At 29.2% G+C, this 201,130-nt stretch carries 166 protein-coding genes, 1 other RNA gene and 6 pseudogenes; 33 read left to right on the top strand and 140 right to left on the bottom strand.

Features of this window, described 5'->3' with window-relative positions; translation table 11 throughout:
* Positions 1-545: 545 nt before the first annotated feature.
* From CLSA_RS05005 to CLSA_RS04980, 6 genes are all read right to left on the bottom strand, one after another.
* A complete protein-coding gene (locus CLSA_RS05005) occupies positions 546-1,466 on the bottom strand; it encodes an aldo/keto reductase (RefSeq protein WP_022744324.1) in 921 nt (306 codons plus the stop codon).
* Between the two features lie 32 nt (positions 1,467-1,498).
* Entirely contained in the window at positions 1,499-2,350 is an 852-nt protein-coding gene (locus CLSA_RS05000) for a MurR/RpiR family transcriptional regulator (protein WP_022744323.1), read from the bottom strand.
* A gap of 96 nt (positions 2,351-2,446) precedes the next feature.
* Positions 2,447-3,418, bottom strand: coding sequence for a Gfo/Idh/MocA family protein (locus tag CLSA_RS04995; RefSeq protein ID WP_022744322.1), 972 nt, complete (start codon positions 3,416-3,418; stop codon positions 2,447-2,449).
* An 86-nt stretch (positions 3,419-3,504) separates the two neighbouring features.
* Entirely contained in the window at positions 3,505-4,185 is a 681-nt protein-coding gene (gene rpiA, locus CLSA_RS04990) for a ribose 5-phosphate isomerase A (protein WP_041716095.1), read from the bottom strand.
* Positions 4,186-4,736: 551 nt separating this feature from the next.
* On the bottom strand, positions 4,737-5,270 hold the full coding sequence (locus tag CLSA_RS04985) for an ECF transporter S component (protein ID WP_022744320.1): 534 nt from the start codon (positions 5,268-5,270) through the stop codon (positions 4,737-4,739).
* Positions 5,271-5,291: 21 nt separating this feature from the next.
* Positions 5,292-6,437: a pyridoxal-phosphate-dependent aminotransferase family protein gene (locus CLSA_RS04980; protein ID WP_022744319.1), complete on the bottom strand. Its 1,146-nt coding sequence runs from the start codon at positions 6,435-6,437 to the stop codon at positions 5,292-5,294.
* 346 nt (positions 6,438-6,783) lie between these two features.
* On the opposite strand from CLSA_RS04980, the gene CLSA_RS04975 reads away from it, so the two are divergent.
* Positions 6,784-8,919 (top strand): sodium-translocating pyrophosphatase, encoded by a 2,136-nt coding sequence (locus CLSA_RS04975; RefSeq protein ID WP_022744318.1) that lies wholly within the window; start codon positions 6,784-6,786, stop codon positions 8,917-8,919.
* A gap of 434 nt (positions 8,920-9,353) precedes the next feature.
* On the opposite strand, the gene CLSA_RS04970 is transcribed toward CLSA_RS04975, so the two are convergent.
* The 9 genes from CLSA_RS04970 to CLSA_RS04930 form a co-directional block, all read right to left on the bottom strand.
* Positions 9,354-9,824, bottom strand: a complete 471-nt coding sequence (locus tag CLSA_RS04970; protein WP_022744317.1) for an RpiB/LacA/LacB family sugar-phosphate isomerase — start codon at positions 9,822-9,824, stop codon at positions 9,354-9,356.
* Positions 9,825-9,950: 126 nt separating this feature from the next.
* Complete coding sequence (locus CLSA_RS04965) at positions 9,951-13,388, bottom strand: pyruvate carboxylase (protein WP_041716093.1); 3,438 nt, start codon at positions 13,386-13,388, stop codon at positions 9,951-9,953.
* A 461-nt stretch (positions 13,389-13,849) separates the two neighbouring features.
* Positions 13,850-15,868 (bottom strand): methyl-accepting chemotaxis protein, encoded by a 2,019-nt coding sequence (locus tag CLSA_RS04960; protein ID WP_022744315.1) that lies wholly within the window; start codon positions 15,866-15,868, stop codon positions 13,850-13,852.
* A gap of 171 nt (positions 15,869-16,039) precedes the next feature.
* Positions 16,040-16,786 carry a flagellar motor protein MotB gene (locus CLSA_RS04955; protein WP_022744314.1) on the bottom strand — a complete coding sequence of 249 codons (747 nt, stop codon included), beginning with the start codon at positions 16,784-16,786 and terminating at the stop codon, positions 16,040-16,042.
* Between the two features lie 17 nt (positions 16,787-16,803).
* Positions 16,804-17,586: a flagellar motor stator protein MotA gene (motA, locus tag CLSA_RS04950; RefSeq protein ID WP_022744313.1), complete on the bottom strand. Its 783-nt coding sequence runs from the start codon at positions 17,584-17,586 to the stop codon at positions 16,804-16,806.
* Between the two features lie 416 nt (positions 17,587-18,002).
* Positions 18,003-18,497, bottom strand: a complete 495-nt coding sequence (locus CLSA_RS04945; protein ID WP_022744312.1) for a MarR family winged helix-turn-helix transcriptional regulator — start codon at positions 18,495-18,497, stop codon at positions 18,003-18,005.
* Between the two features lie 31 nt (positions 18,498-18,528).
* Entirely contained in the window at positions 18,529-20,052 is a 1,524-nt protein-coding gene (locus CLSA_RS04940; protein WP_022744311.1) for a DHA2 family efflux MFS transporter permease subunit, read from the bottom strand.
* A 12-nt stretch (positions 20,053-20,064) separates the two neighbouring features.
* Complete coding sequence (locus CLSA_RS04935; RefSeq protein WP_022744310.1) at positions 20,065-20,718, bottom strand: HlyD family secretion protein; 654 nt, start codon at positions 20,716-20,718, stop codon at positions 20,065-20,067.
* A 19-nt stretch (positions 20,719-20,737) separates the two neighbouring features.
* Complete coding sequence (locus CLSA_RS04930) at positions 20,738-21,721, bottom strand: HlyD family secretion protein (RefSeq protein ID WP_022744309.1); 984 nt, start codon at positions 21,719-21,721, stop codon at positions 20,738-20,740.
* A gap of 269 nt (positions 21,722-21,990) precedes the next feature.
* Between CLSA_RS04930 and CLSA_RS04925 the strand changes: the two genes are divergently transcribed.
* A complete protein-coding gene (locus tag CLSA_RS04925) occupies positions 21,991-22,611 on the top strand; it encodes a hypothetical protein (protein WP_022744308.1) in 621 nt (206 codons plus the stop codon).
* A 46-nt stretch (positions 22,612-22,657) separates the two neighbouring features.
* Positions 22,658-23,236: a DUF6143 family protein gene (locus CLSA_RS04920; protein WP_022744307.1), complete on the top strand. Its 579-nt coding sequence runs from the start codon at positions 22,658-22,660 to the stop codon at positions 23,234-23,236.
* Positions 23,237-23,523: 287 nt separating this feature from the next.
* Here CLSA_RS04920 and CLSA_RS04915 read toward each other — a convergent pair whose 3' ends face one another.
* The 5 genes from CLSA_RS04915 to CLSA_RS04895 all read right to left on the bottom strand — a co-directional run bounded on the left by CLSA_RS04915 (position 23,524) and on the right by CLSA_RS04895 (position 29,641).
* Positions 23,524-24,255: an ABC transporter permease gene (locus tag CLSA_RS04915; protein ID WP_022744306.1), complete on the bottom strand. Its 732-nt coding sequence runs from the start codon at positions 24,253-24,255 to the stop codon at positions 23,524-23,526.
* Positions 24,255-25,124, bottom strand: a complete 870-nt coding sequence (locus CLSA_RS04910; RefSeq protein ID WP_022744305.1) for an ABC transporter ATP-binding protein — start codon at positions 25,122-25,124, stop codon at positions 24,255-24,257. Before CLSA_RS04910 ends, CLSA_RS04915 begins: the two co-directional genes overlap by 1 nt.
* 132 nt (positions 25,125-25,256) lie before the next feature.
* Complete coding sequence (locus CLSA_RS04905; RefSeq protein ID WP_022744304.1) at positions 25,257-26,273, bottom strand: LytTR family transcriptional regulator DNA-binding domain-containing protein; 1,017 nt, start codon at positions 26,271-26,273, stop codon at positions 25,257-25,259.
* A gap of 366 nt (positions 26,274-26,639) precedes the next feature.
* Positions 26,640-27,476: a PRD domain-containing protein gene (locus CLSA_RS04900; RefSeq protein ID WP_022744303.1), complete on the bottom strand. Its 837-nt coding sequence runs from the start codon at positions 27,474-27,476 to the stop codon at positions 26,640-26,642.
* 20 nt (positions 27,477-27,496) lie between these two features.
* The gene (locus tag CLSA_RS04895; protein WP_041716091.1) at positions 27,497-29,641 is read right to left on the bottom strand and encodes a PTS sugar transporter subunit IIABC; all 2,145 of its coding nucleotides are present in this window, start codon (positions 29,639-29,641) and stop codon (positions 27,497-27,499) included.
* A gap of 479 nt (positions 29,642-30,120) precedes the next feature.
* On the opposite strand from CLSA_RS04895, the gene CLSA_RS04890 reads away from it, so the two are divergent.
* Positions 30,121-30,756, top strand: coding sequence for a phosphoribosyltransferase (locus CLSA_RS04890; protein ID WP_022744301.1), 636 nt, complete (start codon positions 30,121-30,123; stop codon positions 30,754-30,756).
* A gap of 54 nt (positions 30,757-30,810) precedes the next feature.
* On the opposite strand, the gene CLSA_RS04885 is transcribed toward CLSA_RS04890, so the two are convergent.
* The 5 genes from CLSA_RS04885 to CLSA_RS04865 form a co-directional block, all read right to left on the bottom strand.
* Complete coding sequence (locus CLSA_RS04885; protein ID WP_022744300.1) at positions 30,811-31,944, bottom strand: deaminase domain-containing protein; 1,134 nt, start codon at positions 31,942-31,944, stop codon at positions 30,811-30,813.
* A 330-nt stretch (positions 31,945-32,274) separates the two neighbouring features.
* Positions 32,275-33,129 (bottom strand): AraC family transcriptional regulator, encoded by an 855-nt coding sequence (locus tag CLSA_RS04880; protein WP_022744299.1) that lies wholly within the window; start codon positions 33,127-33,129, stop codon positions 32,275-32,277.
* Between the two features lie 560 nt (positions 33,130-33,689).
* The gene (locus tag CLSA_RS04875; protein ID WP_022744298.1) at positions 33,690-34,079 is read right to left on the bottom strand and encodes a hypothetical protein; all 390 of its coding nucleotides are present in this window, start codon (positions 34,077-34,079) and stop codon (positions 33,690-33,692) included.
* A 4-nt stretch (positions 34,080-34,083) separates the two neighbouring features.
* The gene (locus tag CLSA_RS04870; protein WP_022744297.1) at positions 34,084-35,676 is read right to left on the bottom strand and encodes a glycosyltransferase family 39 protein; all 1,593 of its coding nucleotides are present in this window, start codon (positions 35,674-35,676) and stop codon (positions 34,084-34,086) included.
* Positions 35,677-35,984: 308 nt separating this feature from the next.
* A complete protein-coding gene (locus tag CLSA_RS04865; RefSeq protein ID WP_022744296.1) occupies positions 35,985-37,250 on the bottom strand; it encodes a cation:dicarboxylate symporter family transporter in 1,266 nt (421 codons plus the stop codon).
* A 910-nt stretch (positions 37,251-38,160) separates the two neighbouring features.
* On the opposite strand from CLSA_RS04865, the gene CLSA_RS04860 reads away from it, so the two are divergent.
* The 4 genes from CLSA_RS04860 to CLSA_RS21950 all read left to right on the top strand — a co-directional run bounded on the left by CLSA_RS04860 (position 38,161) and on the right by CLSA_RS21950 (position 46,385).
* On the top strand, positions 38,161-40,191 hold the full coding sequence (locus tag CLSA_RS04860; RefSeq protein ID WP_022744295.1) for a glycosyltransferase family 39 protein: 2,031 nt from the start codon (positions 38,161-38,163) through the stop codon (positions 40,189-40,191).
* Positions 40,192-40,974: 783 nt separating this feature from the next.
* Positions 40,975-42,618, top strand: a complete 1,644-nt coding sequence (locus tag CLSA_RS04855; RefSeq protein WP_158380590.1) for a methyl-accepting chemotaxis protein — start codon at positions 40,975-40,977, stop codon at positions 42,616-42,618.
* Positions 42,619-42,652: 34 nt separating this feature from the next.
* Positions 42,653-44,875, top strand: coding sequence for a non-ribosomal peptide synthetase (locus CLSA_RS21955; RefSeq protein ID WP_022744293.1), 2,223 nt, complete (start codon positions 42,653-42,655; stop codon positions 44,873-44,875).
* Positions 44,847-46,385 (top strand): SDR family oxidoreductase, encoded by a 1,539-nt coding sequence (locus tag CLSA_RS21950; RefSeq protein ID WP_022744292.1) that lies wholly within the window; start codon positions 44,847-44,849, stop codon positions 46,383-46,385. Before CLSA_RS21955 ends, CLSA_RS21950 begins: the two co-directional genes overlap by 29 nt.
* Positions 46,386-46,489: 104 nt before the next feature.
* Here CLSA_RS21950 and CLSA_RS04845 read toward each other — a convergent pair whose 3' ends face one another.
* The 6 genes from CLSA_RS04845 to CLSA_RS04820 all read right to left on the bottom strand — a co-directional run bounded on the left by CLSA_RS04845 (position 46,490) and on the right by CLSA_RS04820 (position 52,286).
* A complete protein-coding gene (locus CLSA_RS04845; RefSeq protein ID WP_236903298.1) occupies positions 46,490-47,554 on the bottom strand; it encodes a LacI family DNA-binding transcriptional regulator in 1,065 nt (354 codons plus the stop codon).
* A gap of 200 nt (positions 47,555-47,754) precedes the next feature.
* Positions 47,755-48,066 carry a PTS sugar transporter subunit IIA gene (locus CLSA_RS04840; protein WP_022744290.1) on the bottom strand — a complete coding sequence of 104 codons (312 nt, stop codon included), beginning with the start codon at positions 48,064-48,066 and terminating at the stop codon, positions 47,755-47,757.
* A gap of 30 nt (positions 48,067-48,096) precedes the next feature.
* Positions 48,097-49,464 (bottom strand): PTS sugar transporter subunit IIC, encoded by a 1,368-nt coding sequence (locus CLSA_RS04835; RefSeq protein ID WP_022744289.1) that lies wholly within the window; start codon positions 49,462-49,464, stop codon positions 48,097-48,099.
* 16 nt (positions 49,465-49,480) lie between these two features.
* Positions 49,481-49,783, bottom strand: coding sequence for a PTS sugar transporter subunit IIB (locus CLSA_RS04830; RefSeq protein WP_022744288.1), 303 nt, complete (start codon positions 49,781-49,783; stop codon positions 49,481-49,483).
* Between the two features lie 65 nt (positions 49,784-49,848).
* On the bottom strand, positions 49,849-51,288 hold the full coding sequence (locus tag CLSA_RS04825; protein WP_022744287.1) for a glycoside hydrolase family 1 protein: 1,440 nt from the start codon (positions 51,286-51,288) through the stop codon (positions 49,849-49,851).
* Between the two features lie 101 nt (positions 51,289-51,389).
* Positions 51,390-52,286 carry an ROK family protein gene (locus CLSA_RS04820; protein ID WP_022744286.1) on the bottom strand — a complete coding sequence of 299 codons (897 nt, stop codon included), beginning with the start codon at positions 52,284-52,286 and terminating at the stop codon, positions 51,390-51,392.
* A gap of 811 nt (positions 52,287-53,097) precedes the next feature.
* Here CLSA_RS04820 and CLSA_RS21945 point away from each other — a divergent pair.
* Positions 53,098-54,972, top strand: a complete 1,875-nt coding sequence (locus tag CLSA_RS21945; RefSeq protein ID WP_022744285.1) for a cellulase family glycosylhydrolase — start codon at positions 53,098-53,100, stop codon at positions 54,970-54,972.
* 254 nt (positions 54,973-55,226) lie between these two features.
* Here CLSA_RS21945 and CLSA_RS04810 read toward each other — a convergent pair whose 3' ends face one another.
* From CLSA_RS04810 to CLSA_RS04760, 14 genes and pseudogenes are all read right to left on the bottom strand, one after another.
* Complete coding sequence (locus tag CLSA_RS04810) at positions 55,227-56,198, bottom strand: 2-keto-3-deoxygluconate permease (RefSeq protein WP_022744284.1); 972 nt, start codon at positions 56,196-56,198, stop codon at positions 55,227-55,229.
* A gap of 20 nt (positions 56,199-56,218) precedes the next feature.
* A pseudogene (locus tag CLSA_RS24535) lies at positions 56,219-56,355 on the bottom strand (NAD-dependent malic enzyme); the annotation flags it as partial.
* Between the two features lie 53 nt (positions 56,356-56,408).
* Positions 56,409-57,314, bottom strand: coding sequence for a phosphatidylinositol-specific phospholipase C (locus tag CLSA_RS04805; RefSeq protein WP_022744283.1), 906 nt, complete (start codon positions 57,312-57,314; stop codon positions 56,409-56,411).
* A gap of 546 nt (positions 57,315-57,860) precedes the next feature.
* On the bottom strand, positions 57,861-59,243 hold the full coding sequence (gene celB, locus CLSA_RS04800) for a PTS cellobiose transporter subunit IIC (RefSeq protein ID WP_022744282.1): 1,383 nt from the start codon (positions 59,241-59,243) through the stop codon (positions 57,861-57,863).
* 18 nt (positions 59,244-59,261) lie between these two features.
* Positions 59,262-59,774: a hypothetical protein gene (locus CLSA_RS04795; protein ID WP_155738326.1), complete on the bottom strand. Its 513-nt coding sequence runs from the start codon at positions 59,772-59,774 to the stop codon at positions 59,262-59,264.
* Positions 59,755-60,096: a PTS cellobiose transporter subunit IIA gene (locus tag CLSA_RS04790; RefSeq protein WP_041716088.1), complete on the bottom strand. Its 342-nt coding sequence runs from the start codon at positions 60,094-60,096 to the stop codon at positions 59,755-59,757. The genes CLSA_RS04795 and CLSA_RS04790 overlap by 20 nt, the downstream gene beginning before the upstream one ends.
* A 21-nt stretch (positions 60,097-60,117) precedes the next feature.
* Entirely contained in the window at positions 60,118-62,115 is a 1,998-nt protein-coding gene (locus CLSA_RS04785) for a BglG family transcription antiterminator (RefSeq protein WP_022744279.1), read from the bottom strand.
* A gap of 64 nt (positions 62,116-62,179) precedes the next feature.
* Complete coding sequence (locus tag CLSA_RS04780) at positions 62,180-62,497, bottom strand: PTS cellobiose transporter subunit IIB (RefSeq protein ID WP_022744278.1); 318 nt, start codon at positions 62,495-62,497, stop codon at positions 62,180-62,182.
* Positions 62,498-62,598: 101 nt separating this feature from the next.
* Positions 62,599-64,032 (bottom strand): 6-phospho-beta-glucosidase, encoded by a 1,434-nt coding sequence (locus CLSA_RS04775; protein WP_022744277.1) that lies wholly within the window; start codon positions 64,030-64,032, stop codon positions 62,599-62,601.
* Positions 64,033-64,852: 820 nt separating this feature from the next.
* Positions 64,853-65,197, bottom strand: a pseudogene (locus CLSA_RS04770) (transposase); the annotation flags it as partial.
* Positions 65,152-65,274 carry a hypothetical protein gene (locus CLSA_RS24530; RefSeq protein WP_022744275.1) on the bottom strand — a complete coding sequence of 41 codons (123 nt, stop codon included), beginning with the start codon at positions 65,272-65,274 and terminating at the stop codon, positions 65,152-65,154. The pseudogene CLSA_RS04770 and the gene CLSA_RS24530, both read right to left, overlap by 46 nt.
* Positions 65,275-65,490: 216 nt before the next feature.
* Positions 65,491-65,634 (bottom strand): bacteriocin, encoded by a 144-nt coding sequence (locus CLSA_RS22415; RefSeq protein ID WP_022744274.1) that lies wholly within the window; start codon positions 65,632-65,634, stop codon positions 65,491-65,493.
* A 118-nt stretch (positions 65,635-65,752) separates the two neighbouring features.
* The gene (locus CLSA_RS04765) at positions 65,753-66,922 is read right to left on the bottom strand and encodes an HlyD family secretion protein (RefSeq protein WP_022744273.1); all 1,170 of its coding nucleotides are present in this window, start codon (positions 66,920-66,922) and stop codon (positions 65,753-65,755) included.
* Positions 66,922-69,141, bottom strand: coding sequence for a peptidase domain-containing ABC transporter (locus CLSA_RS04760; protein WP_022744272.1), 2,220 nt, complete (start codon positions 69,139-69,141; stop codon positions 66,922-66,924). Before CLSA_RS04760 ends, CLSA_RS04765 begins: the two co-directional genes overlap by 1 nt.
* A gap of 820 nt (positions 69,142-69,961) precedes the next feature.
* Between CLSA_RS04760 and CLSA_RS24210 the strand changes: the two genes are divergently transcribed.
* Together CLSA_RS24210 and CLSA_RS04755 are read left to right on the top strand one after the other, a co-directional pair.
* Positions 69,962-70,093 (top strand): hypothetical protein, encoded by a 132-nt coding sequence (locus tag CLSA_RS24210; protein ID WP_022744270.1) that lies wholly within the window; start codon positions 69,962-69,964, stop codon positions 70,091-70,093.
* A 12-nt stretch (positions 70,094-70,105) separates the two neighbouring features.
* Positions 70,106-70,471, top strand: coding sequence for a hypothetical protein (locus CLSA_RS04755; RefSeq protein ID WP_022744269.1), 366 nt, complete (start codon positions 70,106-70,108; stop codon positions 70,469-70,471).
* Positions 70,472-70,555: 84 nt separating this feature from the next.
* On the opposite strand, the gene CLSA_RS04750 is transcribed toward CLSA_RS04755, so the two are convergent.
* The 3 genes and pseudogenes from CLSA_RS04750 to CLSA_RS24525 all read right to left on the bottom strand — a co-directional run.
* Complete coding sequence (locus CLSA_RS04750; protein ID WP_022744268.1) at positions 70,556-70,840, bottom strand: bacteriocin immunity protein; 285 nt, start codon at positions 70,838-70,840, stop codon at positions 70,556-70,558.
* Positions 70,841-70,870: 30 nt separating this feature from the next.
* Positions 70,871-71,065, bottom strand: coding sequence for a class II bacteriocin (locus CLSA_RS04745; RefSeq protein WP_022744267.1), 195 nt, complete (start codon positions 71,063-71,065; stop codon positions 70,871-70,873).
* Positions 71,066-71,469: 404 nt separating this feature from the next.
* Positions 71,470-71,625: pseudogene (locus CLSA_RS24525) on the bottom strand (cysteine peptidase family C39 domain-containing protein); the annotation flags it as partial.
* Positions 71,626-71,892: 267 nt separating this feature from the next.
* On the opposite strand from CLSA_RS24525, the gene CLSA_RS04735 reads away from it, so the two are divergent.
* The 3 genes from CLSA_RS04735 (at position 71,893) to CLSA_RS21940 (ending at position 72,902) form a co-directional block, all read left to right on the top strand.
* The gene (locus CLSA_RS04735) at positions 71,893-72,075 is read left to right on the top strand and encodes a hypothetical protein (protein WP_022744265.1); all 183 of its coding nucleotides are present in this window, start codon (positions 71,893-71,895) and stop codon (positions 72,073-72,075) included.
* Positions 72,076-72,311: 236 nt separating this feature from the next.
* Complete coding sequence (locus tag CLSA_RS04730; RefSeq protein WP_022744264.1) at positions 72,312-72,497, top strand: hypothetical protein; 186 nt, start codon at positions 72,312-72,314, stop codon at positions 72,495-72,497.
* An 87-nt stretch (positions 72,498-72,584) separates the two neighbouring features.
* A complete protein-coding gene (locus CLSA_RS21940; protein WP_077393762.1) occupies positions 72,585-72,902 on the top strand; it encodes a transposase in 318 nt (105 codons plus the stop codon).
* A gap of 198 nt (positions 72,903-73,100) precedes the next feature.
* On the opposite strand, the gene CLSA_RS04720 is transcribed toward CLSA_RS21940, so the two are convergent.
* The 6 genes from CLSA_RS04720 to CLSA_RS04695 form a co-directional block, all read right to left on the bottom strand.
* Entirely contained in the window at positions 73,101-73,475 is a 375-nt protein-coding gene (locus CLSA_RS04720) for a DUF956 family protein (protein WP_022744262.1), read from the bottom strand.
* A gap of 207 nt (positions 73,476-73,682) precedes the next feature.
* Entirely contained in the window at positions 73,683-74,594 is a 912-nt protein-coding gene (locus CLSA_RS04715; protein WP_022744261.1) for a PTS system mannose/fructose/sorbose family transporter subunit IID, read from the bottom strand.
* Between the two features lie 21 nt (positions 74,595-74,615).
* Positions 74,616-75,422, bottom strand: a complete 807-nt coding sequence (locus CLSA_RS04710; RefSeq protein ID WP_022744260.1) for a PTS mannose/fructose/sorbose transporter subunit IIC — start codon at positions 75,420-75,422, stop codon at positions 74,616-74,618.
* Between the two features lie 35 nt (positions 75,423-75,457).
* Entirely contained in the window at positions 75,458-76,435 is a 978-nt protein-coding gene (locus CLSA_RS04705; RefSeq protein WP_022744259.1) for a mannose/fructose/sorbose PTS transporter subunit IIA, read from the bottom strand.
* 423 nt (positions 76,436-76,858) lie between these two features.
* Entirely contained in the window at positions 76,859-77,590 is a 732-nt protein-coding gene (gene nagB / locus CLSA_RS04700; protein WP_022744258.1) for a glucosamine-6-phosphate deaminase, read from the bottom strand.
* Between the two features lie 181 nt (positions 77,591-77,771).
* Positions 77,772-78,497 (bottom strand): GntR family transcriptional regulator, encoded by a 726-nt coding sequence (locus tag CLSA_RS04695; RefSeq protein WP_022744257.1) that lies wholly within the window; start codon positions 78,495-78,497, stop codon positions 77,772-77,774.
* Between the two features lie 280 nt (positions 78,498-78,777).
* Here CLSA_RS04695 and nagA point away from each other — a divergent pair, with 280 nt between their 5' ends.
* Positions 78,778-79,908: an N-acetylglucosamine-6-phosphate deacetylase gene (gene nagA, locus CLSA_RS04690; RefSeq protein ID WP_022744256.1), complete on the top strand. Its 1,131-nt coding sequence runs from the start codon at positions 78,778-78,780 to the stop codon at positions 79,906-79,908.
* A 439-nt stretch (positions 79,909-80,347) separates the two neighbouring features.
* On the opposite strand, the gene CLSA_RS04685 is transcribed toward nagA, so the two are convergent.
* The 7 genes from CLSA_RS04685 to CLSA_RS04655 all read right to left on the bottom strand — a co-directional run bounded on the left by CLSA_RS04685 (position 80,348) and on the right by CLSA_RS04655 (position 88,756).
* Positions 80,348-81,367 (bottom strand): sensor histidine kinase, encoded by a 1,020-nt coding sequence (locus CLSA_RS04685; RefSeq protein ID WP_022744255.1) that lies wholly within the window; start codon positions 81,365-81,367, stop codon positions 80,348-80,350.
* Positions 81,364-82,035 (bottom strand): response regulator transcription factor, encoded by a 672-nt coding sequence (locus CLSA_RS04680; protein ID WP_022744254.1) that lies wholly within the window; start codon positions 82,033-82,035, stop codon positions 81,364-81,366. Before CLSA_RS04680 ends, CLSA_RS04685 begins: the two co-directional genes overlap by 4 nt.
* Before the next feature lie 130 nt (positions 82,036-82,165).
* Positions 82,166-82,876: a hypothetical protein gene (locus CLSA_RS04675; RefSeq protein ID WP_022744253.1), complete on the bottom strand. Its 711-nt coding sequence runs from the start codon at positions 82,874-82,876 to the stop codon at positions 82,166-82,168.
* Positions 82,869-85,088, bottom strand: a complete 2,220-nt coding sequence (locus tag CLSA_RS04670) for a M1 family aminopeptidase (protein WP_022744252.1) — start codon at positions 85,086-85,088, stop codon at positions 82,869-82,871. Before CLSA_RS04670 ends, CLSA_RS04675 begins: the two co-directional genes overlap by 8 nt.
* Before the next feature lie 2 nt (positions 85,089-85,090).
* Positions 85,091-85,954, bottom strand: coding sequence for an ABC transporter ATP-binding protein (locus tag CLSA_RS04665; RefSeq protein WP_041716472.1), 864 nt, complete (start codon positions 85,952-85,954; stop codon positions 85,091-85,093).
* A 56-nt stretch (positions 85,955-86,010) separates the two neighbouring features.
* Positions 86,011-87,999: an ABC transporter permease gene (locus CLSA_RS04660; protein WP_022744250.1), complete on the bottom strand. Its 1,989-nt coding sequence runs from the start codon at positions 87,997-87,999 to the stop codon at positions 86,011-86,013.
* A complete protein-coding gene (locus CLSA_RS04655) occupies positions 87,989-88,756 on the bottom strand; it encodes an ABC transporter ATP-binding protein (protein ID WP_022744249.1) in 768 nt (255 codons plus the stop codon). Before CLSA_RS04655 ends, CLSA_RS04660 begins: the two co-directional genes overlap by 11 nt.
* 506 nt (positions 88,757-89,262) lie before the next feature.
* Between CLSA_RS04655 and CLSA_RS04650 the strand changes: the two genes are divergently transcribed.
* Positions 89,263-90,264: a linear amide C-N hydrolase gene (locus tag CLSA_RS04650; RefSeq protein WP_041716085.1), complete on the top strand. Its 1,002-nt coding sequence runs from the start codon at positions 89,263-89,265 to the stop codon at positions 90,262-90,264.
* A gap of 319 nt (positions 90,265-90,583) precedes the next feature.
* Here the strand turns inward: CLSA_RS04650 and CLSA_RS04645 are convergent, their stop codons facing one another.
* The 3 genes from CLSA_RS04645 to CLSA_RS04635 are packed head-to-tail and all read right to left on the bottom strand — an operon-like array spanning position 90,584 to position 96,293.
* A complete protein-coding gene (locus CLSA_RS04645; protein WP_022744247.1) occupies positions 90,584-92,446 on the bottom strand; it encodes a DUF262 domain-containing protein in 1,863 nt (620 codons plus the stop codon).
* 12 nt (positions 92,447-92,458) lie between these two features.
* The gene (locus CLSA_RS04640; RefSeq protein ID WP_158380589.1) at positions 92,459-94,000 is read right to left on the bottom strand and encodes a DUF262 domain-containing protein; all 1,542 of its coding nucleotides are present in this window, start codon (positions 93,998-94,000) and stop codon (positions 92,459-92,461) included.
* Between the two features lie 19 nt (positions 94,001-94,019).
* Complete coding sequence (locus tag CLSA_RS04635) at positions 94,020-96,293, bottom strand: hypothetical protein (RefSeq protein WP_022744245.1); 2,274 nt, start codon at positions 96,291-96,293, stop codon at positions 94,020-94,022.
* Between the two features lie 170 nt (positions 96,294-96,463).
* On the opposite strand from CLSA_RS04635, the pseudogene CLSA_RS04630 reads away from it, so the two are divergent.
* Positions 96,464-97,555 (top strand): annotated as a pseudogene (locus tag CLSA_RS04630) (transposase); the annotation flags it as partial.
* 327 nt (positions 97,556-97,882) lie between these two features.
* On the opposite strand, the gene CLSA_RS23055 reads toward CLSA_RS04630, so the two are convergent.
* The gene (locus CLSA_RS23055; protein ID WP_155738327.1) at positions 97,883-98,029 is read right to left on the bottom strand and encodes a hypothetical protein; all 147 of its coding nucleotides are present in this window, start codon (positions 98,027-98,029) and stop codon (positions 97,883-97,885) included.
* 589 nt (positions 98,030-98,618) lie between these two features.
* Here CLSA_RS23055 and CLSA_RS04620 point away from each other — a divergent pair.
* A protein-coding gene (locus tag CLSA_RS04620; protein WP_418235954.1) for an IS3 family transposase occupies positions 98,619-99,940 on the top strand; the annotation gives its coding sequence in 2 pieces (ribosomal slippage) (positions 98,619-99,000 and positions 99,000-99,940; 1,323 coding nt in all).
* A 294-nt stretch (positions 99,941-100,234) separates the two neighbouring features.
* On the opposite strand, the gene CLSA_RS04615 is transcribed toward CLSA_RS04620, so the two are convergent.
* From CLSA_RS04615 to CLSA_RS04565, 11 genes are all read right to left on the bottom strand, one after another.
* Positions 100,235-101,350, bottom strand: a complete 1,116-nt coding sequence (locus CLSA_RS04615) for a DNA cytosine methyltransferase (RefSeq protein WP_022744242.1) — start codon at positions 101,348-101,350, stop codon at positions 100,235-100,237.
* Positions 101,351-101,372: 22 nt separating this feature from the next.
* Positions 101,373-103,181 carry an ATP-dependent nuclease gene (locus tag CLSA_RS04610; protein WP_022744241.1) on the bottom strand — a complete coding sequence of 603 codons (1,809 nt, stop codon included), beginning with the start codon at positions 103,179-103,181 and terminating at the stop codon, positions 101,373-101,375.
* Between the two features lie 597 nt (positions 103,182-103,778).
* On the bottom strand, positions 103,779-105,872 hold the full coding sequence (locus tag CLSA_RS04605; RefSeq protein WP_022744240.1) for a methyl-accepting chemotaxis protein: 2,094 nt from the start codon (positions 105,870-105,872) through the stop codon (positions 103,779-103,781).
* A 280-nt stretch (positions 105,873-106,152) separates the two neighbouring features.
* Positions 106,153-106,374 (bottom strand): hypothetical protein, encoded by a 222-nt coding sequence (locus tag CLSA_RS04600; RefSeq protein ID WP_041716082.1) that lies wholly within the window; start codon positions 106,372-106,374, stop codon positions 106,153-106,155.
* A gap of 195 nt (positions 106,375-106,569) precedes the next feature.
* On the bottom strand, positions 106,570-107,841 hold the full coding sequence (gene xynC, locus CLSA_RS04595) for a glucuronoarabinoxylan endo-1,4-beta-xylanase XynC (RefSeq protein ID WP_022744238.1): 1,272 nt from the start codon (positions 107,839-107,841) through the stop codon (positions 106,570-106,572).
* A 343-nt stretch (positions 107,842-108,184) separates the two neighbouring features.
* Positions 108,185-109,333: a flagellin lysine-N-methylase gene (fliB, locus tag CLSA_RS04590; RefSeq protein ID WP_022744237.1), complete on the bottom strand. Its 1,149-nt coding sequence runs from the start codon at positions 109,331-109,333 to the stop codon at positions 108,185-108,187.
* A gap of 222 nt (positions 109,334-109,555) precedes the next feature.
* Positions 109,556-110,323, bottom strand: a complete 768-nt coding sequence (locus tag CLSA_RS04585) for a phage replisome organizer N-terminal domain-containing protein (RefSeq protein WP_041716080.1) — start codon at positions 110,321-110,323, stop codon at positions 109,556-109,558.
* A 252-nt stretch (positions 110,324-110,575) separates the two neighbouring features.
* Positions 110,576-110,950 carry a hypothetical protein gene (locus CLSA_RS04580; RefSeq protein ID WP_022744235.1) on the bottom strand — a complete coding sequence of 125 codons (375 nt, stop codon included), beginning with the start codon at positions 110,948-110,950 and terminating at the stop codon, positions 110,576-110,578.
* Between the two features lie 253 nt (positions 110,951-111,203).
* Positions 111,204-113,222 carry a Na+/H+ antiporter gene (locus CLSA_RS04575; RefSeq protein WP_022744234.1) on the bottom strand — a complete coding sequence of 673 codons (2,019 nt, stop codon included), beginning with the start codon at positions 113,220-113,222 and terminating at the stop codon, positions 111,204-111,206.
* Positions 113,223-113,727: 505 nt separating this feature from the next.
* Entirely contained in the window at positions 113,728-114,786 is a 1,059-nt protein-coding gene (locus tag CLSA_RS04570) for an oxidoreductase (RefSeq protein WP_022744233.1), read from the bottom strand.
* A gap of 303 nt (positions 114,787-115,089) precedes the next feature.
* Complete coding sequence (locus CLSA_RS04565; protein WP_022744232.1) at positions 115,090-115,401, bottom strand: ArsR/SmtB family transcription factor; 312 nt, start codon at positions 115,399-115,401, stop codon at positions 115,090-115,092.
* Positions 115,402-115,660: 259 nt separating this feature from the next.
* Between CLSA_RS04565 and CLSA_RS04560 the strand changes: the two genes are divergently transcribed.
* Positions 115,661-116,389, top strand: coding sequence for a single-stranded DNA-binding protein (locus CLSA_RS04560; RefSeq protein WP_022744231.1), 729 nt, complete (start codon positions 115,661-115,663; stop codon positions 116,387-116,389).
* Between the two features lie 94 nt (positions 116,390-116,483).
* Here the strand turns inward: CLSA_RS04560 and CLSA_RS04555 are convergent, their stop codons facing one another.
* The 21 genes and pseudogenes from CLSA_RS04555 to CLSA_RS04450 form a co-directional block, all read right to left on the bottom strand.
* Complete coding sequence (locus tag CLSA_RS04555) at positions 116,484-118,367, bottom strand: serine/threonine-protein kinase (protein WP_022744230.1); 1,884 nt, start codon at positions 118,365-118,367, stop codon at positions 116,484-116,486.
* Between the two features lie 11 nt (positions 118,368-118,378).
* Positions 118,379-119,278 carry a WYL domain-containing protein gene (locus CLSA_RS04550; RefSeq protein WP_022744229.1) on the bottom strand — a complete coding sequence of 300 codons (900 nt, stop codon included), beginning with the start codon at positions 119,276-119,278 and terminating at the stop codon, positions 118,379-118,381.
* A complete protein-coding gene (locus CLSA_RS04545; protein WP_022744228.1) occupies positions 119,271-120,443 on the bottom strand; it encodes a WYL domain-containing protein in 1,173 nt (390 codons plus the stop codon). Before CLSA_RS04545 ends, CLSA_RS04550 begins: the two co-directional genes overlap by 8 nt.
* Positions 120,444-120,703: 260 nt before the next feature.
* The gene (locus CLSA_RS04535) at positions 120,704-121,018 is read right to left on the bottom strand and encodes a hypothetical protein (RefSeq protein ID WP_022744227.1); all 315 of its coding nucleotides are present in this window, start codon (positions 121,016-121,018) and stop codon (positions 120,704-120,706) included.
* Positions 121,019-121,181: 163 nt separating this feature from the next.
* On the bottom strand, positions 121,182-122,342 hold the full coding sequence (locus CLSA_RS04530) for an RNA-guided endonuclease InsQ/TnpB family protein (RefSeq protein WP_022744226.1): 1,161 nt from the start codon (positions 122,340-122,342) through the stop codon (positions 121,182-121,184).
* Positions 122,320-122,934 carry an IS607 family transposase gene (locus CLSA_RS04525; protein WP_077393831.1) on the bottom strand — a complete coding sequence of 205 codons (615 nt, stop codon included), beginning with the start codon at positions 122,932-122,934 and terminating at the stop codon, positions 122,320-122,322. The genes CLSA_RS04530 and CLSA_RS04525 overlap by 23 nt, the downstream gene beginning before the upstream one ends.
* A 95-nt stretch (positions 122,935-123,029) precedes the next feature.
* Positions 123,030-123,593: an SLAP domain-containing protein gene (locus tag CLSA_RS04520; protein ID WP_022744224.1), complete on the bottom strand. Its 564-nt coding sequence runs from the start codon at positions 123,591-123,593 to the stop codon at positions 123,030-123,032.
* Between the two features lie 322 nt (positions 123,594-123,915).
* Positions 123,916-124,038: a hypothetical protein gene (locus tag CLSA_RS24205; RefSeq protein WP_257788105.1), complete on the bottom strand. Its 123-nt coding sequence runs from the start codon at positions 124,036-124,038 to the stop codon at positions 123,916-123,918.
* Positions 124,039-124,393: 355 nt separating this feature from the next.
* Positions 124,394-125,203, bottom strand: coding sequence for a MerR family transcriptional regulator (locus tag CLSA_RS04510; protein WP_022744222.1), 810 nt, complete (start codon positions 125,201-125,203; stop codon positions 124,394-124,396).
* A 70-nt stretch (positions 125,204-125,273) separates the two neighbouring features.
* Positions 125,274-126,098, bottom strand: a complete 825-nt coding sequence (locus CLSA_RS04505) for a molybdenum cofactor biosynthesis F family protein (protein WP_022744221.1) — start codon at positions 126,096-126,098, stop codon at positions 125,274-125,276.
* A gap of 168 nt (positions 126,099-126,266) precedes the next feature.
* Positions 126,267-127,836, bottom strand: a pseudogene (locus CLSA_RS04500) (AAA family ATPase).
* Positions 127,837-128,264: 428 nt separating this feature from the next.
* On the bottom strand, positions 128,265-128,606 hold the full coding sequence (locus tag CLSA_RS04495) for a hypothetical protein (RefSeq protein WP_022744218.1): 342 nt from the start codon (positions 128,604-128,606) through the stop codon (positions 128,265-128,267).
* 325 nt (positions 128,607-128,931) lie between these two features.
* Positions 128,932-129,798: an Rpn family recombination-promoting nuclease/putative transposase gene (locus CLSA_RS04490; RefSeq protein WP_022744217.1), complete on the bottom strand. Its 867-nt coding sequence runs from the start codon at positions 129,796-129,798 to the stop codon at positions 128,932-128,934.
* A gap of 562 nt (positions 129,799-130,360) precedes the next feature.
* The gene (locus tag CLSA_RS04485) at positions 130,361-130,648 is read right to left on the bottom strand and encodes a DUF7768 domain-containing protein (protein WP_022744216.1); all 288 of its coding nucleotides are present in this window, start codon (positions 130,646-130,648) and stop codon (positions 130,361-130,363) included.
* 1 nt (position 130,649) lies between these two features.
* Positions 130,650-131,423 carry a phage antirepressor gene (locus CLSA_RS04480; RefSeq protein ID WP_022744215.1) on the bottom strand — a complete coding sequence of 258 codons (774 nt, stop codon included), beginning with the start codon at positions 131,421-131,423 and terminating at the stop codon, positions 130,650-130,652.
* A 108-nt stretch (positions 131,424-131,531) separates the two neighbouring features.
* A pseudogene (locus CLSA_RS04475) lies at positions 131,532-133,481 on the bottom strand (DNA polymerase).
* 76 nt (positions 133,482-133,557) lie between these two features.
* Complete coding sequence (locus tag CLSA_RS04470) at positions 133,558-134,106, bottom strand: DUF2815 family protein (protein ID WP_022744214.1); 549 nt, start codon at positions 134,104-134,106, stop codon at positions 133,558-133,560.
* Positions 134,107-134,110: 4 nt separating this feature from the next.
* A complete protein-coding gene (locus tag CLSA_RS04465) occupies positions 134,111-135,244 on the bottom strand; it encodes a DUF2800 domain-containing protein (protein ID WP_022744213.1) in 1,134 nt (377 codons plus the stop codon).
* Positions 135,237-135,578, bottom strand: a complete 342-nt coding sequence (locus tag CLSA_RS04460) for a hypothetical protein (protein ID WP_041716075.1) — start codon at positions 135,576-135,578, stop codon at positions 135,237-135,239. Before CLSA_RS04460 ends, CLSA_RS04465 begins: the two co-directional genes overlap by 8 nt.
* Entirely contained in the window at positions 135,571-135,777 is a 207-nt protein-coding gene (locus CLSA_RS04455; RefSeq protein ID WP_041716470.1) for a hypothetical protein, read from the bottom strand. Before CLSA_RS04455 ends, CLSA_RS04460 begins: the two co-directional genes overlap by 8 nt.
* A 117-nt stretch (positions 135,778-135,894) precedes the next feature.
* A complete protein-coding gene (locus CLSA_RS04450) occupies positions 135,895-136,386 on the bottom strand; it encodes a sigma-70 family RNA polymerase sigma factor (RefSeq protein ID WP_041716073.1) in 492 nt (163 codons plus the stop codon).
* 26 nt (positions 136,387-136,412) lie between these two features.
* Here CLSA_RS04450 and CLSA_RS23050 point away from each other — a divergent pair, with 26 nt between their 5' ends.
* The 7 genes from CLSA_RS23050 (at position 136,413) to CLSA_RS04420 (ending at position 144,514) form a co-directional block, all read left to right on the top strand.
* Positions 136,413-136,601, top strand: a complete 189-nt coding sequence (locus CLSA_RS23050; protein WP_022744210.1) for a hypothetical protein — start codon at positions 136,413-136,415, stop codon at positions 136,599-136,601.
* Positions 136,602-136,817: 216 nt separating this feature from the next.
* A complete protein-coding gene (locus tag CLSA_RS21935) occupies positions 136,818-137,816 on the top strand; it encodes an ABC-three component system protein (protein ID WP_022744209.1) in 999 nt (332 codons plus the stop codon).
* Positions 137,809-138,258 carry an ABC-three component system middle component 2 gene (locus CLSA_RS04440; RefSeq protein WP_022744208.1) on the top strand — a complete coding sequence of 150 codons (450 nt, stop codon included), beginning with the start codon at positions 137,809-137,811 and terminating at the stop codon, positions 138,256-138,258. The genes CLSA_RS21935 and CLSA_RS04440 overlap by 8 nt, the downstream gene beginning before the upstream one ends.
* A 4-nt stretch (positions 138,259-138,262) precedes the next feature.
* Complete coding sequence (locus CLSA_RS04435; RefSeq protein ID WP_022744207.1) at positions 138,263-140,104, top strand: ATP-binding protein; 1,842 nt, start codon at positions 138,263-138,265, stop codon at positions 140,102-140,104.
* 38 nt (positions 140,105-140,142) lie between these two features.
* Positions 140,143-140,340 (top strand): helix-turn-helix domain-containing protein, encoded by a 198-nt coding sequence (locus CLSA_RS04430; RefSeq protein ID WP_022744206.1) that lies wholly within the window; start codon positions 140,143-140,145, stop codon positions 140,338-140,340.
* Between the two features lie 80 nt (positions 140,341-140,420).
* On the top strand, positions 140,421-143,432 hold the full coding sequence (locus CLSA_RS04425; protein WP_022744205.1) for a type I restriction endonuclease subunit R: 3,012 nt from the start codon (positions 140,421-140,423) through the stop codon (positions 143,430-143,432).
* Positions 143,432-144,514 (top strand): HsdM family class I SAM-dependent methyltransferase, encoded by a 1,083-nt coding sequence (locus CLSA_RS04420; RefSeq protein WP_236903297.1) that lies wholly within the window; start codon positions 143,432-143,434, stop codon positions 144,512-144,514. The genes CLSA_RS04425 and CLSA_RS04420 overlap by 1 nt, the downstream gene beginning before the upstream one ends.
* 66 nt (positions 144,515-144,580) lie before the next feature.
* Here the strand turns inward: CLSA_RS04420 and CLSA_RS04415 are convergent, their stop codons facing one another.
* Positions 144,581-145,849 (bottom strand): IS4 family transposase, encoded by a 1,269-nt coding sequence (locus CLSA_RS04415; protein WP_022744203.1) that lies wholly within the window; start codon positions 145,847-145,849, stop codon positions 144,581-144,583.
* A gap of 152 nt (positions 145,850-146,001) precedes the next feature.
* Here CLSA_RS04415 and CLSA_RS04410 point away from each other — a divergent pair, with 152 nt between their 5' ends.
* Genes CLSA_RS04410 through CLSA_RS04400 form a run of 3 tightly spaced genes read left to right on the top strand, consistent with a single transcriptional unit; the run spans position 146,002 to position 148,731 of the window.
* Positions 146,002-146,595 (top strand): N-6 DNA methylase, encoded by a 594-nt coding sequence (locus tag CLSA_RS04410; protein ID WP_022744202.1) that lies wholly within the window; start codon positions 146,002-146,004, stop codon positions 146,593-146,595.
* Entirely contained in the window at positions 146,588-147,814 is a 1,227-nt protein-coding gene (locus CLSA_RS04405; protein WP_022744201.1) for a restriction endonuclease subunit S, read from the top strand. Before CLSA_RS04410 ends, CLSA_RS04405 begins: the two co-directional genes overlap by 8 nt.
* Before the next feature lie 11 nt (positions 147,815-147,825).
* Positions 147,826-148,731: a GIY-YIG nuclease family protein gene (locus tag CLSA_RS04400; RefSeq protein ID WP_022744200.1), complete on the top strand. Its 906-nt coding sequence runs from the start codon at positions 147,826-147,828 to the stop codon at positions 148,729-148,731.
* A gap of 192 nt (positions 148,732-148,923) precedes the next feature.
* Here the strand turns inward: CLSA_RS04400 and CLSA_RS04395 are convergent, their stop codons facing one another.
* The 6 genes from CLSA_RS04395 to CLSA_RS04375 all read right to left on the bottom strand — a co-directional run bounded on the left by CLSA_RS04395 (position 148,924) and on the right by CLSA_RS04375 (position 156,942).
* Complete coding sequence (locus CLSA_RS04395; protein ID WP_022743471.1) at positions 148,924-150,162, bottom strand: IS256 family transposase; 1,239 nt, start codon at positions 150,160-150,162, stop codon at positions 148,924-148,926.
* A 225-nt stretch (positions 150,163-150,387) separates the two neighbouring features.
* Positions 150,388-150,525: a hypothetical protein gene (locus CLSA_RS23045; RefSeq protein ID WP_022744199.1), complete on the bottom strand. Its 138-nt coding sequence runs from the start codon at positions 150,523-150,525 to the stop codon at positions 150,388-150,390.
* Positions 150,526-150,874: 349 nt separating this feature from the next.
* A complete protein-coding gene (locus CLSA_RS04390; RefSeq protein WP_022744198.1) occupies positions 150,875-151,786 on the bottom strand; it encodes an SMEK domain-containing protein in 912 nt (303 codons plus the stop codon).
* 34 nt (positions 151,787-151,820) lie between these two features.
* Positions 151,821-152,681: a PBECR4 domain-containing protein gene (locus tag CLSA_RS04385; RefSeq protein WP_022744197.1), complete on the bottom strand. Its 861-nt coding sequence runs from the start codon at positions 152,679-152,681 to the stop codon at positions 151,821-151,823.
* A gap of 1,223 nt (positions 152,682-153,904) precedes the next feature.
* On the bottom strand, positions 153,905-156,328 hold the full coding sequence (locus tag CLSA_RS04380) for a flavocytochrome c (RefSeq protein ID WP_022744196.1): 2,424 nt from the start codon (positions 156,326-156,328) through the stop codon (positions 153,905-153,907).
* Between the two features lie 14 nt (positions 156,329-156,342).
* Positions 156,343-156,942: an NADPH-dependent FMN reductase gene (locus tag CLSA_RS04375; RefSeq protein WP_022744195.1), complete on the bottom strand. Its 600-nt coding sequence runs from the start codon at positions 156,940-156,942 to the stop codon at positions 156,343-156,345.
* A 172-nt stretch (positions 156,943-157,114) separates the two neighbouring features.
* Here CLSA_RS04375 and CLSA_RS04370 point away from each other — a divergent pair, with 172 nt between their 5' ends.
* Together CLSA_RS04370 and CLSA_RS04365 are read left to right on the top strand one after the other, a co-directional pair.
* Positions 157,115-158,062 carry a LysR family transcriptional regulator gene (locus CLSA_RS04370; protein WP_022744194.1) on the top strand — a complete coding sequence of 316 codons (948 nt, stop codon included), beginning with the start codon at positions 157,115-157,117 and terminating at the stop codon, positions 158,060-158,062.
* Positions 158,055-158,993 carry an FAD:protein FMN transferase gene (locus CLSA_RS04365; protein WP_022744193.1) on the top strand — a complete coding sequence of 313 codons (939 nt, stop codon included), beginning with the start codon at positions 158,055-158,057 and terminating at the stop codon, positions 158,991-158,993. The genes CLSA_RS04370 and CLSA_RS04365 overlap by 8 nt, the downstream gene beginning before the upstream one ends.
* Positions 158,994-159,184: 191 nt before the next feature.
* Here CLSA_RS04365 and CLSA_RS04360 read toward each other — a convergent pair whose 3' ends face one another.
* The 19 genes from CLSA_RS04360 to CLSA_RS04285 all read right to left on the bottom strand — a co-directional run bounded on the left by CLSA_RS04360 (position 159,185) and on the right by CLSA_RS04285 (position 177,123).
* Positions 159,185-159,382 carry a hypothetical protein gene (locus tag CLSA_RS04360; protein WP_022744192.1) on the bottom strand — a complete coding sequence of 66 codons (198 nt, stop codon included), beginning with the start codon at positions 159,380-159,382 and terminating at the stop codon, positions 159,185-159,187.
* A 152-nt stretch (positions 159,383-159,534) separates the two neighbouring features.
* Complete coding sequence (locus CLSA_RS04355) at positions 159,535-160,230, bottom strand: hypothetical protein (RefSeq protein WP_022744191.1); 696 nt, start codon at positions 160,228-160,230, stop codon at positions 159,535-159,537.
* A 305-nt stretch (positions 160,231-160,535) separates the two neighbouring features.
* Positions 160,536-162,242: a GTPase gene (locus tag CLSA_RS04350; protein ID WP_022744190.1), complete on the bottom strand. Its 1,707-nt coding sequence runs from the start codon at positions 162,240-162,242 to the stop codon at positions 160,536-160,538.
* Positions 162,235-164,739 (bottom strand): GTPase, encoded by a 2,505-nt coding sequence (locus tag CLSA_RS04345; RefSeq protein WP_022744189.1) that lies wholly within the window; start codon positions 164,737-164,739, stop codon positions 162,235-162,237. Before CLSA_RS04345 ends, CLSA_RS04350 begins: the two co-directional genes overlap by 8 nt.
* Before the next feature lie 89 nt (positions 164,740-164,828).
* Positions 164,829-165,857 carry a helix-turn-helix transcriptional regulator gene (locus CLSA_RS04340; protein ID WP_022744188.1) on the bottom strand — a complete coding sequence of 343 codons (1,029 nt, stop codon included), beginning with the start codon at positions 165,855-165,857 and terminating at the stop codon, positions 164,829-164,831.
* Between the two features lie 82 nt (positions 165,858-165,939).
* Positions 165,940-166,329 (bottom strand): hypothetical protein, encoded by a 390-nt coding sequence (locus tag CLSA_RS04335; RefSeq protein ID WP_022744187.1) that lies wholly within the window; start codon positions 166,327-166,329, stop codon positions 165,940-165,942.
* Positions 166,330-166,605: 276 nt separating this feature from the next.
* Positions 166,606-166,863 carry a hypothetical protein gene (locus CLSA_RS04330; RefSeq protein ID WP_022744186.1) on the bottom strand — a complete coding sequence of 86 codons (258 nt, stop codon included), beginning with the start codon at positions 166,861-166,863 and terminating at the stop codon, positions 166,606-166,608.
* A 245-nt stretch (positions 166,864-167,108) separates the two neighbouring features.
* A complete protein-coding gene (locus CLSA_RS04325; RefSeq protein WP_022744185.1) occupies positions 167,109-167,333 on the bottom strand; it encodes a DUF6718 family protein in 225 nt (74 codons plus the stop codon).
* 53 nt (positions 167,334-167,386) lie between these two features.
* Complete coding sequence (locus CLSA_RS21930; protein WP_158380588.1) at positions 167,387-168,100, bottom strand: restriction endonuclease; 714 nt, start codon at positions 168,098-168,100, stop codon at positions 167,387-167,389.
* Positions 168,088-168,981, bottom strand: a complete 894-nt coding sequence (locus CLSA_RS21925) for a hypothetical protein (protein ID WP_052334784.1) — start codon at positions 168,979-168,981, stop codon at positions 168,088-168,090. Before CLSA_RS21925 ends, CLSA_RS21930 begins: the two co-directional genes overlap by 13 nt.
* Positions 168,982-169,137: 156 nt before the next feature.
* Positions 169,138-169,496, bottom strand: a transfer-messenger RNA (tmRNA) gene (ssrA, locus tag CLSA_RS22400).
* A gap of 170 nt (positions 169,497-169,666) precedes the next feature.
* Entirely contained in the window at positions 169,667-170,542 is an 876-nt protein-coding gene (locus tag CLSA_RS04315) for an IS3 family transposase (RefSeq protein ID WP_257788124.1), read from the bottom strand.
* 11 nt (positions 170,543-170,553) lie between these two features.
* Complete coding sequence (locus CLSA_RS04310) at positions 170,554-171,234, bottom strand: helix-turn-helix domain-containing protein (RefSeq protein ID WP_022744183.1); 681 nt, start codon at positions 171,232-171,234, stop codon at positions 170,554-170,556.
* Between the two features lie 105 nt (positions 171,235-171,339).
* The gene (locus CLSA_RS04305) at positions 171,340-172,065 is read right to left on the bottom strand and encodes a YczE/YyaS/YitT family protein (RefSeq protein ID WP_022744182.1); all 726 of its coding nucleotides are present in this window, start codon (positions 172,063-172,065) and stop codon (positions 171,340-171,342) included.
* 501 nt (positions 172,066-172,566) lie between these two features.
* Entirely contained in the window at positions 172,567-173,961 is a 1,395-nt protein-coding gene (gene gltA / locus CLSA_RS04300) for an NADPH-dependent glutamate synthase (RefSeq protein ID WP_022744181.1), read from the bottom strand.
* Positions 173,961-174,851, bottom strand: coding sequence for a sulfide/dihydroorotate dehydrogenase-like FAD/NAD-binding protein (locus CLSA_RS04295; RefSeq protein WP_022744180.1), 891 nt, complete (start codon positions 174,849-174,851; stop codon positions 173,961-173,963). The genes gltA and CLSA_RS04295 overlap by 1 nt, the downstream gene beginning before the upstream one ends.
* Positions 174,852-175,100: 249 nt before the next feature.
* The gene (locus CLSA_RS04290; RefSeq protein ID WP_022744179.1) at positions 175,101-176,351 is read right to left on the bottom strand and encodes a sensor histidine kinase; all 1,251 of its coding nucleotides are present in this window, start codon (positions 176,349-176,351) and stop codon (positions 175,101-175,103) included.
* A 37-nt stretch (positions 176,352-176,388) separates the two neighbouring features.
* Entirely contained in the window at positions 176,389-176,514 is a 126-nt protein-coding gene (locus tag CLSA_RS24200) for a hypothetical protein (RefSeq protein WP_022744178.1), read from the bottom strand.
* Between the two features lie 54 nt (positions 176,515-176,568).
* Positions 176,569-177,123 carry an accessory gene regulator ArgB-like protein gene (locus CLSA_RS04285; protein ID WP_022744177.1) on the bottom strand — a complete coding sequence of 185 codons (555 nt, stop codon included), beginning with the start codon at positions 177,121-177,123 and terminating at the stop codon, positions 176,569-176,571.
* A 404-nt stretch (positions 177,124-177,527) separates the two neighbouring features.
* Between CLSA_RS04285 and CLSA_RS04280 the strand changes: the two genes are divergently transcribed.
* A complete protein-coding gene (locus tag CLSA_RS04280; RefSeq protein WP_022744176.1) occupies positions 177,528-178,088 on the top strand; it encodes a class I SAM-dependent methyltransferase in 561 nt (186 codons plus the stop codon).
* Between the two features lie 646 nt (positions 178,089-178,734).
* On the opposite strand, the gene CLSA_RS04275 is transcribed toward CLSA_RS04280, so the two are convergent.
* The 9 genes from CLSA_RS04275 to CLSA_RS04230 form a co-directional block, all read right to left on the bottom strand.
* Positions 178,735-179,856, bottom strand: a complete 1,122-nt coding sequence (locus CLSA_RS04275; RefSeq protein ID WP_022744175.1) for a 2-aminoethylphosphonate aminotransferase — start codon at positions 179,854-179,856, stop codon at positions 178,735-178,737.
* A 41-nt stretch (positions 179,857-179,897) separates the two neighbouring features.
* Complete coding sequence (gene aepY, locus CLSA_RS04270; protein ID WP_022744174.1) at positions 179,898-181,031, bottom strand: phosphonopyruvate decarboxylase; 1,134 nt, start codon at positions 181,029-181,031, stop codon at positions 179,898-179,900.
* A 119-nt stretch (positions 181,032-181,150) separates the two neighbouring features.
* Positions 181,151-182,449 (bottom strand): phosphoenolpyruvate mutase, encoded by a 1,299-nt coding sequence (gene aepX, locus CLSA_RS04265; RefSeq protein WP_022744173.1) that lies wholly within the window; start codon positions 182,447-182,449, stop codon positions 181,151-181,153.
* A 1-nt stretch (position 182,450) separates the two neighbouring features.
* The gene (locus tag CLSA_RS04260) at positions 182,451-183,224 is read right to left on the bottom strand and encodes a phosphocholine cytidylyltransferase family protein (RefSeq protein WP_022744172.1); all 774 of its coding nucleotides are present in this window, start codon (positions 183,222-183,224) and stop codon (positions 182,451-182,453) included.
* 231 nt (positions 183,225-183,455) lie between these two features.
* Complete coding sequence (locus CLSA_RS04255; RefSeq protein ID WP_022744171.1) at positions 183,456-184,460, bottom strand: hypothetical protein; 1,005 nt, start codon at positions 184,458-184,460, stop codon at positions 183,456-183,458.
* A gap of 172 nt (positions 184,461-184,632) precedes the next feature.
* Complete coding sequence (locus CLSA_RS04250) at positions 184,633-185,286, bottom strand: ABC-2 transporter permease (RefSeq protein WP_022744170.1); 654 nt, start codon at positions 185,284-185,286, stop codon at positions 184,633-184,635.
* Between the two features lie 284 nt (positions 185,287-185,570).
* On the bottom strand, positions 185,571-186,428 hold the full coding sequence (locus CLSA_RS04240) for an ABC transporter ATP-binding protein (RefSeq protein WP_022744169.1): 858 nt from the start codon (positions 186,426-186,428) through the stop codon (positions 185,571-185,573).
* Between the two features lie 5 nt (positions 186,429-186,433).
* A complete protein-coding gene (locus CLSA_RS04235) occupies positions 186,434-186,805 on the bottom strand; it encodes a GntR family transcriptional regulator (RefSeq protein ID WP_022744168.1) in 372 nt (123 codons plus the stop codon).
* 230 nt (positions 186,806-187,035) lie between these two features.
* On the bottom strand, positions 187,036-189,222 hold the full coding sequence (locus CLSA_RS04230) for an alpha-galactosidase (protein ID WP_022744167.1): 2,187 nt from the start codon (positions 189,220-189,222) through the stop codon (positions 187,036-187,038).
* A 170-nt stretch (positions 189,223-189,392) separates the two neighbouring features.
* Between CLSA_RS04230 and CLSA_RS04225 the strand changes: the two genes are divergently transcribed.
* Positions 189,393-190,253, top strand: coding sequence for an AraC family transcriptional regulator (locus CLSA_RS04225; protein WP_022744166.1), 861 nt, complete (start codon positions 189,393-189,395; stop codon positions 190,251-190,253).
* A 6-nt stretch (positions 190,254-190,259) separates the two neighbouring features.
* Here the strand turns inward: CLSA_RS04225 and CLSA_RS04220 are convergent, their stop codons facing one another.
* From CLSA_RS04220 to CLSA_RS04185, 8 genes are all read right to left on the bottom strand, one after another.
* Positions 190,260-191,195 (bottom strand): M14 family metallopeptidase, encoded by a 936-nt coding sequence (locus tag CLSA_RS04220; RefSeq protein ID WP_022744165.1) that lies wholly within the window; start codon positions 191,193-191,195, stop codon positions 190,260-190,262.
* Positions 191,192-192,127, bottom strand: a complete 936-nt coding sequence (locus tag CLSA_RS04215) for a M14 family metallopeptidase (RefSeq protein WP_022744164.1) — start codon at positions 192,125-192,127, stop codon at positions 191,192-191,194. The genes CLSA_RS04220 and CLSA_RS04215 overlap by 4 nt, the downstream gene beginning before the upstream one ends.
* Positions 192,128-192,663: 536 nt before the next feature.
* The gene (gene gabT / locus CLSA_RS04210) at positions 192,664-194,004 is read right to left on the bottom strand and encodes a 4-aminobutyrate--2-oxoglutarate transaminase (RefSeq protein ID WP_022744163.1); all 1,341 of its coding nucleotides are present in this window, start codon (positions 194,002-194,004) and stop codon (positions 192,664-192,666) included.
* Between the two features lie 340 nt (positions 194,005-194,344).
* Complete coding sequence (locus CLSA_RS04205; protein WP_022744162.1) at positions 194,345-195,568, bottom strand: PucR family transcriptional regulator; 1,224 nt, start codon at positions 195,566-195,568, stop codon at positions 194,345-194,347.
* A gap of 427 nt (positions 195,569-195,995) precedes the next feature.
* Entirely contained in the window at positions 195,996-196,703 is a 708-nt protein-coding gene (locus CLSA_RS04200; protein ID WP_022744161.1) for an amino acid ABC transporter permease, read from the bottom strand.
* Between the two features lie 57 nt (positions 196,704-196,760).
* Entirely contained in the window at positions 196,761-197,636 is an 876-nt protein-coding gene (locus CLSA_RS04195; RefSeq protein ID WP_022744160.1) for a substrate-binding periplasmic protein, read from the bottom strand.
* Between the two features lie 121 nt (positions 197,637-197,757).
* Complete coding sequence (locus tag CLSA_RS04190; protein WP_022744159.1) at positions 197,758-198,483, bottom strand: amino acid ABC transporter ATP-binding protein; 726 nt, start codon at positions 198,481-198,483, stop codon at positions 197,758-197,760.
* 556 nt (positions 198,484-199,039) lie between these two features.
* Positions 199,040-200,170 carry an iron-containing alcohol dehydrogenase gene (locus CLSA_RS04185; protein WP_041716063.1) on the bottom strand — a complete coding sequence of 377 codons (1,131 nt, stop codon included), beginning with the start codon at positions 200,168-200,170 and terminating at the stop codon, positions 199,040-199,042.
* Positions 200,171-201,130 lie beyond the last annotated feature (960 nt).

Genomic DNA, 201,130 nt, shown 5'->3' with positions numbered 1-201,130 from the left:
AAATAAAAATTGCTGGTTTACTTAAATGTATTTATCATATTCTGTTCAATTTTCAAAGACCATTTTTTACAACTTTCGCTGTTATTTTTTATTTTTATACATCACTCTCACGCGACTTTTTTAGTTTATCACCTGATTCAAAATCTGTCAATAACTTTTTTAAATTTTTCAAACTCTTTTTTTAATCTACTTTAAATGACCCACATCTCTTAGCAACGGATTCTATCTTAACCGAAACACTTTCCAACATACTTTCCAACACAAAGCATAATGGAAATACTATATATTATGCTAAAAACAATAGTTCAAATGATTAGTTAAATGAAAAAAACACCAATCTTGCAGACGATTGTAAGTTAACTCCTTGAACCTAAGTTAATTTAATACATCAAAAAAACAAGCCAAAATACTAATCTATTTCGTATTATACTACACGAATATACTTCCTAATATATAGCTATTAGTCAAGCATGTTTGCTTATCTAACACAAAATATACATAACATCTTTAACTTGTTCTTTTAATTCATATTCATTAACTGATTTTTAAGGTAGCTTATTTCCTGCTGCTAAATATATTTCATACCACTCTTGTCTTGTTAATTCTACATTTGACGCCTTGCATATTTCTTTAAGTCTATTAGGATTCATTGTTCCAACTATTGTTTGGATTTTTGCCGGATGTCTTAAAATCCACGCAGCTGCTATTGCAGTATTTGTTACTCCCTTTTTCTCAGCAATCTCATTAATTTTTTTATTTAATTCTGGGAATTTATCATTATCTAAAAATGTTCCTTCAAAGAATCCATATTGAAATGGAGACCATGCTTGAATTGTTATGTCCTTTAAGCGACAATATTCTAATATACTACCATCTCTATCTATTGAATGTTCTATTTTCATATTAACATTCAATCCGTTATCAACCATTCCTGTATGCATTATACTAAATTGCATTTGATTAATTACTATCTTATTGTTTAAATATTTATTAAGTAATTCAATTTGCATTGGATTATGATTGCTAACTCCAAACTGCTTTACTTTTCCACTTTCATATAACTTAGAAAAAGCTTCTGCAACTTCTTCTGGTTCCATAAGTGTATCTGGACGATGCAATAATAATGCATCTAAATAATCTGTTTTTAATCTTTTCAAACTTCCTTCTACTGAATTTAAAATATGTTCTTTTGAGAAATCATACATTTTTCCTGGAACTATAGCACATTTTGTTTGAATAATTATTGATTCTCTTATTGATGAGTTCATATTAATTGCATTACCAAAAACTTCCTCTGATTTTCCATTTCCATATATGTCAGCATGGTCAAAAAAATTGACACCTTCATCTAATGCTGTTTTAATTATTTTTTCTGCTTCATTTTTTCCGATGTTTGCCATCCTCATGCATCCAAGTCCAATTTCTGAAACCTCAATTCCACTATTTCCGATATTTATATTTTTCATTTTTATCCTCCTCCCTCTCACCTTTAATATTTTTAAACCTTACCATCCGCTATCGACTGTTCATGCTGGCTAATCCAACTATATGAATCTTTTTTATCTCTTGTTAAAAGTAAATACAGAACTTCTATAACAACCATAGCAGATACCCTGGAAAAACTAAATTCATCTAAAAATAATTTTTCTCTTGTCGATGTATTTATATGATATGTGCTTTTATTCGCTACTGGAGAATTTTCATGGTTAGTTATAGAAATTGTTGTCGCGTTCCTTTCATTTGCAATATCCAACAAAGTTACAAGCTTCTTTGAAGATCCAGAATTAGATATAACTATAACTACATCTTTTTTTGTTAATGTATATGCAAATGCAAGTTGAGTTTCCCATATAGTATTTGTAACAGAAGATATTCCTAACTGATTAAATTTATATGTTCCATCCATGGCTACTGGTATCGTATTTCCTACTGCTGCAAATTGAACAATTCTCGCATTCTTTATAACATCCAATATTTTTTTTATAGTATCTTCACGCATCATTGATATAGTATGCTTTAATTCTTCAATTTTATTTGCTAATATATTTTGAAGAGATTGTTCTATATTATTAGAGTCTAACTTATTGGATACTGATTGCTCTTTTGAATTAACCATCTCCTTGGCAATATTTATCTTTAAATCATAAAAACCTTTCAATCCACATTTCTTGCAAAATCTAACTATAGTAGCTTCACTTACATTACTTTCAATAGCTAATTCAGAAACTGTCATTTCGATAACTTTTTCTTTATTGTTTATAACATAATCAGCAATTTTCTTTTCTGCTTCATATAAATTTTTATATATGCATAGAATTTTATCTAAAATACTTTTTTCTATATTTTTCATCGTATTTATTGCTCCTTTAATATGGTTTAAAAACTTACCATATTAGAATACTATAATATTAAAATAAATAAAATTCATTTGTTCATTAAATTTATATTACTCAAAAGAATACTTTAATCCCCATTGATTTCTAACTTGATCCATAATACTCATAACATCAATAGATAACTCTAATTGAGTAAAATTGGTACTTTTATTCATAATACACTTATTCATATCTTCGACTTCATAAACTAATGCTCTTGAAGTATAACCATCTTCTATAACTTCAACTCTTCCATCTGGATAAGTAAAAGTAGCTTTATCTGCTCTTGGGAAATTTTCAACAGTTATATAGCCTAATTCTCCACATACTATTCCCCTCTTAGGTTGTTTTGCTCTCATTGTTAGCGAAACAACTGCCATTTCATCATCAGAATTTTTAAGTATTATTCCTGATTGTTCGTCTACTCCTGTTTCAAATTTCTTTACTGTAGTCAATATTTCTTGAGGTTGACTTGAAAGAAAATATCTTGTAAAAGATAATGCATAAGTACCAATATCAAGTAGTGCTCCTCCGGCTAAATCTGGACTAAAAAATCTATTTGTAACATCATATTCTTTTAAACTTCCAAAATTTACTTGAATCATTTTAATCTTTCCAAGCTTTCCATCATCAATAAACTTACGTAACTTCTTATACAAAGGCATATGATAAATAGTCATTGCTTCTGCTACTATTAAATTTTTATCTCTTGCAAGTTTAACTATCTCTCTCAATTGATCTCCATTTACAGTTATAGCCTTTTCACATAGTACATGTTTATTGTTTTTTAAACTTTTCATTATATATTCATAATGATTGGAATGTGGTGTTGATATATAAACCACATCTATTTCACTATCTTTCAGCATTTCACTATAACTTCCATAAATTTTTTCTACATTATAATCACTTGAAAACTTTTGTGCTTTTTCAATAGTTCTTGCACCTACTGCATAAATGCTTCCATTTACTTCTGTAATAGCTTTCGCAAAATCTTTCGCAATCGTTCCAGGTCCTAGTATTGCCCATTTTATTTTATTCATTTATATCACCTCATACATATTATTAAACCTGTTATTTTTATAAAATATACATAAAAATAATTTCTATACCCATCTTTGTTTGTCATTTAATTTTTAGATAATATTCTAACACCCTTTTCACCAGCAATAATTACTTTAGTAATAACATCAGTAAATAATGATGTCTCTATAACTCCACAAATATTTATTAACTCATTATTAAGTTTATTAGCATCCTTGACATTGTTGAATGTTACATCCATCAATATATTTCCATTATCACTTATAGTAAAACCATCTTTTATTCCACTACTTCTAACTACAGGTTTTCCACCTAACTCTGATACTTTTCTTTCAACATATTTTAAAGAATCTTCTAAAATCTCAAGAACAACAGGAAATTTAAATGTTAAGCTCTTTTCAACTTTTCCTTCATCAACAAGAAGTATATATTGACTAGCCATATTAGCAATTAATTTTTCCTTAGTATGAATTCCACCATTGCTTTTCAACGCATTTAAATTTTCATCAACTTGGTCACAACCATCAAATGCAACGTCAACTTTATCCACAAGACAAGTGTGCAAAACTTCTACTCCGTTTTCAACACAAATCATCTTCGTTTTTACTGAAGGGGTAACCACTTTAACCTTAAGTTTTTTATTCTCTTTTATATTTTCTATTAGATATCCTATACTTCTTCCTCCACCAAGACCTATTATCATATTGTTTTCTATATATTTCATTGCCTCTTGTGCACAAATCTTTTTTAAATCGTTATCATTCATATTTATACCTTCCCACATTATTTACACAATTTAAATTCTATACTTAATTTATAAGCTAATATTTATTCTAACTCAGAATTTCATTTCAAAGATTGATATTATAACTTTTGTTTCTAAATCTATACTTTTATAATATTACGAGTTATTTATTTCGTCAATATTATATTACATGAAATTTTATTTCGCGTTGTATCTCAAAAAACTTCTAATGTATTTTAAAAATACTTATTTTATTCTTTGTAAAAATAATTAGGCACGTGAAAATAAATAACAATTCCAATTTGCCATGGATATTTTTCATCAGGCAAGGAGGTGAATTGCCCTCATAGTGGACCTATTAGGTCAATTTAACGACGTAGCATGATGGGAAATAGGCTGGTAAATGAGCTTGTTATTTATTTGAATGTGCCTTATACAAACGTTACTTTGTACAATTGTGTAATATATAATAACTAAAACAAAAGTGATAATCACCTTAAGCAATTATCACTCTTAATTCATAATAATATTGTTTAGCTTTTTATTAGCTCTAATTAAATATATGTCAATAACTAGATGTATTTAATATATTTTCTGATAACTTCTGTAATTGGTAATCCTATAACTGCTCCTACCACAAGCTGTGTAATATTGCCTGGTACGGACGCCATTGGTGCAACCCAGTTGCCATAAAGAATTATTTCTGAAATATAATATCCCGCTATCATCCATATTGCCGATACAAGTATAGCTAATAGATTAATCATAAAGTTAGATCCATTCTTTCCTTTACTCCATGCAATAGATCCTACTATATATCCCATAACCCCTCTTATAATAAACGTAAATGGAGCCCACAGTGCCCAACCTGATGATAAATCAAAAAGTCCCATACCTACCGCTCCTGCTATAGCACCTTTTTGTTTTCCAAAAATAATAGCTGCAATAAATAACATTACATTTCCTAAATGAACTAAGCCTCCACTAGATAATATAGGTAACTTAATGTTAATAAACGAAGTCGATACAAATACTAATGCTGTTAACAATGCAGTTTGTACCATATCTTTTGTTGTAAATTTACTTTTGTTTCTATTAAACTCCACAGTTTTCACTCCTCTTTTGTATTAATCTTTTAAATACTTATTAAATAAAGTAACTAATTCCTTATCAGATTTAAACCCTAAATCCTTTAATCCATTATCAATTACATTTAATGCATATGTTATTTTCTCTAATCGAGCATTTTCTCCCATATGTCCTATTCTAAGTATAATATCATTATACGGTTCTAACGATGTTATAATTAAAGTGTTATATTTTTTTAACATATGATCTTTAAGCTTTAAAGCACCTATGTTCTCTGGTACTTTAAGCGCAGTTACCGTATTTGAATATCCACCATCCAAAAACAACTCTAATCCATACTCATTTATAGCATTTCTTGTTGCATCAGCTATTTTTTCATGCCTACTAAGTACATTCTCTACTCCTTCATCTAAAATGTTTTGAACTGCTCTGTCCAATCCCATAACATCACTTATTGGAATTGTATACGGAAACCATTTGTCTTTATAATAATTTTTCCAAATATTAAGATTGCAATAAAATCCCCTTACAGGACTTTTTCTATTCTCCATTGCTTTTTTAGCCTTTTCACTGACACTAACAAAAGTTAATCCTGTGGGTGCTGAAAAAGCTTTTTGAGATCCACCTAGCGCTATATCAATCTTCCAATCATCAACTCTTATTTCTTCTCCACCCATGGCTGAAACTGAATCTACCACTGTTAAAACTCCATATGTATTTAATAAAACACATATTTTAGATAAATCATTTAATACTCCTGTCGGTGTATCACAATGTACTATTGTTGCATATTTAAAATTATGATCTTTTTCTAAAAATCTACTTAATTCATCCACATTTATTTCATTATCATAATTTCCCGAGAAATATATTGCCTCACCTCCATACATCTCCACAAAATCCTTAAATCCTCTTCCATAGATTCCATTATCTATTACAAGAACTCTATCACCGGATTCAGTAATCGATGCACAAGCTGCTTCAAGTCCTAAAATTCCTTCTCCACTCAATATGTAAATAGAATTATTGGTATTTATAATTTTACCTATTTTTTCACAGGTACACTTATAAAACTCAACAAACTCTTCATCAACATCTGGATTAGTTGTAACTTTTGCTCTTTCTAGCCTTACATTTTCTCTTACATCAGTTGGCCCCGGTGCATAAACAAATTTATTATTCATTTTGCAAAACTTCCCCCTTATTGCTTATTATTAATAAAATATCATAACATTTAATGTATGTAAATTGTATGGATACATTTTTTAGCATTCATATACAAAACAAGTCAACTACAACACTTACATAATTTGATAAAGTAAATACTTCATGATGATATTTTTAAATTAATACTTATATTATTGTGCTATTAATAATTAAAAATACGCTTTTAACTCAATCTAATCTTCTGCATATGTACTTCATCTGATACTTAAGATTGATTGTAATTATTTGTTATTTTTTCACAAATTCAACTATATACTATAAGTGTATAGGTTTTAAAATTTTTTATCAAAGGAGATGTTCACAATGATTTCATATTTCACTTTTATTTATGGTGTTATAATCATTTCACTTGTGGTAATAGCTTACTTAGTCAAATATACATTTGCTCAAGATAAAGGCACTGATGATATGCAAAAAATATCAAATTACATTGAAGAAGGTGCCATGGCATTTATTAAAAGACAATATAAGACCATCGCTGCCTTATCTATTGTAACTTTAATCATAATAGTAATATGTAATTATTTTGGCAATTCATCAAAAGGATCCGGAACTTCCTTATCCTTATCTTTGCGTATAGGAATAGCATTTATAACTGGTGCATTTTGCTCTGCACTATCTGGTTATATTGGAATGTATATGGCTGTAAATTCAAACATAAGAGCTGCTGCTGGAGCAAAAAAAGGCTTAAATAGCGCCCTTCAAATAGCTCTTAGAGGTGGCGCTGTTACTGGACTTGCTGTTACTGCACTTTCTCTTTTAGGTGTCTCATCTCTTTTTCTTATATATGGTGGTTATTCTGGAAACGATATTCTTATAAAAGAAGCCCCTTCTCTTATAGTAGGTTTTGGATTTGGTGCTTCATTTGTTGCATTATTTGCACAACTTGGTGGTGGTATATATACAAAAGCTGCTGATGTAGGCGCAGACCTTGTTGGTAAAGTTGAAGCTGGTATTCCAGAAGATGATCCTAGAAATCCTGCTGTTATTGCAGATCTTGTTGGTGATAACGTTGGTGATTGTGCGGGTAGAGGTGCTGATCTTTTTGAATCTACTGCTGCTGAAAATATAGGTGCTATGATTATTGGAGTTTCACTTTATCCTGTATTTGGATGGAAAGGAATTGTATTTCCTCTTATCGCACGTGCTTTCGGCATTATAGCTTCAATAATTGGAATATTTACTGTTAAAGTAAAAAATGATACTGACGACCCTATGAAAGCCCTAAAAAGTGGTTTTTGCATAACATCTTTAATAAATTTGATAATTTTATTTTTCGTAGTTAAAACCATGTTAAGCGGAACTCTTCCAGATGGAACTAAAGTAAATTATATTTTTTTATACGGATGCGCAGTTGTCGGCATATTCCTCAGCTATATCTTTGTAATAGTTACTGATTATTATACTTCAATAAATCACAAACCAGTAAAAAACATAGCTAATTCTTCCGAAACTGGAGCTGCAACTAACATAATAACTGGGTTATCAGTTGGAATGCAATCCACAGCTTTGCCTGTAATTTTTATATCTTTATGTATATTCATTGCATATAAATTAAGTGCTTTAGCACTACCAAACATATCAAATGCCGGTTTTTATGGTACAGCAATAGCAACTATGGGAATGCTTTCAACTTGCACATATATTCTTGCTATGGATACTTTTGGTCCCATAACTGATAATGCAGGTGGTATCACAGAAATGTCAGGTGCTCCAGAAGAAATTAGAATTATAACTGATAGATTAGATGCTTGTGGTAATACTACTAAAGCTTTAACAAAAGGTTATGCAGTAGGGTCAGCAGCTCTAGCAACTTTCTTATTATTTTCTTCATATTTAGATGAAGTTAAAAAAATACTAGGAATGCCATCAGATTCTTGGTTTGCAGTTGATATTGGTAAACCCGAAGTATTTATTAGTGGATTTGTAGGTGTTATGTTAGTATTTCTATTCAGTTCTACAGCAATAAGTGCTGTTGGAAAAGCCGCTCAATATGTAATATTAGAAGTAAGAAGACAATTCAAAGAAATTCCTGGGATAATGGAAGGTAAGTCTAAACCTGATTATGCCAGCTGTGTTGATATTGTTACTAAAGGAGCTTTAAAAGAAATGGTACTTCCAGGAATACTAGTAATTTTAACTCCTATAATAATTGGAGTACTTTTAGGTAAGGAAGCTGCTGCTGGATTCTTAATGATAACTACAATCGCAGGTGTTATTATGGCTCTATTCCTAAACAACGGTGGTGGTGCCTGGGATAATGCCAAAAAACTTATCGAACTTGGCGAACATGGTGGTAAAAATTCAGAATCACATAAAGCTAGTGTAGTTGGTGATACAGTTGGTGATCCATTTAAAGATACCGCAGGACCATCACTTCACGTACTTATAAAACTTGTTAGTACGTTAACATTAGTATTTGTAGCATTGTTTAGTTAAGGATACCAATTTATAATAAATAAGGCATATTCAAAAAATATTAGAATCACATGCTAATCTATTTTCTGTCATACTTTATTAACATATTTATCTAATAGCTAGCTATTAGATAAATATGTTGATTTTTCCTGACAAGAAATATGCATCTTATCATATACTAATTATTTTCCTTCATATGCCTAAGCTAAAAAAATACCTCCGGAAGTACAGCCTGAGGTATTTTTTAATTTCACAAAATATTATTTTGTCATATCATTAAGGCACAATCAAATAAATAACAAGTCCATTTGTCAGCCTATTTTCCATCATCCTTCTTCGGCAAATTGCCATAATAGCCAGCTATGATGGCAATTCACCTCCTTGCCTGATGAAAAATATCCATGGCAACTTCGTATTTGTTATTTATTTTCATGTGCCTAATAATAAAAATACAATTATATTTCAGATAATTTCTTTAAGTGTTTTTCGGAAATTTCTTTTACTTTATTTACACGTCTTGTATATTTTTCAACATCTGTAATAGGATCAGTAGTCATCCATGTCTTAACAGTTTCCATTGCTATTGCTGAACCTATTATTTTTCCACCAATACAAAGAACATTGGTATCTGAATGTTCACGTGCTAAACTTGCACAGAATGGATCTTGACAAACTGCTGCATATATTCCATATACTTTGTTTGCAATCATAGCACTGCCATATCCAACTCCATCAACAAAAATTCCTCTATCAGCTTTTCCTTCTGCAACTGCCATTGTTGCTGGATAAATATAATCAGGCAAATCACAAGCTTCTTCATTATGAGTTCCAAAATCTATTACTTCATGCCCTTGTGATTCCAAGTAACCCTTTATTTCTTCCTTTAAAGCATATCCTGCATGATCATTCGCCATAGCTATTTTCATTATCTATACCTCCAATTATTTTTTTGATTGTCTCTAATATAGCAAAGTAAAAGGCTTAGAAACAACATAAGCCTTTTACTTTCACTTTTCTAGATTAAACTTAATAAAATTTTATTATAATCTTTCTTACTTCATTTTCACTAGTAATTGACCAGTTTTAACTTGTTCTCCTTCTTTTGCAAAAATAGCATCAACAATACCATCTGCATGTGCAACAATATTTGTTTCCATCTTCATTGCTTCTATTACTACTAAGCTTTCGCCTTCTTTAACTTCTTGACCTTCAGATACAAGTACTTTAATTATATTTCCTGGAATACTTGCTCCAACTTCTAATTTACTTGAAGTATCTGCCATTTTGGTAGAATCTTCATTTTGATTAGTTGTAATTCTTTCAGTCTTATCTTTTATTTTTATCTCTCTTCTATTCCCATTGATTTCAAAATCTAAAGTTCTATTTCCATCGGTATCAAGCTTACCTATTTCAATTAATTGAACAATAAGTGTTTTTCCTTCACCAACTTCAATTTCACTAGTTTCTCCTTCATATAATCCATGGAAATATACATCACTACCCATACGGCTTACATCACCATATTCTAGAACAAATTTTATATATTCTTCAAATACATCTGGGTATAATGCATAGCTAAGTATATCTTTTTTGCATGGATTAAATTTATACTTATCTTTTAAGTATTTTTCAATCTTATCAAAATCTTCTGGAGCCAATAATTCTCCTGGTCTAACAGTTATAGGTTCTTCACCTTTTAAAACAATTTCTTGCAACTTCTTAGGGAATCCACCTTCTGGTTGACCCATCATTCCTTTAAAGTATGAAACTATAGAATCAGGGAACGCCATGTTCTTTGCTTTATCATATATATTTTCAGGAGTCAAATCATTTTGAACCATAAATATAGCCATATCTCCAACCATTTTTGATGAAGGTGTAACTTTTATTATATCTCCAAGCATATCATTTACTTTTTTATACATATGCTTAACATCATTAAATCTATGACCAAGTCCAAAACTTTCAACTTGTGGCTTTAAGTTTGAATATTGACCACCTGGTATTTCAAATCTATAAATTTCAGCACTTCCTGATTTTAAGTCTGATTCAAATTCACTATAAACAGGTCTTACAACATCCCAATAATCTGATAACTTTTGAATTCCACTTAAGTCAATACCTGTGTCTCTATTAGTATTACCAAGGGCTGCTACGATCGAATTCAATGCTGGTTGGCTTGTAAGTCCTGACATACTATTAAAAGTAGTATCAACAATATCAACACCTGCATCCGCTGCCATCAATACTGTGGCAACACCATTTCCTGTAGTATCATGCGTATGTAAATGGATTGGAATTGAAATTTCATCCTTTAATGCACTTATAAGTTTTTTAGCCGCATAAGGTTTAAGTAATGCTGACATATCTTTTATAGCAAGAATATGTGCTCCCATCTTTTCAATTTCCTTAGCTTTATCTACATAATATTTAAGATTATATTTATCTCTATTAGTATCTAAAATATCACCTGTATAACATAAAGCAACTTCTGCTACTTTACCACATTTTAAAACTTCATCTAATGATGTTTCTATTCCCTTTAACCAGTTAAGCGAATCAAAGATTCTAAACATATCTATTCCACTATTTGCGGATTCTTTTATGAATTCCCTAATAACATTATCAGGATAATTCTTATATCCAACTGCATTTGCACCTCTAATAAGCATTTGGAACATAACATTTGGTATTCTCTTTCTTAACTCTTCAAGTCTTTCCCATGGAGACTCTTTTAAGAATCTATATGCTGTATCAAATGTAGCTCCTCCCCACATTTCAAGAGAGAATAAATCTTTTCCATAAGCAGCTGTTGCCTTTGCAATATTAATCATATCCCTGCTTCTAACACGAGTTGCCATTAAAGATTGTTGAGCATCTCTCATTGTTGTATCTGTAAGTAGTAGTTTCTTTTGATCTTTAACCCATTTAACTAATCCATCTGGACCTTGCTCATCTAATATTTGTTTAGTACCACTTAAAGCATCTAAAGTTTCTATTTGAGGAATGACAGGTACATCATATTGTTTTTTATTTCCTTTAGTTTTATTTACTATTATATCTCCAGTAAATTTTAATACTCTTAATTCTTCATCAGTTCTTGGTGATATATCAAATAATTGAGGGTTATCTGATATAAAGTTAGTATCACATTCACCTTTTCTAAATTGTTCATTGTTTAATACATTTATTAAGAAATCTACATTAGTTTTAATTCCTGTAATAGTTAACTCTTTAATTGCACGTATAGATTTTCTTATCGTATCTTCAAACGTTCTTGAATATGCAGTATTCTTAACAAGTAAACTATCATAATAAGGAGTAATTATAGCACCCGCGAACCCATTTCCTCCATCAAGTCTTATACCAAAACCTGCACCACTTCTATAAACATCAATTTTCCCATTGTCTGGCGAGAAATTGTTTGCAGGATCTTCTGTAGTTACTCTACATTGAATTGCATATCCTCTTGTTTTAACATCTGCTTGGGAATGTATTCCTATTTCATCCGAGTCCAATCTAAATCCCTCTGCTATTAAGATTTGGCTTTGAACTATATCTATCCCAGTAGTCATTTCTGTAATAGTATGCTCTACTTGAACTCTTGGATTCATTTCTATAAAGTAATGATTTCCATGCATATCTACTAAAAATTCTAAAGTACCTGCACTTCTATAATCAACTGATTTAGCTATTTTCAATGCATCTGCACATATCTCTTCTCTTTTTTCTTGAGTTAAAGATAATGCTGGTGTAAACTCTATTACTTTTTGATGTCTTCTTTGAATAGAACAATCCCTTTCATAAAGATGAACTATGTTTCCATATTTGTCCCCTAAAACTTGAATTTCAATATGTTTTGGTCCCTCTATGTACTTTTCAATAAATGTATCATCTATACCAAAAGCTTTTTTAGCTTCATTTTTAGCACTTCTGAATGCATCAACAAGTTCTTTTTCGCTTCTTGCTATTCTCATTCCTCTTCCGCCGCCACCTGCTGCCGCTTTTATCATAACTGGATATCCACAATCTGATGCTACTTTAATTGCTTCTTCTTCTGATTCAATTGGTTTCTCTACTCCTGGTATTACTGGAACACCAACATTTTTAGCAACTATTTTAGATTTTATCTTGTCTCCTAGCTGCTCCATCATCTCTGATTTTGGTCCTATAAATTCTATTCCAGCAGCTTCACATCTTCTTGCGAATTCAGCATTTTCAGATAGAAAACCATAGCCTGGATGTATCGCATCAACATCTTTTTTCAATGCAAGGTCAATAATTTCATCCATATTTAAATAAGCTTCTACAGGCCCTTTATTTTTACCAATTAGGTATGCCTCATGAGCTTTAGTTCTAAATAAAGAATACTTATCTTCTTCTGAATATATCGCTACAGTTCTTATTCCAAGCTCATGGCAAGCTCTAAATATTCTTATAGCAATTTCACCTCTGTTAGCTACTAATACTCTTTTAAATTTTTTCCCCAATTTAAATACACTCCTTTTAATTTTTATTTGCTTTTGCTTATGAATACTTTTAAAAACCATAACTTACCTAGTAAATTTAAAAGAATACCTTTATCTTCTAAAATTAACTATTTTCATTATTACTATGGCTTTTTATTAACGAATAATACAATACAAATTATAGCATAATTTACGCACCTTTGTTACAAAAATTTATGTTTATTTAGGCACATTAAAGAAAATAACAAATTCAAAATGCCATGATTATTTTGCATTAGGCAAGAAAGTTGATTTTTCTCATAACTGGCTATTAGAGGAATCCGCTGATGCCACATTATGTAAAATAGACTTGATAGATGGATCTGTTATTTTTTAATGTGCCTTAACAAAATAAGAGTTTATATTAACCTATTTAAATTAATATAAACTCTTGTCAAATAATTAGTGTTCTTATAAAGATAATTGTTAATTCAAAATATATCTTATATTTTGAACTTATCAACTGTATTTTTTAGATTTCCAACTAGCTCTTCCAACTTATTTGTTGTTTCTCCAATTTGATGCATATAAGCCGTCTGCTCTTCATTTGCAGCAGTTACTTCCTCAGTCGCTGCTGAATTTTCCTCAGTTATAGATGCTACATTACTTATAACTTCATTTGTAATATTAGCTTTACCTGTCATTTCATTTGATGCTCTTGACACTTCAGATACAATCAAATTTATCTCTCCTAAAACATTCTCTATATTCTTAAAATTTTTACCTACTTGAGTTGCTAAATCAACACCATGTTTTACATCATTTGTGCCTTCGTCCATTTTTTCAGCTATGTTTTCAATTTGTTGTTGAACTCCATTTATAAGTTCTGCTATCTTCATTGATGATGCACTCGATTGTTCAGCTAACTCTCTAACTTCCTCTGCCACTACAGCAAATCCTTTTCCTTGTTCTCCTGCTCTAGCAGCTTCAATAGCAGCATTAAGCGCTAATAAATTAGTCTGCTCCGCTATATCACCTATTACATATACTATTTGCCCAATCTCTTTTGATTTTTCTAATAAGTTTTTCGCTTCTTTAACATTATAGCTATTTGTTATCGCTATATTTTGTATACTACTTACAGCATCCTTAACACCGCTTGCACCTAATGTACTCACCTTTTTAGATTCTTCAACTACAGTTATCATTCTATCACATTTTTTTGAAACTTTATCTATATCATCAACTAATTCGTTCGTTATAATTGATGCCTTACTTGCACTTTCTGCTTGTGAAACAGCGCCTGTAGCTATTTCCTGCATACTTTGAGAAACCTCATCAGTACCTTTTAATGATTCCTCTGTAGCTACAATTAAATTATCCGATAATGAATCGACTTCATTAGCAGAATGACGTATTGCACCTATCATTTCTTTAAGCTTAAGTGCTGTATTATTTAAACTTTTTCCTACTTTTCCTATTTCATCATCTGTGTCAATCTGTAATTCACTTGTAAGATTACCAGATGCAATTTCCTCCGAAAAATGAGATAACTTAATCAATGGAGCTGTTATTTTTCTTGCTAATACAACAACAATTCCTCCTATTATCAATACAATTAACATTGTAATTATAAGTAATGTACTCATCAATTTTTGAGAAGAAGCAAATAACTCATCTTCTGATATTACGCTCGCTACACTCCATCCTGATAACGGAATTTTATTGTAAAATGCAATAAAATTATCTTTTCCTGAAGTAAATCTTACTACACCAGATTCATTATTAAGCATATCTTTGCCCAAGCTCTGAACATTTGAATCATCTACATCTGATATTTTATTTTTCATTACTAATGATTCATCTGGATGTACAAGAATAGTTCCATCTTTTGAAACTAATAAACTGTACCCCTTTTGTCCAAATTTAAAATCCTTAACTTTATCTTGTATATACGAAAGATTTACAGCAGATATCATTGTACCTATTGATTGATCATATGTGTTTTTAATAGGCACGCCAATAATCACTAATGTTTTACCTGTTCCCTTTGATACTACTGGATTTGATATTTCGTAAGGTACTCCACTCATTAAATCTTTATACCACATTTTTTCGGAAACATTCCCCGCCACAAAATTTCCATTTGAATATTGTGCTCTAGATATACCATCATTATTAAATAATGTAGCTGAAGCATTATCATACTCTCCTGGATAATTCTTTTCTAAAGTCTTAATTCTATCTGAATTAAATTTATCAACAGCATCAATGTCAGATTGTATTAATTTAGCTGTTGGAGTATTAGCGGAATTCCTTACCTCTAAAAGTTTGCCTTCTAACCAAGTATTAATATTTTCGGATAATTCATTGGTTGTCTCTATCCTACTACTAATTATCTCATTTTTAATAGTTTCTCTAAATTGGTAAAACGCTGTACAGCTTAAAACCAACATTCCAACTATTACTGTGGGCAAAATACTCGTTAGTAATTTCATTTTAAAAGATAATTTTTTCCACATTTCGTGTACCTCCTTGAAATTGAATTTTTTAAATATATATTATAAATACCTATTATGTTAATCTTATTAGCAAATATTTCACCATTTGGTAATAATGATATTGATTAAAAAATAAAGCCCCTCGAAATACTTAGGAAGCTTTATTTTTTGATTGTGCCTTATATATGTACATTATTTATTAGTTTGTTCCGTTTTAGGTGGATACTTACGTTCAACAAAAATCTCTACTCTTCTATTTTTTGCTCTTCCTTCTTCTGTTGAATTATCATACTTAGGCTTTTGATCTCCATAAGCTTGAATTGATACTTTTTCCTGACTAATTCCTCCTGAGCTAACCATAAAATTCATTACATTTATTGCACGCATTGCACTTAAGTCCCAATTAGAACGGAATTTCGAATTACTTATAGGGACATTATCAGTATGTCCTACAACCTTTATTTCGTTATCCAATCCTTGTAACATTCCAGAAATTTTTGTTAATAACGGATTTACATTTTGTAATACATCCGCCTCACCAGAATTAAAAAGTACAATATCTTGTATTGCAATATCTAAACCATCATTATTAAGTTCAACTTTAATTTTATCTGAATAGTTTTCTTTTGAAATTTCATCATTTAACTGTTTCTCAATTTGAGTCATTTTATCTTCTTCATTCTCAGAATCACTCTTACCTGTTCCTTCTGAAGTTTCTTCCATTGGAACTACCGAATTTCCATCATTATTCATAAAAGATGAACCACCAGCAAAAATAATATTAAACTGTTTACTCATCTGTTGAAGCTTTGCTTTATCAGTTTGTCCCATAGCGAACATAACAATAAAAAGTGCTAACAAAAGAGTTAACATATCTGAATACGGAAGAAGCCATGCTTCATCAACGTGCTCTTCATGATGCTGCTTTTTTTTAGCCATAGATATTCTCCTTTAATTTAGTTATTATTGTTTTCCTCAAATCTACCTCTTGATTTTGGTTCTAACATTCCTACTAACTTTCTTTCAATACTCTTTGGATTATTTCCAGCTTGAATATCTAAAATTCCTTCAAGAATAATATTCATATTATTTACTTCTACAAGTGATTTTCTCTTCAATCTAGATGAGAATGGATGACAAATTACATATCCAGTAAAAATACCATAAACAGTAGCAATAAACGCTGAAGATATACTTTCTCCAAGCTTGTCAATATCATTAAGATTTCCAAGGGCACCAATTAATCCAATAACAGCTCCTAAAACTCCAAGCGTTGGAGCTGTACCACCTGCTGATGCAAATATTGCAGCACCAACACGATGTCTCTCTTCCATACTGCCAATTTCCGTTTCTAATACTTCTCTTATAAGTTCAGGTTCTAAACCATCGACAACCATTTCTAGCCCTTTTTTCATAAACTTATTCTCTAAGCCTTGAACTGTACTTTCAAGTGACAGTAACCCATTTTTTCTAGTTGTTTGAGACATTTCTACAAGCTGTGCTATAATTTCAGCTGGATCTTCCTTATTCTTATCAGAAAAAAGAACACCTATTATTTTAGGAATCTTAAGAACTTCCTCCTTTGGAAAAGAATTTAATATAGCCATTATACTACCAACAATAATTACCATTACTGCTTCACCACTTAATAATACAGCTATACTAGCGCCCTTTAGAAGCATTGCCGTAATTACAACCACAAAACCTCCAATTAGACCAATAATTAAAAAAATGTCCATTTTGTACCTCCTCAAATATTTGTCTATTTTAGATATTTAAAATTTCAAGAAATAGTATTATTCTTATAATGTCTAATAGGTCACTTCTCACATAGATTGTTGCCTAATATTTCTCAAAATGTTTTAAACATATAATACTATACTTCTCATAAACAGAAAGCTATCTTTCTGCAATTCTTTCGATATTATTTAACTTCTAACAAATCACATTTTTTTACTATATATTATATTTCGTTATTTTTTTCATTTACTTTAATAAATTTATTAATTTTAGTTATTATTTCATTATAGATTATAATTTTCTTACTAAAATGCCACAATATCCGCACTTTTAAATTTATAAAACAATAAAAAGAGCCATAATAAAAAAATTATTATAACTCCCTATATTTATATTAAACTTTAAAGATATGCTTCTAAAGTTGTTCTTCATCATTGTCATTTAATAACAAGCTAAATTTTTTCAATCCGCAAATTATTTTTTCCACATCTTCCGAATCCATTTTCCTTATGGAGTTAGTTATTAAATCAGAAAGGACTATTTTTTTCATAGTGCATATATCATTGTTTTTTCTAAATTCTTCGGAAATTGATAGCTTTACAATCCTACGATTATCTTCAGGTATTTCTCTAGTTACAACTCCTTGTTTAGCTAAACGATCAACTATTCCTGAAACTGTACTTTTGCTTAACATCATATGTTCACTTAATTCATTAAGTGTTATTGACGGAGTGTTATATAGATGGAAGATCACTGAAAGCTGAGGTTCTGTAAATCCATATTGTTTTGCAATCTTTTCAAATTTACATCTAAGAGCCTTTTTTATATTTTTAAATGCTTCAATTATCTCATCTGATTGTTTTTGAACTAATTCATTATTTGCACTGGACAACTCTTTCCGAAAATTCACTTTCTTCACCTTCCTAATTTATTTTTTATAATTATTTTCTTGTTCTCATAAACAAAGTTAAAATTATAGCTGCAAATACTATGACAACTGTTACCATAACGGCATACGACATACCATCTAAAGTAGCTTGACCTTGTATCATTTTGACAAGCTGCGATACTGAATAAACTTTAGCATCACTTTGGGATAAACCCGAATGCATAAATACTTTAGTTAAAGTACTTATTGTATCATTAGATGTTTTGTTGTACACATTTATTTGTTCTGCTAGTTTTAAATAGTTATAATCTGCCCTTGATTGCATAATAGTAGACATTATAGTTATGCTAAGTGAACTTGATATTTGTCTTATAGTATTATTAAGTGCTGATGCCCTTCCAACTAATTTTGTTTCCACAGCATTCATTCCTGCAGTACTAATTGGCATCATGGCAATTCCCAGTCCTACTGATCTCATGCAGGTAATAAATATTATATGCGATTTACTTGAATCCATACTTATAGCATTTGCCAGTTCATAAGAACTTATAGCTAATATTATAAGTCCAGGTATTACAAGAGGCTTTGCTCCAATCTTATCAAACGCATTACCACTTATGGGCATCATAACACCAACCACTAGAGCAGAAGGCAGCATAATAAGACCTGTCTGCATTGCTGTGTAACCTCTTACATTTTGTAAAAACAGCGGTAAAATATAAGCTCCTCCCATAAGTGCTAATGTTAAAATGCTGCTTATAATTAAACTTAGACTAAAATCAAATAGCTTAAGAACTCTCAAATCTAACAGCGGATCAGGATGAGTAAGTTCATTTACCACAAATAATACAAGGCTTAAACATCCAAGAGTCATTAACATCGGATTTTGTATTTTTCCCCAATCAATTGAAGATCCTTCTCCAAGAACATACAATATACTAACTATTCCAATTGTAGAAGATAGAAATCCTATTATGTCAAAGGATTTAAATGGCTTTCTTTCTACTCCCTTTAATAAAAAACCCGCCATTATTACCCCTATTATACCTATAGGTACATTAACATTAAAAATAAGTCTCCAATCCATCTTTTCAATAATATATCCACCCAATGTAGGTCCTATAGCTGGTGCTGCCATAGATGCTATTCCCCAAAATCCAAGAGCTAGTCCTATCTTTTCCCTAGGAAACATTTGATATATTATGGACATTCCTACTGGCATTATCATACCACCACCAAGAGCTTGAACTATACGGAATGCTATCATAGTTCCACTACTCCATGCAAATCCACATAGCAATGATCCTAATGTAAACATCCCCAATGCAAACATATAAATTTTCTTAGCTCCAAAAATATCTTGAAGATATCCTGTTAATGGTATAATTGCGCCAAGTGTTAATGTATAACATGTCAGTATCCATTTTGCATCATCTAATGGCATACCAAAAACAGACATCATCTTAGGAAGAGCAATGTTAACTATACTACTGTCTAATATAGACATAAAGGTTCCTATTACAACTACACCTAACGCCAACCAGCTGCTTAATAATCCCTTATTATTCTCTTCCATCATACCACCTCATTACTTAACATGAATTTTAACAACTGCATTAGTTCCTGGAAGTATCTTATTGTTAAAATCATCAAGTTGAATTTTTATAGGTACTCTTTGAACTACTTTAGTAAATGTACCACTAGTTGATGATGGTAAAAGTGATAAAGCGGAATTACTTACTTCTCCTATTGATTTAATCTTTCCACTAAACTTTTGTGAATCATACTCATCTATAGTAATATCAACATTTTCTCCAACCCTTATCTTTCCAATCTTTGTTTCTTCTATATTGGCTGTTATATAAAGTTTATCAGGATCTATTAAAGTAAATAAAGTTTGACTTGATGCTGCAAGCTCTCCAACTGTACCTTGTTTCTTTACAACTATACCATTAATAGGAGATCTTATTAATGACTGTTCTACACTTGTATCTGGAAGGCTATTCATTTCCTGACGTGCTAAGATCTCATTTTTTGTAACTTTATCACCTTCATCTACATTTAGTTCTAATAATTTTCCTTGAATTTGTGGATTTACGTTAACTAAATCCGCACTTACTTTTGCATCTTCAGTTGAAACATAATATGTATTTTCATACCAATAATAAAATCCTATGCTCCCCAATGCTACCACAATTGTAACTAAAATTCCAATAATCAATATTTTACGCTTTGCATTCATATTAAAATCACCTCTTTTCTTATTCCTTTAATCCTATTTCAGCAAACATACCTGGTTTAAGTTGTGAATTTGGATCTGATAAGCTTATTTTAACCAAAATATTCGTACTTTGAGAATTTAACTTTGAATTTATAAATTCTATCTTTCCATTAAATTCAACACCATCCACTTCAGATACTTTAACAACTACATCCTGGTCTTCCTTAAGTTGACTCACAATATCTGATGGTGCATAAGCATTTACATATAAACCATCCAAATTCGATATTGAAACAATTGGTGAACCTGCTGATGCAATCTCACCTACATTTATGTTTTTTGCATTTACTACTCCTGAAATTGGAGATGTAATAGTTGTATTGCTTAAAGCTGTTTGAGCTGTTTTTAATGCTGCTTCGGCTTGTCCAACTTGTGCTTTATAAACATCTATACTAGTTTCTGTTGCTCCATTCTTTAACATATCTAATTGTTCTTGCGCTGATTTTTGTTGCGATTCTGCTGCTACACGTTGTTGTTCAGCTACTTCTAGTTGCTGTTGTGTTTGTGCACCTGCATCAACTAAAGTTTTTGTACGATCATAATTCTTTTGTGCAACTTTATAGCTTTCAGTTGCACTATCTAGAGTTGCCTGCGCTTGTTCTATTTGTTCAGGACGTGTACTATTCATAACATTTGCTAAATTTGCTTTTGCTGTATTAACAGCGGCTTGTGCTTGATCTACCTGAGCCTGCAAATCCTGTGTATCCATTTTAGCAATAACATCTCCCTGATTTACATTTGATCCAACGTCAACAGATATTTCTGAAACCTTTCCAGAAATCTTTGAAGATACGTTAGCTTGATCATTTGCTTGAATCTTCCCAGCCATTATGTATTGATTTTTAGTTTGTTGTTGATTATTTTCAGTTGTTTGCGACTTATTATCTGTACTACCATTATTTGTAGCACTACATCCACTTAACATAGTCGCTAAAATCAAACAAACTATAATAGTTTTTTTCATAACTAATCCTCCCCTACGTGAATTATTTTCATACATATTGTTCGTATACTAACTGTATGTATTATACACCTATATTTTTCTATCTTCAAGACATTATTCGATATATTTTTTTATTTAACATCTAATTACGTCATTATATTTTCTCTCCATATTACATTATGTTATAAGAAATTCTACATATTGTCGTAACATTCATAAAGTCTACACCATATTATGTATATAGAAATATATATTTCTTTAAATAAAAAATATATTATGAGGTGAACTAAATGAATTTAGATACCCAAAAACACGAAGCAGCTAAGCCTACTTTATTGATGCAAGAATCATCAAAACTCTTATTTAGAATTCCAGTATTCTTAAGTCATCCAAGTAGACTTAATTCTATTCAACAACAATTTGTTGATAATATAATTAGGCAAATAAGAAAAGCTTTATTATTCCCACGTACCTTACCAATTTCTGAACAGTATCCTGAAACTCCATTAACAAATATCAGAAGAATGATGTTGTCAAGTTATGGATTTATGGCACTTAATCTACAGCAACGCCAAGTAAATGTAATTCAAAACAACCTTGGAGAACCTCAAAATCAAACAATTTGGGAAGGAAGTCCATTTGCACAAATTGAACCCGCAATGGCTTATCAATACGGACTTCCTATTTTACTCATTAGAGAAACTGGAGTAGAACAAAACGGAATTTGGTCATTTGGCATTGCACCATTTTTACTTTTAGAATGGAACCCTAACGTTTCATTTGAAGATTTCTTTAAGAGCAATGCTTGGTTAGAAATCTTTCAAAATTGGATATCTCAAGTAAGAAATGGATTCTATATTCAAACACAACCACAATTCCAATATACTTGTAATAATGATACTGTAAAATAAATTAAGCACTATTACCAGAAAAATATTTTAAGGAGATATGATAATTATGGAATGCATTAACAATTCAATTATTTTACCAAATCCTATAACCCAAATAGCTAGTATGCCTTATGCTTTATATCTTTCACTACAAGGAAAATATTTTGTAGGCAATACTGGCAATCTCGTGTTTGATAATGGCAAAAAAGCTTGGGGCGGACTAATAAATCCTCGCCATTCTGGAGTTAATCTTCATCTTTATGTTTGGACTGTTACTAATTACGGTGACTCACCAATAAAAGCGCAGATATGGTTTAATTCAATCCCACGCGGTTGTCCAACAAAATCTAATTTAGTAACTCCAGTAAATACTGCTCTGTGCCCATTACCTAAGCCAAAAGCAAAATTAATTAAAGAAAATAATGTTACTAAATATCCTCAAGACGGAGTTAATGCCTTTAATAGAATAGCCCCACCTGACTCTACAATTGCAGAAGAAGAAGATGGAAAATTTATTTTTCCCCCTGGTGGTTCATTTATTATTTTGTTATCTAACCTTGAAACACCAAACAAACCTGCAAAAGGCAATATTGCACTTGGCTGGTGGGAAGAACCTGTAAATAATTCGGATAAAATAATTTACTAAGCCACGTGAAAAAAAATAACAGACCAGTATGCTTGCCTATTTTGCGTCATACTACGTAAGTAAAATCAATTAATAGACTCACTATGAGTTGATTTTACTTTCTAGTCTGACACTAAATATGCGCTGCATCCTTGATCTATTATTTTTTTCATATGCCTTATATTACCTTTTATAATTGTTAAAATTCAAATATATAAATATTCTGAATGTAAAATAGACGTCTGAGATATAATGTTTCAAGATTATGTTTCGATTTTTTCCACCCATTTGCAATTATATCATTATGACTAATTATCTAATCTCCTTTTCTTATATACATAAGCAAAAGCAACTCCAGAAATTACTATCCAAATTAAAATTACAAAAATACCATATGCATGTTCAATACTTATATTGGAACCTTTAAATATCTTATCTAATATAATATTAATATTATAATTAGGCAAAAATACTGCTATTTTTTCTATACTTTCATTAAATTTTGCATACGTTGCTATAAACAAAAAGAACATCATAACAGGCATAGCTATTATATTCGCTGACAATTGATTTTGAGCAATTATTCCTAATATAGCACCAATCTCTATCATACTAACAACTACCAAAGTAGTTAGAATTACATATTTCCACAAATATTGAATATCTATTCCAACAATAAAAAACATTATTATATCTATGATTACTGATACTAAAAGTATAGTAATCATCTTTCCAATTAAAAATTCTAAAGGTGTTACCCCTGAAAGTATAAGATTTCTAAGAGTGTTTTTCTCTTTTTCTTCAGCAATCATTGCAACTATACTAAAACAAGATACTAATAAAAAATTTATATTTATACATAAAAGCAATATCTGCACTTTATCAATCTCAACATTCGATGTATTTCCTTCAAATAACTTTAAGTAAATAATACAAAATATAATTGGAAATGCACACATCATTACAATATTCATATTTTTACTCAAATCTTTTATTTCTTTTTTAATTAATGCATTTACTCTTGTCATTGAAAATTCCATTATAACTCTCTCCCCGTAATTTTTAAGAATATTTTTTCTAAACTTGGCTCCATAGAATGAATTGTAAGCAGACGTCCTTGCTCCATCCAATCTTTAATTTTTTGAGCACCTTCTATATTATTTTTAAGTAAAATTTCTTTATCTGAACCCTTTAAGATTACCTTTATATCATCATTTACATATTTTAACTTCAAAGTTTGCGGACTTCCTATATCGACTATTTCACCAAAATTTAAAAAAGCTATCCTATCACAAAGCTTATCTGCTTCCTCCATATTATGAGTTGTTAAAAATATTGTAGTTCCTTCCTCATTAAGTTTTCTAAGAAGTTTATGAATTTCTAACGTTGATCCTGGATCTAAAGATGAAGTAGGTTCATCTAAAAACAATAACTTAGGTCTATGAATTACTGCTCTTGCTATCATGAGTCTTTGCTTCATACCCTTTGAAAGCTTTTTAGCTTCCTTTTTTATCGCTTCACTTAATCCTATCTTTTCTAATATTTCCAAAACATTATTTTTAGGAACACCATTTATCTCAGCAAACAACATTAAATTATCTAGAACTGATAATCTATCATATACTCCACTATTATCAGATAGTATTCCGAAATATTTAAAAACATCTTTTTTATGTTCATTCACATCTTTTCCAAATACTTTAATCTCACCACTATCTGCTACTAATTGAGATGTCAACAATTTAATTATAGTTGTTTTTCCTGCTCCACTTGGACCTAAGAATCCAAAAATTTCACCTTTTTCAATACTGAAAGTTAAATTTTTCAAAACTTTGTTTCCTTGAAATTCCTTTGTAACATTTTTCATAAAAGCTATATTCTGCAATTTAAAACCTCCTTCTGTTTTCATAAGTCAATTATCACAACAATTGACTATAAAAAACATAAAATTCCCTTAAAAAGAGTATTTTAAATATTAAATGGAGCATATATTTATGTAAATAAATCAACTTTTCAAATAAGGCATGTAAAATCTCTAAAATTACAATTTTAATATAGCCCTTAATTCTTCCAATCTTCCTTTTGCTAAAGGGATAGAACTCTTTACTTTATCATCTAGACTTAAACTATAACTATTTCTTGTCCAAGTAATAACTTCTCTCACTTTTTGCAAATTCACAAGATAAGATCTATGACATCTAAAGAATCCAAAATATTTTAATCGTTCTTCTAAATTAGTAAGTGAAAGATTACACGGAAACTTATCACCTCTAATAAATAAGTTACTAATTCCTTGTTCACTTTCTATATAATCAATCTCTTTAGGATCAAATAATAATATTCTCTCATCTAGTTTAGCAGCAATTTTTTCAATCTCATAAGTTGGTTTTTTCTCTTCAATTTTTCCCCCATCTTTATTCAATTGCCCTATATTATTATCTAACTGAAGTAGACCTTCATCATTTAACCTATAAGCTTTTTCTCCAAGCATCAAGGTATCTTTAAACAACACTGAGGTAATTAATACTGCTGTTCCATTAGAACGTAGTTCCTCAATATTTTCTGCTATTATTTTAGTGCCTTCTCTATCCATATTAAGAATAGGCTCCTGAAAAATCAGAAGTTTCGGTTGCTTTAATCTTTCCCTTGCGAAACTCACCATTCTTCTTTGAGAATAATTTAATTTTTTTATTTTTACATTTGCAATATCTAATAATTCAAACTTTATCATTATATCTCTATAATCTACCTTCGAACATAATATACTGTTAAAAAACTTTAGATATTCTTCTACAGTACTTCTCTCATAAAAAGCATCTTCCCTTGGTATGATTCCAATATTTGTACTGCCATTTTTAACATACTCTAAATTCTTTATATCTTCTAAATATATTTCACCTTTCATTTGCAATTGTTTTCCCAATACTAAATCTACCAGTAAATCACTCATCTCATTGCTACACTCTATACTTATAGAACTTCCTTTTTTTAAATTAATACTTAAATCATTTATTATATTATTTTTTTGTTTTTTATATAAACTTTCAATTTTTAGCATAATAACATCCTTTCAGACTCAATATTACAATTTTACCATAAAAATCAATAACATATTAAAATACTTAAAAATATGTTTTTAAAAACTTCAAGTGAGTGTTTAAGCACATGAAATAAAATAGAAAATCCGAAATTCCCTAATAAAAAATAAACTTGGTAAATCGACTTATTATTTTTTTGAATCTACTAATTTCGAATCCAAATTATATAATATATATTTAACTACAAACTTCTTATAGATATTTATATAGCAAAAACCCACGCAAATTATAAAACATAATTCACATGGGTTTTATAGCAAAAAAACTCTAATGAAATCAATTACTTTTTTAAAAACTTATACATTTTTAATTAATATATGCACTTTTTATTCTTCTAATTCATCTGAAAATACTCTTTCTATATGCATTGCAAGATATCCGATTTCTACATCCTTAATTTCTCTATTTAATCCACGGCCTAACTTCCTACATATATTTTCAGCAATTTCAAATGACTTTGGAAATCTTTCACTAATATAATCATTCATATTAAGTTTTATTGTTTCATCCTTTAATGTTCTCGCTGCCATATATTTAATGTGGCTCATAAGACGATTATAAGATAATGATTCAATATCAATTTTCTTTCCAGTATTTTGTTCAATAGATGTAATACAATCTCTAACCAACATTGCTGTTTCCATTGCCTGAGATATCTTTTCATTTCCTAAACTAGAATGAATATGAATAGCTATATAACCAATCTCATCTTCGCTTATCTCAATATCTTCTACTTCTTTTATAATGTTTCTTCCTTTGCATGCTACTTCATATTCCTCAGGAAATAAAGCTTTAATATCTTGTGTTAATGGATTACTTATCTGTTCATTATTTTTTATTCTTCTTATTGCAAATGCAATATGATCTGCAAGTGGGCATAAAATGTTCTTATCTACTTTTTGGAATTTCTTCTCTGCTTCCATAATGATTGTACTTGTGATTTCTAGGATTTGAGGGTCTATATTATTTATTATTTCTTTAGCTGATCCTCTATCTGTTTCTTGTTGAAGCAGATAAATTTGAGCATTTTCCGGTGCTTCCATACGCTCATTCACCTTTTTCCCAAAACCTATGCCTTTTCCAAGCAAAATATATTCCTTCTGCGTATCCATATTTATAGCTAGTACACCATTATGATTTAATGACTTTATCACTCTGAACATTTTACGCCTCCTCTTACATGTTATTCAAGCACATCAATTGCTATTAAGTCTTCTCCTGCCTTTATATCACCTGTTTTTAACAAACGTACTTTTTGTTTGCTGCTTAATGCTGTACAAATGCATGGTGATGCAATAGATGGTGCATTTTCTTTTATAAATTCTAAGTCAAAGCTTAATAATTTATCACCTTTTTTAACTTTGTCTCCTTCTTTTACGAAAGTTTCAAAGCCTTTTCCATCAAGCTTTACTGTATCTATTCCTATATGAATAAGTAATTCAAGACCATCAGTTGTTGTTAATCCTACTGCATGTTTTGATGGGAATACAAAACTCACCTCACCATCTGCTGGTGCTACAACATCTCCATTACTTGGAATTACTACCGCTCCGTCTCCCATCATTTTGCTTGCAAATGCTTCATCTGGAGCTTCTGATAAATCTTTAGCATCTCCTGTTAATGGACTGCTTAAAACTATTGTATTAACAACTTTTCCTTCCGCTTCCTTTTCAGTTGGCATTTCAGGTGCTTTTTCTTCTACTGCATCTATAGCAACTTCTTCATCAGGTGCTGCAATTAAATAATCTTCTAAATTAGATTTTATAACTGTTACTCTTGGTCCATATATAATTTGAACACCTACGCCTTTATGAACTACTCCTGATGCTCCAGTTTGTTTTAATAAAGCTTCATTTACTAATTCTGATTTAACAACTGTACAACGTAATCTAGTTGCGCAACAGTCAACATCTGAAATATTCTTCTTACCACCAAGACCTTGACAGATCATAGCTGATAATTCATCTATACTTTCACTTTCTCCATTATCTGCATTATTACCTTTTTTCTTTGCATCTAAATCGCTTCTACGATAAAGTTTAACTTCTTCAGAATCATCACGACCTGGAGTCTTTAAGTCAAGCTTCTTAATTAAGAAAGAGAACAATACATAGTATACTACAAAATATGCAATACCTACAACTGCAACCCAAATCCAACTTGTCTTAGCATTTCCTTGTAAAATACCAAATAAGAATAAATCTATAAATCCACCAGAGAAAGTCATACCAACTCCAACATTTAACATATGCATAAACATATAAGCTAGTCCAGCAAATACGCAGTGAATTCCATATAATAATGGTGCAACAAATAAGAATGTAAATTCAATTGGTTCTGTAATACCAGTTAACATCGAAGTTAATGCTGCTGATAATAATAATCCACCTACTACTTTTCTCTTTTCTGGTTTTGCACATCTGTACATCGCAAGCGCTGCTCCAGGTAAACCAAATATCATAAGTGGGAATTTACCTGACATAAATCTTGTTGCTGAAACACTAAAGTGTGTTATTCCTGGAGTTCCAAGTTCAGCAAAGAAAATATTTTGAGCACCTTCAATAACTTTCCCACCTACTGTAGCTGTACCACCAACTGCTGTTTGCCAGAATGGTAAGTAAAATACATGATGAAGACCAAAAGGTATTAATAAACGTTCCATTAAACCATAAAGCCATGTTCCTGCATATCCTGATCTTAATACAAGATCTCCAACTTTATAAATACCACCTTGAATTGGAGGCCAAATATAAAACATTAAAATTCCAACAATTAAATATGTTATTGCACTTACAATTGGAACAAATCTAGTTCCACCAAAGAATGATAATACCTGTGGTAATTCAATTTTATAGAATTTATTATGTAACGCTGCTACTCCAAGCCCTACAATAATACCACCAAAAACACCCATTTGTAATGAAGTAATACCAAGTACTGAAGTTGATGCACCACTAAGAAGAGCATCAGTTCCACCATTAATATTAATCATAGCACTTATTGATGCATGCATTATAAGGAATGCAATTGCTGCTGATAAAGCTGCAACATCTTTTTCCTTTTTAGCCATACCAATTGCAACACCCATTGCAAATAATAAAGGCAAATTGCCAAACACTACATTTCCTGCTGCATTCATTACAGAAAGGATTGAATAAATAAATGTACCAGGTCCGATTAACCCAGTAAGTCCATAAGCTTGAATCATTGTTTCATTGGTAAATGATCCACCTAAACCAAGAAATAATCCAGCTACTGGTAAAATAGCTATTGGAAGCATAAAAGATCTTCCTACACGCTGTAAAATACCAAAAATTTTGTCTTTCATAACATTTTCCCCTTTTTTAAATATTTTTTGTATATAGGGATGTTTTAGATGCTTTGTGCGCAAAAAAGCATCAACTAACATAAACATCCTCAAATATTTATGTATAGTTAATGCCTGCCTACCAGTTACATACTATATCATTGTTTTTTATTCTATCATATTCGTCATTACTGGTCAATATTATCACTACAATATATTATGTACTTTTTGCTTTAAGTACATAATATAACAATAGAAAATCTAAAATGCCATTATTATTTTTCATCATGCACGAGAGCAGACTAATCTTATACTAATCCTATTATCCACTCTGATGATGCATTATGACTGAAAGTAGTTTTTTGCAGATTTACTTGTTATTTTTTAATATGACTTATATATTTTCAACAAATTATTATATACTATTTTATAAAATTTCTTGAATAATTCTGCAATATCCAAGTCAAACTAATTTATATAAATTAAAGGAGTATTGAAATATGTTTGTAGATAGAAAAGATGCAGGACAAAAAATTGCTATTAAACTTGAAAAATTCAAAGATGAAAATCCTATTGTTCTTCCCATTCCAAGAGGAGGAATACCAATAGCTTATGAAACTATTAAAAAATTTGGATTCGAGTGGGATTTAATTATTCCAAGAAAAATTGGATTGCCTCATAATAAAGAAATTGCCATCGGTGCTATATCTCTAGATGGATCATATCTATTTAATGAAAGATACATAAATATGTTAAACATATCTGAAGAATACATAAAAGCCGAAGTCTCTGAACAAATAGAAGAAATTAAAAGAAGATTAAATAAATATAAAGGAAATGACAATTTTCCAAATGTAAAAAATAAAACAGTAATAATTATTGATGATGGAATTGCAACTGGTTTTACTATACAAGTTGCTATAGCATCAATTAAAAAGCATGGCGCAAAAAAAATTATTTTAGCAGTACCAGTGGCACCACATGATACGATTTCAGTATTGGAAAAAATTATCGACGAAGTTATCTGTTTGCTTATACCACATGAATTTCACTCTGTTGGTTTTTATTATAATGATTTTAAACAAACTACTGATGATGAAATCTTTAGTCTAATCTGTGAATTAAACAAAAGATAAACCATCATCTTTAAGACCGATTAAATTTCAGTACAGCAATCATCCAAAGCTTAGTTATTCACCATACTTTTTGCTATATTTAACCTGTATTTTTATATTTGGATGCACTTTGCTAAACTGACTAATCACAAAATAGCAGCTTGGACACGGTTCCCATTTACTATATAAAATAAGATTGCCTTCATTCTTTAATACTTTTGATTCTATCTGTTTATGTATTTCTTCAAATATCTTTTTTTCACTATCATTAACTCTATCATAACCTATCCCTAATTCACCTAACTTATTAACTTTATTACTTTTAAAAACCGCTTTCTCTTTAGATGGCGCTTTGTAATATTTTTTTATATCATTGCTACCACTTATTGCTTTAAACTCCTTATCATCATATATCGCTACCGCTATATTTATGGAATCCTGCAATGCTTTGCTTTGATTTATTTTAAAAGTTGTTTTTTCATATTCATCAACTTTTGTGTATTTATTAAGATTTTTTATTAAACGTCGTATTCTAGGTATATTCTTACTTAAATACTGATGATATTCTACAGTCCCCTTTTTCGCTTTAATATATTGATAATTTATCTGTTTGGGCATTTGTATAGATAGTGTCTTAATTTTAGTTTCATGATCATATTTTTCTTTTATCCCTTCATTTCTATTAAGGACTATCTTTTTTAATAGTTCAATGTCTTTTGCATAAATATACTCATTATCCAGTTCTTTTTCCAAAACTTCCAATATCGATTTTTCTTCTTTATTCATTATTGTAGATATATTGCTTTTTATTTCTTCTATTACATTTACTATATGTTCAACATTATCTTTAACTTTTTGTTCACGTTCATATTCAACTCTATCTATATTTAGTTTTTTTATATTACTTATTTTTTGGCATAGTTTGTTATGTTCATTTTCAAATAATATAATTTTTTTGATATAGTCTATAAAATCCATTACATCATTTGCTCTATAAGTAACATCAGCCTCATTAATGCATATGTGTACCCTCTCCGCTATAACGTTATCTATATCAAAAATTTTAGTAATTTCCTGTTTAAATTTTTCTTCATCAAATTCATTTATCTTATATCCTTCTCTTTTTAACGCATCTTTAAACTCATTTAGATTGTTAATTTTTATTCGCTCTTTTTTTACATTCTTTAACATCGTACTTTTTTGTATCATATTAACCTCTTATCTTCAGCATCCATGTTATAAAATTTAAACCTAATTAATATCATAGTTTTCATTGCATTTTACTTGTAACCATATTATATCCAAGAACTTAAATAAGTAAAACATATTTTACATAAACAGACAATGAATTAAACTTATGCTTTGTAATATAGCAACTGAGAAAAAGAATACAGCTTCTTTGGGTAAGTTATCACATAAGCCTAAATTCAAAGTTGTTTATCTACAGAAATCAAAAACACCGTAAAATTTCTGATTGAATAATACGATGTTTTAAATAATTATTATCTTTTATATGCTAAATTATTATTTACATATATTTTACTTCTTTATCGGAATCCAAAATTCACACTTATAATCATCAGCAAACATATCTCCCACAGGATAAATCTCAAGTTCTGGTGCACAATCATGCTGATATCCCATTGAAGGCATCCATTCGGAATATATCCTCCTTAGAAGTTCGTGTGATGCTTCAGGCAATGGTCCAACCGATTCGAATGCTGCCCAAGTTGCTGCTGGTATAGTTGTTGAAATATATCCTTTTGGAAGCGGTTCATTTATTTCCTCAACTGCTATCATATAGTTAAATTCCTGTGTACATTTATCAAAATCCTTAGATACACCGAGAACACCAAAGTTACCAGCCTTTGATGAAAGTAACTCATACGAGCCATCATTCATACAGTCATACCAAAACTTAGGCACCTGATTAAAATTTTGTTCATCTGCCATAGTTATTCTTGTTTGTTTACCTACTACCTTAAAGCTTCCTTTATCAAAAATCCTATAATTCATCTCTTTATCTCCTTTTATCGAAATATGAAAGGTTAGTTTTGGATATGATTTCAAATTTACTCCCGACTCGCGCGCTGCCGAAGGGCTTATTCCATACATTTTTCCAAAAGCTTTTGTAAATGCTTCAGGCGTTTCATAACCATACTTGTAGGCCACATTAATTATTTTTTTCCCAGATACAATATCTTGAGCAGCAAGTGTAAGCCTTCTTCTCCGTATATATTCCCCTATTGTAACACCCGTTATCATATGATACATGCGTTGGAAGTGAAACGTAGATGACAAGGCTACCTTCGCCACTTTTTCAATATCAATCTTTTCTGTAATGTGATCCTCTATATACTCTACTGCATTATTCATTGCATTAAGCCAATCCATAAAGCATCTCCTCTCTGTCTATATATTAAATATTTTCTAATTGTTTGTCCTATCTTTAAATGCTGTCTTATGACAGATTTGAATTTTATATTTTTTTGTTATCTATAACACTATAGTAAAACTTTTGATTAATCACTATAAAAATTATATTATCACTATTTTATGTCCTAACCAAATTTTATACTATATCAAAATCTATAACTCAATTAAACAGATAAAGTTAATATAGATATCCAATTTAAGAACTCAACTTATTTGTGGTTAATATCTCCACTAGAAAGAGGAAATATTCTTGTGTAGTAGGCCTTTGGAAATAAGTTGGTAAGGCTTCTTAGTTGTAGGTTGTTTCACTTTAGCTTGTCACATTGAAAATGGGAGCATGCTAAAGTGAGCACAACCTACAACTTAGAGCCTTCAACGTCATTTTCATAGTCCTACGTAACAAAAATATTTCTGATTTCGGTTATTTACCACATAAGTATGATTTATAGTTTGGATATCTATAACAAAAAGCTCTAGCATTTTGAGCTAGAGCCTTTGTCTTTGAGTAATTTAATTTCTTAATTCTTATTATCATTCGTATTGCTATTCGTTCCAGAATCATTACTATTTCCTTGATCACTATTAGCTCTTTGACCAGCATTCACTCCCATATCACCATTCATTCCTTTTCCTCCACTTGCACCATTATCATCATTTGTTCCTGGAGCTCCATTCATTGGTGAACCACCAGTCATGCCTTGATTTCCATTTGACCAATGACCACCATTCATTCCTGGTCCACCTTTTTTATCATGACCTCCTCCAAAACCTGCCCCCATAGTTGAAACAGAATCAGAACTTATGTTTTGAGATATAATTGCTGAAGTAATTGACTGATGAAAAATCAATAACATTGAACAAGTAAGCAAGAACATAGCTGCAAATATTTTATATCCTGTTTTTCTCATATTCCTATCCCCTTCTTTTAAATGATGATATATACTTTAATAAATTTCTTTTTGACATAAAATCATATACATCCTTATATCCCATGTATGATAAAACTATTAATAGCGGATATACTGGATAAATATATCTAGACTTAATTTCCCATAAAATATAGAATCCAACAAACCCTAAGATAACTAAAATTAAAAATACTTCTTCAAATTTTTTAGATTTCATTCCATTTATTAATCTAATAAAAATAAAACAATACATTAGGAAATTCATCACATATGATATCCAAAGAATTCCACTTCTATATTTTGAATCACCTTTAAATAAATTTGAAACATATGTATCATAGCTATATCCACTAGCTGTTACCATATTCATCTTCATTCCTTGACCTTGATTAAATGATGCTTCACTTCCAATACCATCTCTCTCTAATTGATATGTTCCTTCTGTCCAAGTCCATACAATCTTCTTATAATACATTTCTGCTAAATCACTAAAAGTCATATCAGATAATTTATTTTTAATCTCTTCTTTAAACAATTCCGTACTTTTTTCTTTATTGTAATTTCCTTCTCGCTCATAAATATTATAACTCTGCATATTATCCCAATACCCAAATGTTTTTTCATTTATTCCCATATTAAGCCACATATATATTGGTGCAGAATTTTTAGTAACAGATTCATTTACAATATGAGTTGATTGCAAAACAGCATTTTGAGTCCAACTTGGAATATTAAACAACACAGCTAGTACACAAAAAGATGTCATTAGCTTCTTAATTCCGATTATCTTTAAATTTAGCGAAATATAAAGAACTGTTGCTATTAAAATAATAACTCCTACACTTCTAAAATAATTGCCAATTGATAAAAGAATTGAAGCAATAATAATATACTTTAAAGATCTCTCCTTTACAAATTTTATTATAAAAAATATAGCACTAGTAAGAAATGCTGTACCTATAATATCATTATATATAAAATTACACATGAATAAAGATGGTATGTATGTTGCAGCAAATATTAAAACACCATAGTCATTTTCCTTAGACTTATAATTTACCTCTTTGTATATTAAATAAATCATTAAAGTTGTAACAAGAGTAAATATTATATTAAAAATCTTTATAACCAAATAGTTATCCGGAAATATAGCTAACAAAGTTTTTAAATATAATACGATTGAAAAATTAAAAGGAAACATGTATAGATATCCACCGCTTTGAAACGTAGAATAATCATTCTTATATAACATATTCAAAGCCAAACCAAGCACCGTTTGAGAATCAGCTTCAGTTAATTTAGTAAATGTAAATATAATAACTATTTGAATCACAAAGCTAAACAGCAAAGTCACTGGAATTACAATTTTTTTACTATACTTATTAAATTTCAAGCATAATTTATATAAAGCTATACTTAACAAAGTTAATAGAACTATGAAGAAAATAAAAATACCAATTTTTTGACTTTGAAGAATGGGAGCATCACCATATACAGTTGAATTATACTTTGCTCTAATAAAAAATGATGATCCTATAAAAAGTCCTATAAAAAAAATTAATACTAAATATATTGTTTTTTTAATTACTTCTAACATATGAAAACTCCTTTATGTGAATTTGTTATCTAAACTTGACCTATAATTAAGAAATATATTATAGAACTAGATTGAGTATCGCTATTTTATGTTTACTGCGTTTTTATATAACGAATTTTTTTCGCATCAGATGCTTAGTTACAACACAAAACCCTTGTCAATTTTAGTATAATTAAGTTTTCTGTAAGTTAGCTTAACAAATATAAAAATTTTTAAAAAAACTCACAATAACACAAAATGTGTTGCTGTGAGTTTTATAGTTTCAAATATTTATTTATTACTTTACCTAAATCAATATTTTTATTTAATTATGCTACTTCTTCAATTGATTTAAGATATTGTTCGCCTTCTTTAGCATCATATTGTTTTTCCCATTTAGATATAACGACAACAGCTAATGAGTTTCCTATTACATTAACAGTAGTTCTTGCCATATCAACAATACGGTCTATCCCTGCAATAAAAGCTACTCCTTCTACTGGAATTCCTACAGAACCTACAGTCGCTAATAAAACAACGAAAGATGCACCTGGTACTCCTGCCATCCCCTTTGAGGTAAGCATTAATACAAGTACTAAATTAATTTGAGTAGAAAGTGGTAAATGAATTCCATATATTTGTGCAATAAAAAGTGCTGCAATTGCTTGATATAAAGTAGATCCATCTAAGTTAAATGAATATCCAGTTGGAATAACAAATGACGTAATTGCTTTTGGACATCCGAACTTCTCCATCTTTTCCATTAGTTTTGGTAAAACCGCTTCAGAACTTGCTGTAGTATACGCTAAAATAATTTCATCTTTTAAAATTTTTATAAGTGATAAAATACTTGTTCCTGATAATTTCGCCACAAAACCAAGCACAACAAATACAAAGAAAATCATAGCACAGTAAACAGTTATAACTAATTTTCCTAACGGTATTAAGGAAGCTAGTCCAAATTTAGAAACTGTTACACCTATTAAACCAAACACCCCTAATGGCGCAACTTTCATAATTTGATTAGTTACCCAGAACATTGCATCTGCCACACCTTGACAAATATTAAGAACAGGCTTTCCTTTCTCCCCGATTGCAGCAACGCCTAAACCAAACATTACTGAAAAGAATATAATAGGAAGTAAATCACCTTTTGCAAGTGACTCAAAAATATTAGTTGGAACAATATTTATAAATGTATCCATAAATCCATGATTAGATGCAGCTTGCGCTGTACTCATATATTTATCAATACTAGTAGTTGAAAGTTCACTAATATTTACTCCATTTCCTGGATGAGCTAAATTAGCTACAAGTAAACCTATTATAATAGCAAATGTAGTTACTACCTCAAAATAAAGTATTGTTTTCCCACCAATTTTACCTACTTTTTTAATATCGCCTACACCTGCAACACCAACAACAAGTGATGAAAACACAATAGGAACAACGATCATTTTAATTAAACGGATAAAAATATCTCCAAATGGCTGTAGGTATGATACAACAACTGGATTACCATAGAAAATAGCTCCTACTATAATACCAAGTATAAGTCCAAGTATAATTTGAATTGCTAGTCCTGATTTTTTCATTTAATAGCCCCTTTCAGCTGTATATAATCTAATTTTTTCTCTTCTTGCAAATTCTCAACACTTGACTATGTGCAAGAAAGTTACATGCAAAAATTCAATTCACAGACTATAGTATAACATAAAAAAAATAATTTTTCCTTATGTTTTTCAATTTTAACAGGGCAAATGTACGCATTTTATCTTTTTTCTTAAGGAAATCTTTAAAAATAAACTTCTATAAACAAGTTATGATTTAAAAACAATCTTTTTATTTCTGTGTCATTTCTGCAAGCTTTTCATTAATTAATATTCTTTTAAATGCACTTAACACATTAAATAATACGAATAATAATACCAACTATACAATATTTCAAAAATCTCTTTCTCCATTTATCCTTAATGTTATTATGAATTTTTATCACAATAGATTAATTATTCTAACTCCATTTTTATAATATTAACTTAGCATTAATTATAATAGAATTCTTTAATTTTAGTATATTGTTCATAAAAAATCCTGCGTACTTTTTATGCATTAACAAATCACATATCTTTATTATTTACTTCTGAATTTGTTTTATCTGCATCCTTAATTTAATCTTTTAACTGTTTTATACAGTTTTTTCATGTACCTAAACTTTCCTGTTACTACTACTTTAAACACCAAAACAATAATCTAACAGTTATATTGCAATTCTGTAACTTAATTGTGATATAACTGTTACTTGAATGACATAAACAACAATTATTATATGTGTATAGAAATACTTTTTTATTATAAATACACTATTTTGTAATATATCAATAAAGCAAAATAGATTTTAGTTTATGCATAAATCTACTAGATTCAGAACAAATTGCTATTGTTAAAAATATTTACAACATCTTTTATAAATAATGAAATGGATATTTTACTGAGGAGGTAATTATAGTGACAGATAAAATAAGACTTAAAAAGAAAAACTTTGGCATAGGTATAATTTTAATATTATCTTCAATATTAAACTTTGCAAATTTAGGAATAGAGGGTTATGCTAATACTTACTATTCTGCAGGCGTAAAAAGTATGATGATGAACTTTAAAAATTTCTTTTTTGTATCATCTGATCCTTCAGGTTTTGTAACTGTTGACAAACCACCCGTGGGTTTTTGGTTACAAACTATATGTGCAAAAATATTTGGTTTTAGCGGATGGAGTGTTATACTTCCGCAAGCACTTGCTGGAGTAATATCAGTATGGTTAATATATTATATTGTGAAAAGATCTTTTGGAAATCTAGCAGCATTAGTTGCAGCATTATGTCTTGCAGTAACACCTATTTTTGTAGCAGCAAGTAGAAACAATACAATAGATAATCTATTAGTTTTATTTTTGTTACTTGCATGTTTAACTGCTTCTATGGCTGCTGAAAAAGGCAACCTTAAATATCTTTTATTAAGTTTAGTATTAGTTGGTATAGGTTTTAATATAAAAATGGTGGAAGCTTATATGATAGCTCCTGCAATTTTTATAACATACTTTCTTTCTTCTGCTATCTCTTACAAAAAGAAATTTAAACATCTTATTTTAGGTACAGTGATTCTTTTTGCAGTATCACTTTCCTGGGCTTTAATTGCGGATTTGGTACCAGCAAATAGCAGACCTTTTATCGGAAGCAGTACCAACAATTCAGTTATGGAACTAATAATAGGTCATAACGGTTTAGAAAGAATAGGCATAGGCGGAAGAAATGCTAACAAAGGAAATTGGCAACAACAACCACAAGATCAATCACAACAACAACCACAACCACAACACGAATTAGACAAACAAGATAATGCATCACAAAACCAACCATCAGGAGCTAGAGGCGGTGGAATGGGAAATAGCTCAAAAACTGGTATTACAAGATTGTTCTATTATAATAATTTATCTGATCAAATATCGTGGTTATTACCTTTTGCTATAATTGGTGTTATAGCAGCCGCAATAAAAGAAAAAGTTAATTTCCGCTTCGATAATAATAGAAAGTTATCATTGTTATTATGGTCTATGTGGTTATTGCCTGAATTTATATATTTTAGTTTCTCAAAAAATGTAACTCACACATATTATTTAACAACAATGGCTCCATCAGTTGCAGCTCTTACCGGAATTGGACTTAAAGCTATGTGGAAACTTTATAATGAAAATGGATGGAAAAAATATCTTTTACCATTAGCCCTTATTGTAAATGGGCTTATAGAAATGCTCATATTATCTCCTAATTATAAGACTTCAAATGGTTATAAATGCACTCTTATAGTAACAGGAATTTTATGCATAGGAGCTTCAACACTATTATTTATAAATGCTGCCATAAACAGAAAAGCTTCGATTAATAATCAAAAAGCATCTAAGAAAAAACCAAATATAGTAATGACTAGCATTGCTTTTATTGGAATTTTAACCGCTCCTACAGTTTGGTCATTTACTACATTATTCTACCCAATGAATGGAAGTAGTCCTGCTGCTGGATTAGAACTTGCATCAAGCAAACAAAACAGAAATTTTACTAGCAGTAACAATTCAAAACTTATACAGTTCTTAGAAGATAATAAAGGAAATGAACAATACCTTGTTGCAGTCCCTTCTGCAATGACTTATGCTTCTGATTTAATACTTAAAACCGGTGAACCTGTTATGACTATCGGTGGATTCAGCGGATCAGATAAAATATTATCACTAGATGAATTTAAGCAATTAGTTACTAGAGGAGTTGTTAGATATGCAATTGTGAGTGATAAAGGTCATATGGGCGGTGGAGCAAGTAAATCTAACTCAAACAATGATATTATGAACTGGATTGCAGCAAACGGAAAACCTGTTCCTGACAGTGAGTGGAAAGATTCAACTAATTCAGATATGCAAAATAATAACCAAAAAACTAGTGAATTTGGCGGCGAAACAAGTTCAGTTAAATTATATGATTTAGCTCAATAATGTTAAACCACAACAAAAAAATATTTTAAGATCTAAAAAGCAATTTTATAAATTATACATTATTCCTTGTTATAACGAGGAAGAGTTTTACATCAAACTGCTAAAAAAATAATTTAAAACAGGTAAATTCTAAACTAATTCTATAAATTAATAAGCTCCACAATTCTGGATAGGAATTGTGGAGTTTATTATTAAGGTTAATCACTGAGCTATAATATTTTCATACAAATAATGCACATCAATTCATCCTATTGTCTCTGCAATAAATTTATTCTGTTCATCTCATCAGCAATAATTTAATAAAATCGAAACTTTTAGAACTTCTATATAATCTACATGCTAAAGATATTGATTACTACATGTTAATTGAATCTCTAGCCATCCTCAATACACTTCTTATTCGAATCACATAATTCATGCAAAAATACAATCAGCACATACATTATTCTTGTTTAATTGACACATTTTTGCTTTTTCAAACTTTTCGCAAACAAAAATATACATTTTTTTGTATAAACGACATTTTATTTACTTTTAATGAAATATTATTATATAATGGAATTGTACATTTTTCTAAATATAAGTAAAAAATAAACAAGTTTGCTTTAAATAAAATTTGGTTAGATCTTTTTGGGTAAAAACTATATTTTATGCTATTCAAACACAATGGAGGAGAATTTTATGTTAAAATTTAAAAACTTATCAGTTGCAAAAAAAATACTAACGTTTTCTACTACTAGTACTGTTTTAATTGGTATTATTTTAATTTCTTTCAGTTATTTTTTGCAGTCTAAAATTTTATTAGAAACACTAAGAAATCAAACAAGTCAAATCACTCAAAATTGGGCAAATCAATTAAATCCTGACGATGTAGAAAAAGCTAAAGAAGCAAAAGATTACGATGATCCATCGCAAAAAAAACTTACCGAATTTTTTGATCTTCTATCTAAATATAATCCTAATGTAGCACAGGGATACATATATGGTACTGAATTACAAGATGGTAATAAAACTTCTGTCATTGCTTTTCCTTCTCATGTTATTAAAGCTTTCAAAGAAGCAGGTTTAAAAGTTGGTGATATGTACGAACAACCTACTGAAATTGTAAATAGTATTCAATCAATGTTAAAAAATAAAGAAATAACCTTCACAAATGTATATAAAGATGACTACGGAACATGGATTAGCATTCTTTATCCTATTACAGATAAAAATGGTAATATATCATCATATTTCGCAGCAGATGTTGATGCAAACATGATAGTTAATGGTCGAAAAGAAATTATTATATATGGTGGAATCGCTATCGTAGTTTTTCTGGTATTAGTACTAACAATTCAATCTATATTTATAAAGAAAACTCTATTTCCGCTTAAAGAACTAGTAAAAGGCATTGATAAACTTAGCAATGGTAACTTTGATGTCAAACTACAAACTGGAACTGATGAATTAGGAATTGTGAATACTAAATTTAATGCAATGACTACTCAAATTAAAGAAATAATTTTAAAAATTAAAGAAACTTCTTATAACATCGATGAATTCTCTAAGGAACTATTAGTTGTTGCTGAAAAAAATAGCGAACATTCAACTAAAATTACCAAAGACATTCAGCAAATAGACTCTGGTATTAAAACTCAGGAGCATTCTATGGTTGAAAGTGCACATGCAATGACTGAAATTGCAGAAGGCGTACATATAATTGCCAATAATGCTTATAATGTTTCTTCTTCTGTAATTAACATGGAGAATAAATCTTTATCTGGTAATAATTCTATGAAAAATGTAGTAGAACAAATGAGCCTTATTTCAAATGCTATGGAAAATACCGCTTCTGCTATCAAAACTTTAAATGAACACTCTAAAGAAATCAGTATAATTATGGAAGTTATCACTCAAATCTCAAATCAAACTGATCTTCTTGCTTTAAATGCTGCAATTGAAGCCGCTAGAGCAGGAGAATACGGTAGTGGTTTTGCTGTTGTAGCAGATGAAATCCGCAAATTAGCAGATCAATCAAAACATTCTGCGGAAAAAATTGTTAAACTTGTTCAAGTTATTCAAACTGAAATTATAAATGCAGTTGATTCTATGAATAAAGGTAACAAAGAAGTTGAATTTGGTATTAAAATTGCAGAACAAACAGATAATTTATTTTCAGAAATTCAAAACACGACAAAAGAAGTTGCTTCACAAACGCAAAATGTTTCTGATTCTTCACAACAAATTTCTACTACAACTGAAGAAATGACAGCTACAATAGGTGATTTAACATCTGGCGCTAGAGTAATTTCTTCAACATTTGATAATATTACAAATAGAGTTGAATCTCAACAGCATTCAATAAGCTATATTGTAGATGCATCTAAACAATTAAATCTTGTATCTGAAGAATTACAAGAACTTATTAGTCAATTCCAAATATAGAATTTTATATATAGATATACAAAGGAGAATATTTATGGATACTCAATTTTTTTTACAAGAAAGATTATCAATTGAAGAAAAAAACTATTGGTTACAAGAACTATCTGAGCCTTTACCAATAATAAATGTTCCAATAGATTTTCCTCAACATAATAAAAAATATTCAAAAAAATTAAGTAAGACTATTATTTTAGATAAAAACTTGAAAGATGGATTAACAAAATTTAATTCTGAATTTAATGTACAAGCAATTATGATTGCTGCATATTTTGCATGGATTGCTAGATTATCAAATGAAAAAGATATTTTAATAGAAGTTAATATTGATAATACTGCTTATCCAATCCGTATTTCAATCGAAAATATTAAGACATTTAAAGATCTTTTATTGTTAGTAAAAGAAAAATTAAATAATGCCTCTAAGTATATTTTTATTCCTGAAGAAATAGTAAAAGATGAAATTTATAAAACTTTATTTCAAACAACTTTTAGTATAAATTCTAATAAAAAACCAGAAAATGAATCTATTATAGATTGGGAGATAAAAGAACAAGAAAATGATATGGCGATCAATGTTCATTATGATGTTGATTTATTTAGAACAAATACAATAGAACGTTTTATTAAATATTATATGAGCATACTAGAATCTGTTATTAAGAATCAAAACACTAGTATTTATAGTATTAATATTTTAACAGAAGATGAAATAAAAATTTATAACGAATTAAACAATACATATATGGAACTTCCAAATTATAATACAATTCCAAAAATGTTTGAAGAAGCAGTGCATAATTTTCCAAATAATATTGCTATATCCTCTGAAGAAGGACAATTTACTTATAAACAATTAAATGAACGAGCAAATCAACTTGCAAATGGACTTATTAATAAGGGCCTTGAAAAAGGTGATTTCGTTACTATTTTTATGAAACGAAGCCTTGAAACAATTATTGCTATTCTTGGTATTATTAAAGCAGGTGGTGTATATGTGCCATTAGATCCCGAACACCCAGAAGAACGTAATACTTACATTATATCGGACACAAAATCACCATTTATTGTAACAAAAGCTGCATATATGAATAAAGCTAAAGAGTTATTATCTAATGTACTATCAGTTAAAGAAATTATTTTAATGGAAAATGATATAAATACTTTTTCAACAGAAAATCCAAATATTGATTTAAACTATGATGATTTAGCTTATATTATTTATACTTCTGGGTCTACTGGAAAACCAAAAGGTACCTTAATTGCTCATAAAGGTGTAGTAAACTTAGTACATTTAATTCGTAATCAATTTGATATTAATGAAACAGATATTTTAACGCAATTTGCAACATATAGTTTCGATGCATCAGTATGGGATACTTTTGGATCTTTATCTTGTGGTGCAAGATTACATTTATTATCTTCAGAAGAACGTATTTCAGCAGATGCTTTTGCTGATGCTATTTATAAAACTAAAGCTACTTTTATTGCGATTTTACCTACTGTATTTTTCAACCAAATAGCTACATATTTATCTGAAGAAAATCACTATAAATTCTCTACTGTTAAAAGAGTTGCTGTAGGCGGAGAAGCTTTATCAGGTGAAATTGTACGAGCTTTCCAAAGAAGGTTCCAAAATTCTATTGAAATTGTCAATTTATACGGACCTACTGAATCAACAGTTGTTGCAACTGGTTATAGCATTAAAAACTTAATACCTGAAGATCAAGCAAACATTCCTATAGGCAAACCATTTAACAACTATGAAATTTATATTATTAATGAAGAAAATCAGCTTTGTCCTATTAATGTACCTGGTGAAATATGCATTTCTTCATTAGCTTTAGCAAAAGGATATTTAAATCAAGAAGCAAAAACAAAAGAAGTTTTTGTTCATAATCCTTTTAAAGAAAATAGCATTATTTATAAGTCTGGTGATATTGCTCGCATTTTGGAAAATGGTTTAATTGAATATGTTAGTCGTAAAGATTCACAGGTAAAAGTGCGTGGTCATCGTATAGAAATTAGTGAAATAGAAGACAATCTTGCTAAACATCCAGAAATAAGGGATGTAGCTATTATTCCAAAGAAATATAACGATGAGACTATTTTAGTTTCTTATTACACTACTAAAGAGAATAAAAAAATAAAAGTTATAGAACTAAAGAACTTTTTATCTGAAACATTACCTTCTTATATGATTCCAAAATACATGAATTATTTTAGAAGATATGCCGATTTCCCCTACAGGAAAAATTGATCGCAAAAAATTAGCAACTTATGAGATTGTTAAAATAGAAGAAAGCACCAATTTTATAGCACCGCAAAATGAAATCCAAGAAATCATTGCAAACTCTTGGAAACAAGTTTTGAAATTAGATAAGGTCAGCATAAATGATGATTACTTCGATATTGGTGGCGATTCATTGAAAATTATGAGTGTTCTAGTATTATTAAAGCCACATTTTCCAAAATTAAAAATTAGTGATTTCTTCACTAATAAAACTGTTGCTGACTTAGCAATACGTGTAAATGAATTACAACTAGAAGATAATAACTCTAACAAAATGAATGAATCTAATATATGGGAAGTTAAGGATTTAAATGAATATCCAAATAGATTAAATTATAAAACACAATTAAATGTAAATACAAAACCTAAAAATATTTTACTTACAGGGGCTACTGGATACTTAGGATCTCATGTTCTTCATGATTTGCTAAAGAGCACAGATGCTAAAATTTACTGTTTAATTAGAAAATCTAATACTCAATCATTATTAGAAAAGTTATTAACTACTATGAAATCATACTTTAACGAAGAAGTTATTAATCAAATAAACGAACGTGTTATTCCAATTGAAGGCGATTTAGAAAAAGATAATCTCGGATTATCTTTAAGTGATCAAGAATTCATTAAGAAAACTGTAGATAGTATTATTCATACTGCTGCTGATGTTCGTCACTTTGGAAATGTATCTCATTTTGAGAAAGTAAATATTCAAGGAACTAAGTATTCACTTGATATAGCTAAATCAAAAAAAGATCTTAGATTTCACTATATTTCAACACTTGGAATTCCAGAAGATTTATCTTTAAGTGGACAATGGGAAAAAGTGATTAGTAAACAAAAATTTGATAATGATTTAAAATTAGAAAGTGTTTATACAAATAGTAAACTTGAATCAGAAAAATTAGTATACAAAGCTGGAGAAGAAGGACTTGCAATTAATGTTTATCGTGCTGGAAATTTAACTTGCTGTTCTGAAAATGGTCAATTTCAAAAGAACATTGATAGCAACGCTTTCTATCGTATGATTAAATCCATGCTTTTATTGGGTAAAGCCCCGAAAGCTAATTGTTACTTAGATTTCACTCCAATTGATTATGCTAGTAAAGCAATTGTATCCCTAGCTTGTCAGGAAAATACTATTGGTGAAACTTTTCATATTTGTAATCCAGAACAAATTTTATATTCATCTGTGGTTGATATGATTAATAACTTTGGATATAAAATAGAATTAATTGATCAAATAGAATATGAAAAATGGCTTTTCAATAAAAATATTAAAAAAACTCAAGAAGGTTTAGAATTAGCAATAGCTCAATTAGACGGTGATGGCGTAAAAGATTCATGCTATCGTTTTGCTTGTCCTAACGCAATTAAATATTTAAATTATAAATCGGTTAAATGTCCACAAGTAGATCAAGATTTTATTGATAAAATGATAAGCTATGCTATCAAAGTTGAATATTTCCCAAAGGCTTAAGAAAAAAAAGATAAGGGTCATTCCTTATCTTTTTGTAATATTAAATAAAAAAGGTGTAAAAATTGAAAAAACATTCAATTTTATAATTATATAATTTAATACAATCATTTTGCATTATTATCATGACAACTTTTTCTTTCTACAAGCTTAACTGGAATAACATAATTAGCTGAAAATACCACATCATCATCTATTGATGTAATAATGGATTTTGTTGCTAATTCTGCCATTTGTAATAACTCCATTTTCATTGAAGTAAGTGGTGGATTAAAATATTTTGATGCTTCAATATCATCAAAACCTATTATAGAAATATCTTCTGGTACTCTAAGGCCCGCTTCTTTTATTGCCTTTATTGCTCCAAAAGCTATTTTATCATTACTTGCAAAAATAGCAGTGAACTTGATGTTTTTGCTAAATAGTTTCTTAACGGCATTATATCCACCATCTTCAATAAATTCACTATTTACAATCAAACTTTTATTTATAGGTATACCTGCTTCTTCCAATGCTTTTTGGTATCCTCGAATCCTATCCTTTGATGAAAATTTAGCTGTTCCACCTGTAATATGTACTATTTCAGTATGATTAAGATTTATAAAATACTTTGTAGCATTATATGCGCCACCATAATTATCAGCATTTACTATCATGCATTTTTTATAAGCAGCATCATCAGGTTTAATTGACTGATCAACTAACACGACTTTATATCCACCATTAATTATTTTTTTTATTATTTTATCATCATCATCCTGTCCTATAAATATACCACCAGAAATTGTTTTATTATAAAAACATTCTTCGATCTTCTCATAACCTTGTACATTATGTATTATATGAACAAGAACTGTATATCCCATTTCACTAGCAGTTTCTATTACTGAACTAGTAAACTCTAAATAATATGGGCTTTTTGTAATTCTACTTTTTAATCCATATGATCTATATACCATGTCTATAATAAATAATCCAATAACTTTATTTTTACTTCCTGCAAGCATTCTGGCTGAAGCATGTGGCACATAGTCATATTCTTTAATTATTTTCAACACCTTTTCTCTTGTTTCCTCTGGGACATTTGAATAATTATTTATAACTCTAGATACAGTACTACGTGATACTCCTGCAAGTTTTGCAATGTCACTACTATTCATAATCTTTTTCATACCTCCATTCATAAACTCGCGTTTATAATATATATTATAGTATTAGTATATATTTTTCAATAACTTTTACAAATAAGCACACTGTACCCTACTATGTTGAAACAAATACATTCACTCATTATCATACAAACTATATACTTATAAAAATTTAAAGGATGTATCAGAAAAAATATCAGATACACCCCTTAAATGTTTACTTTTTATTTCTTTAATTCTTTAAATACTTCTATCATTTCTTCAATCAACGATTTGATTGTTTCTGCTGCCATCATTTGATCTTCTGCATGCATTATTATTAATGAAAATTCCACTTTTTCTCCTGCTGCTTCCTTTTGTATCAATGATGCATGTGCATGATGTCCCTTTACAATATAATCTGATGCTTCAGACATCTTTTTTTCTGCTTCATCATACTTACCTTCTCGTACATCTCTTAGTGCTTCAAGAGCTAATGATTTAGCCATTCCAACATTGCTTATTATTTCAAAGGCTATTAATTCAATTCCTTCCATCTGTAATTCTCCTAACTTATTAAAAATACTTTAAATTGATTCTACTATTTCTCCATCATTTTCATAATTTTTTTCTTCTTCATCTTCTATTCCTTCTGCTTTATTTGCTGCTATTACAAAAGGTGCATATATTAACACGCTGACTGCAAGGCAGATAAAACCTATAACTAACGCTATAACGTTTCCACCTGTTCCTAAGAAAGGCATTAATGGTCCTGGTGTTGTCCATGGAATTCCATATACCACTGGTGGTATTATTTTTAAAACCATAATAGATACATACCCTATTGAAATATTCACCAAAGGCGTTAATATAAATGGAATTATGTAAATTGGATTTAAAACTATAGGCAATCCAAATATAACCATCTCATTAATATTAAATAATCCTGGTGCAAAAGAAAGTTTTGCTATACTTTTTTGTTCCTTTGCTTTACTGAATATTAAAATAGATATTACTAAACCTAATGTACATCCTGATCCTCCATATTCAGAGAAAGCACTAGCTAATCCGCTATATGTTATTGGGTAAGGTGCTCCCCATGCAGTAGCATGTTGAGCTACATATAAAAGATTTGCATTACCAGCTTCTGAGAACATAGTATCACGTATTGCTGCTATAGTATTTGGTCCATGTATACCCATAACCCAAAGTGCTTGAGATAAAAATGATAATATTATTACAGAACCTATACTTTGACTCATCTTTGTTAATGGTGTCTGAATAATGCTGTAAACTAATTCATGTAATCCGCCTGGTGCTATTTTCTTAACAAAAAAGTTTACAATTGAAAATAACATAGTTGTTATAATTATAGGTAATAATACCTTAAATGATCTTGCTACCGCAGGAGGTACTTGCTCCGGCATTTTAATTTCTAGTTTTTTAGATTGTGATAATCTCGACATCAATTCGCCGACTAATAATCCGATTATTATAGCTACAAATAACCCTTGAGCCCCTGTATACTTTGTTGTGATATAATTTACACCTTCTGAATTGAAATAATCTGGATAAATTATAAAGTAAACAGAAATTGCAGTCATACCTGTTAATAAATCATCACCCTTAAGCTGTTTAGAAAGATTTCTTGCGATTAAGAATACTATTAATATTGCAAATATATCTGCTGAGCCCTTTAAGACTGGACTAAATATTGCTTGATATTGTCCGATATTTGGAAAAACCTTATCTAATCTCAATATCTTTAAAACAAATCCTTCTGGCGATAACAAAACATTATTAAGTAATACCATAAGAGATCCTGCCATAGTTAATGGAAATGATAGTATAAACGCATCCCTTACTGCGCATATATGTCTCTGTGAATTTAATTTTGATGCCAGAGGAACTAACATTCTTTCAATTAAACCCTGAAATTTCTCCATAATACTCATAGTTATTTACTCCTTTTTATTTAATTTTAATAAGTGCATCTTCTAAGATTGCTTTTCCGTTCATAGTTCCATATGCTCTCATATCTATTACTTCTACGGGTATTCTTCCATTTACAAGTTTTTCAACTTGTGATTTTTGAAAACGAACTTGTGGTCCTAAAAGAACTATATCTACACTATCAACAACTGTACTGCATTCAGCTACTGGAAGAGCTTCAATTCCTATTTCAATTCCTTGTTCTTTAGCTGCAGCTTGCATTTTAGTTACTAACAAACTTGTAGACATCCCTGCTGAACATACTAATAATATTTTTTTCATAATTAATCACTCCTAATAATATTTTTATTTAATATTTATATAAAATTCAATTATTGACTTAAGCTTTATAATTCTTCTCCATTAGTACTTATAACATCCTTATACCAATAGAAACTTTTCTTTTTAATTCTTTTTAATTCTTTTTCATCATTTTCATCTCTATCGACATATACAAATCCATAACGCTTCTGATATCCATTTAACCAACTCAATAAATCTGTAAATGACCAAGTGCAATATCCTAAAAGATTAACTCCATCTGTCACTGCTTCTTTACATGCTTTAATATGTGCCTTAATATACTCTATTCTATAATCATCATTTACAACTTCATTTTCCTCAAGCTTATCGAATTCCCCAAGACCATTTTCAGTAATTAATATAGGAAGATTATATCTGCTTGTTAATCTTCTAAGTCCAACCCTTAATCCTGTAGAATCAATTGCCCAATCCCAGTTTGTTGTTTTTAAATACTGATTTTTTACATTTTTATATACACCAGGAATTCCACTTTCTTTTGTCGTATCTTTTTTACCTGTATTATTCATACCTTTAGCTGCACCAACTCCATCTAATGGATTCATTGCAACAGTAGCAGTTTGATAATAATTTATACCTATAAAATCTGGTTTTGCTCTTTTCAATATTTCTAAATCGCCATCTTCAATTAATGGTGCAATTCCTAATCTCTCATAGTATTTAAATGCAAATGCTGGATATATACCTTTGCAATAAACATCAAGCCACCAGTTACAATTTAAATCTTCTGCATTTTCTGCTGCTAGAACATCTTCTGGATTACAACTATATGAATAATTAGGTCCAAATGCAAAGCTTGGCCCAATTTTTCCATTTGGCACATAATTCCTAAATGATTCAATAACTTTTGCATTAGCTATATTTGCAATATGATTAGCTTGTAGCATTCTTTTATGATCTTTAACACCTGGTGGGTGTAATGCTGTCAGATAACCTAGTGTTAAAAATACATTTTGTTCATTAAGTGTTACCCAGTATTTTACCTTATCACCAAATCTCTTAAATAGTGTTATGCAATATTCATTGAAATCATTAATTATCTCTCTTGATTCCCATCCCCCATATAAATCTTGTAGATGTTGTGGCAAATCCCAATGATACAATGTAATTATTGGTTCTATATTATTTTTTATTAATTCATCTATTAAGTTTTCATAAAACTTTAGTCCTGCTTCATTTATTTCGCCTCTTCCATTAGGATATATACGACTCCAAGCAATTGAGAATCTATAAGCCTTTAACCCCATTTCAGCCATTAACGTTACATCTTCTTTATATCTGTTATAATGGTCTACTGCTATATCTCCATTTGTATCTTTATAAGTTGTACCAGGAATTCTTGTATATAAATCCCATATACTTTCACCCTTTCCATCTTTATTCCATGCACCTTCAATCTGATAAGCTGCTGATGCTGATCCCCATAAGAAATCATCTTTGAATTTTTCTATTTTTTCATATATCACTTAATAATCCCCCTATAATCTTAATTTATAATTTATTATAATTTTGTCTATTTTAAATCTTTATAATGAATATTAATCTGTCTATATTTACAAATCCATTATTATTTTATATCTGCATTTATAATAGCTCCCAGTATATTTGCATCATTATTATGCATACATCGTTCAATTTCTGTAGTAATAAAATCTGCTTCAAAATATTTAATACACATATCTTTGTACTGTTTTTTGATTTTATCTATAAACCAATCTGATTCTGATATTCCCCCTCCTATACATATAATTTCAGGATTATAAAAAACAGTTATAGCCATTAATTGAATTACTATATTTTTTATCCATTCATCAATTGAGACTTGTGCTATTTCATCTCCATCTAAATATTTCTCACATACTTCTTTTCCATATTTGAGGTAATCATTTTCATCAACTTTGCTATTATATATGTTTACTAATCCTGTTATTGATGAATAATCACCCATTTTTTGAATTTCTTTAGTTTTATCGTTTACAAAAGGAATATTATGAAATTCCCCTGCATATGAATCCTTACCGTATATAACACCATTTTTATCACATACGCAACCACCTGTTCCTGTCCCTATAATTAAAAATGCCGCTGATTGACTACCTTTTGCATTTCCAATTTGAAATTCACACAATCCTGCTGCTTTCGCATCATTTATTGATACAACTCTTTTGTCCATTCTTTTCATAATCTCATAATTTATATTTGTATCATACATAACAGTAATATTAGGAGCCGCATATGATTTTACATTTGATTTTTCATCTATAAGTCCCGGCGCACTGACACCGATTACATCAATTTCATCAATATTACTTATATTAGAGCATATATAATCATATAGATCATCTTTATTATCAAATTTAATAGTTTTGTTCTTCCATTTTTTTTGAATATTATATTGCTCATCTACTAAAGCATATTTGATAAAAGTTCCTCCTATATCAATTCCTAAATTATATTTCCTCATAACATCTCTCCTTAAATTTAATGATTTTAATATGATGACTTTTATCAACTTCAAATAATTTCATTGATATTTATTATTTGAATATCATAATATGTTCATAAATCCCTAGTTTATAAACGCGTGTTTATTAGTGTTTAAAAAAATTTAATTTTTTTGTTGTATAAACTATTCTTTCCATAATACCAGTTCAAATCATAATTATTACCACCATATAGTAAATGTGATAATTTAAAACTGCCATCCTTTATAATTCTCGTGTTAGAATTTATACTATTTATAATACGATTACGTTTCATGAACGCGTGTTTATGTTTATATAATACACTATATATTATTACATTTCAATATATTTTTTGCATTTTTGTATTTAAAGTAACTATTTAGCTATTAAATAATTTTAATATAAGTGGTAGCATTAATTTCTAAAAAGCCTTTCTATTATCATTAGTATATCTTGTTAGTATTCTCTTTAAAGAAATTAATGAGAATGTTTCTTACTATTTGGATAATATTTATTATCTTTACTTTGGCCCGTTCTTTTTATACAAATACTTTAAACCACAAAACAAACTGCTTCCCCTAATTCCCCATTTTTATATATATTTGTATTAAATTAACTTTAATGTTACAATGTTCTTAGTATATTTTCCTTAATATTACATTAGTTCTATAAACTTTATTGTTCTTAATATTTAAATAAAATCCATGAAGGGAGGAAAAAACTATCTTTTAAAAGTTTATAGTAAATAAAAAAAAATTATTAATGTAAAAATATACTAAGTATAGAATATTTATAATAGGGGGTATTAACTTGTTTTCAAAAATCAAAAAAATTAATTTTTTTAAAAAAACATTTTCTTTTTTAATTGCTGTTGTAATGATGTTGTTTACAGTATTAGGAACAAATACTTATAAAGCTGAAGCTGCAACAACATCTTTTGGTGGACAGCTCAAGGTAGTTGGAAGCCAATTATGCGACTCAAATGGTAAACCTATTCAGCTTAAGGGAATGAGTTCACATGGTCTTCAATGGTATGGTCAATTTGTAAATTATGATAGTATGAAATTTTTAAGAGATAAGTGGGGCGTTAATGTTATTCGTGCTGCTATGTATACTAATGAAGGTGGATATATCTCTAATCCATCATCCCAAAAAGAGAAAATAAAAAAAATAGTTCAAGATGCTATAGATTTAAATATGTATGTAATAATTGACTGGCATATATTAAGTGATAATAATCCTAATACCTATAAGGAACAAGCAAAATCATTTTTCCAAGAGATGGCTGAAGAATATGGAAAATATTCAAATGTAATATATGAAATATGTAATGAACCAAATGGTGGCACTAATTGGGCTAACGATATAAAACCTTATGCCAATTACATAATTCCTGCTATAAGAGCAATTGATCCTAATAATATAATAATAGTAGGTACAAGTACTTGGAGCCAAGATGTCGACATTGCTGCTGATAATCCATTACGTTATTCAAACATAATGTACACTTGCCACTTTTATGCTGGAACACATACTCAGTCGCTTAGAGATAAAATAAATTATGCAATGTCAAAAGGCATAGCTATATTTGTTACAGAATGGGGAACATCTGATGCCTCAGGTAATGGCGGACCATATTTAGATGAATCACAAAAATGGGTTGACTTTATGGCAAGTAAAAATATAAGTTGGACTAACTGGGCATTGTGTGACAAAAGTGAAGCTTCTGCTGCTTTAAAATCTGGTTCAAGCACAACTGGAGGATGGACAGATTCTGATCTTACTACTTCAGGCTTATTTGTAAAGAAAAGCATAGGAGGAAGTAATACTACTTCTCAAACATCAGCTCCAACTTTTAGTTTACAGTCAGGAACATACGATTCAGCTCAAACTGTAACCTTAACTTCTTCTGATAATGATTCTGTTATACATTACACTACAGATGGAACAACTCCTACAAGTTCTTCACCTGTATATACTAGTCCTATAACTATATCAAAGACTACAACAGTTAAGGCTTTTACTACAAAAACTGGCATGACTGATTCTAACATAACATCAGCTGTTTACACTATTTCTAATACTGATCCTGTTAAGCAAGTTTCAGCTCCAACTTTTAGTTTACAATCAGGAACATACAATTCAGCTCAAACTGTAACATTAACTTCTTCGGATAATGACTCTGTTATACATTACACTACAGATGGGACAACTCCTACAAGTTCTTCACCTGTATATACTGCTCCTATATCTGTATCAAAAACTACAGCTATTAAAGCTTTTGCTACAAAATTAAATATGACTGATTCTTCTGTTGTTACTAATACTTATACAATCACTAATGAAACATCTAATTCTCCAGTAGAAGTAGAAGTAGAATATAAAATTGAAAATCAGTGGAACACTGGAGCAACCGTTAAAGTAACATTAACAAATAATAGTTCAACTCCAATAAATGGTTGGAAATTATCATGGATTCTACCTGATAATCAATCTATTAATAATATGTGGACTGCTAATTATTCAATAAAAGACTCAGCTATAACTGTTAAAGATATGGGATATAACAATATTATACCTGCTAACGGTGGAACTCAAATCTTTGGCTTTAGCATTAATTATAGCGGTTCAAATTCTAAACCAGAAAGCTTTACATTGAATGGTGTTGAATGCCAAACTAAATAATCAATGTCATTTTAAATAACTACATTACAGATTAATCATATAATTTATCTGTTACAATATTTTAAATATTTTAGCAACTAGTATATAAATCTTATCTAAAAAAAATCAGAACTTCCTGCAAAGTAGGAAGTTCTGATTAATACCAACACTATAAATTTTCCTCATTTTAATCCTCAATTGCTATTTCTACTATATAAAAAATACCTATAGACTAAACACTTTTTTCATGTGTGCAATCTATAGGTATGATTTTACTATGCTATATCCTCTTTTTTTAACTGTGTAACTTTATTTTTTTCAATAAATTTAAAGACATAAGTAACAATAAACGGACAAACAATAGCTGATATTACGCAAGATGCCGCAACTTGTGCTGTAGCTGCTGTAGCAATAGTAATCAGCGTTGGATCAGTTGCTGCAACTGCAATTGGTGTAGCTACTGCATTTCCTGAAGTTGACCCTGTTGCAAGTCCAAGTACAGGGTTCTCTCCAAATAACTTCATAAGAAGAAAAGATCCTATTCCAGTAAAGGTCGCTATTATTCCTAATACTATGCCAGGCCCTCCTGCTGTAACAATATTTCCAAGATTCATTCCTGCACCTAATGAAAACGAAAAGAATGGTATTAATAATAATTTACTTCCGCCAAGAAATTTTCTCATTTCAGTATCAAGATTTCCTAATATCATCCCTATTAATATTGGAATTAATACCGCAACTAGTGACATAAATGGAATTTGTGCAAGCCCTGACGCACCTAATGCAACTAGTGTAAAAAATGGTCCATCTTTTATTGACAATATAGCATAAGCTCCTACATCGGTTTCGTTACCATATTGTGAAGCAAGTGACGCATACAGTCCGCCATTACAATTTGTTAATGCTGCAAGGATAGCCAATGGTGATAGCCCTAATACTCCAGCTGGTCCAAAAACTTTACCTACAAATATACCAATCCCAGCACCTACTATAAATTGTCCTAATACTAATAGAACACCTTTTTTTATTGCCTTTGGTGCTAACTTAAAATTAATCTGTGAACCAATTAGAAACATGAAACAAGCCAATATTGTTGATGATGCCTTTGGTCCAAACAATGCTGTTGTAAATCCACCAATCTGTAAAAATTGCGGACAAAATGTATTAACTAAAACTCCTATAAAAAGTGGAACAACCATCATTCCTCCTGGAATTTTATCAAGTGTCTTCTTAATTGGAATTTGCATTTTTATATAACCCCATTTCTTTTTAGTTCTTCTTTAACATCCTTTGCTCTAATATTTAAAACATCTCTAAATATACTGGAAGTGCAAGAACATTATCGACTTGGTTAGGAAACTCTAACCTTCTTGTACCTATTACCTTTGCTATAGCTGCTTTAGCTTAATCTTGAATTAGATTTATTTAAAAAACGTTAAATTAAATCTTCCTTCTCATTAAAAATTAGTTGATATTATTTTAGAACTTATATCATTATCAATAAAATCACTAGCAGTAATTCCAAATCTCCCCTTGCTATTTTGATTGAAATAATTTTCAACTCTAGAATTAATATCATTAGAAACCTTAGGAATCATAGGAATAAATGCCATTGGCTTGTAGCCACTTGTATAGTTAATATATAAGCAGTTGTTATTTTGAAGTTTCGCTTCATTATAAAGCGCCTCAATAGCACTCCATTTTGAATCATTATTTGATACCTTATATTGATCTTGAATTTTAATTTGTGAATATCCATTATTTATAGAAAACGTAGCATTATCTGCCCATCTTGTGGCATTAATACCTTTTGAACTAGAATTAGAACTAAAACGTCTTACTAAAACTATTTTTCCTCTAGCTTGATTTAATGTAGGAATGTTTGATCCTAAATACCATCTATTAGATGTTTTCGCAACATAAGAATCAAAAGTTTTCTCAAAACTTTCTGTATTATTTGACGCATCATATTCTTCTTTAACACTCATAATAATACATTCTGTAGGATTCTTATCTAGGAAACTTATACAATCATTTAATACATCATCAAAATTCATATGTTGATATATAGAACCATGATGTATAACAAATGAATCATTAATATGACGACATCTTATATCTAGATAGCGTACTCCTATATTTAACTGTTCTGAAATTGGAAGTTCCTGACACTTTGCTGTACCATAAACTGGTTCATATCTTGCACCAGAATCATGTGTTCCAGGAATAGATAATTTTGATATACTTGTATTATTGTCAAGTGATCCCATCCAATTTGAATTTGTGTAAGCACTAGCTTTATTAGGTACTCCTAACATCAATACTAAAATTGATAATAATAAAATTGAAACTTTTTTCTTCATACCTCATTCTCCTCTTTTTTATATTATTTATTGTAAATATCAGCTAATAAAAATTTGTTTAAAATAAAATTAAAAAGTAGAATTAATTCCACTTTTTAGCTAACTATATATCTTTAAAGATTTAATTATTTACCTTTTTCTATATCATCTATTTTATTTGCAATTCAAATAAATCAGTCCAATATTACAATCATTCACAAACTTGCATGAATTAATATTATCAAAATATGTTGATAATATTAATACCTTTTGCACCAATAGTAAAAAATAATGCATTAAAAGAAATTATGCTCATTTTCCGATAAATTATCTAATAAAAAGTCTCTCAAAAAGCGCTTAGCATTTCTACTGAGTGTTAATTACGATCCTATTATACTCATACCATATCATCCTATAATTAATTCTTTGATATAAGCCTTTGAATATGCACCATTAAACTAAAAAACAGGCTGTATAAGATTTTCAAATCTTATACAGCCTGTTTTCACATCATATTTATTATATAAATTTCAAATGAATCATTATCAAATTATATTTCTATTCTAATCACAACTCCAAGTCTAACTCATCATCTAGTGATTCCCCAGAATTTGTTTGTTCTTCGTTTACTAATTTAGCATCATACATTTTGATGAATGGGAAGTAAATTAAGAATGCAAGCACACCGTTTATTAATGCTAATAATATTGCTCTAAAGTCTCCTGCTGTTCCTATGAATGCTCCAATACCAATTGGTGATGGCCATGGAACTTGTGCGATTATTGGATTAACCACGTGTAATGTAATAGCCCAGTAAGCAGTTGATGCACATACCATTGGTGCTAAGAAAAATGGAATTGCAAGATATGGGTTATAGATTATTGGTAATCCAAATATCATTGGTTCGTTAATGTTGAATATTGAAGGTACAAGACCTGCACGACCTAAAACTTTTAATTGTTCTGATTTTGCTAAGAATGCAACGAATATTGTAAGTCCAAGTGTAGCACCAGAACCTCCCATGATAACAAATGAGTTTTGGAATTCACCTGCAAATGGAATGTTTGCACCTTGCATATTTAATGCCATATTTGATAATACAATTGGAGTTAAGAATGAACTTATAATATTTGCACCATGAATACCTACGATCCATAAAGCATGAATTAAGAAGTAAATTACTAATAGTCCAATCCAGCTATTTGCAATGTTTGTTACAAAACTGAATGGTATTGCTATAACCTTAAATATATCTGTTCCTAAAGAAACAAATACACCATTGATGAATAATACAACAAATGCTACAAGGAATGCTGGAATTAATGCAGTGAATGAACGTGCTACCCCTTCTGGAACAGCATCTGGCATCTTGATAATTAAATTGTGCTTTACACATACACGGTATAAACTTACAGCTACAACAGCCATGATAATTGCGGTAAATATGCCAGTAGTTCCTAAACGAGATACACCATCTCCACCAATATTCCAACCATTGATTATTTTAGCATTATCAGTAATTTGATTACTTAAGCTTATTTTACCATCTGATAAAACTAATTCTGGAATAGTCATAAAGAATGCAAACATAGAAAGAAGTGCTCCATTTAATGGATTAAGATTTAAGCCTTCTTCTTCTGCAATAATCTTTGTATACTCATATCCAATAACAAGACAGAAATAAAGTGCTAAAATTCCCATTGTACATTTATTTGCTAGCATGTACAAATCACTTATACGGAAAAATGTGTTGTTAAAAATATCTTCTAAGAAAGTCATTGTTTGAGGTAATATATTCAATACAAGAAACATAGATCCTACAATTGTAAATGGAATAGATGCCATACCTGCAGCCATAACTGCACGAACAAGACGTAACTGTGATACTTTCCCCATAGGTCCCATTAGATATTTCTCTAAGAATTCAAAACCCTTATTTGTGTTTTCCATAGTATTTCTCCCCTTTTCTTAACTAATACTTTTTTCGTATTGTTTTATATATTTGAATTGTTTATCAGTATGGTTATTTATTTGATGTAACCGTTTCAAAATAACACCACAAAAAACCAATCCAATAAAAATAATTCCTAAAACAAATTCATGAGATTTAGTGCTGTTTGTTAAAAACGGAAATAGCTTACCAAACAACGGTGTGAATAAAGCCCCTGCAAGTATTACATTAATACTCAATATTACTTTATATGCTAAAATTGTTTTCCCTGCATTATCAATAGGTGAACTAAACATTGTGCATTGTTCCCATATAGCTCTTATTATAAATATTAAATTAACTCCTGGTACTAAAGCCCAGGCTTCGTAACTCATTAAAAGAGAGCAAAACCAATATAGATTTGCAAAGAAGAAACCTGCTGTAATATATCTAACTAATAGAAATCTGTTAAAGTACATTGTCTTTAAACTTGTTTCTTTCTGCCTCTTTTCAAGTTTCTCTTTTGCATCCCTATGCATTAACTTCTCCATTTTTTAATTCATAGATTTGCTTATACATTGCCAAGAATTCAATTGCCATTTCTCTAAGTGTCATTGTAGTCATTAAATGATCTTGAGCATGTACCATAATAACTTCCATAATTATTTCATCACCATTTGCATAGTCTTGAAGTAACTTTGTTTGTGATTTATGTGCTTCTAGAAGTTCATTATTTGCATCTTCCATTTTCTTTTCTGCTTCTTCAAATTTTCCTTGCTTCATTAAATCAAGTCCTTCATGAACTATAGTTCTTGCATCACCACTGTGAAGTATAATTTCAAATGCTACTACTTGTAAATCGTCTTTTGTCATAACCATTACTTCCTTCCATTCTTAAATTAATTCTGTAAATATATCTTCAAATTGCTTAAAGTTTTCACACTCTAATAATTTTTTCTGCATGTCATCATCTTCTGTTAATGAAACAATAGCTTTAGTAATATATTTTAAATCAATATTTTCTATTTTAGATGGAGATAATAAAAATACAAATTTTATTTTTGAGAAACCATCACTCCACTCTATCCCATCCTTTACTATTGCTACAGCAATATGTGCACTTTCTCCAAGTGATTTAGCTGGATGAGGCACTGCTATCTGATCACTAAATACAACTGAACTCATGAGTTCTCGCTGAGCGATTTGTCTCATCATAATTTTAAAGTACCCAGGTTCTTCGTATTTTTGTAATGAATTCACTAAATCTTCAATTATTTTCTCTTTTGAAGCTGATTTATCTAAAATAGTAAAACAATCTTCCTTAAAAAACTTTTTAAATATACATTTCTTTTCAGATAAAATATTTGAACTTATCTTTTCATTATCTTTATTTTGAGATGTTCTTCTTTCAATAAATAATTTAATTTTATTTATTTCTTCATCATTTAAAAAAACACTCACATGTATAACAGGTATATTGAATACAACTGTATATAAATCAATGGATGAAATAATCATATCAATTCCATTAAGTTTTTCATCATTAATTTCATAGTAACCAATTACATCAATAATATTAATATGTTGTCCAAATTCTTTCTTTAGTCTTACACTAAGCATCTGACCACTACCATATCCTGTTGCACATATTACCAGTACATTCAGCTTTTCATTATCCTTATATCTTTCTATAGCTGCCATAAAATGCAGACAAATATAAGCCCATTCACTATCAGATACTTTATAATCCTTCAAAAATGACATATTTGAAAGATAATGCTTTGTAAGAAGTAAAGTATAACCATACTTTTCTCTTATTTCATCAAGTAATGGATTTTCCAATATAACTCCATGTTCAAGCCTCATCTGTAATGGATAAAAATGTGCCATAAGCCCATTAATAAGCTGCTGATCATTTTTTATAAGATATCCTGTATCATGTTCAAACTTTTCTAAAATCTTTACTAGCTCATCGCAAATTTTCTTTTTATTATTATCCACTTCAATATCATCTGCATCTTTAGAAGTACACTTTACTTTTAAATGAAGAGCTACATAATAAGCTTCTTCTTTTGGGAATTCAATATTGCTAGATAATGTTATACGTTTTAAGATGTTTTTAGCCACTTCAAATTCCCGTTTGCCTTCCATAGAAGTATCGACTTCGCCTATCTGTAAATTAAATCCATCTCTTATTCGCCTAATTGCTAAAACAATATGAAGTACTAGATTTTGTATTATATAATCCGAAAGTCTAAGTCCAGCTCCACGGCATTCATCTAAAACTATTATTGTTATTTCTTCAAAACTTATATCTCCTAAAAACAATGTATTTCCAACATATTTATTAATTGAAATACTGAAACTGTTACTAAAGAAATAATCCATTATAAAATGTCTTTTATCTCTTTCATCACCGTCAATATAGACCCCTTTTTTTACTTTGCTTACTACAGATAAATTATAAGATTTTAATCCCTTCCTTATCTCTGAAAAATCATTTGATAACGTTGAACGTGATACATATAATTCATCACATAAATCTTCAAACAAAACATATTCATCTTCAAATAATAATTTATTTAAAATATGATACTGCCTATCTTTTGATTCATCTAATTTATGTTGATTTTTTTTTATTGAATTACCTTCATTTTTTCCAAGGAAAGTGTTAAATTCAGATTCGTGATTAATCTTAAGTGTATAACCACAACCTGGTCTTGCAATAATTTCTGCACCATTTTCTGATAATATCTCCTGCAACCCTTTAATGTAATTACGTATAGTACGATCTGATAAATTCAAACTATCTGCTGCCATTTTGCTAGTTATTATATTACCTTTATTTTTTATGAAAAATTCTAAAATTGCTTTTTCTTTATTGCTTAACAATTAAACATCTCTCCTCAAAGAATTAATTTTAGGCACATTCAAAAAAATAATAAGTCCATGTGCCTTATTTTAAACTTTCAACAATAAGTTTAGCCATTTTTTGTATTCCCATTGGAATTGGTACATATGCTTGTGGTGGAATACTTACAACTGGCTTATTTACTTTTTTACCAGTCTCTGCAAATTTAGCATAATACATTTTAGTTTGTGGACTTATTAAAAACAAATCAAAATCACTATTTTCTATCATGCCTTGTCCTTCTGTTGCTGATACTGCATCTACTGTAACTTCTTTACCCTTACTCTTAAAAAATTCTGTTGTTTTTTTTGCCATTAAAGATGATGACATTCCTGCTGCACAAATTATTAACACTTTTTTCATAATGATCACTCCATTTTTTTAAATTATATCATAAAATCCATTTTTTATTATTAATTAACTTTTTTTACACCTCAAAACATTTTTAGTATATCCTTCTATCCTTAATCTAATTTTTCACCATTTAATTTAATTACTTGTTTATACCAATCAAAAGACTCTTTCTTTGATCTTTTTAATGTTCCATTTCCTTCATTGTCTTTATCAACATAGATAAATCCATAACGTTTTTTCATTTCACCAGTTCCTGCTGATATTAAATCTATACATCCCCATGGAGTATACCCCATTAAATCAACGCCATCTTCATCTACTGCCTTTATCATTTCTTTTATATGAGCCTTTAGGTATTCAATACGGTAAGTATCATGTACCATTCCATCTTCACCAATTTCATCTATAGCTCCAAATCCATTTTCTACTATGAATAATGGGAGATGATACATATCAGTAAACCAATTTAATGCATATCTAAGTCCTTCTGGATCAATCTGCCATCCCCATTCAGATGCTTTTACATATTCATTTCTTACTAAGTCTCTTGTTTCATCATATTCAAATAATTCATTTCCTTCATGGTACTTAGCTGCAAATGACATGTAATAACTAAATCCTATATAATCAACGCATCCTTCTTTAAGGTCTTTTGCATCTTGCTTTGTAAAATCTAAATTTATGCCCTTGCGTTTAAGATATTTATTAATGTGCTCTGGATATTCACCATGTACATGTACATCTGTAAAATAGTATCTCTTCTGCATTGCTTTTTGAGCCATCAATATGTCTTTTGGAGCACATGTTGCTGGATAAATAGGACACATTGCAATCATACATCCAATCTTTAAATCTGGATTTATTTCATGTCCAATTTTTACTGCACGTGCACTTGCTACAAGTTCATAGTGAGCAGCTTGATACATTATTGCTTCACGATCTTCACCATCTTTATAGAAAACACCTGAATTTGTAAATGGTGCAAAATCTGTCTTATAGTTAGCTTGATTATTTATTTCATTAAAAGTCATCCAATACTTAACTTTGTTTTTGTAACGTTCAAAGCAAACCCTAGCAAATCTTTCAAAGAATTCTATAAGTTTACGATTACGAAAACCTCCGTATTCTGTAACAAGATGATATGGAAGTTCAAAATGTGATAATGTAATAACTGGTTCAATTCCATACCTTAAACATTCATCAAATAGATTATCATAGAATTTCAATCCTTCTTCATTAGGTTCTAATTCATCACCATTAGGAAAAATTCTTGTCCATGCTATCGATGTTCTGAAACACTTAAATCCCATTTCTGCAAAAAGAGCAATATCTTCTTTATAATGATGATAGAAATCAATAGCTTCATGATTAGGATAATATTCTCCTTCTAAAATTCCTTCTGTAATCTTACGATTCACTCCATTTGCTCCTGCTGTCATTACATCAGCTACACTGATTCCTTTACCACCCTCTCTATAGGCACCTTCAAGTTGATGAGCTGCTACTGCTCCTCCCCAAAGAAAATTATCTGGTAACTTTGTCACTGTAATCGCCTCCCTTTATATTTACTCTACAAATATTAATTACAACGTTTTCAACAAAGGTGACTGACATCTCTTATATGACAATAAGTATTTCAGAATATGTATCTATTCACATATTCTTTAATTATTTACTAAAAAATAACTCTGTGTACTTTTTGTCTCACCTCTTATATATATAATACATATAATTCCTTTGAATTTGAATAGCATCTTTTTCCGTATTTCAAAGGAAAAACATTATATATAAGGCACAATCAAAAAAATACATGGCTATAACCCAATCAATTCAAATATCTGTCTTCATTTCTATTTCCTTTGCACCCCAAAATTCTAAGATCGAGTAGGAGGAAAACAATTATTTTGTTTTCCGACCTCTCACACCCAATGTCATCAACTTAAGAAACTTATATTAAAAATTGAATACAACTATATTTAAAACCTCGGATTTGTATACCTGTAATTACAAGTTTTTCCATTATGTCGTCAAATTCCATTAGTTACCATATTTACAAAAATAAAGGACATGCTTATTAATAGGTACTAATGCTGAAAGCTTATGATAGAATACTGGAAACATTTCAGAAACTTGATTCTTCAAGAATAAAGCAAGTTGGAAGGCTAGAAAACAAAGATTTCACTTGAGATAGAAAGATGCCATTCAATTATATCATGAAATATATTTTAAGTCAGAAGGGTAAAACTACAACCATGGAGTATAATAATTGATATGATATACGTATTAGTAGAGATGTTTATTTTTTAATGAATCTACTATAAAATCATAAAAATTATCCAATTTTTTCTTTAACTCATGGAACTATGCTAACACAATTTCCTCTGTATCTGCCTTATAAACAAGTTTCAAATCTTTCATAAATTCTTTCCTGTTTTTATAAGAGACATATTTTATCGAACTTCTTATTTTATGTATTATACAATTTTGAATACATACCTTTGGAAAAACAGCTCTAATTGCGTCTGATAAACCTCTTAATCCATCCATACATTCAATTAAGATATCTTTAACACCACGATTATTTAAATCATTGAATACACTTAACCAAAATTTTGCACCTTCAGCTTCGCCTATCCAAATTCCTAAAATATCTTTATAACCATTCACATCAACACCCATACAAATATATGCTGCTTTAGAAACAATTTTTCGGCTTCAAGTAATTGCTGCATAACATCTTTTAATAACCTTTGCATCAATCCATTCTTACCGACAACATCATCCATACTCTTACATTTTTTAATTTCTTCTTGATAATTAATATCTGGTACTTTGATTTGAAATCCCCCATTATTATTTTCAAATATATTATTCCAAAGCTATCATCAAACAATACCAAAAAAAGAATGTAGTAGATTTATTTTACACAAATCTAGCTACATTCCCCAGACCTAATAAGTGCTGAACTTACTTACCTTTAAAAAGTAAATCCTATAAATTTTTTATGAATTATAGGAAGGAATTCTTCTTGCTGGCAAGTGATTGTTTGGATTGAAAAAAATACCATCTCCATTTCCACATCCTATATTTGAAGGAAACCCTCCTCCGTTAATTTTCTCTAATTCTTTTTCATTTAATGTTTCCATAATAAAAACTCCTTTATATATTTATTTAATAAATACAGATAGACCTTTTTATAGTATCTATTGTATATTATTAGCAATTTAGTCTAATTCTCACTTTAAATTCATAAATCTTATTGCTTTAATTTTTTAGATTTATCTTTTCAAGTAAATAATAAAGAATTTTCTTTTGTTTAGTAACAACTTGTGCTTCACAAGTCATTCCCATCTTAAGTTCTCCTTCTTCGCCCTTATAGCTGAATAAAGGTTTGTTTTCTATTTCAGATTCAACTAAATAGTAACTTGTCCCCGTTTTAGCATCGACAGTTGCATCTGTTGCAATATCTGTAATTGTTCCGCTAAGTTCTCCATATTCTTTATAAGGCAATGCTTCAAAATGATATTTAATTTTCTGTCCAACTTTAATGCCTGCTATATCTTTATTGGATACATATAATTTAACTTTATATTGTGAACTATCTTGAGGTATAACTGATAAAATCTCTTCTCCAGTCTTTACAAGTTGACCTTTAGCAATATCCGCTTTAACATTAATAACTCCATCAATTGTAGCTTTCACAGTACTTTTATCAATATTAACCTTTAAAGTTTCTATATTATTTTTTAATTCATCTATTTTTTTTTCATTTTCTTTTGTACTATCGTCTAATTTAACTAATGTATCTATTTTATATTTTGTAATATCATTTGTAGCTAATTCTTTATTAACATCATCAAGTTCAGGTGTTGCTTTAGCTTTTTCTAAATCAGCCTGAATCTTTTCAGTAGCATTTGTTGCATCGGTTTGTAATCCAGTTTGTTTTTGAATTAATGATAATTTTTCATTAGTTGTACTATATTGAAGATATTTATTATAATAATCTTTTTCATCTTCATTATTAACATCAAAATAGTTTTTATTCTCTAATATTGAATTTCTAAGTTTATTAATATTATCAGTATCTGCTTGCACTGTTTCTAATTGTTTCTCATAATTATCTTTGGTTAAGTTCATATCTTTACATTCTAAAGTATATAATATGTCCCCTTCCTTTACATTCTGGCCTTCTTTGAAATTTACTTCGGCAACTTTACCATCAACTTCATTTAAGACAGAAATAGTCTTATCTTTTGATTTTACAACTCCATTAGTCTTTGTAACTATATCTATTTGACCAAAGTAACTCCAAATCAAAGCAGCAGCTAATATTGATATTAATCCATAGGCAAATATGCTGGTAAACTTATTAGGTTTTGCTTCAAGCATCTCTCTGCTATCTGTGATTTCACTTAAGTTTTGTATAATGTTCACTAGATATTCACCTCTATTTCCTTAGCTAACGCAACTTCGTTATTAAAGTACTCTGGCATTTGGTCTTTCCATAAATTGAAGTAACGTCCCTTTTTATCTATAAGTTCATTATGTGAACCACCCTCTATAAGCTTTCCTTTATCCATAACATAAATTTTATTGCATCTCATAATAGTACTTAATCTATGAGCTATAATTATAGTAGTTATATTTTGACTAAATTCATACATTGTTTTTTCTATAGCTTTTTCAGTAATTGAATCAAGACTGCTGGTTGCCTCATCCATTATAAGAATTTCAGGCTCTCTAATTAAGGCTCTCGCAATAGCAATTCTTTGTTTCTGACCTCCTGAAAGATTAGAACCATTTTCTTCTATCATAGTTTCATACCTTAAAGGCTGTTCATTAATAAAATCATGAATCCTTGCCCGTTTGCATGCATCTACTACTTTTTCAAATTCTATGTCTTCCTGACCAAATAGAAGATTTTCTTTTATAGTTCCACTAAATAAAAATATATCCTGAGATATACATGCTATTTTATTTCTTAAAGCTTCTATATTTATATCTTTAATGTTATATCCATTTATTAATACTTCACCTTTTTCACATTGATAAAAATTCATAATAAGCTTAGATAATGTAGTCTTCCCTGAACCACTTTCTCCTACTAATGCTATTTTCTCTCCAGATTGTATAGTAAGATTTAATCCTTCTAAGATTAACTTTCTAGTACCATATCTAAAATCTACATCTTTAAATTCTATGGATCCCTTTAAAGTAGAAGGATTAATTTTCTTACTTTCATTTTCACTTTTTTCTAATTCCAAATCCAATATCTCACCTAATCTATCAGCTGCTACAATAGCGGTTTGAAGCTGGCTTTGTAAATTTATTAAATTCTCTATAGGATCAAGAAAATATGCAAGCAAAGAGTTAAACGCTAATAACTGCCCAACAGACAAGACACCTAAAATACACTCATAACCACCTATCCATAATATAACTACTCCAAAAATTGATTTAACAGCCCCTTTAATAGATCCTTGTACATTACCAATCAGACCTGTTTTAAATGCACTTTTCATCAATTTAACAAATCTTTTTTCAGTTTCACCATTTACTTCTCTTTCTGCATTGAATGCTTTTATAGTTTCAATCCCAGAAAGAGATTCTACTAAATAAGAAGTTATGCTTGCATTATTCTCCATATTTTCCCTATTAATATTTTGTATAGGCTTTTTAAATCCCCAAACTATAATAGCGTATAAAATAACAGGAATTACTGTTATTCCAAATAAAAGACGATTTTGCATAAATAAAATAACTGCGCCTGCTATAGCCATCAAAGTATCAATCATTATAGTTAAAGTCGCACCTGAAATTGCTTCTCTTATTTTAGTGGCATCATTAAATCTAGATACTATTTCACCTACCTTACGTGTTCCAAAAAAATTCATAGGAAGGTTAATTACATGCTCATAATATCCTAGCATTAGAGGTATATCTATTCTCTGTGCTAAATACATAAGTAATTGACTTCTAAACGCATTAAGTAAAATCTTGAAAATATTAAGCATAATAAATCCTATTGAAAGTATATGTAATGTAGTTAATAAGTTATATTGAAGTACTTCATCTACTAACAATTGAAAATAAAAAGCACCTAATATACCCAATAAAGTAAATATTAAGGATGTAAAAAATATATTTAATATTAAAGTCCTTTGAGGTTCTATAAGCCCAAAGAATCTTGAAAATAGTCCTTTAGTCTCATCACCTTTTTTAAACTCTGCTGTTTTAGCCATAAGTATCAATACGCCTGTCCATATTTTAAAGAAGTCTTCTGGTCTATACTTAACAATCCCTTTACCTGGATCTGCAATTAAAATTTCTTTTTGAGTTATCTTATGTATAACTACATAATGCAAAAAAGAACCATCTATAACTACATGGGCTATGCATGGAAGTGGAAATTCAGAGAATATATCTTCAGGTTCACTAACCTTTACACCTTTTGCACTAAAACCAAGCTGTTCAGCTGCTTTAATGATTCCATAAGCACTAGTTCCTTCTTTATCGGTACCAGCAACTTCACGTATCTTTGAAATTGGAATTTTTAGTCCATATTGTTTTGAAATTGTAGCTAAGCAAGCAGCACCACAATCCTTAAGATCATGTTGCTTTATACATATATATTTTTTAAATGGATTTTTCATTTATTTTCTCCTGTATATAATTTTTATTATATTCTAAAATATGATATTATTTTTTTATACCAATACAATTTTTAAAATGTAGATACTTGACATTTAGGTACAATCAAAAAACAACAACTCCATCTGCTATTAATGTAATCAATTGCAAAAAAATTGAACTTGGTTAGCAATTTGTTGTATACCTTTCTAATTATCTTTGTATATTCAAGTATCATTTATTCAACATTTTAATTAATCGCATTTTGTTATAATTATTATCATTATACATTTACATATATCAATTATTCCAAATGCATTGTTAAAAATTTTAGAAACTATAGCTATTCTTTTTGTAAAATCAGACTTATTTTTTAATATAAGCATATGAAATAGATTTACATGAATTGAAATTACAATTATAGAAACCGTATAAATATTCAAAACCACTTTATCATTAATAAACGACTTCCGAAATCAATTTATTTTTATAGGTTAACACTATTTTAAAATTTGTTTTTTTGCTTAAGTATATTATTACTAGATACTTAAAATTAATTCTAGTGATGGGTGAAATCAATATATTATATCCCTCTGTCGCAATTGCTGCTACCATCAGGAAGAACTCCTCCATTTATATCACTTAAAACTTTAAAATTAGTCATTATATCTTGTCCATTTCTACAATTTGATATTTATATATATATAATACTACATTAAATTTAATTATTTGTAAAGTATTGTTTATTTATGAAAAATAATGAATTATTTTTTATTACTTTATTGGAGATTTTTATTAAATTAGATTGCACTTATTTATTAGATGAACAACTGATTGAAATTAATGGCAGTGGTTATTGGAGTGATGACTTTTCAACTGATGTCGGCAGATAAATATGATCTAATTGGCTATAGATGGACTACACCTCTTTTGGCACAACCTAAATCAACTAAAGCTGATGAGTTGGAAAAATAAGCTTTTTAAAAAATGATACCCCTTATCAATACTGTAGGAAATGCTTCTGATACTGTTATATATGCAATGGATGAAACTTATATAAGATTGGAATCTAAAAATCGCAGTAGTTGGAGCCCTAAAGATATATCTCCGGTTCTTGAAAGAAATCCCCGTCATATTGGAGCCAATATCTTCGGTGCTAACCAAATCTATGGTTCATTTGAAACTTTTACTGATATATATAATTCAGACCATAGTATTACTAATAAAGAAGTTTGCAATTTTTTAGATTATTTACTTGAAATAAATAAATATAAAAAATTAAGCTGTATTAGATTGAATAAAAATGTTCAATCTAATACAGCCGAATGCTTCAATAATCTTATAACTGAATAAAATAAAAAACTTTAATAAACTTTATTTTTTGATTCTCATATAAAAGTAAAGTTTTCATTTTTATAGCTCTGTATTTAAAAAAACTTAGAACCATGTAATAAATGAAAATAATCCCCTATATTGGGATTCAACATTTGCTAAATGATTATATAATTTTAAAACTGATTCTGGAGCTTTAAAATGATTATGTCGCACGTATGTTGCGATAGCATTAGTCAATTTTGTACAAACTAACTTATACTCTCCTCCATTTTCTAATTTATCTTTATATGATGTTAAAATATGTGCTAATTCTTTATCGCTTTTAACTTTCGGATCATCTAATATTTTTTGTAATTCGTTTATTAAATCATAATATTTTTTATTCATTTGATTACTACCTTTATAGATAAATTATTTTTATCTATGAGACCAAGGTCCATTTTGTACCCAACCATTTACAACAATTTGACCAATTGATGATGTTGCTTCTGACCAATCAACATGGCAGTGTCCTGTAGAATCATCACAATAAAGACCGTTTGGATACTTAGTAACTTTTCCTCCAGAAATTTCTTGTAATTCTTCAACTTTTAATTCTTTAATTTTTTTCATAAAAATTCCTCCAATAAATATTTTTTGTGATTTTGTAAAATATTATCACAATTTGATAATATCATAATTTTAACCATAATTCAACAAAAATAAAAAAAATTTCAAACTCAAACTATTTTTATCACTATTATATTCTTTTATTTTGGATTCTATATATTTATGCTTAATCCTTATTCTTCTTTTGTCAGGCATATATACTTTTACTTTATTGGGAATTTTTATTAAGTTAAATTGTAATTATTTATCACATGAGCAATTGCTTGAAATTAATGCTCACTTACTGACAGTTATTTTCATTAAATATGATTATTTTCTAAATAATTTATATATTTCATTACAATTACAAGGATGATTAATGAAATAAAAACCTCAGATTCATATACATTTATAAATATGAATTTTATTGAAGTAAAATGTTTATCGTTTCCAGCAACTTCACGTATCTTTGAAATTGGAATTTTTAGTCCATATTGTTTTGAAATTGTAGCTAAACACGCAGCACCACAATTCTTAAAATCATTTTGCTTTATACATATGTATTTCTTAAATGGATTTCTCATTTCCTCTCAAATAATGTCTGATTTTATGTAATCTCTACTATATTACAAAATTTATAATATATTTTGTAAAAATTCAATATTATTAGTATTAAACGTACATTTTTTGTAATAAAAGAATCTTTTATTACATTTGGATATATTTTTATACTATTTTGCTTTTAATCCTATTTTTTTACGCTTTGTGTAATATGTATTTACTTAACTAAATATTTATGTGAATATATAGCTGTAAAATATAACAAAGTATATACAGAAAGAGATTTAAATATGGACAAATTTGAATTATTGACTGATGTAGAACTTTACATGATAGATGGTGGAAAATCTAATTATGATTTTGGGCGTGAACTTGGTCATGATATTGCTTCAAGTGCTGAATGGGTTTGGGAGAAAATACGATTGATTGTAAACGAGTTCAATATTATAAATGAGCATTTTCACATTCATTAATTAACAACACAAGTAAATTCAATACTTTAAATGTCTTTTGAATTTAAATTGTGTGTCCTATTGATAATGCGTAAACCGTTGATTTTACTTAATATGTACATAAACGTTAGTAAATTTGCTCATTTATAGTTCACTAAAAACAATTCTAAAGATTTGTTTATTTTGAAATTATAAGAACGTATTAAATTGGGCTATTTAAATAATAACCGATTAATTTTAAATTAGGAGGATAAAAAATGAATATGTTAAATTTAAATGAAAACGAACTTTGGGATATACACAGAGGTTTCTCCATAAAAGATATCGAAGATACTTATAAGGAAATTAAAAACATTTATAAAGATTTAAGAGATGCTTATAATTCAGCAAAAGATTTTGCTAAAGGCTTTTATGACGGTATAACTAGCGTTGGATTTCATTAATTTACACATTAAATATGTGAATTTATTATTTATTCGTTTATAATTAAAGTTCAAGACCAGCTAAGCAAAGTCAAGTGAAATAGTGAAATATTAAAAAATATTTTTATTAAAATTTTGCATAGCAAACAGACCGTTAAAAATATTACAACTGAATTTGGGACTAAATTGAGAATGAATAGATCTATTCAGGTCGAAGGGGCATTTGGAGTTCTAAAAAGTGATTATGAATTCAATAAATTTTTACCACGTGGAAAAAATAGTGTCAAAACTGAATTTATTTTGCTTTGTTTTGGCTACAACATTAACAAATTACATTCTAAAATACAAAGTGAAAAAACTCAGAAGCATCTTCATGAATTAAAGCCTTCTGCCTACTTATGGAATAGAGTAACTAAGCTTATTTAAGTGTGCTTAAAAGTAAGAAATCTTTAAATAATTGATGTAGAATTTTAAGTATTTGGGAATTCACTAATTTAAACCGAAAAGGAGCATCGCTCCTGATTAAAATTTAATCATTTTGCGACACTCCCTCTTATTTTTAAATTGAATCCATTCATATAGGTGTATTAACTTATCCATTTAAGATTTTCTTTAACTAGCTTATTAACTCTTCTTAAATATCGATTTCACCGCTCGCTTCACTACATCAAAAAAACTTAACGAATAAACCATATGCTCTGGATCAACATAATTTCGAATAGCACGAAGTACTTTTTTTGCTTCTTTAGAAGCAAAAGTATATGTACCATTTTTCTTTGTTTTAATTGCATATCGTGGAATCCACTTTCCTTTAAACAATACGGATGCAATGACATAGTCAACCTCTTCCCAAGGAATTTGAATGAACTTACGAAAATCACGAGAATTATAGAACTCAAAACCCTTGTCGCCGATCATAATTTTACCATAATCTGCAACTCCAGTAAAAGCTGTTGCATCAATTGCTAGATCTACCTTTGTATTTAGTGATTGAACCATTCAATCCACCTCTCTTCTACTTATAAAACACATTTATTTTTATTATATATCTTTTATATATTTCTATCAATTATTCGAAAGCCGATTAAAAATAACACATATTTCCCCAATTTATTTCATTAGTATTTTAAAGATTATTTTTTTGATTGTGTCTTACATTAGTTAACAAAAGCCCAGGCTAAAAAGCCTAGGCTAAGTAAAAAAGTATTACATTAAACCGATTAAGTGGAAAGCAATACCAACTACGAATAATCCAAGAATGATAGCAATTGGTGATACTTTCTTTTTAAGTAACCACATACAAAGAAGTGTAATTAATAATCCTGCAAGTCCAGGAATTAATGAATCCAAATTATTTTGTAGTGTTGTAATCTTATGATCAGTTAATGACATACCAGATGCTTGTTGCATTAAAGCTTGTTGAATGCCTTGTGCTCCTTCAGGAAGCTTGCTCCAGTCAATAAAAGCACCATCACCTAACTTAACAGATGATACTGTTGGTGCGAACTTAACAGATACCCATCTATTAACTAATGATCCTAAAATGAACATACCAAGGATAGATGCTCCTTTTGTAATATCTTGCAATAAACCACCTGATAAATCATCAGTAATACGAGAACCTGCTTTGTAACCAAACTCTTGTGTATACCACATAAATCCCATACGGATGATATTCCAAGCTAAGAAATAGATAATTGGTCCAAGGATGTTACCAGTCGCAGCAAGTGAAGCAGCTAATGCCCCTAAAATTGGCTTAACAGTAAACCAGAAAACTGGATCTCCGATACCAGCTAAAGGTCCCATCATACCAACTTTAACACCTTGAATAGTTATATCATCGATTGGTGCACCATTTGCACGTTCTTCTTCTAAAGCTAATGTTACACCAATGATTGGTGAAGCTACATATGGATGAGTGTTAAAGAACTCCAAGTGACGCTCTAATGCAGCCGCTCTATCTTCTTTAGTCTTATATAATTTTTTGATTGCTGGAATCATTGCAAATGCCCAACCACCATTTTGCATTCTTTCATAGTTCCAAGAACCTTGAAGGAAAAATGAACGGAACCAAACAGAAATACGATCTTTTTTTGTTAATTTTAATTCATTTGACATTTTCGTTTCTCTCCCTTCTTCTTAGTATCTATCAATAAGATCACCTAATGGATCCCCAGTATTTGAGCTTCCGCCATTACCTGAACCGCCTTGTTTTCCAAGTGCCAAGTAAACAAGAGCTAAAGCTACACCAATCGCACCAAGTCCGATAAGTGTAATTTGTGAAACAGTTGCTAATACAAAACCAATTGCAAAGAATGGCCATACTTCTTTTGTAGCCATCATGTTGATTACCATTGCATAACCTACGGCTACAACCATTCCACCACCAATTGCTAAACCATCTGTTAACCAAATAGGCATAGATTGAAGTAATGTACGAATAGGACCAGCACCAATTGCTAAGATTAAGGCTGCTGGAATTGCAATACGTACACCCTGCATACAAATAGCAATGATTTGCCACATTTCAATCTTTCTCATATTTCCTTCTTTAGCAGCAGAATCCATGAAATGTACAAACGCTGTGGCAATAGTACGACAAATAATTGTTAATAATAGTCCTGCAACTGCTAAAGGAACAGCAATAGCAATAGCTGAAGGAACTCCGTCTTTGCCTTGTCCTCCAAGAACTAAAATAATTGCAGATGCAACAGATGCTAATGCTGCATCTGGTGCTACAGCAGCACCTATATTTGCCCAACCTAATGCCATCATTTGAAGGCTACCACCTAAGATTAAACATGGTAATAAGTTACCTGTAGCTAACCCGATTAACGTACAAGCAATTATTGGTTGGTGGAAATGAAATTCATCCAAAACACCTTCCATACCAGCTAAAAATGCTACAATAATGACTAATATAACTTGAACTATATTTAAAGTCATGGTTATTAATCCTCCTTTTTCTCTAAATAATTAGATTATTTTAATTTATTTAATTCATCTTGTGCTCTTTTAAGTATTTCGTCCATATTTCCTTTTGAATCGTTTGGTACTTTACGAACATCAAAATTAAGTCCAGCTTGTTTAAGCTTATTGAATGTATCAATATCTTGTTGATTGAAAGCAAGAACTTTGTTTGGTTGAACCTTACCTGTAGAGTGAGCCATTGAACCAACATTGATTGTCTTTAATGGTATTCCACCTTCTACTGCTCTAAGTACATCTTCTGGATTTTCAAAAAGAAGCAATGCACGTTCTTTACCAAAATGTTGATCATCTTTTGCAAGTTTAATCATATGATCAACTGGAACAACATGAGCTTTAACCCCTGGAGGAGCAGCCTGTGTGATCAACTTCTTACGAAGTTCATCTTTAGCAACTGCATCTGACACGACAATAATTCGTGTAGGATTTACAGTTTTTGTCCAAGCAGTTGCTACTTGTCCATGAAGTAAACGAGAATCAATACGAGCTAAAACGTATTCAAATGATCCAGGTGCACCTGCATTAGATTGCCCTGCTGAAGCTGCTGTAGCTTTACTATCATCTGCTGGTTCCAATTCTTCCGGCTTAACTTTAACTCCTTCTTTACCTGAATTTAAAATATAAGCCGCAATTTCATGTGCGGATTCCATTGAAAGACGTGCACCATAAGCTTCAATCAACATTGGTAAATTCATACCAGCTACGATTGCCCATTTATCTTTGTGTTCTTCAAATAAAGTATTTGCTTGGTTGAATGGTGTACCACCCCAAAGATCAACTAAGAATAAAACCTCATCTTGGTTGTCAAACGATGCAATTGCGTCTTTCATTTTTGCTCTAACATCATCAGGTCCTTCACTAGGCATCAACGTAACAGCCTTTACGTTTTCTTGTTCTCCGAAAATCATAGAACCAGATTGCAAGATGCCTTTAGCAAATTCTCCGTGACTAGCAAGAATAATTCCTACCATTTTTATACCTCCCATTTTTTTATTTGTTACAAAAACAAAAGACATAAGCATTAGGGAATAAAACAATATATGTTCGAATTTCTCACATCACTTGTACACAATTTGAATCATAAAAAAACAGGATAATACCTTATAAAACTGTACAAACTATATGTTATATAACAAACAAATATTAAATTGTTTTATTTTCCTATGCTTATGCCTGATCGAATCAGTAACACGCTGGAAATTATTATTTTATTGTAATCTACTTAGGAACACTAACTAGATGGCCCTTTCTTGATTACGTTTTCATAATAACACTTTAGTTCCAAATTTGCAATATATTTTTTAGCATTTTATAAAACTTTTTTCTATAAAATAACATTAATATAAGGACTTACCCATTGGAAATAGACTGTATACATAATTAAAAAATACTTTTTATTCTTCTATTTTATTTTTCATTGTTTCATCTATTATTATAGTTACATCTTCATGCAATTTTAACATTGTTGCTGGATTCTTTGTTGTAATATTTCCATTTAATAATTCTTTTACAACTCTTATCTTATCTTCACCCTTTACCAACAATAGTATTTTTTTTGCCTTCATTATTGATCCAATACCCATAGTTATAGCCTTAGTAGGTACTTCATTTATTGATTTAAAAAATCTTGAATTCGCTTCAATAGTACTTTTTGCTAAATTAGTTACATGAGTTTCTGATATCAAAAAATCATCTGGTTCATTAAATGCAATATGTCCATTATTTCCAATTCCGAGAATTTGTATATCAATTCCACCTAGCTCCTCTATTTTTTTATCATAGCTTTTAGCTTCTTTTTCAGGGTTTTCTGCTAAACCATTTGGAACAAATGTATTGGCTTTATCTATGTTTATATGATTAAATAAATTCTCATTCATAAAATATCTATAACTTTGAGAATTTTCTCCTCCAAGTCCAACGTATTCATCTAAATTTACTGTCTTTATGTTACAAAAATCTATTTCCTTATTTCTATTCTTTTCTATAAGTTTCTTGTACAATCCAATTGGTGTACTTCCTGTTGCAAGTCCTAAAACAGCATCTGCTTTTTCAGCAATTATATCTTTGAATATTTTAGATGCAACTAAACACATTTCCTCATAATCTTTAACTGCTAGTAACTTCACTTATAATCTCTCCTTTATTGTTAATTAGTTAAGGCACATTCAAATAACTAACCAGTTCATTTGCCAGCCTATTTTCCATCATGCTGCGTCGGCAAATTGACCTAATAGGCCCGCTATGAGGGCAATTTACCTCCTTGCCTGATAAAAAATATCCATGGCAAATTGCACTTGTTATTTATTTTCACGCGCCTAAACAAATTCTATACCTATACTTATCTCCTCTTGCTATAGTTATAGTATATTCAATGATTCCCTTTTGCTCATATGCTATTCTTTCAACTTTTAATCCTGCCTGTCCTTGAGGTATTTCCAAATAGATACTTTCCAATTTATTTATTAAAACACTCTCAATTACTTCCTCTGCTGATATTATATTTACATTAAAAATATTCTTTAATAATTCATACAATGGAACTTCTTCAATCATTTCTTTAGTTAGTTTTTCAAATCTTTCATATGGCAAATATGTTATTTCATACATCATTGGGGTATCATCTGCAATCCTTATTCTTGAGATTTTAAATACAAGTTCATTTTCTTCTATTTTTAATTTTTTAGATATTTTATTACTTGCTTCAATAATCTCAAAGTTTAATAATTTTGAAGTTGGTTTTTTCCCATGCTTTTTCATTTCTTCTGTAAATGACGAAACCTTTATTAAATCTTGCTCTACTACTCTTGGAAATATAAAATTTCCTTTTCCTTGTACTTTATAAATATATTTATTTTTTTCTAACTCGTCTAAAGCTTCTCTTACAGTTGTCCTACTAACCTCATACTTTTTACAAATATCTCTTTCAGAATCCAATTTATCATTTTCATCCATTTCATTTTGTATTTTTTCTATAAGAATATTCATTAGTTGAACATATAACGGAATTGTTGAATTTTTATCAATTTTAATCATAAATGCACCTCTTTTAGTTCTAGCAGTTTATGATTAATTATAACCTTACTTAATACAAAATAAAATATTTAGGAATATGAAAGAATCTAATTCTTAAATTAGATATCTATATAAAGTCAAACTCAACTGGTAATTACCACTACAATAAAATTATAATTAATTATTATTCTCGTGTCAATACACACTTGAATCTCTTCTATAAATCATATATAATTAATACAAACAGCTGGTAATGTCCACTTAGTAAAATAAAAAAAATTGCACCTAAAGGAGCGATAACATGATAATAAAAAATTGTAATATAATTTATCTAGATAAAATAGAACAAGGATCAATACGTATAGAAAACGGAAAGATTAAAGAAATAAATCCTAGCAAATGCTGTGATGAAGATATATTGGATGCAAACGGTTTATACGTTTCACCCGGTTTTATTGATGTTCATATTCACGGTGCAGGTGGTTATGATACAATGGATAGTACCAGTCAAGCAATTAATACCATTTCTAAAACAATAGCTGTACATGGGACAACCTCCTTTACTCCTACTACTATGACTGTTTCTATAGAAGATATTAGAAAATCATTAAATGTTATAAAAAATATGAAGGAAATTGGTTGTGATGGAGCTCATGTTTTAGGCGCTAATTTAGAAGGTCCTTTTGTGAGTCCAAGCATGCTTGGTGCACAAAATCCTAAATATCTCTTACCTCCATCTATTTCAACTTATAAGAAGATAGTACAAGATTATGAAGATATTATTGTTTCAATGACACTAGCACCTGAAATTGAAGGATCTAAGGAACTTATCAGGTATATCTCCGATACTGGAGTTATATGCTCACTAGGCCATACAAATGCAACTTACAAGGACATGATTGAAGCCATAAAGTGTGGTGCTAGTCATTCAACTCATTTATATAATAGAATGACACCTTTAAATCATAGAGATCCAGGAGCCGTAGGCGCTATTTTTGATAGTAACTTAACTACTGAAACAATTTCTGATGGAATTCATATTACATATGCAGCTTTAAGAATTGCATATAAGCAAAAAGGGACTGATAATGTTTTATTAATATCTGATGCTATGATGGCCTGTTGTATGCCAAATGGTAAATATTCCTTAGGCGGTCAAAAAGTCATAGTAAATAATAATGAAGCACGTTTGGAAAATGGAGCTTTAGCAGGTTCTGTACTTACCCTTGATAAAGCAGTTAGAAACGTATATAAAAATTCAAATTTACCTCTACATGAAATTGTGAAGATGGCTTCATTTAACGGAGCTAAACATTGTAAAGTAGATAATCATAAAGGACAAATTAAGGAAGGCTATGATGCTGATTTAATCCTATTTGATGATGATATTAATATAAAGAAAGTTTTCATTTTAGGAAAAGAAATATTATGATACTTATAGATATCCAAACTATAAATCATACTTATGTGGTGAATAACCGAAATAAGGGGAATTCTTTAGCTCGGTTGCTAGATAATTTAGCTGTGGATTTCTAACAGCAGAAGTTGTCCCATTCTTGCATTCTCCTTAAACAAGTTGAGGACAAGCGAGAATAGAACAACTTCTGCTGAAGAAATCCTACAACTAAATTATCAACGCAACACTACGCAAAAGAATTCCCATTATTTCTAGTATGGAAATACATTCCAATTATAAGTTTAATTCTTAAATTGGATATCTATAAGATATAAAACTAAATTGAATAAAGCTAAGTCATAATTGGCATTATAAAAATTTAGCATATATACGTTGATAATACTTCATAACATATACTAGTAAATAATTATTTTGAGCTCATAGTTATGTTCCCACCTGAAGATATTAATACATACTAATCATCGGTAAAAGTTTCCATAGCTGACAGAGGAAATATTAACATAACTTTAGTTCCTTTATTTACCTCAGAGTCAATATTAATCTTCAATCCTAATTTTAAACAGAGCTTTTCACATAAATACAATCCCATTCCTGTACTTTTGCTAAATCTCCTTCCATTCTCACCAGTAAAACCTTTTTCAAATACTCTATGTATATCCTTGTCAATTATGCCTACTCCATTATCCTCTATAATCAACCTTACCGAATTAGCTTTCTTAATCGAATGTATATTTATTATTGGTTCTTTATTACTTGAATATTTTATAGAATTTCCTATTATCTGATTAATAATAAATTCAGTCCATTTCACATCACTATATACAAATTCATTAGTATCCTTTATATTTATTTTTATTTTCTTATGAATAAAATCTCTATAATTTTTTTTAACTACATTCCTTACTACATTATCAAGATTAATTTGTTTTATAATATAATCTTTGCTAACATTATTACTTCGAGAATAGTAAAGTACTTGTTCTACATACCCCTCAATCCTGTCTAATTGATAATCTATTTTATTAGTTACTTCATTTTGATTATTTTCAATTGTCAGCTTTGTGGAAGCTATTGGTGTCTTAATTTCATGTATCCAGGTTTCTATGTATTCTCTATAATCCGCCTGCATATCTTTAAAATATTTTACATTCTCATGCATATCTCTGCATATTTCTTTAAGAATACGATTAAGTTTTTCTCCTTGTATAAAATCTGCTTCCTTTAACATCTCTGGAAGCAGGTATTTCTTGTCCAATTTTTCTATTATCCTATCAATCTCATCATAATAATTTTTATATTTTACAAACTCTACAGTTATATATGATATTAATGGGAAAAACCAGATACAAAAAACAAATACAATTATAATTAATTTAACATTAATTATAAACAATATAGCTGATAATATAATAAATAGCAGCATATTGCATAATATTACAATAACTTTATCTCTAATAAATTCACCTATACTCATGGCATAATATACCCTAACCCTCTTCTGGTTTCTATTGGATTTTCTATCCCTATTTCTTCAAGTTTTTTTCTTAATCTATTAATATTAACATTTAAAGTACTGTCATCTACAAAATAATCTGCTTTCCATAAATATTCCATTAGTGAATCTCTTTTTACTATACTCCCCTTATTATTTATTAAATATGAAAGTATCTTAACCTCATTTTTAGTTAACTCTAAAGATTTGTTTTTATAAGTAATAGTTGCATTTGAAAGATTTATATTAAAATCTCTGTAACTTAATATACTATTAGTTTTTAAGTTTCCATATGTTCTTTTTAAAATATTTGTTATTCTTGCCAACAGTATTTCTGTATTATAAGGTTTTGTTATAAAATCATCTGCCCCTAAATTCATACTAATTAATTCATCTGTTTCGCTATCTCTGCTTGTAACTATTATAATTGGAACATCTGATGTTTTGCGTATTTCTCTGCATATATAATAACCATCATACATAGGAAGGTTAATATCTAGTAATATCAAACTTGCATTCTCATTTTCAACATATTTAATTATGTTATCCATACTTATAGGTGCTTTTACTTCATAACCATACTTTATTAAAAAGTTTTGTAATTCTTCTCTTATAGCTTCATCATCTTCAATAATAACAATTTTCCCCATTATCTTCTCCCTTCTATACATATAAGGCTGAATACAACTGCATTTTACTCATCATACTTAGATTTCATATATGACAGGCTGCCTCTAATTGTTATGATAAACTAGTAAAAACACCATTTCAATAAAATATTTACTTTTTATTTTGATTACAAGATATCAGCATCATCCCAAATCCAGCTAGTCCAAATATTAGTTTTCCAACTATTACACTTACAGGTATTGAGAATTCTGGTTCTACCATATCAAGAAATTCTGGATATTTTGCAAAGAAATTTTCTCCAAGCAAATCAACTGCATACGGTAATGGAACATAACTAAGCAATATTACTACTACCATAAGTGCAAAAATTATTCCTTGATGGTATCGTCCTCCTAAAATTCCTAAGCCAAGCATAAAAAGCATAGCTGGCAATAGTGTTACAAAACTAGGCAACACAAGAGTTCCAAAATTAGTAAAATTAAAATTCACACTATAGAACCACAAACTATAGCTAATCGGCACTGCAGAAATTAAAATAAATGCTATAATAATGGCTCCGTAACGTAGAATCTGAAACTTAAACGGATCAATAGGCGTCGCTTTAGTTAAAGTCTGTACACTCTTCTCTTGTTTTGAATAAAGAAACGATATGAAAAATAGTAATGCAACAAGTAAAATTGGTAACTCTTTAGCAAGATATGCTCCATAGCTCCAACCTGAGAATGGGGCTGTGTTTGCAACCCCAAGGATAATATCTCCAGTCATAACCTGATGACTATAAAAAGCAGAAATAATAAGTAATCCTAAGAAAAATTTATTTATAATCAGTCTTTTAAGTTCATATTTAAATACTCTACTCAATGTTTAAGTCCTCCTCTTTAAGATTGCAATCATCTAAAAAATCTTGCCATGTGATTTTTGATTCTTGGCTATTCTCATATAATTTAGCTAGAATTTTATCCATCTTGTCTTCTCCACCAACAAGCTCTGCAGCTTTTAAAATTTGAAGAGGCATTTTTGAATATAGACGTGTAACTTCATTGCACTCACTAATTTCATCAGCATATTTTTCAGGTAGTATATCTAAATATTCTGGATGTCTATTATAAAAATTATTATCCTGAGCTTTCGAAGCTTCTTTCCACTGGTTCACATAATTTTTTTGAGCATATTCTTCACCATGGGTTTCCTTTGCAACTCGATAAGTTGTATAAACGGCGAAGCCTTCTGCAGACCAGTTTTCATTATTTTCACCTTCACCTATGGTTTCCAGTCCCCACCACTGATGAGCAAGTTCATGTCCCAGCACTTCAGCCACATTTGATCCATTTGATTTATTATTTAAATTTTTATCACTAAAGCTAATTTCACCAATAATGCTAAGATTCGGAAGCGCCATTCCACCACCCGCAAATATTGATCTTTGCGCTATTCTAAGTTGACTATTCTCAGAAACATTATGTAACTTACCATAGTTACAAGTACAATATTTAATAGTATCCTCCATAACTTTATCAGCACTCTTATCTTTCATTCTGTCTTCCATTTTACGACTATAATAAAACTCTATTGGCATACTCTCATCACCTAGATTCTTCATAACATAATCACCAGCCATAATAGTTAACCAACTACTACCATTAAGATGGAAAGACCAAGTTCTATTTTTCTCATCCTCAGAAAGTATTTTTACTGTATTAGCATCTAAATTCTTTATCGATTTATCATCTGCAGTAATTTTCTTATTTTTCTGTCCATATACAATTGGTGTGAGCTCTGAAGGCATGGTAAATTTACCTGTAATTGGTGCTCCATCTTTACTTTTTTGTACTCTAAGCTGTGGATAAATATTATCTGAATTAATAAGCTCTATACATTTATTACTCATATTACAATTTACTACTAAAAGGTCACTATAAGTTTCTTCAATTTTAGGCACGCCACTATATTCTATGTTAATCTTAACCTGTGGAACATTCGGTACATTAAATACAATGTTGCCTTTTCTATTGTTTAAATTTTCAAATATAATCTGTTTTCCATTTGCTGTGATGTGGTGAATAGTATATCCAGGATTCATCATAATTTTGCATTCCTGTTCACTACCACTCAAATTTTGAAGACAATAAGTTGCCTTTCCTGAAAGACTTCCTTTATTGGTATCAAATGATATTTCCAAATCAGTGTTTGAAACTTCAAGTTGTTCATTGATTTCATCTGAATTATCAACTTCAGACTCTAAATAAATATTAGGTTGATTTATATACGTATAGCCTCCACTACATATTAGTACTACAGCTAATAATGGAATGTAGATTTTGCTTGAATTGTGCAAAATTGACTTAAATAAACCTTTACCATACCGACGGACACATAACAATCCAATTACCCACATTCCACCAATTGTCAAAAACCAAAACAAACGATTATGCTGCATTGCTTTAAATACTATGTTATTACCAAAATCATCAGAAAGTACATTAACAATTGGATTTATCCAGTGTAAAATATTAATATTATCAAACCATTTGCTAAAGCCCACCAACATAAATGCAATAAATGCAGCCATACTGATATCTGCACGATAAAAAATCTGATAAAATGCAGAAATCACTAAAATTGATAATAATACAGAAGGAAGCATTAAAAGAAAGAAACTATTCCAATAAGTATATGACTCAAAGGTATTTTCCATTTTCATAAATGTATATGGAAAATAAATCACTGCTGCAATAGAAACAGAAATTATAGCTGCTGTTCCTATGGATATTAATCTTACTACATTTAATACTAAAGGTGATACAACACTATTAATTAATGCTTCTGTTTGATTTTTGCGTACTCTATCAAATTCTAACAAAGTTAAAATTGCAAACAATATCCCCCCGCCAAGAGCTCCAGCACTAGCTGGATTTCCAATAAAATGACCAGATAACGTTTCATCAAGCATACCATTATTGTATAACTTATATCCTGTCATTTGGGAAATCATCGTTAATATCATAATCAGATAAACTATTTTTGAGTGAAAAATACGATTTAATTCCACCCTTAAATAGGAAAAGATTTTCATGATTACTTCACCTCTTTTCCCATAATAAGATACATATAAGCATCTTCAAGCGTAGGCTCCACGGCCTCTGCAAAAGTTGGCAGTATTTCTGCTACAACACGACAGGCAATTCCTTTTACTGTATTAACTCTTGCTGTCACCTTATATTCCCAGTCAGAACTTTCTCCCGCTTTTTCTTCAAAGACACCAACATGATTGTGGGCCAGCGCTATCAATTCTTCTGGTGTACCAGTAAACAAAATTTGCCCATGATTAATAACAATCAGTTTATCACACACTGATTGTACATCTTCAATTATATGAGTAGATAATAAGACAATCTTATCTTGTGCCGTCTTAGAAAATAAATTACGGAAATTAATTCTTTCCTCTGGATCAAGTCCAACAGTTGGCTCATCAAATATTAATAATTTTGGATTTCCCATAAGAGCCTGGGCAATTCCGACACGCTGCCTTTGACCACCTGATAACGTTGAAATACGTGCTTTTCGTTTTTCTGTAAGATTTGTCTTGTTGATTACTTCTTCAATAACCTTTTTACTATTTTTTATTCCTTTTAATGCTGCCATATAATCTAGAAACTGCCAGACAGTAAGCTCATCATAAAGTCCAAAAGATTGTGGCAGATATCCTAAGTTTGCTTTTAACTTTTTTTCATTCTTAAGCAAAGGCTTCCCATCTATAAGAATCTCACCACTGGTGGGCATTAACCCTCCTACAAGAAGTTTCATAAGTGTTGATTTTCCTGCTCCATTGGGTCCTAAAAGTCCAATAAGGCTTGGACTTTTTATTTCTAATGACACATTCTGTAATGCTTTTTTCCCTTTTGGGTAAATCATATTTAAATTTTTAATTGAAATCTTCATAGTTTTATTATCCATTCTTTCATACTCCTTAATTATTCATATCTCTTAATTGTCCCTTACATATTATTTTTCACTATGTTTTTATATCCTGTATATGTTATATAAAAATATCCTATATAAACCACAACAAATATTAAAGCTGTTATTAATGCTGAAAATCTAATATCTATTGGATTATAAATACCTATCTCTTTATTAACTACTGCAACACCAATAACTGAATGAATTAATGCCATAATTACTGGAAGGGTGAAATGCATTAATGTTTGAATAAAAATTGTTTTGTTTATCATTTTTTTGCTTGCACCAATCCTCTTTAAAGCTTTATATCTTTCTATGCTATCACTAGCTTCTGATAATTGTTGAAGCGCTAATACAGCCATGGTAGTTATTAAAAATACAATACCTAAATATAATCCAATAAACAGTTCTGAAGTTGTAACTCTTTTTCCACCGGAATAAACACTATCCTTTGAATGAGCATCTATATCTGCAATGCCTAAGCTACTATATTCACCATCAATAGAAGAATTTTTGATTTGATCGTATTTTTTGTTATTTTCCTCTCTATTTTTATCTGTATACATTACATTAATCACTGATTTAAAAACTTTGCTATTAGGTAAAAACTCATCATTTATAACTATTGTGCAAAAAGTCGCTTCTATTATAAAATCATTAAGATTATCTTGTATCGCTTCATGATTTTTAACAAAATATTCTTTTCCATTAATATTAACTTTATTGTTATTTTCTAATTTTTCATTAATTGGCTTAACTAATTTGCTATAATTTGATAAAATCAAAACCTCATCCTTCTTTAAATTTATTTCCTTTTCGCCTCTTAGTTTTAATATTTTATTATAATCAGATATTTTTACAAAGCTTCCAAAATAGCCCTCAAAAGTTTCATCTTCTACTGAAAGTAACTCCTTCAGCTCTACCGCTGAAGCATATTCATTGTAAGTTGTAGCTTTTTCATTTTCACTTATTTTAAAATCAATTTTATTAAGTACCTCTTCTATATTGTTGTTTTCATCATTAGCATATAATATTATACTGGCATCAAATGGCGCTATTTTATTGAGACTTGCTTCAAAATCTTTTTTAAGACTTATTCCTGTGGATAATATAAGAATTGTAATAAATAGCATGAAACATATTACTGACATTGATATGAAATTTGTATTAAATTTACTGTTTATTTGTTTTACCACAAATATATTTAAGCCTTTAAAATATACTTTTTTATTTTTACTTATTATATATAATACAGCTCCAGATAAACTAAAGAAGAACAATACTGTTCCTGCTATTGAAATGGCTACTGATAATATAAACATAGTATTTTTAGGTTCTAAACCTATCTTTAATATAGATTTATATGAAAATGCCAATAATACTACACTTAACACAAATGATGCTAAATATATAAACGGATTTTTATATTTTATATTTTCATTTTTTTTATCTGCTGCTAGTAAATCAATTATCTTATATCTAGAAATAACAAATACATTAAATATCATTACAAGTAAAAACATTATTCCGAAGTACAATATAGTCTTACCTATAGCACTTATTGAAACAGCAAATCTATATTCATTCATTCCAATATCAAATAACTTTAATGTAGATACAGATAAAACCTGTGCTGATCCAATTCCTAATATAAGACCTCCAATTAAAGATATAGCTCCCACTATAGAAGTTTCTGTTACTAAAATTCTAGATATTTTTCTTTTTGACATACCTAAAGTCATATAGATTCCTAATTCTTTTTTACGTTTCTTTATCAAAAAATTATTTGCATACAATATTAAGCTAACTAATATTACTGATACAAATATTGAAAAGTAAGATATAATATCCATTAATTTTTCTATATATTTTGCATTTGAAGATTTTATATCCCAAAGTGCCTTTTGTGAGTCAATAGAGTTAAAGCTATAAAATATACAAACAGCTAGTATTAGTGTTAAAAAGTATATAGTATAATCCTTGTAGCACTTTTTAATGTTTCCAGAAGCAATTTTAAAATACATTGTTATCATCACCTCCAAGAAGAGAGATAACTTCTATAATTTTATTAAAAAATTCTTTTCTACTATCATTACCTCTTATTAGTTCGCTAAAAACTTTTCCATCTTTAATAAAAAGTATTCTATGTGCATAACTTGCTGTAAAAGAATCGTGAGTAACCATAAGTATTGTGGTCTTCAACTCCTTGTTTAAAGTTTCAAATCTTTCTAGTAACAATCTAGCTGATTTAGAATCCAGAGCTCCTGTTGGTTCATCTGCAAGTACTACTGATGGATTTGTTACTATTGCTCTTGCTGAAGCAACTCTTTGCTTTTGTCCTCCAGACATTTGATAAGGATATTTTTCTAAAACTTGTTCTATTTCTAAATTTCCTGCTACATCTTTTATTTTTCCATCTATTTTTGAACTTTTTTCACCTTGTATTGTTAATGCTAAACCAATATTCTCATAAGCCGTTAAAGTATCTAATAAGTTAAAGTCTTGAAATATAAACCCCAGCTCATTTTGTCTAAACTTATCTAATTCCTTTGGTTTTAATCTAGTAATATCACTATTATTTATCATTATCTTTCCAGCAGTAACATTATCAATTGTTGATATACAATTAAGTAATGTAGTTTTACCACTTCCTGAAGGTCCCATTATTCCAACAAACTCTCCTTCATATACCTTAAAACTGATGTTATCTATAGCTTTTGTTACATTATCTTTACTACCATAATACTTTTCAATTTTTTCTACACTTAATATGTTTTTCATTTATAACTCTCCCTTTTGTAGCTATGTCTTATTATCTAAACCTCACTGTTAACTTCACTTCATGTAACTTATTCTATATCATTCCATATATATCATCAATTTAACTACATATCATTAACATTACATTTTTGTTATGTTATTCAAAAAGAAAAAATAAAGGACCAGAATTCTTTCATATTTTGCTTCCTTGCCTAACACAAAATATGAGTCACATCTTTGGTCCGTTATTATTTCATTTATCCTAATATAATTTTATATCTCTTTCGTTTGTCGTTCTTACAATATAAACTGTTTGTTCTAGACCTTACGAGTTTTATATACAAAATGGAACTTTATTACCTGTGGAAGTATATCTATAAATATATAGACATTTTATTTATAGCATTTATTCTTTTTGGGGCATAAATTTATATACTTGAATGTGATATACCACATACCAACGTTTCTAAACTTTAGTACTACTAGATGTGATTATTTAATAAAACATAGGAGGCATGAGAATTAACATGTGCACAGCAATAACGCTACAATCAAAACAGTTGGAAAATTTTTTTGGCAGAAACATGGATTTTTCTTATAATATTGATCCAGAGCTTTATATTGTACCTAAATATTATGTATGGAACAATATTCTTAACATGCATAAATCCTATAATTGCTATAGTTTTATGGGAATTGGACAGGAAAGCGATGGAATGCTTGGCTTTTTTGATGGAGTAAATGAAAAAGGCTTTGCGGCAGCAGCATTATATTTTGCAGGTTATGCAAAATACAAAATGCCCTCAAACTATATTGATAAGGAACCTATTTCATCTTTAGATTTTCTTCATTATATTTTAGGAAAATGTGGATCAGTAAAAGAACTTAAAGAAATCCTACTGGACATATATCTTGTAGGTCTTGAAGACCCAGTGACACAAACAGTCGCACCTTTACATTGGATTGCCACAGATAAAAGTGGAGAATGTGTTGTTATTGAACAAACAGAAAAAGGTTTAAAGATGTTCCAAAATCAAATTGGAGTTATGGCCAACAGCCCTGATTTTCAGTGGCATATGACTAATTTAAGAAATTACATGGATGTATCACAAACACAAACTAGTGATGTATGCTGGGGAAAAGTTCATTTAAAACCATTCGGTCAGGCAGCAGGAACCATGCAGCTACCAGGAGGCTACACATCCCCAGAAAGATTTGTAAGAACAGCATATCAAAAAACGCATATCGAAACACCTAATAACAGTTTAGATGCAATAAACGCTTGCTTTCATATTATGGAAAGTGTCACCATTCCAAAAGGAATAGTAATAACAAATAGAAATACTTACGATTATACAAAATATACTGCTTTTATTAATACAAATACTTGTGAATATTTCTTTAAAACTTATGAAAATCCTCTTATTACAAGTGTAAGCCTTTGGGATAACTGCACAAATAGTTCTCAGCCAATCTCATTAGGGAAATTAAGGCGCCCTGTTAAATTTGAAAAAATACAACAATATTGAACTTGTAAGTGCAAATTCACTTAAAGAATAACCCACCAAAATCTAAATTTTAGATTTTTGTGGGTTTCATGTCTAAGCACCATGATTTTGATACAATTTAGCAATGATTTTAAGGTAAAGATTGAATTGATTAATGGTAAATTGTATGAGTAGTTCTAAAAAGTACACACCTGTACAATTTAGAATTAAATCTGTTAATTTATTATGAAACTATATTTTTTTACTTATTCTATCAAAAAACAAACTCTACATTTCTCTTTTTTTATTCATTAAGTGGCTTTTACCAACATATAGGAACTATTCAAACATAAAATGCTCTCTAATTAATTTGCTTTGCGTCAAATTGTATGCTGTACTCTTTATCCAGTCGTATACAAGCTTGCACCTTAACTTTTTCTTTTATTTCCCATCTAGAAACACCATATTTGCAGTCTTTGTAAAAATTAAACCTATCATTTACTGAAAGGTAATATCCATATCCATCTTCATCATATATTATAATATCATTCAGTTTCTTAAGAATACCATAATTCTTTTTATCAGGTTTATAAAAATTACACCTTCTATATTTATAAGTAATTTGATATTTTGCTACCTCTGGATATTTAATCTGATTTTCTTTTATTTTCATAAAGTCATAATATTCTGGTTCATTTTTAGGAATTATTTTTAAATTAATTTTACAATTTTCTTTCTTTAATATTATTTTCATTATATCGTTAAGCTTATTTTTCTCATCTTCGTTATAATTTTCTTTTCCCACTAAACTTTCATATACCTCGTCATATTTGAAGTCATAATAATATTGTGGTACCGGGTATATAATTTCTTTCCATGTTCCCACAAAATTAGGTGTTAAATAAGCTATAGGCTTATCATAAATAACGAACTTATTCCATTCATTTTTTACTGCCTTCACAATTTTAATGTTTGGGTTCACCAATTCATTTAAAATAGCCCACACTACTAAATCTTTAGCCCTTTCTATATTCAAGCTATTATCTTGTTCTTTATCTTCGTTATTATCTCCACATTTATCACTACATAATTTTTTTAAAAATTTGCGAATATAAATTATATTCTCTTCACACATTGTATCGAAATACAATGTTCCAATTCTTTTCTTTCCCTGGCTTCCTGCATTAAATGTTCCACCAACTAGATTAACTATATTATTATTTTCTGAACTACCTTCTGCCTTCAACTCTGTTTCTAATGAGTTCAAAATCTTGCTTATCCTATCAAAATCATCCACTTCAAGTATATCGATAAACTTTACAGTATCATTTATATCATCTGTATCTCTTGTGTCATTAAAACTCTTTAACTCTAAAGCATGTTTACCCAACTGTTCATTATTTAACTGTTTTTCCCAATATATCATCCTGCAACAAAATTCCAAGAACCTCATTTCCATCAATTCTTCTCTTGATGTTTCATTAACCAAAGTAACTTCCTTAAATTTATAAAAAATATCGAGCCAATCATTATCAATATTTGAAAACCATTGTTTTTTTGTTTCTTTGTCATTTATGCACTTATCAGCCTTATTATTTAAAAGACATTTAAATATCTCATATGGAACAATCGGCACACCACTATTTATATCTATAAAAAATTGTTCTGCCGTAGATAATTCCCCCTTAACAGAAACTCTATCAAATTTTATTTTCTTTAATATAAATACTTTTAAACTAACAAAATCTAAATTCACAGCCCTCTTATTAAAGGTCTCTTTTAAATTATTAACTGACTTAGTTGCATATGTAACTAAATTATCATTATTTTCTTTGAACACCTCATTAATTGCCTTCCTAAATTGAAACTGAATTTGAGTCATTATATTCTGAAACGAATCTTCTGAACTCTCACAATTACACTCTTGAATCTTAAAATCTATAAATTTTAATAAGCAATACATTGTAAAAATACGCTGCTGTCCATCATAAATATAAACATTTTCATTATTCTCGTATACAGTAATAGCACTTAGCACTATATTTTTGTTTTCATCAGCATTATTAAGGGAATATTTACGAAATTTATTTAAGATATAGGTTAATAGACTATCATCTGCATCCATATAACTTCCCATACAATAATCCCTCTGTATAACAGGAATAATAATATTCTTTTCTTTACAAAACAAATCTATTAATCCAATTTGTATTGATTCCCTCATTTTATCACTACCTCATAAGCTTATAGTTTCAAATTTTTCATTTTCCAATTCTTTCTCGTGGGCAACAATATATTTATATAGCATATATTTTCCAGAGCCATGAACCATATCAATTAAATCATTTTTTTTCATTGGAAAGAACTTCTTTTTATTTTCATATCCACCTTCATTATTAAAAAAAGCTTTAAAATCTGAATCAGATATTTTTTCTCTTTGTGTATTACTTGATAATGCATCAAAATATCTATTAATCTTATATGTATCAGTTGCACCTATGTCATCTTCTAAATCATTACTATTATTTTGACTTTCCATCCTACTCAAAATTAATCTATCTATACTAAATTTTGAATGAATAATCTTTGCAAGAAGTTCTTCTTCTGACTGTGTACCTTCTTTATCTTTGCTTACCATCTCAAATATATATTCATTTAACAAATCAAAGAACCTAATGTCTGTTAAATGATTTAATTCTATAAATGCACGAATCGTTAAATAATAGGACTTACCTATATCTTTTTTTATTTCATCAAGCATTTTTTTATAAAAAACAATACGTTGAATAATAATCTTTTCTTTACCAACAAGATTATCCTCATGAAAGTCAGAATAATGAACTTCTTTCTTTGACCTAGCATTTGTTAACCCATAATCTTCTGACGCAAAAAGAATATTTAAACGATTATCCCTAGTGTTGTCCGGGTCAAAGTAAGATAGTTTAACTGTTTTATATATTTCATTATCATAAAGTAAATTGGAGATTTCTTCGAACATTTCTGCTATTTTTGTCTTATATTCAACATCTAACTGTAATCCCAAAGTATCTGAAATTGTAATTAAATCCGTATTTATTGACATATAAATAATAAGTTTTGCTCTTATCATATCACATATCCGAAATTTAATTTTTTTACTGTTCATATTAAGGAATTCTGAAACGGGTTCATCTGAGGTAATATGTAATAACAAATTCACATTATTCTTTATAAATTCAGCGAATGTATTGTACTTATCATGTGGAAGTCCTTCATTTTCATCATTTATTTTCTCTTTGATACCTATGTAATTATAAGTTAATCGCCTTTTATCAGACAAAGCTTTAGTTTGCTCTCTAAAAATATCCTCAGCACTTTTTCCCATTTCATGATGATTCATCAAATGGCTCAAAAACATAATTCTTTTATCCTTGTTATCTAATTGAAAATCTCGTTCAAATTCCAACCTTATGAAATCATCCTTATGCTCAATTGCATAGAAGATTAACATAAGTGTAATCATCCTTTGCTGTCCGTCAACAATTTGAATTTGATTATCTTTAACATACAAAGTAAAAAGTGAAAGTGATTTTGATTTTCCATGCTTAAAATTATATATCAACTCTTTAATTAATCTCTCAGCATTACTGTTTCCTGTACTCCGATTCCATTTATAATTACGTTGATATATAGGAATATAAACTTTACCTTTTTCACCATCATTAGTTATTTCATTTATCAAATTTAACAATTGACCAAATGTTATAGTTTTTCCATTTAACTGTTCATATAGTTTCATATCCTTATCTCCATACATTTTATCTCATATAACTATTTTTTAAATCGTTAATATATACCTCTAAATTATCATTAATAATTCCATAATTCTCATTTTCTTTTTTGGGCTGATGAAGTTTTTCTATATCAAAATCAATTTTATTCAAGATTTCTTCAATTTTTTCTTTTTTCACATCACTTGTTATTATCTTAATTGAGTTGTTTGCATTAGAATCTGTTTGTAATTCTATATCTTTTTCACAAATTTCATTAACAATATCTGTAATACTTTTTTCCTGAACTTTCACTTTTTCAAAATAAGAACTCATTAATATATAAAATTCTTCAATTGTTAGTTTATATTTTTTATAATTCTGTGAATTCTTAGAACTATTTTCATCCCAACTTTTATAAAATATAACTTCTCCGTCATATATTGATCCACATTTTTCCTTACTTACTTCAGATCCAGTAGTTTTCTTAAATAAATTATTCAAACTAGCTATATCATCATCCCTATCCTTCAAGAAATCACTAAAATCAATAGAGAAATCGTCAAATTCAACTCCACTGCTATTTTCCAAGCATCTCTCTTGATATTCTTGCAACGATACTATCCCAACATTAGTTTTAACATAGTTAACTGGCATTTTTTCATAAATACATATATTATAATCAACATTATCATTATTAGAATAATCATTAAAATATTTCATCATACATCTTCCAAAATATTTACTTGATGAATAAAAATTTAGCATTGTCCCTTCTATATGAGCCTTGCATCGCTTTAATATATTATCAAAATTTTTACCATCTGAGCACAAATTCCAATTTCCACCTTCACAACCATCATAACAATGAAATAATGTCATATTTTGCTTTTTCCAAAAAATATTATAATAATATCCTAATCCCTCAAATTTTAGTTCGTCATATTTATCATTAAAAATGTAATGACTGATAGTTCTTTCAAACCTTCCCTTATCATCCCTATACTCATCCATTAAATCTAATGCCAACATAACATATCTCATATAATATATATATGATTGTAATTGAAATGCATAAACATTTATTTCATCTTGTTTATTAATAGTAAAATCAAATAACTTTTCATCTAATTTAGATCTTTTACATACATATTGTTTTATTTCTTTTGCCGCATCATAAAACTGATTTTTATTGTCATCATAATCTATCGACATTATTTTATATAGTTTCTCAAAAAAGGTAAAAGTCTCTTTTGTGACATATTCCTCAAACAAAGGATGTATTTTATTCCACTCCAACATAATTTCATTAAAATTTTGTATTGACTTGTCCATTTTTTCTCCGTCTTCTACCTCTAAAGTAATAGGTATACTTCGAACATTTTCCATACACAACCTTTTTATCATTTGCAAAGAATTATCATTTTTGATATTAAAGCATTTACCATGTTCATTCTTCTCTTTATCGTAGTTTGATAAATGAATCAACTGAAGTAATACCTTATTTTTTTCTATATATCTGGATACATATTCTTTCAAATCCTGTTTAATTCCCAATATTTCAAAGTTAGCCAAGACATGGCAAAAGTCCAATACTGTTCCAAACTTTTGCTTTTTTACATTCTTGGCAGCATAATCAAGGTTATCCGTTTCATTTCTATTGCTATTCTTTTTACTGTTATAAAGTATTTCATTACAGATTTCTGCCATCTCTACATTTTCAAATCCATACCCAAAATTTTTTCCTTCAGTAAACTCTACATTTTTTCTTTCTATAACTTTAAATGGAGTAATATTTTCAAAAGAAATTGTAATATTATCATATACTTTAACTGATTCCACAAAACTTATTAACATATCATTCTCAATTACACCATTCGTGTAAAGATCATTTTTTTGTTGAAACAAACATGAACCATCACTATTAAATGGACATTTAAATTCATTATCTTTCGTACACCCAATTACACAGCCCGTATGAATAATCACTATTACGTTAATTTTAAATTCCTTACCACATTCATCAGCAAATTTGCAAATCTGATTAAATATCTCCCTTTCCTCATTACATGTTACTATTTCACACAAAGACATGACATTCGTAGAACACTCATTATCATAATCACATATAGTCTTAAATTTAGAACTTGGACAATGAACTGCTTTAATTACAGCATGCTGCTTTTTTAATATATGTTTTATGTCATTTGTTTTGTCACTTAATGAAATAGCATCGCTTCTACTTATAAATAACTCTAATTCTTTGTGTTGCTCTGTGATACTTCTAAGCTGTTCTATATTCGCTTTTTTTATAAATCTCATTCTCACTTCCAGTATAATATGCTTATCTCAAAATAATTTTATGATATAAACACTTTATACTCTCCTTTCTCGGATTATATAAATAGGCGTTTGCGAAACGCCGCACCCCTCATAAATGCGGAATATTTTTTTAACAAAATAAAATAACTCATCAGTGATTTATGGTAAAATTGAATTACCTCAAAAACACTATCGATCTTGATGAGTTAGTTCCTGCACCCTTCATTAACCATTTTTACGCTTCCACAGGAAGGCCGCGAAAATATCAGCTTTATACTATGATTAGTGCTTTAATTTTACAACGTATTTTTTCTATTCCTAAAGATGATCTTTTAATTATTTTTCTTAAATATTCTCAAGAACTAAGAGACTTCTGTGGCTTTTTAAAAATTCCAGATTCCTCTAAGTTTACTCGTTTTAAGCAGGACTTTCTTTTGGACTTACAATCCATGTTCGATAATCTTGTTGATATTACTGAACCGATATGCCAACAGATTGATGAAAATCTTGCTTCCATGACTATTTTTGATACTTCAGATATTGAAACATTTGTCACTGAAAATAATCCTAAATATGCTAATCGCATTATAAAGCAGCTTCTGGCTGTATGCCTTCACACGCTTCAGCCAATTCTGCCATCCAACAGATGTATATCAATTGACATTTTTGCTATGCTTTTAAATTCGGCATCATTACTAATGGCCTCGGTATCGTAAGAGATATTTCATTCTATAATAAAGATTTTCTCAAATCATATCCTGATATTATTGTTGAAAAAAAATCTGATTCACCTGATTAAGATAAATCTCTTATCCCTGTTCTTAAAGATTTTTTTAACGAGCATCCACTAATAAATCCAAAAATCTTTTTAGGTAATGCTGCTTTTGACAGTATTCAAATTTGTCGTAATCTTCTTCTTGAATTAAAATTTGATAAAGCATATATTCCTTTAAAAACTAAGCTGACATTAGAAGAAAATGTTGATTGCCCTTTAAACGAAGACGGCATTCCATGCTGTCCGAATGATCCAACTTTATGTGAAAATCCATGTACAAATTCCTTATGTGGACGAATGTTTTATATTTATCCTGAAAAGAACCTGCGCGCATATCCTGGGATAAGACGAGGAACCCAAGAATGGAATAATACTTATAAAATCAGAGTAACTGTTGAAAAAAATATCAATCATTTCAAAGACAGTTACTGCGTTGTAGTCCGTAAAACCCAAAATTAGCAAACGCTTCATGATGATTTACTTCTAGCTGGAATAACTCAACTAATAACAGTCATCGTAACAGATAAAATACATAAACATGAATATATACGAAGCCTTAAGCCATTAATAGCATAAACTTTATTTGTAAAAATCAGAATGCAGTTTTGCTTTATTTTGTACGGCCTTTTTTAGCTAATAAAACCATTGCAATTGTATAAAAGCAACTTTTCCATCAATTAATGATGTTTTTGCAATTTCTAATCAATTTTTATTCAGTTTTATAAATGAGTTTCACAATTACCTAGATAATTCTGATTATACTTTCTAATCGGTCTTTAGTTACATTAATCCGAATAATTATTTAAAGTCTAGATTAATCTAAATTCTGTAATAATACCTGTCCTAAAAATCTACTCACAATGTCTCTTATTTGTATTCCTTTATCTTTTATTTTGTTATAGTGCTCTCCATAATCTCCTGTAATTCTTTCAAATTCTTCATTTGACAGTTTATACATCATATTAACATATTCTTCTACACTAATATTTTCCTATCTTTTTCTAGCTAATGGATTTTTATCATAATTACATACCAATGCTTGTAAAAGAGGTGAATATTCTGGATGATAAAAATTATATATCTCCCCATCTCTTCTTTAAAAAAATCTATTTTTCTTTCTTTTTTCTCTTTGCATAAAATTACTACCTCCTATTAATTAGCACTTATAATTTATAGTATTTCTTTTTATTATACCCTTTAAATGTAATTTCATATAAAATATCACTTTAACTACAAACCCCTTACATCTATAGCTATAGTCTATCTATTATATTTTCTTATCTACTATTAGTATGAGTTAAGTTATACTTTTACGCAATACCTAGAGAAATATACAAAACATCTTAGTTCTGCGTAAAAGCACATCCCCCTAAAGCAAAATTCCCTCAAACCATCAGTTTGAGGGAACATAAAACACACTATTAAATTTTCTTAAAGACCTCTAACCTCTAAAATGGAACCTATGAAATAGACACTTAAAAAAGACTATTTTTATAGGTTCTTTTTTTGTACAATAAAATCAAGTATAAATTCAGTCAGGATGTGAACTAATGAGTAAAAAACTATTTACTAATAAAGAAATTGAATTGTTATCAAAGAATAAATATATAAAAAACGTCACAAATAAAGCAATCACGTATACAGATGAATTTAAAATACTTTTTATCGCTGAGCGTAGCAAAGGTAAACTACCTATTCATATTTTTCAGGATGCAGGATTTGATACAGATGTTATTGGAAATAATAGAATTTGGTGCGCAAGTAAAAGATGGCGTAATATTTATAATGAATCAGGAGCGCTTGGATTGAGAGATTCTCGAAAATTAAATAGTGGTCGTCCACTAAAACGTGAACTAACCGTGAATGAAATAATAGCTAAAAAAGATGCTGAAATTGCTTATTGGAAAGCGGAGGCAGAACTATTAAAAAAATCGAGCTGCAAGAAAGGCAGGTGAAAAATAATAAATTAAGTTCAACATCAATATTCAAGATCATACAGAGTATAATTTCAAAATACAGTTATAAAAATATAATTTCTCATTTATGCAAAATAGCTGAAGTCTCTAGATCAGGATATTATAATTATTTAAATTCAAGTAATAAGCGTAATTCTAAAGATGAAAAGGATTTAGAATTAAAGCATATAATTCTTAAAGCATTTAATCATAGAGGCTACAAGAAAGGATCACGCTCTATAAAAATGGTTTTAGAACATGAATTTAATAGAGTAATAAATCGAAAGTGTATACAAAGAATTATGAGAAAATATAATATTGTGTGTCCAATTAGAAAGGCAAACCCTTATCGTAGAATGATGAAAGCTACTAAAGAACATACAGTTCTACCTAATACTTTGAACAGGGAATTCAAACAAGGTTTGGTCGGTAAGGTATTATTAACTGATATAACTTATTTAACATATGGAGCATCTAATAGAGCCTATTTATCTACTATTAAAGATGCTTCTACAAATGAAATTCTCTCGTATCATCTTTCAGAAAGTCTTACATTAGATATAGCTACTGAAACTGTTAAAAAGCTGATGAGGAATCATAAAAAATTACTTGATAAAGATGTTTTTATTCATTCAGATCAAGGCGTTCATTACACTAGTCCTAGATTTCAAAAACTTCTTAAGAAATATAAAATTGGACAATCCATGTCTAGACGCGGAAACTGTTGGGACAACGCCCCGCAGGAATCATTTTTTGGACATATGAAAGATGAAATAGACTTAAAAATTTGTACAACATTTTACGAATTAGAATCAACAATTAATAATTATATGGATTACTATAATAATTACAGATACCAATGGGGACTTAAAAAGCTGGCTCCTGTTCAATATCGGGACCAGCTTTTAGCTGCCTAGCCTTTTTCAAAATGTCCTTGACATAGGGACCATTTTACTCTTTGATATTAGCCTATTTCTTAACTAGCTTACCCACTGTCTCAACGTGCCTTGTTACAATCAACTAAATTCACTAAAGTAAAAACCTTCCGACTCTAATGAATATTTTTCTTTTCATGCGAATATTATGGTTTGCCCCCTCATACATTCTAATTAACATTCCATTCGATATAGACTAGCTTATGGTGTTTATATATACAAGTAAATGTTTTAAACTTTACCTTATCTTGTTTTAAACTTAAATTACAAAATTAATCATTCATTATTTAACTTATCATATAAATCCATTAACCTAATAATTTTTTTTCCACTTGCTTCAGCTAATTTTGGTGGAACTGCATTCCCTATTTGCAAGCTCATACTATCAAGGCCGCCATAAAATATAAAATTGTCATCAAAAGATTGCAATCTAGCAGCTTCTCTTACTGAAATTCCTCTATTTTGAATAGGGTGACCAAATCTTCCTTTCGTTATTGCTGTACAACCACTTGTTAATGTTGGTGATGGTTTATTTATACTCATAATACCATAAGTATCTCCATATGATGTATTAGCTTTTTTATGGCATTCAAGAACTAATTTTTCAGACAAACATTTTCTAGAACCACCATTTTTCCTAATGTAATCTAATCTTAACAAATTCGTGTCAGATAATTTTCTAGCAATGTGATTGTGTATTTTTTCATCTTCATAAGATTCACCAGCCTTTATGACTGGAAGATTCCTCAAAATCTCCCCAACAGAAACCCAATTTTTTTTTCTATTATTTATTCCATTCTCATAATGCGTTTGAATCGGAAAAATATTTTCTATTTCTTTAGGATATACTTTATTCAATTTTACATATACATCATTTCGGATACCATGTAAAACTAACCTTTTCCTTATTTGTGGAACACCATAATCAGCAGCATTTAAAGTATCGTATTTTAGATAATACTGTTTTTCTAATATTTTAATAACCCTTTTAAAAATTTCTTTTCCTACTCCTTTAGACATTCCTGGAACATTCTCCATAAGTATAAATGTAGGTTTCATTTCTTGAATTAATCGTGTATATTCAAAAACCAGTTGATTTTTTAAATCAGTAACATCTCTCTTGCCTATATTAGAAAATCCCTGGCAAGGTGGACATCCTGCTAAAAGAAAATTACTCCCCTTTTTAATTTTTGAATTTTTGAACAAAGTATATCCTGAAACATCTTTAATATCTTCTTTAATAATTACTGTTTTAGAAAAATTATTGGAATATGTTATTAGTGCATTCGTATCAATATCTAAGCCTAATCTAATATTGAATCCAGCTTTTTTTAAACCTAAAGAAAGACCTCCAGCTCCGCAAAATAAATCTATTGCATTATATTTCTTCATTTCAATCACTCCTCCATATAGGTTAACTTTCAAATATCGTATCAATTATTTTTATAATTCTTATACAATTGCTATTCTCTTCTTTTGCAAATTGATTTGATAAGATTGTTATAGTACTTCTATAATTGTCATCATTGATTTCACCATGTAATGAATTAGTGATTTCTTTAACTATTTCTTTTGCATTAATATTATTAATGTTGCTATATTTATTAATGATATTACCATATGTATTTCTAACATAATTACTATTTAATATAATAACTTCTGGAATAGATTTTGATGGTAAATAGTAAACATTATTATAATGATATTTTATGGATTGCTTGTATACATCTATTTTTTGATCTTCTCTTCCATGACCTTTATTACCATCAATATAACCATTTATTACACAATTTGTTGATTCCTTAAAATATTCTTCTAGAGTAGTCGCAGATTCTAATACAGACAAACTTAATGATTCTATATCGTATCTTTTCTCATAATTTTTATCACCATCAAGTACAATATACATTGTTTTTTGAAAATCATCATTTGTAGCAAATACAGGTAAATATTTAGTGATAATCGTTTCAGCTCCACCATGAACATATATAACATTAAAGTATTGTATTTTTCTAATTTTAGTTAATACTTTTTCTAATAATATTTTAGCTGATATATCTTCACAAATAATAGTTTTCTTATCACTAACATCATCCTCTATGTTATAAAAGGCTTCTTGGGTTGTTACACCATTTGTAATAGAAAATTTTCCTGTAATATTTGTTTCAAAAAGCTTCAAAGATTCTTTAGGCATTTCTTGTATTAAAACAGGTGAATGAGTAGATATAACAATTTGATGTTTTTTATTGATAATCTCATTAAGTAAAAAAGCCTTTAATCGTAGTTGAGCACTAGGATGTAATGAAACTTCTGGCTCATCCAACAGAATAAGAGAGAATGGTTTAGCATTCATTATTTTATATACTAATTTAATAATTGCACTTTCACCACTTCCGGAATTTGCTTCTGAATATGTAGATTTAAATCCTGTTTTAACAAATATAGATGTGCCCCATTTTTCATATACTTTATGTTTTACCATCTTAATCTCTATATAATTTTTACCTAAAATTTTATTTATTATTTCAATATGCTTTTTTTCCATTATAATCAACTTATCAAACAATTTATTATCAGGGTATCTTCCATACCTAGCATCATCGCCATCAAAAATTTTCGATAAGAATTTAGAATGTTTTCTTAAATAATCCTGTTTTTTACCATTACGAGGTTCAAAAAAGTAAAAATATTTGTCAAATGCACTTATCTCTCCTCTAAAATCAACATATATTACGTCCTTCACAACAGGATTATTACGTGAATTCTTATCAGATAGTGGTATCATTCCATCTGTTATGGATGGTCTAGTAGTTTCCCAATAATCTAAATCAGCTTTTTTGATGTTTGATTCTGAACGTTTAATTCTAGCTTTTCTTACCTCTTTAATATAACTTTTTGAATTTTCCTTGTACCCATAAAAATATCTATTTCTTTCTGAATCACCAGTTTCAACAATTGGATCAATATTAGTTGAAAACCAATATTCACCAGTGCTATATCCTTTAGGTGCTCCATAGAAAGCATGTAAAGTTGAACTTTTTCCAGAACCATTTTTTCCAATTAATATTGTCATCGGAAAATTCAGTTCAATCCTAGAATTAGGTTCTAAATTTTTATAATGTGGGAACACCATATATTCAATATAATTATAAAACTTCCCATTGCTTAACATTTTATCAATTTTATTAATATACTCATTAATTGTTTTTCTTATGCTATTCATTTTTTATCTTCTCCATAAACACAAATCTATATTTAGAGTATAGTAGATTTTAGATAATACTTCAATAACCACAAATTGAACTTTCATTTATAAATATCAATGCTTAATGCACTCTGCTTTCTTTTTGATTTATATTATAATCTTAAAAAATATTAAATATTATTTTTGCTAAAAAGTGCACACCCATAATTAGAAAAGAATCAGAGGCGTGCATGTCCATTATATAAATCTAAACTCAAAACTTAAAATTTTCCACCACTGTTTGTTCCAATAAACACTGAAATCAGTGGCTTTGCATTGCATTGCATTGCATTAAAATTCTAGTTCTTATTTGGTGGAGGCAAAGCGTGACATTTGAAATCTACTATTAATTTTTTAAGAACCATCAAACACTTTTAGTATTCGACGCGAAACTACATGCAAACTCTAAATCTTATCATGATTAAATATATATGAAATTTCCTTTCTATAAAAAACGTAAATTTTTGCTATCCTATACCTTCTTAATTGAAAATCAATTAATTCACAACTAATACTGACAACAAAAGTTTGTTTTTCACACAAACTTTTTTACTTTTCATATGTTTAAAATTATTATTATAATTTAAAATTATTTACTTGTTTAATCATATCTTTAGCCATATCTCTTAAGTTCTCTACTGTAGAGAATAAGTTTTCAGCAGTTGCACTCATTTCTTCAGATGAAGCTGCAATTTCTTCAGATGAGGCAGATGTTTCTTGTGAAATCGCAGATATATTTTCAACTTTGCTTAAAATATTATCTTTTTCTTTATTTATATTTTCAGCAGAAGAATTTGCGTTATTTATTTTGGGAATTACATTTTCAACTTCACCAACAATTTCTTTAAATGATTTTATTGTTGAATTTATTCCAGTTAATTGGTTATTTAATTCAATTTTCATATTGTCACTATTCTTTAAAATAGAACTTGTATCATTTGTAATACTGCCTAATAAGTGAGCAATTTCATCAGCAGAATTTTTGCTTTGCTCTGCCAATTTTCTTATTTCATCTGCTACTACAGCAAATCCTTTACCAGATTCCCCCGCCCTAGATGCTTCAATTGCTGCATTTAATGCTAATAAATTTGTTTGTTCTGCAATGCTATCAATTAAATTAGTAATTTCATTTACTTTATTTACATTTTGACCTAAAAGACTAAGCTTTTCTCCAAATTCTTTAAAAGTTACATCTACACTTTTTACTGACAAAACCAATCCACTCATATTGTCATTTCCTTCACTTGCTGTTTTATTAATGGAATTAGTTTTTTCTTGTATATCAGTTAGTGTCTTTGTCATTATTTCAATTGCTGTTGCAAAATTTGAAAGTATATTAGTTGCATTAATCAAATTATGTGCCTGTTCATCTGTACCCTTAGCAACTTCTTGAATTGCATTAGCAACTTCTCCTGATGAATTGGATACCGATTCAGCAGCGTCATGTAAATTTTCAGCTTTATTGTTAATACCATTAGAATGATTTTGTATTATTGATAACATTTCTTTTAATGATGACTGCATTGTTTTAGTTGATTTAGCTATTTCACCAACTTCATCATTAATCTTTAAATATTTAGAATCCATTTCTACTGAAAAATCACCATTTCCCATTAATTGTAGGTGACTAGCAATATTACTTATTGGATTTGCAATTTTTCTAGCAATAAAAATTGTTATCGCTATGCTTAATATTGAAAAAATTACAATAAATAAAATTGTTACCATCCCTATGCTTCTAGCACTACTCATAAATTCACTTGTTTCTACAAAACATATGTATGTCCAGTTTAAGCTTAAATTTGAATTTGATTGTTTTTGAACACTTATAGAATAATTATTACCATCTGGCATTTTAGTTTCAAAAGAAGTATTGTTATTATTGGTAATATCTAATTTACTTATATTTAATTCCTCTACTTCTTTTGAAACTAAACTTGTATCTTTAGGATTTGCCAACATAGTACCATTTTTATCTACTAATACAATATATCCATTCTTTCCGATTTCAATATTTTCGATCATTTTTGTAAGTTCATCAAGGTTAATATTCATAGTTATAACCCCTTTGATAGCGCCAGTAGAATCCTTTATTGCTGAAATAGAAATAATGCTTTTTGAACCATCTGAAGAAATATAAACATCACTTAAAATAGGTTTATCTGGGTGTTCAAGCGCTAATTTATACCAATCTCTTTCTCTTGCATCATACCCATTTGTTCTAGCTGAGGCAGGATATTGAACATAGCCACCATTTGATTCAACTCCTAATGAAATACTTGATATTTCTGGATGTGAATCTTTGAAGTTTTTAAAAGTATTGTAAACTTCTGCTTCATAAGAATTATTTTCAAGAGGGGTCATTTGAACTTTCCCAGACGCATCCTTCTTTTCAACATATGAAGTTATTCTTGAGTCTGCTTGTTGAATAAGAGAACTTTGGGATACCATGCGTGTATTTTGTTGAATTAATTCTAGATAATTTTCTATTCCATCATTTACATGGCTTATCTCTTTGTGAATAAAATTTGTATAATCGTTTTTTGTTTGATTAACCACTATTGCATAAGTGATTATTCCCATTAATAATAATGAAATTACAATTAAAGAAACAAAGTTAAATATTAATTTATTTTTTATACTGTATTTAAAATTTAAAACTTTTTTCATTTATTTATCTTCCCCTTTCGAATATTTTTCCCTTATTTATCTATATTGTACTATATTATTCCATGATTTCACATAGTAGATATTATTTTTTTATTATCTATATATTAACATTATAAAATAAGTACATTTTTTCTACTGTCTTTATCTTATCACTCTCTCTTTCTATATATTTTTTAAAATTTGGATAACACTTACATCTCTTTAAAAAATTTCAGTAATCATTTCCAAAATGCTCATAAAAAATTAGCTATTAACAGCAAAATGCAATTATAAAATATAATTATTTTTTCAGCTTTCTTATAAATCTTATAATCAAGTAACCTAAACCTCCAAAGAAAATAAGCTTTATAATAATTGCTACTATTCCATTTTTCAAATTACTGCTTTTAGTAGTTACTTTTGACGCAGTTACTGAATTATTAGGCACAGTATCTACATTACTTATTTCGTATAAACTAAAAGACCCACGAAAATCCAAATTCCAGATTTTCGTGGGTTTCATGTTAGAGGCAAAGCGTACTCTTTTAAATCCACTAAACTTTTTAGCATTAATTTTTAATTGTTTATGAAATAATTACTTACCTGTACCTGCTACAATAGAGCTGAACTTAAAGTAATCAAAATCTTTGCATATCCACTAGTATTAGGAGCAGTTATATAGTTAACTGTAGCTAATACACTTATTGATAAAACATATTTACTTAATATCTCCTACAAATGTAGTTACACTTTGTGCTGGAAGTGTTGCTGTAAAGTTTCCATTGTATACATTTGTGTTTGAAGCTGATTTAGCCAAATTTGCTGTTGCTGTAGTTTGCCATGATGATACACTAGAAACTTTGCTATTTGGCATAGTGAAGCTTTGTTTTACATCAGATGTTCCTTTGTTTATTGCAATAATAACTACTTTGTTATTACCTTTATACGCAGATAAGTAAACATTTGGTGTTGGATTCTTTGTTGCATCAACCCTTACATATCCAGGACGAACAAACTTAGAAAAATGAGCCATCATGTAACCACGCTTACTTACATTACCGTCTTCTTTAATGAAACCATATGATCTACGGATGTACCACCATACATATGCCTGAAAATCTCCCTCTACCATTGCATTGTTTATATGATCTGCAACATCTAATGCTTCTGGCCATCTATCTGCTGAGTTAGTATCACTATTTGGAACATACACTTCTGTCATCCAAAGTTCTTTTCCTGCTCCTTTTTGTTTAAAAAGAGGATAAGCAAAATCGTTAACTCTAGTACCATAAGTATGAGTACCAAGAATATCCATATTAGCAAGTGCCTGTGGATTATTCAAAATAGGGTCGTACATGTTTTTTTGATAAGAAAATGACTCAGGTGACATTACCCTACAATTAATTGATCCAGCATTTTCTTTGATAAATCTAAGTATTTCTTGTGGAGTCCACCATGTCCACTCTTTTCCATAATCAGGTTCATTTTGAACTGAAATAGCATAAAGATTAACACCATTATTTTTCATGTATGAAACAAAATCATTAAGATGTTGAGCATATGCAGCATACTTATCGTATCTAAGTCGTTTTGCATTTGTATCACCATTACGATTGAATTTCTCAGTCATATAAGCTGGTGGATTCCATGGTGTAGCAAAAACTATTGCTCCGTGTTCAATCGCTTTTTTTGCAGTTGCTAATTCTTTGTACCAATTATTTTTGTTATCATCTACATAGATTCTTAAAACCGAAAGACCTAACTGATTATCTCCATTGCCAAAAGCTGTTTCTCTTTGAGCTGCTGTCAAATCTCCAGCCCAAGCAGGAAGATTTATTCCTCCGAAACCTCTAATAACTTGTTTTTGTGCTGATAAATTTATTGTAGCATTCGATGCAGCATTAGCTGTTGTTGATAATCCTACAAATAGTGAACTTGTCATAGAAACTGTTAATAAAGATAGCAATATCTTTTTTATCTTAATATTCATTTTGATATCCCCCATTTTCTTTCAGTTAATTCATAAAATTTTCAATTGACTTTTTTAATTTACTTCTATAATAATTAAAAGTAGCTATTCAGGTACCCAAACAATTACATATTCTCATAATATTTAAATTAAATAAATGCATTTTCCTCTAAACGTATAAAATAATACATTAAACTACTAACTTACTGAAGTAATAATAGGAAATACTCCCGCTGTCACCAAAAGAATCAAAGGTAAATTTTCTGCTTCATCGTGATTTTTCTCAACTACAGATAAATAATAAAATAGGGTGTTGCAAAACGATTTTTCAAATCATTTTGCAACACCCTTTTCTTCTATATGTCTAAAATAAAGTTATAAAACACAAATATCCAATTTCCAAAACAGGCTCACCAAAACCCTCTCTAAAAAATTCTATAACTGCTTCAGTATTATTACCAATAATTCTTGAAAAAACTACAATATAATCTTTTACATCTTCAACATTTATTTCTTTATTTTCATTCATACAATATTTTAAAAATACAGCATACCTTACTAATAAATACTCTACTGCAATCATTTGAAATGATATAGTCATCTCCTCAATATCATCGCTTATGCAGCTACTTAAGATATCAGATACAATACAATTCTCAATTAACATATTATATTGTTCAAACAAACTTTTATAATCATGCCACTTTATTGAAAGACTTTCAATTTCAATATTTTCCGCAAACTCAGAAATATCTTTTAAAAGAATTTCAAAATTAGAAACTTCTTTATAATTCTTTATAATATCTAAAAATAGATAATTAATTTCTTCAACTGAATCATTTATGTCTGACTCTATTTCATTATACATATCTATAAGACCTTGCATATTCCCTTTGTTCTTATACCTTTCTAGTTCTTCTAATAAACCTTCTTCTCTAAAGTTTTCTTTTTCTAAAACAGTTAATAACATTTGACAACTAACGATAAGCTTATCTTCTAATGAAAAACTTTCCTTCTGCATAATATCAATCAAAACTTCCCTGATTCTAAGTTCTAATAAATTACTTTTTAAATTAGTACCATTTTCTGAAATAATATTTATTTTTCCATTTATGCTACTTATAAGTTCTACTACTTCAGGACATGCACATGATAGTGAGAGTTCCTTTCTATCTTCAAATATATTCTCTACCCTCGGAAACCTATGACATGTTGATGATAGATACTCTTCTCCAAGGCTTTTTACTACCTGGCATAACCCTTGTTTATCTAAGAGCGGACATGCTTCGTGATTTTCTTTATTTATAAAATATCCTTTTTTACTTCCACATTTTCTTATTTTTACATTATTTAAAATAAACTCTGCTTTATCATTTTCTTTTTTCCATTTATTATAGGTATCTGTATCTATACTAACGTCCCATCCATCACAACATGTAAACCTACATTTATCAGCTATGCACTTAAACTTATCATAATTTGTAATTTTTAAGGTATCTACTACTTTACTCATATAATGTTACTCCAACTTCTTATAATATTTGCTCAACCCTTATTATAATAGAATTCTTTAGTTTTAGTATACTGATTTACTTTCTTATATTAAATAAAACTTTATTTTTTATTCGCATACTTAGGCACATTTAAATTAAACCTATTATTTTATAAGTTTCTCATCAGAGTTCCCCTCATCTAAAATTATTTGAACATATCCTTCTATTATATTCAATATATTTTATCCCCCAAAAGACCATTGCGTAATTATTTGCTCCCCTTCATTTAAAGGAATTTCCCCTTCAGTAATACAAAATATCGAATTATCATCTGTTTCTTCATCCATACTCTCAATTGAATTATCTTCTTTCTTCTTTTTACCTGCATTCTTACTCTTTTTCGTTTCTAAAAGTATTGGAATATCATCCTGTGAATTGCTATCAGCATTCTCATTACTCATATTTTTATCATTTATATGAATATCAGCTTTACTGATCTCTTTATTATTAATTTCAATATTACAGCTTTCATTGTCTACAATACTTTCTGTCTTATTTTCACTGATTTTACTTTGAGGTTCATTTATTTTATTATCATTAATTTCAGCTTTTACTTTTTCACTTATCTTAACTTCTGGTTTACTTATCTTAACCTCTTCATGTTCAGATTTATTTTTTCCCTTAGCCTTTATATTTTGGTGCTTTGCAAAGTTTTTCACTCTATAAATATTATGTTCAGTAAGCTCAACCATTTCTAATTCTATTAATACATCTAATGCTAATTTAATCTCTTCAACACCTCTGTTGAATTCTATTGATAAAGTTTCTACTGTGTATGGAATGTTTTTTGAAAGATATAACTCACCTTCTAAATTAACTTTTCCAGCCAAAACCACAATTCTATTCCAAACATAATGAATAAGATCTCTTTCTGGTCTTCTATCTATTATTTTAAATTTAGTATCATCATACATATCAACTCTAAATTTTACATATTTTCTTTCTCTCATATTCATCATACCCCTTAAAATTATTTTTCCATCTATTATTTATATATTAAGGATATACGTTTCTATAAAGATTATTTCATGAAAATCAAAATTTTTTTAATTATTATGTCTTATTCTTCATTTAGAATATTATTACTAAAAATACAAAGTGCATTTTTTTGTATAACCGGTCTAGACAATTAAAAAGTGTAGATTTTTAGAAAATATCACTAAAAATCTACACCCACATAAAAAATATATTTCTTTTAAAAATTAGTTATCAATACCTTCATTTATTGATAGAATATTAATAATTTCACTTGATAAAATCCCGCCAAAACAACGATTAGCAAATAATAATATTACCATAATTGCTCCACTTATAGTCTGTAAAATTGCTAATAAAGTAGCATTTTTTAAGCCAGCTTTCTTATTTACTAATGTAAGTATAGCAATCAAGAATAGAAAAATTGCTACTGCAATACCTACAAATCCGTAATAATGTTCTTCAATTGCCGCAGAAAGAACAAGCGCTAAAAATATATTTACTATTCCAAATAAAATTGTTAAAAACTTAGGTAACCCCCTCACTCCATTATACCCGGTTTCATTATAAATTTTTTGCGCTAATTTTTTTAGCGGAAACATTGTAATAATTCCGACTATAAAAACTAAAATAATTAAAATCTATTTTAGGTGACATTATAAAATTATCATTAATTTTAGTCTAATGCATATTCAGTGGAGCTGCCCCCTACGCATAACAATAAAACCCACACATGTCTGTAAGGAGCTATTTAAGCTACATACAAGTAGTCGTGGGTTTCATGGTGGATGCGAAACATGACCTTTAAAATCCACCACTTATTATATCTTAAACCTTTTTCAGTGTTTAATATCTTTATCTTAAAATATCACTTTCAATATAATTTAAATTTTTTCTGAGTGCAGATGCTATATTCCAACTAATCTCTCCATTTTCAAATAAAGATTGTATAATATTTCTTTCTAATTGCATTGCCTTAATATCAGCTTTTTTCTTTTCATATTTATTCTTTTTTGCTAATCTAAGCTTGTTTGATATCAAATACACCCCTTGATAATATAAAATTATTTCTTTAAGCATTTCTTCATTTTCAGATGTAATATTAGATTTAGCATATTCGATTATGTATTCTGCATTAGTAGCCTGAAGTTCTTTCAGTGCTATATCCTTTAACTGTTGCTTACTTTTCTTTTTGTTTTGCATTTCTCTTAATATGTCCCTAATTCTTCTTATATTATGGATATATATGTATATTCTTTCCAATGTTTCTTTAACTATTAGTGAAAAGCCTTCTACAGATGATATTAATTTAATTTTATTTCTAACTATTTTTTCATAAGCATATGCAGTTGATTCTTCTATTTTTTCTTCTTGCAATAATTTTTTAGTATTCTCAATTTCCTTTTTATAACACAAATTCATCCACTTCTTATATTCTTTGCTACTTCTATTCCAGTTCTTATAATAAGAATTTCCATGCTTTAATTGATTAATACGATACCTATATTCATTTATGGTAAAATGAATGTATTTTTTGTTATCAATTTCTAATTTTAATTTATTTATAGTATCACTCCAAACCCTTATTTGTGCTTTATTCAAGGCTTCTAACCAATTTATATCTTCAGTTTTATCCCTTTTAGCAAATATAGGCAATATAAAAGTTGCAATAAAAAGCGTAACTAAAATTACTCCAACAGCCAAAAATAAAATAAGTGTTCTTTGTGGAAATTCCTGCCCATTATCCAATACTAAAGGAATTGAGAGAACTGTAGCTAATGTAACTGCCCCTCTTACTCCTGAAAGTGAAGTTAAAAGTGCAGCATGAAACTTAAACTTATCTTCTTTCACATCACATTTTTCTCCCCAAAATTTATACATAAATATAACCCACAAAAATCTAATTATAAGTAAGGCCAATGTTATTAATAAAATATCTATAATAGCCATCATATTGTTTATTGAAGTTTCTTTAAAAGCAGTTTTAATTATATTGGGTAACTGCAATCCAACTATTATAAATATAAATCCATTTAGAATATACACTATAACAGACCATGTATTGGATGATATTGCATTTGATTTTGCATTTTTTCCTCTTAATTTTTTCGATGATAATGAAAATATCATTCCAGCCACAACTACAGCTAGTATACCTGAAACTTTAAATACTTCTTCCGATATAATATATATTATAAATGGAGTTAGAATTTGGAGTAAAATTTCCACTGTAGTGTCTTCCATTCCAAGATTTTTTATCCAACGTTCAAAGTTAATTAGAATGTGTTCTAAAACTAATCCAGTAATAATTCCTCCAATAGACACCATTAAAAAATTTGTCGTTGCATTAAGCAATGAAAATGTTCCAGTTACTGCTGCTGCTAATGCAAATTTAAAACATACAAGTCCTGACGCATCATTCATAAGACCTTCACCTTCTATAAGATGTATTATCCTCTTTGGCAGCGAAATCTTTTTTGAAAGTCCACTAACTGCAACGTAATCAGTTGGCGATAAGGCTGCTGCAAGTGCAAATGCTACTGGTAATGAAATAGCTGGTATTAACTGATTTATAAGTAATCCAACTAATATTACTGTTACCGCAACTAAAGCCAATGCCATTAAAAGTATATTTTTTCTCTGTTTCCATAATGATCTTTTATCTGCTTTTTTCCCATCACAGAAAAGAAGCGGAGCAATAAACATTACTAAGAATGTATGTGGATCAAGCTCAATTTTAAATTCAGAATATATTATTGAAATTAATGCTCCCATTACAATTTGTACAATTGGCACCGATAAGAATGGTATAAATCTACTTATTATATTTGAGCATAAAATACATATTAATAGTATTAAAATATATGTAAACATATCTATACCTCCTTATATAATATATTTAGGTTGATAAAGGTAACCTGATTAGGATTATCAAATCTAAACATTATGTTTTAATTATAACATATTATTTAATTTGCCTATTAAAGGCATATTTTATTACTTAGAAGGAATAAGGTATCCTAATATTAAAACACCTTATTATTCCTAAAAATATATTCTTGACATTTTAGTTATTTCTTCCTTCAACATATTTTTTAAATACTGTGGTGAAATAATTTCTGCATCTGCTCCTCAATTCAATATCCATCTAAGCAGACCTTCGTTTACAATTAATTCTCATATGGTTTAGTTCTTATAATTCTAAATACTTTTCTTTAAAACTCAAAAAATCCTCGACAATACTACATTAGTATTGTCAAGGATGTGCTTGGTGGAGGTGAAGCGTGACCTTTAAAATCCACCATTTTTATCAATTATATACTTTCATGCAATCTAAGTGAATGCACTTGTGTTCTTTTTCTAAACAATAGTATTAAATTTATATTTCATTATTCCTATCAAATATAACTTTTCCTGCACAAACCTTAGATTGACCAAACCACATACATTTTGCACAGCTTAAGCATTTGCCAGTATCTTTACTTTCTTTAGCATCATTTGCCCAATTAGGATTTATAAGAGCTCCCCTACCGATGTCAACCATGTCCACATCTCTTTCCCTTACTATTTCTTCTGCAGTTTCCGCTGAATAAATTCCGTTAACTGCAAATACTGGAACTGAAACTTCTTCCTTAATTCTTTCAGCGGCATAAACAGCATTAGAGTATTTATATCCTTCAGGTACATTCATTTCTTGTTCGCTACCAAAACCATAAGAAATGTCAAGGAAGTCTATCCCATTCCTTTCTAATACTTTAGCGTAATGTACTCCATCCTCTATTGTTGGTTCAAATCCTCCAAGACGTATTCCAACAACAAATTCTTTTGGCGTTATTTTTCTAATTCCGTCTAATATTTCTATTACAAATTTTTCAGGATTAGTACCATACTCATCAGTTCTCTTATTTACTCTTTTATTAAAAAACTGACATATTAAATAGCCATGGCATCCATGAAGTTCAACACCATCATATCCTGCTTTATAAGCTCTTCGTGCGGCTTCAATAAAATCATTTTGTATACACTTTATATCTTCTATAGTCATTTCATGTCCAACAACAGTTTTTGTAAGATTTTTATATTCATAGTCACTTGGACATAATGGATTTTCTGATATTCCAACAACTCCTGCATGATGAATTTGAATAAATATTGGGCAGTTTTCTTCATGAACTGCATCAACTATTTTCTTTAGTCCTTCAATTTGATCATCTGCCCATATTCCAAGCTGCTTTTCTGATAATTTCCCATCAATATTTACACATGTAGCTTCTTGAATTATTAATCCCGCACCACCTTGAGCTAACTTTTTATAACGTTCAACATTTTCAGGTATTACAGATCCATCATTGCTGAATCCAACTACCATTGGAGGTATACAAATACGATTCTTCATTTTTACATTTTTAATATTAAATTCACTAAATAACTTTTTCATAATTTAATACTCCTAATTCTTTAATTTATTTACTTTATCAATTTCAAATGACCTATTTTTTATTAGTTCAAAACATTTATTAATCATAATACTGCATCTTATTTCTGTTAATTAACTATATATAACAAATTATAAATTAAAAATCTGTAAATCACAATTTAATTAATCTGTTTTTACAGATTAATTAAATCGCCTTTTACAGATTAACATATTCATACTATTATTACAACATAAAAATGAAAAGACAGTAATAAATAAATTAAAATTATTGGCATAATTTATTTATTACTGTCTTTTTCACTGCTATAATTCGATTTTCATCCATTCTGTTATTTCCTTAATTGCTTTCTCATTTCTTCTAAAATAAGTATATTGACCAATATTTCTTGATTCTACTAGCTCTGCCTCTTCTAATATTGATAAAAATCCTGATATAGTTGACTGACTTAATCCACTTACCTTTCTTATGGCCCCTACACATACACCTTCTTGAAAATCATCCATTATTGATAAATGTATCTGTGGTCCAAAATTTTTTTGTGGATCTTTTAACCATAATAATATATTTAATCTAGTTTCATTTCCTAGCGCTTTAAAAATCTTTACCTTATCCATTTTCTTTTCCTTTCATTCTAGCATCTGTCATTATAACTTTTATATTATCATATATTTTTTATTATATGCAATCTTATATTAAAGCCTTTAGATTTTTTTCATAATTTAATATCCACGAGTAGATTTTTAAATTATTATGTCTTATTCTCCATTTACAATATTATTACTAAAAATACAAAGTGCATTTTTTTGTCCACACTTCTTACTATACTGTAATCATAATAAATATTAATTAACTTTAGGAAGGAAGTGCTTTTATATGGCAATGCAAAACACTGTACAATTATTAGGTAAGATTACTGAAATTCTAAATGATGATAAAACAAAATTTAAATTATCAATAAAAAAAAATGATACTAAGTTTGTTTATCCCGTTATCAAATTATCAAAACAAATGGAATATTTGAAAAATACACTTGAAATTGGTAAAACAATACTCCTTGAGGGAAAGATATTTGTAGAACAAGAGAACTACACTTATATTTGTCCTTGCTGTAATAAATTAAATGAAACTTCTTTTCATAGAACAACTATCTTAGCTACAAAAGCTTTTATTGTTACTACAGAAGATAAAGAACCTTATCTCAATAAGATTCTCCTTATTGGCAGCCTCTGTAGTAACCCACAACTAAAATATATTCCAGGTAAGTTTTCCCAAATTCCTAATGCTAAATATCAAATTGCAACAAAAAGAATTTGTGAAGGTACAGATTTTCCTTGGATTGTTACTTTTGCACGACAAGCTGAGGAAGATATGAAAAGACTTAAGACTTCTTCTCAAGTTATGGTAGATGGAGCTATTTTAACTAGACCCTTTAAAAAGAAATTCCAGTGTGAACACTGCAAAAAGGAACATAATATTGAAGATACTACTACTGAAATCCATGGATTAAAAATTGAATACTTAAACAACTGTAATTTTGATGAATTTGATAATATTCAATCAAAAAGCATATTTCAAAAGCTAAAGGAATTTTTAGCAAATTAGTTGAAACCACAAGCCTGTAATTAGAATAGCTAGGGGACATCCCCTAGCTATTCAATTTCACTATCTATATTTTTATTAAATTATTTTTTTATACCTATTTAATCTTTATCTCAATTTTATTTTTCATACTTTCAGGTCCCATGCACCAAATTTTATCTAATTTAAAAGCAAGTGAGTTAGATTCAACGTAATCAGTTAAATAAAATTTAAAATCTTTACTCTCCCCTGGTACCACAGTAAATTGAGTACCTCCATTTGCTAACTGCTTATGAATATCCATAGCAAATTTATTACCATTTTCATTCATCATATAAATTCCTTCTGGCCAAAAATTTATTTCCTTATCATAATTATTCACAATATTTACATTGACTACTAGATCTTTACCATCAACCTCATAATTACTTAGTTTCGCTACTAGTTTTCCATTAAATGTACTAGCAGATTCATTTGACACTTGAACATTAGATTGTTTTTTATTGTTTGCATCTTCATTAGTAGTTTTTTGATTGCTAGCCACATCTTTTATATTGCTATTATCATTATTAATACTATCATTTGAATTCTTACTTTCTTGCTCTTTATTTGATTTATTATTTACTTCTATATTTGTATTATTTTTATCAGTGCTTAACGTTTTATATATACCAATACTTCCACCTGAAACTAAAATAATACCTACAATAATACTTGCTGCTATTATTATAACTTTATTTTTGCTAATATCTTTTGCTTTCATCGAAGAAGGATTTTTACCATTTTCAACTCTTATTAAGTCTTCTTTCAACTCCTTAATAGACTCATATCTATTATTTTTATTATAATCCATTGCTTTTTCAATTATATAAATTATCCTTTTATCTGTACTTTTCTTAAACCTTTGTTCCTCTGATGTTATAGGATTCTCACATTCACTAATATAATATAATGTAGCACCTAAGGAATAAATATCATTGCCACTTGAACCTATCTCCCCTCTTATTTGTTCTGGAGATGAATAAACATAAGTCCCTGAATATGTACTTGTTAATTTTAATCTGTTATTAACATTACAAGATATTCCAAAATCAATTAATGATAATTTATTATAATTATCTATCAATATATTACTCGGCTTCAAATCATTATAAACTATATTTTTCTCATGCAAATATCCTATTATATCACATAATTGCTTCCCAATATCTATTAATACTTTTAAAGAAGGTGATCCTATTTTATCAATAAATTCTTCTAAATTCATGCCATCTACATATTCCATTACTATATAATACGTTCTATTTTCTGATATGACGTCATAAATATTAGGAATTCCTTTATGTTTTAAAGAAACTAAAATTTTCTTTTCATTTTCAATAATATCTGAATCAACTGTATTGTGCTTAATTTCCTTAATAGCTACATATATTCCTAATCTTTTGTGATAACCTTTAAATACTCTTCCTGAAGTTCCTTCACCTATAAACTCATCTAAAGTTACTGTTTCATCTATAATATCCAAAACTTCAGCCTTTAGCTTATCTATTCCCACTACTATATCTTCTCTCTCCAAAAAACCCAAACAGCTTAATACTTCTCCATATACATCTAAAGCTTCTTCAACTTTATTATAATCTACTAATTCATCAATAGTAGTTTTAGTACTATGCGCCACTACATTTCTATAATACTTAATTTCTTTTAATCTTTTAATTAAATTACTAGGTATTATTTTATCATTTTCTCTTGTCATAATTAACTTGTCTATAATCCCATAATACCTTCCATTCACATCTCGATTAGGAATATTCCCATTTTCATCTTTTAATACATTATCAATTACATATTCCACTAACCCTTGGGCATCTAATATTGTCCTACTATAATAAATAGAATCCTTATTTTTATTAAGCCTCTTATTTAACTCAATCCATTTATTTAACACTGTTTCCTTGTTACTATACTTATTTAAGCTTTTTTCATATGACTCTTTACGCATTAGTTTCTCCCCTAATCTTTATAATATCTTAATGCTTTTTTAACAGCCTCTATTATTTCATCCCTTAATTCCTTTGGCTCTAGCACTATAGCTGAACTTCCAAAGCTTCTTAACCATTGTTTAAAACTATTAATCCCTATAACTTCATCAGAATATATAAAATAATCATCATATTCCTCTATTGTTTTATATATTCGTCTTTGCAAATCCCTTTTTACTTTTTCTTCAACATTAGCTTCTTTTATAAATTTAATCTTTACCTTTACTCTATTACCTGATTCCATTCCCCATACATTAGCTAAATATTTATCAAAATCAATGTTTAGGTTGTCCATAAATCTTTCATTAGTAATATCTGTTTTTATAAATCTTTCCAAGCTATATGTCATAAGATTGTTATTATATTGGCCTAACAAATAAAACTTATTTTCAAATTCATAATATACTAAAGCTAAAGGCTCAATTTTCATTTCATTAACTTCATTTTTATTGTTTCTGTATTTTACATTAATTATTTTTTTCTCATTTATAGCTGAACCTATTAAAGGAATATCCTCTTCATATTCATTTATGCCATATAATTTACTGATGATAACATCTAATTTATTATTAGATGAATTAATTACCATATCAAAAATACTTTTCTCAAATGTATCTAAGCACATAACATAATCATACTCACTACGAACTTTATCAATATAATTTTGTATTCTCCATCCCCCGCCCTCTTCATACGGCTGATACTCAAAATACATTTCAGGATTATTGGAAATCTTATCTAAATTATTTTTAATAATATCTTTCGGCAACTTTGTTATATATTGTAATTCCTCAATGGTACATCCATCTTTATTTCTATTAGCAATAATGGCTATAATATTTAATAAATCTTTATGTTTATCACTACTCATTTAAATTTACTCCATAATTTTCAAGTATTCTTTCATATGTATTTTTCATTATATTCTTTAACTCCATTGGTTCAATCACTCTACATGAATATCCAAATCTTCTTAAATAATTAGCAAAATCATACAATCCACAAATTTGATCTTCATAAATTAATTTTTCTTCTACAACCTTCAATATACTCGTAGTTCTGCTTTTGTTAAGTCTCTGTAATTTATCTTTAATATTAAATATATTATCAAACTCAACCTTTACCTTATATGGAGTTGATAAAGAAGCTTGAAACATTAATTTTACTCTATCAACACATTCTCTATCTCCAAAAAAATAATTATATTCTTCTAGTTCTTGAATCTCAATTATAGTATCAGTGTTTATTAAAATTGTATTACCTTCATTATTGCAAATAATATATAGTCTGTCTTTCTCCCAACTATAATAGAATATACATACTTCTATGGCTAAACACAAAACTCCAATTTGAGATTTAAATTTAATCTTTAATTTTTTATGCTTATAATCATATTTATCAATTTTTTCAAAAAACTCTTTAAAATTATTACGCTCATATTTTCTGCCCAAGCTATAAACAGAATACTCCCATCCCTTAAAATCACATTGTATATCAATCTTTTCTTTTAACTTATTAGCTTGAATAGAAAAAGGAATTGATGTATTATACATATCACATTTATCAATAAAATTAGAAATATCATCATCTGAAATTTTATATAAATTACTAATATTTAATAATAGCCTGTACTTTTTATCTTCTAATTTAATTATTTTTTTATCTTCACATTTTTTTATAGCTCTTAGTAAAGTTTTTTCGCTTACTACCTCTTCATCACAAAATCTATTTCTAATTTGGTTAACTAAGTGCTTTCTATTCAACATACCATTATTAGCACCAACTGTAGTTAAGATTTCTATTTCTCTCATTGCCTCTTTATCTATAACTTTTGCTTGTGCTTCATCTATACTGGCTAATGAATATATTCCCTTCTCACACTTAATATTAAAACCATACTCTTTTAAGTATTTAACATAATTTTTAGCATTTCTTTCTTTAACATTTAACAGAGTTTGTATATCATCTAATTTCAGCTTTCCACTTCTCTTAAATTCTTCCAGAATCTTATTTATATTTCTATCTTTTAAACCCATATATACCTCAAAACCCCATAATTTTTATTCAATTATATCAAATTTAACTTCTAAAAACTACTAATTGCCATATTAATCAAATGTGATTTTACTATCCAAGAAAATCTGCTTCGCAGACTATGCTTTTCTGTATTAACACTTTATTCATATTTAAATCACCTTTACTACTGTTGTAATTACAATACTTCCAAAAGTTATCCACAGATTTGCCTACATTATAATTTTCTAGAAAATAAAAAAAGATACCCTTTCGAGTATCTTTAAAACATTCCATTATTAAAATCATTAAATGAATTTCCCTGCGTCATATCATATCCACCCATTTCAAATGGTGTTACACTTTTCAATGATTCTTCCATAAATTGTTGATCTTGTTGTCTTATAATTTCTTCATTAAATGATCTAAACTGCTCTTCCTGAATTAACCTTGCCTGTTCATTCTGCTTATTATCATAAACTTCATAGTCATATCCATCATACGATTCTGACTTCATTGAAAACTTCTTTAATCCATATACAAGTAACCCCAATCCTATAAATATCATACTTCCAAATGAAAACAACATCAAATACATTATCTTACTCTGCTACTCAAAATATGGACAAACATACCCATATCGAGATTATTACTATTTCAACGTGTTCTGTCTTGCCTATAGCTACTACAGCTTTATATAACACTCCATAGTCGTAAATTCCCCAAATAGCCTTGGGTACATATATAAGAACTTGTTTAATTTAAGCTATCTTATATTTTTTAGCATTAGCTAAATTTATTGAAGCATTTAAATCTCTATCTATAACATTTCCACATTCACATTTATAGATTCTATCTGAAAGTTTTAAATCTTTCTTATATGCTTTACAACACGAACATAGTTTAGATGATGGATACCATCTATCAACTATTCTCACTTCAATATTATTTTGATTCGCCTTTGAAATAAGCTTAGTTCTAAAATCATAAAATTTTTGCTGTGCTACTGCTTTAGCTAAATACTTATTTTTCATCATTCCCTTAACATTTAAATCCTCTATTGCAATAAAGCTTGGTTTTTGCTTTACTAACTCACTTACTGTTTTATTAATATAATCAGTTCTAATGTTTGTAAGTCTTTGATGAATTTTTTGTACATTGACTATTTGTTTTTGGATATTTTGACGAATAGCTTCTCCTTTCTCTTTTTTATTCCTTAACTTTAAACTCTCATATTTCCTTGAAAGTTTTCTTTGTTCTCTCTTTAATTTCTTTTCTGCTTTTTTTACTATTTTAGTTTTATTAATATTCTTTTTAGATATTCCATTATTACAGATTGCAAAATCCTTCAAACCTAAGTCAACACCTATTCCTTCTGAATATGGTTTAGATTTAGATATAATATTTTCTTCTACTAAAATTGATACATAATATCTATCAGCTTTTTGATTTACTGTACCACTTTTAACTACAGAATCAACTGGAATATATCCAAATTCTTTAAGCCTTATCCATCCTAATGTTGGGATTTTTACTCTATGTCTTTCAATAGTCCAGTCTGTTTTATTATTCTTTGGGAAATAGACTTTGACATCTTGATTTTTCTTTTTCTTGAACTTAGGGAAACCACTTTCACCAGTAAAGAACTTCTTAAATGCTTTTTCACCATTCATAATGGCTTGTTTAGTAGCTTTGGAAGATACCGCCTTAATCCATTCTTTATCTTGATTATTAGGAATATATTCATTATTAAGCCATTTAGAAAAATCCATTCCACTAACAAATTTCTTTTCATTCTTATAAACTTCTTTATTATGTGCAATATAAAAGTTATATATAAATCTACTCACACCAATAGTTTGATGAATTTTGGTTATTTGTTCTCCTGTCGGCTTAATTTCAATTTTGTATGCTTTCTTCAATCTCCTTATCCTCCTTAATCTTTTTCTTATACTTTCTCAGACCATATATTCTACAACTAAATACATGAAGTATTGATATTATATCTTGAACTAATTCTTCTTGTGAGGAAAGACTTTCATTATTTACAACTATAATTTTTGTATTAAATTTTCCTATAAATCTTTCAAACCACTCAAATCCAAAACGTATAAACCTATCTTTATGAGTTACCAATATAGAATCAATTTTATTTTCCATACATTCCTCCAATAGTTTATTCCATTTTTTACGATTATAATTAAGTCCACTTCCTATATCTTTTATAACTTCATCTACTATAATACCTTTAGCATTTGCAAAATTCTTCAAAAATTCAATTTGATTAGCTAAATCATCTTTTTGATTATTAGTAGAAGCTCTACTATATATAACTATCTTCCTATCAACATGATTGTCTAACCCTTTAAATTTTAAATATTGGTCATAAGTATAATACCTTCGATTAGTTGGAGTTCGTTTTGCATGAAGTATCCCTTCTCTATCCCAGCGTTGCAATGTTTTTACTGATACATTTAATAATTCAGCAAAATCACTTGGTTTATAATTTGTTATATGTTTCAATATACCCACTCTCCTATGAGTATATATCAACACATTCACACACTTTTTTCTATATTTTTATTAACTAAACACTCTCTCCTTTATTATTAATAGTTATAATTTGTTTTACTTGAGGTATGCAAATAATTTAAATCAGCATTTTGTTTCTTTATACTAGCTGCAGGAAATGTAAAGGTCCATTTAATATATTGGTGTGGTCCTATTGAAGCCCCTTTCATAACACTAAATTCATCACTAGCTATTACTCCTGATTCATTAGATAAAGTAATATTATCTACCCCTATATCATATACAGTACGATTCAATCCATTAGTTACATAAGCATCTAACACCAATGAATCGCCCTCGTAATAAACTCTACCAGGACTTATATTTACACAATTTTCAAGAAAAATTGGTTGTTCACTCATAAAAATATTAGCATTGGATTGTTCTGTTGAATTTGCTTTATTAGTATCAGTATCGTTATTTGTTTTTGATGTTTCATTTTCAGTTTCATTTTTTTTCTGCTCTGAATCTGTATCTTTAACTTCTTCTTCTACTTTTGTTGTTTCTAGTTGCTGTGCAGTTTCTTTTTTGTCTTGTCCGCATCCCATAAGACTAACTAGTAATATTGCAATAATTGATGATAATATTATTTTTCTTTTCATTTTTTTATTCTCCCCTTATTCTTTGGTTAGTGATTATGTATTTATTATACATAAAGCATTGGACATTTTTTTGCACTAAATTAAAATACTTTTTAACATAAATAGTTAAAAACTTACTTCATGATGTATAATCATAAAAATAACCCACGAAAATCTAATATTTAGATTTTCGTGGGTTTCATGGTCGAGGTGAAGCACAACCTTTGAAATCCACCAACTATACTATTCTTTATTTTTATCAATACTTATTTCATTTTCTACTCTTTCTATAACTTTTATTGCTCTACATTCTAATGTAAATTTCTCAATCAAATCCTTCATATTAACCTCTTAAAAAATCTACCAAAACATTGAAACCACACTTTTTAGCATAATATTCAATGTTAGTAAGAATATCTCCCATTTCTTTTGCTTTTATATTATTTTTAACATACACTTCTATCACATAATATCCATCAAGTTCTTTATATTTAAATTCTGATATTTTATCTACTATATTTATATCTAATGTATTTTTAGCATTATTTATTATATTGCTCTTTACTCATTTATCATTAAACCTCACTTTGTAAATGAATTTCTTTTCTAAATTATATCCTACTCTTATAATTTAGACATAGTTTATTTTTTATTTCTCTTTCAAGAATAATTATTTATATGTCAAAATAGTTAATTATTTTTAAATAAAAAATAAAAGACCCACAAAAATTGTTGGTCCTTCTGCAAATTCATTAGAGCTTTTCTATTTGTAAATAATGCTATTTAATTTAACTAGCACAACGAGTTAAATTAAATATATTTTATTTGCACATTATTTCTAATTTTACTAAAGTAATTTCTTTACTCTTATATGATTTGGGTATGATCCATGTTTCACTAAAATCACCCACTACATCAATTTTCTTATTTATTATGTAATCAGTAAGTTTTTTATAATATTTGTATTTATTATAACTGTTATCATCAAATATAATTGAAACATAATAACCTTCAGGTAATATATTATAATTATTAGAATCATATTTATTATCAATATAATATCTAATATCCATATTAACAATCTTATTTTCTACTATGTATTTTTCATATAAAGTTCCAACCCCAAAAATTGAATATACTTCCCTTTGTCTGCTTTCAACATCTAAAATCGCTCTTCTTAAATTTACTTCTTGTTCTTCGATATTATTAGAAACATAATTATAAGAAATGTATCTTCGCTCTTTATTAAATTCTATAAATACCTCATTGTTTTTTGAATTCATAGCATCAGTTATGGTAGTTCTTAACTTTTCCATAGAATTTTTTATTTTTAGTAATTCCGATATTTTTGAATTAAATACATTTATCTGATTTTCTATAATTGACAAAGTGTCTTCTATTGAAGAATCACAATTAATAACATTTTTTATTTCCTGTAATGACATTCCCATTAATTTAGAATTCTTTATAATATCAATAATTACAAATTGATCAATAGAATAATATCTGTACTTACTTTGTTTATCAATAAATGCTGGCTTAAATAATTCTATATCATCATAATATCTTAATGTTTTTATTGGTATATTAAATAATTTTGATATTTCTCCAATAGTAAAATATTTATTCACTTCATCCTCCAAGTTAAAAATAGTTAATCTCAATTACATTATAATATTTTTAGTGTAATTAGTATTTTTATTAGTACTCTGTTTTATTTAACATAATAGCATATGAACCTACTGGAAAGTTGGTCACTTTTCCCATATCATATGATTCATATCCATATATCTTCCCATATGAACGCATTTTATTTAAATCTAAATCCTCAACTACAGTTCCTACTGTTGGTACTACCCTCTCCAGCCAAGTAAACCAATATAAATTTTCTTCTATTTTTAAATAAAAGCATCTATCCGTATCACAAAGTCCTTTTTCTATTCCACTTACACAATGCCATGTATAATAATTTTCATTTAAATATATATGCTCATAAGCATCCTTCGAACTATACTTGAATAATATTCTTTTTCCAATTAAATCACTTGTAAACTTATGTTTCACTGTATCACTACTAAATTTTGTATCTATTGAAGCATGTTCAAACTCTGCTTTAACTGATGTTAATGGTAATCCCTTATCTCCTCTTTCAAACTGGGAAATAGCTACTTCCTCTTTATTAGGCAATTCAGCTATTAATGTTGTAGCGATATTTTTATTTAAATCAATAACTGTAGTAAATGATTTAGTTTCTCCAAATGACCATATAAAATCTATTACATATATTTTTTCTCTTGGCGATACTGCTGTATAAATAGCTGATATTTTTTCTTCCACTTCTCCATTTATATATTTAACTTTTATAGTTTCATTATCTAAAAATTCATAAATCATTTCATATCCGTTTTCATAATTTAGTATTATCTTTCTTCCTACTAATTCACCCGCCTGAGGCAACTTAAATTCACTAAATCCTTGTGATAATTCTTCAACTGTTGGAAAATCTCTTTCTTGTACTTCATTCATAAAACTTATCTCCCTATACTTTGTAATTTTTTTATGGTTAAAATTATAAGAGATACAGTAGGTGGAGTGTCAATAATATTTTTTAAAATAAAAATAAACCCACGAAAATCCCAAAATTAGATTTTCGTTGGTTTCATGGTGGAGACGAAGCGTGACCTTTAAAATTCACTAGACCTCTCTAAAATAAACACTTTCTATCTTACAAGTATGATTTTTTATTTTTGAATCATAACATATTGCAACTAATAGTACATTTTCATGCTCTTTAATAAATTTTTGAAAATACTCTTTTTCCTTCATTTGCTTAATTGCGATATCAACAGTCTCATCTTTCTTAAGTTCAAGAATAAATGGCAAATCTGCTTTTCTCATAGGATGAAATGTAAAATCTGCAAAACCTTTTCCTGTTTTTTCTTCTCTTTCAACCCTATAAGTATCCCTTGCACTCAAATAAGCTAAAGTTACTATGCAGGATAAACTATTTTCATCATTATACTGCAATATAGGTATTTCTGAATTATGAATATCATGTAATATTTGTGCTACTTTTTCAGTTTCTTGTGATACCGTTGCCTTTAACATGCTTCTAGAATTTTTTTATAATTTCTGATACATAACCAAAGGATTCATCTTGAAGAGCTTTCTCAAATTCTCTCATTAGTTCTTTATTGGGTATTTTTAAATATCCATCGTAGTAAGATAAAAATCCTAGAATTATCATAGCTGAATATATTTCTGTTTTAGTTTTAGGTGGTTCTTGACCTGCTCTAAATTCTTCATTTATTATGATATCAACATCATAGCCTGATACCATTTTTATTACATCTTCCCGTACCTCCATAGTATTATATTTTAAATATTCCTTAACTTCATCCATAGCCCCTGTGTTAGTCCAATAGCTTATACATTTTCCATTTTGAAGTGCTTTAACTACAGAACGTGGGTTGTATATTCTATCTCCATCTTCATTTATATATCCATTATACCAGTCACTGATTTCTTTAAAAGAAATCTTACTTTGCTTTTCACATAATTCTTTTACTTCTTCCTCTGTAAAACCAAAATATCTTCCATAAATCATATCATTTAACATTGTATATTCATCAAACATATTCAAAGCTGATGTACTTGAATGTTTTTTTATTGGAAGTACTCCTGTCATATAAGCAAGTGCAACATATGTTCTATCTTTCAAAAGATTTCTTAAAAATTCTAAAAAGTCATTTTGATTATCTTTAAACATTTTATTATTAAAAATATAATCCCATTCATCAATAATGAATATAAATTTATCATTTGTAGCTTCTAACATATCACTTATTGCAAAATATTTTTCTGGGTCAATTTCAGGGTACTTTTCTGCAATATCATTTATAAGTGAAGTTTTTATCATTTCCATATAATGATTATAAGTATTCCCCCTATCTGATAACTTATTAAAAGATATACTTATGACATTATATTTATTTAAATTTTCTAAATAGCTTTCACTATTACTTATTTTAAATTTATCAAAAATTTCCTTACTATTAATTTCTTTTGTATAATAAGCTCCTAGCATGTTAATAATACTTGTTTTTCCAAATCTTCTTGGTCTTGTTATGCATATATATTTGTCAGAAGAGTCTATGAATTCATTTAATTTTTCTATTATTAATGATTTGTCTACCATATATTTTTTTCTGCACAGTTCTTTAAAATTTTCTAGTGGTCTATTTGTATTTAAATATATCGCCATAATACTTCTCCTTTAACAAAACCATTTATATGTTAATATTATATCCCATTTAGAAGAACTATTAAACATAACAAAATTTACTTTACGCAGCATCTTTTATATTTCTTTCTACTACATTGAAATTAAAGCTATTAGCAAATTTCTAAACATTCCCTTTAATTTTATTAATTCACCTAACTTACTTAATATTATATTTATAAGATTCATCTCCCTAACTTTTCTCTAGTTAAATCTTACCTAAATATATTTTTTAATTTCAACTTTTTTCTTACGAAAATTTTAAGTTTTTATTATATTTTTGATTTAATTGAAGTAACAAATAAATATCAAATTTCTCTATAAAATAAAAAGACCCACGAAAATCCAAAATTTAGATTTTTGTAGGTTTCATGGTGAAGGCGAAGCGTGACCTTTAAAATCCACACGGATTATACATTCTTTAATATATGTAAGAATTCCTCAAAATCCATACATTCAGGCATTGCATAATCCCAATCTTGACCAAAGAACATCCCCATTAATAAATATTTCTTTATCATTTCATTATTTTGTTCTAAAATTAAATTGAATACCACTGTTAATTTTATTTGCATAAACTCATATAATTCTTCAATATCATTTTCAGATAATTTACCATCAGCATGCATATCTTCTACTGGTCCATTTCTATATGCATAATGTGTTGTTACTACTGAAAGTTTATGAATAATATCAGGATCATCTAAAAGCTTCTCCGCATTTACATAATTACTAAAAAAATTTTCTTCCATGATCTATGTGTCACCCTTCATTCATATATTATAATAATGATTTTCCCATTATTACATTCCCATCTACCCTCCTAGATATTGGCTTAAACCCCTTATTTATATAATATTTTATAGCTTTTTCTTCATTCTGAACAACTTTATCATCATAAATTCTTGCTGGAATTAAACCTACATAATTAACATAAATATAGTTAAAATAATCTAATATTTCATCAATAAATAAGCTACAATATCCTTGGCATCTATATTCTTTATCTATTTCAATATGATCTAATTCACTTATCTCTTCATTTTCTTTAGCTTTGCTGAATACATATTAATGTTTTCAATTCATTAGATCTTCTTTTATCATTTCCACTTCATCTATTTCAATTTCTGCTGCACTTGCTACTTGTTGAACACTCAAACCCATTCTCAATAAATTTTGTGCTATCTTTATACTCTTCTCATTTGCGCCCTTTTCTTCAGCACATTTAATTCTTGTCAACTGATCTCTAAGTTCTGCTTCTCTTGCCTCATATATCATTCTCGCTTTTTCATCTTTACTTATTATTTGTAATAAACTATATGCCTTTTTTATACTTTCATTTTTCTTAGCAAGCATTTCCATAACCCCCTTTGACTTTCCATCTAAAAATTCCATCCATTGAACTATTGGATCTTCTTCATCCGTTAATATATCCTCATCAAATAATTTAGGTATCTCTAAAAAATGTATTTCAAGTATATCTGTTAATTTGTAACTAGTTTCATCTTCTACCAAATGATAACTTGAATGAATCTTCTTTAAAGGTGTACATTTAAAATCAACTATGTTTATTGTTATGCACTTTTTTAGTTTGTCATAAGTATCACCTGGTTTAACTTGAGCTGTATACATTTTACTCCAATAAAATAGAGTTCTCTCGGGCATAAATTCTGTTGGTAGTACTTGAATTTCTATATCTATCTGTTTTCCGTTTTTAGTTTTTGCTCTAACATCAAGAATTCCTTTTTTATCTTCCTTAAATTCACGAAATAATTCTGTATTTAGTATTTCAATACCTATAAATTCACTCTCTGGCAAATCTAACACTGCACTTAGGAAGGATATTAATAAGTCTTTATTCCTTTCATCTCCGAATAAAAGTTTAAAAACAAAATCTATTTTAGGTGACATTATAAAATTGTCATTATTTTTTTTCTTTGGCATTTAATCACATCCTTTTAGATTTTCACTTTTATCTTCTATGTATAATTATTTTATCAAAATTATTGATCTTATACCATAATTATAATCCAAAACTTTCAGTTCTATAACAGTCGTTACCATATAATATTTAATATAAATTAATATGCAACTCATTCCTTAGTTTTAGTATAATGCATATTTAATGGAACTATCCGTAACAATAAAAAACACGATCACCTGTAAGTAGCTATTCAAGCCACATACAAATGGTCGTGAGTTTCATGGTGGAGGCAAAGCGTGACCTTTAAAATCCACTACAAATATTTATTGGATTTCTATATTATTAATTTTTATATGTTATATTTAAAGCTTCTTCCCCAAACTCACCATTCTCCAATTTTATTACTTCCATGGTGAACAATCAGATACATGTAAATCTCTTCTGTTACTATTCAATGCTTTTTATATATACAAATCCTTCTCAATTCTATCTGAAATTTCGTTTACCATAGATTTTATTTGTTTTTTTAAAAGTTTTATATCGGCGATAATCCTACCATCATTGCATAATAATCCATACTTTTTATTCTTTTTTAGCTAATTCCCGCTCCTGTGGAATGTTATCATTCATAAACTGAGGAAAAAGTAAGTGAGGAGCAAGTGGGATACAATTCATCTCCAATGCAAACCTACAGAAAACACGTGCCTTTTTTACATTAGTATCAATATCTCCTGAATATGGTGAATAAATATATACAAGAGGTTTAAAGACAGAGTTTTTTTCTGCCTTTAAACCTTTAATAATATTAGTAATTGCTGCATAAGGGGTTGGGTCATAATAGCCTTCAGAATTAAATTTATTAACTCCCATACTATTTACCCTCCATTAAATATTTGTTAATAAAATACTGCTGACCTTTTCCTGTAACCTTTGTTGTTTTTGAAATTGTTACATGACCATCAGAATGTGTGATTGCTGTTTCTTTAACTTTAAATAACCCTAATTCCATAGCCATCTGCGTTGGAGCATTATAGTCTGTTCCTCTACGTTTAATAAGGAATCCTTCTTGACGTAAACGTTCAAACAAACGGTTTTGTCCAATATCAAGGCCATTACCTTTGAGAATTTTAGCAAGTTCTCCTATAAGTATTGTTCCATCTGATACCGATACTGAATCAGCAAAAACAACCTTAGGCTTATCCTCAGTTACTTGAACTTTTAGTTGCTCTTTTTCTTCTCTTTCAGCCTTAAGTGCAGTCAATATCTTTATCCATGAATCTGGGTCATTCATAATTTCTTCCATCTTCTGCGTTGTGATATAAGCACCATGCTTACGAATAGAAGGTAAAACTTCATCAAAAACCCATTGCTCAAAACGCTCTGCAGCAGGTAATTTGCTGTGAGTTATAAGACGATAAACATCACCCTCTGGAATAAATATCATTTCAATTGTCTTATCCTTTGACTGTGGATGAGGTACGGTACATTTCATACCATACCTACAATGACGTTCTACTGCCTTATGAGGTTGGTCATAACCAAGAGAATCAGCTATGTCTTTACCACAGAATAATCCCTTGCCATTTTTTTCAATGAATCTAATTACCCCAAACTCTGGATTTTTAAAAATTTGTATTTCGCTCATACGAATACCTCCGTTAAATTTATTGAGGAAATATCCCTCTATCCATAAGCGAAAAACTGAATATAATCGAACCCCTAAATATTAAAAACTTTTTATTCTTTTTGTTCCTTATTCTTTTTTATAAAATTCACATTCATATCCATCAGCATTAAATATCAACCCTTTTGCCCATGATGGAGTTTTACTCATCATCCTGCAAACTTCTTCTACTGAAGATTCTCCTACTGGTACTTCAAGAACCACTTCATCATGAACGTGCATTATAATTTCATATCCTTGGTCAGCTAACCTAAGCATTGCCTCAGCTAAAATATCACGGCTAATTGCTTGTACAATATTTTCTACAAACTTCGGACCATAGCTTTCTATGCGTTCCCACTTTTTTGTTCCACCTACACCTTCATAGGTAATAGACTCACCACCGAACCTGTTCTCTCCAATAAGAGGTTTTACATAGGCAAGCTTTCTGCCACTTGGCAGTTTAATAAAGAGAATAGCACTTTGATGTATAAACTTAATACCATGGCTTGTTGTGATAGTTCTTTCTTTAATACTGGTTTTAACTGTTTTATCAACATCCCACCATAGACGTACAATATTGGGATTAGACTGTCTCCACACATTTACCAAAGGTTGTAATTCTTCTTCGGTAAGCCCCATCTGAATTGCACCCATGGCTTTTAATGCTCCAACTGATCCTCCATAGCCCAAGGCCAATTCTGCTATTTTACCTTTCTGCCTTAAATGTCCGTTAATACCATTTTTCTCAACAGGAACATTAAACATCTGTGATGCAGATGCACAATAGATATCTCCACCACCTGCAAATACATCCATTCGCCAACTCTCTCCTGCAAGCCAAGCTATAACTCTAGCCTCTATTGCAGAAAAATCAGCTACAATAAACCTACATCCACTCTTTGGTACAAAGGCTGTTCTAATTAGTTCTGATAGCACATTTGGAATACTGTCATAGAGTAAATCCAAAGCTGTAAAGTTTCCACACTTCACCAAACTACGAGCCTCTTTTAAATCTGGCAGATGATTTTGAGGCAAGTTCTGCACCTGGATTAGCCTACCTGAATAGCGCCCTGTTCTATTTGCACCATAAAACTGAATTAAACCTCTGGCTCTCTTATCAGTACAAACTACATTTTCCATTGCTGTATATTTCTTTACACTACTTTTTGCAAGTTGCTGCCTTATAGAAAGAGCCTCATATATTTCACCATCTGCATCTTCAAGTAACTCCGAAACCACTGCCTTGGAAAGAGAGTCTGTTTCCATTCCTTGCTCAAGAAGCTAATTCTTTAATTGTGCAGGAGAATTAGGGTTTTCAAGACCTGTTAATTCCTTTGCTTTTGCTATATTTTCTGTTTTAAATTCATCATCACAAGAAATTGCCTGTCCTACAAAATCCATATCAATGGCAATTCCACGATCATTGATTAACTGATCTAAGTGATAATTCTGCCACTCATTTTCTGACACTGGAAATTTAGATAGCTTATTTTGTATTGCAAGTTCTGTTTCTACATCACGCTTGTTATAGGTGATAGACATTTCCCATTTATTGATGTCATGCTTTGGTATATTTCGGATACGTTCTCCATTAGATTTTGTTGGTAAACAAGGAATGCAGAAATATCTAATCAGATTTTTACCTTCTGATAATTTTTGTTTTTCAAGACCTAATACTGCTCCAGCCCCTTCAAGGGATAATGGAAGTCCTAGAGTTGCTGCCCAAACCATAGTACAATGCCATGACTTTGGAGAAAGATAAGTACCTGTTGGTATTCCTAGCCATTTTGATAAACAGATTCTTTCAAACTGTGCATTGAAGGCCCATTTTTCAACTTCATCATCAGTAAGAGCATTTATAATTTCAGCTGAAACTTGTTCACCTCTTGCAATATCAACCACCTGCACCTCTCCTCCATCTACCGAATATCCAAATAGAAGAATTTCAAAATCATCACTTTCTGCATAACGATAAATCCCAGACTTCTGAAGATTTACACTACTATATGTCTCCAAATCCAAAGATATAAATTTCATAAATACCATCCTTTCAAATGTAATAAGGTGGCAGAAGAATATCTTCCACCATCTAGTTCTTATAGTTGTTTATCTATTATGATAAAAAATCATCATCTTCCACAGTTGTGAAATCATCAGCTGCATTTGTTCTACCACCTAAAGACTCACCATCTTTTATTTTTTGAATGTTGCCAAGTCCACAAGCAACTCCCTTATTGCCATTACTGTTAAAAGCATAGAAATTTAAAGACACTCTTGCATAGCAACCACTATAAACTTCATTACGGTCAAGGATAGGTCTTACTGCCTTATCTACAATCTGAGGTGCTGTTATACTATTAGCATTTATAAAATAATGCCCTTTATATGCCTCATCATCACGCTCTACATCTCCATCTCTTAGAGGTGTTTTTATAGCCGCTTTATTGGGTTTCTTCCCACCAAATTTTGCAATTCCTTCTTCAATTGCTGAATCTACTGCTGCATTAATAGCATTGATAGTTTCTGTATCTGTCTTAGGAATAAGCACTGATACACTATATTTTTCAGCACCTCCATTTATTGAAACTGGCTCCCAGCCATGGAAGTAGCTTAAACGAGAGTTTACCCCTGTGATAACTTTAGTTTTGTTTTGATTCGCCATAATTTTATTCCTCCTTAATTTCATTAAATTCACTTTTTGCATTTGATATATTCACAGCCGCTCTTTTATCCGAAATTGAAACCAGTGTCGGCTTTCCTGCTGGTTTATATATGAGATTTCCTAGAATCTTTTCAAATTGTTTCTTGCCCATCAGTTTCTGCATTTCAGTAATTGTAATAAGGCTCTGATGGTAAATGTCTTTATAACCATTTGCCTTAGCTGCATCTGCCACGGCATCTTCATCCTTATACTTACGATTAGAACGACCTTCTACTACCTTAAAACCACTCCACTCTTTACCGTGATTAATTGCAGAATCAGTAGCATAAGCCATGATTTCATTTGCCCACTTAGTGATATCTGGTATCTTATGAAGAATTTCTTCTATCTCTATATCCGTTAAAAGAGGTGGTAATTTAAATTCAGACCTTGCAAGTTCCAATTTTGCCTCTGCTCTTGCCCGGCATTTAACTGATGCTCTACAAAAGGTACACCATTCACCAGTGAGATACTCTCCCTCGCCGTTAATTGCCATTTGAGCCTTTGGCTTTAATTCATTTTCTGCCCAATCTTTCAGTTCTTGTATTGGAATTGTCCATGTACTGATATTCTCCCTACGAGGTTGAAATATGGTCATTGATACTTCCTTAATGTCATAAAGGCTATCGTAGATTTCCAAGGCACCAAGTGCATATAGTTTCATTTGTGGATTATCTACTGCATCTACTAAAACTCCCATACCATATTTAAAATCTATGATGTGTAGATTTTCTGAAACTATAATGCAATCTCCTGTCCCAAAGCCTTGTGGTACATAGCAAGAAAAATCTAGTTTCTGTTCAATAAGTATCAATGGATCTTTACAACTTTGCTTCACTATTTCTAATTGCTCCATTACAAAATCTACATAGGAATCACTATGTTCTTCCATTTCATCAGAGTCATAACTTGATGCAGGTCTTTTACTCCTCATCCTAAGTGCTTTGCGGAGTTTATGCTCACAAAGAGCATGAGCAGCACTACCTTCAGCAGCAGCTGTGGTTTCTTTATTTTCAAATTCAAGTTCCAATCTTGCAGACGGTAAGCAATTAAGCCACCTATGAGAACCCGATGCTGAAAGTACTGCATGATTACCCATTGGTAAGCCCCTCGGCATCCTTTAAAATATCTGAATAATGCTTAGCGTTAATCTCACTTAATTTTGTAGCACCATATCTTTGGATGATTTCACGTACCCCTGCTGTCATTCCAGCCTGGCTCTTTTCTGCAAGCACTGCTCTTACATCCTCTAGCTTAACTTCTTTTATTTTTGGCTTTACTGTTTTCTTTACCTCAGCCTCTTTAGTAGGTTCAGATTGCTTTTCAATATCTGTAGACTCACCTTCTACCATTGCATCACAGATAGCTTGTATGCTATCTGCCAAAGAACGCATATCTGAAACCACATCAAGTAACAACTTAATTTTACTCACGGCTTTCACCTCCTTTAAGTTCACGGATTTCCACAGTTTCAACCGAGTCACCTGGTGTAAGCACAAGTACATTTACTTTTTCACCAAAAAGAAAATTCAATAATCTTTTTCGAAGTTGCACTGTATCACTATTAATAATAGGAGTTGATTTCCCACTTGGATGTGCAATGTTGATACATACCTTATGTTTTAAACTCATGGCTTTCGCTCCTTTCTGAAGGATTTTATTTACCCCTCTGTCCATATGCAAAAAACTTAGGGGAATCGAACCCCTTTTTTTTGAAAACTTTATTTAGGGGGATTTTCCCCCCCATCTTTAGATTTTTTTGCAAAGGTTATCATGAATCTTTTTTAAACGGTTTCTAATAGCTGTTTCACTAACACCTTCTTCAGCTGCAATGCTCACATTAGTGCGTTTTTCAAAGAAGACTTTCTTTATAAGTTCCTTCTGCTGAGGTTGCAGTGTTTCAATTGCTGTTCTCAACTTGTCTATCTTTTCTTTATGCTCTGTTTCTTCAATAAATTGAATAATATTTTCCAATGGGTCAGAATCCTTATCAACTAAATATGGATTACGGTCTGCTGCATCATCTTCATTTTCATCACAATAAGCATCCATATGTACTGGCACATGGTACTTCTCACGTCTACCAGCATTGTATTCTTCATCGTCAAAGCTATGTAGAGTAGCAATAATAGCATCTGTAACTCCATTCTCATTTGGTACGATTTTTATTGCCTCTCCATCAGCTGAGTAATAAATGTAATTAGTTCTGTTCTTTTTACTTGTTTTGTAATTTCTTAACATAAGTGCATCCCTTCCGCCAGATTGCATTGGCGGCAAAGGATACAAAAATAGGGCTTGTGCCTAAAAGAAGTACACAAACCCTAAAAATGAGCGCAATAAGGGAAGGGCACTTCAATTGCACCGCAACTGTTCTTATTAACAGTGCGAAACAATATGTATCCTTTGCCATTATTGCAACTCAGGCATTTGATATTTTTGATTTAAAAATTATTTAATTGAAACTCAATAATTAATTTACATCTTGAATTTTACTTTCTCAAAAATGTAATATTTTGTGATATAATTTAGAAAGATATATTTTATACTGAATATATTGAATTTTTCTAACCTCACATTATGTTAGTAATTGTACAAAAATAAATCCTTCAATTGAGGAAGGACTCGGAAGGATCCGGAAAGATTCGGAATTTTGATAAAGGAGGATACAGATAATGCTTTTCAGCGAATTTGCATATATTATGTATAAGCACTGTGGAGGTACATTTCATATGTATGAGTATTTTCTGTTACTTATTGATACAATTATGGAAGATGCAAAAACTCCAGAAGACTTGAAAAAGGTTGATACTAATTCATATAACCCATTTGCAAGACTGAAGCCAGACACACTGGACAGGCTGTTTCACGGGACTAATCCTATTAACCAAAAGAAAATGCGTACCGTAAAATCCCTTATTAACAAACAAAAATTTAATGATTATGTCAATAAAAGTAGATTTGATGCTCAGATAGGTATTGCTAAAGAAATAAAGAAACGTATCCCTAGTTTTGATGACGATGATATTGGAGATTCTTGTGCGGAATTGTTTATTCAGATTATTGATGACATAATTGATGGTCACGAAACATCCAGTCCTGTTATTACTGCTACTCCACCAGTAAATCCAAAAATAAAAGAGGTACCTGCTACTACAGTTTATTTTGACGATTCTGATGGTAAGTTACATATAGGAAATACTACTATTTCTCTTCCTAAAGAATTGCAGCCACCAAGTGACATTGCACCAGAAGAGGATATTTATGTAAGAAAACTTCTTATAGCCTATGCTGATGCAATGAAATCCGGATTGCTTACAAAAGAAAATCTTGAAAGCTTGCCAATTAAGTATCAGCGAAATTTCAAGGAACAACGCATTAACTATTATAGTGCTGAACGAATCAACAGATTTGTCAGAGAGTCTATTGTCAATGGTGAAGAACAATTCATCAAATGGAAATCTGATACATATGATTACATCAGTGATACTCTATGGGATGATTATGATGACGGATACCGCAGACTAATATCTGTATTGAAAAAAGTAATCGACAGTTCCACTACTTCTATAGTAGACAACTTTAAAAACCTCATAGGACCAAAAGAAAAGAAAGGTGTTTGTCATCTGTTAGCAGATGATGGAACAATCAATTGGGTAATTGAAAATGAGTAAAGTATTTAATTCTACTTTAGAAATCTCTCTGCGCATACTATTAATCTTATATGCTGATGGAAATAATGGAAAAAATCTGGATTCGATTGTTACTGCTGACTTTATTACCATATATGCCAAAGACTTTGGTGTTTCCAACACTAATCTTCACGGCAATAATGAATTTAGCTTTGCAGAATATGCTACTCGTAGAAGTCAGGTACAAGATGCCATTAAATATTTAGTAATAGATAGACTAATATCTGTTTGTTACCAAGACGATGGTTTTCATTACACAATCTCTGAGCTCGGTAAACAATTATGTTCATCTATGACTACTGAATATTCGAAGACATATCTAATGACTGCTTATAAAACAATTGATTTTATGAGAAATAGTGATGAGCGAAAACTCATCACTCTAATAAGTAAAGAAGCCGCTAAGGCAATTAAAAGGAGGTAACCACATGGCATCATTTTATATAGAACGAATTATTGCTACTGGTACAAACAGAACCCCGTCTGTCGTTACCTTAAAACCTGGATTAAATATTATCTGTGGTGCTTCAGACACCGGGAAAACAGCAATTTTAAAGTCAATTAAATTTATTTTTGGTGGGGATAAGCCATTTCCTAAAGAAACAGGATTTGATAACATCACTATGAAAGTAGCTACATTAAACGGTTATATTACTTTTAAGCGTAAACTAGGTAAAAACACAGTAAATGTCATATCCGAAGTCGATTTCATTAATAGCGGTGAATATGACATCGAATATAACGATAAAGAAGGCAATAAACGTCCCGTTGTCAACTCTGTTTGGTTAAAAATCATTGGTATAAATCGTGTACCAATGATTATCAAAAATAAGGATTTTGTAAGAAGACATTTAAAATGGACTACTTTCCTTCGTTCTTTTTATTTAAATGAAGATGATATAGGTACATCTGAATCAATAATGCTTCCATCACAAAACACTGCTGCACCTTTATTTTTATCAGCACTTGTCTTTTTATTTACAGGACAAGATTTTGCAGATATGGACGTTCAAGAAACTGCAGCAATTTCAGTAGCACGAAAAAATGCTGTAGAAACATTTGTAAATAAACACGTTTCTATAGTATCCAAAAAACGTAATGCACTTCAAGAAGAACTCAAAGCATTTAATAGTGTTGATATAGAATGTAAAATTCAGTGTCTTGTAGATAAACTTTCTGATGCAGAAGCTGCTATCAATGCTGCTACTGAAGAAAGCAAAGATTTACTTAGCACATTATTGGAATATAAAGAAAAAGAGGCTGAGTGCCAGATGATTTACTCCCGCTACCAGTCACTTAAATCCCAATATATTTCTGATATTCAACGCTTGACCTTTATTACTGAAGGAGAATCTTTGATGAAAGATGTTCCTTCAAATAATGATAAATGTCCATTTTGTGATAGTGCTATCACTCCAAAAAGCAGGAAATCTTACATTGAAGCATCTCGTTCAGAATTAGCAAGAATCATTTCCCAATTACAAGGGTTGAACGAAAGTGAGTCTGACATTACTTCAGAGCTGAATGAAGTTCGCGGCAAATTAGAAAAACTTAAAAATAGCCGTTCTGAAATTGAACTGTTAATTGAAGCAGAATTAACTCCTCATGCAAATGAACTTAAAGCTGCAATAGCAAAATATCGCACTTATATACAATTGCAAAATAAAATTGAAATTTTACATACAGTTTCTCAAGACTTGCAAGCTACTCTTATAGAAGAGCTTGAAACACCAAAAGAAAAAATAGTCTTTAGACCGAAAGACCACTTTCCTAAAGACTTCAATACCAAGATTAATGACTATGCGTATAACATTTTGGAGGAATGCCAGTATCAAGGTCTTAATACTGTACATTTCAATTTAGGGAGATTTGATTTAGAAGTTAATGGAGAACGTAAATCAGAAAGCCATGGTAAGGGATACCGTGCTTTCATAAATACCGTCCTTGGTTTGGTATTCAGACACTATTATATTAATAATGCTATATATAACCCTGGATTATTCATAGTAGACTCTCCACTTCTTGGCTTGGATCAAGGAATAGATGATCAAAATCCAGAAAGCATGAAAAAAGGATTGCTCCAATATTTCATTAAGCATCAATCGGAAGGTCAAACCATTATTGTAGAAAATTCAAAAGATCTCCCTGATATAGATTATGAAGCAGCCGGAGCTAAAGTCATCGAGTTTACTCATAATAATTATGTAAGCAAGTATAAAGAAAGTCGATACGGTTTTCTTATTGGAATTGTTGGTAAAGAAAATGCTTAATTATATGCAATTGTCGGTTAGACAAGGAGATATCAGAAATGTGTATTAGTTATAACAAACCATGGGTAATGTTGATAGATAAAAATATGAATAAACAAGATTTAAAAAATGCAAGTGGAATAAGTTCTGTTTCAATTGCAAAGTTAGGTAAAGATGATAATATCACTACAGACATACTACTTCGAATTTGCAAAGCACTTAATTGTGATATCTCAAATATTATTGAAATTGCTTGAGAAAATGCATAATAGATATTTATTAAAGGATAAAAGTTAAAAATAAGATGATCATTTTAAGAAATACAGGGGGTGTTAACATGGGAAGACCAGAAGATTCAAGAGTTAAAATTCCAGCACTTGTACATTTTACAAGGCTTGGATACTCATATATGTCATTAAAAAATAAAAAACGTGGCATTGACTATGATGAAGACACTAATATCTTCTTTGACTTATTTCGTAGTGCCATTAATAAAATTAACAATACTGAACTATCTGTAGATGATGTAAAAAAACTTATTTCTGACATTAAAATTAAACTTGAAAATGATGATCTTGGTAGAGCCTTCTTCACTATATTACATGAAGGCTACAACGGTCTTAAACTAATTGACTTTAATAACTATGAAAACAAAAACAACTATACCGTTGTAACCGAACTACCGTACGAAAATGGCGATAATAATTTCCGTCCAGATATAGTTGTTCTGATTAATGGTATGCCTCTATCATTTGTTGAAGTTAAGAGGCAAAATAACCGAGAAGGCATTTTAGTAGAACGTGAAAGAATGACTAAACGCTTTTCTAGTCCAATTTATAAGCGCTATGTTAATATAACTCAATTTACTGTTTTCTCTAACAATCATAAATATGACGATACTACTATTGAACCTATTCAAGGTGCATTCTATGCTTCCAGTAATTATGGAAAAATGTTTTTTAGTAAGTTTCGAGAACAACGTGCCGAAGAAATAAATAAAAACATATTACCAATTGACGATGCAACTGAACACTTAATTCTAAAAGATAATAATTTAATCGCTATAAAAGGGAGTCCTGAATATCAATCTTCTATTAACTCTGATTCCCCTACCAATCGTATCGTGACTTCTCTTTATAGTAAAGAACGTGTGCTATTCATTTTAAAGTATGGCATTTGCTATAAGAAGACTACCGATAAAAATGGTATAACTCATATTGAAAAACATATTATGCGATACCCTCAGATTTTTGCCACATATGCCATTCGTGATAAACTAGATGAAGGAATTCGAAAAGGAGTTATCTGGCATACACAAGGTAGCGGTAAAACCGCTCTTGCCTACTCTAACGTGAATTATTTAAAAGACTACTATCAAAGCCAAGGTAAAATTGCCAAGTTCTATTTTATTGTAGATCGTCTTGATCTTGCTACGCAGGCTAAGGCAGAGTTTGAAGCACGTGGACTTCATGTGGATTTTGTTAATTCAAAAGAAGATTTCACCTCAAACATTAGTTCCGTTGGTGAATCTGGCAAAAATGGCAAAGTAACAATAACAGTAGTTAATATACAAAAATTTTCTGATGAATCGGTAACAAAACAAACGGACTATAATGTTAGTGTTCAGCGCGTTTACTTTATGGACGAAGCTCACCGTAGTTATAATCCGAAAGGATCATTCCTTGCTAATCTGATGGCTTCAGATCGCAATGCAGTTTTGATTGCTTTAACTGGTACCCCCCTCATAGGCAAGGATTATAATACTAAGGATGTGTTTGGTAACTATATCCACAAATATTATTACAATCAATCCATAGCAGACGGTTATACATTAAAGCTAATTCGTGAAGAAATTGAGACAACTTATCGTGCACAAATAAAGGCCACATTAGAGCAACTTGAAGTTGAGCAAGGTTCTATTGAAAAGAAAGATCTCTATGCTCACCCAAAGTTTGTATCAGATATGGTTGACTATATTGTTCTTGATTTTACAAAAGGACGCACTGCTCTTGATTCTTCTATCGGAGCAATGATTGTGTGTGATTCTGCTCCACAGGCACGAGAAGTATCTGCTCAATTACAACGATATAGCACCTACTCTCATGCTCTAGTTCTTCATGATGAAGGAACTAAGCAAGACCGTAAGGATATACAGGAAGATTTCAAAAAAGGTAAAATCGATATCCTTGTGGTTTACAATATGTTACTTACAGGCTTTGATGCACCAAGACTAAAAAAGCAGTATTTAGCTCGTATGATTAAAGCACATAATCTACTACAGACATTAACCCGCGTTAATCGCCCATACAAGGATTACCACTATGGTTTTGTTGTGGACTTTGCTAATATTAAAGATGAATTTGATAAAACCAACAAAGCCTACTTTGATGAGTTACAATCAGAATTAGGAAATGAAGTAGAAAATTATAGCGATATCTTCAAAAGCAAAGAAGAAATTGAACAAGACCTAAATGAAGTAAAAAATCAATTATTCCTTTATAACACAGATAACGTTGTTGAATTTATCAATCAAATAAATGGTATCGATGATAAGAAGCAACTCTTAGATTTAAAAAAGGCTTTAGAGAATTATAAGACTCTGCATAATCTCATCCGCCTGTTTGGATTTGATGATTTGTATATGCACTTTGACATTGATAATGCAATTAAAATGCTTAACGAGATTAATAATCGAATTAATATACTTAACTTCAAACAAAATATGGATAGCTCCGATGATATGGCCTCTGTTTTAAATATCGCTCTAGATCAAATAGTGTTCCAATTTCGTAAAATCAAAGAAGAGGAACTTATCATTGCGGATGCATTCAGGAGTTCTTTAGAAAAAACGCGTCAGGAGATTGTTGAGCGCTGCTTAGACCCAAAAGACCCTGAGTATATTGCTCTTTTAGATGAACTGAAACGTGTTTTCAAAAAGAAAAATATTGAAGAATTAACTTCAGATGAAATGAAAGACCTTATGGCTGAACTAGATGACTTACGTAAACGTGCAGAACGTAAAAATCATGCAGATCAGATGTTAGCTGCAAAATATGATGGAGACGTAAAATTTATGCGTACTCATAAGCGCATAATGGGAAGTCCCCCTCCAATTGCAGATACTATTACTACTTTTAAAATTTTAATGGAAATCAAAGAATTAACAGATAATAAAATAGCACACAATGAAAATATTTTAGACAACGAACCATATTTTTTCAAAGAATTACGACCATATATCAAAAATGCGTGTAGAAAACAAAACGTGGCGCTTACAAGACCACAACTAGATTTCATTGACACATGTATCTCACAAGAATATATTACAGAGAGGAACTGGGCTTCATAATGAATACAAATGAAATAATGTCCAATACAAAATTAATGATTGATGATCTAAAAACAGTGTGTGCCAACTTTGGACTTGGCAATGCAAGCAGCGAATATAAGATCATCACTGAGGTTTTCCTATATAAGTTTTTAAATGATAAATTTTTATATGAAATTAGAAAAGCAAGCGCAACACTAAAGAACAGCACTAACCTTGAAGCGGATCTAAATACACTGTCTGATGAAGAATACGATGACTTAATGGATGAGCTTCCTGCTTCCACTGCTTTATTAAAAAGAGAACATTTTATCTCTTATCTATTCAACAACAAAAATACAGAAAAATTTAATGAACTATTTGATAATACTCTTATTGATATTGCAAACTTCAATATTAATATTTTTTCTGTAAAAACAAGTAGTGATGATAAAATTCGCCTATTTGGTGCACTCTCTCAATTTATTATTGAGTCAAATAAAAAATCAGATTTTTGTCGTGCCATTATTGATAAGCTCGTAGCATTTAGCTTTGAAGAAGCGTTTAAACAGAAATACGATTTCTTCGCAGCAGTATTTGAATATCTAATTAAAGATTATAACAAAGACTTCGGTAAATATGCAGAATATTATACACCTCATTCTATTGCTAGTATCATTGCGCGTATTATGGTGCCTGAAGGGGCCCAAAATGTTACAGTTTATGATCCAGCAGCTGGATCTGGTACACTTGTCCTTGCTCTTGCACACGAAATTGGTGAGGAAAACTGTACCATATTTACACAGGATATTTCTCAGAAATCAAGTGAATTTCTTCGTTTGAATCTAATTTTGAATAATCTTGTACACTCACTTGGAAATGTGGTTCATGGAGATACTCTACTTGCGCCACAGCACTTGAATAGACAAAAAAATGATTTGATGAAATTTGATTATATTGTTTCAAATCCACCTTTTAATGTAGATTTTAGCGACAACCGCGATACTTTAGCAGGTGATAACTTCAAAGAAAGGTTCTGGGCGGGCGTTCAATGTCGTCAACTTAGTAAAATAGTAATGAAAAAATTACTACAAATTTCGAATAGCGTATGCTATATTTCTTAAAAAATGGTATAATTAATAAACCTACTGGCAAAAGTAGAATTTTGGAAATATTTAGTTTTTACAAACTTATATGCAAGATTTCCTTTGAGAATGATGCTTTTTCCTTGGGTGCTTGTTTTTTCGCTCACAATTACGGTTTGGACGTATTTGTGAGCGTATTTTTTTAGCTTTTTCTAATATATGTTCTAATATTCTTTTTCCTGAAATAGGCTTTACCATCATAACTATTATCTTCTTCAAAACGTCACATAATATAAAATTTCTATTTGCTTGATATTCTGATTTTAAATTTTTATCTTTATTTTTATTTGCTATTGCAGCGTCGGCATCTTTCTTTATAAGTGCTGCAACCATAGATATATAAATAGATGCATAAAAATCTTGTTCAATTGCAATTGGCTTAGTTCCAGAAAATTCTTCTATTTCAATACTACTTTTAAGTTCTTTATATTTGCATTCAACTCCCCATCTAAGAAAATACAATTCTTTAAATTGATTAGGAGTAATAATTTCATCAAATATATTAGTTACTAATATTTCTGTGGTGTCAGCAGAAAGTTTTATTTTTATAACTCTTACTTTTTTCAATTCTCCTTTTGATTTATATTCAAAAATACAATCTTCAGAAGAAATAGATTGTATTATCTTAAATGAAGATGATATTCTCATTAAGAAAAATAAATTTCTATCGTTTAAATAATCAAACATATCATAAGAAGGATAGCCCCTATCAAAAATTACAATGCTATTATTGAGTAATTTTTCATTATTAAGTGTATTTATATGTTGTTTGGCCATTTCTCTTTCGCTAGTTCTAAATTTAGTTACAGACGCATCAATTATTATATCATTTAATACATCATATAAGGCTGACGCCGACGCAATAGCAGTTTGTACTTTATTTTGATTTTTACTTAATCCAAAATATTCACCACATTCAATTGTATCAGGAACTTGCAAAGAGGTTCCATCGACAGCAAGAACATTAAATCCATTCCACTTTTTTAAATTGTTTGTTGAGCTATAAAAAGAATCAACAAATAATCTGCATAATTCTTTAAATGCTTCAGGGGAAATATTTTGTCTTGCTTTAGAAAATGCTTGTTTTGATATACAAGGAAAATCTAAATATGTATGCTCTTCAATGAAATTACTTATTTCTGTAGCCATAGATTTTCGTAATGCGGAGCAAATAAAATGTACTGCATTAGAAAAAGATAATTTTCTTTTTCTTGAAAATGAATTACCTAAGCTATACGCTTCTTTAAACTCATTGGAAATAATTAATTTATTTGTTTTCTTTAAAATTTGGGATAATAATTTAATATTTTTCATAAAATCAAACCTCGCTATAAATTTAATATCTATAACGAGGCTTCATTTTTTCTAATTATTGTCAAGTGTTTTTTTTATTAATTTTATATATTTCTTTAAGTTGACGACATTGGGCGGGCGTTCCAAACATTCCAAATAAGAAAAAAGAATCTATGTCTGTATATTTAATGTTTTTGCAACACATTTTATACTCTCTCAAAGATTCCGGCAAAGCAGCAATTGTTGTTCCTACAGGGTTCCTAACTGCGAAATCTGGAATTGAGAAGAAAATAAGACAACAAATGATTGATAAGCATATGCTAAGAGGTGTTATATCAATGCCATCTAACATTTTTGCTACAACAGGAACTAATGTTTCAATTATTTTTATTGATAGTGATAATTCGGATGACAAAGCATTGCTTATGGATGCTTCAAAGCTTGGAATAAAAATCAAAGAAGATGGTAAAAATCAAAAAACCGTTTTAAGCCACACTGAAGTTGAAGATATTATTACGACTTTTAATACTCGCCAAGAAATAGATAACTTAAGTACTTTGGTTTCTTATACTGAATTAGAAAACAAAAATTACTCATTCAGTGCAGGTCAATATTACCATGTAAAAGTAGAGTATGCAGATATAACAAAAGATGAATTTAATACAAAAATGTTACAATTCAAGAATGATTTAAGAGAATTATTTGATATGGGCAAAGACATAGAAAAGGAAATATTAATTCAAATGGAGCGAATTAACTATGAATAAATGTAAATTAGGTGATATTGCACAACTAAAAACGGGCCCATTTGAAACTCAACTAAAAGCTAGTGAATACTCCCTAGTAGGTACTCCAATTATTAATGTAAAAAATATCGGTTATGGTAATTTAATATTAAATAATTTAGATTATGTTCCTGAATCAGTATGCCAAAGATTATCTGAACATCTTATCCATGAAGGGGATATTGTTTTTGGCAGAAAAGGTTCTGTTGATAGGCATTGTTTGATAAAAAAACAGCATGATGGCTGGATGCAAGGTTCCGATTGTATCCGTGTTAGATTACATGATGGGATTAATCCTCAATATATATCCTACTATTTGATGCTTAATCAAGTGAAAAAGCAGATCAATGATTCCGCTGTTGGTTCAACAATGGCCTCTTTAAATACTGATATACTTAAATCTGTAACGATTCTTTTGCCTGATTTAACTATACAAAATAAAATTGCAAACATATTAGGAACTCTTGATAAGAAAATATCTATAAACCAGTTAATAATTGATAAACTTAAAGCAAGTTCTAAATCGATATACGATTTTTGGTTTACACAATTTGACTTTCCAGATGAGAATGGTAAACCGTACAAGTCAAGTGGTGGTAAGATGGTTTGGGACCAAGAATTAAAGACAAACATTCCTGATGGTTGGAATACAATGGCTCTTAGCCAACGTTTTGCATTTGAACGCGGAATAGAAGTAGGCGCTGATAACTATTCAAATACTCAATATAATGGGTATGTTCCCTTTTATCGAGTTAGTGATTTGAACTCGGATTGCACAAATTATACAAATGAAGAATTGCTTTGTGGAAAAATCTTATCTCCTTTAGATATTTGTGTTTCATTTGATGGAACTGTTGGTAAGCTAGATTTTGGTCTTTCGGGTGGGTATTCTACGGGAATCAGAAAAATATATGATTTGGAAAATGAACTAAATAATGCTGTTATTTTTTCTATTTTCAATTCTGATTATATTCAATTAATCATAAAAAAGTATGCCACTGGTTCTAATATATTACATGCTTCTGCTTCTATTGAAAACTTATATATTGCTTACAACAAATTTATTTATAATAAATTTCAAAACATTATTACACCTATGTTTAATAAGATGCTTAAAGTAAAGAATGAAAATAAAGAATTACTCTCTCTCCGTAACTGGCTATTACCAATGCTGATGAACGGACAAATCACTATAGAATAGAGAGGTGTAGAATGGCAACACGAGGTAAAAGTATTAATCTCTTCCTTATGGATGGAAATGCAAGTGGACGTATGAAGTGTACACTTGCTAACTGGACAGGAATTGCATATAAGATTCCACGTACCGAACTAGATAAATGTAAAGAACGTGACGATTTAAAACAAAGCGGTGTCTATTTCCTATTTGGCACTTCTGAGCAAACAGGTGACAACATGGTTTATATCGGGCAGGCTGGTGCAAGAAAGAATGGTGAAGGAATTCTATACCGCCTTTACGAACATAAGCGTAATCCAGACAAAGACTATTGGACTGAGTCTGTAGTTTTTACTACTTCTAACAATTCATTTGGACCAACAGAAATAAGCTATCTTGAGAATCGTTTCTGTAACATTGCTAATGAGGCAAAACGATATATTGTTAAAAACGGTAATGATCCTACTCCAGGGAATATTACAGAGGAAAAAGAAAGTGAACTGGAAGAGTTTATTGACTATGCAAAAATTATTATGGGTACTCTTGGTCATAAGGTCTTTGAACCACTTGATGAAGTTGTGAAAATGACTGCAACTATAGAACCTGATGAACATAAAGAATTAGTTCTATGCATGAAACGTAAAAGTCGTAAAAGTGGTCATATCATTGAGGCTAGCTGTAAGCAAACCAATGAAGGGTTTGTTGTTATGGCAGGAAGTCACATTGAAACTATTGACTCTGAAAGTATACCAAGTGCAATTAAGAAAACTAGAGAAACTTCCAAAATAGATGCCAATGGAATCTTGCAAGAGAATGTTCTCTTTCGTAGTCCATCATATGCCGCGGCCTTCGTAATAGGTGGTCACGCAAATGGTCTTATTGAATGGAAATCTGCAGATGGTAAGACACTAAAAGAAATCGAAGAATCTTCTTATACTAAATAAATAGAAAACAATCCGGGACTCTAGATAATTTTGTGTTATTAGTATATTTGTTATTTAAATATTACTGGAAATTTTATGGTCCAGTAATATTTTTTTATTTTTAGTAAATGCTAAAAATATGTTTTATATCCATTTATAGTATTAGTGAAAAATCAGATATTATACATAAAGTTTAGCAAAAAGTACAAGCTATTAAGCTAATTCATCATTTAATTGTTCTTCAAATACTATTGATAATTCTGCTAAAGTACGACCCCAATTTGGTGTTGGTTGAGTCCACTTTTCTATAATTTCCATAGTAGCTAGATAAACACATTTACTTAAAGATTCATCGGTTGGAAATACAGTTCTTGATTTAGTATACTTACGTATTTGTCTGTTAAATCCTTCAAGCGTATTAGTTGTATATATCATTTTTCTTATTTCAGGAGAGAAAGTGAAGAATGTTGATAGGTGACTCCAATTGTTATACCACGAATCTATTACAATAGCATATTTATCTCCCCACTTATCCTTTAAATTATCGAGCTGCGCTAGCGCAAGTTCCTCAGTTGAAGCCTTATAAACACATTTTAAATCTTTAATAAATTCTTTCTTATCTTTTGATGCTATATACTTAACTGAGTTTCTTATTTGGTGAACAATACATGTTTGAATGTTAACTGATGGAAATACAGTTTTAATGGCTTCTGGTAACCCCTTTAATCCGTCCATACATGCTATAAGGATTTCTCGTACGCCTCTATTTTTAAGATCAGTGCATATCTTTAACCAAAACTTAGCACCCTCAGCTTCATCTACCCAACTTCCTAAAATTTCTTTGTATCCTTGCATGTTGTATCCTAAGCATATATAAACAGCTTTATTCATAATCTTTCCATTGCTTCGCACCTTGAAATACATAGCATCCAAATACACTATTGGATAAACTTTATCTAGTGATCTATTTTGCCACTCAACAGCACTTTCCATAACTTTATCTGTAATTCTAGATACCATAGAAGGTGATATTGTTATTCCATATAAGTCCTCTATTTCTGCTTGAATATCACTTGTGGTCATTCCTTTTGCGTAAAGAGAAATCACCTTTTTATCTAATTCTGTACACACAGTTTCGTATTTCTTTATAATTTGTGGCTCAAATTCAGCATTCCTATCTCTTGGTACGTCTAAATCGACGTCACCGAAGGAACTTCTAAGATTTTTGGTACTATATCCATTTCGATAATTCTTTTTTGTAGAATCATTAGTTTCTGCTCTTTGATATTTATTTCTTCCAAGGTGTTCTTCCATTTCACCTTCTAAAATATTTTCTAACACATCTTTAACTAATCTTTGAATTAAACCATTTTTACCCATGACATCATCGATAGTCTTACATTTCTTTACCTCAGCTTTGTAATCAAAGTCATCATCAATTGGTTTTGACATACATATTCCTCCTTTATTCTTTATGTATATTATTCTAAAACTACCAACTGATTATGTAAAAAAACAGTAGATAGTTTTGTTTTTTACACAAAACTATCTACTGTCCCAACAATCCCACAGAACTCTTTCTAGTGGGATTGTTTTCTGTTATCAATTTAGGCCACTCAAAAATTATTACATCTAAATCAACTACTCAGGCTCCCAACATCTAATCTGCCTACTAAACTATACAACTTTCCCACTTACTGATATGTTTCCTTTCAACACAAAAACAAGAATTTCCGAATCAGAAACATACCACCATAAAACTAGCAGCGTTACTTCTAATTCTGGAAATCCTTTATTTATCAGTGCTTCAAGCACTTTTATTTATCTTTTCGTGACATCTTTACTACTGTCTCCACATGAGATATCTATCGAAATATATCCACCAGTACAGAGACTTAAACTATATTATTCTCCATAAACAATTTCGCAAAACTCATACAAATACTCAAAACCATTAATTCTGCGTAAAAGTTAGACCCCCTAAACAAAAAAATTCCCCAAAGTAACTTTGGGGAACATATAAAACACATTATGAAATTTTCTAAAAACCTCGAAACCCTTTGATATAAGCCTATTTCTTAACTAGCTTCACAACTGTCTCAGCGTGCCTTGAGGCAGTGAAAGAGAGATATTTTACTAAATTATATATACTTTTTACACTAAATTATTGTATTAATAGTTCACACATTTGATTATGAGCTTCAATTATAATTTTTCTCAGATTAAATGTAGTATTTTGCATTTCATTAAATAGTTTTCTTTCTGGGTCTTTTTTAGGCATTATAAATCCATCAACAGGATGATACTGAAAATATATTGGCGATTTTAAATAACTGTTTATTTCGTTCATAGAATTAATAATAATATTCTTATTGTCTTCTAATATTTGCATTGAAAATTTTTTATCTGGAAAGCACCATTCATTAATTATTGCTTGAAATTCACTAATCAAATTTTCAGGTGTAGGTGTAAAAGCAAAATCATATTCAGAATCACGCAAAAGCTTAATGCAATTCCTAATTGCATTATTAAAAGAATTAAATAATTCCTTATCTCTATAATCATCAGTAAAATTCAACATTACAGTGCTTTTTAAATATCCTAAAACAGCATTAATTTTATCATCTTTAAAATCATTAATAGCAATTGCTAAATCAGAAATATCCATAACATTTTTTGATATATCAAAAACTAAGTTTTCACCTGTATTTATATCCGCTGTATAATTTTTCTTATTTCCTAAAATGAATATAAATAAATTATCGAAATCTTTATTTAGCTCTTTTTCTATAAATTTATCTACAGTGTATCGAATCTTACTAATATCATTTGTTGATGTAACCTGAAAACAAATTCGTCTATTATAGTCGCCTAAATCAACAGCTGGAAAATTATAATCAATTCTATTTAAGTTAATTAAATTTAAATCACAGACTATATTTAATAAGCCACAAAATACATCTTCACAATACTTATTAATATCAAATAATCCCTTACAATTCTGCATATGTACATAAGCTTGTATTATACTTAAATATTTAGTAACCTCTTCTGCTAATTGGTTTTTATAAAACATATACATCACCTCAATATAAATATGTACATTAATCTCAGCTTATTGGAATAATTCTTGCTGATTCCAAAAATCTTTTTAATTTACCATTTGATTTATTATTCAAGAAAATATCTATATTAACATATTCAGCTAACTCTTTATAAGATTTAATGATCTCTGCAATTAAACTATTAATTTCCTTAAGCATATCTTCATTAGGTTTATCTTCTTTAATCAAATTATACATCTGATTATTTTTATTATTATACGATGTTAAATTTTCTTTTATTAATTGAGTAAGTTCTCTTATTTTCTCATGCTCAATAGTTTCAATTTTAACTCTTTCTGAAGGTGTTTCATTATATATCTCAGTTCTAATAATTTTCAATGTATCTCTACTTAAATTAGGATCTTTTTCATTATTAGGTACATATGAATTAGGAAAGTATTCTTTTGTTTTTTCATCGTAACCTATGTAAAATTGTAAAAATAATTCTTGAATTTTATCTATTAAAACATATTTTGCTTTTGTATTTTTTGTTTTACCTTCTTCATATATAAACCCAAACATAGTCGCTTTTCTAAGTATAGAATCAAGTTTTTTATAAGTGAAATTTTCCATTCTATTCTGCAAATGAGTTGTCCATCCTGAACTGCTTTTTAAATTATCATAATCTATATTATGAGCTCTAAGAATTTCAAATATATTTTTAGGGGTAATAGTATGATCATTTTTATCTTCCATTTGTCTTATTTCAGAATAACATTCACTTAACTTATGTAATCCAATTAAATGAGGTAAATTTTCTTTTTTAAATTTTAAATTTATAGTTATATTATTTTTCAAATAAAAAATGTATTCATTCCCATAAAATTTCGCATAATCAGATTCTATTATCTCTAACAGGTTGTCCATATTTTCACCTAAAAAATAAAACACCTAATATTAAGGTGTTTTATATTGCATTTCTAATTTTATACTAGTAATAAAACACATATTTGTATTTTATTGCGGGTTCTACTCTTATACAGCCACTAGCGAGACGATATAAGCATTCATATGCAATATGCATAAACAAATCGGTTAGAATGAGTACGTGTCCAACTCACGAGATAATATATTATCTATATTTATTATATGCTATTTTAATAATTTGTACAATAATTTTTTAAATTTTTATTTAATTTTTTAAGCTTTTATTTATATCATTTTTTCAACTCTCATCCCATTTTTCAATACAAAAACAAAATGCGTTGACTCAAGAACCTCAATTCTATCAATCAACGCATTAAATATATTATCATCAAATTCTGTGAGCAAGCCTTCCTGCTTTTTTATAACTTTTATTATTTCATCAACTCTTTCTTTATATTGTCACTTCCCATATATATTTGCGCTAAAAAGTGCACACCCCAACAAAAAATGCACACCCCTAATTCCAAAAACGTTAGGGGTGTGCATGTCCAACATAAAACTCTATAAATTTAAGTTCAAAACTTAAAGTTTTCTATAACAGTTTGTCCCATAAAACACTGAAAGCCACTGAAATTAATGGCTTTGCATTGTATTAAAATTCTAGTTCTTATTTGGTGGAGGCGAAGCGTGACCTTTGAAATCCACTATTGAAAATATAGGTATACATTTATAATTTTATATTGAATATTTTCATTCAAAGTTATATTATTTATCTCTTTTTTGGTATAGCTGAAAGAACCACTTTAGTAAGCTATGGCCATGCTATGCAAAGTATGGTTAAAGTAATGACTGTAGGCATAATTAATAAATTTGAATCAAGGTTTCCCAACATAATTAATCCTACGTTAAGAAAAAATGCCATAACATAAAACAATGTAATTCCAGATCCTATTGTATAACTTCTATACGCAAATAATTAAAAATTGAATAGTGAATTTATAATCAGGCTTTCAAAGGAACAAAAGTTTAACTTATTTGAAATCCTACAAAGATATAAAGTGCAAAAAAAGAGAATGTCAAAAAGAAAGAGCCTATAACCGCATTTTTATTTATGCGTATCATCGGCTCTTAGTCTTTGTATATGGCTCCTTGACAGTTTATGCATTCAGCTATTTAGGCCAGAATGGGAAACTGAAATTTTTTATTTTAATTAGGCACATTCACTATTTCATTTCATCAATTGCAGTTTTACCAGCAATCCTTCCGAAGGTAAATATATCAGTTAATGCATTACCGCCAAGACGGTTACCTGCATGGATACCTCCAGCAACTTCTCCAGCAGCATAAAGATTTTTAATTGGTTTATCATTTTCGTCTAATACATGGGCTTTAGTGTCTATCTTAAGTCCACCCATTGTATGATGGATTGCTGGCTTTCTAGGAGTAGCATAAAACGGTGCTTTCTCAACTTTTAAGCTAAATGTATCCTTATGGAATTCAGGATCAAATCCTGCATCAACATATGAATTATATTTATTAATAGTGTCTACAAGAATTGCAGGATCCATACCAACTTTTACTGCTAGCTCTTCTAGGGTATCTGCTCTAAATAGAGTACCAGCTTCTACCTGGCGGTCTAGCTTTTCTTGACTTGTATTAGCTGCGGTTTTCTTTATTTCCTCATCAGCTATAAGGTAGAATAAACCACCTTGGTCAATAGCAGCTTTTGTTAAAACATCTCTTCCAGAGAATTCATTAATAAATCTTTTTCCTTCTTTGTTTACCATTACAAAGTTTTCAGGAGGTACTTGAAGTCCACTGAATAATTCACCAGTTTCAGGATCAGCTACAGGCATCATTTGAGTAAAGCCCATTCCTGTAAGTGCTGCACCTACAGTTTTACCAAGTAATATTCCATCACCAGTCATAGCATATGAATTGGTAGTTTTTACATCATCAGCTATTTCACTCCAGTAAGTGTTGTATTCTTTCAGCATCTTTGTGTTCGCACCAAAACCGCCACTTGCAAGGACTACTGCTTTTGCATGAACAGTTATCTTTTGCCCATTGACACCAGTTGCTATAACTCCTTTTATTTCACCATCCTCTATGATAAATTCTTTTACCGGACTATCAGTAATGATTTTTCCTGAATTATCTTGTACATATTTTGTTAGTGCAAGTATAAATGATGAACCATGGCTTTTTGTAGGCTTATGACCACGACGCCAAAGTGCGCCAACTGGAGCAAATACTATGCTCTTATCATACTCAACCCCTATATCTTCTAGCCATTTAACACTTTCTAAAGCTCTGTCAGTAAGTATCTTTACTAGGTCATATTGGCCATATATTGTGTTACCATTAAGATCAGTTCTTTTACCACCAAAATATGTTTGCATTCTGTGAAGTAATGGCGAATCAAATAGATGTCCTTTTTGTGTTTCAAACTTTTTCTTGTACTCTGAAAACTCTTTTCTAAGTGCACGGAAATCATCTATGTATTCTGGATGAACTAAGCTCTCATCTGTATCTAGTAGTTCTTCAATTGTATGTCTTTCTCCTTTATTTTCTTCAAACTTGATCTGCCACTCTGGATCTGCAGCATTGATAGGACCACCTGAACGTATTGTATTCCCACCTACTGCTGGGTATTTTTCAAGAACAATAGCACTTGAACCATTCTGAAGTGCTGTTGCAGCTGCACTTAGTCCGGCACCGCCTCCGCCTACAACTACCACATCACAAGTATATTCTTCATCTTCTTTGATTAAGCTGCTAGCAGGCTTTGGACGTCTCTTAAGTATGTCAGGGTTAACTCCAGCAAGCTTAACTGCTTTGGCTACACCATCTAATACAGCATTACTAGTTTCAGAAGCACCAGAAAGAGCATCAACATTTAATGTTTGTCCTTCAATTATTTTATCTGGAATTCTTACAAAAACTACATCTGCAAGTCCTTCTGTCTCTCCATCTGTATTTATATCTATACTTTCTATTCTGTCCTCACTGAAGGATACTTTCATTGGAAGACTTCCACTATGACCAATTGCACTTACCTCATATACTCCTGGTTTAAAAGTAAACTCTTCTTCTTCGTTTAGTTGATTTGAAATCTTTGCAAAACGCATAAAACGTAGGAAGCATATTTCTAAGAAATCTATTGTTCTTTCATTGTTTAGATTTCCTTCCTCATCAAATGCTTTATTTGCACTTCCAAGTAAAAACTCATATCCTGGCATTACATTTGCATCAACACCTGGTGCATCTAATATTTGACGAAGATGTAGCTGTGCACGAGAAGAACCTTGAGAATCAAGAGAAGCACCAAGGATCATTACTGGTTTTCCAGCAAGTGGATGAAGATCAAAGCTTAGCCATTCAATTAAACTTTTAAGACTTGATGGAATTGAGTGATTATACTCAGGAGTAGCTATAATAACACCATCACTTGCTGTAATCTTATCATTGAACATCTGTATAACTTCACTTGAAGACTGATTATCAGATTGATTAAACATAGGAACATCTGTAATCTCCAGTATTTCTATTTCTGCCTTTAAGTCAAAGTATTTTTTCATAAACTGAAGTAGTTTACGATTATATGATCTTTTTGCACTAGTTCCAACAATTGCTATAAATTTCATTTATATTAATCCTCCTACTCTTCCCAAGTGAATTTTTTAACTTTTTTATTTAAAACTTTTTCTGCTAAAAGTTTTGATGTAATATCTGTAAATAGAAGAAACTCTCTAAAAATTTCATCAAGCTCTGCTAGCTTATCTGAATATGTAAGATTTCCTGAACTATCGAATGCCCCTTGTGATTTTCCTAAGAGGAATTCACTACTTGGCATGATTCTAGCCGCAAGCTCAGGTGAATCAAGTATTTGTCTAAGATGTGCTTGTGCACGAGATGAACCAAGTGTACCAAGAGAAGCTCCTACTATTAAAACTGGCTTATCAGTAAGTGCTTGACTAGTGTAACTAATCCATTCAAGAGCACTCTTTAAAACCGCAGGTATTGCATGATCATACTCTGGAGTTGCTATTATTACTCCATCTGCTTTTAAAATTTTATCAGATAATTCTGCTACCTTTTCAGGAACATCAGAATCCTCTGGTTCATTAAAAGCAGGTAACTCCTTAATTTCATATAGTTCTATCTCTGCCTCACTCGAAAAATGCTTTTGCATAAATTGAAGCAACATACGATTAGTTGACACGTCTGAATTAGTGCCTACAATTGCTAAATATTTCATAGTAATCCCCTTTCTGTATTTAAAAATTTCATAATTTTACTAAGTGTTTGATATAATTTTAACATGCCAAGTATATTATATCTAATAGTTATTTATTGAAGTTTGATAACATATTTGTTATAATCAAACACAAGAATAAATAAGTTAATTATTTAACAAAAGGATGAATTAAATGTCAAAATACTACTCTCAGGATATTTTGTATTATATTGATGCCATTTTAAAGTACAGTAATTATGGCAAGGCTGCCAAATCACTTTATATTTCTCAACCTCACTTGACTCAGGTTATTAAAAGAGTAGAAAGTCAGTTAAACTGTGAGCTTATAAGTCGTAACAAGCTGCCATATCGATTAACCGAGCAGGGGAAGATATATTATCAGTATTTAACTTCAATAGAAAATAATTATGCTAAGCTGATTAGGGAAATATCAGCTGTGTCAGATATAGATAGCAAGGTTATAAAGATAGGAGTGCTTCCTAGCCTTGGAACCTACCTTTTACCTCTTTTTTTACCAAAGTTTTTGGATATACATCCAAACTGTAGAATAGAGCTTTCAGAGGCTTTACCAGAAAAAAATGAGAAACTCATTCAGAATGGTGAATTGGATTTTTGGATTGGACAAAATTCAAGAAATATTTCTCCGAACTTAAACTCCATTACCTGGGGCAGACACGGATACCGTGCTGTTATTCCTCGCTGCTGTGATCTATATCAGAAAGACGTCGCCATTATTCCAGAAGGAACTATCGACATAACCAATATATTGTCTCAAAAGCTGATACTTACTTCCAAGGGTTCTGCTATAAGAAAGCAGATAGATCAGTTATTAAGCGTTTATAAGGTGGAACCAAAAATCATAATGGAAAGCACCCAAATCAACACTGTACGTAACCTTGCAGCTAGTAATTTAGGACTGACCTTTATACCAGAAAGCATCTATGTAAAGGAGTGCCCATCTGAATACAATATATATCAAATTCCAATTGATGAACTGAGTTTAGATTATTTTATGGCATATCATAGTGAAAGAAAACTAACTGGTATTGATAAAGACCTTATAGATGCATTTCTAATTCATGGGCAAAATAATTACAATATAGGAGAGCACAATGAATGAGTATACAAAGATAATATATCTTATGGGAACAAAAATCTCTCTGTATGTAAAGGGAGATGTTACTGAAAAACTTTTAGAAAAGGCATGCAGCATGCTGATTCATTATGAAGAAGTCTTTAGTGCCAACAGTGATAACTCACAGCTCGCAATGCTTAAAAAAACAGCTTCCTTGGCTCCTCAAAAAGTGGATGAGGAACTTTATGAGCTGATAAAAATAGGTATAAAACATAGTTTATGTGAAAATACATATTTAAATATTGCAATAGGGCCATTAATAAAATTATGGAGAATAGGTTTTAAGGAGGTACATGTACCAGAGAAAGAAACTATAATAAAGGTACTGGAACTTTTAAATCCTGAAAATATAGAACTAGATGATGAAAAAAAGACCGTGTATTTCTTGAAAAAAGGCATTGAAATAGACCTTGGAGCCATAGCTAAGGGCTATTTTGCAGATAAAGTTATGGAATTCTTTAAGGAAAATGGGGCTGTTTCAGCTATGGTAGATATGGGAGGTAATGTTCTCGTTTTTGGAGAATCACCATCAAACAGCGGTGACTGGAATGTGGGAATACAAAATCCGTTTCTACCAAGAGGAAATGCGGTGGCACTTGTCAAAATAAAAGATCAATCCGTTGTAACCTCAGGAATATATGAGAGAGTGTTTGAAAAGGATGGAAGTAAATACCACCATATATTTGACAGCAAAACAGGCTACCCAATAGAAAGTAATATAGCTTCTTTAACTATTATTGCTAATAAATCCCTGGACTGCGATATATATACTACAAAATTGTTCGGATTAGATGCTACTTCAATTATTCATAGAGTTAATAGAATTAATGGTATGGGTGCTGTTGTAATAACTGTGGATGGAAAACTAGCCTATACAGATAATCTTATAGGAAGAATATCTCCATTAACAATGTAATATTCCAAAGAATAAAGTGGCATTAATTATTGTAACCGAGAATGTCAAAAATTTTGTGTGAATTATAAATTATGTTTGTTTATATAACCGAAAATTTGCTTTCCAGTTATATTTTTATACATTAATTGAAATACTAATAATAAATTTTAATAACTATTTAGCTATTATAAAACAATGATATTATCATTGTTTTATTTAATATCATTAAATACTTTATCTCCATCTTTATTTGCCTCGTAATAATTCACATATCCCCCACTTAAATCTTCAAATACAAATCTTTTATTATGCAAATCATTTTGAGTTTCTTTACTGAATTCTCCTTTATTTTCACCATCATTTAGTCTACACGTAGCTAAAATAAATTTAGGATCATATGGTTTTGGCATGAAATCATCTACCTCCTGTCTAATTTCATGCTTTTTAGTAATTTAATTACTATTCTATAAGGAATTAGATAGTCTTTTATCAATATAATCTCTCCCAGCTGTAATTTTGTATTCTATACTACACAATAAACATAATCGAAAACATTAAGACATTATTCATTTAGCTTTACTTTGAATATCAATTTATGGTTTTTACATTCAGATAGTTCTATATTAATAAAATCTAAAATACTTTTCCCCATTATTTTCTTCTCTTTTAATTCATTGAAATATGGTATTTCATCTAAGAATACTGTAATCTTTCTATCCTTGTGTAAAATACCTGCTTTATTAGATAATACTCTATTGATTTGAGTTTGCTCTATCATTCCAAAGAATAGTTTAAAACTCACAGTTATAAAAATAAGGTATAAATTTTTACTTAACAAAGCTAACCCTCCTGTATTATCAAATAGGTTACGCGATTCTTCATACTCTAATTCAACCTTACGACCATATTTATTAAACTCAAAACTATTAATTGTAATTTTATATTGCCTTTTAATATCCAAAAACATATATTTGGCATTTATATTTAAAATAATATGGCCATCTTCAATCTCAACATTAATATCTTTTATATCAATCTTATTATCTTTAGTCTGAGCATCTAAATTACTAAGTAACATACTTTTAATTTCATTATTAAGCATTTCCTCTTTGACAACAATTTGGCCTTTGGTTATGTCATCCCACTCTACATTTTTTAAAATTGAAGTTATCTCATTTCTATACTTCAATACTGATATACCAGTTTTTAATATTGTTTCCTTGTTCTCTACTACTAATTTTTTAATCTTATTTAGCATTTTATCCCCCTTGTAGTGAATAATAATTTATTAACCATATCTATTTCTATATTCGTTAAATTAAATTTGACCTTTACTTCTTAATTGATTAATAAAAAACACGACCACCTGTAAGCAGCTATTCAAGCCACATACAAATGGTCGTGGATTTTATGATGGAGGCGAGGCTTGACCTTTGAAATCCACCACTTTAAAATATTATTCAGTCATTATATCTGTACAAATTTTAATAATAAACATATGCTTTTTTAATTATCAAAATATTTTTTCTGTATTAATCACAAAAATCTTTTTGTAATAATAATTTATCTCTTATAAATTTTATCTTGGATAGAAGACAAAATTTCTTTTTGTTTCTGTAATTCCATACTCGCCTCTGATTTATTTTTCTTATCATTAGATATATTATTTATTTCCTTATCTATCATTTCGCATGTTTCAGTAAATACATTAAGATAATTGTTTACTTCATCAGAATATTGTTTTTCTAACTCATCTCTTATATTGATAAAACTCTGTTTATATTCATACTGAGCTGTTTTTATTTTATTTAATCTAGCTTCCTCATCAATAGTTTTCTTAACATCGTAAATAAAACTAAATACTGCTAATGCTGGTCCTGCCATTTCAGCCACATTAGCTATATTCTTGCTTATGTTTACTGCCTGCCAAGGTTTAAATTTCACCCCAAGCTTTTTACCTATAGCAGTTACACTTTTATGAACTGTTGAACCAGCAGCATCTGTTGATTTAAATAGTACATTCGCACCTTTTGATGCTCCATTAGTAGCTAATTTTACTGTACCGTTTGATATTTTGCTGACAATATCATTTAAAGCATCAAACTGAATTTTACTATTTTTCTTTTCCTTACTCTTAAATATATTAAATCCGCCTTTGCTGCTAGCTTCTACATCATTCATAAAATGTTGTGCTGGCTCACTTTCTAATACATCTTTAACTTGCTCATTTAATTCATTGATGTTTTCTTCAACACTTTCCTGTAACTGAACATTAATATTATTGCAAACATCTTCTATTAATTCATTAAGGTCATTTTCTGAAAAATCAACCTCTTCAACTCCTATTTTCTGCGATATTTCATAGCCCTTGTCCACAATTCTATTAAGCTCTGCCCTCATGATACTATAAGCATCATTTTTAGCTTTATGTCTCTGTGCTGATACTCTCTTTGACATTCTATTTAAAACTATAAGATAATTCTTATTCTTTCCATCCTCAACTAATTTAAGCAGCACATTATCTATGGAGTTTTTAATAACAACTATAGGCGTGTCTAGCTTTCCTAACTGTCCTTTTCTTTTAATAAAATCATTAAGTTTATTAATAAGTATTTCAAATTTACTATACTCAATTAATTCTTTATCATTGTCTTCCACGCCTTCTCTATAGTCCTTGGCATCAATAAAACAATGTTCAAATTCATCAATATTATGGGAATCCAATGATTTATTAAGAGTAATAGTATAATTTTTAGTTAATTCATCATATTCGCCAGCTTCTTTAGACATCTTATTAATAACTAAAAACATCTTATCTTTAAATTTCATGTCATAAGCTAACCTTTTAAAATCATCTAAAGTATATTGATTAAATAAATCACTTGTAATACAATATACCATTAAATCTGAAACCTTAATTGCTTCTTTAGTTCTTTCATCATGTTCTGTGTTTTCAGTATATAAACCAGGAGTATCAGTTAAATTTACTGCTCCCCAGCTATAATCAGCAGCTTCCGAAGTAGCTATGTCTGCATCAATTTTAATATCTTTATTATTAGTTAAAGCAGATATTATACTAGATTTTCCTGCAGAATACTGACCTATAAAAACCACTTTAATTCTATCATTTTCACTTACCTTTTTTATATCTTCTAAAAGCAAATCATTTTCTTCGATAAACTTGTTTTCTAAATATATCTGTCCTACTTTACTTATACATTCATCAATTTGCTTAGAATACTGACCTGCTTCAAATATTACATTACTCATTTGTGACCTCCGAAATATTATTTATTGTTACATTGTCCTGTATTAAATTATCCAATAGTTTTAAGTTAACATTTAGTTTCTTATCAGTAACTATATTCATGTACTGTGAATATTTTCTGCTGACACTTATTATGTCTTCCATATCCATCATATTTTCATCACTATTTTCCATGTTTATATACTCTATTAATCTAATAGCATATAGCTTATTTAACTTCTCTATATCTTGATCAAAAATGTCAGTCAATTCTTTAACTATAGTTTCAATTTCATTAATTCCACCTATTATATTTTCAAATAATTCTGTGATACTATTGATTACTTTCTCGCACTCACTTTCAATACTATCTATCTGTTTTTTAATACTGCTATCTTCACCAGATTCTATATTATCTTTTAATTTTTTAACTATGTTACTTATCGCTTCTTGCCTCTTTTGTTCCTTAGATTTAAAGAATCCTGAGAAAAATCCAATAGCCATACCAATTCCTGTTAATATCCAGCCTATAGGATTGCTTTCTAAAACAAACAGTGCCACTGCTCCTATTGCAGACATTGCACTTCCTAAAATTCTTGTAATCCCTTTAAACGAAAAAGTATCTTCTGAATTTAGTGTTAAATTATTAATGTTAATACTTTCTAATGATATTTCAATATCTTCGGAAATTTCTTTAACCACCTCATGGATATCATCAGTAAATTTTAATGAAAATTCATTCAGCTTACTAGTTAAATCCTCTTCAAATCTTATTTCCTTAATAAACTTGCTCCACTTATCGTTTAAATTATCAGCATCATAATACTTTTCAGCAAATTGTACTGTCAGCTGATTCTTTAAAATCTTATATTGGTCTCTTAAGTATTTTTCTGAATCATTAACGAAATTATTTCTGCTTATATCAATTCTTTTTAAGGCCTGTTCTCTTTTATTGTCCAACTTATCTTTCAGATTTTTCAATGTATCACTTGAATATTTTATCTCCTCGCATAATGAACTATATATTCCAATCGTATCATCTATAATTGTCTGACTTCGATTAATACAGCCCTTATTAATTACAGCTTTCTGCATCACATTTAAAAAGTCATCTATTTTAGAAGCTTGTCTAAGAATCAATTTATCTTTGCTATACTCTTCTTCTTCTGCCATAATAGCTGATAAAAGAAACACTGGACATATAGTAACAAGATTTTTTAATTTCTTTGTTTTTATATAGCTTTCAATTCTATTTATATGACCAGAAACTCCATCTTTATCCTCAAACCATTTATTTGGCTTGGTAATATAATGCTTATATTTAGTATTATTTCTTATATTTTCTTTATGATTCAAAAGTATAATTGTAGGCTTATTACGCTGAGTAATTTTTTCTAACAGCTCCAATATATCTTTTTGAATACTATCATCACTTACCACAAAACAGATGATATCTGATTCACTTAATATACTTTCCGCAATCTCATCATCAATTCTGCCGCCATCTTCAGCTGCTCCTATACCAGGAGTATCTATGATTCTCAATTTTCTCCATTGAAAAACTTTATTAAATCTGGTAGTTCGCTGCATTCCTACACCTATATCAGCTTTATCACCGCCAGTAAGAATACTATGCAAAGTTGTCTTCCCTGCTTTTGTTCTACCGATTAAAGAAATCGTAAAATCTGAAAGAGTACGTTCTTTCTTTATAAATTCCTTTTCAAAAGCTTCCATCTGCTGCAATACTGTTTTATTCATCAAATCCGAAAAGCCTTCAATAACCTTTACTGATTCCTCTGAAATATTAACATCATCTTTTAAATTATTAATATTTAAATTTAATTTTCCACCTACTTCTCTAACCTTATTATAAAGTGAATTACAAATTGGTTGCACATATTTAAAATCATTTTTTCCTGTTGCAATGCTTTTCTCTATGGCTGCAAAATATTCTTTATTAGATCTACTATTTTCTATTTTAGTTATATCCTTAAATTTCAATTTACCCCTAATGAATAATAAAAAGTTTCTAATAATAATTTTCATCTTATTATATAGCGAAATCTCTTCATCCTTAGGTTTAGTTTTCTCTATTTCCTCATTCCTTATATCTAGTGCTTTTTTCTTTCCTTCATCATTTAACTGAGCAATTATATCATCACTTAGACATGATCTTATTCTTATTTTTTTTAGTATTTCTCTTTCTTCATTATCAAAAGATCCATCAATTTCACTCAATATAACGGTTAATAAATACAATTCTTTTTGAGTTTTCTGATTTTCGTTACTAAAATAATCTAATGCTGTTTCTAATGTGACTGCTGTTTCTTCTTTTGATTTGAAAATATCATTGATCAGTTCAAATTTTTCATTGATTTCTTTTTCTGCTAAATATTTTTTAATTTCTTGTACTTGAAAAACATGAATTTGATTATTGCATGTTACAACATAACCTAGTAAGGCTATTGATTCTAAATTATTTAAACTATCATCTGTATTCTCTAAAATACGTGATTCCATTTTATATTCTCTCCTAATTATCTAATTTAGAAACTAATCATAATTATATTTATTAAGCATAAATATAATCATATAATATTGTATTAAATTTAAACATTATACAAATCATACATTCTTCTGATAGTTTCTTTAATTTCTTCAACATATTCCTGTGGTTTAGTAACTTTCAGAAATTCCTTTTGTGAAAGAATCCATCTCTTTACCCCTTCACCATAAATCTCTGCTCTAGCTTTATAGCACTTATCGGTTTTCTCAATAATTTCTGCTGTTGGCAACCTGTCCAAAACTGCTTCTATAGAATCTCCAAAGAACTCAAATTCAATAGTTTTAAAATCCCCAGTATACATGAACTGAACCTTTTTTCTATATTTTTCTTCCTCAAATCTCCCATAAGGATATGTAGAATTTTTATTAGTTTCTTTATAATTTTTAATTCTATCAACCCTAAAAGGTATCTCAATTTTACTGCTTCCCTTTTCAATTTCGGAAACTATATAAAAATAATATTCATTAAAAACTATTGCTATTGGATTTACTACATGACGTTTCTTTTTCCCATCAGCTCTTGTATAATCAAATTCAACTTGTTTACATCGTTCGATGCTCTTTCGCATAATCCAAAGCAGATCAATTATATCTTTCTTGTGCTGAGGCTCAACATAGTAAAGTTCTTCTTTTTCAATTATCTCTTTAATAACTGATGCATCCTTAACTTGAGACGCTAATATACTTAATATTCTTCTTATTTCTTTACTTGTAAATGCTCTAGATTGTATTATAACTTTTGTAAAAGCGTAAATATCACTTTCAGAAAAATCACAATCTCCTCTCAAATTTACTTTATATACATTATCTTTACGACAGTAGTTTATTTCCCTATACACACCAATGGAACCCTTATTTTCATAGTTACGTTTAAAATAATCATTTAAACATTTAATGTCTCTTCTAACTGTTCTTTCACTAGCACCAGAATCTTCTGCAAAAACACCTTTATTAAATTGAGTTTCTTTATTGATTAAATTGTAAAGATCAAGAATTCTATATATAGTTAGCCTTTCAATTGATATTTCTTCATCTGCATCTCTTTTTTTATCATTTTCTTCTACAAATTCCATTTTTATTGCTCCCTCAACAATATTTTACTTAAAATATTAATTTTTGTATACTGTTAACTTATTTTTCTTTAAGTAAATTTAATCATCTCCACATTTCTATTGTTAAGTACACTATTTTCTGTAATTCTAGTATTAATCCCTTGATTTCATATATAGAAAAATTATTAATTATGCTCTTCCCTTTTTCTTTATTAAAATATTTTTTAAAATTCTCTTGTAAATTTATAATATCATCAGTATTTACATCATCAATATTCTCTACTTCATAACACTTTATTAATAATTCTTTAATCTCACCTCTTGTTAATACTGATTGTGGAATAATGCTCTGATACTTGTATTGAATATAAAATATTAAGTTTTTCATATCCTCTGGTTTAATTTCACTCTTAATTAAGCATCTATTATTGTTATGCATGTTGTTATCTTTTATTTCATATACATAATTAAATTCTTGATCTAACATATCCATTTATCAATACCTCCAATATACATGCTTAAAATATATCACTACCATACGGACATATTTTGTCCATATGATAAATTTTTAATATAATAGGAACCTAAATAAATATATCGAGTTAACTTACTTTAATATAGAAACTCAGACTATATCTCTCATACAAATCATACCTTCTAATTTGGGTTAAAACTTTAACTCCTTCGTTATTTTTGAGCAAAGAAAAAGACACATTGAAGATAACTTCAATGTGTTCTTTATACACTATGACTTCTTTTACAAAGTCTCTTATGAATTTTTGCATTCTGGAACATTCCTGCTAATTACATAGCCACTAAAATTGCTTAACAAGCTTCTTACATCTGCTTCTGTTACGATTTGATTAATGTCTTTATCCTCAATTTCTAACAACTTAGCTTCTAATTCACTCTTCCTATTCTTAAGCTCATCCATTTTAGCTTTCAACTCTTCTTGAACAAATCCATTTGTTATAGCAATTACTATATTATTAATTTGACCTTCAACTTTATTTATTTGTTTTAGCAATACTGCCTTCTTTTCACTATCAGCTTTATTTTGCTTTTTTTATGTTCTTATCAATTTCTTCTGCAATTATAGATTTTTAGATTTCTGTGGGTTTGATTGTAACGCTACCCCGTAACCATAAAAAACACGACCACCTGTAAGCAGCTATTTAAGCCACATACAAATGATCGTGTTTTTTATGGTGGAGGCGAAGCGTGACCTTTGAAATCCACCAATAAATTTCATCTCTTTTTAGTCTCAATATATTACATATTAACAACTTTACTTATAAAATCAACTTCATCATTTACCAATGTATATGGAGAATATTCCTTAAAACTTTCTAAGTCATTTAATGTTACTATTTGAACACCACGTTCTAATGTTGTTAATGTTAAATATTTAGATAATGATGCTAATCTTTTTCGTTGCTCAACTTCTAATACTAAACTGCCTTCTTCATTAAATTTCTTTGCTATTAGATAACACATGTTCTACAACCTCTATGCTTGACACACCTATATATTTCTAATTAATACGAACGCTATGAATTCATATAAATTTTAGCCTCACTTAAATCTATTCTAGCCTCATATCCATGTTTCTCTAATATATGTAATAAATTAGCTCCATTTAATAAGGTTATTGGCTTATTTTTTGCAAATTCATATGAATCTCTACCATAATCAGACGTTGTAACTAAAATTCCTTTTGATGCACCTTCATTCATAACAGTTCCATATAAATCTCTTACAGCAGAAACTCCTACTATATTAGTATATCTTTTGGCCTGTACTATATATTTTCCACCCTTTATTGGATCTGGATCAAATATTATAGCATCTACACCTCCATCTCTACTTGCCTGAGTTATTTTTACCTCTGCTCCTTCTTTTGAAAACTCTTTTTCAAATACTTCTCTAATTAAATATTCAAAATCTTCCCAATGCATTAAAGCAAGATTATATCCATTTATTGAATTTCCTATTTCACGTGATTCAATAAATCTTTTATCACTATTATTTATATTAATTATTGGTGCAACTGCAACCAAATCACTTAACTTTGCACCTGCAATTCCTTTTAGACTCTTAAAACATAATTTTGCATCTACATTTCCCAAATTAATTTTCATAAATTTTGATTTTTCAGTTTGTAATGATATTAAACATTTTGTTTCTTCTATACCATTACTTTTATTTATATCTGTTAAATATCCATTAAATACTATACCTTCTATATAACCTAAATTATCCATGCTATATATACATAATTTACACATAAGCATAATTGATATAATGCTTCTTCATAAATTTTATTTATTTCTGATTCTTTAATATATGTTTCCTTATATTCCTTTCTTGTTTGAATATATTGCACTTGTTTCAAGTTTGGAATATCTGATTTTTTAGGAAGCTCATATTCGATAATTAACATTTTATTTAAATTATTATATTCTATTTCCCAGTCTAAATTGAAATACTCCGGATAATTATTGCTGTTTAGCACTTCATTAAAAAAGAATTCTATCCCATCTATCTCCCCGTTCTCAAATCTCTTTTTTATCTCATCTTGATGAGTATTAATTGAATCTTGCTGTTTTTCAAATTCACTTTTTTTATCTAACCATTCATCTTTCCTTAATTTATTTCCTTCTTCTATTCTCTTACAATCATTTTTCCAATTTTGTAATTCAAACTCTAGCTTTTCTTTAAGCTTTTCTTCTTCTTTTCTTTTTCTAGATGGTATCAATAAATTAATTAGTGATTTTTTTGTTTTATATTTATCTTCATTAGGTTTTAGAGGAACGTCTTCTTGAACTAAAACCTCTTTAAATTTCGAATAATCTTTATACTTTTCCCAATTAAACCTTATCTTTCTTTTATAAATATTTTTTAACAAATTATTTATAATATATCTTTTATTTTCTGCTTCCTTTGTTAATATTTCTGCATACTTTATTGCATTTTCTTTTTCTAAAAGGGCATTTTGTCTTTCTAATGCTTTTTGCTCTCTCTCAAAAGCTCTTCTTTCTCTTTCTATTTGCCTGTTAATTCTATTTTGTTCAGCAATAGCTCTTTTATTTGCTCTTTCTATTTCTTTGGCTATACTATATAAAGCTGAACGTTTTCTAGCCATATTCTTCACTCCTCATAAATATTATTTATATTCTATAACTATTTTTAAATTTATATTTTCATTTGTATAATATGGAATAATCTATTTTTATATTACACTAGTCATAAATAAAAATAAACCCACGAAAATCCAAATTTTAGATTTTCGTGGGTTTCATGGTGGAGGCGAGGGGTATCGAACCCCTGTCCGAAAGCAGCTGAATTTGTCTTTCTCCGAGTGCAGTCTAAGTTTTAAGATTCCCCAAAAGCAGCGCCCTTAGGCAGGCTATACTTTCCGGTAGCTTCATAAATACCCCTTTAGCTCAAAGCTTTGCTAAACTTCGTTTCCCACTTAAATGACACCAGTGATCCGAGCCGTAGGCAACCCGGGCTGATGAACAGCTATTAAACTAAGCTGCTAATGCAAAATTGTCTTCTGCGTTTACATTTAATGCATACTTTATTAACGAGGACACATGCTTCCCTCGACTCGCTTAACAAACCCGATCCCGCCCCCGTCGAAGCCAAAACGCCCCCAGGTTTAAGATGGTTTAATAACATATTCACTTTTCAAAGAATGTTCACCTTGTATTGTAAATTATATAGCATTATAAATGCATTGTCAAATAACATAATTTTGAATAAATAAAAGTAGCTGCCATTTTGAACTGCCCCCTGTCAAGTAGACAGATGAAAAAATAAAAAAATTATGAAGCTAAGGTCTGATTTCGATATTCAATTGGAGTCAGACCTTTTAAATTTTTCTGTAACCTCTTTGTATTATAAAATACTATGTAATCATCAATCGCTTGTCTTAATTCTTCATAAGTATAAAATTTTTGCAAATAATACATCTCGCATTTGAGAGTTCCCCAAAAACCTTCCATTGGTCCGTTGTCGATACACCTACTGACACGTGACATGCTTTGAGTTGCATTAATCTTATCAAGTTTAGCCTTGAAAGTTCTATTAGTATATTGAAATCCCCTATCACTATGAAAAAGTGGCTTTGCAGTCGGATTAGCAATTACTGCTAAGTCAAGTGTATCAAAAACAAGTTGATTGTTATTTGAGTGACCGACCACATAAGAAATAATGCTTTTATCAGATAAATCAAATATTGCACTGAGGTAAGCCTTTTGACCATTAAGTATCTTAAACTCAGTAACATCTGTTAACCATTTTTCATTTGGTTTCTTTGCATAGAATTCTCTATTTAATTTGTTTTCTGCCGTTATTTGTGGAGTACTTTGTAGATAAGACTTTCTCTTTTTTCTTATAACTGATTTCATGTTAATAGACTTCATTAATCTATAAATTCGTTTATGATTATACTGTTTATTAAGAAGTCGATTTATATTCATTGTTATCCGACGGTATCCATAGATACCATGTACATCTTCATAAAGCTTAACAATTTCTTTTAGTATTATTGAATTCTCTTTATCTAATTCAGTCTCTGAACGGTTAATCCATTTGTAGTAAGATGATCGTGCAATACTAGCTAAATTGCATAAATCAGCTATTGGATAGCCATTTTCCTCATGTAATTCTTTTATAGAAATATATTTATATTCTTGGATGATTCTAGTGCTTATCGCCTTCTTTCTACTTCCTTCAATTTTTTTAAGAAATCATTCTCCATCTTTAAACGTCTATTTTCTGCTTCAATAAGTTTTAGTTGTGCTGATAATTTATCAGACTCAGTAAGCTCCTCAGGCTCTTTACGCTTACCGCGACGGTCCATTAACTCTTCATATCCATTAGATTTATATTTTCTTACCCATGTATAAACTTGTTGATAAGAAACCTTAAATTTATCAGCAGTGGCTTGATAATCATCATTATTCGAAATGCAGAATGCAACAATCTCAATTCTTTCTTCATAAGTGGTTTTTCTTCCATTAGTCATAATTCTATCCCCTTGCTTATTGTGAGATTTAAATATCTTATGACTATTATACTTCTTAATCCATTGTTGGAGACTATAAATTGATGGAATTTCATATTTAGTGCATATATTTTCCAATGAACCGTTGCCATCAAGATAATCATGAATTGCCATATATTTGATTTCTTCTGAATAAATTTTATTTTTATGAGTAACAACTAATCCGTTTTCACCATTCATATTATACTTACGAATCCAATTCCTAAATGATTGATTATGGATGCTAAAATCAGAACATATTTGTGCAGCACTTTTTTCACCTGATAGGTAAGATTTAATAACTCTTAGCTTTTCTTCAATAGAAACTTTTTCTTTTCTGCCCATAAAAAACACCCCCTTTATAGAAACAGTTTTATTATTTTAACTGTCTACTATAAAGGGAGCATATCATTTTAGCAACTACTTTTTTGATTATACATTAAATATATTTTAAGCTTGAACAGCTACTTCGCTATCATCTTCGTTTTGTTCTTTAGCTTGTCCTGTTAGCATATTTACGAATTTTTCTCCGTATGGAAGACAGAATTGTATAAATGGTCCTATTGCTACCATTGATATTACCGTACCAACTCCAACTTTTCCACCTAATAAAAATCCTATAATTAAATATCCTGCATCTAGTGTTATTCTAATCCAACGATATTGAACTTTAGTTTTATCTTGTATTATAAATGGAACAATATCATTTGGTGCAACACCTACATTAGTAGCTGATAAAACTGAAAATCCTACTGCAATTATAAAACATCCAAATACAACTAATAATGCTCTTACAAAATAATTATAAGAATCCACTGGGAATAACGATACAACCTTTACACCAAGGTCAATAATAGGTCCAACCCCTACAACACAAATTAATGTTCCTATGTTTATACGTTTTCTTTCAATGCAAATTATTGCTGTAAATAATACAACTAAAATTATCATGTTAGCTACGCCTGGTGTTACTTCTGGTTTTCCTGCTATAAATTTAACTAGTCCAAAATTTCTTAATTCAGTTTTGTCTAATGTAGACGCTAATCCTTGTGTAAAAACTGTAAAAGTATCAGAACCAATATTAGTCTTTAAAAATAGTGCTACACCGAACTGAATTATACTCATTCCAACGAAAAATAAAATTAGTCTTTTAATTAGGTTAATTGCTTTGTTCACTTTCATTCTTCCTTCTCTTTAAAATTTATTACTTCTAATATATAACTCGTGTTATCGCGCTATATCTGCTTCGCCCCTTGATGTAAATGTTTGTACATAAGACTATGAGATAATTATCTTTATTTACTGTCTAGAGTATATTCTATAATACAAATTTAAATTTGTCAAAGAAAAAATTCAAAAAAAATCAAATTCGTTCACATTCATTCATAGCTTATTGGTAAATTGTTATAATAACTGAGAAAGCACTGTTGATTTGAATTATTGATATGATAGTATAGAAAACATTTCATTTGATTATTATACTTCTAATTAACCATGTATGCAATAAGGCACATTCAAAAAAATAACAATTCCATCTGCCAAGATTATTTTTAATCATGACATTTTGAACTTGTTATTTTCTTTCATATGCATAAGAGCCTTAAAAGCTTAATTTTAAGGCTCCTTAATATCTATTTTTTTGTTTTATAAAGTATCAATTTAGAAATTCATGATATTCTACTTACTTTGTAAATATTCATCAATAGCTGCTGCAGCTTTTTTACCAGCACCCATAGCTAAAATTACTGTTGCTGCTCCTGTTACTGCATCTCCACCAGCATAAACTGCTTCTTTTGTAGTTAATCCTGTTTCTTCTTCTGCCACAATACATCTTCTCTTATTAATTTCTAATCCATTAGTTGTTGATGAAATTAATGGATTTGGTGATGTTCCAAGAGACATTATTACAGTATCTAAATCCATAATAAATTCAGACCCTTCAACTTCAATTGGACTTCTTCTTCCAGATGGATCTGGTTCACCAAGTTCCATTCTTATGCACTTCATTCCTTTAACCCATCCGTTTTCATCCACTAAAATTTCTTTTGGATTTGTTAATAAATCAAAGATTACACCTTCTTCTTTAGCATGATGTACTTCTTCTGCTCTTGCCGGAAGTTCAGATTCTCCTCTTCTATAAACAATATGACTCTCTGCACCTAGTCTTAATGCTGTTCTTGCTGCATCCATAGCAACATTTCCACCACCAACTATTGCAACTTTTTTACCAGCTCTAACTGGTGTATCATATCCTTCTACTGCAGCTTTCATTAAGTTAACTCTAGTTAAAAATTCATTTGCTGAGAATACTCCGTTTGCATTTTCTCCATCTATCCCCATAAATCTTGGAAGTCCTGCACCAGATCCTATAAATACTGCTTTAAATCCTTCATCTTCAAACAATTCATCTATAGTTATTGTTCTTCCTATGATAACATTAGTTTCTATTTTAACACCTAACTTTTTAATGTTTTCGACTTCATTTTTAACGACTTTTTCTTTTGGAAGTCTAAATTCTGGAATACCATATTCTAAAACTCCGCCAGCCTTGTGAAGTGCTTCAAATATAGTAACATCATATCCTCTTTTAGCCAAATCTCCAGCACAAGTTAATCCTGATGGACCACTTCCTATAACAGCCACCTTAATTCCATTTTTAGCTTCTGTTTCACTTAAATCAACATTATGTGACGCTGCCCAATCTGCTGTAAATCTTTCAAGTTTACCAATAGATACAGCATGGCCCTTTATTCCTAGTACGCACTTTCCTTCACATTGCTTTTCTTGTGGACATACTCTTCCACATACTGCTGGTAGTGCACTATACTTAGAAATTTCCTTTGCAGCATTTTCAAACTCGCTATTTTTAACATGTTCAACAAATCCAGGAATATTAATAGATACTGGGCATCCCTTTACGCATTGAGGATTTTTACAATTTAAACATCTTGAAGCTTCTTTTGTAGCTTCCTCTTCGTTATATCCAATACAAACTTCTTCAAAATTTTTAGCTCTAACTTTAGGATCTTGCTCTCTTACAGGTATTCTAATTAATCTTTCATTCATATCCATTATTTATCACCTCTGCAACCACAGCCACCATGACTATGAGTATTTCCTTCTTCTAACTTTAAAGTAGCTCTTCCTTCTTCAGTCTTATACATAGCTTGTCTTCTCATTGATTCATCGTAATTTACTAAATGACCATCAAATTCTGGTCCATCAACACAAGCAAATTTAACTTTTCCTCCAACGGTAACTCTGCAAGCTCCACACATTCCTGTACCATCAACCATTATTGGATTAAGACTTACTGTAGTTGAAATTCCTAATTCCTTAGTTAGCATAGAAGTAAATTTCATCATTATCATAGGTCCTATGATAACTGCATGATCATACTTTTTGCCTTGATTATTAACTAGTTCCTTAAGCATATCTGATCCAGTTCCTTTAAATCCATAAGAGCCATCATCAGTTGTCACATATAAATTCCCTGAAACTTTCTTTAGTTCTTCTTCATATATCAACAAATCTTTGTTTCTGCTTCCTAAAATAACATCTACAGCAATTCCATTTTCATGCATCCATTTTACTTGAGGATATACCGGTGCTGCCCCAACACCCCCTGCTATAAATATTATCTTTTTATCCTTTAATTCTTCTAAGTTTTCATGTACAAATTCACTAGGTTGTCCTAATGGTCCAACAAAATCACATACACATTCTCCTACTTCATATGTAGCTAACTCTTTTGTGCTTTTTCCAACTGTTTGAAATACTATCGATACAGTTCCCTTTTCTTTATCATAATCTGCAATTGTTAAAGGAATTCTTTCTCCTTTTTCATCATTTTTAATAATTATGAATTGTCCTGGTTTTGCAGCCTTTGCTACTCTAGGAGCTTCAATTTCCATTAAATATATATTTTGCGTAAGCTCCATTTTGTTAATTATTTTATACATTCCATAGCACCCCTTTGTTATGTTACGTACAATCAAGAAAACAATAGATACGCATACTAATGCATTATTTTCTTAATTGTGCTTAGATATATTTCACTTAACAGTTTACACTATTCTTGATAAATTATAAATATTTGTTTATGTTTTATTTGTGTAAAAATAATCCATTTATCATTCAAAAAAATGATAAAAACATTTAAATTTTTTAAATATTTTTATCATTTCTCAAAATAATTATCATATTATTAATTATTTTATAGGCAAGACTATTTTAAATTGAGTAGATACATCTGTACTTTTTACAGATATTTTTCCCTTGTAACTCTCTACTAAATTTTTTACTATATGTAATCCAAAACCATGACTTTTGTCATTATTATCTTTAGTCGTAAATCCAGATTTAAATATGTCTTCTAAATGCTTTTCTTCTATTTTAGGTCCGTTATTTTCTATTTTTATTATTATATTTCCTGAATATTCATAAGTCTTGGCTATTATTATCCCTTTACCATTCATTGCCCTAATAGCATTATTTACTATATTAGATATAATTCTATAAAGTTCAATTTCTTCCATGATTACTAATTTAAAGTCGCACTTTTCTTCTACTATTACATGTATTCCTTTATCTATAGCTGGTTTTAATGCAAGAGACAATAATGAATTCTCATTATCACTAATTTCTACAGCTGTTGGTGTTGATTCATTGTTATTTATAATATCCTTTAAAGATTTTTTTAAATCATCAAACCTTTCCATAAGACAAAGACCATATAAATAAGAAATTTGAGCACCATAATCATGTTTTATTTTTCTAAGCTCATTATTTTTAATTTCTAAAGATTTATTCAATTCATAAATCTGCTTTGATTTTTGATTTATTCTCCAAAAATAAACAATAACAGCAATAAAAAACAAGAAAAATAGTATATATATAATATCTCTAATTAGTTGGCTTTCTATACCTAAAGACAACATATAAAAAGTAGTTATAAAATCTAATATAAAACTAATTATTAAGAAATTTATATAAAACTTTTCCATTATAATTAATCTATAAACTTCTTTTATTTTATCAATATGTTTAAAATAAAAAAACAATATTATCCATTCAGGAACATAAATAGTACAAATTTTAATATAATTTATATATCCAATGATTATCATTTCATTAATAAATTCATATATTATGCTACAAAATACAATAGTGTAGATTTGTATAATAAAATAACTCATTGTGTGTGCAGTTATTGCACATACAATATTTTTTTTATAAAATCCAACTACCACACATAAAGCTAATATATGAGTTATAAGTATCGATATTGGACTATTATATCCCATTAATATAAACAAAAAACTTCCTATTATTGAAAACACCAGAATCATTAAACATAATTTAACCTTGCTTACTTTATATTCCTCATCTATACAATAATTTATTGTATACCCAAATGCTATTGACTGTAATATCGAAGTTATTATATCTATTATAATCAATGTAAATTATGCCTCCTAAATTAATAAACTGAAACGCTTATCTTAATTTTTTCATATATTCAGGCATTTCTTCAGTTCCATACCCTCCATATGATGCTGGAGCTAATGAAATCATAGAGTTTGATACTCTTTTTAAAAATACACATATTAATTTTTTTATCATAAAATCACCATCCTTTTAATTTTTATAAAAAAATATAATAAACAACTAAATTTATTAATATTTTCTTTTATCAAACATGAGTAAAGCTTCAAATAATATTGTCCATGTTATTAATAAATAATAATTACTATAGTTATATAAAACTATAGATATTATTCCAATTATTATTGAGTTTCTTACACCTCTAATTCTATTTTTCTTTATTAACTCTAGATTTGTAAGTGGCATTTTAGAATTTATTATTGGAGCCTGATTCCATATACAAAATATGCTCAGAACAATTAATATAACATTACTTACGAAACTTAGGCTACATTGCAAACTTAGAATCAATATTCCAGCTGCTAATAACAAAGTTGCTATAAAACACTTAATTTGAGTTTCTTCATGATATCCACCTATAAAAGGCTTAATAAGACACATCATCACTGTGATAATTAAGGATTGCTTTAAATATCCAAATAAAGAAAAAATAATTATTAATGAAAACGCTTTTATAAATTCATATAAAATAGTTCTTAAAGCATAGTCCATCTGTTCAATATCATCTTTACTACACTCATCATTTGCTACACTATTTACTATTTTGTTAGAAAGTTCCTTTATCATTTTAATCTCTCTTTTGTTATTTATTTGATAATAATAACATTATAAACCATTTTTTGTTAATTTTCAACATATTTATAATCTTTTTATGCCTCTTTATAGCCTTTTAATGACATAACTTGAAAAATTATTTGTTAGATTTTATTAATCACATGGACTTGGTATTTTTTTAATGTTCCTTACGTAATGCTATATTTATAATTTAATTTTTTAACTTAAATGAAAAATACTCAATACTTTTAGTTTATTTGATGAACTTATTGTAGTGAACATTGAACCATGATAATATAATGTTGTTCAATAAATGAACCTAATTTATTATTAAATAAATTTTCTTCAAAATTAATGATTATTATAATCATTAATTTGATATTTACATTATTATTTAAATTCAGGAGGAGAGAATTATGGAAGATATGTCATATTGGAAAGAAGTTTGGGAAAGAAAAGGTAGAAGTAATACTAAGTGTTTAGAAGAATTAGATGGATACGAAGATACAACTGCTAATGTAAAAGAAATTGCAAGACAAATTACTATTGAATTGGATATTAAGGAAACTGATAAGATATTAGAAGTTGCTTGCGGTGCTGGTGGACTAGCTCAATATATAAAATGTGGTGAGTATGTTGGCGTGGATTACTCTAGTACTCTTGTAAAAAAACATATTAAATTGCTTAATAACTCAGTTTTACATGGAGAAGCAAATGATTTAATTTTTAAAGATAAAAGTTTCGATAAAGTATTCTGCTTTGGTGCATTTCACTACTTTCCAAATCAAGAATATGCAAAACAAGCAATTGCTGAATTAAAGAGAATAGCAAAAGATGCAATCTTTATTGGTGATTTACCTGTCACTTCACATAGAGAAGAGCACTTATTATATGATAAAAAAGACTTCCAAGACTGGAATATAACTGATGGTTACTACAATCCATGTAGATTTAACGTTTCGCTAAAATTGCGTTAACCAGTATTTAATGTATCACAAAACATTGAAGTTTTGTGATGACTAACCGAAATATTACAAATATATGTTTCGCAGGACTAGGAAAATTTCATTGAGAGTTACTAAATAAGAGGTTGCATCGCCTACAGATTGCTACAAAGGCAAGCTTTCAACAATCAATAGGTGAACAACCTCTCATTAAGTAACTCCAACAATTCATTTTCCAATGCCTGCTGCACATATATTGGTAACATTTCTTTGTTTTGTGATAACTTTAAGTATTTTTCGTATAAATATTTAAACTTAAACTAAATCTACCTCATATCTTAATAGATATATGAACTAGAAATATGTAGCTTTTATTTCTAGTTAACAAATTAACTTTTTTAACATATCAACCTTACTTTTATTATATTAATGTTCATTGTTATTACTAATCTAAAGTAGTTTAGCACAAACAGAGAAATTAGCCACATATTTGTGAAATAGGCCTTGAAAATAAGCTGCTTAAACATCTTAATGTCTGGTTGTTCCATTTTAGTTTGTCTAAATTTTATATTTGGAGCAAACTGAAGTAGGTACAACCTGGCATTTAGATGTTCCCAGCGAAATTTTCTTAGTCCTATGGAACAAATATGTGGCTAATTTCGGTTAGCATTGCCAAACTTTAATGTTTTGCAATTTCATGGAAATATTCTCGTAATATTTCTATGAAATTTTTTATTTCTTCTGGATATATTTCTCCTATATTGGCTATTCTAAAAGTGTTTGTTGAACATATTTTTCCTGGATAAATAGTGAAACCTCTTTCATATAAATAATCATGAAGTTCTTCAAAACTATATCCTGATATATTAGGTTCAATAATTGATGTTAATAACATAGATGCATTCTCATCTTTTACCAATCTCTTTAACTTTAATCTATCTAAACCATCCCAAAGAATTTTGCAGCAAGACTTATATCTTTTGTATCTCTTTTCTATAGTCTCTTCCTTAGCTTCTATTATAGCTTGTTTTAATGCATATAAAACTTGAACTGGAGGTGTAAATCGCATTTGATAATTATCTTTAAAATATGAATATTGTTTGTATAAATTTAAATACAGATTTCTTGATTTAATACTTTTAGTTTTTTCTAAAGCTTCTATATTGGCAATTACAAAACTTACTCCTGCCATGCCCTGTATGCATTTATTAGAACTTGAAGCTAAATATTTTATATTCATTTCTTCCATATTAATAGGTATTCCTGCAAAAGAACTCATTGCATCAACTATCATATCTATATTATATTTTCTGCAAATTTTACCTACACCTTTTATATCATTTAGTATTCCTGTAGTTGTTTCATGATGTATGACTGCAACATGAGTTATACCATATTGCTTTTCATTTATATTATAACTTCTTATTTTATTTTCTAACTCATTTAAATCTATTCCATCAATAGGTGAACTTTTAAATTCTATATAGTTTAGTTTATAAATTTCTGCTATCTCACACATTCGCTTTCCATAAGCACCATTATTTATTATCAAAATAGCCCCATTATCAACTACTGAACTTAAAATAGATTCAACAGCTGCTGTTCCTGACCCACCAAATAATACAGTTGTGCATTTACCACTTGAAGCTACTAAATTAGTAAGTTCTAATGATATAAATTCCATTACAGTTCCAAAATCATTTTCTCTTGGGCAAATATCTGGAACAACTTGTGCAAATTTTACGCTATCAGAAGTTGTTGCAGGTCCTGGATTTAACAATATATTTCTCTTAATATCCATTTTTATTTCTCCTATCTTAATTTCAAATTAAAAGCTTTATATCAATCCTGTAAAAAATTCATAAAAGCAATTTTATTCTCAATTGGTGTTTTAGTAGGTCTCCCTAAATCTTTTCTAGCACCCTTTTTAACTTTTATTTCCAATAATACTGATCCTTCAGAATTTTTTATTTTCTCTGAATACATCATAATTTCATTCTTTGATGAACATGAATAACATTCCTTATATCCACAAGCTTTTGCAATACTTACTATATCTATTTTTAATCCAACAGTTTCTTGTCCTCCAACCGAATCATGAGCTCCATTATTTATTAATATGTGCTTAAAATTTTTAACTTCTTGATTTCCTATTATAGCTAACCCTCCAAGATGCATAATCATCGCGCCATCTCCGTCAATGCAATAAACATCATTTTCCTTATTATTTAATGCAATTCCTAAAGCTATCTGCGAAGCATGTCCCATAGATCCTACAGTTAAAAAATCTTTATTATGATTTTCTTGACGTTTTTCTCTAAGTTCAAATAATTCCCTTGATGTCATTCCTGTAGTTGATACTATTGTTGAATTTTCATTCATACACGATAGTAAAACTTCTATAGCTTCTTCTCTTGTTAAATCAAAATTCACAATAGAATTATCCTTAAGATTATATTCACCAAAGGCTCCTTTTTTTATAATTAAAGCATACGGCTCATTATTTTTCTTCATATATTCGCAAGCTGTTCTCACTTTTAGTTTCATATCATCACAATTAATATTTTCATCTATAATTTCATATGGTATTTCCATAACATCTAAAATTTTAGTTGTAATCAATCCTTGCTTGTTATGCTGCGGTTCATCTTTTTTACCTGGTTCACCTCTCCAGCCAATAAGTAAAAGCATTGGTATACTATAAACTAATTTATCACAAAGAGATGCAAGTGGATTTATAGCATTTCCTATTCCTGAATTTTGCATATAGACAAGTCCTATCTTTCCAGTGCTTAAATGATATCCACTTGCAAGTCCTATGGCATTGCCCTCATTTGCAGCCATTATATGCTTATCATTACTTACATTATCTTTTATATAACCACAAAAAGATTTTAACAATGAATCAGGAACTCCTGTAAAAAAATCTATTTCATTATTTAATAACTCATTATAAAACTCTTTAACATCAACCATTTAAATCAACTCCAATTTCAATTGATTAATAATGAATGATAAAGATTAAGATAAAAATTTCTCATAATTTTTTAATCTTTTAGAAATTCCCTATCCATTCTTCATCATTCATTCTCTTATTACATTCCACCAGGAATCAATGTAAGTATTTCCTTTATTGGCATACAGTTAGATGAGGCTTCCTTAGATCTTTCATTTTCTAATATACTCTTTGCAGTATTCACCATTGCTGGGTATGCACTTCTAATGAGATGATTTGCGTAAATAATCACATTTATGCCCAATTCAACTAATTCATCTTCCTTCATAAAATTATAAGAAGTTGGAACTACCACTAATGGCACCTTATTTTCAATTTCATTATATCTTTTACAAAATTCAACTATCTCTTTTCCGTCTTTCTCTTTACTATGAATCATAATTCCATCAGTACCAGCTTCAATATAAGCTTTTGCCCTATTTATTGCATCATCCATTCCCGCTTTTAATATTAAACTTTCAATTCTTGAAATTATCATAAAATCGCTAGTTACTCTAGCTTCTCTTCCTGCTTTTATTTTTTCCGAGAAATGTTCCATACTATCTTGTGTTTGTTTAACTTCAGTTCCAAATAAAGAATTTTTCTTAAGGCCTGTCTTATCTTCAATAATTATTGCTGATACACCTAATCTTTCTAGAGTTTTAACTGTATAAACAAAATGCTCAATTTGTCCACCTGTATCACCATCAACAATTATTGGCTTTGTTGTAACTTCTAAAATATCATTAATTGTGTTTAACCTTGATGTTAAATCTACCAATTCTATATCTGGCTTACCTTTAGCCGTTGAATCACATAAGGAACTTATCCACATTCCATCAAATTCTTTAATCTTACCATTCTTTTCAACTTTAGTTTTTTCAACAATCAATCCTGTTAAACCATTATGAGCTTCAAGTATCCTTACTGGCTTTTTAGAATAAATTAATTCCTTTAAACTTTTCATTCTCTTTTGAGGAGTTATTCCGATTTCCGCTAATTGTTCATCTAATTTTGAAATAGATACACCTTGAGTATAAGTAACTTCAACAAGTTTTCCTCCCCATTCTTTTATTGCATTTATAACTTTATCTCTAAACACCTTTTGAGATCCTTCTATCCAATCATCACCGTGAACAACATAATCAGGTTTTATATCTAACAAATTTGGAACTTGGTCTAAAGTATCTTGAAGTACTACTTGTACAACTCCCTTAATATTTTCAATCACTTCTTTTCTTTCGTCATACTTCATTATTGGATTTCTCCAATAGCCTCTAATTACATCATCTGTATGTAACCCTACTATTACATCTCCTAATTTTTTAGCTTCATTTAATACATTTAAATGTCCTTGATGAATTATATCTGCGCTCATAGCTACATAAACTTTTTTCATATTATAAACCACTCCTAACTTTATTAACTTTCTCTAATCTAGGAAGTATTGTTTTTTCTATTCTATTAAGATGATTTTTATCATCAATTTCTCCCCATATTAAATTTTCAATTTTTAAGTATCCTATTTTTCTATTTTTTGCCGCATCAAACATGGCATTTTCATAATCATACTTTTTTGTCCTTTGACCATACTCCATTGTTTCAATATTAAAATTTTTATATTGTTTTAACATTTCCTTATATAATTCTATTGAAATTTTTGAAATACCAACTAATTCTCCATAAACATTTTCTATTTCTTCCTTATGCTTAGATATCTTATATAAATTATCATCTCTAATTTCCACATAGCATTCATCTCCAGAATTTGTCCTTCCGCTTAACAAAACACAATCATCTTGTTCGAAATTAATAACTTTTATCAGTCCATAAACTTCATATATTAAATCACTTTCAAGCAGTAAGAAATCTTCCTTTAATTCATGTTCCAATATTGATAAAGAAGTCATACTCCCTGTTGCCTTATATTTTCTATTTTTTATTGTTTTAATATATTTATTTTTTTTTGCTAATTCATCATAAGATTCACTTAAATGACCTGTAACAATATAAATTTTGTCTATTCCTAAACTCCTAAGCTTTTCAATTGATCTTTCTACCAAGGTCTTTCCATTTACTTTTATAAGACCTTTTGGAACTTTATTTTGAGTTATATCCTGTAATCTAGACCCCATTCCTGCAGCTAATATAACTGCTGTTTTTATTCTTCCCATTTGATCTCATCCCCCATTATTGAAACTTCACATTACATTATTTTATTCTATTGTCCCAAAATATAGTTATTATTTTCCCGTTCACCACAAGTTCATTTTTTGAACAACATTATACTAACACCTTTCATTGTTCAATACAATATGTTCATTGGAAAATAAAAAAACTGAGCCAAGATGACTTGTATATCATCTTGACTCAGTTAAATATAGTATCTATTTATTAGGTATATTCTATTTTCCGTTATAAGCTGTAGCTAAACCTGATGTTGCTTCTTGTGCTGTAGCCTGAACATTTGTCTTTTCATTTCCTTTAGAAACTAATTTATTAAATTCTGCTTGAGTAACTTTTATTTTACTAGTTGGAAAATCTATTGATTTCACTTCACTCTTAGAAGCTTTTTGATTTAATGAAATTGACATATTCATTAAATCTTTAACTTTTATATTTATATTTGTATCTGCAGTATAATCATTGTCACTAAATATTTTTTTTGAATAAATATTTGAACCAGCAAATTGTGCTTTAATATCACTTATACCAGAATTAAATTCATCACCATTAACTGCTGTTTTCATATTATTCATATCTTCATCAGTTAATTTTAAATTAAATGTACTATTAATTTTTTCTATATTATTTGATGCTGCTTTAATTGCTTTAACGCCTAAATCTACTGTTGCATCTGTATCAAGATTTAAAGTATATTCTCTTCCATTTTGAGAATATGGTAAATCAAGATCATTATTATCTCCAAATATCATTTTGCTTAATTCAATTATTGAATCTGGTTTACTAGTTAAAGTCTTCATTAGATCATTATCATATCCTAAATCTATTCCAATATAATCTTCCTTTATATTTGCTAATCCTTCCGGAACAGCTTGACCATTCATTGTATAATTTGCTTCATAATAGCTCTTATTAATGTAGGCAATTCCATCTTCTATATAGCATTTAATATCTGGAATTTTAATTTTCCCTTGTGTATTATTAAATTTAACTTCTGAATATCCGTTCTCACCTGAACAATATCCTGTAGCTGTAAATGTAACGTCATTCTTTTCTCCTTTTGCATCAACACTAACTGTTCCTGTTGCTTCAGAAGTTGTTGCTTCCCAGCTAGATGTATTAGCAAGTTCCTTTGCATAATTAGTTGTCGCCTCGCTACAACCAGTCATTGCTGCTACACTTAAAGTTGCAGCCATAATAATTGCTAATGTTTTTTTAATTTTCATTTTCTATTCCCCCATTTCAAATGTTTAATTTGTACATTTCAACCATAATTAACATGTATTTAATTATATTTACATTATACATATATATTATAAATAAATGTTAATTTAAACATTAATTTAATCTTAATTTATTTTTGATTTTTTATGACAAATTTAGAGATATACAAATATCTTATATTTCTCTTTTTTTACAGATTTTAAATGAACTTAAATAAGAAATGTATCCTATAAAAATTAAAATCACTAAACCGAACATTATTAAAATAATAATATTATTAAAATCTATATTTTGAAGTATATTCTCACCTAAATATATATTTTTTTCTAATAAAAAGTTTGGTAATGCCAAAACACCTATTGCTGGTAAAAAATATATAAATGTTACTGCTTTTTCTGATCCAAATTTATAATATATAGGATACTGAATAAAACATAATATGCCACTTATAATTGCTGACAATAAAATTACCACCATCTCAATATTACTAATTTTATTTTGTAAACTTAGGTATAATATGTTAATCCCACATATAGTGAATATTAGAAACATATATGATATTAAATATAAAAATCTACCTAACACCATACTTGAAATTTTAGCTGGGAACATATAATACATTTCCGTACTTTTTTCATTCCCTTGCAAACTAAATGGGATTCTTGAAAAAATTATCAATAAAAAAAATAAATATGACATTCCAAAAACATAGGCATGTTTAAAAAACATAAATATAATGTAAAATAGAGCAATTATTAATATCTGAAACTTAGTACTTTCTTTAGTAATTCTTAAATCAAATTTCAAGTAATTTATGGAATCTTTCATATTATCAAACTTCCTTTCTCCTGCAAATTCTACACGATATCAAATAAGATATATATCCCATGATAATTAAAGTTATAATGCTACAACCTAATATATAAACGTTCTTTTCAAAAAACATATATGCCGAAAAAATTAATGCTGGTGCTACACACAATAAACTTCTTTTGCTTATCCTTAAATCTAATTTTAAATAACTTAGAATAGTTTTCATTGTTTTAAACCTCATTTCTTAAATCCTTAGTGAATTATATTATCACTATTACGATAACTTATAGTATTCTTTATTAATTTTTCCTTGCAGCATTAATGTAAAATACTATAATGTCATCTATAGATGGTTTTTCAAATAGTAAATTATCATCCAAATATTTTTTATCTTCTAAATTAATTAATCCCTCAAATCCAATATTAGATGATTTATATCCTAATAACTTTTCCTTTAATTCATTTGTCAAATCATCAGTGCCACCTTTTACTACTAAATGACTTTCTAATATATTTTCTGTTGTATCATGAAATACTTTTTCTCCATTATTAATAAAATAAAGATAATCTGTTATTTTTTCTAAGTCACTCACAATATGTGTAGAGAATATTACACTTCTCTCACCATCTGAAATGTATTCTTGTAATATTTCTAAAATTTCATTTCTAACAACAGGATCAAGTCCACTAGTTGGTTCATCTAACAAAAGTAATTTTGTATCCCTAGATAGAACACTTGCGAATGATAACTTAGCTTTCATTCCCTTTGAAAAATCCTTAATTTTTTTCTTATATGGAAGTGCCCATCTTTCAGCATATTCATTAAATTTAACTTCATCAAATGAAGAATAGAAATCTTTCAATGTATTAATTACGTCTTTCAGCGTAAAACAAGTAGGAAAATAACACTCATCTCCAATAAATCCTATCATATCCTTGTATTCTGCTTCATCATCTTCATATTGTTTTCCAAATACTCTTATTTCTCCAGTATCACGTTTAAGTTGATTCATAATAAGTTTTATTGTACTAGTCTTGCCTGCTCCATTCTGACCTATATATCCTAAAATATATCCCTTAGGCAATTCTAAATTTATATTTTTAATATTAAACCCATTAAGATCTTTATTTAAATTCTTTATTTCAAGTGCGTTCATTACTCTCACTCCTCAATCAAATTCTTCAAAATCAATATAAGTTCATCTTTTGATATATTAGCTAACTTACTTTTCTCAATTGCAATCATAAAAGCATCTTCAATTTCTTTTAAATATTGTTCTCTTACCATCTCATTATCTTTAGGAAGTACATAACTGCCTTTCCCTCTAACAGTAGCAATGAACCCTTCACTTTCAAGATCTGAATAAGCTCTTGTCGTTGTAATTACGCTTATTCCCAAATCCTTTGCAAGTTGTCTTATTGATGGTAAAAATTCATTTTCTGGAATTCTACCACTTAAAATCTGTTCTTTAATTTGTGCTTTAATTTGTTCATAAATAGGTAAGTCAGACTTATTTGAAATTAATATTTTCAAATTTATACGTCACTCCTTCGTGTTCATACTGTATATATACAATATATACAGTATAGATAGTTTTGTCAATAACTTTTTTGGATTTTTTTGTATTTTACTTTTATACCTATTTCTTTCATCAATAAAATAATAGGTCGTATATAATGTAATATTTATATACAACCTATTATTTTATTTAACATATTTATATGAACATTATGAAAATAATGCAGTAAATAAAACTGAACGTTTTATATTTTTCTTAAAATCCATTGTTTTGCTGAGTAATCGCCTTTAAGCTCAGGTATAACTAAACCAATATTCATTAATTCATCTCCACCTAAAACAATATCTTCACCAACTATTTTGTACTTAGCTTCATCTTCTAATCCTGTTAACTTTAATGGCTTATTCCATTTATTTGGCTCTGCATATTGTTTAACATAGCTTACAACAACTTCGCATTTATCCTTGGAAATATTCATCCACGCAACTTCATTGCTTTCAAATGGACTTAATAATCTAAATGTATCTCCAAATTGAACTGTTTCTCTTATTTCCTTGTATAACTTAACTTGATCTTTTATTGCATCCTTTTCTTCTTGAGTTAACTTTGTAATATCAAGTTCATAGCCGAAATTTCCTGCCATAGCAACTATTCCTCTTGTTTCTATAGGCGTAATTCTGCTAACTTGGTGATTTGGTACTGCTGAAACATGACATCCCATAGATGCACTAGGATAAACTAATGAAGTACCAAATTGAATCTTTAATCTTTCTATAGCATCTGTATCATCACTTGTCCATGTTTGTGGCATATAATGTAGCATCCCTGGATCAAATCTTCCACCACCTCCAGAGCAACTTTCAAATAATATATTAGGAAATCTTGTTGTTATTTCTTCTAGAATTCTATATAAACCTAACATATATCTATGTGCTGTTTCCCTTTGCCTTTCAGGTGGTAATCCAATTGAACCTATTTCACTCATGTTTCTATTCATATCCCATTTCACATAAGAAATCGAAGCATTTTCCAATACATTGCTAACTGATTGTATTATATAATCGCATACTTCTTCTCTCGATAAATCTAATATAAGCTGTTCTCTTGCAGTTGATCTATTTCTACCTGGTATGTCTATACACCAATCTGGATGCTTTTTATATAATTCACTCTTTGGAGATACCATTTCTGGTTCAAACCAAAGACCAAATTTTAATCCCATATCGTTTATTTCTTTAGATAACTTTCCAAGTCCACCTTTTATTTTTTCTTCATTAACAAACCAGTCTCCAAGAGATGTAGTATCATCATCTCTCTTACCAAACCATCCATCATCAAGAACAAAAAGTTCTATTCCTAAATTACTTGCTTCGTTTGCAATTTCCTTTATATTAGTTTCATTGAAATCAAAATAAGTAGCCTCCCAATTATTTATAAGTATTGGCCTTACCTTATCTCTATAGCTTCCTCTACACAAGCGTTTCCCATACAAATTGTTATAGATATGAGACATTCCTGTTAATCCATCTGGAGAATATACAAGAACTGCTTCTGGAGTCTGAAACTCCTCTCCTTTTTCTAATAACCACTTAAAATCAAAAGGATTTATTCCAATTTGAGCTCTTGTCTTATAATACATATCTACTTCAGCAGCAGCTAAAAAATTTCCACTATAAACTAAACTAAAGCCATATACGTCACCCTTTTGCTCATCTGTTCCTTTTCTTGCTAATGCCATAAAAGGATTTTGTGCATGACTGCTTGCCCCTCTTCTACTCTCTATAGATTGCATGCCAGATCTAAGACTTGTTCTAACAATATGTCTTTCTCTTGCCCATGCACCAGATAAATGTATAAAATCAAAATCATCTTCTTTAAAATCAACATTAGAACTTAACGCTCTTAAAACGCTTACATTATCTTCACTTTCATTTATTATTTTAACGCATTTTGTTATTGCATCGAATTCTTCAAATACATTATAAGTTAATATAACCTTTACATTTTTTAATTTATCTATTAAGTATATTTCTAAAGTTTCTGCTTCTTCATCATTTTCGACATATGTTGATGGCAACCCTTTAAGAGATGGCTTTCCTTTATAAATCTTATGACCACTATATCTAAAATCGGTAGCTGTTGTACCATCTTCAAATTGAATCTCAATTGCTGGTGAACGCAAATCAGTGCTTCCATATCCAGGATATTCCTGAGCTGTAGCTTCTAACTGAAAATTTCCTATATTATCTGTATTAGAAAGAAAGCTTCCCCATAAATTTTTTTCTAAAAGATAATCTAAATTATTACTATTTATCTTTTTTCCCCAATATAAATGCGATAGATGGTTACTTTCCAATACTTTTGCTATATAACTTGTTTTTTTAGTCTTAAGGTGAAATGTTTTTGTAACATTATCATAAATAATCGCCATATTTATTCCTCCATTTATCTTTCATAATTTAAATCTATATAATTTATTATAATCTGATATAATAATAAATTATATGGCATTATGTATGTTACTCATGTATAAATGTTATGTTTGAAATCATATATCATAGTCAAATTTAAATTTATATGGACTTAAAGGAGTTGTTTTGTTTGAAAATTAAATATTTTGAAGATCCCAAATACAAATACTTGGAACCTCAAAAGAAACAATCAGTAGATCTATTTTTATGTTACTGTGGAATGGAAAACTGTACTCCTTCTCATTCATATGGTCCAGCAATAAGGTCACAATATTTAATTCACTACATAATTGATGGTGAGGGTTCATACACTGTTAACAATACAACGTATAAACTTAAAAAAAATCAAGGATTTCTTATCTGCCCTAACATGTTAACTTATTATGAAGCAGATAAAACCAATCCCTGGACCTACATGTGGATTGGTTTTAATGGTATAAAGGCTCAAACTTATTTGAACTATGCAAATCTCAATGAAGAAAATGCTATATTTGAATATTCAAAAGATGATTCTTTAAAGAATTATATTTTTGAAATGTTTAAGCTAAAAGAAATGGATCATTCTACTGAATTAAAACTTGAAGGTCTTCTATACTTCTTTATGTCCAAATTGGTTGAAACACGAAAAAGTACCTCTAATCAAAAATCCTATAAAAATACTGAGCTATACTTAGAAAAATCTATAGAATTTATAGAAAATAATTATTCACACAATATAAAAGTAAATGATATTGCTAAATATATTGGAATAAATAGAAGCTACCTTACAAACATTTTTAAGAAAAACATTAATGTGTCACCACAAGAATTCTTAGTAAACTATAAGATAGATAAAGCCTCTGAACTCTTAAAAAATACAAGCTTATCGATTAAATCCATAGCTGCATCTGTAGGTTATTCAGACCCTTTAACCTTTTCTAAGATATTTAAAAAGATTGCAGGGGATAATCCTAAAAGTTATAGAGAAAAAAATTCTTCAAATAGATATTAAAATTTATCATTGATGAAGTCTTCTAATTATTTTGTAAGTTACAACATCCTCCATTACCATTGGTGATTTATGTGCAAAAAATATTATTCCATCTGTAGGAGAAATAATTTGTTCTAGGACTGTCCCCTCATAAGGGTGAATTATCTCTCCAAGAACATCGCCTCTTTCAACTCCATCTCCTGGATTCTTTAACCTTCTATACATGCCTCCTGTTTTAGTCTTAACTGACAATAAATCATCTTCTTTAAGGACACTTGCAATATATCCACTGTGGCTAGTGTATTTTATTACTCCCATTCTTGTTAAAAATCTTAATACAGCTACTACTGCATGATTTGCTGATACTTCATCAATTTGGTCTGTTGCATTTGTATATAAAGAAAATGCATTTGTATCCCACATCTGCCAATTATAATTAAGAGTCATCTTATCATATGGTTTAGGCTTGCGAATAACAACATATTGAAGTCCAAATAAATTTGCAAGACTTGGACTTTGATGACCTGTTTCCATCATCCTTATATGAGGTATAAAGTCTCCTGGCATGTAAAAACTCGCAAATTGAATTCCATATGTATATCCTTTGACTTGTTCGAATACACCATTTGCAATCCTTTGAGTTGTTTCACCCTCAGCATTTCCTGGAAACATTCTATTTATATCAGTATTATCCATAGTCCAAAATCTTTTTCCTATATTCATTGAATGAGTATTTACGCATGGAATTACAAGGATTTCATTATTTTTAGAAATTGATCCCCTCTGCTCCAATTTAGTTAATGCTCTTATTAATTGAGAACATGTATATAATTGTTGTATCTCATTTCCACGAATAGCACCTATTATACATGCTGTTTTCTCCCCTTTTCCAAATTTATAACCAGTAATACGCATATCATCTCTATAAGGTGATTTTAATGTATATAGTATTTCTTTTTTCATTTCACACCTCCAAGTACTCTCGCAATAAGAGACCCCTCATAAACTACTGGATATTCCCTAAGAGTAAATATCATCCCATCACATGGTGAAATAACTACTTGTTCAATTTCACCAGTTAGCGGATTTAAAATTTCTCCTACTTTATCATCCTTCTTAATTCCATCTAAATGATCAACACAAGGCATGAAAATCCCTGAAGCTTTAGCATTAATAAATTTAACTTCTTTCTCTTTTGATATAATTGGTTCCCTAACTGGTTCTACTTCACCTTTCCATATGCCTATTTCTTTCATTAAATTAAATATCCCATTTACTAATTGTTCAGAATATTTTTTTGTAATTCTCATACCAACTCCCATTTCTACAAGTAAAGTTGGTATATTTTTATTATTTAAACTATATGTAAGGGTTGATTCAAGAACTGTTGATTCAGGATGTACCCATATAAAATCTGTATTTAAAAATTTTGCATAAGGGATTAATTTTTCAGACATTTGCTCACTAATTCTTACTTGAGGAATTTCTCTCAAAAATATATTACTAGAATGTAAATCAATGCACATATCTGTTCCATCTATATCTTCAAGAATCTTTGCAGCAACATGTTCTGCCATAGCTCCATTTTCTGATCCTGGAAATATTCTATTCATATCCAAATCAAAAGTTGGCATTCCTCTATGCACAGAATCTATTCCTAAAGGATTGAGTGCTGGATATATATCAACAGTACCATTTAAAAACTGAATATTTTCCTTTATTTTTCTAATTAACTCATAACATACATATTGTCCTTCTAACTCATCTCCATGAAGTCCAGTAACAATACATATTCTTTTTTCATTACCACTTATGCCTTCAGGTTGAAATCTATTTTTCTTTATTATCATCTTTTCATCCACCGCAAGATTAATAGATGTTACTGTCTCTATCATATTACCCTCCATCAGTTCAAATTATATTTCCTTTAAAACAATCTTTTTAAAAAATCTCTATAGATAATTATTTTTTTGATTGTGCCTTAACTGTAAAAAAATTTTCTTTTATTAGACATATAAAAAATAATTAATTAAATATACAGTTTATCCTTTGCGCCTTACCAATAAGTATATCATTTCATTCATTAGATTATATAAATATATTTACCAAGTATTACGCAAAGTAAACTAGCATGTTAATTTATTATTTTTTGAATATCCTTAGTATAAAAGAATAAGCAAAGATCCTCACTTTGTGAGCATCTTTGCTTCAATTTAATGTTACTACTTGAAAATTTTATTGTCAATTATTTTAGTACTAAAATCCTGTTTAATCAATATCAAAAGTATTTATAATATTATTTAAATAAAATATTCTTCCTTCAGCAGATTTACGTAAATAAAAATAGCACATATACTAAAAAAATAATTTGTATATGTACTATTTATTGATCACATATATTTCTATAAATAAGACTAAATTAGTTTTATGTTTATATACATTCTTTAATTGATTCTTCTAATGCATCCATTCCATATTTAACTTGTTCTTCTGTTATTACTAGAGGCGCCAAGAAGCGAATTACATTGCCAAGTATTCCAGCATTTAATAAAATAACTCCTTTTTCATAACACTTTTTAATTACTGCTTTAACTAAATCTGCTGCTGGTTCTTTTGTTTCTCTATCCTTTACAAATTCTACTCCTACCATAGAACCAAGTCCTCTAACCTCACCTATAACAGGATATTTTTCTTTCATTTGATTTAATCTGCCAGTAATATATTCTCCAAGTTTTTGTGACTTTCCACATAAATCTTCTTTTTCAATTTTTTCAATTACTTTAAGTGCTGCTACACACCCAAGTGGGCTTCCACAGTATGTACCACCTATACCGCCAACACATGCAGAATCCATTATTTCTTTTTTAGCAACTACAGCACTTAGTGGAACTCCTGCTGCTATAGATTTTGACATAGTTATAATATCTGGCTCAATTCCAAAGTGTTCATGAGCAAACATCTTTCCAGTTCTTGCAAATCCAGCTTGTATTTCATCAACTATAAGTAATATATTATTTTCATTACAAAGCTTTTGTAATTCTTGCATATATTTTGCAGATGGTACTACAAATCCCCCTTCACCTTGTAATGGTTCAATTATTAAACACGCTATCATATCTGGAGAAAGTGTAGTTTTAAGTGCAGTTTTTAATTTATTAAGACATTCATCTGCGTAATCCTCTTCTGAAACTCCAAGTGGTGCTCTATATGAATATGGATAATCAAATTTATAAGTTTCTGGTGCAAATGGTCCAAATCCATTTTTATATGGCTTATATTTACTTGTTATTGACATAGTCATATTTGTACGTCCATGGAAAGACCCCGTAGCTGAAAGAACTCCTGTTTTCTTAGTATAAGTTCTAGCTATTTTTATAGCATTTTCTACTGCTTCTGCTCCACTGTTAGCAAACATAACTTTCTTTTCAAAATTTCCAACTGTTATTTCTGTTAACTTCTTAGCTAAAGCTCCATAAGATTCGTATGTTACTACATTATATCCTGGATGAATATATTTTTCTGCTTGTTCTTGAATTGCTTTAACTATTTCATCGTCACAATGCCCTACATTTTGAACACCAATTGCTCCTGCAAAATCTAAAAATACATTTCCATCAACATCTTTAATTAATGCGCCTTTTGCTTCAGCAATAGCAATGTCTGTTGATACTGATACTCCATCTGCTACATATTTTTTTCTTTCCTCTATTATCGCTTTTGATTTTGGTCCTGGTATTGATGTTATTAATTTTACATTTGATTCTTCTATCATTTTAAAGCCTCCCAAATTAAAACTATTATTTCAGGCACATTCAATGATTTAAGCATAATAAAAAATAGAGCCCTCATGTTTGTATACACGAAAGACTCCATTGTCTATAAATTATTGTTTTATATGCCTTTGCTTGTTTATATAATAATACTTTCTATTTTGGTTTTCTATGTCCAAGTGCCATAATATTTTTGTCTATTTTGACTAAAGTAGTGAATTCCAGCAAGGCTAAAGACCTTATAGTATTTCTTCAATAAAAGTCGTTCTGTTTTTGCTTGTCCTAAATTTCACCTTACTTTCGGTTACCTACATCATAATTCCAGATCTTAAGTTAATTATATTACTTTAAAATTTTATTAATATATAATGCAATCTTTATCTTCATGCAATCATCAAAATTATGCAAATCACACTCTAAAAGTTCTTCTATTTTTTTAATTTTATATTTAAGTGTATTTCTATGCAAAAACAATTTTTCAGCTGTAACTGTAATACTGCAATTTTCATTTAAATATGTTTCTAATATTTTAAGTAAATTTCCATCTTTATTCTTATCATCACTATTACTTATTGATCCTAACGCATCCAAATAATAGTTTTCCAACACATTTTTATTTTTTATATTGAAAAGGAGTCCATAAATCCCTATGTCTTTATATTGTGTAATTGTATCATCTAGGCCTTGACACTTTGCACTATCAATAGCTAACTCCGCCTCATTTAATGATTGTTTCATCATTTTTAAATCTCTATACGGATTTCCAATTCCCACACTTACAGAAAGACCATCTATACGTCTTTTTATAACTTCTTGTATTTCTTTTAATGCATTTTGTAATCTCTTCATGCAATTTTCTTCTGATCTATTAAAAAGAATAACTGCATCATCTTTATCAATAATAGGAACCTTCAATGCATGTTTTTCTAATATATCTTGTACTATCTTTCTAAATGTAATTTTAATTCTAGATATGCTAATTTCATCCTCTAATTTCTTTAATTTTAAATACCTCTCAAATCCATCAATATCTATAACACATATACAACATTCTCCTGCTAAATTATATCCAAAATATGCTGCCTTTTCTATCGCATCGCCTTCTAACTCCCCGTCTCCAAATAAAATATTACTCAAAAAATGGGTAAGTGAATTTTCTTCAATACGCGATAATACAATAGCATTGCTTATTTCTCTAGAAACTTCAACCAGCTTTACTTCCCATGGCAATGTGAATAAAGGAAGTTCAAGTTTATCTGCAATCTTTATTACTTCCTCAGAAACCTCATTTATATATGGCCCTATATTTACTATTAAACCTGATCCGTTTTTTTCACTAATTCCTTCTATAAGCTTTATTAACATATCCATGTTATTTTTAATTCCAACCCCTGTTATGAATATGATTTCTCCACCTTGGAGCCACTTGATCCCATCTAATGGATTTTCAAAGCACTCTGCTACATATATCCATTCTATTCCCTTTTCTAATCCTGCCTCTCCAGCAAGAAGATTAAGTTTCTTTAATGAATCTAATTTAAATATATCCTTTACTGAAATTGACATAATATACACCTGTTTCCCCTATTTATTCTCATGTGCCTAAATCACTTTTGCTTATTATATTTTTATCATATATTTGCTTGTAAAAAAAGATGTATTTATATAAAAACTTCATTTAATCATATACATTTGTTCATTATCTCTATAAAATCCAATTGAAAAATACTTAATAAAAGGTTGTATCAATTAATGCCATTCTAATATTTATTAGAGCAATCATAATTGATACAACCATCTATTAAGTATTTTCAAATTCTTATTTAACAAAACAAAATATATATAATTCCTTTAAATTTAGTGAATTGTGAATACCATTCATCATAACAATGCTGAATTATAAAATTTCTAATTATATTTTTCAATCATAAACATGGAAAAAAATAATTTATCAACTAACACTTGTTTATTATCTTAGGCAAATTCAATCAAACTAGTTAAACTTTATCATTTTCTTTTCTACTAATTTTACTAATTGCGAAAGTGGTAAGCTTAATATTAAATAAAATCCTGCTAAAATTGTGTATGATTCAATAGTTAAGAAGGATTGTGAAGCATAACTTTGAGTACGTAACAATAATTCACTAACTGATACATACGCAAGTAGTGATGTATCTTTTAACATCATTACTAAATAGTTTCCAAACACAGGGATTACACTACGTAATGCTTGAGGTATTGTTATTCTAAACAAAGCTTGTTTATTTGTAAGACCAAGTGCTAATGCTGCTTCTGTTTGACCACCATCTATTGATAATATTGATGAACGAATAACTTCTGATATGTAGCAACCATAGTTAATTCCAAGACCTATTGTCCCTGCAACTAATGAACTTATTTTAAATTGATATCCTGGATTCCAAATTTGTATAACAATAGATACTAAAAGTGGTACTACATAATACATATATACTAATTGAACTAATAGCGGAGTCCCTCGAATAAATTCTAGAAATACTAATAAAAATCCTTTTAATACTTTTATTTTGCTAATACGTCCAATTGCAATAAATAATCCTATAACTATTGCTAATAAAAATCCAAGCACTGTTGATTGAATTACAATCCAAAGTCCATCAGTTAATGAAGGTACTAAATACTTAAATGCCGTACTAAAATCTAAGTTAGATAAAATATCCATATGTTGCTGCCTCCTTTTATAGAAAGAATCCATACGGATTCTTTCTAGTTTGTATTATTATTTATCTGAAATATGACCATCTTCAACTGAAACAAAATAATCTTCATTCATTCCATATTTTTTAAGAAGTTTAAGAATTGTTCCATCATTTTTCATGTTGTCAATTTGTTCATTTATAGCATCTGCTAAAGCAGTATCATTTTTTCTTACAGCTGCTGCTATCATTCCAGTCGATTCAGCTTTATATGGAGATAATATCTTTAAATTAAGACTACTATCTTGTGATAATGTATAACCTGCAACCATACCATCAGTTATACATGCATCTATTTTACCAGTGTTTGCAGCTAACATTAATTCTGATTGGCTACCAAACACTGTTACATCCTTAACTAAACCATCATTTTTCCACTTTTGAGCTGTTTCTAAGAAGGCTGTCCCTTTTTGTCCACCAACTACAGCATTTTTCAAATCATCTTTACTAGTAATTTTTGAATCTTTAGGAACAACAATTGCTTCTCCTTCCTTGTACCATATATTAGTGAACAATGCTTTCTTTTTACGTTCATCTTTAACATACATTCCATCAGTCACCATATCCACTGTATTATTATTTAATTCTACTAATAAATTTTCAAAAGGAATCTGCTTCATTTCAACTTTATTAATTCCAATTCTTTTTGCAGCTTCAGTTATTATTTCTGCATCAATTCCAGTAAATTCATTTGTTTTAGAATCAATAAAAGCAAATGGTGCATCATTTGATGAAGCAACAGTTAAAACCCCTTTTTCTTTTGCTTCTGCTAATGTATCTTTACCTTTATCATTACTTGACGACGTTCCACCAGATGATGCCCCACACCCAGTCATTACTCCAACACAACTCACAACAATAACAATTAAAACTAATAATTTTTTACATATCTTCTTCATTATAAATTTCCCCTTTTCATAATTATTTATTTTTTTATCACCCTTAAAAAACTTAAGCTTATTGCTACTAAATTAATTCTAAATTTGAATATTTAAAATAAGATCATTATTAAATCGTAGTCTAATTCAAAACCCTTGATAAGAATTCTTTTGTTCTTTCATTCTTAGGACTAGTAAAAATATCTTTTGGATTTCCCTCTTCTACTATATATCCCTTGTCCATAAAAATTACTCTATCAGACACATCTCTAGCGAATCCCATTTCATGAGTTACAACTACCATAGTCATTCCGCCCTTAGCCAATTGTTTCATAACGTCTAATACATCACCAACTAATTCTGGATCTAACGCTGCTGTTGGTTCATCAAATAAAAGCATCTTAGGCTCCATAGCTAAAGCCCTTGCTATAGCAACCCTTTGTTGTTGTCCTCCTGATAAAGTTCTTGGATATACATCTGCTTTATCTCTCAATCCAACTTTCTTAAGAAGCTCTAATGCTATTTTTTCTGCTTCTTTTCTATTTTTCTTTTTTGTAAGTATTGGTGCTAACATAACATTTTCTATTACTGTGTGTAGTGGAAAAAGGTTATATTTTTGAAATACCATACCTACTTCTTCCCTAAGAGATCTGATATCTATACTTTTATCCATAACATTGGACCCATTGTAGTACATCTTTCCACCAGTTGGAATTTCAAATAAATTTAAACACCTTAAAAATGTGCTCTTACCAGATCCAGATGGACCTATAATGCATACCACTTCACCTTCTTGTATATCTACGCTTATATCTTTTAATACTTCTAGTTCTCCATATTTTTTTGATAATTCAGAAACTTTATACATATTCTCAACTCCTATTTCTCTATAAAGTATATGAAACAAAATAATAGACCAATAAAAAGGCGCACTGTTTTAATTTCAGTGCGCCTTTGCATTTAATATAAATTATTATCTTTTTATGTTACAGTAATCTCATAATCATGATTTTATAATCTCTATGCTCATAAGTAAAATTTATTTTACTCAGTGTACATAATATTTAATCTTAAGCTTTATTTTATCGTTCACCATCGATTTCTTAAAGTTAAAATATGCTTATTAGACTAAATATCTTTGTCACTTAAAGAACTTATTTACTTGTATGTATATTATCATATTTAAATTTATAAGTCTATTATCCTTAATAACAATATTTCAGTGCATTCTGCACAATTTTTTGTATTCAAAGCACATTTTTTAATTCAAACTACCTCATAACACTTAAATTATCCTTTTTCAATCCTTATCTTTCTATAATAATTCCCCATAAAAATTTTTTCATATTTTTTCAATGCAAAAGGCATACTATCTTTTATTCTAGTGCCCCTTTGCATCTGTATTGAATTACTATAAAATTTACTTATAGAGATTTATAATAAATATCCTTTATTTCTTCTAATGTGAATTCCTTAGGATGATTTGTAATACTTGGTTTTGAAACTTTCATACAATTTTCAGCCATCCAATCAACATCTTTTTCTTGAACTCCAAGTTCACCTAACGTTACTTTTAGATCAATTTTAGAAAGCAAGTTTCTTATTGCATCTGCACAATCCTGTGCACAGCTTCCTCCTAATAATCTTGATATATCATTATATTTTTCCACATCACTTTGCCATGAATTTTCTACTATTACTGGTGTTAATGCTGCAAGTCCTTTTCCATGAACAATATCATGCAATCCACTTGCTGGATGTTCCATTCCATGCGGTGCTGTTACTCCAGCTACCCCAATAACCATTCCTCCTAAAGTACTTGCAAGTGTTACTTTTTCCCATCCTTCCAAATCAGTTGGATCATTATATATTTTAGGTAAATTTTGTGCTAATAATTTTATTCCATAAAGAGCTTTCATATCAGTTAATGGTTGTCCTATTTTTGATACATATGCTTCCATATTATGTGCTAAAGCATCAAAACCAACAGATGCAAGAATATGCTTTGGTATTGTAGTCATAAGTTCTGGATCAATAATTGAAGCTTTTGCAATAATTACATTAGTTCTAAGGGATTTTTTATCCTTAGTTTCTGGATTCGTAAGTACCGAAAAACAATTTCCTTCACTTCCTGTTCCACATGTTGTTGGAACTAAAATTATAGGTAATGCTTTTCCCCCCTGTTTTATACCAAATATGTATTCTGATATATCACCAGGATTTTTAGCTGAAAATGCAATACTTTTAGCTGCATCCATAATACTTCCACCGCCAAGACCTAAGACAACATCACATCCAGTTTCTTTTATAATATCTACACCCTCATATACTGTTGTAGTAAGTGGATTTTGTTCCACCTTATCAAAAATTTCATAGCCAACGTTGGATTCTTCTAATAAGCTTATTACTTTATCAAGTAATCCACTTTTCTTTGTACTACTTCTTCCAGTTACAATAAGTGCTTTAGTACCATACTTAGCTACTTCAATTCCTATTTCATTGCTTCTTCCTCTTCCGAATAAAAGATTAACTGGTAAATTATAATTAAACTTCATCATTACTTTCCTCCTAGATATTTAACATTTTTAATTCCTTTATGTGCTTATAGATATCCAAACTATAAATCATACTTATGTGGTGAATAACCGAAACCAGAAATGTTTTTGTTCCACAGGACCATAAAATTTTCACTGAAAGGTTCTAAGTACAAGGTTGTGCCCATTTTTGCATGCTCTAATGTAAAATCAGGACAAGCAGAAAATGGTACAACATTGTACTAAGAACCTTCACAGTTCAATTTCAATGCCTGTTTCACAAAAATGTATGCAATTTCTAATATAGAAACACATTCTAATTATAAGTCTGATTTTTAAATTGGATATCTATAATTATAAGTAATTTAGAATCATATTCTTAATAATTTTAGATTACTTATAACTTAGTTTACTCGTTATAATTTTTTACGTAAATAAAGGAATCTTTATTATACAGTGTAATAAAGACTCCTTTGTCTAAATAAATAGTATCATTTTTAAATTTAAAAATCTATAAATATCAGTAACAATATTTTAGTGCACCTTGCACAATATAGGTATTGTGAAACATTAAAGTTTAGCAATATCTAACCGAAATCAGCTGCATATTTGTTCCATAGGACTAAGAAAATTTCGCTGGAAACATCTTATTTTCAATGCCTATTTCACAAATATGTAGCTAATTTCTCTGTTTATGCTGAACTTTAGATTAAAATACTAATGAATATTGCCACAATAATTATAATAATTTATATGAATATAAATATCAAATATGCACCTTAACTTATTTAACGCAACTTAATATAGAAATTAAAATCATACCTTTCCACCATGTATATTTTTTTTAAGGAAATATTTAAACTGAGTGTTTATATGTAAACTACTTAAATTCATTACAAAACAAAGAAATGTTATACATATATGTGTAACATTTCGGTTGGTATCACGAAACTTTGAGTATTTCGCAATACCTATATTCTG

The sequence above is a fragment of the Clostridium saccharobutylicum DSM 13864 genome (assembly GCF_000473995.1).
Classification (GTDB): Bacteria; Bacillota; Clostridia; order Clostridiales; family Clostridiaceae; genus Clostridium; species Clostridium saccharobutylicum.
The sequence above is the reverse complement of the archived record's forward strand: the minus strand, read 5'-3'. Positions and strand labels throughout refer to the sequence as shown.

What these genes read in the sequence shown, in the direction of transcription:
- CLSA_RS05005 (WP_022744324.1), bottom strand. Translation starts at nt 1,466, where the DNA reads ATGAAAAATATAAATATCGGAAATAGTGGAATTGAGGTTTCAGAAATT.
- CLSA_RS05000 (WP_022744323.1), bottom strand. Translation starts at nt 2,350, where the DNA reads ATGAAAAATATAGAAAAAAGTATTTTAGATAAAATTCTATGCATATAT.
- CLSA_RS04995 (WP_022744322.1), bottom strand. Translation starts at nt 3,418, where the DNA reads ATGAATAAAATAAAATGGGCAATACTAGGACCTGGAACGATTGCGAAA.
- rpiA (WP_041716095.1), bottom strand. Translation starts at nt 4,185, where the DNA reads ATGAATGATAACGATTTAAAAAAGATTTGTGCACAAGAGGCAATGAAA.
- CLSA_RS04980 (WP_022744319.1), bottom strand. Translation starts at nt 6,437, where the DNA reads ATGAATAATAAATTTGTTTATGCACCGGGGCCAACTGATGTAAGAGAA.
- CLSA_RS04975 (WP_022744318.1), top strand. Translation starts at nt 6,784, where the DNA reads ATGATTTCATATTTCACTTTTATTTATGGTGTTATAATCATTTCACTT.
- CLSA_RS04970 (WP_022744317.1), bottom strand. Translation starts at nt 9,824, where the DNA reads ATGAAAATAGCTATGGCGAATGATCATGCAGGATATGCTTTAAAGGAA.
- CLSA_RS04960 (WP_022744315.1), bottom strand. Translation starts at nt 15,868, where the DNA reads ATGTGGAAAAAATTATCTTTTAAAATGAAATTACTAACGAGTATTTTG.
- CLSA_RS04955 (WP_022744314.1), bottom strand. Translation starts at nt 16,786, where the DNA reads ATGGCTAAAAAAAAGCAGCATCATGAAGAGCACGTTGATGAAGCATGG.
- motA (WP_022744313.1), bottom strand. Translation starts at nt 17,586, where the DNA reads ATGGACATTTTTTTAATTATTGGTCTAATTGGAGGTTTTGTGGTTGTA.
- CLSA_RS04940 (WP_022744311.1), bottom strand. Translation starts at nt 20,052, where the DNA reads ATGGAAGAGAATAATAAGGGATTATTAAGCAGCTGGTTGGCGTTAGGT.
- CLSA_RS04935 (WP_022744310.1), bottom strand. Translation starts at nt 20,718, where the DNA reads ATGAATGCAAAGCGTAAAATATTGATTATTGGAATTTTAGTTACAATT.
- CLSA_RS04930 (WP_022744309.1), bottom strand. Translation starts at nt 21,721, where the DNA reads ATGAAAAAAACTATTATAGTTTGTTTGATTTTAGCGACTATGTTAAGT.
- CLSA_RS04925 (WP_022744308.1), top strand. Translation starts at nt 21,991, where the DNA reads ATGAATTTAGATACCCAAAAACACGAAGCAGCTAAGCCTACTTTATTG.
- CLSA_RS04920 (WP_022744307.1), top strand. Translation starts at nt 22,658, where the DNA reads ATGGAATGCATTAACAATTCAATTATTTTACCAAATCCTATAACCCAA.
- CLSA_RS04915 (WP_022744306.1), bottom strand. Translation starts at nt 24,255, where the DNA reads ATGGAATTTTCAATGACAAGAGTAAATGCATTAATTAAAAAAGAAATA.
- CLSA_RS04910 (WP_022744305.1), bottom strand. Translation starts at nt 25,124, where the DNA reads ATGAAAACAGAAGGAGGTTTTAAATTGCAGAATATAGCTTTTATGAAA.
- CLSA_RS04905 (WP_022744304.1), bottom strand. Translation starts at nt 26,273, where the DNA reads ATGCTAAAAATTGAAAGTTTATATAAAAAACAAAAAAATAATATAATA.
- CLSA_RS04900 (WP_022744303.1), bottom strand. Translation starts at nt 27,476, where the DNA reads ATGTTCAGAGTGATAAAGTCATTAAATCATAATGGTGTACTAGCTATA.
- CLSA_RS04895 (WP_041716091.1), bottom strand. Translation starts at nt 29,641, where the DNA reads ATGAAAGACAAAATTTTTGGTATTTTACAGCGTGTAGGAAGATCTTTT.
- CLSA_RS04890 (WP_022744301.1), top strand. Translation starts at nt 30,121, where the DNA reads ATGTTTGTAGATAGAAAAGATGCAGGACAAAAAATTGCTATTAAACTT.
- CLSA_RS04885 (WP_022744300.1), bottom strand. Translation starts at nt 31,944, where the DNA reads ATGATACAAAAAAGTACGATGTTAAAGAATGTAAAAAAAGAGCGAATA.
- CLSA_RS04880 (WP_022744299.1), bottom strand. Translation starts at nt 33,129, where the DNA reads ATGGATTGGCTTAATGCAATGAATAATGCAGTAGAGTATATAGAGGAT.
- CLSA_RS04875 (WP_022744298.1), bottom strand. Translation starts at nt 34,079, where the DNA reads ATGAGAAAAACAGGATATAAAATATTTGCAGCTATGTTCTTGCTTACT.
- CLSA_RS04870 (WP_022744297.1), bottom strand. Translation starts at nt 35,676, where the DNA reads ATGTTAGAAGTAATTAAAAAAACAATATATTTAGTATTAATTTTTTTT.
- CLSA_RS04865 (WP_022744296.1), bottom strand. Translation starts at nt 37,250, where the DNA reads ATGAAAAAATCAGGACTAGCAATTCAAATTATACTTGGACTTATACTT.
- CLSA_RS21955 (WP_022744293.1), top strand. Translation starts at nt 42,653, where the DNA reads ATGGATACTCAATTTTTTTTACAAGAAAGATTATCAATTGAAGAAAAA.
- CLSA_RS21950 (WP_022744292.1), top strand. Translation starts at nt 44,847, where the DNA reads ATGCCGATTTCCCCTACAGGAAAAATTGATCGCAAAAAATTAGCAACT.
- CLSA_RS04845 (WP_236903298.1), bottom strand. Translation starts at nt 47,554, where the DNA reads ATGAAAAAGATTATGAATAGTAGTGACATTGCAAAACTTGCAGGAGTA.
- CLSA_RS04840 (WP_022744290.1), bottom strand. Translation starts at nt 48,066, where the DNA reads ATGGAAGGAATTGAATTAATAGCCTTTGAAATAATAAGCAATGTTGGA.
- CLSA_RS04835 (WP_022744289.1), bottom strand. Translation starts at nt 49,464, where the DNA reads ATGAGTATTATGGAGAAATTTCAGGGTTTAATTGAAAGAATGTTAGTT.
- CLSA_RS04830 (WP_022744288.1), bottom strand. Translation starts at nt 49,783, where the DNA reads ATGAAAAAAATATTATTAGTATGTTCAGCAGGGATGTCTACAAGTTTG.
- CLSA_RS04820 (WP_022744286.1), bottom strand. Translation starts at nt 52,286, where the DNA reads ATGAGGAAATATAATTTAGGAATTGATATAGGAGGAACTTTTATCAAA.
- CLSA_RS04810 (WP_022744284.1), bottom strand. Translation starts at nt 56,198, where the DNA reads ATGCAAATTCCAATTAAGAAGACACTTGATAAAATTCCAGGAGGAATG.
- CLSA_RS04805 (WP_022744283.1), bottom strand. Translation starts at nt 57,314, where the DNA reads ATGAAGAAAAAAGTTTCAATTTTATTATTATCAATTTTAGTATTGATG.
- celB (WP_022744282.1), bottom strand. Translation starts at nt 59,243, where the DNA reads ATGGAAAACACAAATAAGGGTTTTGAATTCTTAGAGAAATATCTAATG.
- CLSA_RS04795 (WP_155738326.1), bottom strand. Translation starts at nt 59,774, where the DNA reads ATGGAGAAGTTAATGCATAGGGATGCAAAAGAGAAACTTGAAAAGAGG.
- CLSA_RS04790 (WP_041716088.1), bottom strand. Translation starts at nt 60,096, where the DNA reads ATGACAAAAGACGATTTACAAGTAGTAGCATTTGAAATTATACTTCAC.
- CLSA_RS04780 (WP_022744278.1), bottom strand. Translation starts at nt 62,497, where the DNA reads ATGAAAAAAGTGTTAATAATTTGTGCAGCAGGAATGTCATCATCTTTA.
- CLSA_RS24530 (WP_022744275.1), bottom strand. Translation starts at nt 65,274, where the DNA reads ATGGATGATGTTGTCGGTAAGAATGGATTGATGCAAAGGTTATTAAAA.
- CLSA_RS22415 (WP_022744274.1), bottom strand. Translation starts at nt 65,634, where the DNA reads ATGGAAACATTAAATGAAAAAGAATTAGAGAAAATTAACGGAGGAGGG.
- CLSA_RS04760 (WP_022744272.1), bottom strand. Translation starts at nt 69,141, where the DNA reads ATGAAAAATCCATTTAAAAAATATATATGTATAAAGCAACATGATCTT.
- CLSA_RS24210 (WP_022744270.1), top strand. Translation starts at nt 69,962, where the DNA reads ATGGCAGTGGTTATTGGAGTGATGACTTTTCAACTGATGTCGGCAGAT.
- CLSA_RS04755 (WP_022744269.1), top strand. Translation starts at nt 70,106, where the DNA reads ATGATACCCCTTATCAATACTGTAGGAAATGCTTCTGATACTGTTATA.
- CLSA_RS04750 (WP_022744268.1), bottom strand. Translation starts at nt 70,840, where the DNA reads ATGAATAAAAAATATTATGATTTAATAAACGAATTACAAAAAATATTA.
- CLSA_RS04745 (WP_022744267.1), bottom strand. Translation starts at nt 71,065, where the DNA reads ATGAAAAAAATTAAAGAATTAAAAGTTGAAGAATTACAAGAAATTTCT.
- CLSA_RS04735 (WP_022744265.1), top strand. Translation starts at nt 71,893, where the DNA reads ATGGACAAATTTGAATTATTGACTGATGTAGAACTTTACATGATAGAT.
- CLSA_RS04730 (WP_022744264.1), top strand. Translation starts at nt 72,312, where the DNA reads ATGAATATGTTAAATTTAAATGAAAACGAACTTTGGGATATACACAGA.
- CLSA_RS04720 (WP_022744262.1), bottom strand. Translation starts at nt 73,475, where the DNA reads ATGGTTCAATCACTAAATACAAAGGTAGATCTAGCAATTGATGCAACA.
- CLSA_RS04715 (WP_022744261.1), bottom strand. Translation starts at nt 74,594, where the DNA reads ATGTCAAATGAATTAAAATTAACAAAAAAAGATCGTATTTCTGTTTGG.
- CLSA_RS04710 (WP_022744260.1), bottom strand. Translation starts at nt 75,422, where the DNA reads ATGACTTTAAATATAGTTCAAGTTATATTAGTCATTATTGTAGCATTT.
- CLSA_RS04705 (WP_022744259.1), bottom strand. Translation starts at nt 76,435, where the DNA reads ATGGTAGGAATTATTCTTGCTAGTCACGGAGAATTTGCTAAAGGCATC.
- CLSA_RS04695 (WP_022744257.1), bottom strand. Translation starts at nt 78,497, where the DNA reads ATGATTAAAATTGATAAAAATTCAACAATTCCGTTATATGTTCAACTA.
- nagA (WP_022744256.1), top strand. Translation starts at nt 78,778, where the DNA reads ATGATAATAAAAAATTGTAATATAATTTATCTAGATAAAATAGAACAA.
- CLSA_RS04685 (WP_022744255.1), bottom strand. Translation starts at nt 81,367, where the DNA reads ATGAGTATAGGTGAATTTATTAGAGATAAAGTTATTGTAATATTATGC.
- CLSA_RS04680 (WP_022744254.1), bottom strand. Translation starts at nt 82,035, where the DNA reads ATGGGGAAAATTGTTATTATTGAAGATGATGAAGCTATAAGAGAAGAA.
- CLSA_RS04670 (WP_022744252.1), bottom strand. Translation starts at nt 85,088, where the DNA reads ATGAAAATCTTTTCCTATTTAAGGGTGGAATTAAATCGTATTTTTCAC.
- CLSA_RS04665 (WP_041716472.1), bottom strand. Translation starts at nt 85,954, where the DNA reads ATGAAGATTTCAATTAAAAATTTAAATATGATTTACCCAAAAGGGAAA.
- CLSA_RS04660 (WP_022744250.1), bottom strand. Translation starts at nt 87,999, where the DNA reads ATGTATTTTAAAATTGCTTCTGGAAACATTAAAAAGTGCTACAAGGAT.
- CLSA_RS04655 (WP_022744249.1), bottom strand. Translation starts at nt 88,756, where the DNA reads ATGAAAAACATATTAAGTGTAGAAAAAATTGAAAAGTATTATGGTAGT.
- CLSA_RS04650 (WP_041716085.1), top strand. Translation starts at nt 89,263, where the DNA reads ATGTGCACAGCAATAACGCTACAATCAAAACAGTTGGAAAATTTTTTT.
- CLSA_RS04645 (WP_022744247.1), bottom strand. Translation starts at nt 92,446, where the DNA reads ATGAGGGAATCAATACAAATTGGATTAATAGATTTGTTTTGTAAAGAA.
- CLSA_RS04640 (WP_158380589.1), bottom strand. Translation starts at nt 94,000, where the DNA reads ATGAAACTATATGAACAGTTAAATGGAAAAACTATAACATTTGGTCAA.
- CLSA_RS04635 (WP_022744245.1), bottom strand. Translation starts at nt 96,293, where the DNA reads ATGAGATTTATAAAAAAAGCGAATATAGAACAGCTTAGAAGTATCACA.
- CLSA_RS23055 (WP_155738327.1), bottom strand. Translation starts at nt 98,029, where the DNA reads ATGATGTATAAACTGTCAAATGAAGAATTTGAAAGAATTACAGGAGAT.
- CLSA_RS04615 (WP_022744242.1), bottom strand. Translation starts at nt 101,350, where the DNA reads ATGAAGAAATATAATGCAATAGATTTATTTTGCGGAGCTGGAGGTCTT.
- CLSA_RS04610 (WP_022744241.1), bottom strand. Translation starts at nt 103,181, where the DNA reads ATGAATAGCATAAGAAAAACAATTAATGAGTATATTAATAAAATTGAT.
- CLSA_RS04605 (WP_022744240.1), bottom strand. Translation starts at nt 105,872, where the DNA reads ATGAAAAAAGTTTTAAATTTTAAATACAGTATAAAAAATAAATTAATA.
- CLSA_RS04600 (WP_041716082.1), bottom strand. Translation starts at nt 106,374, where the DNA reads ATGAAACCCACGAAAATCTGGAATTTGGATTTTCGTGGGTCTTTTAGT.
- xynC (WP_022744238.1), bottom strand. Translation starts at nt 107,841, where the DNA reads ATGAATATTAAGATAAAAAAGATATTGCTATCTTTATTAACAGTTTCT.
- fliB (WP_022744237.1), bottom strand. Translation starts at nt 109,333, where the DNA reads ATGAGTAAAGTAGTAGATACCTTAAAAATTACAAATTATGATAAGTTT.
- CLSA_RS04585 (WP_041716080.1), bottom strand. Translation starts at nt 110,323, where the DNA reads ATGAGAGAAAGAAAATATGTAAAATTTAGAGTTGATATGTATGATGAT.
- CLSA_RS04580 (WP_022744235.1), bottom strand. Translation starts at nt 110,950, where the DNA reads ATGTTTCCGCTAAAAAAATTAGCGCAAAAAATTTATAATGAAACCGGG.
- CLSA_RS04575 (WP_022744234.1), bottom strand. Translation starts at nt 113,222, where the DNA reads ATGTTTACATATATTTTAATACTATTAATATGTATTTTATGCTCAAAT.
- CLSA_RS04570 (WP_022744233.1), bottom strand. Translation starts at nt 114,786, where the DNA reads ATGAAAAAGTTATTTAGTGAATTTAATATTAAAAATGTAAAAATGAAG.
- CLSA_RS04565 (WP_022744232.1), bottom strand. Translation starts at nt 115,401, where the DNA reads ATGGATAAGGTAAAGATTTTTAAAGCGCTAGGAAATGAAACTAGATTA.
- CLSA_RS04560 (WP_022744231.1), top strand. Translation starts at nt 115,661, where the DNA reads ATGGCAATGCAAAACACTGTACAATTATTAGGTAAGATTACTGAAATT.
- CLSA_RS04555 (WP_022744230.1), bottom strand. Translation starts at nt 118,367, where the DNA reads ATGCGTAAAGAGTCATATGAAAAAAGCTTAAATAAGTATAGTAACAAG.
- CLSA_RS04550 (WP_022744229.1), bottom strand. Translation starts at nt 119,278, where the DNA reads ATGAGTAGTGATAAACATAAAGATTTATTAAATATTATAGCCATTATT.
- CLSA_RS04545 (WP_022744228.1), bottom strand. Translation starts at nt 120,443, where the DNA reads ATGGGTTTAAAAGATAGAAATATAAATAAGATTCTGGAAGAATTTAAG.
- CLSA_RS04535 (WP_022744227.1), bottom strand. Translation starts at nt 121,018, where the DNA reads ATGTATTTGATGTTGTTTTCATTTGGAAGTATGATATTTATAGGATTG.
- CLSA_RS04520 (WP_022744224.1), bottom strand. Translation starts at nt 123,593, where the DNA reads ATGAAAAGAAAAATAATATTATCATCAATTATTGCAATATTACTAGTT.
- CLSA_RS04505 (WP_022744221.1), bottom strand. Translation starts at nt 126,098, where the DNA reads ATGAATGAAGTACAAGAAAGAGATTTTCCAACAGTTGAAGAATTATCA.
- CLSA_RS04495 (WP_022744218.1), bottom strand. Translation starts at nt 128,606, where the DNA reads ATGGAAGAAAATTTTTTTAGTAATTATGTAAATGCGGAGAAGCTTTTA.
- CLSA_RS04490 (WP_022744217.1), bottom strand. Translation starts at nt 129,798, where the DNA reads ATGCCAAAGAAAAAAAATAATGACAATTTTATAATGTCACCTAAAATA.
- CLSA_RS04485 (WP_022744216.1), bottom strand. Translation starts at nt 130,648, where the DNA reads ATGGGAGTTAATAAATTTAATTCTGAAGGCTATTATGACCCAACCCCT.
- CLSA_RS04480 (WP_022744215.1), bottom strand. Translation starts at nt 131,423, where the DNA reads ATGAGCGAAATACAAATTTTTAAAAATCCAGAGTTTGGGGTAATTAGA.
- CLSA_RS04470 (WP_022744214.1), bottom strand. Translation starts at nt 134,106, where the DNA reads ATGGCGAATCAAAACAAAACTAAAGTTATCACAGGGGTAAACTCTCGT.
- CLSA_RS04465 (WP_022744213.1), bottom strand. Translation starts at nt 135,244, where the DNA reads ATGGGTAATCATGCAGTACTTTCAGCATCGGGTTCTCATAGGTGGCTT.
- CLSA_RS04455 (WP_041716470.1), bottom strand. Translation starts at nt 135,777, where the DNA reads ATGAGTTTAAAACATAAGGTATGTATCAACATTGCACATCCAAGTGGG.
- CLSA_RS04450 (WP_041716073.1), bottom strand. Translation starts at nt 136,386, where the DNA reads ATGTTAAGAAATTACAAAACAAGTAAAAAGAACAGAACTAATTACATT.
- CLSA_RS21935 (WP_022744209.1), top strand. Translation starts at nt 136,818, where the DNA reads ATGCTTTTCAGCGAATTTGCATATATTATGTATAAGCACTGTGGAGGT.
- CLSA_RS04440 (WP_022744208.1), top strand. Translation starts at nt 137,809, where the DNA reads ATGAGTAAAGTATTTAATTCTACTTTAGAAATCTCTCTGCGCATACTA.
- CLSA_RS04435 (WP_022744207.1), top strand. Translation starts at nt 138,263, where the DNA reads ATGGCATCATTTTATATAGAACGAATTATTGCTACTGGTACAAACAGA.
- CLSA_RS04430 (WP_022744206.1), top strand. Translation starts at nt 140,143, where the DNA reads ATGTGTATTAGTTATAACAAACCATGGGTAATGTTGATAGATAAAAAT.
- CLSA_RS04425 (WP_022744205.1), top strand. Translation starts at nt 140,421, where the DNA reads ATGGGAAGACCAGAAGATTCAAGAGTTAAAATTCCAGCACTTGTACAT.
- CLSA_RS04420 (WP_236903297.1), top strand. Translation starts at nt 143,432, where the DNA reads ATGAATACAAATGAAATAATGTCCAATACAAAATTAATGATTGATGAT.
- CLSA_RS04415 (WP_022744203.1), bottom strand. Translation starts at nt 145,849, where the DNA reads ATGAAAAATATTAAATTATTATCCCAAATTTTAAAGAAAACAAATAAA.
- CLSA_RS04410 (WP_022744202.1), top strand. Translation starts at nt 146,002, where the DNA reads ATGTCTGTATATTTAATGTTTTTGCAACACATTTTATACTCTCTCAAA.
- CLSA_RS04405 (WP_022744201.1), top strand. Translation starts at nt 146,588, where the DNA reads ATGAATAAATGTAAATTAGGTGATATTGCACAACTAAAAACGGGCCCA.
- CLSA_RS04400 (WP_022744200.1), top strand. Translation starts at nt 147,826, where the DNA reads ATGGCAACACGAGGTAAAAGTATTAATCTCTTCCTTATGGATGGAAAT.
- CLSA_RS04395 (WP_022743471.1), bottom strand. Translation starts at nt 150,162, where the DNA reads ATGTCAAAACCAATTGATGATGACTTTGATTACAAAGCTGAGGTAAAG.
- CLSA_RS04390 (WP_022744198.1), bottom strand. Translation starts at nt 151,786, where the DNA reads ATGTTTTATAAAAACCAATTAGCAGAAGAGGTTACTAAATATTTAAGT.
- CLSA_RS04385 (WP_022744197.1), bottom strand. Translation starts at nt 152,681, where the DNA reads ATGGACAACCTGTTAGAGATAATAGAATCTGATTATGCGAAATTTTAT.
- CLSA_RS04380 (WP_022744196.1), bottom strand. Translation starts at nt 156,328, where the DNA reads ATGAAATTTATAGCAATTGTTGGAACTAGTGCAAAAAGATCATATAAT.
- CLSA_RS04375 (WP_022744195.1), bottom strand. Translation starts at nt 156,942, where the DNA reads ATGAAATATTTAGCAATTGTAGGCACTAATTCAGACGTGTCAACTAAT.
- CLSA_RS04370 (WP_022744194.1), top strand. Translation starts at nt 157,115, where the DNA reads ATGTCAAAATACTACTCTCAGGATATTTTGTATTATATTGATGCCATT.
- CLSA_RS04365 (WP_022744193.1), top strand. Translation starts at nt 158,055, where the DNA reads ATGAATGAGTATACAAAGATAATATATCTTATGGGAACAAAAATCTCT.
- CLSA_RS04360 (WP_022744192.1), bottom strand. Translation starts at nt 159,382, where the DNA reads ATGCCAAAACCATATGATCCTAAATTTATTTTAGCTACGTGTAGACTA.
- CLSA_RS04355 (WP_022744191.1), bottom strand. Translation starts at nt 160,230, where the DNA reads ATGCTAAATAAGATTAAAAAATTAGTAGTAGAGAACAAGGAAACAATA.
- CLSA_RS04350 (WP_022744190.1), bottom strand. Translation starts at nt 162,242, where the DNA reads ATGAGTAATGTAATATTTGAAGCAGGTCAGTATTCTAAGCAAATTGAT.
- CLSA_RS04345 (WP_022744189.1), bottom strand. Translation starts at nt 164,739, where the DNA reads ATGGAATCACGTATTTTAGAGAATACAGATGATAGTTTAAATAATTTA.
- CLSA_RS04340 (WP_022744188.1), bottom strand. Translation starts at nt 165,857, where the DNA reads ATGGAATTTGTAGAAGAAAATGATAAAAAAAGAGATGCAGATGAAGAA.
- CLSA_RS04335 (WP_022744187.1), bottom strand. Translation starts at nt 166,329, where the DNA reads ATGGATATGTTAGATCAAGAATTTAATTATGTATATGAAATAAAAGAT.
- CLSA_RS04325 (WP_022744185.1), bottom strand. Translation starts at nt 167,333, where the DNA reads ATGTGTTATCTAATAGCAAAGAAATTTAATGAAGAAGGCAGTTTAGTA.
- CLSA_RS21930 (WP_158380588.1), bottom strand. Translation starts at nt 168,100, where the DNA reads ATGGATAATTTAGGTTATATAGAAGGTATAGTATTTAATGGATATTTA.
- CLSA_RS21925 (WP_052334784.1), bottom strand. Translation starts at nt 168,981, where the DNA reads ATGGCTAGAAAACGTTCAGCTTTATATAGTATAGCCAAAGAAATAGAA.
- CLSA_RS04310 (WP_022744183.1), bottom strand. Translation starts at nt 171,234, where the DNA reads ATGGGCAGAAAAGAAAAAGTTTCTATTGAAGAAAAGCTAAGAGTTATT.
- gltA (WP_022744181.1), bottom strand. Translation starts at nt 173,961, where the DNA reads ATGGATATGAATGAAAGATTAATTAGAATACCTGTAAGAGAGCAAGAT.
- CLSA_RS04295 (WP_022744180.1), bottom strand. Translation starts at nt 174,851, where the DNA reads ATGTATAAAATAATTAACAAAATGGAGCTTACGCAAAATATATATTTA.
- CLSA_RS24200 (WP_022744178.1), bottom strand. Translation starts at nt 176,514, where the DNA reads ATGATAAAAAAATTAATATGTGTATTTTTAAAAAGAGTATCAAACTCT.
- CLSA_RS04285 (WP_022744177.1), bottom strand. Translation starts at nt 177,123, where the DNA reads ATGATAAAGGAACTTTCTAACAAAATAGTAAATAGTGTAGCAAATGAT.
- CLSA_RS04280 (WP_022744176.1), top strand. Translation starts at nt 177,528, where the DNA reads ATGGAAGATATGTCATATTGGAAAGAAGTTTGGGAAAGAAAAGGTAGA.
- CLSA_RS04275 (WP_022744175.1), bottom strand. Translation starts at nt 179,856, where the DNA reads ATGGATATTAAGAGAAATATATTGTTAAATCCAGGACCTGCAACAACT.
- aepY (WP_022744174.1), bottom strand. Translation starts at nt 181,031, where the DNA reads ATGGTTGATGTTAAAGAGTTTTATAATGAGTTATTAAATAATGAAATA.
- aepX (WP_022744173.1), bottom strand. Translation starts at nt 182,449, where the DNA reads ATGAAAAAAGTTTATGTAGCTATGAGCGCAGATATAATTCATCAAGGA.
- CLSA_RS04260 (WP_022744172.1), bottom strand. Translation starts at nt 183,224, where the DNA reads ATGGGAAGAATAAAAACAGCAGTTATATTAGCTGCAGGAATGGGGTCT.
- CLSA_RS04255 (WP_022744171.1), bottom strand. Translation starts at nt 184,460, where the DNA reads ATGAAAATTAAAAAAACATTAGCAATTATTATGGCTGCAACTTTAAGT.
- CLSA_RS04250 (WP_022744170.1), bottom strand. Translation starts at nt 185,286, where the DNA reads ATGAAAGATTCCATAAATTACTTGAAATTTGATTTAAGAATTACTAAA.
- CLSA_RS04240 (WP_022744169.1), bottom strand. Translation starts at nt 186,428, where the DNA reads ATGAACGCACTTGAAATAAAGAATTTAAATAAAGATCTTAATGGGTTT.
- CLSA_RS04230 (WP_022744167.1), bottom strand. Translation starts at nt 189,222, where the DNA reads ATGGCGATTATTTATGATAATGTTACAAAAACATTTCACCTTAAGACT.
- CLSA_RS04220 (WP_022744165.1), bottom strand. Translation starts at nt 191,195, where the DNA reads ATGAAAAAAGAAATACTATATACATTAAAATCACCTTATAGAGATGAT.
- CLSA_RS04215 (WP_022744164.1), bottom strand. Translation starts at nt 192,127, where the DNA reads ATGATAGAGACAGTAACATCTATTAATCTTGCGGTGGATGAAAAGATG.
- gabT (WP_022744163.1), bottom strand. Translation starts at nt 194,004, where the DNA reads ATGATAGAAGAATCAAATGTAAAATTAATAACATCAATACCAGGACCA.
- CLSA_RS04205 (WP_022744162.1), bottom strand. Translation starts at nt 195,568, where the DNA reads ATGTCAATTTCAGTAAAGGATATATTTAAATTAGATTCATTAAAGAAA.
- CLSA_RS04200 (WP_022744161.1), bottom strand. Translation starts at nt 196,703, where the DNA reads ATGGATATTTTATCTAACTTAGATTTTAGTACGGCATTTAAGTATTTA.
- CLSA_RS04195 (WP_022744160.1), bottom strand. Translation starts at nt 197,636, where the DNA reads ATGAAGAAGATATGTAAAAAATTATTAGTTTTAATTGTTATTGTTGTG.
- CLSA_RS04190 (WP_022744159.1), bottom strand. Translation starts at nt 198,483, where the DNA reads ATGTATAAAGTTTCTGAATTATCAAAAAAATATGGAGAACTAGAAGTA.
- CLSA_RS04185 (WP_041716063.1), bottom strand. Translation starts at nt 200,170, where the DNA reads ATGAAGTTTAATTATAATTTACCAGTTAATCTTTTATTCGGAAGAGGA.